171 protein-coding genes and 2 pseudogenes (1 of these 173 cut by a window edge) are annotated in these 215,056 nt (G+C 67.4%); 71 read left to right on the forward strand and 102 right to left on the reverse strand.

What is annotated here, in order from left to right; translation table 11 throughout:
• The 3 genes from VG543_RS09935 to VG543_RS09945 all read left to right on the forward strand — a co-directional run.
• Positions 1-783 carry the 3' portion of a uroporphyrinogen-III synthase gene (locus VG543_RS09935; protein ID WP_423178885.1) on the forward strand. Its footprint begins 27 nt before the window's first position, so the window shows 783 of its 810 coding nt (coding positions 28-810); its start codon lies beyond the left edge, outside the window; the stop codon is at positions 781-783.
• 104 nt (positions 784-887) lie between these two features.
• On the forward strand, positions 888-1,865 hold the full coding sequence (locus VG543_RS09940) for a uroporphyrinogen-III C-methyltransferase (protein ID WP_164144797.1): 978 nt from the start codon (positions 888-890) through the stop codon (positions 1,863-1,865).
• Positions 1,866-1,871: 6 nt separating this feature from the next.
• Complete coding sequence (locus VG543_RS09945) at positions 1,872-3,167, forward strand: heme biosynthesis HemY N-terminal domain-containing protein (RefSeq protein ID WP_423178887.1); 1,296 nt, start codon at positions 1,872-1,874, stop codon at positions 3,165-3,167.
• Positions 3,168-3,260: 93 nt separating this feature from the next.
• Here the strand turns inward: VG543_RS09945 and VG543_RS09950 are convergent, their stop codons facing one another.
• On the reverse strand, positions 3,261-4,556 hold the full coding sequence (locus tag VG543_RS09950) for an acetyl-CoA C-acetyltransferase (RefSeq protein WP_026347250.1): 1,296 nt from the start codon (positions 4,554-4,556) through the stop codon (positions 3,261-3,263).
• Positions 4,557-4,649: 93 nt separating this feature from the next.
• On the opposite strand from VG543_RS09950, the gene VG543_RS09955 reads away from it, so the two are divergent.
• Complete coding sequence (locus VG543_RS09955) at positions 4,650-5,537, forward strand: hypothetical protein (protein WP_423178888.1); 888 nt, start codon at positions 4,650-4,652, stop codon at positions 5,535-5,537.
• A gap of 213 nt (positions 5,538-5,750) precedes the next feature.
• Here VG543_RS09955 and VG543_RS09960 read toward each other — a convergent pair whose 3' ends face one another.
• The 11 genes from VG543_RS09960 to glnA all read right to left on the reverse strand — a co-directional run bounded on the left by VG543_RS09960 (position 5,751) and on the right by glnA (position 17,993).
• Positions 5,751-6,377 carry a superoxide dismutase family protein gene (locus VG543_RS09960; RefSeq protein WP_423178889.1) on the reverse strand — a complete coding sequence of 209 codons (627 nt, stop codon included), beginning with the start codon at positions 6,375-6,377 and terminating at the stop codon, positions 5,751-5,753.
• Between the two features lie 32 nt (positions 6,378-6,409).
• A complete protein-coding gene (locus VG543_RS09965) occupies positions 6,410-6,979 on the reverse strand; it encodes a superoxide dismutase family protein (RefSeq protein WP_423178890.1) in 570 nt (189 codons plus the stop codon).
• 93 nt (positions 6,980-7,072) lie between these two features.
• A complete protein-coding gene (ntrC, locus tag VG543_RS09970; RefSeq protein WP_423178891.1) occupies positions 7,073-8,521 on the reverse strand; it encodes a nitrogen regulation protein NR(I) in 1,449 nt (482 codons plus the stop codon).
• The gene (locus VG543_RS09975; protein WP_308305905.1) at positions 8,514-9,575 is read right to left on the reverse strand and encodes a two-component system sensor histidine kinase NtrB; all 1,062 of its coding nucleotides are present in this window, start codon (positions 9,573-9,575) and stop codon (positions 8,514-8,516) included. The genes ntrC and VG543_RS09975 overlap by 8 nt, the downstream gene beginning before the upstream one ends.
• Before the next feature lie 115 nt (positions 9,576-9,690).
• Complete coding sequence (locus VG543_RS09980) at positions 9,691-11,733, reverse strand: TonB-dependent receptor (protein ID WP_423178893.1); 2,043 nt, start codon at positions 11,731-11,733, stop codon at positions 9,691-9,693.
• 102 nt (positions 11,734-11,835) lie between these two features.
• Positions 11,836-12,150, reverse strand: coding sequence for a hypothetical protein (locus tag VG543_RS09985; protein ID WP_021204073.1), 315 nt, complete (start codon positions 12,148-12,150; stop codon positions 11,836-11,838).
• Between the two features lie 84 nt (positions 12,151-12,234).
• On the reverse strand, positions 12,235-13,410 hold the full coding sequence (locus tag VG543_RS09990; RefSeq protein ID WP_423178894.1) for a murein transglycosylase A: 1,176 nt from the start codon (positions 13,408-13,410) through the stop codon (positions 12,235-12,237).
• Between the two features lie 67 nt (positions 13,411-13,477).
• Positions 13,478-14,224, reverse strand: coding sequence for an N-acetylmuramoyl-L-alanine amidase (locus tag VG543_RS09995; RefSeq protein ID WP_206621525.1), 747 nt, complete (start codon positions 14,222-14,224; stop codon positions 13,478-13,480).
• A 221-nt stretch (positions 14,225-14,445) separates the two neighbouring features.
• On the reverse strand, positions 14,446-15,876 hold the full coding sequence (gene amt / locus VG543_RS10000; protein WP_312543084.1) for an ammonium transporter: 1,431 nt from the start codon (positions 15,874-15,876) through the stop codon (positions 14,446-14,448).
• Between the two features lie 22 nt (positions 15,877-15,898).
• On the reverse strand, positions 15,899-16,237 hold the full coding sequence (locus tag VG543_RS10005; RefSeq protein ID WP_004134334.1) for a P-II family nitrogen regulator: 339 nt from the start codon (positions 16,235-16,237) through the stop codon (positions 15,899-15,901).
• 346 nt (positions 16,238-16,583) lie between these two features.
• Complete coding sequence (gene glnA, locus VG543_RS10010) at positions 16,584-17,993, reverse strand: type I glutamate--ammonia ligase (protein ID WP_019661939.1); 1,410 nt, start codon at positions 17,991-17,993, stop codon at positions 16,584-16,586.
• Between the two features lie 224 nt (positions 17,994-18,217).
• On the opposite strand from glnA, the gene VG543_RS10015 reads away from it, so the two are divergent.
• Both VG543_RS10015 and VG543_RS10020 read left to right on the forward strand, forming a co-directional pair.
• Positions 18,218-19,012, forward strand: coding sequence for an undecaprenyl-diphosphate phosphatase (locus tag VG543_RS10015; RefSeq protein ID WP_111097740.1), 795 nt, complete (start codon positions 18,218-18,220; stop codon positions 19,010-19,012).
• A gap of 73 nt (positions 19,013-19,085) precedes the next feature.
• Positions 19,086-19,913 (forward strand): META and DUF4377 domain-containing protein, encoded by an 828-nt coding sequence (locus VG543_RS10020; protein WP_155028770.1) that lies wholly within the window; start codon positions 19,086-19,088, stop codon positions 19,911-19,913.
• A gap of 155 nt (positions 19,914-20,068) precedes the next feature.
• On the opposite strand, the gene VG543_RS10025 is transcribed toward VG543_RS10020, so the two are convergent.
• The 9 genes from VG543_RS10025 to VG543_RS10065 all read right to left on the reverse strand — a co-directional run bounded on the left by VG543_RS10025 (position 20,069) and on the right by VG543_RS10065 (position 29,048).
• Positions 20,069-20,677 (reverse strand): YbhB/YbcL family Raf kinase inhibitor-like protein, encoded by a 609-nt coding sequence (locus tag VG543_RS10025; RefSeq protein WP_058980253.1) that lies wholly within the window; start codon positions 20,675-20,677, stop codon positions 20,069-20,071.
• Positions 20,678-20,687: 10 nt separating this feature from the next.
• The gene (locus VG543_RS10030; protein ID WP_111102907.1) at positions 20,688-22,757 is read right to left on the reverse strand and encodes a tetratricopeptide repeat protein; all 2,070 of its coding nucleotides are present in this window, start codon (positions 22,755-22,757) and stop codon (positions 20,688-20,690) included.
• A gap of 56 nt (positions 22,758-22,813) precedes the next feature.
• Positions 22,814-23,803: a YheT family hydrolase gene (locus VG543_RS10035; RefSeq protein WP_026347255.1), complete on the reverse strand. Its 990-nt coding sequence runs from the start codon at positions 23,801-23,803 to the stop codon at positions 22,814-22,816.
• A 52-nt stretch (positions 23,804-23,855) separates the two neighbouring features.
• The gene (locus tag VG543_RS10040; protein ID WP_058980256.1) at positions 23,856-24,647 is read right to left on the reverse strand and encodes a lysophospholipid acyltransferase family protein; all 792 of its coding nucleotides are present in this window, start codon (positions 24,645-24,647) and stop codon (positions 23,856-23,858) included.
• Positions 24,648-24,768: 121 nt separating this feature from the next.
• Positions 24,769-25,203 (reverse strand): hotdog fold thioesterase, encoded by a 435-nt coding sequence (locus tag VG543_RS10045; RefSeq protein WP_021204081.1) that lies wholly within the window; start codon positions 25,201-25,203, stop codon positions 24,769-24,771.
• A 10-nt stretch (positions 25,204-25,213) separates the two neighbouring features.
• Positions 25,214-27,265, reverse strand: coding sequence for a phospholipase D family protein (locus VG543_RS10050; RefSeq protein WP_021204082.1), 2,052 nt, complete (start codon positions 27,263-27,265; stop codon positions 25,214-25,216).
• A complete protein-coding gene (locus VG543_RS10055; protein ID WP_019661947.1) occupies positions 27,262-27,888 on the reverse strand; it encodes a YceI family protein in 627 nt (208 codons plus the stop codon). Before VG543_RS10055 ends, VG543_RS10050 begins: the two co-directional genes overlap by 4 nt.
• A gap of 4 nt (positions 27,889-27,892) precedes the next feature.
• Positions 27,893-28,369: a SixA phosphatase family protein gene (locus tag VG543_RS10060; RefSeq protein ID WP_019661948.1), complete on the reverse strand. Its 477-nt coding sequence runs from the start codon at positions 28,367-28,369 to the stop codon at positions 27,893-27,895.
• Positions 28,370-28,418: 49 nt separating this feature from the next.
• A complete protein-coding gene (locus VG543_RS10065) occupies positions 28,419-29,048 on the reverse strand; it encodes an AAA family ATPase (protein ID WP_423178895.1) in 630 nt (209 codons plus the stop codon).
• A gap of 123 nt (positions 29,049-29,171) precedes the next feature.
• Between VG543_RS10065 and VG543_RS10070 the strand changes: the two genes are divergently transcribed.
• Entirely contained in the window at positions 29,172-30,656 is a 1,485-nt protein-coding gene (locus VG543_RS10070; protein WP_021204083.1) for an AAA family ATPase, read from the forward strand.
• A gap of 590 nt (positions 30,657-31,246) precedes the next feature.
• Here VG543_RS10070 and VG543_RS10075 read toward each other — a convergent pair.
• Positions 31,247-31,882, reverse strand: coding sequence for a tetratricopeptide repeat protein (locus VG543_RS10075; RefSeq protein WP_019661950.1), 636 nt, complete (start codon positions 31,880-31,882; stop codon positions 31,247-31,249).
• A 169-nt stretch (positions 31,883-32,051) separates the two neighbouring features.
• On the opposite strand from VG543_RS10075, the gene VG543_RS10080 reads away from it, so the two are divergent.
• Complete coding sequence (locus VG543_RS10080) at positions 32,052-35,738, forward strand: indolepyruvate ferredoxin oxidoreductase family protein (RefSeq protein WP_423178896.1); 3,687 nt, start codon at positions 32,052-32,054, stop codon at positions 35,736-35,738.
• Positions 35,739-35,823: 85 nt separating this feature from the next.
• Here the strand turns inward: VG543_RS10080 and VG543_RS10085 are convergent, their stop codons facing one another.
• A complete protein-coding gene (locus VG543_RS10085) occupies positions 35,824-36,438 on the reverse strand; it encodes a DUF938 domain-containing protein (protein WP_019661952.1) in 615 nt (204 codons plus the stop codon).
• 696 nt (positions 36,439-37,134) lie between these two features.
• Between VG543_RS10085 and VG543_RS10090 the strand changes: the two genes are divergently transcribed.
• From VG543_RS10090 to VG543_RS10130, 9 genes are read left to right on the forward strand one after another with little or no spacing between them, the layout of a single operon-like run.
• On the forward strand, positions 37,135-38,766 hold the full coding sequence (locus VG543_RS10090) for a TldD/PmbA family protein (protein WP_423179130.1): 1,632 nt from the start codon (positions 37,135-37,137) through the stop codon (positions 38,764-38,766).
• 31 nt (positions 38,767-38,797) lie between these two features.
• On the forward strand, positions 38,798-40,432 hold the full coding sequence (locus VG543_RS10095; protein ID WP_423179129.1) for a TldD/PmbA family protein: 1,635 nt from the start codon (positions 38,798-38,800) through the stop codon (positions 40,430-40,432).
• Positions 40,433-40,453: 21 nt separating this feature from the next.
• Complete coding sequence (locus VG543_RS10100; RefSeq protein ID WP_423179128.1) at positions 40,454-41,788, forward strand: TldD/PmbA family protein; 1,335 nt, start codon at positions 40,454-40,456, stop codon at positions 41,786-41,788.
• Positions 41,788-42,495, forward strand: coding sequence for a DUF4159 domain-containing protein (locus tag VG543_RS10105; protein WP_111098123.1), 708 nt, complete (start codon positions 41,788-41,790; stop codon positions 42,493-42,495). Before VG543_RS10100 ends, VG543_RS10105 begins: the two co-directional genes overlap by 1 nt.
• Before the next feature lie 16 nt (positions 42,496-42,511).
• Positions 42,512-43,495 (forward strand): AAA family ATPase, encoded by a 984-nt coding sequence (locus tag VG543_RS10110; RefSeq protein ID WP_155028765.1) that lies wholly within the window; start codon positions 42,512-42,514, stop codon positions 43,493-43,495.
• Positions 43,496-43,502: 7 nt separating this feature from the next.
• Positions 43,503-44,399: a DUF58 domain-containing protein gene (locus tag VG543_RS10115; RefSeq protein ID WP_423179127.1), complete on the forward strand. Its 897-nt coding sequence runs from the start codon at positions 43,503-43,505 to the stop codon at positions 44,397-44,399.
• A complete protein-coding gene (locus VG543_RS10120) occupies positions 44,396-45,517 on the forward strand; it encodes a BatA domain-containing protein (RefSeq protein ID WP_423179126.1) in 1,122 nt (373 codons plus the stop codon). Before VG543_RS10115 ends, VG543_RS10120 begins: the two co-directional genes overlap by 4 nt.
• Positions 45,514-47,676, forward strand: coding sequence for a hypothetical protein (locus VG543_RS10125; protein ID WP_423179125.1), 2,163 nt, complete (start codon positions 45,514-45,516; stop codon positions 47,674-47,676). Before VG543_RS10120 ends, VG543_RS10125 begins: the two co-directional genes overlap by 4 nt.
• Positions 47,673-49,481, forward strand: coding sequence for a hypothetical protein (locus VG543_RS10130; protein ID WP_423179124.1), 1,809 nt, complete (start codon positions 47,673-47,675; stop codon positions 49,479-49,481). The genes VG543_RS10125 and VG543_RS10130 overlap by 4 nt, the downstream gene beginning before the upstream one ends.
• A 71-nt stretch (positions 49,482-49,552) precedes the next feature.
• On the opposite strand, the gene VG543_RS10135 is transcribed toward VG543_RS10130, so the two are convergent.
• Positions 49,553-50,227: a hypothetical protein gene (locus tag VG543_RS10135; RefSeq protein ID WP_111103581.1), complete on the reverse strand. Its 675-nt coding sequence runs from the start codon at positions 50,225-50,227 to the stop codon at positions 49,553-49,555.
• 39 nt (positions 50,228-50,266) lie between these two features.
• Complete coding sequence (locus tag VG543_RS10140) at positions 50,267-50,785, reverse strand: hypothetical protein (RefSeq protein ID WP_423179123.1); 519 nt, start codon at positions 50,783-50,785, stop codon at positions 50,267-50,269.
• A gap of 211 nt (positions 50,786-50,996) precedes the next feature.
• On the opposite strand from VG543_RS10140, the gene VG543_RS10145 reads away from it, so the two are divergent.
• From VG543_RS10145 to VG543_RS10155, 3 genes are all read left to right on the forward strand, one after another.
• Positions 50,997-53,486, forward strand: a complete 2,490-nt coding sequence (locus VG543_RS10145) for a DEAD/DEAH box helicase (protein WP_423179122.1) — start codon at positions 50,997-50,999, stop codon at positions 53,484-53,486.
• Positions 53,483-54,505 carry a ribonuclease H-like domain-containing protein gene (locus VG543_RS10150; RefSeq protein WP_423179121.1) on the forward strand — a complete coding sequence of 341 codons (1,023 nt, stop codon included), beginning with the start codon at positions 53,483-53,485 and terminating at the stop codon, positions 54,503-54,505. The genes VG543_RS10145 and VG543_RS10150 overlap by 4 nt, the downstream gene beginning before the upstream one ends.
• Before the next feature lie 78 nt (positions 54,506-54,583).
• Positions 54,584-54,898 carry an I78 family peptidase inhibitor gene (locus tag VG543_RS10155; protein WP_251102932.1) on the forward strand — a complete coding sequence of 105 codons (315 nt, stop codon included), beginning with the start codon at positions 54,584-54,586 and terminating at the stop codon, positions 54,896-54,898.
• Between the two features lie 40 nt (positions 54,899-54,938).
• Here VG543_RS10155 and VG543_RS10160 read toward each other — a convergent pair whose 3' ends face one another.
• Both VG543_RS10160 and VG543_RS10165 read right to left on the reverse strand, forming a co-directional pair.
• Entirely contained in the window at positions 54,939-56,921 is a 1,983-nt protein-coding gene (locus VG543_RS10160) for a M56 family metallopeptidase (RefSeq protein WP_423179120.1), read from the reverse strand.
• A gap of 3 nt (positions 56,922-56,924) precedes the next feature.
• Positions 56,925-57,311: a BlaI/MecI/CopY family transcriptional regulator gene (locus VG543_RS10165; protein WP_019661969.1), complete on the reverse strand. Its 387-nt coding sequence runs from the start codon at positions 57,309-57,311 to the stop codon at positions 56,925-56,927.
• Positions 57,312-57,500: 189 nt separating this feature from the next.
• Between VG543_RS10165 and VG543_RS10170 the strand changes: the two genes are divergently transcribed.
• A complete protein-coding gene (locus tag VG543_RS10170) occupies positions 57,501-58,568 on the forward strand; it encodes a serine hydrolase domain-containing protein (protein ID WP_032955530.1) in 1,068 nt (355 codons plus the stop codon).
• 30 nt (positions 58,569-58,598) lie between these two features.
• Here VG543_RS10170 and VG543_RS10175 read toward each other — a convergent pair whose 3' ends face one another.
• Positions 58,599-59,705: an SDR family oxidoreductase gene (locus VG543_RS10175; RefSeq protein WP_134732406.1), complete on the reverse strand. Its 1,107-nt coding sequence runs from the start codon at positions 59,703-59,705 to the stop codon at positions 58,599-58,601.
• A gap of 197 nt (positions 59,706-59,902) precedes the next feature.
• Here VG543_RS10175 and VG543_RS10180 point away from each other — a divergent pair, with 197 nt between their 5' ends.
• Positions 59,903-60,211 carry a hypothetical protein gene (locus VG543_RS10180; protein WP_019661972.1) on the forward strand — a complete coding sequence of 103 codons (309 nt, stop codon included), beginning with the start codon at positions 59,903-59,905 and terminating at the stop codon, positions 60,209-60,211.
• Here the strand turns inward: VG543_RS10180 and VG543_RS10185 are convergent.
• On the reverse strand, positions 60,199-61,257 hold the full coding sequence (locus VG543_RS10185; protein ID WP_233653404.1) for a DNA topoisomerase IB: 1,059 nt from the start codon (positions 61,255-61,257) through the stop codon (positions 60,199-60,201). The two genes, VG543_RS10180 and VG543_RS10185, sit on opposite strands and share 13 nt — an antisense overlap.
• 111 nt (positions 61,258-61,368) lie before the next feature.
• On the opposite strand from VG543_RS10185, the gene VG543_RS10190 reads away from it, so the two are divergent.
• From VG543_RS10190 to VG543_RS10200, 3 genes are all read left to right on the forward strand, one after another.
• On the forward strand, positions 61,369-61,758 hold the full coding sequence (locus VG543_RS10190) for an I78 family peptidase inhibitor (RefSeq protein WP_026347258.1): 390 nt from the start codon (positions 61,369-61,371) through the stop codon (positions 61,756-61,758).
• Positions 61,759-61,932: 174 nt separating this feature from the next.
• Positions 61,933-66,387: a glutamate synthase large subunit gene (gene gltB, locus VG543_RS10195; RefSeq protein ID WP_423179119.1), complete on the forward strand. Its 4,455-nt coding sequence runs from the start codon at positions 61,933-61,935 to the stop codon at positions 66,385-66,387.
• Between the two features lie 61 nt (positions 66,388-66,448).
• Positions 66,449-67,894 carry an FAD-dependent oxidoreductase gene (locus VG543_RS10200; RefSeq protein ID WP_423179118.1) on the forward strand — a complete coding sequence of 482 codons (1,446 nt, stop codon included), beginning with the start codon at positions 66,449-66,451 and terminating at the stop codon, positions 67,892-67,894.
• On the opposite strand, the gene VG543_RS10205 is transcribed toward VG543_RS10200, so the two are convergent.
• A complete protein-coding gene (locus VG543_RS10205; RefSeq protein ID WP_423179131.1) occupies positions 67,880-70,288 on the reverse strand; it encodes an ATP-binding protein in 2,409 nt (802 codons plus the stop codon). The two genes, VG543_RS10200 and VG543_RS10205, sit on opposite strands and share 15 nt — an antisense overlap.
• Before the next feature lie 167 nt (positions 70,289-70,455).
• On the opposite strand from VG543_RS10205, the gene VG543_RS10210 reads away from it, so the two are divergent.
• The gene (locus tag VG543_RS10210; RefSeq protein ID WP_155028751.1) at positions 70,456-71,322 is read left to right on the forward strand and encodes a methylglyoxal synthase; all 867 of its coding nucleotides are present in this window, start codon (positions 70,456-70,458) and stop codon (positions 71,320-71,322) included.
• A gap of 351 nt (positions 71,323-71,673) precedes the next feature.
• Here the strand turns inward: VG543_RS10210 and VG543_RS10215 are convergent, their stop codons facing one another.
• Genes VG543_RS10215 through ttcA form a run of 3 tightly spaced genes read right to left on the reverse strand, consistent with a single transcriptional unit; the run spans position 71,674 to position 74,375 of the window.
• Entirely contained in the window at positions 71,674-72,453 is a 780-nt protein-coding gene (locus VG543_RS10215) for a M48 family metallopeptidase (RefSeq protein ID WP_423179117.1), read from the reverse strand.
• A 59-nt stretch (positions 72,454-72,512) separates the two neighbouring features.
• Positions 72,513-73,418: a recombination-associated protein RdgC gene (locus VG543_RS10220; RefSeq protein ID WP_423179115.1), complete on the reverse strand. Its 906-nt coding sequence runs from the start codon at positions 73,416-73,418 to the stop codon at positions 72,513-72,515.
• Positions 73,419-73,454: 36 nt separating this feature from the next.
• Entirely contained in the window at positions 73,455-74,375 is a 921-nt protein-coding gene (gene ttcA, locus VG543_RS10225; RefSeq protein ID WP_171953210.1) for a tRNA 2-thiocytidine(32) synthetase TtcA, read from the reverse strand.
• A 91-nt stretch (positions 74,376-74,466) separates the two neighbouring features.
• Here ttcA and VG543_RS10230 point away from each other — a divergent pair, with 91 nt between their 5' ends.
• Positions 74,467-74,670, forward strand: a complete 204-nt coding sequence (locus tag VG543_RS10230) for a YdcH family protein (RefSeq protein ID WP_005407501.1) — start codon at positions 74,467-74,469, stop codon at positions 74,668-74,670.
• Between the two features lie 116 nt (positions 74,671-74,786).
• Here VG543_RS10230 and plsB read toward each other — a convergent pair whose 3' ends face one another.
• The 4 genes from plsB to VG543_RS10250 all read right to left on the reverse strand — a co-directional run bounded on the left by plsB (position 74,787) and on the right by VG543_RS10250 (position 80,446).
• Entirely contained in the window at positions 74,787-77,423 is a 2,637-nt protein-coding gene (plsB, locus tag VG543_RS10235; RefSeq protein WP_019662245.1) for a glycerol-3-phosphate 1-O-acyltransferase PlsB, read from the reverse strand.
• Positions 77,423-78,376, reverse strand: coding sequence for a hypothetical protein (locus tag VG543_RS10240; protein ID WP_346715206.1), 954 nt, complete (start codon positions 78,374-78,376; stop codon positions 77,423-77,425). The genes plsB and VG543_RS10240 overlap by 1 nt, the downstream gene beginning before the upstream one ends.
• Positions 78,377-78,800: 424 nt before the next feature.
• Positions 78,801-79,526 carry an orotidine-5'-phosphate decarboxylase gene (gene pyrF / locus VG543_RS10245; RefSeq protein ID WP_021202271.1) on the reverse strand — a complete coding sequence of 242 codons (726 nt, stop codon included), beginning with the start codon at positions 79,524-79,526 and terminating at the stop codon, positions 78,801-78,803.
• Positions 79,523-80,446 (reverse strand): 5'-nucleotidase, lipoprotein e(P4) family, encoded by a 924-nt coding sequence (locus VG543_RS10250; protein WP_171953208.1) that lies wholly within the window; start codon positions 80,444-80,446, stop codon positions 79,523-79,525. The genes pyrF and VG543_RS10250 overlap by 4 nt, the downstream gene beginning before the upstream one ends.
• 101 nt (positions 80,447-80,547) lie before the next feature.
• Here VG543_RS10250 and VG543_RS10255 point away from each other — a divergent pair, with 101 nt between their 5' ends.
• Positions 80,548-81,201 carry a YceH family protein gene (locus VG543_RS10255; protein WP_423179114.1) on the forward strand — a complete coding sequence of 218 codons (654 nt, stop codon included), beginning with the start codon at positions 80,548-80,550 and terminating at the stop codon, positions 81,199-81,201.
• A gap of 36 nt (positions 81,202-81,237) precedes the next feature.
• Here VG543_RS10255 and VG543_RS10260 read toward each other — a convergent pair whose 3' ends face one another.
• Positions 81,238-81,765 carry a GNAT family N-acetyltransferase gene (locus tag VG543_RS10260; protein ID WP_423179113.1) on the reverse strand — a complete coding sequence of 176 codons (528 nt, stop codon included), beginning with the start codon at positions 81,763-81,765 and terminating at the stop codon, positions 81,238-81,240.
• 261 nt (positions 81,766-82,026) lie between these two features.
• The gene (locus VG543_RS10265) at positions 82,027-84,003 is read right to left on the reverse strand and encodes a UvrD-helicase domain-containing protein (RefSeq protein WP_058983214.1); all 1,977 of its coding nucleotides are present in this window, start codon (positions 84,001-84,003) and stop codon (positions 82,027-82,029) included.
• Between the two features lie 101 nt (positions 84,004-84,104).
• Between VG543_RS10265 and VG543_RS10270 the strand changes: the two genes are divergently transcribed.
• Positions 84,105-84,725 carry a thymidine kinase gene (locus VG543_RS10270; protein ID WP_021204637.1) on the forward strand — a complete coding sequence of 207 codons (621 nt, stop codon included), beginning with the start codon at positions 84,105-84,107 and terminating at the stop codon, positions 84,723-84,725.
• Between the two features lie 530 nt (positions 84,726-85,255).
• On the opposite strand, the gene VG543_RS10275 is transcribed toward VG543_RS10270, so the two are convergent.
• The 4 genes from VG543_RS10275 to VG543_RS10290 form a co-directional block, all read right to left on the reverse strand.
• Positions 85,256-86,860 carry a glucan biosynthesis protein gene (locus VG543_RS10275; protein WP_164145492.1) on the reverse strand — a complete coding sequence of 535 codons (1,605 nt, stop codon included), beginning with the start codon at positions 86,858-86,860 and terminating at the stop codon, positions 85,256-85,258.
• Between the two features lie 105 nt (positions 86,861-86,965).
• The gene (gene mutM / locus VG543_RS10280) at positions 86,966-87,778 is read right to left on the reverse strand and encodes a bifunctional DNA-formamidopyrimidine glycosylase/DNA-(apurinic or apyrimidinic site) lyase (RefSeq protein WP_423178966.1); all 813 of its coding nucleotides are present in this window, start codon (positions 87,776-87,778) and stop codon (positions 86,966-86,968) included.
• Positions 87,779-87,797: 19 nt separating this feature from the next.
• On the reverse strand, positions 87,798-88,130 hold the full coding sequence (locus VG543_RS10285) for a hypothetical protein (protein ID WP_207049138.1): 333 nt from the start codon (positions 88,128-88,130) through the stop codon (positions 87,798-87,800).
• The gene (locus VG543_RS10290) at positions 88,127-89,329 is read right to left on the reverse strand and encodes a DesA family fatty acid desaturase (RefSeq protein WP_423178965.1); all 1,203 of its coding nucleotides are present in this window, start codon (positions 89,327-89,329) and stop codon (positions 88,127-88,129) included. The genes VG543_RS10285 and VG543_RS10290 overlap by 4 nt, the downstream gene beginning before the upstream one ends.
• A 187-nt stretch (positions 89,330-89,516) precedes the next feature.
• Here VG543_RS10290 and VG543_RS10295 point away from each other — a divergent pair, with 187 nt between their 5' ends.
• Positions 89,517-90,302: an ABC transporter ATP-binding protein gene (locus VG543_RS10295; RefSeq protein ID WP_227844187.1), complete on the forward strand. Its 786-nt coding sequence runs from the start codon at positions 89,517-89,519 to the stop codon at positions 90,300-90,302.
• Between the two features lie 128 nt (positions 90,303-90,430).
• Here VG543_RS10295 and VG543_RS10300 read toward each other — a convergent pair whose 3' ends face one another.
• Positions 90,431-91,633, reverse strand: a complete 1,203-nt coding sequence (locus VG543_RS10300) for a DUF4785 domain-containing protein (protein ID WP_423178964.1) — start codon at positions 91,631-91,633, stop codon at positions 90,431-90,433.
• 11 nt (positions 91,634-91,644) lie between these two features.
• Complete coding sequence (locus VG543_RS10305; protein WP_058983200.1) at positions 91,645-92,523, reverse strand: hypothetical protein; 879 nt, start codon at positions 92,521-92,523, stop codon at positions 91,645-91,647.
• 262 nt (positions 92,524-92,785) lie between these two features.
• Between VG543_RS10305 and VG543_RS10310 the strand changes: the two genes are divergently transcribed.
• On the forward strand, positions 92,786-93,625 hold the full coding sequence (locus VG543_RS10310; protein ID WP_021204632.1) for an acid phosphatase: 840 nt from the start codon (positions 92,786-92,788) through the stop codon (positions 93,623-93,625).
• Positions 93,626-93,757: 132 nt separating this feature from the next.
• Here VG543_RS10310 and VG543_RS10315 read toward each other — a convergent pair whose 3' ends face one another.
• Positions 93,758-96,028 carry a TonB-dependent receptor gene (locus tag VG543_RS10315; RefSeq protein WP_058983198.1) on the reverse strand — a complete coding sequence of 757 codons (2,271 nt, stop codon included), beginning with the start codon at positions 96,026-96,028 and terminating at the stop codon, positions 93,758-93,760.
• A gap of 159 nt (positions 96,029-96,187) precedes the next feature.
• Between VG543_RS10315 and VG543_RS10320 the strand changes: the two are divergent.
• Both VG543_RS10320 and VG543_RS10325 read left to right on the forward strand, forming a co-directional pair.
• Positions 96,188-97,195: pseudogene (locus tag VG543_RS10320) on the forward strand (TIGR00266 family protein); the annotation flags it as partial.
• Positions 97,196-97,306: 111 nt separating this feature from the next.
• Complete coding sequence (locus tag VG543_RS10325) at positions 97,307-98,299, forward strand: patatin-like phospholipase family protein (RefSeq protein WP_312542968.1); 993 nt, start codon at positions 97,307-97,309, stop codon at positions 98,297-98,299.
• Positions 98,300-98,340: 41 nt separating this feature from the next.
• On the opposite strand, the gene VG543_RS10330 is transcribed toward VG543_RS10325, so the two are convergent.
• Together VG543_RS10330 and VG543_RS10335 are read right to left on the reverse strand one after the other, a co-directional pair.
• Positions 98,341-100,338 (reverse strand): hypothetical protein, encoded by a 1,998-nt coding sequence (locus VG543_RS10330; protein ID WP_312542966.1) that lies wholly within the window; start codon positions 100,336-100,338, stop codon positions 98,341-98,343.
• Between the two features lie 85 nt (positions 100,339-100,423).
• Entirely contained in the window at positions 100,424-100,906 is a 483-nt protein-coding gene (locus tag VG543_RS10335) for an Lrp/AsnC family transcriptional regulator (protein WP_004153377.1), read from the reverse strand.
• Between the two features lie 125 nt (positions 100,907-101,031).
• Between VG543_RS10335 and phhA the strand changes: the two genes are divergently transcribed.
• Entirely contained in the window at positions 101,032-101,925 is an 894-nt protein-coding gene (gene phhA, locus VG543_RS10340) for a phenylalanine 4-monooxygenase (protein ID WP_423178961.1), read from the forward strand.
• Between the two features lie 31 nt (positions 101,926-101,956).
• Positions 101,957-102,616: a DMP19 family protein gene (locus tag VG543_RS10345; RefSeq protein ID WP_423178960.1), complete on the forward strand. Its 660-nt coding sequence runs from the start codon at positions 101,957-101,959 to the stop codon at positions 102,614-102,616.
• Between the two features lie 55 nt (positions 102,617-102,671).
• Here the strand turns inward: VG543_RS10345 and VG543_RS10350 are convergent, their stop codons facing one another.
• From VG543_RS10350 to VG543_RS10390, 9 genes are all read right to left on the reverse strand, one after another.
• On the reverse strand, positions 102,672-103,772 hold the full coding sequence (locus VG543_RS10350; protein ID WP_134731990.1) for a GDSL-type esterase/lipase family protein: 1,101 nt from the start codon (positions 103,770-103,772) through the stop codon (positions 102,672-102,674).
• A 101-nt stretch (positions 103,773-103,873) separates the two neighbouring features.
• Positions 103,874-104,629, reverse strand: a complete 756-nt coding sequence (gene kduD, locus VG543_RS10355) for a 2-dehydro-3-deoxy-D-gluconate 5-dehydrogenase KduD (RefSeq protein WP_005421125.1) — start codon at positions 104,627-104,629, stop codon at positions 103,874-103,876.
• 71 nt (positions 104,630-104,700) lie between these two features.
• Complete coding sequence (gene kduI, locus VG543_RS10360; RefSeq protein WP_019337387.1) at positions 104,701-105,549, reverse strand: 5-dehydro-4-deoxy-D-glucuronate isomerase; 849 nt, start codon at positions 105,547-105,549, stop codon at positions 104,701-104,703.
• 197 nt (positions 105,550-105,746) lie between these two features.
• A complete protein-coding gene (locus VG543_RS10365) occupies positions 105,747-106,805 on the reverse strand; it encodes a LacI family DNA-binding transcriptional regulator (protein ID WP_019337388.1) in 1,059 nt (352 codons plus the stop codon).
• 39 nt (positions 106,806-106,844) lie between these two features.
• Positions 106,845-108,434, reverse strand: coding sequence for a family 43 glycosylhydrolase (locus VG543_RS10370; protein WP_423178959.1), 1,590 nt, complete (start codon positions 108,432-108,434; stop codon positions 106,845-106,847).
• Between the two features lie 17 nt (positions 108,435-108,451).
• Complete coding sequence (locus VG543_RS10375; RefSeq protein ID WP_423178958.1) at positions 108,452-109,735, reverse strand: TRAP transporter large permease; 1,284 nt, start codon at positions 109,733-109,735, stop codon at positions 108,452-108,454.
• A gap of 3 nt (positions 109,736-109,738) precedes the next feature.
• The gene (locus VG543_RS10380) at positions 109,739-110,269 is read right to left on the reverse strand and encodes a TRAP transporter small permease (RefSeq protein WP_019658831.1); all 531 of its coding nucleotides are present in this window, start codon (positions 110,267-110,269) and stop codon (positions 109,739-109,741) included.
• Between the two features lie 10 nt (positions 110,270-110,279).
• Positions 110,280-111,281 carry a TRAP transporter substrate-binding protein gene (locus VG543_RS10385; RefSeq protein ID WP_021204623.1) on the reverse strand — a complete coding sequence of 334 codons (1,002 nt, stop codon included), beginning with the start codon at positions 111,279-111,281 and terminating at the stop codon, positions 110,280-110,282.
• Positions 111,282-111,321: 40 nt separating this feature from the next.
• Positions 111,322-112,149 (reverse strand): 2-keto-4-pentenoate hydratase, encoded by an 828-nt coding sequence (locus VG543_RS10390; protein WP_423178957.1) that lies wholly within the window; start codon positions 112,147-112,149, stop codon positions 111,322-111,324.
• Positions 112,150-112,323: 174 nt separating this feature from the next.
• Between VG543_RS10390 and VG543_RS10395 the strand changes: the two genes are divergently transcribed.
• From VG543_RS10395 to VG543_RS10405, 3 genes are read left to right on the forward strand one after another with little or no spacing between them, the layout of a single operon-like run.
• Positions 112,324-113,298, forward strand: a complete 975-nt coding sequence (locus VG543_RS10395) for an alpha/beta hydrolase (protein WP_308305331.1) — start codon at positions 112,324-112,326, stop codon at positions 113,296-113,298.
• The gene (locus VG543_RS10400) at positions 113,295-114,917 is read left to right on the forward strand and encodes a carboxylesterase/lipase family protein (protein ID WP_164145004.1); all 1,623 of its coding nucleotides are present in this window, start codon (positions 113,295-113,297) and stop codon (positions 114,915-114,917) included. Before VG543_RS10395 ends, VG543_RS10400 begins: the two co-directional genes overlap by 4 nt.
• 51 nt (positions 114,918-114,968) lie before the next feature.
• A complete protein-coding gene (locus VG543_RS10405; RefSeq protein ID WP_019658826.1) occupies positions 114,969-115,556 on the forward strand; it encodes a cysteine dioxygenase family protein in 588 nt (195 codons plus the stop codon).
• A 34-nt stretch (positions 115,557-115,590) separates the two neighbouring features.
• Here the strand turns inward: VG543_RS10405 and VG543_RS10410 are convergent, their stop codons facing one another.
• Together VG543_RS10410 and VG543_RS10415 are read right to left on the reverse strand one after the other, a co-directional pair.
• Entirely contained in the window at positions 115,591-119,394 is a 3,804-nt protein-coding gene (locus VG543_RS10410; protein WP_423178956.1) for a LamG-like jellyroll fold domain-containing protein, read from the reverse strand.
• A 138-nt stretch (positions 119,395-119,532) separates the two neighbouring features.
• The gene (locus VG543_RS10415; RefSeq protein WP_423178955.1) at positions 119,533-122,283 is read right to left on the reverse strand and encodes a TonB-dependent receptor; all 2,751 of its coding nucleotides are present in this window, start codon (positions 122,281-122,283) and stop codon (positions 119,533-119,535) included.
• Between the two features lie 285 nt (positions 122,284-122,568).
• Between VG543_RS10415 and VG543_RS10420 the strand changes: the two genes are divergently transcribed.
• The 4 genes from VG543_RS10420 to VG543_RS10435 all read left to right on the forward strand — a co-directional run bounded on the left by VG543_RS10420 (position 122,569) and on the right by VG543_RS10435 (position 125,834).
• Positions 122,569-123,588, forward strand: a complete 1,020-nt coding sequence (locus VG543_RS10420) for a sugar kinase (RefSeq protein WP_026346897.1) — start codon at positions 122,569-122,571, stop codon at positions 123,586-123,588.
• Positions 123,575-124,213 carry a bifunctional 4-hydroxy-2-oxoglutarate aldolase/2-dehydro-3-deoxy-phosphogluconate aldolase gene (gene eda / locus VG543_RS10425; RefSeq protein ID WP_155028731.1) on the forward strand — a complete coding sequence of 213 codons (639 nt, stop codon included), beginning with the start codon at positions 123,575-123,577 and terminating at the stop codon, positions 124,211-124,213. Before VG543_RS10420 ends, eda begins: the two co-directional genes overlap by 14 nt.
• Positions 124,214-124,309: 96 nt before the next feature.
• The gene (adhP, locus tag VG543_RS10430; protein WP_155028730.1) at positions 124,310-125,338 is read left to right on the forward strand and encodes an alcohol dehydrogenase AdhP; all 1,029 of its coding nucleotides are present in this window, start codon (positions 124,310-124,312) and stop codon (positions 125,336-125,338) included.
• Between the two features lie 103 nt (positions 125,339-125,441).
• The gene (locus VG543_RS10435) at positions 125,442-125,834 is read left to right on the forward strand and encodes a hypothetical protein (protein WP_180877408.1); all 393 of its coding nucleotides are present in this window, start codon (positions 125,442-125,444) and stop codon (positions 125,832-125,834) included.
• 75 nt (positions 125,835-125,909) lie between these two features.
• On the opposite strand, the pseudogene ligD reads toward VG543_RS10435, so the two are convergent.
• The 3 genes and pseudogenes from ligD to VG543_RS10450 all read right to left on the reverse strand — a co-directional run.
• Positions 125,910-126,857, reverse strand: a pseudogene (gene ligD, locus VG543_RS10440) (non-homologous end-joining DNA ligase); the annotation flags it as partial.
• A gap of 109 nt (positions 126,858-126,966) precedes the next feature.
• Positions 126,967-127,887 carry a Ku protein gene (locus VG543_RS10445; RefSeq protein ID WP_021204616.1) on the reverse strand — a complete coding sequence of 307 codons (921 nt, stop codon included), beginning with the start codon at positions 127,885-127,887 and terminating at the stop codon, positions 126,967-126,969.
• A 163-nt stretch (positions 127,888-128,050) separates the two neighbouring features.
• Entirely contained in the window at positions 128,051-128,449 is a 399-nt protein-coding gene (locus VG543_RS10450) for a hypothetical protein (RefSeq protein WP_329843448.1), read from the reverse strand.
• Positions 128,450-128,597: 148 nt separating this feature from the next.
• Here VG543_RS10450 and VG543_RS10455 point away from each other — a divergent pair, with 148 nt between their 5' ends.
• A complete protein-coding gene (locus VG543_RS10455) occupies positions 128,598-128,936 on the forward strand; it encodes a hypothetical protein (protein ID WP_005411772.1) in 339 nt (112 codons plus the stop codon).
• Between the two features lie 155 nt (positions 128,937-129,091).
• Here the strand turns inward: VG543_RS10455 and VG543_RS10460 are convergent, their stop codons facing one another.
• The gene (locus tag VG543_RS10460) at positions 129,092-131,182 is read right to left on the reverse strand and encodes a TonB-dependent receptor family protein (RefSeq protein WP_423178954.1); all 2,091 of its coding nucleotides are present in this window, start codon (positions 131,180-131,182) and stop codon (positions 129,092-129,094) included.
• 172 nt (positions 131,183-131,354) lie between these two features.
• Between VG543_RS10460 and VG543_RS10465 the strand changes: the two genes are divergently transcribed.
• From VG543_RS10465 to VG543_RS10475, 3 genes are all read left to right on the forward strand, one after another.
• Positions 131,355-132,557 carry an aromatic amino acid transaminase gene (locus tag VG543_RS10465; RefSeq protein ID WP_099588736.1) on the forward strand — a complete coding sequence of 401 codons (1,203 nt, stop codon included), beginning with the start codon at positions 131,355-131,357 and terminating at the stop codon, positions 132,555-132,557.
• A gap of 340 nt (positions 132,558-132,897) precedes the next feature.
• Positions 132,898-133,914, forward strand: coding sequence for a class 1 fructose-bisphosphatase (locus VG543_RS10470; protein WP_021204612.1), 1,017 nt, complete (start codon positions 132,898-132,900; stop codon positions 133,912-133,914).
• A gap of 108 nt (positions 133,915-134,022) precedes the next feature.
• On the forward strand, positions 134,023-134,730 hold the full coding sequence (locus VG543_RS10475; protein ID WP_019337497.1) for a 2OG-Fe(II) oxygenase: 708 nt from the start codon (positions 134,023-134,025) through the stop codon (positions 134,728-134,730).
• 62 nt (positions 134,731-134,792) lie between these two features.
• On the opposite strand, the gene VG543_RS10480 is transcribed toward VG543_RS10475, so the two are convergent.
• The 18 genes from VG543_RS10480 to dnaA form a co-directional block, all read right to left on the reverse strand.
• A complete protein-coding gene (locus tag VG543_RS10480) occupies positions 134,793-134,975 on the reverse strand; it encodes a hypothetical protein (RefSeq protein WP_021204611.1) in 183 nt (60 codons plus the stop codon).
• A 5-nt stretch (positions 134,976-134,980) separates the two neighbouring features.
• Positions 134,981-137,197: an RHS repeat-associated core domain-containing protein gene (locus VG543_RS10485; RefSeq protein WP_423178953.1), complete on the reverse strand. Its 2,217-nt coding sequence runs from the start codon at positions 137,195-137,197 to the stop codon at positions 134,981-134,983.
• Between the two features lie 15 nt (positions 137,198-137,212).
• On the reverse strand, positions 137,213-140,428 hold the full coding sequence (locus VG543_RS10490; protein ID WP_423178952.1) for a DUF6531 domain-containing protein: 3,216 nt from the start codon (positions 140,426-140,428) through the stop codon (positions 137,213-137,215).
• A 192-nt stretch (positions 140,429-140,620) separates the two neighbouring features.
• Complete coding sequence (locus VG543_RS10495; protein WP_423178951.1) at positions 140,621-141,712, reverse strand: PA0069 family radical SAM protein; 1,092 nt, start codon at positions 141,710-141,712, stop codon at positions 140,621-140,623.
• Between the two features lie 144 nt (positions 141,713-141,856).
• Positions 141,857-142,600, reverse strand: a complete 744-nt coding sequence (locus VG543_RS10500; RefSeq protein WP_423178950.1) for a pyridoxine 5'-phosphate synthase — start codon at positions 142,598-142,600, stop codon at positions 141,857-141,859.
• Between the two features lie 9 nt (positions 142,601-142,609).
• On the reverse strand, positions 142,610-142,879 hold the full coding sequence (locus VG543_RS10505) for a hypothetical protein (protein ID WP_005411742.1): 270 nt from the start codon (positions 142,877-142,879) through the stop codon (positions 142,610-142,612).
• A gap of 40 nt (positions 142,880-142,919) precedes the next feature.
• A complete protein-coding gene (cls, locus tag VG543_RS10510; protein ID WP_423178949.1) occupies positions 142,920-144,380 on the reverse strand; it encodes a cardiolipin synthase in 1,461 nt (486 codons plus the stop codon).
• A gap of 102 nt (positions 144,381-144,482) precedes the next feature.
• Positions 144,483-144,896 (reverse strand): ExbD/TolR family protein, encoded by a 414-nt coding sequence (locus VG543_RS10515; protein WP_005411740.1) that lies wholly within the window; start codon positions 144,894-144,896, stop codon positions 144,483-144,485.
• 3 nt (positions 144,897-144,899) lie between these two features.
• Positions 144,900-145,325 (reverse strand): ExbD/TolR family protein, encoded by a 426-nt coding sequence (locus VG543_RS10520; protein WP_005411739.1) that lies wholly within the window; start codon positions 145,323-145,325, stop codon positions 144,900-144,902.
• Positions 145,326-145,387: 62 nt separating this feature from the next.
• Positions 145,388-146,149, reverse strand: a complete 762-nt coding sequence (gene exbB / locus VG543_RS10525) for a TonB-system energizer ExbB (protein WP_004132614.1) — start codon at positions 146,147-146,149, stop codon at positions 145,388-145,390.
• Positions 146,150-146,242: 93 nt separating this feature from the next.
• Positions 146,243-146,911, reverse strand: a complete 669-nt coding sequence (locus tag VG543_RS10530) for an energy transducer TonB (protein WP_010487418.1) — start codon at positions 146,909-146,911, stop codon at positions 146,243-146,245.
• A 143-nt stretch (positions 146,912-147,054) separates the two neighbouring features.
• Positions 147,055-148,242 (reverse strand): tetratricopeptide repeat protein, encoded by a 1,188-nt coding sequence (locus tag VG543_RS10535; protein ID WP_021204595.1) that lies wholly within the window; start codon positions 148,240-148,242, stop codon positions 147,055-147,057.
• Positions 148,243-148,374: 132 nt separating this feature from the next.
• A complete protein-coding gene (locus VG543_RS10540) occupies positions 148,375-149,181 on the reverse strand; it encodes a M48 family metallopeptidase (RefSeq protein ID WP_019658801.1) in 807 nt (268 codons plus the stop codon).
• Between the two features lie 71 nt (positions 149,182-149,252).
• On the reverse strand, positions 149,253-150,098 hold the full coding sequence (locus VG543_RS10545; protein WP_155028722.1) for a CPBP family intramembrane glutamic endopeptidase: 846 nt from the start codon (positions 150,096-150,098) through the stop codon (positions 149,253-149,255).
• A 67-nt stretch (positions 150,099-150,165) separates the two neighbouring features.
• Positions 150,166-152,625, reverse strand: a complete 2,460-nt coding sequence (gyrB, locus tag VG543_RS10550; RefSeq protein WP_019658799.1) for a DNA topoisomerase (ATP-hydrolyzing) subunit B — start codon at positions 152,623-152,625, stop codon at positions 150,166-150,168.
• A 112-nt stretch (positions 152,626-152,737) separates the two neighbouring features.
• On the reverse strand, positions 152,738-153,832 hold the full coding sequence (recF, locus tag VG543_RS10555) for a DNA replication/repair protein RecF (RefSeq protein WP_134732187.1): 1,095 nt from the start codon (positions 153,830-153,832) through the stop codon (positions 152,738-152,740).
• Between the two features lie 978 nt (positions 153,833-154,810).
• Positions 154,811-155,911, reverse strand: a complete 1,101-nt coding sequence (gene dnaN / locus VG543_RS10560; RefSeq protein WP_005411731.1) for a DNA polymerase III subunit beta — start codon at positions 155,909-155,911, stop codon at positions 154,811-154,813.
• A gap of 275 nt (positions 155,912-156,186) precedes the next feature.
• The gene (gene dnaA / locus VG543_RS10565; RefSeq protein ID WP_019658797.1) at positions 156,187-157,518 is read right to left on the reverse strand and encodes a chromosomal replication initiator protein DnaA; all 1,332 of its coding nucleotides are present in this window, start codon (positions 157,516-157,518) and stop codon (positions 156,187-156,189) included.
• 255 nt (positions 157,519-157,773) lie between these two features.
• Here dnaA and rpmH point away from each other — a divergent pair, with 255 nt between their 5' ends.
• The 6 genes from rpmH to VG543_RS10595 all read left to right on the forward strand — a co-directional run bounded on the left by rpmH (position 157,774) and on the right by VG543_RS10595 (position 165,576).
• Entirely contained in the window at positions 157,774-157,914 is a 141-nt protein-coding gene (gene rpmH, locus VG543_RS10570; protein ID WP_005411729.1) for a 50S ribosomal protein L34, read from the forward strand.
• 5 nt (positions 157,915-157,919) lie between these two features.
• Positions 157,920-158,414, forward strand: a complete 495-nt coding sequence (gene rnpA / locus VG543_RS10575) for a ribonuclease P protein component (RefSeq protein WP_021203275.1) — start codon at positions 157,920-157,922, stop codon at positions 158,412-158,414.
• Positions 158,414-160,129 carry a membrane protein insertase YidC gene (gene yidC, locus VG543_RS10580; protein WP_423178948.1) on the forward strand — a complete coding sequence of 572 codons (1,716 nt, stop codon included), beginning with the start codon at positions 158,414-158,416 and terminating at the stop codon, positions 160,127-160,129. Before rnpA ends, yidC begins: the two co-directional genes overlap by 1 nt.
• A gap of 177 nt (positions 160,130-160,306) precedes the next feature.
• On the forward strand, positions 160,307-162,979 hold the full coding sequence (locus VG543_RS10585) for a polysaccharide deacetylase family protein (protein WP_423178947.1): 2,673 nt from the start codon (positions 160,307-160,309) through the stop codon (positions 162,977-162,979).
• 3 nt (positions 162,980-162,982) lie between these two features.
• Entirely contained in the window at positions 162,983-164,332 is a 1,350-nt protein-coding gene (mnmE, locus tag VG543_RS10590; RefSeq protein ID WP_423178946.1) for a tRNA uridine-5-carboxymethylaminomethyl(34) synthesis GTPase MnmE, read from the forward strand.
• A 137-nt stretch (positions 164,333-164,469) separates the two neighbouring features.
• Positions 164,470-165,576: a glycerophosphodiester phosphodiesterase gene (locus tag VG543_RS10595; protein ID WP_111099191.1), complete on the forward strand. Its 1,107-nt coding sequence runs from the start codon at positions 164,470-164,472 to the stop codon at positions 165,574-165,576.
• Positions 165,577-165,670: 94 nt separating this feature from the next.
• Here VG543_RS10595 and VG543_RS10600 read toward each other — a convergent pair whose 3' ends face one another.
• Both VG543_RS10600 and VG543_RS10605 read right to left on the reverse strand, forming a co-directional pair.
• Positions 165,671-166,441 carry a rhomboid family intramembrane serine protease gene (locus VG543_RS10600; RefSeq protein ID WP_021203280.1) on the reverse strand — a complete coding sequence of 257 codons (771 nt, stop codon included), beginning with the start codon at positions 166,439-166,441 and terminating at the stop codon, positions 165,671-165,673.
• Between the two features lie 93 nt (positions 166,442-166,534).
• Positions 166,535-167,497: a TerC family protein gene (locus tag VG543_RS10605; RefSeq protein WP_019658790.1), complete on the reverse strand. Its 963-nt coding sequence runs from the start codon at positions 167,495-167,497 to the stop codon at positions 166,535-166,537.
• 293 nt (positions 167,498-167,790) lie between these two features.
• On the opposite strand from VG543_RS10605, the gene VG543_RS10610 reads away from it, so the two are divergent.
• Both VG543_RS10610 and VG543_RS10615 read left to right on the forward strand, forming a co-directional pair.
• On the forward strand, positions 167,791-168,960 hold the full coding sequence (locus VG543_RS10610; protein WP_019658789.1) for a class I SAM-dependent rRNA methyltransferase: 1,170 nt from the start codon (positions 167,791-167,793) through the stop codon (positions 168,958-168,960).
• Positions 168,961-169,095: 135 nt separating this feature from the next.
• A complete protein-coding gene (locus tag VG543_RS10615; protein ID WP_019658788.1) occupies positions 169,096-170,337 on the forward strand; it encodes a dipeptidase in 1,242 nt (413 codons plus the stop codon).
• Positions 170,338-170,386: 49 nt separating this feature from the next.
• On the opposite strand, the gene VG543_RS10620 is transcribed toward VG543_RS10615, so the two are convergent.
• The 3 genes from VG543_RS10620 to VG543_RS10630 form a co-directional block, all read right to left on the reverse strand.
• Positions 170,387-171,814, reverse strand: a complete 1,428-nt coding sequence (locus tag VG543_RS10620) for an amino acid permease (RefSeq protein ID WP_019658787.1) — start codon at positions 171,812-171,814, stop codon at positions 170,387-170,389.
• Positions 171,815-172,018: 204 nt separating this feature from the next.
• Positions 172,019-172,648 carry a leucine efflux protein LeuE gene (gene leuE, locus VG543_RS10625; RefSeq protein ID WP_005411716.1) on the reverse strand — a complete coding sequence of 210 codons (630 nt, stop codon included), beginning with the start codon at positions 172,646-172,648 and terminating at the stop codon, positions 172,019-172,021.
• Between the two features lie 14 nt (positions 172,649-172,662).
• A complete protein-coding gene (locus VG543_RS10630) occupies positions 172,663-173,634 on the reverse strand; it encodes a LysR substrate-binding domain-containing protein (protein ID WP_423179112.1) in 972 nt (323 codons plus the stop codon).
• A 91-nt stretch (positions 173,635-173,725) separates the two neighbouring features.
• On the opposite strand from VG543_RS10630, the gene VG543_RS10635 reads away from it, so the two are divergent.
• The gene (locus VG543_RS10635; RefSeq protein ID WP_164145137.1) at positions 173,726-174,733 is read left to right on the forward strand and encodes a zinc-binding alcohol dehydrogenase family protein; all 1,008 of its coding nucleotides are present in this window, start codon (positions 173,726-173,728) and stop codon (positions 174,731-174,733) included.
• Positions 174,734-174,886: 153 nt separating this feature from the next.
• Here the strand turns inward: VG543_RS10635 and VG543_RS10640 are convergent, their stop codons facing one another.
• Positions 174,887-175,492, reverse strand: a complete 606-nt coding sequence (locus VG543_RS10640) for a glutathione S-transferase N-terminal domain-containing protein (protein WP_188250466.1) — start codon at positions 175,490-175,492, stop codon at positions 174,887-174,889.
• Positions 175,493-175,537: 45 nt separating this feature from the next.
• Between VG543_RS10640 and rmuC the strand changes: the two genes are divergently transcribed.
• The 3 genes from rmuC (at position 175,538) to VG543_RS10655 (ending at position 178,232) form a co-directional block, all read left to right on the forward strand.
• Positions 175,538-177,094, forward strand: coding sequence for a DNA recombination protein RmuC (rmuC, locus tag VG543_RS10645; RefSeq protein WP_019658781.1), 1,557 nt, complete (start codon positions 175,538-175,540; stop codon positions 177,092-177,094).
• Positions 177,095-177,165: 71 nt separating this feature from the next.
• Positions 177,166-177,561 carry a hypothetical protein gene (locus VG543_RS10650; RefSeq protein WP_019658780.1) on the forward strand — a complete coding sequence of 132 codons (396 nt, stop codon included), beginning with the start codon at positions 177,166-177,168 and terminating at the stop codon, positions 177,559-177,561.
• 125 nt (positions 177,562-177,686) lie between these two features.
• The gene (locus tag VG543_RS10655; RefSeq protein ID WP_111099196.1) at positions 177,687-178,232 is read left to right on the forward strand and encodes a glutathione peroxidase; all 546 of its coding nucleotides are present in this window, start codon (positions 177,687-177,689) and stop codon (positions 178,230-178,232) included.
• A gap of 83 nt (positions 178,233-178,315) precedes the next feature.
• Here the strand turns inward: VG543_RS10655 and VG543_RS10660 are convergent, their stop codons facing one another.
• From VG543_RS10660 to VG543_RS10685, 6 genes are read right to left on the reverse strand one after another with little or no spacing between them, the layout of a single operon-like run.
• Positions 178,316-179,329 carry an MlaA family lipoprotein gene (locus tag VG543_RS10660; RefSeq protein ID WP_111104078.1) on the reverse strand — a complete coding sequence of 338 codons (1,014 nt, stop codon included), beginning with the start codon at positions 179,327-179,329 and terminating at the stop codon, positions 178,316-178,318.
• Between the two features lies 1 nt (position 179,330).
• Positions 179,331-179,642 carry an STAS domain-containing protein gene (locus VG543_RS10665; RefSeq protein WP_021203287.1) on the reverse strand — a complete coding sequence of 104 codons (312 nt, stop codon included), beginning with the start codon at positions 179,640-179,642 and terminating at the stop codon, positions 179,331-179,333.
• Positions 179,632-180,294 (reverse strand): MlaC/ttg2D family ABC transporter substrate-binding protein, encoded by a 663-nt coding sequence (locus tag VG543_RS10670; protein WP_021203288.1) that lies wholly within the window; start codon positions 180,292-180,294, stop codon positions 179,632-179,634. The genes VG543_RS10665 and VG543_RS10670 overlap by 11 nt, the downstream gene beginning before the upstream one ends.
• Positions 180,291-180,815 carry an outer membrane lipid asymmetry maintenance protein MlaD gene (gene mlaD / locus VG543_RS10675; protein ID WP_021203289.1) on the reverse strand — a complete coding sequence of 175 codons (525 nt, stop codon included), beginning with the start codon at positions 180,813-180,815 and terminating at the stop codon, positions 180,291-180,293. Before mlaD ends, VG543_RS10670 begins: the two co-directional genes overlap by 4 nt.
• Before the next feature lie 59 nt (positions 180,816-180,874).
• Complete coding sequence (locus VG543_RS10680; RefSeq protein WP_423179111.1) at positions 180,875-181,624, reverse strand: MlaE family lipid ABC transporter permease subunit; 750 nt, start codon at positions 181,622-181,624, stop codon at positions 180,875-180,877.
• Complete coding sequence (locus VG543_RS10685) at positions 181,624-182,412, reverse strand: ABC transporter ATP-binding protein (protein WP_423179110.1); 789 nt, start codon at positions 182,410-182,412, stop codon at positions 181,624-181,626. Before VG543_RS10685 ends, VG543_RS10680 begins: the two co-directional genes overlap by 1 nt.
• Before the next feature lie 189 nt (positions 182,413-182,601).
• Here VG543_RS10685 and recC point away from each other — a divergent pair, with 189 nt between their 5' ends.
• The 4 genes from recC (at position 182,602) to VG543_RS10705 (ending at position 192,170) form a co-directional block, all read left to right on the forward strand.
• The gene (recC, locus tag VG543_RS10690; protein WP_423179109.1) at positions 182,602-185,949 is read left to right on the forward strand and encodes an exodeoxyribonuclease V subunit gamma; all 3,348 of its coding nucleotides are present in this window, start codon (positions 182,602-182,604) and stop codon (positions 185,947-185,949) included.
• Positions 185,946-189,626 (forward strand): exodeoxyribonuclease V subunit beta, encoded by a 3,681-nt coding sequence (gene recB / locus VG543_RS10695; protein WP_423179108.1) that lies wholly within the window; start codon positions 185,946-185,948, stop codon positions 189,624-189,626. Before recC ends, recB begins: the two co-directional genes overlap by 4 nt.
• Complete coding sequence (gene recD / locus VG543_RS10700) at positions 189,623-191,503, forward strand: exodeoxyribonuclease V subunit alpha (RefSeq protein WP_423179107.1); 1,881 nt, start codon at positions 189,623-189,625, stop codon at positions 191,501-191,503. Before recB ends, recD begins: the two co-directional genes overlap by 4 nt.
• A gap of 130 nt (positions 191,504-191,633) precedes the next feature.
• Positions 191,634-192,170 carry a hypothetical protein gene (locus tag VG543_RS10705; protein WP_423179106.1) on the forward strand — a complete coding sequence of 179 codons (537 nt, stop codon included), beginning with the start codon at positions 191,634-191,636 and terminating at the stop codon, positions 192,168-192,170.
• Between the two features lie 308 nt (positions 192,171-192,478).
• On the opposite strand, the gene VG543_RS10710 is transcribed toward VG543_RS10705, so the two are convergent.
• The 6 genes from VG543_RS10710 to VG543_RS10735 form a co-directional block, all read right to left on the reverse strand.
• Positions 192,479-192,877, reverse strand: coding sequence for a hypothetical protein (locus VG543_RS10710; RefSeq protein ID WP_134735988.1), 399 nt, complete (start codon positions 192,875-192,877; stop codon positions 192,479-192,481).
• 94 nt (positions 192,878-192,971) lie between these two features.
• Positions 192,972-195,011, reverse strand: coding sequence for an FUSC family protein (locus VG543_RS10715; protein ID WP_423179105.1), 2,040 nt, complete (start codon positions 195,009-195,011; stop codon positions 192,972-192,974).
• 3 nt (positions 195,012-195,014) lie between these two features.
• Complete coding sequence (locus VG543_RS10720; RefSeq protein WP_058983104.1) at positions 195,015-196,475, reverse strand: efflux transporter outer membrane subunit; 1,461 nt, start codon at positions 196,473-196,475, stop codon at positions 195,015-195,017.
• Positions 196,472-197,389, reverse strand: a complete 918-nt coding sequence (locus VG543_RS10725) for an HlyD family secretion protein (RefSeq protein WP_043403026.1) — start codon at positions 197,387-197,389, stop codon at positions 196,472-196,474. Before VG543_RS10725 ends, VG543_RS10720 begins: the two co-directional genes overlap by 4 nt.
• A complete protein-coding gene (locus tag VG543_RS10730) occupies positions 197,386-197,595 on the reverse strand; it encodes a DUF1656 domain-containing protein (RefSeq protein WP_010487502.1) in 210 nt (69 codons plus the stop codon). Before VG543_RS10730 ends, VG543_RS10725 begins: the two co-directional genes overlap by 4 nt.
• A gap of 108 nt (positions 197,596-197,703) precedes the next feature.
• Positions 197,704-198,159 carry a MarR family winged helix-turn-helix transcriptional regulator gene (locus VG543_RS10735; protein WP_012481667.1) on the reverse strand — a complete coding sequence of 152 codons (456 nt, stop codon included), beginning with the start codon at positions 198,157-198,159 and terminating at the stop codon, positions 197,704-197,706.
• A gap of 752 nt (positions 198,160-198,911) precedes the next feature.
• Here VG543_RS10735 and folE point away from each other — a divergent pair.
• From folE to VG543_RS10755, 4 genes are all read left to right on the forward strand, one after another.
• A complete protein-coding gene (gene folE / locus VG543_RS10740) occupies positions 198,912-199,523 on the forward strand; it encodes a GTP cyclohydrolase I FolE (protein ID WP_004141296.1) in 612 nt (203 codons plus the stop codon).
• Positions 199,524-199,635: 112 nt separating this feature from the next.
• A complete protein-coding gene (locus tag VG543_RS10745; protein ID WP_019658766.1) occupies positions 199,636-201,105 on the forward strand; it encodes a DUF3375 domain-containing protein in 1,470 nt (489 codons plus the stop codon).
• The gene (locus VG543_RS10750; protein ID WP_019658765.1) at positions 201,092-201,793 is read left to right on the forward strand and encodes a DUF4194 domain-containing protein; all 702 of its coding nucleotides are present in this window, start codon (positions 201,092-201,094) and stop codon (positions 201,791-201,793) included. The genes VG543_RS10745 and VG543_RS10750 overlap by 14 nt, the downstream gene beginning before the upstream one ends.
• Positions 201,794-201,809: 16 nt before the next feature.
• Positions 201,810-205,190, forward strand: coding sequence for an ATP-binding protein (locus VG543_RS10755; RefSeq protein WP_021202048.1), 3,381 nt, complete (start codon positions 201,810-201,812; stop codon positions 205,188-205,190).
• A gap of 97 nt (positions 205,191-205,287) precedes the next feature.
• Here the strand turns inward: VG543_RS10755 and VG543_RS10760 are convergent, their stop codons facing one another.
• Positions 205,288-206,067: a sulfite exporter TauE/SafE family protein gene (locus tag VG543_RS10760; protein ID WP_019658763.1), complete on the reverse strand. Its 780-nt coding sequence runs from the start codon at positions 206,065-206,067 to the stop codon at positions 205,288-205,290.
• A gap of 81 nt (positions 206,068-206,148) precedes the next feature.
• On the opposite strand from VG543_RS10760, the gene VG543_RS10765 reads away from it, so the two are divergent.
• Positions 206,149-206,541, forward strand: coding sequence for a YchJ family protein (locus VG543_RS10765; protein WP_423179104.1), 393 nt, complete (start codon positions 206,149-206,151; stop codon positions 206,539-206,541).
• Here VG543_RS10765 and VG543_RS10770 read toward each other — a convergent pair.
• The gene (locus VG543_RS10770; RefSeq protein WP_134732506.1) at positions 206,523-207,806 is read right to left on the reverse strand and encodes a GGDEF domain-containing protein; all 1,284 of its coding nucleotides are present in this window, start codon (positions 207,804-207,806) and stop codon (positions 206,523-206,525) included. The genes VG543_RS10765 and VG543_RS10770 overlap by 19 nt on opposite strands.
• A gap of 150 nt (positions 207,807-207,956) precedes the next feature.
• On the opposite strand from VG543_RS10770, the gene egtB reads away from it, so the two are divergent.
• The 4 genes from egtB (at position 207,957) to VG543_RS10790 (ending at position 213,264) form a co-directional block, all read left to right on the forward strand.
• Positions 207,957-209,228 carry an ergothioneine biosynthesis protein EgtB gene (gene egtB, locus VG543_RS10775; protein WP_019658761.1) on the forward strand — a complete coding sequence of 424 codons (1,272 nt, stop codon included), beginning with the start codon at positions 207,957-207,959 and terminating at the stop codon, positions 209,226-209,228.
• A complete protein-coding gene (gene egtD / locus VG543_RS10780; RefSeq protein WP_423179103.1) occupies positions 209,225-210,199 on the forward strand; it encodes an L-histidine N(alpha)-methyltransferase in 975 nt (324 codons plus the stop codon). Before egtB ends, egtD begins: the two co-directional genes overlap by 4 nt.
• A gap of 78 nt (positions 210,200-210,277) precedes the next feature.
• Positions 210,278-212,464: a lytic murein transglycosylase gene (locus VG543_RS10785; protein WP_227852623.1), complete on the forward strand. Its 2,187-nt coding sequence runs from the start codon at positions 210,278-210,280 to the stop codon at positions 212,462-212,464.
• Positions 212,465-212,490: 26 nt separating this feature from the next.
• Complete coding sequence (locus VG543_RS10790; protein WP_021202050.1) at positions 212,491-213,264, forward strand: DUF2628 domain-containing protein; 774 nt, start codon at positions 212,491-212,493, stop codon at positions 213,262-213,264.
• Between the two features lie 6 nt (positions 213,265-213,270).
• Here VG543_RS10790 and VG543_RS10795 read toward each other — a convergent pair whose 3' ends face one another.
• Positions 213,271-214,458 carry a benzoate/H(+) symporter BenE family transporter gene (locus VG543_RS10795; protein ID WP_049412904.1) on the reverse strand — a complete coding sequence of 396 codons (1,188 nt, stop codon included), beginning with the start codon at positions 214,456-214,458 and terminating at the stop codon, positions 213,271-213,273.
• Positions 214,459-215,056: the final 598 nt, after the last annotated feature.

Here is a 215,056-nt window from a genome sequence, read left to right on the forward strand (position 1 = left end):
CCCACTGGCGCCGCCGGTTCCGAGCCGGGCTGGACCTTCATTTCGCTGCGACCGCAGGGCCAGAATTCCGCGCTGCGCCGCGCCGTTGCTGGGCTGGGCGGGCATGTGGTGGCCCTGCCGCCCTGGCGCCTGCAGCGCTTGAACGGCATGCCAGTGGTGCGTCAGCTGCAACGCGCGCTGAACTGCGACCGGGTGGTGTTCACCAGCCCGGCCGCGGTTACCGCGGCCGCCACCCTGCTGCCGCTGGCCAAGGCGCAACGCAGCCCGTGGCTGACCGTGGGCGAAGGCACCTCGCGCGCGCTGCGGGAGCACGGCGTCGCCGGGGTGCATGCGCCGCAGCGGATGGACAGCGAGGGGCTGCTGGCGCTGCCGGTGCTGGCGGACGTCCGCGGCCTGCGCATCGGACTGGTCACCGCGCCCGGCGGACGCGGCCTGATTGCTGCACACCTGCAGGCCGCCGGCGCCGCGATCGAACGTGCCGATGTCTACCAGCGTCGCCTGCTGCGCCTTTCGCCCCGCACGCTGGCGCGATTGGCGCATTCAGCGCAGCCGTGGGTGCTGGCGGTCAGCAGTGGCGAGGCGCTGCTGCATTTCTGGCAGCAGCTTCCGCCGACTTGGCAGCAGCGCCTGCGGGCGTCTGCCCGCGTGGTGGTTGCCAGCGACCGCCTCGGCGAACAGGCGCGGTCGCTCGGCCTGCGGCACATCTCACGCAGCGCCGGCCCCACTGCTGCGCAGCTGGTGGCCGCTGCACACGCCACGCTCACCGTCCCGGCAGCGAACTGAACAGGGACGTGGATCACGCTTGCCGCTGTGGTCGGCAACAGTGATGCTGTGCACCATGCGGCCTGCCGGACCCTGACCGGCGACGTTGCCGACAAGGAAGCCCCATGAACGAGACTCCGCCCGTTTCCCCGCCCCGTAGACCCGTGCGCTGGTTGCTGCCGCTGGCCGCTGCGGTCGTGCTTGGCGCGGGCGGCTATGCCGGCTGGTACGTCTGGCAGCAGCAACAGCATGAGCAGGAAGCGCAGGCACAGACCACGGCCGTCCAGCTGAAGGGCCTGGAGGCCACGCTGGATGCGCTGCGTCGTGACCAGCGCGCAACCAGCCAGCGCCTGCAGGACGCGGCCACCACCAACCGCGTGCTGCGCGACGAGATGCTGGGCCTCTCCCAGCGCAGCGCGTTGCTGGAAGAGAACCTGGCCAAGCTGGCCGACAGCGCCAACCAGGGCCGCCAGGCGGTACAGCGCGATGAGGCCGAACTGCTGCTGACCCAGGCGGCGCAACGGCTGAATTATGCCGACGACGTGGAGGGCGCACGCCGCCTGTACGCACAGGCGGCCACCGCACTGGCCGAACTGCCCGACGCTGATGGCCTGAACCTGCGCCAGGCGCTGGTGCAGGAGCGCGAGGCACTGGACGCGCTCGGCAGCGGCCCGCGCGTGCAGTCGCTGCAGCGTCTGGATGCTGTGGCCCGGGCGCTGCAGGGCCTACCGTCACAGATCACCGGCACGACCGGCGGCAATGCTGCCAAGCCGTGGTGGCAGGCCACCCTGGCCCCGTTCGTGGACATCACCCCCAGCCGCCAGAACGGCCCACTGACGGCCGCCGAACAGCGCAACGCCGACGATGCACTGCAGCTGGAACTGACGCTGGCACGTGCCGCCATCGAGCGTGGCGACCGCGCGGGCCGCAACTCCGCCCTGGACCGGGTGGAACACTGGGCACAGCGACGCTGGCCGGATTCACCGGCCCTGCGCGCGCAACGTGCTGAACTGAAGGCCTTGCGCGAACTTCCACTGCAGGCCAACGACGCTGTCCTTGGCAGCACCCTGCAACAACTGCGCACCCAGACCGACCGGAGGTAAGCCCGCATGAAACCCCTGCAATCCCTGGTCGTGCTGTTGCTGGCCGTGGCCATCGGCGTGGTCGCCGCGCAATGGCTCGGCGCCGATGACCTGAACCGCTTCGGCGAGGTGACCCTGCGCTACGGCGGCTACGACTATCACAGCAACCTGCCGAAGGTAGCGCTGCTGGCGGTGATCACGGTCCTGGTGCTGTGGCTGCTGTGGAGCCTGATCGCTGCACCGTTCCGTGCCTGGGGCCGCTACCGCCGCAAGCAGGGCAGGGTGCGCCTGATCGACGGCCTGCAGGCCTACGAGCATGGCCAGTGGCAGCGCGCGGAAAAACTGCTGGACGGCGCCGCCAGGGACCCGGAAGTGAGCGCGGTGGCACTGGCCACCGCCGTGCGCAGCGCGCAGGCACGGGCCGACGGCCCCGCCGGCGAGGCGCTGCTGCAGCGCCTGGGCGAAAGTGACGCCACCCTGCAGGCGCTGCTGCGCGCCGAACAGCTGCTGGCGCGCGATCTGCCAGTCGATGCGATCAACGCATTGGACGTAGCGGCGATCCAGCCGCTGCCGCCGCGCGGCCTGTGGCTGCGTACCGAAGCGCTGGCGCGTGCCGGCCGCGCACACGAGGCCTATGGCCAGCTGGGTGCGCTGCGCCAGAGCAAGGTACTGCCGGCCGAATCGAACAGCGAACTGGAAGCCCGCCTGGCCGCACAGGCGCTGCTGGAAGCGGCCGATGTCAACGCATTGGCCGCACAGTGGGAAGCCACGCCGAAGGCGTTGCGGCCGACCCCGGACGTGGTGGGCGCCTATGCCAGCCGTGCGGTGGCCCTGAACTGGGACGAGCCCGCGCTGCTGGCGCTGGAGCAAGCGCTGGACCAGCGCTGGGACGACGAACTGGTGGCGCTGTATGGTCGCCTTCCCGCCGAGCGCCTTGCCACCCGCCAGAGCAACCTGGCGCGCTGGCGCAACGTGCATGACGACTCGGCCGCGCTGCGCCTGGCGCAGGGCCGCGTGGCCCTGGCACAGCAGCAGTGGGACGCTGCCGATGCATTCCTGCACGAGGCCATCGCCGCGGGCGCCGGTGCCCCGGCGTGGGAGGCACTGGGTGAACTGTTCGCGCAGCGTGGCGAACACGCGCTGGCGGCACAGTGCCTGGCCAATGCGCTGCGCCTGCAGCGCGGCGAGGACAGCGTGGAACTGGTACGCGGCAGCGAAGCGCCGCTGCGTGCCACGGTGGAAGAGCAGCCGATCGCGGTCCAGCCCCCGGTATATGACGCCAACGAAGAGCGCGACGAATTCGGCAACCCGCGGTTGCCGTGAAGCGTGCCGACCAACGGTCGGCACCCACCGGAGAAAAAAGAACGCCGCCCACCGGGCGGCGTTTTCATATGTGGAACCCGGTAGTCGCAGCGATCAGCGTTCGATGATCGCCACCACGCCCATGCCGCCGGCGGTGCAGATCGACACCAGCGCGCGGCCACCGCCGCGTTCGGCCAGCTGCTTGGCGGCGGTAGCGATCACGCGTGCGCCGGTGGCGGCGAACGGGTGGCCGGTGGCCAGCGACGAGCCCAGCAGATTGATCTTGTCCGGGTCGATGCGGCCCAGCGGTGCATCCAGGCCCAGGCGGTTGCGGCAGTAATCCTCGCTCTCCCACGCACGCAGGGTGCACAGCACCTGCGCGGCGAAGGCCTCGTGGATCTCGTAGATGTCGAAGTCCTGCAGGGTCAGGCCATTGCGCTTGAGCATCTCCGGCACGGCCACGGTCGGTGCCATCAGCAGGCCTTCGCCATGCACGAAGTCCACCGCAGAGACATGCGCATCGCGCAGATAGGCCTGCGGCTCATGGCCGTGCGCGCGTGCCCACTCTTCGCTGGCCAGCAGTACCGCAGCGGCACCGTCGGTCAGCGGGGTGGAGTTGGCGGCGGTGAGCGTGCCACGGCCGGAGACCTTGTCGAACGCCGGCTTCAGCGTCGCCAGCTTTTCCAGCGAGGTATCCGGGCGCAGGATGTTGTCACGCTCGACGCCACGGAACGGTGCGATCAGGTCGTTGAAGAATCCGCGCTCATAGGCGGCAGCCAGCTTCTTGTGCGAGGACACCGCCCACTCGTCCTGCGAGTCGCGCGAGATGTTCCACTCCTTGGCCATGTCCTCGCAGTGGTCGCCCATGCTCTTGCCGGTGCGCGGCTCGGCCACGCCCGGGAACTCGGGCTTGAGCTCGGAGAACTTGAAGCCAGCGGTGAGTGCGCGGATCTTGTCGCCGGTGCTCTTGGCGCGGTTGGCGGCCAGCAGGCGTGCACGCAGCTTCTTGCCGTAGACGATCGGCACGTCGGAGGTGGTGTCCGAACCACCACCGATGCCCGATTCAATCTGGCCCAGCGCGATCTTGTTGGCCACGGTGATGATGCTGTCCAGCGAGGTACCGCAGGCGCGCTGCAGGGTGATGCCCGGGGTCAGCGGCGACAGGCCGGAGGACAGCGTGGCTTCGCGGCCCAGGTTCCAGTCGCTGGAGTGCTTGATCACCGCACCCATTGCCACTTCACCCAGCTGCTGGCCATGCAGGCCGAACCGTTCGACCAGCGCACCCAGCGTACGGACCGACATGCCGAGGTTGCCGACATCCGAATACGCGGTGTTCTGGCGACAGAACGGAATGCGGACGCCACCGAGGATGGCGACGGGACGAGCGTTGGGCATGGAGATACCTGGCATGGATGAGGGTGTCTGCAACATGGCCTGCACGGCGGAGCAGGCATAATGGAGCCAAGTGTAGCTGCCGCCCTGTGATGGGCCAACCGTGGAACCATGAGCAAACCCGACCCCGCGATGAATGCCCTTGGCGTGCTGGCCCTGGAACTGGCCGGCGGTGAAATCCCCCGCCAGCCGGTGCTCAGCGCAGAACAGGCCGGTGAACTGGCCGAACGCGTCGGCCGTGACCTGTCCAAGCTGGTGCCACAGGTAGCCGAGCTGGACCTGGTGTTCGCCGCCGCCCATTTCGACCCGGCCGAAGTGCTGCGCCCGGGCTGGCCGATCCATCGCCGCCTGGAAGAACTGCAGATGCGTGCTCCGGGCCGCAACCAGGGCCCGCGCCTGCTGGCCTTCGGTACCGATGCCGAGGGTGATGTGCCGCTGCCGTTCCAGGCCGATGCCAGCCTGGTTGGCGGTGGCCTGCGAGTGGTGCCGTTCCTGCTGACCGGCAGCGATGTGGCCACCACCAACGCGGTCGCGCATGCGCTGGAAGGCACCTTGCTCGCCAACGGCATGGCGCATGCCGACACCGCGCTGATGGCGCAGAACAGCTTCGGTGCGCGGATCGAACACGCACGCTACTTCACCGTGAACGATCTGGCCGCGATGATGTCGATGCAGTACGACAACCAGGGCCTGGCCGCGCTGTGGCCGCTGATCGAGACCGCGATCATGGCGCCGGGCGAGGACGAGTGGCTCAATGCCGCGCCCGAGCCGCTGCTGCGCTATACGCACGGCGAAGCACGCATGGCACTGTTCGACCCGGCCGGTTGGTGCGCGCACTACAACCACAGCAAGAACGATTGCGACCGCCTGAAGGGCATCTACGAACAGTTCCTGATGCGCCAGCGGCAGATGGCTGCGGTGCTGGAGGCACACGGCGTGCCGGTGCTGTTCGTGCACTGCGAGGCTGGGCAGGACGCGCGCGAGCTGCTGGCGCGCTGATCTGCGGATGCGCACCGCCGGGCATGGCCCGGCGCTACCGTGCAATTGCGTTTCGCCGGGGCGCGACCGCCGTGCGTATTGCTGTAGCGCCGGAGTCCATGCTCGGCTCAGGTCCACCGAAGAGCAGCCGAGCATGGGCTCGGCTCTACAGGAAGCGATGCAAAGAAAAACGCCGGCTTGCGCCGGCGTTTTCCGTTTCCAGCAAAAGCGTCCTTACGGGGCCTTCTGGATCACCGCACATGCCAGGCGCGCGCCGGCGTTGCCGGTCGGCTGGGTCTTGTAGTCGTCCGCGTCGGCGTGGACGATCAGGCCGCGGCCGATGATGTCGAAGTCATCACCCTTGCCGATGTTGACGTTGCTCGACACCAGGCCGTCGATGGTGGCCACGCCCTTGTCGTCGGCCTTGATGTTGGGCATGTCGCCGCCGTGGTGCGGATCGGCCGCCACGCTTCCGTGGTCCTGCTTGCCCGGGTTGAAGTGGCCGCCGGCACTCATGCCGTCCGGCGCGCTGCAGTCGCCCTTCTCGTGGATGTGGAAACCGTGCTCGCTACCCGGCTTCAGGCCCGTAACCTGGCCGGTCACGTGCACCTTGCCATCAACCACCTTGAAGGTGACGCTGCCCTTGGTCTCGTTGCCCTGGGTCGGTGCCAGCTCGGCCGTTGCCGAAGCATCGGCCGCCGGTGCCGCAGCCGGTTCCGGAGTTGCCGCCGGTCCGGTGGTGGCGCCGTCGGCCGGCGCGGCCGGCGGAGTTTCAGTCTGCGGCGTGGCGGGCTGCTGATTACAGGCCGCCAGGCCCAGCGCGGCGATGGCCGCAAACAGCGAAGTGTGGATCAGACGCATTGGAATCTCTCCCTCGATGATGCCTGCAGTGATCAGCGGACGACCCGGATCACGCCACAGGCGATGCGGACGCCGGCATTGCCGGCGGGCTGGCTGCGATAGTCGTCGGCGTTGGCATGCACGACCAGTGCACGTCCGGCGATATCGGTGGCGGCGCCTCCGCCAAGGGTAACGCCCTTGAGGTGGATATCGACGTTGGCGCGGCCGTGGGCGTCGGCACGCAGATTGTCCATGTCGCCCAGGTGGTGCTTGCCGGTGCCGGCGCGGCCATGCGCAGCGCCACCGGGATTGAAGTGATTGCCGGCACTGCTGGCATCCACCGCGCTGCAGTCGCCACGCTCATGGATATGGAAGCCGGCCTGCTGCATCGGCTGCAGGCCACCGATCAGGCCGGTGATGTGGAGGCCACCGGGCTCCACCATCAGCGCGATGCGGCCACTGACGATACTGGCCGAGGCCGGCGAGAGATTGGCCTCGGCCTGTTTCGCGGCGCTGACCACGGTCGGTGGTGGCGGGGTGGGCTCGGCCTTCTTCGGCGCGCTGCCACAGGCAGACAGCAGCACGGCGGCGGACAACGGCAGGATGGCAAAGGACAGACGCATCGAAGACTCCTTGCAGGTGACACTACGGACGGCATCGTCCATGAACGATCAACGGTTCGGCAAGCGGGCGCGAGGATCGCGTGCAGGGACCGTTCAATGGGCCCCGCGGCGGCGGCCAGCGCCCAGCTTGCGGGTAAGGGTATTGCGGCCCAGGCCCAAGCGGGCAGCGGCTTCGGCGCGGCGGCCATGGGTGATCTGAAGCGCCGCTTCCAGCAGCGCATGGTCGACCCGCTCGCGCACCTGCGCATGCAGCCCTTCCACGCCTTCGGCGAGCTGGCGGCGCGCCCATTCGGCCAGCAGCGCTTCCCACTGGCCTGGATCGGCACCGCTGATGCTGCCGCGACCGCCCCGCGTACGGTTCAGCGCGGTATCGACGTCGGCCACCCCGATGGTGTCAGCGGCGGCCAGCGCGGCCATCCGCCAGCACACGTTTTCCAGTTCGCGCACGTTGCCGGGCCAGTCGTGTTCGCGCAGCGCCTGCAGTGCGGCGGCGGTCAGGCGCTTGGGCGGCGTGTCCAGCCTGCGTGCGGCGGCGGCCAGGAAGGTGCTGGCCAGTTGCGCGATATCTTCACGGCGCTCGCGCAGCGGCGGCAGCTGCAGGCGCACCACGTCGAGGCGGTGCAGCAGGTCCGCGCGGAACTTCCCCTGCGCGACCAGCCCTTCCAGGTCCTGGTGGGTGGCGGCCACCACGCGCACATCGACGCGGATCAGTTCGCGGCCACCGACGCGGAAGAACTCGCCCTGCGCCAGCACGCGCAGCAACCGGGTCTGCAACGGCAGCGGCATGTCGCCGATCTCATCCAGGAACAGCGTGCCGCCATCGGCCTGCTCGAAGCGGCCGGTATGGCGGCGCTGCGCGCCGGTGAAGGCGCCGGCTTCATGGCCGAACAGCTCACTTTCCAGCAGCTCGGACGGAATGGCAGCAGTATTGAGCGCGACGAACGGCCCATGCGCACGCGGCGATTCGCGATGCAGTGCATTGGCCACCAGCTCCTTGCCGGTGCCGGTCTCGCCGGTGATCAGCACCGCCAGCGGTGCCTGCGCCAGGCGACCGATGGCGCGGAACAGCGCGCGCATCGGCGGCGTCTCACCCACCAGTTGCGGCGGTTGGTCGCCATGCGCTTCCGGCGCAGGCGTGGGCGCTGCCAGTGCCGGCGCCACCGCCGGCAGCACGCGCTGCGCCAGCGCCACGGCATCGTCCAGGTCGAACGGCTTGGACAGGAATTCATGCGCGCCGCCGCGGAACGCACCGGCCGTGCTGGCCACATCGGTATAGGCCGACATCACGACCACCGGCAGCTGCGGCAACGCGGCCTTGAGCTTGTCCAGCAGCACCAGGCCATCGTCGCCAGGCATGCGCACATCGGTGAACAGCAGCGCCGGCGGCGCGCCTTCGCCCAGGGCCTGCAGGGCTGCCGCAGCGCTGTCGAAATCGACGACCTGGTAGCCCGCCTCGCGCAGCGCGGTGCACAGCACGAAGCGCACGGCACGATCGTCATCGACCACCCAGATGCGCTGCGGGGACGAAGAAGACTCAGACATCGCGCGGGGCCTCCTCGGCCGGGGCGGCGCCACTGACAATCGGCAGCAGCAGGGTGAACACGGTATGGCCCGGGCGCGAGCGGTAGGTCAGCGTGCCGCGGTGCTCGCGCGCCACCTGCTGGGCCAGCGCCAGGCCCAGGCCAGTGCCTTCGGCGCGGCCACTGACCAGCGGCAGGAACAGGTGCTCGGCCAGTTCCTCGGGTACACCACGGCCGTCGTCGGCAATTTCCAGGCGCAACGCCAGCGTGTGCAGCTGCTCGGCGATGCGCGCGCCATGCTCCACGCGGGTGCGCAGGGTGATGCTGCCGGCACCGGCCTGGATTGCGTTTCGCACCAGGTTCCACACCGCCTGGGTAAGACGGTCGGCGTCGCCACGGAATTCGGGAATGCTGGGGTCGTAGTCGCGCTGCAGGCGTACTGCCCAGCCGGCCTCGTTCTCGGCCAGGCGCAGCACGCGTTCCAGCGCGGCATGGATGTTCAGTTCGGCGTGGGGTGCGGCCGGGGCCGGCGACAGCAGCTGGTCGAGCAGGCCGTTGAGGCGCTCGATCTCCGAGCCGATCAGTTCGATCAGTTCGCGTTCGCTGGCCTCGCGCTGGGCCGCGCGGCGGGCCAGCAGCTGGGCCGCACCCTTCAACCCGGCCAGCGGGTTGCGCAGCTCGTGGGCCAGGCCCTTCAGCGCCGCGCTGAGCGCGCTGGGCAGGGCCTGCGTCGGGTCCAGCCCAGGGAATTCGTCGACCGGATGTGCCTCCAGCAACCAGCCGCCATCGTCGCGGCGGCTCATCCAGCCCTCGGCGAAGCGCGGCGCCTCGCCGGGCACCGCCAGCGCCAACCGGTTCAGGCGCAGGCTGTCGCGCTCATCGCGTGCCAGGAAGTGGGCCAGCGCTTCGCCCTGCACTTCCAGTGCAGCCAGCGGCTGGCCCAGCAGGCGGCGCCCGCTGACGCCCAGCCAGCGGCCGAAGGCCGGATTGCAGCCGATGATGCGGCCATCGGCCCCGGCCCACGCCAGCGGCGTGCCCAGGGCTTCAAGGGTCGGCGGCGGTGCGGGGTCGGACATTGCACCAATGTAGTGCAAAACGCGGGGTTCGGGGTCAGAGCACGTTCCGCCAGAAAAGGGCTCCGGCCCCTGCCGCAGGTCGAGCGAGCTCGACCACTACCAGATGCGTGGCCGGTTACAGCTTCATGTTGAGGCCGACGAACACACTGCGTCCCGGGGCCGGCGAAAACATCGGGCGGGCGCTGTCCCAGAAGAAGCTGTCGTACCAGGCGTAGGCGTACTGGCGATTGGTGGCGTTCTTCAGCTGCAGGTCCACGCTGAATCGCGGGGTGAGCTGGTAGGCAGCACTGAGGTCGAGCACGGCGAAGCCACCGAACTTGCCGGCTACGTTGCGCTCTTCCAGGTAGTAATCGCCCTGTGCACGCGCCTGCAGGCCCAGCCGCAGCGCATCACCGGCGCGGTAATCCACGCCCAGATTGCTGATGTGGCGCGGGGTGGCAGCCACTTGACGTCCCTGCAGGGAAACGCCGGCATCGCGGTCGTCGCGGGTGATCTTCGCTTCCTGGTAGGCGTGCGACGCCCACACCGTCCAGTCGTCGCCCAGTTGCATGCTCAACTGCGCATCCACGCCGCGCCGGCGGGTCTTGCCCAGAATGACCGTGGTTCCGGTGGCCGGCATGTTGGATACCTCGTTTTCCGCATCCTGCTGCCACGCCGCCAGACGTGCCTGGGCGCCCGCGAACGGCTGGAACTTCAGGCCCAGCTCCATGCCGGTGTTGGTGGACGGCTGCATCGGTGCCTGTCCCGGGGTGAGGTAGGCCGGTGCGGTGGACCCGGTCAGCACCTGGAAGGTGCGGCCCCAGTTCGCGTAGACGTGGGTGGTCTGGCCCAGGCTGTGGATGATGCTCAGCTTGGGCTGGCCGATGCTGCCGTAATCCTGCAGCCGAGCGGTGATGCCGTTCATCAGGTGCGTGCGGCCGCTGAAGCGGTCGACGCGATAGGCCGGCACGACCTTCCAGGCTTCGACGGGCTGGTAGATCGCCTGCACGTAGGCGCCCCAGTTGTCGAAGCTGTGGCGATCATTGTTCTGCACCCGCGCCGGTGGCTGGCTGAAGTCGGTGGGTTCGGCGTAGGCGTAGCGCTCGCGGATGTAGCCGTTGTCCTGCTGCTCGTAGTTCAGGCCACCCTCGACGGTAAGCGTGGGCCTGGCCTGCCAGGTGAGCGTGGTGAGCAGGCCATGCTGCCGCTCGTCCCACACGCGGCGCTGGCGCGGCAGGTTGCCGTTGGGCAGGTCGCTGAAGGTCACGCGGCGATCGTCTTCATAGCGGTTGTAGTACAGCCGCGTGCCGAAGGTGAGCGCGTCGGACAGTTTCATGTCCAGGTGCGCGGCGATCTGGCGCATGTCGCGTTCATCGCCATCGTTGCCGTTGCGCAGGTCGCTGCCACGGCGGTGCGTACGCAGCTCCTCGGCGGTCATGAAGCCGGGTTCGTCGGCTTCGTGGTGGTACGCGCGCGCGGTCAGGCCCAAGCGCAGGCCGTCGTCCAGCGAGCCATGGAACCACTTGCCGCCCAGCGAATACTTCTTCGAGGTGTCGTGGTCGCGGTAGCCGTCGCTGGCCTGGGTGCCGACGAAATAGTTCTGCGCGAAGCCATTGGCTTCACGGCCGACCGCCAGCTGCACATCGCGGGTGTTGTAGCTGCCGTAGGCCAGGCGCGCATCGGTGTAGCTGCCACCCTGGCGCGTACCGAAGTTCACGTTGCCGCCGATGTTGTGCAGGCCATAGCGCGGGTCGTTGGTACCGCGCACCACTTCGATGTAGCTGATGTCCAGCGGGAACAGCATGTCGATGAAGCGCTGGTTGCCGCTGTTGACGTTGCTGGGGATGCCGTCAATGAGGGTCTTGATCGCGTTGAGGTAGCCCTCGCCGTTGAAGGCGCGGAAGCTGACCTTGCCCGATTCGGCACCCTGCCGCGTTTCGGTGAGCTGGATGCCGGGCATCTGCCCCAGCAGCTCCCAGCTGTGCGAGACGTTGCGGTCTTCGATCTGGTCCGCGCCGAGCACGTCCACCGAAGTCAGTACCTGGTGCGCACTGAGCTGGCCTTCGCCGTGCTGGTGCACCTGCACCTTGCCGAGGGTGAGCGCGGCATCGGCGGACTGTGCGAAAGCTTCAGGGGCGAACGGCGCGGCCGCCAAGGCGGCCAAAAGGGTGGGAGTCATGGGAAGGGGCGATTACGGTGAAATGTAATTATATAACATTTCACGCGCCCGCTTTGCAGCGTCGAGCAAAGCTCGGCGCTACAAGGGCGGGAGCCGGGGGGATTACACCGGGTAGCCGGTGGCTTCCCGTGCCTTCTTCCAGGCGGCTTCGAATTCACGCGCGGAGATTTCGTCGTCCTCGTCGAAATCCAGGAACGACACCGGCTGGTCGGCCAGCAGGAAGCGGTCGTCGCTGTGGGCATGCTCGTCGGCCCAGACCATCCTGGTGCCGTAGATTTCCACCTGCCGCACGATCTTCTCGCCGCGCGCTTCCATCAGCACGTTGCCCTTGCCCAGGCCCGATTCGGCCCAGTGCTTGTAGTACTTCTTTGCGGCGGACTTCGCGCCGGGTTTTGCGTTGTGCTTTGCGTAGGTCATTGCAGGAGCCCTGGCCGCTGGCGCGGCCGGAAAGTGCGGAATGGCGCCATTATCGCCCGACCTCGCAGCGCGCAGGTGGGCGCTTCAGCGGGCCGGCGCTGGCAACGCCACGCCCTTCGGCCACAACATCCAGATGTTGCCCTTCTGCTTCATGTCGCCGGCCAGCTTGCCGGCGGCTTCGCCGCTGCCCCAGTACAGGTCGGCGCGCACTTCGCCGGCGATGGCACCGCCAGTGTCCTGCGCGGCCACCGGGCGCACCACCGGGCTGCCGTCCGGGCGCGTGGTGGACAGCCACAGCAGGCTGCCCAGCGGTACCACGGTGCGATCCACCGCCACGCTGTAGCCGGCGGTGAGCGGTACGTTCAGTGAACCACGCGGACCTTCCGGGCTGTCCGGAGTGCGCACGAAGAACACGTAGCTGGGGTTGCTGCGCAGCAGTTCCGGCACGCGCGCGGGATGGGCCCGGGCCCAGGCGCGGATCGCGTCCATGGTGACGTCTTCCTTCTTCAGCTGGCCCTGGTCCACCAGCCAGCGACCGATCGCACGGTAGGGGTGGCCGTTCTGCTCGGCATAGGCCATCCGCACCTGCGTGCCATCAGCCAGGCGCACGCGGCCGGACCCTTGGATCTGCAGCAGCTGCAGGTCCATCGGGTCGGTCAGCCAGGCCAGCACCGGCGCCTTTACGCCTTTGGCGGCGATGGTGCCGGCGTCGTCATAGGGCTTGAGTACTTTGCCCTCAACCCGCCCGCGCAGGCGCTTGCCCTTCAGTTCCGGGTAGAGGCTGTCCAGCTGCACCACGATCAGATCATCCGGCGTGCCGTACACCGGCACCGTGGCCTTATCGGTACGGGTAAGGCTGCCGGGGTAGATCGGCTCGTAGTAACCGGTGATCAATCCGTCGGCCTGATGGCCACCGGCACGCAGCGCATAGGCATCGAGGTCGCGCTGCAGGAACTGGCGGATCGCGGCCGGGTCCTTGTCTGACACGGCTGCGGCGGTGGCACAGGGCTTGGCCCAGGCAGCGTCGTTCTTCAGGCGGGTGCAGCTGCTGCGCCAGGCAACGAAGCCGGCCTGCAGATCGCTGTTTGAGACCGCTGGCAGGGCTTTCCAGTCGACCTTGGCGTAGGTGGCCGCCGGCGGTGAGGTCGCCGTGGGCGCTTCGGAACCCGTGCGGGGAGCGGTGGTGGCGCAACCGGCGAGCACCGCCGCTGCCAACAGGGTCCAGTGCGTGCGCTTGAAGAAGGTAGCGGAATCGATCATGCCGCCATGGTGGCGGGCCGGCCGCTGGGCGGCAACCCGGCGCGGGGTCAAGCGTTCATGCGCGGAGTCACGGCATCTGCAGCAGCAACGAATGCAGGATGCGGGCGTCCTCGGCATCCAGCGCCTTGGGCAGGTCGTCGCGGCCACGGAAACGGCGGTGGAAGGCGGCGACGGTGGCTTCTCGGTTGTCCAGTGGATAGCCGAAGCGGGCCAGCGCATTCCACGCGTCGAAGCCTTCCGGTGCCGCGCCGTCGGCCGCGCGCGGCCACACGCCGAAGCCGGCCTCGGCCAGCTGTTGCCACGGGAAGAAGCGGCTCGGATCCTGCTTGCGCGTCGGTGCCAGGTCGGCGTGGGCGATCACCTGGCGCGGCGGGATGTTCAGGCGGGTGGTGAGGTCGCGCAGCAGCACGATCAGCGATTCGATCTGCGCCGCACTGAACGGGCTGCGGCCATCGTTGTCGAGCTCGATGCCGATCGAGGCCGAGTTGAGATCGGTGATGGTGCCCCATCGCCCGGCGCCGGCATGCCAGGCACGGCGCTCATCGGCGACGAGCTGGTAGCGATGGCCATCGGCGCCGATCAGGTAGTGCGCGCTGACCGGTCCACCGCTGTTGGCGGTACGCAGCGTATGCAGGCTCTGCTGCACCGATTTCTGCTCGGTGTGGTGGATGACGATGATGACCGGCGTGCGCGCGTTCTGGTTGGGCGAAGGCACCCAGGTGGCGAGCGGGTTGCGCGTTTCCCGTGGCGTGGAAGCGCAGGCGGCCAGCAACAGGCAGGCCGAGAGCATCAGTGTGGTGCGGATCGGAGGCATGGCCTGATTGTGCGCGATCTGGCGCGAGGGTGCATGTCACAAGAAAGATTCGGTAGATCCACGCCATGCGTGGATGCGCCACTCCGGCCGTGCCAGCCAACGGTCGGCACCCACCAGAGCAGACCCGGACCCTGTGCCAAGCAAGCTTGGCACCTACCAGAACCAGGACAGGGGAAGTGCCGACCAACGGTCGGCACCCACCACGTCAGTACGCCGCTACCTCAGGCCTCGTAGGCAGACTCGCCGTGCGAAGTCACATCCAGGCCAGTGCGCTCTGCTTCTTCGGTCACGCGCAGGCCCACCACGACCTTTACCAGCAGCAGGATGACCGCGGTCACCACCGCCGACCACACCACGGTGAGACCGACGCTGACCACCTGCACCCACACCTGGTGGCCGATATCCAGATCGGCCTTGGTGCCGCCCAGCGACTGCGCGCTGAACACGCCGGTGAGGATCGCGCCGACGATGCCGCCGACGCCATGCACACCGAACACGTCGGCGGTGTCGTCCACCTTCAGCAGGCGCTTGAGGCCGGTCACGCCCCACACGCAGACCACGCCGGCGACGAAGCCGATGACGATCGCGCCAAGCGGGCCGACCGTGCCACAGGCCGGGGTGATGCCGACCAGGCCGGCCACCGCACCCGAGGCTGCACCCAGCGCCGACGGCTTGCCCTTGCCGATCGCTTCCACCAGGGTCCAGCCGAGCACGGCGGCGGCGGTGGCCAGCACGGTATTGAGGAAGGCCAGCGAGGCCACCGTATCGGCCGCAGCGGCGGAACCGGCGTTGAAGCCGAACCAGCCTACCCACAGCAGCATGGCGCCGATGTAGGTAAACGGTACGTTGTGCGGCTTCAGCGCGGTCTGGCCGTAGCCCAGGCGCTTGCCGACGAGCCACGCGCCGACCAGGCCGGCCACGCCCGCATTGATGTGGACCACGGTGCCACCGGCGAAGTCGATCGCGCCCAGTTCACCCAGGTAGCCGCCGCCCCAGACGATGTGCGCCATCGGGATGTAGCTGAGGGTGAACCACAGTGCCGAGAACAGCAGTACCGCACGGAACTTGATGCGCTCGGCGAAGGCACCGACGATCAGCGCGGTGGTGATGCCGGCGAAGGTCGACTGGAAGGCGACGAACAGGTAATCCGGCAGGCCCTTGATCGGCGTATTGCCCACCGACTCCGGAGTGAAGCCCTTGAGGAAGGCGAATTCGGTGAACGAGCCGAAGAACGGATTGCCGGCGCTGAACACCGCACTGTAGCCATAGGCCACCCACAGCAGCAGCACCAGCGAGAACACCACCAGGATCTGGCTGAGTACCGACAGCACGTTCTTCGAACGCACCAGGCCGCCGTAGAACAGGGCAAGGCCTGGAACCACCATCAACAGCACCAGCAAGGTGGAGGTGAGCATCCAGGCGACGTCGCCACGATCATAGGCAGCGGCCGCTTCGGCCACGGCCGGCGCGGCGGCGGTGGCGGCCGGATCGTGCAGCGGCTCGACCGCCACGGTTTCGCTCGGCAGCGGCGACACCTGTGCCTGGGCGTGGGCGCTGCCCGGCCAGGCACCAGCGGCCAGCGCGCTGAGCAGCATCAACAGGCACACCAGATGGAACCGGGCTTGCCACCCGGTGAGAAGGCGCATCTTCATGGGGGAGTCTCCGGAAGGGGGCTTACAGCGCGTCGGCGCCGATTTCGCCGGTGCGGATGCGGATGACCTGCTCGACAGCGGTCACGAAGATCTTGCCGTCACCGATCTTGCCGGTGCCGGCAGACGACTGGATCGCTTCGATCACCGCGTCGGCACGTTCGTCGGTGACGACGGTTTCGATCTTGATCTTGGGCAGGAAGTCGACAACGTACTCGGCACCGCGATACAGCTCGGTGTGGCCCTTCTGGCGACCGAAACCTTTCACTTCGGTCACGGTGATGCCCGACACGCCTGCATCGGACAGGGCCTCGCGGACCTCGTCGAGCTTGAACGGTCGGATGATGGCGGAGATCAGTTTCATGCGCATGTCCCGAGGGTGGATGGGGCCAGCGCGCCAGCGCGCGTTGGCATCAGGCAACCACGGGTCATCAGGATGATGACCGTGGCTGTTGCACCGGACACGTACAGGGACGGGACGGCCGTGCCTCTCTCCTTGCACGACCGACGCGGGAGGGAGGGCGGCCCTGGTCGCGTATCCGGTCTCTCTCTTGCCCCTGGATAAGCGGGCCAATGGCTCGCGTTCCAATGCAGCGGACTGACAGTCCGCTCTACAACGGCGGGCCTGCGCCCGCCCTGCGGCTCCCCAGCCGCGAGAACGGAAGCGATGGCGGCGGGTGGGAGGGGGAACCCACCGCCATCGCGCCCGGTCAGCTCGCGTAGTACAGCTGGTATTCCAGCGGGTGGGTGGCCGCGCGGAACTTGGTCACTTCCTGCATCTTCAGCGCGATGTAGCCGTCGATGAAGTCATCGCTCATCACGCCGCCGGCCTTGAGGAACTCGCGGTCCTTGTCCAGCGCTTCCAGCGCCTGGTCCAGCGAGGAGCAGACCTGCGGGATCAGCTTCTCTTCCTCCGGCGGCAGGTCGTACAGGTCCTTGTCGCTCGGTGCACCCGGGTCGATCTGGTTCTTGATGCCGTCCAGGCCGGCCATCATCAGCGCGGTGAAGGTCAGGTAGCCGGACTGGATCGGGTCGGGGAAGCGCATTTCGATGCGGCGCGCCTTCGGATTGGACACCCACGGAATGCGGCACGAGGCCGAACGGTTGCGGGCCGAGTAGGCCAGCATCACCGGCGCCTCGAAGCCCGGCACCAGGCGCTTGTAGCTGTTGGTGCCCGAGTTGGCGAAGGCATTGATGGCCTTGGCGTGCTTGAAGATGCCGCCGATGTACCACAGCGCCAGCTGGCTCAGGCCACCGTAGCCGTCACCGGAGAACAGGTTGGTGCCGCCCTTGGACAGCGACTGGTGCACATGCATGCCGCTGCCGTTGTCACCGACGATCGGCTTGGGCATGAAGGTGACAGTCTTGCCGTTGCGATGCGCGACGTTCTTGATGACGTACTTCATGCGCAGCAGCTCGTCGGCCTTCTGCACCAGGGTGCTGAACTTGGTGCCGATCTCGCACTGGCCGGCGGTGGCCACTTCGTGATGCTGCACTTCCACTTCGATGCCGACCTGTTCGAGGGTCTTGCACATCTCGGCGCGCAGGTCGTGCAGGGTGTCGGTCGGCGGAACCGGGAAGTAGCCGCCCTTCACGCCGGGACGGTAGCCGCTGTTGGCGCCGTCATACTTGGCGCCGCTGTTCCATGCCGCTTCTTCCGAGTCGACCTTGAAGAAGGTGTTGCCCATTTCGTTGGCGAAACGGACCGAGTCGAAGATGAAGAATTCCGGCTCCGGGCCGAAGAACGCGGTTTCGGCGATGCCGGAGGACTTCAGGTAGGCCTCGGCACGCTTGGCGATGCCGCGCGGGCAGCGGCCATAGGCCTGCATGGTGGCCGGATCGAGGATGTCACAGCTGATCACCAGGGTCGGATCGGCGTAGAACGGATCGACGTAGGCGCTGGACGGGTCCGGCAGCAGCACCATGTCCGATTCGTTGATGCCCTTCCAGCCGGCGATCGAGCTGCCGTCGAACATCTTGCCTTCTTCGAACAGCGACGGCTCGACGATGCTGACCGGGAAGGTGACGTGCTGCTCGACGCCACGCATGTCCACGAAACGCAGATCGACGAATTCGATCTGGTTGTCCTTGATCAGCTTCTCAACGTTTTCCACGGACATCGGTACGACCTCGGATGGGGATGAATGCCTGCTGAGGTACAGCAATGACCGTGCCAACTTTTTGCGACCCGCAAGTCGTTGATTTCCCTAAGTCCGCCCCGCACCGGTGCGGAACAGCGCGCACCAAACGGGTGCAGTCGGCAGCAGGCGCACCCGTTTGGTGCAGCAGGGATCGTCTATCCTCTCGACCTTCTTCCTTCCTGCCGCGCGTGCCCGCACCGTCCATGTCCGACCTGCTCTCCGCCCTGCTGCTGGGCATCCTCGAAGGCTTGACCGAATTCCTGCCGATCTCCAGCACCGGCCATCTGCTCATTGCCCAGCACTGGCTGGGTGCCCGCTCGGACTTCTTCAACATCGTCATCCAGGCCGGCGCGATCGTCGCGGTGGTGCTGGTGTTCCGCCAGCGCCTGCTGCAGCTGGCCACCGGCTTCAACCAGCGTGAGAACCGGGAGTATGTATTCAAGCTGGGGGCGGCCTTCCTGGTCACCGCCGTGGTCGGCCTGGTGGTACGCAAAGCCGGCTGGTCGCTGCCGGAGACGGTCAGTCCTGTGGCCTGGGCGCTGATCATCGGCGGTGTCTGGATGCTGCTGGTGGAGGCCTACACCGCGCGCCTGCCTGACCGCGACCAGGTGACCTGGACCGTGGCGATCGGCGTCGGCCTGGCGCAGGTGGTGGCAGGCGTATTCCCCGGTACCTCGCGCTCAGCCTCGGCGATCTTCCTGGCCATGCTGCTGGGCCTGAGCCGCCGCGCGGCGGCGGCCGAATTCGTGTTCCTGGTCGGCATTCCCACCATGTTCGCCGCCAGTGCCTACACCTTCCTGGAACTGGCCAGGGACGGGCAGCTGGGCAGCGAGAACTGGACCGAGGTGGGCGTGGCCTTCCTTGCCGCGGCCGTCACCGGCTTCGTCGTAGTGAAGTGGCTGATGGGCTACATCAAGTCGCACAGGTTCACGGCCTTCGCCCTCTACCGCATCGCGCTGGGCGCGGCGCTGCTGCTGTGGTTGCCCTCCGGCAGCTGAACAGCACCGGGGCACGGTAACCCCAATGCCGGCCCCACCCCGTTTCCCCCACGGTTCCCCAAGGAGAATCACCATGAACCGCAAGCTCACCCTGCTCCTCCCGCTGGCCCTGATGGCCGCGTGCAGCCAGACCCCGGCCCCGGCCGGCACCGGCGGCGATGACGTGGCCCCGGCCGCGGCCAAGGCAGCGGACCAGCAGACGCTGGCGCATCTGGACGCGCAGCGCCTGCAGAGCCAGCACTGGCTGCTGCAGCAGGCCACCGGCGCCGACGGCAAGCGCATCGACGCGCTGTTCGCCCGCCAGGACAAGCCGGTCACCCTCGACTTCGCTGACGGCCGCCTGTCGGTCAGCAACACCTGCAACCGCATGGGCGGTGGTTATACCTTCGACGCTGGCAAGCTGGCCGTCAGCGCGATGGCCTCGACCATGATGGCCTGCACCGACAAGGCGCTGATGGCGCTGGACGAGGCCGTGTCGAGCAGGCTGCAGGGCGAACTGAAGGCCGAGCAGGACGCTGATGGCAGGCTGACCCTGACCACCGCCAAGGGCGACACGCTGGTCTTCAACCCGGAACCGACCGCTGAAACCCGTTACGGCGGCGCCGGCGAAACCGTGTTCCTGGAAGTGGCCGCGAAGACCGAGAAGTGCTCGCACCCGCTGATCCCGGACTACCAGTGCCTGCAGGTGCGTGAAGTGAAGTTCGACGACAAGGGCCTGAAGCAGGGCGAGCCGGGCAAGTTCGAGAACTTCTACGGCACCATCGAGGGCTACACCCACGAAGACGGCGTGCGCAACGTGGTGCGCGTGAAGCGCTACGAGGTGAAGAACCCGCCGGCCGATGCGCCGTCGCAGGCGTACGTGCTGGACATGGTGGTCGAGTCGGCCATCGAGAAGAAATAAAACGATGGAAGGGCGGCCGAGAGGCCGCCCTTCTTCGTTGTGCGTTGTAGAGCCGAGCCCATGCTCGGCTGCTGTCTATCGGGAAAAGCAGCCGAGCATGGCTCGACGCTACCGAAAGCAACGCCGGCCAGCGGCCGGCGCTACCGGGGTTGCGGTTACAGCGCCGGGTTCAACGTGTAGGTGCCGTGCAGTGCGGCTTCGGCCAGCACGTGGCCGTGCATGGCGCGGTACGCGTCGGCGGCGGTGAAGCGCTGCGGCAGGTCCAGCGACGCCACATCCAGCGCGAATACCCGGAAGAAATAGCGGTGCATGCGCTCGTCGTTGAACGGCGGATACGGGCCGTCATAGCCCAGGTAATCACCGGCCATGTCCGGGTTGCCCGCGAACCAGCCGGTGAAGTCGTTCAGGCCCTGGCGGCTGCCGGCCGGACCGGCGGGTGCGGGCTTTCCCTTCACCACGAAGCCGTCGCTGCAGCTTCCTGCGGCGATCTCCTGCACCGAGGCCGGAATATCGGCCATCACCCAGTGCACGAAATCGCAACGTGGCTGGTCACGCGGCACGCTCATGTCGCTGCGGCCAACCGTCTCCGGCACGGTCGGCACGTCCGGGTCCACGCACACCAGCAGGAACGAGCGGGTGCCGGCCGGCGCCCCGTTCCAGGCAAGGTGCGGGTTGCGGTCGGGCGCAAAACCATTGGCATCGCCGGCGGCGAACTCACGATCAATCGGTGCGCCATTGGTCAGGCTGTTACTGGTCAGCTGCATCAGGATCTCCTCACTCTTCCGGGTAACCCAGGCGCACCGCAACCGGGGTGAGCTGGGCGAAGGCGGCGCTCATCACGTCGCGGTAGTTGCGCCAGTGGCCGGGCGGGAAGCGCGGCGCGCCCAACTGCGCCGCCGGCGGCATCGGCCGCTCGAACAGGCGGCCCAGCAGTTCGGCCATCGCCTGCGGATCGTTGCCGACCTGGTCGATGCGCAGCAGCACGTGGGGGTACAGGTCGTCCTCATGCAGCGTGGCAATCTGGTTCAGCGCGCGGGTCAGCCATTCACTGGCTTCGGCCAGCGAGGTCATCGCCAGCGGCGCGGCGGCACCGTAGGCCACCCAGTCCAGCAGCATGTCGCGCGGATCACGCAGCACCAGCACCAGTCGCCCCTGCGGCAGCTGCGGGCGCAACGCCCACAGCAGGGCGTTGTCCCACCACAGCAGCCAGTCGATGACGGTATCGCTCTGCAGGCCACGCGCCGGCAGCTGTTCGCGCCAACGCTGCACCAGCCGCTCCGGCGTCAGTACGCCCGAAGCGAGATCCTGCAGCGTGTTGTAGTTCTGGAACGCATCATCGGGCGGGTTGCTGGTGTAGCGGTCGCTGCGCAGCACCGGGCTGGCGGCCGCCAGGCCGGTCGCCACGCGCTCCACGCCCGAGCCCGGCGCGCCCCAGAGGAAGATCGGCGCGGAACTGGTGTTGCCGTCAATCTCACCCTTCTCCGGCCAGCTTGGCGGAGACTTGGCCTGCGGTGGCAGCGGCAGGCGTTGCGGGGCCTGGTCGGCCTGCAGCGACAGCCAGGTACGCAGGGCCTCCTGCGGCTGGCCGGCACGGTCCTGGATCTCGCCCATCCAGGTGCGCAGATCGGCGCGATGCGCTTCCGGCGCCTGCTCGACCAGCGCCTGCACGCGGGCCACCGCAGCAGGCGGATCACGCTGCAGCAACCCTTCAACCAGGCGGGTTTCGCCACTGACACGCCCCGGTTCAATGCTGACGATACGCTCGGCAATGGCTTCGGCCTGCTCGTGCTCGCCCACCATGTCGTGCAGGCGCAGGCGTGCTTCCAGCGCCGGCAGGTGGCCCGGCATGGCGTCCATCCAGCGTTCAACGGTCGCCGCGGCAGCGGGGCTGCCAACTTCTTCCACGGCCAGGCGCGCCAGCCACAGATCATGCAGCTGCGGGTGCTGCTCCAGGGCAGCGTCGAGGCGTGCACGCGCCTCGTCTTCGCGGCCAAGGCGCTGCCAGGACATCAGCAGCAGCTGCAGCAGCTGGCGGTCATCGGGGATCGCTTCCAGCAAGGGCAGCAGATGGTCCAGCGCCTGCAGCGGCTGGCCGTTGCGCAACGCCAGCTCACCGGCCAGGCGCCGCATCGCCGGCACGTCCAGCTCCGGCTGCCGCAGGGCCACCTCCATGGCTTCGGCCGCCGCCGGCACGTTGCCCTGGCGCAGCGCCAGCTGCACCACCAGGCCATGCAGCGAGCTGATGGCCGGGTTCAGTTCCAGCACGCGGCGGAACGCCTGCTCGGCGAATGCCAGCATGTCCTTGCCAAGGTAGGCAAAGCCCAGCGCATAGAGCACGCGGGTGTCATTCGGCTGGGCCTTGTTGGCTGCCGACAGCAGCACCAGCGCACGGTCCGGGTCATCGCGGCGCAGCGCGATCATGCCGTCGATGGTCAGCAGCTCGGGGTGGTCCGGCTCCACGCGCGAGGCCAGGGTGGACAGGCGTTGTGCCTCGTCGAAGTCATTGCGGCCAACCGCCAGGTGCGCCTGCATCAGGTAGGCGGAGAAGGAGTTCGGGTCGAGCCCGGTGGTGCGCGCCAGCGCTTCGTCGGCGCCTTCGTACTGGCGCAGGGCCAGCAGCAGGCCAGCATGCTGCAGGTGCAGCTGGGCGTCGTCCGGTGCCAGCTGCAACGCCTGCTGCAGGGCTTCCATGGCATCTTCGGCCTTGCCCTGCTGCTGCAGCGCAAGCGCCAGCCAGCGGTGGGCCCCGGCCTGGCCGGGTTCGTCACGGGTCCACGCCTGGGCCAGCTGCACGGCCTGGTCGGCCTGGTTCTGGCGCAACGCTTGGATGATCTGGTCTTGCATGGCGGTCCGGTTCGAGTGCAAACCCGCATTGTAGCGGTCCACGCGCCGGTGCCGGTTCAGCCCGCCAGCACCCGCTGCAGGCGCTGCGCCACCCACCGTTCGGAGAAGCCATCGCCCCGCCAGTTTTCCAGGAAACCGCAGTGGCCTCCCCAGCAGGCGGTCTCCAGGCGCGCGTGGCGCGGCAGCTGCCAGTCGCTGAAGGTCGCATAGGGAATCACCGGGTCGTCCTGCGCCATCAGGATGTCGGCCGGCACCTGCAGGGCCGACAGGCGGTCACCGGCAATCGAGTAGCCGTCGAAATAGGCCTGCAGCGAGCCAAAGCTGGTATGCCGTTCAACCAACCAGGCGGTCAGCGCACGGATATCCAGCTTCAACACGCGGTCGTCGCAGTCGCTCAGCTCGGGGAACAGATCGCGCTTGCGGCGCAGCGAGCCGGCCCATTTGCGTCGGAAGTACCAATCGTACATTGCCGGACCATTCTCGATGCTCTCCATGGTCAGCCCCGGGTCCAACACCGGGCACACCGAGGCCACGCGCAGCAGCGGCACGCCGGCGGCCGGCGCGCGCAGGGCCAGGCGCAGCACGAAATTGCCGCCCAGTGAGTAGCCGGCCGCCACCAGCGGCAGCTGCGGCCAGCGCTGGGCGATGTCTCCTGCGGCATGCACCACTTCATCGATCAGGTTGGAGTGGAAGATGCCGGGGTTCAGGTGATGGGTGTTGCCGTGGTCGCGGAAGTTCAGGCGCACGACATCGAAACCCTGTTCGATCATGCGCGCGGCCGCCATGCGCATGTAGCTGGATTCGGCACTGCCCTCCCAGCCATGCAGCAGCAGGGCCATGCCCTTGGGTTCGCGGCCTTCGACATGGCTGTGCCAGCCCTGCAGGCGCACGCCATCGCCGCCGTCGAGGATCAGCTCTTCGCTGACCGCGCCGGTGGCCGCCAGCAGCAGCAGGCCGCGCTGCAGGCGCATGCGGCTGGAGCTGAGCATCGACTGCAGGTGCGGGTTGCGCAGCCAGCGCGGCGGCTGGTAGTCAGCCGCATGCAACGTCGGCGTACCGGCGTCCAGGACAGGTGGCGGAACCAGGGCCACCGTGCCCTCAACCGGTGCTCATGGCCGCCACGATGCGCGCGCGCGAGGTCTCCGCGATGCGCCGACGGCCTTCCAGGTCCTGTGCACCGATCGGTGCCAGGAAGTGCACTTCCGCACGCCGCGCCGGCTCACCGAGCAGGCGCAGGAAATTGGCGAAGAAGCTCTCGCCGGGGCCGAATGCCACGATGGTCTGTGCGTCACCCTTGAGCCCATAGACCAGCGCCACCGGCTGCACCGGAACGCCGGTTTCAACCGCGGCCTGGAAGATGCGGGCATGGAACGGCCCCACTTCGTGGCCACCGCGGGTGCGCCCTTCCGGGAACACGCCCACTGCCTTGCCGCCACGCAGGCGATCGGCCATCACCTGCATCACCCCGCCCAGCGACTCGGTGTTGCCACGCTGGTGGAAGATGGTCTGCCCGCGCGCAGCGAGCCAGCCGACCAGGGGCCAGCTGGCGATTTCGCGCTTGGCGACGAAGCCCATCATGCGCTGGCTGTGCAGGATGCAGATGTCCACCCAGCTGACATGGTTGGCCACGAACAGCACGGCACCGGGCAGCGGCGCGCCCATCTGCACCAGGCGGAAGCCGAAGATCCACATCAGGCCCCCCTGCCACCAGTTCACCACCTTCGCCCCGAAGGTATCCTCGCCCACGCGCAGCTCGCCCCACGGCGGAAGCATGCCGATCAGGATCAGCGGCAGGAACACGGTGATGTGGACCAACAGCAGCGGTACGCGGTACAGGTAACGGCACACACGCGCCACGCCGCCACGGGGGGCCGGAGTGGGGGAAGTCATCCGCGCACGATACCGGAGCGTCGCAGCAGCTGCCAGCCGATTTAGGCCATAACCGCCATTGACCGGGGCAATCGGTGGGGAACGCTGGGTTCTGCCGTCGTCAACACGCCCGACCGGGGGCTCAACCGTGGCCGGCCGCCACCACCGCCAGGGTCAGCCGCGAAATGCATACCAGGCGACCCTGCTCGTCCTCGATGCGGATCTCCCACAGCTGGGTGCTGCGGCCCACATGCAGTGCGCGGGCGGTGCCGGTGACAATCCCCGAGCGCACCGCCCGCACGTGGTTGGCATTGATCTCCAGGCCCACGCAGACCTGCTTTGCGGTATCCACGCACAGGTTGCCGGCGCTGCTGCCCAGCGTCTCGGCCAGCACCACCGAGGCCCCGCCGTGCAGGATGCCGTAGGGCTGGCGGGTGCGCTGGTCCACCGGCATGGTGGCCTGCAGCCAGTCTTCGCCCGCTGCGCTGAAGACGATGCCCAGGGATTCGATCGCCGTGTTGCGGCTGAGCGCATTGAGCTGCTCGAGGGAAACGGCTTCGCGGAACACCTGGGTCATGCGGTCACCTTCAGAGAATGGGAACGAGGCCGGCACCGAATGCGGTCAGCATGCGCACCAGCAGCCACTTCGGGCCGACGTTGACTTCGGGGAAGTCGCCGACGGCAACGTAGCAGCGATGGAACTCCGGGTCCTGCCGTGGCAGCGGCTGCGGGCAGTCCGGGCCGGGCTTGAACTCGTAGTCGGTGGCATAGCGCCATGGCCAGAAGTCGAGGATCGGCAGCGCTTCGGAGGCTTTGCCGACGCTGTAGTTCAGCCCCGACAGCACCGGCGGCTTGGCCCGCGGCGCCACCGTCCAGGAGTTCTGCGGATGGGTATCGCGCAGGATGCTCTCGGCCAGCTGCTCGGCAAACACCGGATCATCGATGATCACCGCGCCTTCGGTGTTGTAGTTCTCGCTGCGCGGATCGAAGTTGTGGGTGCCGACCACGCCGATGCGGCGGTCGACCACCAGCGACTTGGCGTGCAGGCCCATGCGCGCGCCCTTGCGGGTGACCGGCAATGGCTTGTTGACCGCCTTGCTGCCCAGGAACGAGGGCCGCGTTTCGGTGCGCAGCAGGCGCGTTTCCACCTCGCTGCCGGCCGCGCGGCGGCGTTCGCGCGCGTTCTGGTAGGCACTGCCGGTACGCGGATGATTCACCACTGCCTGCCTGCGCGTTGTTGCCCGGTCCCCCTCGCTGCCCCCCCCGGCATTGCTGCCGGCGGCGCTGCCGCCGATCAGCGGGTTGCGGCCGCCGTCGTCGTCTGCCCCGGGGGCGGCGATCGGGTCGGGCAGCAGGTTGCGGTAATCAACCGGCGCATCCAGCGGGAACGGCTTGTATTCGAAGATGTTGAAGCCCAGTTCGCGCATGTTGCGCCGCTTGTACTTGTACGACAGCGCATACACGATGGGATTGTCGGTGGCCGCCAGGCTGTTGCTCGACACCACCACGCGCGGTGGCTGCGGGCGCTTGCGCAGCTCGCGGAACAGCTTCTGCGCGGGCTTGGACAGCACCAGGTACGGCGTCTGCAGGATCACTTCCTTCTGCGCACCGGCAATGAGCGCATCCAGCTGGGGCTCGGTCACGTGCTGGCCAGCCAGCGGGGCATCGGCCTTCTCGCGCCGATGCTTGCGCGGCAGGTCGGCGACATAGCGCACCGAGGCCACCGGCAGCGCGGTATCCACGAAGGAACGGGTGACGAAGTCCATGTCATTGGCTTCGGCACTGACCCGCTGCACCCGTTCCGGGCGGCGGAACGTGGCGGGGGGCAGCGCCGGCACGCCCTCGCGCAGCAGGGTGCGGCCGACATCATTCAGGCGCTCGGCCGGCACGCTGCGCTGGGCACGCCAGAAGGCATCGAAGTTGGCCGCCATCGCACGCGCCTCGGGGCCGGCAATCAGCACGTCGCGGTCGCGGAAGTTGTACTCGCGGTCCCAGTCGTAGTAGTCGTCCTGGTAGTTGCGGCCTCCGACCACGCCGATTGCGTCGTCGATCACCAGCAGCTTGTTGTGCATGCGCTGGTTGAAGCGCCGGAAGCAGCACAGCACGCTGCCGGCATAGTCGAAGTAATTCAGCCGGGCCTTGCCGAACGTCGGGTTGTAGACCCGCAGCTGGAAGTTCTGGTGGGCGCCGGACAGCGCGCCGAGGATCTGCAGGTCGGAGATCGCCGAGAGCTGGTCGATCAGCACCCGCACCTTCACCCCGCGCCGCGATGCAGCCAGCAGTTCGTCGATGACCAGCCGGGCGCTGTCGTCCTTGTCGAAGATGTAGGTCTGCAGGTCGATGCTGCGGGTGGCGCTGCGCAACAGGTTCAGCCGCGCCACCAGGGCGCCTTCTCCCTCGTCCAGCAGGGTGGCGTAGTGGCGCGGCTGCTCCGGGGTGGATTCGGTGAACGCCCGGCCGGCCAGCGCCCGCAGCGGCGAGTCCTGTGCGCAGCGGTCGGCGCGCTGGCAGTCGACCTGGGTCGAGCGCGCCTGCACGGCGATCGCTTCGGCGCGGTCGCGCTCGGTATTGGACAGCGATGCACAACCGCTGCCCAGCAACACGGTTGCCAGCGCCAGTACACGCAGCAGGAGGTTCACGGTTTCGGCGCCTCGCTCAGGCGCGCTCGCAATACGAAGGTCACACGATCACTCAAGGCAAGCTGCCAGCTGTCCATTCCATACCGGCCTCGCTGCACGGTACCGCGGCTGACGACGTCGCAATCATAGCCGGGTCGGGCGCACTCCGCCTTCTCCACCCTCAGCTTCTCGGGATGGCTGACCCCGCGCAGGGTCAGCCGGCCGTTGATGTCACCCCCCTCTTCCACGGTCTCCGGCCAGTACGGCAGCGAGTCGAACTCGACCACCGGGTGGCGGCCCGCGTCGAAGAATTCCTCGCCGCGCATCCAGCCGGTATAGCGCGCCTTGCCGGGGATCTCGACCGAGCGCGTGAACATCTTGAGGTGCACCTGGTGGCGGCCATCGGAGAGGATCTCGATGCGGCCCTCGAAGTGCGGGAACACGCCTTCGATGCGCTGGCCGAAGCGGGTGCGCACCTCGAAACCGATCTGCGAGCGTTGGGTGTCCAGGCGCAGGACCCGATGCGCTTCGGCGACCACCGGCGGCAGGGGCGTTGGCGTTGGCGGAGGAGGCGCGGCAGGCCAGGCCGCGCCGGAAGCCAGCAGCACGGGCAGCAGAAAGCGGCTGCGCCGCGCCAGGCTCATTGGATCACGGCCACCAGAACGCGTTCAGGCTGGCCACGCCCGGCTCGATCGAAGCCTCGCGCGGGAAGCCGAGCACGGCAATGCCGGCCGGCGGCATGCCGCGGTAGTCGCTGCTGGTGCCGTCGGTCATCAGGGCCACCAGCTGCTCCAGGCCCGGGTTGTGGCCCACGATCAGCACCCGGTCCAGGTCGCGACGCTCGTCCACCAGCGCCGCCAGGGTGCCCGGGGTGGCTTCGTAGATCCGGTCTTCCAGGCGCTTCTCGACATAGCCGATGGCCGTCATCACCGCTTCCAGGGTCTCACGGGTACGTCGCGCCGGCGAGCACAGCACGCAGTCCGGCAGCAGGTTGTTCTCCTTCAGCCACTTGCCGGCGGCTTCGGCTTCGGCCAGCCCCACCGGTGACAACGGCCGGTCGAGGTCGGCCTGGCCGGGGGTCGCCGGCTCGGCATGGGCATGGCGCAGCAGGATCAATTCACGCATCGCGGGTTTCCATGAAGAAGAGGATGCAGCAGGAAGGGTGATGCAGGCATCAAAGCTTCAGCCAGGACAGCAGCGGCTCCCAATCGGCCTGGTGCTCGCGCACCTGGGCCGAGCGGTAGTCGAACAGGCTGCGGCCAAGGCCGGTCATGACCACATAGCTCTGGCTGTCGCGCAGCTGCGCGACCACCGGGTACGGCCATTCACCCAGCATCTGCAGCGCCTGCTGCGAGGTCTGGGTCCAGGGCTTGGTACGGTTGAGCACCAGACCCACTGGCAGCTTGCGGCTGTGCACGCGCGGGTTCTGGGCCAGGCTGTTGAGGAAACCGACGATGGCTTCGATATCCAGCGCCGAGGGCAGCACCGGCACCACCACCGCATCGGCAGCGTCGAGGAAATGGGGAATATCGTCGGCCAGGGCGCCGGCCGGCGCATCGATGATGACGGTGTCGGTACCGTCGGGCAGCTTCTGCACCCACTGCTTCTTCCGATATACGTCGATCGGCAGCACCGCACTTTCCAGCCCGGCACGGCGTTGTGCCCAGCGGGTGCTGGAGCCCTGCGGGTCGGCATCGGCAATCACCGTGGCCTTGCCCTGCAATGCCGCGTACGCGGCCAGGTGGGTGGCGACGGTGGTCTTGCCCACCCCGCCCTTGGAACCGGCCACCAGGATCGTCTTCATGCCAGCCTCGCTTCCGGGTACGTTCCCCGAGCGTACACCGGCGATGGTGACGGGAGGTAGCGTCGTGCTGAACCAGCGGCCATCGCCTTTGCTATCGTGGCGCTCCCGAAGGATCGAACCGGCATGAGCGAACTGCAGGACCTGAGCGCGTTGATCCGCGCCAATACCCCACTGATCGTGATCGAGACCCAGGACGAGGGTCGCATCGTCGAGCTGTTCCGGCAGACGCTGATGCACGTATGGCGGGCGCTGCACCGCTGGTCGATCACCGAGGGCCTGCGCCGCATCGACCTGGACAGTGAAGACCCGCCGGTCGGGCCACCCGATGCCAGCGCGGCCCTGCAGATGATCCGCCAGGCCGACCAGCGCGGGGTCTACCTGCTGCTCGATTTCCACCCGTACCTGGGCTATGCCAGCCATCAGCGCGCCCTGCGCGACCTGATCCAGCGCCGCCACAGCGAGCCGCATGTGCTGGTGCTGATCGGTGCCAAGGTGGAGCTGCCGGCCGAGCTGGAAGCGTTGGCGGTGCGCTTCAACCCGCGCCTGCCTGATGCCAACGCCCTGTTGAAGATGCTGCGCGAAGAGGCCGACGCCTATGCGCGCGAGCACGGCGGCCGCCGGGTCGAAGTCGACAGCGAGGCGGTGAAGAAGATCCTGAAGAACCTGCAGGGCCTGAGCCTGGTCGATGCCCGGCGCATCGCGCGCCAGCTGATCTACGCCGATGGCGCGCTGCGCGACGACGACCTGCCGCAGCTGGCACGGCTGAAGTTCGAGCTGCTCAACCGCAGCGGCCACCTGTTCTTCGAGCATGACAGCGCGCGCTTCGGCGATGTGGCCGGCGCCAACCGGCTCAAGCGCTGGATCAGCCAGCGGCGCGTGGCCTTCATCGCCGGCTCGGCGCCGGCCGGGCTGGACCCGCCGCGCGGCATGTTGCTGCTGGGCGTGCAGGGCTGCGGCAAGTCGATGCTGGCCAAGGCCACCGCCGCCGGCTTCGGTGTACCGCTGCTGCGCCTGGACGTGGGCGCGCTGTACAACAAGTACCACGGCGAGACCGAGGCCAACCTGCGCCAGGCACTGGCCTCGGCCGAGCAGCTGGCACCCTGCGTGCTGTGGATGGACGAGATCGAGAAGGGCCTGGCCAGTGGTGGCGAGGACGGTGGCGTATCACGCCGTGTACTCGGCTACCTGCTGACCTGGATGGCCGAGCGCAAGGCGCCGGTGTTCATCGTCGCCACCGCCAACCAGGTGCACGAGCTGCCGGCCGAGCTGCTGCGCAAGGGCCGCTTCGACGAGATCTTCTTCGTTGACCTGCCTTCGCCTGACGTGCGCGTGGAACTGCTGCGGCTGCACCTGGGCCGGCGCCAGCTCAATGGCGACGACTTCGCGCTGCCGGCGCTGGCGGCCGCGGCCAATGGTTTCTCCGGCGCGGAGATCGAGCAGGCGATCGTGGCCGGGCTGTATGCAGCGCACGCCGAAGGCCGGCCGCTGGACACCGAGCTGCTGATGAACGAGATCCGCGCCACGCGGCCGCTGTCGGTGCTGATGGCCGAGCAGGTGGAGGCATTGCGGGCGTGGGCGTCGGGACGGACGGTTTCCGCAGACGACTGAGGTTTCCCGCGAACGGCGCAGCCCCTCGTGGCGGCTGGTTGACCGTGAACATCAAAAGCCGCGCTTGGCCGGGCGGGATGGATTCGCGGGGGACGCCGTCAACCCGTCCATGGGGGCTTGGCCGCGGCATCCATGCCGCGGACACCCCCGCGAACCCACCCCGCCCGGCCTCTGACAATTTCCGAGTGCGTCCGCCACGGAAAAGAAAAAAGAAAAGCAGAAGCAGAAGCAAAAGCAAAAGCCGGTTGGTTGGCCGCCTTCTGTAGAGCCGAGCCCACGCTCGGCTGCTCTTCGATCAGATATCGAATAGTCGATTCCGATACAGATTCATCCACGCATGGCGTGGATCTACCGTGTCGACCAAGGTCGACACCTACCCACAGCCGCGAAAATCTGTCGAAGGCGGGGCACTGTGGGTTTGCGGGGTGTGAGCCGCATGGATGCGGCGACCAAGCCCCCATGGATGGGTTTACGGCGTCCCCGCAAACCCACAGTGCCCCGCCATCCCACCGGAAGACCGCTGTTGCTGTTGCTTTGGCTTTGGCTGTTGCCTCTGCGGGTGCCGGGTGCAACCCGGCCGAACCCCTCCCTCAGGGCCAGGCAGGCGGTGCGGCCGCCCAGGCCTGCTGCACTTCGGCCAGCGACGCACGCTCATCCTCGCGCCACTGCGGCAGCAGCTGCGCATAGTTGGCCGTGGTATTCCACTGCGTCGGCTCGGTGCGTACCGCAGCCGCATACCACTGCACCGCCTCCTGCTTCTGCCCCATCCGCCACAATGCCAGCGCATAGGTCGGCGGCACCCAGCTCGGCTTGGTACGCGCATTGGCGGCCGAGGCCAGCCACTGTTCCAGCGCCGCCTCTGGCTTGCCCTGGCGCAGCAGGTCCCAGCCGTAGTTCCAGCGCACGCTGCGGCCACTGCTGCTCTGTGCCGGGGCCTCTTTCATCGCCTCGGCATACAACTGCTCGGCCAGCTCGCCACGGCCCTGCGCACCGGCCACCGAGGCCAGTTGTACCGTGGCCTCGACCGCACGGCGGCCGCGTTCACGCAGCTTGACCAGCTGGGCGACCAGATCATCGCCCCCGCCCTGCACCGCCACCATCGGCGTGGCCGCCGGGTCATTGTCGAAGTAGAACTCCTGTGGTGCCGGCATGGCCGGCGCGGCCCACGCCGTGGCCGCTCCCGAGGCCAGCAGCACGCTGGCCAGGATCTTTCCTGGAACTGACATCCCTTCTCCCCAGGCCGCGACTGCAGCCTCCCTCTCTCTCCCCGATCCTAACCCCAGCACCGCCACGGGCGCGAGTGCCGGGGCCTGCGCGGCCCCGCTGCTACAATTCGCGCCTTTCCCGCTGCGTGCGTGCACGCGGCCGGTGCCAGCCGATCCTACCGGGCCAGCCATGACCAGTACCGCGCAACTCACTTCGCCCTCTTCCGCCGACCTGCTCGACCGTGACTACACGCTCGACCACAAGTACACCCGCAACGAGGGGCGGATCTACCTGAGTGGCGTGCAGGCGCTGGTGCGGCTGCCGCTGATGCAGCGCCTGCGCGATGCCGCCGAAGGCATCGACAGCGCCGGCTTCGTCAGCGGCTATCGTGGCAGCCCGCTGGGTGGCTTCGACCTGGAACTGTGGCGCGCGCGCAAGCATCTTGAAGCGGCGAAGGTGAAGTTCACCCCGGGCCTGAACGAGGACCTGGGCGCCACCATGGTGTGGGGCACGCAGCAGACCAACCTGTTCCCCGGCGCCAACGTGCAGGGCGTGTTCGGCATGTGGTACGGCAAGGGCCCTGGCGTGGACCGCTGCGGCGACGTGTTCAAGCATGCCAATGCCGCCGGCACCTCGCGCTACGGCGGCGTGCTGGCGCTGGCCGCCGATGACCATGCCTGCCGCAGTTCGACCCTGCCGCACGGCAGCGAAGACGAATTCGTCAGCGCGATGATGCCGGTTCTCAACCCCGCCGGCGTGCAGGACATCCTCGACATGGGCCTGCTGGGCTGGGCGATGAGCCGTTACACCGGCCGCTGGGTCGGCTTCAAGACCATTGCCGAGACGGTGGAATCGTCGGCCTCGGTGCAGGTCGATCCGATGGCGCGCCGCATCGTGCTGCCGGAAGACTTCGAAATGCCCCCGGGTGGCCTCAACATCCGCTGGCCGGACCCGCCGCTGGACCAGGAGATGCGCCTGCACCGCTATGCGGTGAAGGCCGCACAGGCGTTCGCCCGCGCCAACGGCATCGACAAGGTGGTGATGGACGCGCCGCGCGCGCGGCTGGGCATCGTCACCACCGGCAAGAGCTACCTGGACGTGCTGCAGGCGCTGGAATACCTTGGCCTGGATGAAGCCGCGTGCGCCGACATCGGCATCCGCGTGTACAAGGTCGGCATGACCTGGCCGCTGGAACCGCAGGGCATCGCGCGCTTCGCGCAGGGCCTGGAAGACATCATCGTGGTGGAGGAGAAGCGTGCCTTCATCGAGCGCCAGATGAAGGAACAGTTCTTCAACTGGCCGGCCAGCTGGGGCCACCGCCCGTCCATCGTCGGCAAGTACGATGAAAGCGGCGAATGGATCCTGCCGTCCACCGGTGAACTGACCCCGGCCACCATCGCCGGCGTGATCGGTCGCCGCATCCAGAGGTTCTTCAACAACGAATCGATCGAGCAGCGCCTGCAGTGGATGCAGGAGAAGGAAGCCGAGCTTGCGCTGCCGCGCGCCAGCTTCCCGCGCGTGCCGCATTACTGCTCGGGCTGCCCGCACAACACCTCCACCACGGTGCCGGAAGGCTCGCGCGCGCTGGCCGGCATCGGTTGCCATTACATGGTGACCTGGATGGACCGCAGCACCGACACGTTCACCCACATGGGCGGTGAAGGCGTGACCTGGGCCGGGCAGGCGCCGTTCACCGATACCCCGCACGTGTTCCAGAACCTGGGCGACGGCACCTATTTCCACAGCGGCTCGCTGGCGATCCGCCAGGCGGTCGCCGCCGGCGTCAACATCACCTACAAGATCCTCTACAACGATGCGGTGGCGATGACCGGCGGCCAGCCGGTGGACGGCCCGTTGAGCGTGCCGGACATCGCAAGGCAGATGCGCGCCGAAGGCATCCACACCATCGTGGTGCTGTCGGACAACATCGGCAAGTGGACCGCCCAGCGCGAGCATTTCCCCAGCGATGTGGAGTTCCATGACCGCAGCGCGCTGGATGAAGTGCAGAAGCGCCTGCGCGAAGTGAAAGGTGTTTCGATCCTGATCTACGAACAGACCTGCGCCACCGAGAAGCGCCGGCGCCGCAAGCGCGGCAAGCTGGAAGATCCGGCCAAGCGGGTGATGATCAACTCGCTGGTCTGCGAAGGTTGCGGCGACTGCGGCAAGAAGAGCTTCTGCGTGTCGGTGCTGCCGAAGGAAACCGAATTCGGCCGCAAGCGCGAGATCGACCAGTCCAACTGCAACAAGGACTATTCCTGCGTGAATGGCTTCTGCCCGAGCTTCGTCACCGTGCACGGCGGCCAGCCGCGCAAGGGCAGCAAGCGCGATGCCTCCACGCTGCTGGACAACCTGCCGGCGCCGACGATCCGCGGCACGCTTGAGCAGCCCTGGAACATCCTGATCACCGGCGTCGGCGGTACCGGCGTGGTGACCATCGGTGCGCTGCTGGGCATGGCCGGCCACCTGGAGGGCAAGGGCGCGACCGTGCTCGACCAGACCGGACTGGCGCAGAAAGGCGGCGCGGTGACCACGCACATCCGCATCGCGCGCCGCCCGGACGACATCCACGCCGTGCGCATTGCCGCTGGCGAAGCCGACCTGGTGCTGGGCTGCGACATGGTGGTGGTCAATGATTACTGGGCGCTGTCAAAGGTCCGCGCCGGCCGCTCGCAGGTGGTACTGAACACCTATGAAGCGATGCCGGGTACGTTCACCACCCGCCCGGACATGCAGTTCCCCGCCGCCGACATCATCGCCGGCGTGCGCGTGGCACTGGGCGGCCAGGAGCCGCTGCTGCTCGATGCCACCCAGCTGGCCACGGCGCTTCTGGGCGATGCCATCGCCGCCAACCTGTTCATCCTCGGCTATGCCTGGCAGCAGGGCCTGGTGCCGCTGTCGTTCGAGTCGCTGATGCGCGCCATCGAGCTGAACGGCGCCGCCGTGGCGATGAACCAGCAGGCCTTCGCCTGGGGCCGCCTGGCCGCGGTCGATCCGCAGGCAGTGCAGCAGGCAGCCGGCTTGGTGCGCAACCGCCACACCGATACCGAATCCACCCCGGGCCCGCTGCATCCGCTGCCGCCGGGCGAATGGGAGGGCAACGAATGGGGCGCCACCGCTGCACCGCGCAACACCGGCGACGAACGCGAGCTGCGCGGCCTGCCCTCGCACGGTGGCGACGTGGCATTCCTGCCGCTGGACGACGCGCGCCTGTCGCGCTCGCTGGATGAAATGATCGAGCGCCGCGCCGCCTTCCTGGTCGAGTACCAGGATGCTGCCTACGCCACGCGTTACCGTGATCTGGTGGCACGCGTGCGCGCTACCGAAGCCGAGCGTATCGGCGGCTCCACCGCGTTGACCGAGACGGTGGCCCGCTACCTGTTCAAGCTGATGGCCTACAAGGACGAGTACGAAGTGGCCCGCCTGTACACCAGCGGCGACTTCCAGCGACGCCTGCAGCAGCAGTTCGAGGGCGACTATCAGCTGCGCTTCCACCTGGCGCCGCCGCTGTTCGCCAGGAAGGACGAGCAGGGCCGGTTGCTGAAGAAGGAATACGGCCCGTGGATGTTCAAGGCGTTTGGCTTGCTGGCGAAGCTGAAGTTCCTGCGTGGCGGCCGCTTCGACGTGTTCGGCCGCACCGAAGAGCGGCGCATGGAGCGCAAGCTGATCAGTGATTACGAGGCCACTGTGCAGGTGCTGCTGGATGGCCTGGATGACGACCGCCTGGCGCTGGCGGTGGAGATCGCCAGCATTCCCGAACACATCCGCGGCTTCGGCCACGTCAAGGAAGCGCATTTCGAGCAGGCCAAGGCGCGCGAAGCGGCCCTGCTGGCGCAGTGGCGCAATCCGAAGGCGCTGCATATCGTGCAGGTGGCTTGATGGTAGTGCCGGCCGCTGGCCGGCATTCATCCCGGCATTCATCCCGGCAATCGGTTGCCGGCCAGCGGCCGGCACTACCGATGGATTACCCCAGCCGCCACAGCAGCAGGCGATTGTTGGCCGGCATCGCCACATCGCCCAACCGGGTGAATCCGTTGTCGGCCGCCAGCGCCTGCACCGCTTCGCTGTCGCGGATGCCGCTGCGCGGATCACGTGCCTTCAGCCAGGCATCGAACTGCGCATTGCTGTCGCTGGTGTAGCGGCCACCGTAGTTGAACGGGCCATACACCGCCAGCAGCGCACCGTGGCGCAACAGGGGCGGCAGCGCCGCGAACAATGACTGGACGTGTGCCCAGCTCATGATGTGCAGGGTGTTGGCGCTGAATGCGGCATCGAACGTACTGCCCGGTGCCAGGTTCAGGCCGGGCGCTGGCGGCAGTTCCACCTGCAGCGCTACCGGCGGCAGCAGATTCAGCAATGCCGTTTCGGCACGCCATGCCTCGATGCCTGGCAGGTGGTCCGGATGATCACTGGGCTGCCAGCGCAGCCAGGGCCAGCGCTCGGCAAAGAAGGCAGCATGCTGGCCGGTGCCGCTGCCGATCTCCAGCACCCGGTGGCGGTCGCCCATCCACGGGTCGAGCGCGGCGGCGATGGGTTCGCGGTTGCGTTCGCAGGCTTCTGAATACGGCTTGCTCGACATCAGGACGGGGGCCAGGCGGGGTCGGCCCCATTGTGCACGAGGGGGTGTTGCTCGGCAGGGCTGCGCCCTGCACCCGCAGAAGCCGGAGCAACGGCAACAGCCAAAGCAACAGCAACAGCAACAGCGGGCTTCCTGAGGGATGGCGGGGTGGGTCCGGTTGCGGGGGACGCCGTAAACCCGTCCGTGGGGGCTTGGCCGCGGCATCCATGCCGCGGACACCCCCGCAACCGGAGCCACCCCGCCTTCGACAGTTTTCTGCGGTCTGTTGGAACGGCTCCTGGGGTCAGATCCGTTTTCCGGAGGAAACGGATCTGACTCCAGATCGATTTCGATATCTGACAGATGTGTCGACCAAGGTCGACACCTACCAACAGTCGCGAAGATCTGTCAGAGGTGGGGCGGTGTGGGTGGGCAGGACCGTTGGCGCCATGGATGGCGCCATCGAGCCCCCATGGATGGGTTCACGGCGTGTCCTGCCCACCCACACCGCCCCGCCATCCCACGGAATGCCGCTCTGGCTCTGGCTCTGGCTTTGGCCGTTGCATTGAGCAGGTGCAGGACTGCAAGCCCTGCCGAAACCCTCCCAACCATGACTGCAGTCACTTGCCCGCACGCGCCGCGCTGGCGAAAGTCGAGAAGTTGACGTGATCGGCTCGACCCATTGTCGGCCGCACGCAAGCGAGAGAGAGAAACGCTGTGCAACGACGTGAGTTCCTGGCTTTTTCCGGTCTGGGCCTGGCGGGCCTGCTGCTGCCGCATTCCCGTGCCATCGCCGCCGAGCAGTTGCTGGCCCCGGTCGACACCGCCCAGCGCAGGCGCCTGGCCGAGGTCGCGCTGGCCGCCGCACGCACCGCCAAGGCCAGCTACTGCGATGTCCGCATCGGCCGCTATCTCAACCAGTCGGTCATCACCCGCGAACACCAGGTCGGCAATGTGACCAACCGCGAATCATCCGGTGTGGGCGTGCGGGTGATCGTCAACGGCGCGTGGGGCTTCGCTGCAACCCATCAGCAGACCGAGGCCGCCGTGCGCGCCGCGGTCGAGCAGGCAGCGGCAATCGCCCGCGCCAATGCCGGCATCCAGACCCGGCCGGTACAGCTGGCGCCGACGCCGTCGGTCGGCGAAGTGCGCTGGCAGACGCCAGTGCGGAAGAACGCCATGGCGGTGCCGATCCAGGACAAGGTCGAACTGCTGCTGGCGCTCAACGCCGCCGCGCTGGATGCGGGCGCCGACTACATCAATTCCACGTTGTTCCTGGTCAACGAACAGAAGTACTTCGCCTCCAGCGACGGCTCGTTCATCGACCAGGACATTCACCGCATCTGGCTGCCGTTTACCGCCACCGCCATCGACAAGGCCAGCGGCAGGTTCCGTACCCGCGCCGGCCTCTCCTCGCCGATGGGCATGGGCTACGAGTTCCTCGATGGCGATGCGCGTGGAAAGGTCCAGCTGCCCGGCGGCATCACCGCCTACCGCGATTCCTACGACCCGGTCGAAGACGCCATCGCCGCTGCCCGCCACGCACGCGAGAAGCTGAAAGCACCGTCGGTGAAGCCCGGCAAGTACGACCTGGTGCTGGATCCGTCCAACCTGTTCCTGACCATCCACGAGAATGTCGGCCACCCGCTGGAGCTGGACCGCGTGCTTGGCTACGAAGCCAACTATGCCGGTACCAGCTTCGCCACGCTGGACAAGCGCGATGCCGGTTTCCGCTGGGGCAGTGACATCGTCACCTTCTTCGCCGACAAGACCCAGCCGGGCAGCCTCGGTGCGGTTGGCTACGACGATGAAGGCGTCAAGACCCAGCGCTGGGACCTGGTGCGCGACGGCATCCTGGTCGACTACCAGGCCACCCGTGACGAGGCCCATATCCTCGGCCGCAACGCCTCGCACGGCTGCAGCTACGCCGATTCCTGGTCCAGCGTGCAGTTCCAGCGCATGGCCAATGTCTCGCTGGCGCCCGGCAAGCAGCCGCTCAGCGTCGAGGACATGATCAAGGACGTGGAGAACGGCATCTGGATCCACGGCCGTGGCTCGTATTCGATCGACCAGCAGCGCTACAACGCGCAGTTCGGCGGCCAGCTGTACTACCAGATCAAGGACGGAAAGATCGCCGGCATGGTCGAGGATGCGGCCTACCAGATCCGCACGCCGGAGTTCTGGAACGCTTGTACCGCCATTTGCGATGAGCGCGATTTCCGCCTGGGCGGTTCGTTCTTCGACGGCAAGGGCCAGCCCGGCCAGGTCTCGGCGGTCTCGCACGGGTCGTCCACCACCCGCTTCAACGGCATCAACATCATCAACACCGCGCGCAGTCTCGGCGCATGAGCCCCCCCATCCTTCGACGTGGAGAGCAGCCTTGCAAAGACGTGACTTCCTGGCCCTGACCGGGCTTACCGCGGGCGGGCTGATCGTGCCCTCCTTCTTCGGCAAGGTGATCGCCGCCGAGCAGCTGCAGTCCAGCCTGGACCCGGCGTTGAAGAAGCGCCTGGCCGACGCCGCACTGCAGGCCGCACGCAGCGCCGGCGCCACCTACTGCGATGTGCGCATCGGCCGCTACCTGCGGCAGTTCGTGATCACCCGCGAGGACAAGGTGCAGAACGTGGTGAACACCGAGTCCACCGGCGTCGGCATCCGCGTGATCGTCAACGGTGCCTGGGGCTTCGCCGCCACCAATGCGCTGGGCACCGCCGAGGTGGCCAGGGCCGCGCAGCAGGCCGCAGCGATCGCCAAGGCCAACGCCGGCGTGCAGACCGCGCCGGTGCAGCTGGCCAAGGCGCCGGGTGTGGGTGAGGTGAGCTGGCGCACGCCGATCCGCAAGAATGCGATGGAGGTGCCGATCAAGGAAAAGGTCGATCTGCTGCTGGACGTCAACGCCGCGGCGATGGGCGCCGGCGCCAGCTTCGTCAATTCGATGCTGTTCCTGGTGAACGAGCAGAAGTACTTCGCCTCCACCGACGGCTCCTACATCGACCAGGACGTGCACCGCATCTGGGCGCCGATGACGGTCACCGCCATCGACAAGTCCAGCGGCAAGTTCCGCACCCGCGAGGGCCTGTCCTCGCCGATGGGGCTGGGCTACGAGTACCTCGATGGCGCCGCCGCCGGCAAGGTGCACAGCCCCAATGGCGTGGTCAACTACAGCACCTCCTACGACATGAAGGAGGACGCCGTCGCCGCCGCCAGGCAGGCGCAGGAAAAGCTGAAGGCACCGTCGGTGAAGCCGGGCAAGTACGATCTGGTGCTCGACCCGTCACACACCTGGCTGACCATCCACGAGTCGATCGGCCACCCGCTGGAGCTGGACCGTGTGCTCGGCTACGAAGCCAACTACGCCGGCACCAGCTTCGCCACCCTGGACAAGCGCGAACAGCAGTTCCAGTACGGCAGCGAGCTGGTCAACATCTTCGCCGACAAGACCCAGCCGGGCAGTCTGGGCGCGGTGGCGTACGACGATGAAGGCGTGAAGTGCAAGCGCTGGGACCTGATCAGCAACGGCAAGCTGGTGGATTACCAGACCATCCGCGACCAGGCCCACATCCTCGGCAAGAGCGAGTCCGACGGCTGCTGCTATGCCGACTCGTGGTCCAGCGTGCAGTTCCAGCGCATGGCCAACGTGTCGATGGCACCGGGCAAGAAGCCGCTGAGCGTGCCCGACCTGATCAAGGACGTGGAGAACGGCATCTACATCATCGGTGACGGTTCGTTCTCGATCGACCAGCAGCGCTACAACGCGCAGTTCGGCGGCCAGCTGTTCTACGAGATCAAGAACGGCCAGATCACCCGCATGCTGGAAGACGTGGCCTACCAGATCCGCACGCCGGAGTTCTGGAATGCCTGCACCGCCGTGGCCGACGAGCGCGACTACCGCCTGGGCGGTTCGTTCTTCGACGGCAAGGGCCAGCCGGGCCAGGTCTCGGCGGTCTCGCACGGTTCGTCCACCGCGCGCTTCAACGGCATCAACGTCATCAACACCGCACGCAGCCTCGGCTGATCGGTCAGGAGCCCTTACACCATGAGTATCTTCACCGAAGCCCAGGCCAAGGCCATCCTCGACAAGGTCATCGCCCTGTCCAAGGCCGACGAGTGCACCGCCGTGCTGTCCGGCACGATCAGCGGCAACATCCGTTTCGCGCTGAACAATGTCTCCACCAGCGGCATCGTCGACAACACCGAGCTGGCGGTCACCGTCGCCTTCGGCAAGCGCGTCGGCACCGCCTCGATCAACGAGTTCGACGACGCCGCGCTGGAACGCGTGGTGCGCCGTGCTGAAGACCTGGCGCGCCTGGCCCCGGAGAACCCGGAGTTCATGCCGGCCATCGGCAAGCAGAGCTACCGTCCCAGCCCGACCTTCAGCGAATCCACCGCCGCGATCGATCCGGCCTTCCGCGCGAAGGTTGCCGCCGATTCGATCGCCCCGTGCCGTGGCAACGGGCTCATTGCCGCCGGCTTCCTCGAGGACGGCCAGGGCTTCCAGGCGACCGCCAACAGCAACGGCAACTTCGCCTACCAGCGCACCACCAACTTCGATTACACCTGCACCGTGCGTACCGAAGATGGCCGCGGTTCGGGTTGGGTCGGCCGCAACCTGAAGGATGCTGCCGACTTCAAGGCCGACCAGGACATCCGCATCGCCATGCGCAAGGCCACTGAATCGGCCGAAGCCAAGGCGCTGGAACCGGGCAAGTACACGGTGATCCTGGAGCCGGCCGCGGCGGCAGGCCTGATCAGCTTCATGATGAACTTCTTCAGCGCACGCTCGGCCGATGAAGGCCGCAGCTTCCTGTCAAAAAAGGGTGGCGGCAACAAGCTGGGCGAGCAGGTCTACGACCCGCGCGTGACCATGATCGCCGACCCGTGGCATCCGGAGGCGCCGGTGCTGCCGTGGGACAACGAAGGCCTGCCGCGCGAACGCATGGCGATCATCGAGAACGGCAGGATCGCCAACCTGGACTACTCGCGTTTCTGGGCGCAGAAGCAGGGCAAGACCGCCAAGGCCTCGCCGGGCAACCTGCTGATGAGTGGTGGCGACAAGAGCACCGCCGAGCTGGTACGCGGCACCCAGAAGGGTATCCTGGTCACCCGCACGTGGTACATCCGCATGGTCGATCCGCAGACCGTGCTGCTGACCGGCCTGACCCGCGACGGTACCTTCTACATCGAGAACGGCCAGATCAAGCATCCGGTGAAGAACTTCCGCTTCAACGAATCGCCGGTGATCATGCTCAACAACATCGAAGAGCTGGGCAGGCCGGTGCGCGTGGCCGGTGATGAATCCAGCTTCGTGATGATGATCCCGCCAATGAAGCTGCGCGATTTCACCTTCACCTCGCTGTCCGACGCGGTCTGATGGATCGCCGGGCCTGCCTGCGCTGGTTGGCTGCTGCCGCTTCGGCGGCGGCGCTGCCGGCCTGGGCACAGGCAGGCCCGCGCAGTTCGCGCTACGACTTCTGGTTCACCCGCCTGCAGTACGACTCCGGTGACTGGGACGTGGACGCGCGCATGCCGTCCAACCTGATCACCTCGCTGATCGACTACACCTCGCTGCGCGTGGACCCGCAGGAGCACGTGGTGGCACTGGCCGACCCGCGCATGCTGGAAGCGCCGTTCTGCTACCTGGCCGGCCACACGCTGGTGGAGTTCAATGGCGCCGAGCGGCAGAACTTCGTGCGCTATGTGCGCAATGGCGGCTTCGTCTTCGTGGACGACTGCAACCACGACATCGATGGCCTGTTCGCCACCTCGTTCGAGGCGCAGATGGGTCGCCTGTTCGGCCCGAAGGCACTGCAGAAGCTGCCCAACAGCCACCCGCTGTACCGCAGCTTCTTCCGCTTCCCCGACGGCCCGCCCGCCACCAGTTTCGAACTCAACGGCTGGGGCGACGACCTGGTGCACGACTACCTGAAGGGCATCGAGGTCGATGGTCGCCTGGGGCTGCTCTACAGCAACAAGGACTACGGCTGCGAGTGGGACTACGACTGGCGCAACAAGCGTTTCCTGGCCGAAGACAACACCCGCTTCGGCGTCAACATCGTGATGTACGCGTTGAACAACTGATAGGACCTGCACGCCCATGACCTCCCCCGACCTCGATTCCCTGCTGCCGCGCCTGGATGCGCTGCGCGCCGCGCTTGCACGCGCAGTGGTGGGCCAGAACACCGTGGTCGAGCAGCTGCTGATCGGCCTGCTGGCCGGCGGCCACTGCCTGCTGGAAGGCGCGCCCGGGCTCGGCAAGACCCTGCTGGTGCGCTCGCTCGGGCAGGCGCTGGAGCTGCAGTTCCGGCGCGTGCAGTTCACCCCCGACCTGATGCCCAGCGACATCCTCGGCACCGAGCTGCTGGAAGAAGACCACGGCACCGGCCATCGCCATTTCCGCTTCCAGCAGGGCCCGATCTTCACCCACCTGCTGCTGGCCGACGAACTCAACCGTACCCCGCCCAAGACCCAGGCCGCACTGCTGGAAGCGATGCAGGAGCGCACGGTCAGCTACGCCGGCACCACCTACGCGCTGCCCGCGCCGTTCTTCGTGCTGGCCACGCAGAACCCGATCGAGCAGGCCGGCACCTACCCGCTGCCGGAGGCACAGCTGGACCGCTTCCTGCTGCACGTGCTGGTGGATTACCCCAGCGAAGACGAGGAGCGGCAGATCCTGGAACAGACCACCGGCGGTACCACCGACGCGGTGCCGAAGGTGATGGATGCCGAAGCGGTGACCGCACTGCAGGCGGCCGTGCGCCAGGTGCATGTCAGCCCCGATGTGCTGGCCTGGATCACCCGCCTGGTGCGTGCCAGCCGGCCGGGCGAAGGCGCACCGGCAGCGATCAACCAGTGGGTGAAGTGGGGCGCCGGTCCGCGCGCCGGCCAATCGCTGGTGCTGGCCGCCAAGGCCCGTGCGCTGCTGCAGGGCCGGTTTGCCGCCACCCGTGAGGATGTGCAGGCGCTGGCCGCACCGGTGATGCGCCATCGCCTGCTGCTGTCGTTCGCCGCCGAGGCCGAGCAGAAGCGTGCCGACGACGTGGTCGCTGCGCTGCTGCAGGCCGTGCCGTTCCCGGGTTGAGCCACGCGTGAACGCAGGTACGCCGTTGACCCTGCCACCGGAACTGCGTGCGCGCCTGCGCCTACTGCGGTTGCGGCCGCGCCTGGCCAGCGGGGCGAGCGGCATCGGCCAGCACGCCAGCCGCAGCCGCGGTGCCGGTCTCGAATTCGCTCAGTACCGAGCCTACGAGCCCGGGGACGAACTGCGCCAGATCGACTGGAAGCTGTACGCGCGCTCGGACCGCTTTTTCGTGCGCGAATCCGAACGCGAAAGCCCGATCACGGTCTGGCTGCTGCTCGATGCCACCGCCTCGGCCGGCCAGGCCGATCGCGCGGCACCGCAGCGCACGCGCCTGGACCACATGCGCGGCGTGGCCGCCTGCGTGGTGGAACTGGCGCTGCAGCAGGGCGACCGTTTCGGCCTGCTGGCGATCAATGGCGATGGCCTGCGGCTGGTTCCCGCGGCGAACGGCGCACGCCAGCGTGATCGCGTGCATCTGCAACTGCATGCCTTGCAGGCGCGCGGCGCCTGGCCCGCGCCTGATCGCCTGCGCCCGCTGTGGGAACGCGTGCGCCCGGGCGACCTGCTGCTGGCGATCGGCGACGGTTTTGACGAGGCCGGCATTGTGCTGCTGGAACAGCTGGCCAGCGCACGCCGCGAAGTGGCACTGCTGCAGATCCTCACCGCCGACGAGCGTGACTTCCCGTTCGACGCCGGCCACCGCTTCCGCGACCCGGAAACCGGCGAGGAACTGCTGGGCGACGGCGCGGCGATCCGCGCCGATTACCTGCAGCGCTTCGCTGACGCACGCAGCGCATTACGTGCGCGCCTGCAGGCCGGCGGCATCGCCAGTGCCACCGGCTGGCTCGACCAACCGTTGGACCAGCCGCTGCAAGCGCTGTTCGGCCGTGGGGGCGCTGCATGACCCTGCTGTTCCCGCTCGGGCTGGCCGCGCTCGCCGCAGGGCTGCTGCCGCTGCTGATCCACCTGGCCCGGCGCCATCCGTACACGCCACTGGATTTCGCTGCACTGCGCTGGCTGCGTGCACAGATCCGGCCGCGCCAGCGCATCCGCTTCGATGACTGGCCGTTGCTTCTGGTGCGGCTGATGTTGCTGGCTGCATTGGCCTTTCTGCTGGCACGACCTGCGTTGACCGGCCCTGCCCCTGTCCCCGCTGCCTGGACGGTAGTGGCACCTGGGATGGACGCCGCCGCACTGCGCGGCACCGCCGAAGAGGGCAACTGGCACTGGCTGGCACCTGGCTTCCCCGCCATCGATCAGGCACCACCGGCATCCAGCGCATCCCTGCCCAGCCTGTTGCGCGAACTGGACGCACAGCTGCCCGCGGGCACCGCGTTGACCGTGCACGTTCCCGATCCCCTGCCCGGCCTGGATGGCGCCCGCCTGCAGCTGTCGCGCGACGTGCAATGGCACACGCAGCCGATGCCGGTCACACCGCCGCAGACTGCAGCGGCATTGCCGCAGCTGCGCGCGCACGGCGGGGCATCCGCCACTGCCCAGCACTGGTTGAACGCACTGCGGCGCGCGTGGGGCGTGCAGGCAACGCTCGCTCCGCTGTCGGTGGATGCCCTGCCCGAACGCGGCGAGATCGGCGTGTGGAGCCGCAGCGATGCACTGCCGGCGAACTGGCAGGCGTGGCTGCGCGACGGCGGTCGTGTCATCACCGCCGGCAAGCCCGCTGCCGACGCCCGCATCCTGCTGCGCGACGCGGAGGGCGCACCGCTGCTGTGGCAACAACGCGTCGGCCACGGCTATCTGCTGGCGCTGCCGGGCGACTGGAATACCACGAGCAACGCCGCGCTGCGCGATCCGAAGTTGCCGCGTGCCCTGCTGCTGGCGCTGCAGCCACCCACGGCTCCGCGCCTGGGCGATGCACGTGACCAGGCACCGCAGCGGGCCGCATTGCCTGCTGCAACACCACCGCTGCGTGAGCCGACGCCTTGGCTGTTGCTGGCTATCGTGCTGCTGTTCGCCCTGGAACGCTGGATGGCCAGCAGCGCCCGCCGCAGGATGGCCGCATGAATACCTTGCAGCACGCCTGGCAACGTGCGCGCCGGCGCCGTGCGCTCATCACCCTGCTGCTGGGCCTGCCATGGGCGCTGGCTGCGGCGGGGCTGGCCCTGCGTCTGGCAGGTTTCGATATCGCCTGCGTCGTCGGTACGATCAGCCTGCTCGCGTGTGCGGGCTTCGCCACTGCGCATGCCCGCCAACTGGACCGGCAGTGGCTGCAACGCCACCTTGATGGCAGCGGTGCCAGCGAGGACAGTGCCGATCTGCTGTTCGCCGATGCCGCCACGCTCAATCCGCTGCAGCAGCGCCAGCGTGCGCATGTGCTGGCCACGCTGGAATGCGCGATGCCGGAGCTGCGTCCACACTGGCCGCCTGGGGCATTGGCGCTGTGCTGGATCGCGGGCCTGGCCATTGTTGTTCTGGCAGTCGGCTGGCCACGTTCGAACCCCGGTTCCGCGCCAGTCCGCACCTCAGCGCCAGGCAGCACGGCCGCCGCAGACCCGCTACGCCTGCAGTCCACCCGCCTGCGCATCGACGCACCGGCCTATACCGGCCAGGCCACGCTTACCCAGAATGCGCTGGACGCCAAGGTCGCCGCCGACAGCCGACTGTCCTGGTCGCTGCGCTTCGACCGCGCACCGGACAAGGCATGGCTGCAGTTCCACGATGGTCGCAGGTTGCCGCTGAGCGAGCACGAAGGACAGTGGCAGGCGCAGGATGTGGCACGCGCGCCGGTGCTGTACCGCGTGGTGAGCGAACCGGCACTGGCAGAGACCCGCCTGCATCGGCTGGACGTGGTGGCCGACCGTGCACCCAGCGTGCGCGTACTGGAGCCCACGGCCAGCCTGGTGCTGGGCACGCCGGGGCAACGACAGTGGGCACTGCGCTTCGAAGCCAACGACGATTACGGTGTCGCGGCGCAGGCAACGCTGTCGATCACCACCACCCAGGGCAGCGGGGAGAACATCACCTTCGTGAAGCGCGGCATCACGCTTGCCGGCAGCGGCGAAGCCACCGCGCGACGTTTCGCCCATACCCTGGATCTGGCTGCGCTGGGCGCGCAGCCCGGCAACGATGTGATCGCCCAGCTGGAGGTGCGCGACAATCACGCGCCCACGCCGCAGACCGGGCGCAGCAGCAGTGTGATCCTGCGCCTGCCCAGCGCCGAAGTCGCGCTCGGTGCAGAGCTCGAGGGCCGCATCAAGAAGACCCTGCCTGCGTATTTCCGCAGCCAGCGGCAGATCATCATCGATGCCGAAGCGCTGATCCGGCAGCGACGCAGCCTGGCCGACGAGGACTTCGTGAAGCGCAGCGATGCGATCGGTGTCGACCAGCGCATCCTGCGCCTGCGCTACGGCCAGTTCCTGGGCGAGGAAAGCGAAGGTGCACCGAAGCCACCGCCGACCAGCGACCTGCCCACCAGCGATACGCCGTCCGCCGGCGACCACGACGACGATCACGACCATGGCGCCGAGGCCGGCGCGCACGACGCGCATGACCATGATCACGGCGGCAAGCCGACCAATGCCGATACGCCACCGGTGTTCGGCAGCGACACCGACGTTCTCTCCGAGTATGGCCACACCCACGACCACGCCGAGGCGGCGACCCTGCTCGACCCGCAGACCCGCGCCACGTTGAAGGCCGCGCTGGACCAGATGTGGTCGGCCGAAGGTGAGCTGCGCCAGGGCCGCCCGCAGCAGGCGCTGCCATTTGCCTACAAGGCGCTGGGCTTCATCAAGCAGGTGCAGCAGGCCGAGCGCATCTACCTGGCCCGGATCGGGCCGGAGCTGCCACCCATCGATGAAAGCCGCCGGCTGGGCGGTGATCGCGCCGGACTGGCCAGTCGCGAACTGCCATTGGCCGCGCGCACCCCGCCCGATCCGGTCATCGTTGAAGCCTGGCAGCGCCTCGGTGATGACAACGGCGCACCGGATCTCGATGCGCTCGCGGCCTGGCAGCAGCGCAACGCGGCCTACCTGCCCGATGCATTGGATCTGGCTGCGGCCATCGAGCAGCTGCGCATCGAGCCCGACTGCATCGACTGTCGCCAGCGCCTGCGTGCGCAGCTGTGGCGCGCGCTGCAGCGTCCACTGCCGCAGGCGATGCGGCGCAGTGCGGCCGATGCGATGGGCCAGCGCTACCTCGATGCGCTGGAGGCGCAGCCATGACCGCCACCAGCCTGAACCTGTGGATTGCGCTGGCACTCACTCTGGTCGTGGTCATCGCCAGCGTGCGCCAGTTGCGTGGAAGCACAATGCACCCTGGCCGCCGGTGGAGCGTGATCGCACTGCAGGTCATCGTCGCCACGCTGCTGTACTTCTGCCTGATGCCGCCCACCCGCCAGCAGCCCGCAGGCGGGCTGGTCGTGCTTGGCGTCGATGCCGGCAAGGCCGGCGCACCCCCGGCCAGCGAAGGCCAGCTGTTGCTGTTGCCCGAAGCTGCCGATGTGCCCGGCGCACAGCGCGTTCCCGACCTGGCCACCGCGCTGCGCCAGCATCCGGCCGCCACGCTGACGCTGGTCGGTGCAGGCCTGGCCGCACGTGACCGCGACGCGCTGCTGCCACCGGATATACGTTGGCAGGCTGCACCGGAGCCGCGCGGCTGGATCGCGCTGCAAGCACCGGCCGATGTGGCCCCCGGTGCACGCTTCGAAGTACTGGCCCAGGCGCGTGGCGCGGCAAAGGCCAAAGCAGAACTGCTCGACCCGGCCGACAGCGTAGTCGATCGCACGGACGTTGCCGACGACGGCCGCGTGCAGCTGAGCGGCATCGCCCGCGCCGAAGGCCGCAGCGTGTTCAAGCTGCGCCTGCTCGATGCCGACGGCCATGTGGTGGACAGCGTCCCGGTGCCGCAGCAGACCCTGCCGGCCGCACCGCTGCGCCTGCTGGTGCGCGCCAGTGCGCCGGGCCCAGAGCTGAAGTACCTGCGCCGCTGGGCGGCCGATGCCGGCATCCGTGTGCAGGTGCAGGCGGATGCCGGGGCCGGACTCAGCATCGGCGATGGCGCGGTGGCGATTGATGCAGCATCGCTCACGCGCAGCGATCTGCTGCTGCTGGACGAGCGCAGCCTCGCGGCATTGAGTGCAGGCCAGCTGGCCACCGTGCGCCAGGCACTGCGCGATGGACTGGGCGTGCTGGTACGCAGTGCGGGCGCACCTTCGGCCAGTGCGCGCCAGCGCCTCCGCGATCTGGGCCTGCCCGTGCAGGGCGATGGCAGCAGCCGCACCCTTGAACTTCCCGGCGATGGCGAAAGCGCGATCCTCGCCGCACGCCGTGGCCCACTTGCCGCCGGCACGTTGCCGACCGGCTACGGCGAAGAGGCCGATCGCAGCTCGCACAGTGCCGCGCTGCCTTCGCTGGAAGCACTGGCGTTGCAGCCGCCGGGCAGCAACGCGCTGCTGCACGATCGTGCCGGCAATGCCATCGGTGGCTGGCGCGCGGTCGGCAAGGGCCGCATCGGCCTGCTGCCCATCACCGACAGCTGGCGTTGGGTGCTGGCCGGCCGCGATGACCACCACGGCGAACTCTGGAGCGACGCGGTGGCCACGTTGGCACGCGCGCAGGACAGCGCTGATGCACTGTGGTCACCGCAGCCGATCGCCTGGGCAGGTGAACGACAGGCGCTGTGCGGTGTGCAGGCACCACTGCAGGCCTTCAACAAACGCGGCGACGACGTGCCCCTGATCGTCGATGGCACGGCGTCGGCGCTGCGCTGCGCCGGCTGGTGGCCCCGTGAGGCAGGCTGGCAACGCCTGCAGCATGGCGACAGCGTTGTCTGGCGCTACGTGTTCGACCCGAAGGATGCACCGACGCTGCATCGACAGGTGATGATCGATGCGACCACGCGGGCGTTGGCTGCCAGCACGCTGGCAGACGCGTCGGTGGTGCAACCCGTGCCGGGCTCGCGCTGGCCGTGGTGGCTGGCGTTCGTGCTGTGCGCCTCGCTGCTGTGGTGGCTGGAGCGGCGGCGCTGACCGCATCGATTGAATCGCGGGCAGCACCCACGCGTGGCGTGGATCTACTGGCCCCAATCCTCATGCGCCATTCAACGTTTTCCGGCGCGCCGGTACACACCGTTGAAACGCACGTTCATGCCACCGCATTCGCTGTTGTCGGCCACGATCAGCACCTCACCCAGCGAGTGCACGCGAACCCGGCACGTGTCCTCGGCGAACTCGACATCGGCACCCTGCGGTATGGCACGCGCTTCCACCTGGCCCAGGTTCGGCCCATACGGGCGCTGCTCCGGCGTGGGGTTGGCGGAGGGCCAGTAGGCGTCCCCCTCCACATGCAGTTGCCCACCCTGCACGGTGATGCGCAGGCCGTTGTCGCCGTCCTTCCAGTTGCCCGCCCAGTCCTGCAGCGTGGGCACGGCTACCGGCAACGGTTGCAGCTTGCTGCGGTCCACCCAGCCGGCGCTGCCGCCCACCTTGTTCGGGAAGAACGCGCAGCGGTAACGGCCCAGGTCGCGACCGGTCACCACCGTATCGCCGTTGACCACATAGCTGCGCTGGCGGCAGGCCGGTTCGCCCTTGGCGGGGCAGCCATCCATGTCGCCGAGCAGGTACAGGCGCGGTACGTCGACCACCCGCGCCAGCGCGAACCGGCTCTGTTCGGAGGGGAATGCGCCATTGCGGCAGGCGCCGCCATCGGCGATATCGGACGCGAAGGCGGAGGCCGGCAGCAACGCGGCCAGCAGGCAGAACGAACGCAGGGACATGACAGCATTACCGGTGGGGGGCCAGCAGCATATACCGGCCTACTTCACTGGCGCTGTGTCGCCGGCATCCTGCTCCTGTGAGAACCGCAGCGCGCGCTGCTGCTGTTCGGCGCTGAGCTCTGGCGGTGGCCGCGCCACGGCCGCCTGGATCTGGTCCGGCCCGCCGGTGAGTTTGTTGATGCCTTTGGCTGCCGCCATCACACCCTTGACCACGCCCATCATGATGTAGCCACCGCCCATGCTGACCTGCTCCGGCGATGGCGGTTCGCTCCAGTCGCGGCTGAAGCGGTTATCGCCGAACTTCACGGGGTTCTTGAAGCGGTACAGGTCCAGCGGCTCGTCATCGGGCTTGAGCGCACGCACTTCGCCAAGGGTGGTGACGTTGTCCTGCGGCAAGGTGGTGGAGATCGGTGCGGTGGGGGCGGGCGGCGCATCTGCAGGGGGAACGGGTGCAGGATCGGATACCGCCACCGGCGCGGCCTGCTGCGCCTGTGCGATGCCGGCCAGCAGCATGCCGGCCAGGAGTGCTCCCTGCGTTCCACGTCGTGCCACAGCCATCCACCCTGTTGGTTGCGTCCAGCGCCCAAGCATACGGATGCCGGCTTCAGATTTCGTTGCTGCACTGGCAGCTGTTCAGCCAGGGGGATGCGGCGGCGCCACGGGACGCGAGCACTGAACGGTTCACGCCCTCCGTGTGCGATGTCTCACATCCTGAGACGTGGATGTGGTGCCATGTGATCCCTCGCAATCCGTCCCCGCTTCCTCTTCCATGGCCTACGAACTCGCCAAGCGCACCGCTGACGCCGAGCAGAAGCTCGCCACCCGCGACGGCCTGCCCGCCCGCGACGGCGCCCTGCTCAGCGCGCGCCTGCAGCGCCGCTACCAGGACCGCATCACCGGCAGCTTCGCCATTCCCGGCCGCGAAGGCCGCTACGCGCCCATTCCCAGGTCGGTGCCGCCGGCCCTGGCCGCGGCCCTGAAGGCACGCGGCATCGAGCAGCTCTACAGCCACCAGGCCGAGGCCTGGGAGGCCAGCCAGCGTGGTGAGCACGTGGCCATCGTCACCCCCACCGCCAGCGGCAAGTCGCTGTGCTACACCCTGCCCGTGGTCAGCGCGGCGATGCAGGACAAGGCCAAGGCGCTGTACCTGTTCCCGACCAAGGCGCTGGCACAGGACCAGGTGGCCGAGCTGCTGGAACTCAACCGTGCTGGCGATCTGGGCGTCAAGGCCTTCACCTTCGATGGCGATACCCCGGGTGATGCGCGCCAGGCGATCCGCCTGCATGGCGACATCGTGGTGTCCAATCCGGACATGCTGCACCAGGCGATCCTGCCGCATCACACCAAGTGGGCGCAGTTCTTCGAGAACCTGCGCTACATCGTCATCGACGAAGTACACACCTACCGCGGCGTGTTCGGCAGCCACGTCACCAACGTGCTGCGCCGGCTCAAGCGCATCTGCGCGTTCTACGGCGTGCAACCGCAGTTCATCCTGTGCTCGGCCACCATCGGCAACCCGCAGGCACATGCCGAGGCGCTGATCGAGGCGCCGGTCACCGCCATCACCGAATCCGGCGCGCCCAGCGGGCCGAAACAGGTGCTGCTGTGGAACCCGCCGGTGATCAATCCGGACCTGGGCCTGCGCGCCTCGGCGCGGTCGCAGAGCAACCGCATCGCGCGCATCGCGATCAAGTCCGGGCTGAAGACCCTGGTGTTCGCGCAGACACGCCTGATGGTGGAAGTGCTGACCAAGTACCTGAAGGACATTTTCGACCACGACCCGCGCAAGCCGCCGCGCGTCCGCGCCTACCGCGGTGGCTACCTGCCCACCGAGCGGCGTGAGACCGAGCGCGCGATGCGTGCCGGCAACATCGACGGCATCGTCAGCACGTCGGCGCTGGAACTGGGCGTGGATATCGGCAGCCTGGACGTGGTCATCCTCAATGGTTACCCCGGCAGCGTGGCCGCCACCTGGCAGCGCTTTGGCCGTGCCGGTCGCCGCCAGCAGCCCGCGCTGGGGGTGATGGTGGCCAGTTCGCAGCCGCTGGACCAGTACGTGGTGCGGCATCCGGACTTCTTCGCCGAGGCCTCGCCCGAGCACGCGCGTATCGCGCCGGACCAGCCGCTGATCCTGTTCGACCATATCCGGTGCGCGGCCTTCGAGCTGCCGTTCCGGGTCGGCGATGGCTTCGGCCCGATCGATCCGGAGGTATTCCTGGAAGCGCTGGCAGAGACCGAAGTGATCCACCGCGAAGGCGAGCGCTGGGAATGGATTGCCGACAGTTATCCCGCCAATGCGGTCAGCCTGCGCGCGGTGGCCGACGGTAACTTCGTGGTGGTCGACCGCAGCGATGGCCGCCAGCAGATCATCGCCGAGGTCGATTACTCCGCCGCCGCACTCACCCTGTACGAAGGGGCGATCCACATGGTGCAGTCCACCCCGTACCAGGTGGAGACGCTGGACTGGGAGGGCCGCAAGGCCTACGTCACCCGTACCCACGTGGACTACTACACCGACAGCATCGACTTCACCAAGCTCAAGGTGCTGGACCGTTTCGACGGCGGCGTGGCCGGCCGTGGCGATTCGCACCATGGCGAAGTGCATGTAGTGCGGCGCGTGGCCGGCTACAAGAAGATCCGCTACTACACCCACGAAAACATCGGCTACGGCCCGGTGAACCTGCCCGACCAGGAACTGCACACCACCGCAGTGTGGTGGCAGCTGCCGCAGGCACTGCTGCTGCGCGCGTTCGCCAGCAGGCAGGATGCGCTCGATGGCTTCCTCGGTGCGGCGTATGCGCTGCACATCGTCGCCACCGTGGCGGTGATGGCCGATGCGCGCGACCTGCAGAAGTCGGTCGGCAACGGCGATGGTTCCTGGTTTGCGATCGCCGACCAGAGCGGCCGTGGCCAGTTGCGCGGCAGCGGGGGTGATCCTGGCGTTGTCGAACTGCTGCAGGAATTCGTGCCCACTGTGTATCTGTATGACAACTTCCCCGGTGGCGTCGGCCTCAGCGAGCCGTTGTGGCAACGCCAGGCGGAGCTGGTGCAGCGCGCGCGTGAACTGGTGCAGCGCTGCGACTGCAAGGCTGGCTGCCCGGCCTGCGTAGGTCCGGTGCTGGCCGCGCAGGAAGACGATGAGACTTCGCCGCGCACGCTGGCGCTGCGCGTGCTCGACCTGTTCGATGCCGACGCCTGCCAGCATGTGCCCGACGTGGTGATCACCACGCGCGAGCCGATGGAGTTGCTGGCACCGTGAGCCTGAGCCTGGACAAGCTGCGCCTGCTGCGGAAGCAGGCCGGCGACCCGAAGGCGATCACACCGGCCGCGCCGGACGCGCCCCCTGCGCCACCGGCGCCCGTGGCCGCCAACGATGCGCGGCAACCACCGGCCGAACGTTCGGTGTTCGCCTGGGTCGAACAGGAAATCCGCCACAAGCCGACCGGCGCTGCGGCCTCCGCACCGGCACCCGTACCGCTGCGTCGGCCGGAAGTAGGCAGCCTGCATCGCCTGCTCGGCCTGCGCTCCCGCGGCAGTGCCACGCCGGCACGCGCCAGCGCACAGGATCGTCAGCTGCCCGGCGAGGAGATCGCACCGGGCCTGTTCCTGATCGAATCGCTGCAGCCGCAACCAATCCCGACCACCCCGCTGTCATTGGCCTTCGCCAAGCGCGAGGACCAGCACGTAGCTGCGCGCGACCTGCTGTTCTTCGATACCGAGACCACCGGCCTGGCCGGTGGCACCGGCACGCGTGCCTTCATGATCGGCGCGGCCGACTGGTACGTGTGCCCGCAGCGTGGCGAAGGCCTGCGCATCCGCCAGCTGCTGATGTCCACCATGGCTGCGGAAGAAGCGATGCTGGCCACCTTCGCCAGCTGGCTGCAGCCCTCCACCGTGTTCTGCAGCTACAACGGCCGCAGCTACGATGCGCCGCTGCTGAAGGCGCGCTACCGGCTGGCGCGCCAACGCGATCCGATCACCGCGCTGGACCACGTCGACCTGCTCTACCCCACCCGTCGCCGCTATCGCGGCACCTGGGAGAACTGCAGGCTGTCCACCATCGAGCGCCAGCTGCTGCGCGTGGTGCGCGAGGACGACCTGCCGGGCTCGGAGGCACCGGGAGCATGGTTGCGCTTCCTGCGTGGCGGCGACGCCGTGAACCTGCGCCGGGTGGCCGATCACAATCATCAGGACGTGGTGACGCTGGCCTTGCTGCTGCAGCGGCTGGTGCGCGAGGAACAGCGCGAGCGCGAGACACTGGCGCTGGTCGGGCAGTAATGACACGGGGCAGCGTTGACATGCCCTGACGGTGGCAGCGGTGACACTGCCGCCACCATCCACGCCTGGAGCTCGACGATGCGCCTCAATCCGCTTGCCCTGCTTGCCATCCTGCCACTGGCCGCCTGCAGCCACGCCGGCAGCAGCACCGCCCCCGATCCCGCGCCAGCGCCCGTGGCCGACGCCGCGCACGAATGCAGGCCGGAGGCGCTCGAGGCCTTCACCGGCAAGACGGCTGACGAAGCCACCATCAAGAAGCTGGTGGCCGCCAGCGGCGCGCGCAATGCACGGGTGGTCAAGCCTGGCATGGCGGTGACCATGGACTTCCGCCAGGACCGCGTGACCGTGCAGGTGGATGCGCAGAACCGCATCGAGCGCGCCAGCTGCGGTTGATCGACCCGGGGTGGTGCCGGCCAGCGGCCGGCACTACCGATCAGAGTTGCTCGGCCTTGCCGCTGGCCAGTGCACGCGCGATCACCTGCTGTGCCTGCTGCGATGCCTGCGCATGCACGCGTGCCTGGCGCTCGCCCAGCGCGGCCTGCTGGCTGCCCAGTGCCGTCTGGCGGCTGGCCAGTTCAGACTGCTGGTTGGCCAGACGCCGCATGTCACGGGTGCGGCCGGACTGCGTGGCCTCGCTGCGGGCTTCCTGCATCGCACGACGTGCCTCGGCGGCGGCCTCGCGTGCAGCCTCACGCGCAACGGCCATATCGCCGGTTGCACCGCGCGCTGCCTTCGCCGCTTCCGCGGCGGCCTCACGGTTGATGTCGTGGGCGGCCATCGCATTGCGTGCAGCCTCGGCGGCAATCAGTGCGATGCGGCGCGACTCCTCGCCCTGCAGGCGGCTCATCTCACCCATCTGCCTGCCGAGTTCGCCCTGCTGGCGACCCAGCGCACTCTGCTGGCGGCCCAGTTCGCTCTGCTGGCGACCCAGCTCTGCGGCACCACTGTAGGCACGCTGCAGGCTCTGGATCAGCATCGGGTCGCGCACCACATAGCGCTTGTCGCCCTGGCGGAACCACAGCGCCGGGCCCTTGCCGAGCTGCCTGCGGGCCACCGTCACGTCGTCCATGCCGCCGTTGGCGAAAGTCGAATCACCATCGACCAGCACAAAAGCCTCCCGGGGCGACTTGCCCAGGTCCAGGCGGCCGTAGGTGGTGATGGAGCGGGCGGCCGACACCGTGCCTTCATCGTCTTCGGCCATGCCGGTGGAATCGTCGACGTCGGCCACGTCGGCATCGTCGGGCCCGGTCGCGTCAGCAGGTTCGGCCGGGGCTGCCGGTGCGGCAGGTGCCGCTGGGGCAGCCGCGGCCGCCGGCGGTGCGGACGGTGCTTCCGGGGCCTTAGGCGGTGGCGGCGCCACGGCCTTCGGCGCGGCCGGAGGGGCGGGCGGGGCGGGCGGCACCGGCGCTGCGACCAGCCGCATCGGCGCCACGCCCACCACCACCACCGCAGCGGTCAGCGCCACCGCCAGCAGACGCGGGCAGGACCGGGGCGACTGCAGCGAAAGCAGGCGACGCTTGAGGCTGGTGGTGCTCGGTGCGGCGCTGGCCACGCCCAGATGCGGCTGCGGGGCCACGCCCAACTGCAGCAACAGGCGGCCATAGGCCTGGCGGCTGGCGCCATGTTGGCCAACCACCGCTGCATCCACCGCTTCCTCGCGCGCCTGTGCATATTCACGCACCGACAGGCGCAGCAGCGGGTGGAAGAAGAACAGGTGCTGGGCCAGTGCAGGCAGCAGGCCCCATTGCAGGTCACGCCGCTGCAGGTGCTGCAGTTCGTGGGTCAGGGCCAGGTCCAGCGCATCGCCCTGCAGGGCATTGTCGCCGGCCGGCAGCAGCAGCACCGGGCGGAACGGCCCGACCAGCTGCGGTGCGTCCACCTGCGTGCTCATCCACAACCGCGGCGCAGGACGCACGCCGTGCGCATCGGAGGCCAGCTGCAGCGCCTGTACCAGCGCCTCGACCTCGCAGGGATAGGCCGCAGCCAGCAGTGCGCGGCAGCGGCGCCACTCACCCAAGGTGCGCAGCGCCATCAGCAGCACGCCGGATGCCCACAGCGCAGCCAGTGCAACGGCCCACCACGCCACTGCCGGCACGTCCGCTGCAGGCATCGGCATCGCGGCCAGCAACTGTGCCGAGGCCTCCGGGGCCAGCGGGTAGACCATGTCAGCGGCCACGTCGGTTGCGGTCATCGCCACCGCCTGCGGGGCCGGCAGCCAGGGCAACTGCAACGGCTGGCTCCAGAACAGGCCGAGCACGGCCTGCAGCGAGACCAGCCACCACAGGCGGCAGCGGGTGGCCGCCGACAGCGACGGCAGCACGCGGCACAGGCCGTACACCAGCGCCACCAGCAGTACGGTCTGCAGGCTCGTCCAGCCCAGCCGTTCCAGCATCGGGATCAGCATCGTGGTGTCCATGGCTCAGCCCTCGTGGCGACGCGATTGGAGTTGGGCGACCAGCGCTTCCAGCTCGGCCAGCTCGTTGTCGCTGACCTGCTGGCGCTGCGACAGGTAGGCCACGAACGGCGACACCGAGCCCTGCAGGGTGTTGTCGACGAACTGGGCCACGGCACCCTGCAGCACGCTCTGCGGGCCACGGGTGGCCTGGTAGCGGTAGACGCCGTCCTGCTGCCGGCGCTGAAGATACCCCTTCGCCCGCAGCCGCTCCATCATCGTCAGCACGGTGGAACGGGCCAGGCCTCGGGCCTCTCCATACCCACTGGCGACCTCGCCGACGCTGGCCGGCGCATGTTCATCGATGTACTGCAGCAGGGCCAGCTCCTGGTCCCCGATGGTCTTGCCACGCATGACACCACTCCCTTGACTACACGTGTCGCCACTGTCAGCTTGACGACAGCTGTAGTCAACCCCCCGGAAGTCATGGGCCGACGAACGGTAGCGGCGCCGAGCACTTAAACCTTTGGCGCGCTGTCCGCATCCGATTCGCAACGCCCGCTGGAATTCCGCATGTTCCGTCCAATGCTCCGAGTCGTGCTCATGCTCATCAGTGCCCTGCCCTTCACCGCCGTCTCTGCCAGCCAGGACCATGCCAACGACCAGACCCGCCGCCTGATCCGCCAGATCATGATGCAGCAGCGCATCCCCGGGCTGCAGGTCGCGGTGGTCAAGGACGGGCAGATCGTGCTGTCCGAGGCCTACGGCCTGGCCAACGTCGAGAACGGCGTGCTTGCTTCGCGCCACACCCGCTTCCCGCTCAACTCGGCCACCAAGGCGTTCACCGGCGTGGCCGCCGCGCAGCTGGCGCAGGAGGGGCGATTGGATCTGGACGCGCCGGCCTCGCGTTACCTGGATGATCTTCCACCAGCGTGGAGAGACGTACGCGTACACCAGCTGCTGGCGCATACCTCCGGCCTTCCGGACATCCTTGATGCGAACGGGCTGTTGGGCGCTGGCTCAGAAGCGCAGGCGTGGGCGGCCGTCACTGCGCAGCCGGTCGAAGCCGAACCCGGGCAGCGCTTCGCCTACAACCAGACCAACTACGTTCTTCTGGCACGGATCATCGCGAAGCAATCCGGCATGCCCTACGAACGTTTCCTCGCCACCGGCCAGTTCAGCAGCGCGCGCATGGCCCGCACCACCTTCGGCGACAGCTACGACCTGATTCCGGATGCGGCGACGATGTACAGCCTGGCCCCGCGTGCCACCGACGCGGCCGATGCACCGCCACGCCTGTCGCATTGGTTCTACGACATACCGCCTTCGCTGTGGGCCGGTGGCGGCATCCTCACCACCGCCGACGACACCGCGCGCTGGCTGGCCGCGCTGACCGAAGGCCGCCTGCTGCCGGAGGCGGCCCTGCGGCGGATGTGGAGCGCAGAGCGCTTGGCGGATGGCCGTGCCGGCCCGTGGGCGGAGGGCTGGCCGGTACTGCGCGCATCGCCCGACCTGCAGGTGGCAGGTATCGGCGGTGCGCGTGCGGCGTTCGTGGTCTATCCCGAGCGCGGCGTGGCGGTGGTGGTGCTGACCAACCTGGTCGGTGCCAATCCGCAGCAGTTCATTCCACGCATTGCCGATCTCTATGCGCCTGCGGTGACCGTGCCCTGAGGCTGCCGGCCAGCGGCCGGCAGCCCCGTCTCACCCACGTGGACCGCCCATCACCGGCAGGATCACCCCGCTGATGTAACTGGCACAGGCCGGAGAGGCCAGGAACACATAGGCGGGCGACAGTTCCTCGGGCTGTGCGGGCCGGCCCATGTCGCTGTCCTTGCCGAACTGGGCGACGTCCTCGGCCTGCTTGTCGGCCGGGTTCAGCGGCGTCCACACCGGCCCCGGCGCCACGCAGTTCACCCGGATGCCACGTGGCAGCAGCTGGCTGGCCAGCGACTTGGTGAACGCATGGATCGCGCCCTTGGTGGCCGAGTAGTCGATCAGCGCCTTGCTGCCGAAGATGCCCGTTTCCGAACCGGTGTTGATGATGCTGGCGCCCTCGCCCAGATGCGGCAGCACCGCGCGCGCCATCTGGATGTAACCGCCGATGTTGGTCTGCAGGGTCTCCTGCAGGTGCGCGTCTTCCAGGTCTTCCAGCCGCTCGCAGTGCAGCTGGAACGCGGCGTTGTTGACCAGGATGTCGATGCCGCCGAACGCCTTGGCCACCTGCTTCACCGCTTTGTCGCAGAAGCGCGGATCGCGCACGTCACCGGCGATCACGATGCAACGGCCGCCTTCGCGCTCCACGTGCTGGCGGGTGATGTCCGCGTCCTCGGCCTCGTCCAGGTGCAGCACGGCCACGTCCGCGCCTTCGCGTGCGAACAGCACCGCCACCGCACGGCCAATGCCGGAGTCGCCACCGGTGACGATCGCACGCATGCCCTGCAGCTTGCCGCTGCCCGCGTAGTCGGGTGCAAGGAAGCGGGGCGCCAGCTCCAGTTCGTGCTCATGCCCGGGCTTGGCCAGCTGCTGCGCCGGCATCGCCTCCGGCTGGCGCCGTGCGCCGGCCTGGGTCGCGGTCTTCTTCGTGGCCTTGCTGGCCGCCCGGGCGTCCTTGGCCTTCTCCTGGTCCTGCAGGCGCCGCTGCCGGGCCGCGACGCGTGCTGCCCGCGGATCGCTGGCGGCCGCCTTGCGGGTCGCGGTCTTCACTACTCGCGGGCGATCGGGGTCGGCGACCGCCTTGGCCGGGGTGCTGCCTTTACGCACTTTCGGCGATGCCTTTCGGCGGGCCGGTGTCTTCTTGGTGGTGGCCATGCAGGTCTCCTCGGGAGGGAACGGGGCTGCCGGCCAGCGGCCGACACTACCGGGGGGGCGGCGCGCGCCGCACCTGCAGTCTCTCTACGCACGCTGTTGGCGGCAGTGAGCGCGCCGTGTCCACGATGTGCACGGCATTCATTCCGCCACCACGTGCGCCGTCGCACCCTGCACGCAACCACACAGGGAACGCCTCCATGAAACATGCCATCGCCACCGCCGCCGTCTGCTTTGCCCTCGCCGCCTGCAGCAGCACACCGATGGCCCAGGTGCAGCCGATCGACGGCGTGATTTCCGGCCAGTGCCACAGCGACAGGGTGCGCGGCGCGGTGGGCCTGGCCGCCTCGGACGCCACTGTGGCCCGTGCACGCGTGGACAGCGACAGCCTGCACGTGCGGGTCCTGCGCCACGACGGCCCGCGGGTGCCACCGGCCAGCGAAGGCGGCGACCGCCTGACCATCGAGAAGGGCCGCACCAACAATATCGTCGCGATCTACTGCGGCTGACGACTGCGGCTGAGCCGGCGTGCCCTGCGCAGCACGCGCAGGGTGGCCTGCTCCCACTGGCGCGGCCCGCGCAGGCCGGCCAGCGTGGCCAGTTCACCGCGCTCCCAGCCGACGAACACGCACGGGTCGATATAGGCCTTGCGGCACACCGCCGGCGTGTTGCCCAACCGGGCCGCCACCTGGCACACCACGCTGCGCTGTGCCTGCGCCAGCGCACGCTGGCTGGCCGGTTCCGGCAGCTCGGTGGCAGCAAACGCCTGCACCGCCGCGACGGTCCCGCCCCAGGTGCGGAAATCCTTGGCAGTGAAGTCCTCGCCCATCACCTCGCGCAGGTAGTCGTTCACCGCACCGGAGTCGACCGGCTGCAGCGCACCGTCGTCATCGCGGTACTGGAACAACGCCTGCCCCGGCAGCTGCTGCAGGCGCCGCACCAGCAGCCCCAGCCTGCGATCGCCCACGGTCACCTCCTGCAGCTGCCCGGACTTGCCGCGGAAACGCATGCGCACCCGGCCGCCACGCAGCAGCTCCAGATGACGGTTACGCAGTGTGGTCAGTCCGAATGACCGGTTCTGCTGCGCATAGGTCTCATTGCCGACCCGCACCAGGGTGTCGGCCAGCAACGCGACCACCATGGCCAGCACCTTTTCCTTAGGGAAACCCGGCCGTTTCAGATCCCGCGACAACCGCCGCCGCAGCGTGGGCAAGGCCTCGCCAAAGGCGATGATGCGGTCGAACTTGCCGGCGTCGCGCTCCTTCGCCCAGTCGGGGTGGTAACGGTACTGCTTGCGCCCGCGCGCATCGCGGCCTGTGGCCTGCAGGTGGCCGTTGGCGTGGGCGCAGATCCACACCGCGGTGTAGGCCGGTGGAATCGCCAGTGCGCGGATGCGTTGCAGGGTGGTGGCGTCGCGTATCGCGTGGCCATCAGCATCGCGGTAACTGAAACCTTTTCCGGCGCGGCGCCGGCTGATGCCCGGCTGGGTGTCGTCGACATAGCGCAGGCCGGCCGCGCGCGCGGCCTGTCGTTCGGGAGTGGAGGCGGTCGGCATGCCAGTAGTGTCGCGGTCGCCGTGCCGCGATCCTGTCGATAACACAAGACAAACACGTGAGGGCCGGTTCGCCGCTATGCTCGGGTCTTCACAACCCCTTCCGGAGTCATGATGTCGTTCCCGATTCGCGCCCGTTCGCTCTCCGCCCTGCTGCTGCCGGCCGTGCTGGCCTTGACCGCCTGCCAGGCACCGGCGCTGGATGAACAGGATTCGGCCACGGCCCACGCCCAGCAGGCGGCCGAAGCCGCCAAGGCACCGGCCGACGAAGCCGGCAAGGCCATCGAGGCGCCGCCGGTCGGCACCTGCGATGCCAGCCAGGTGCAGAGCCTGGTCGGCCAGGCCTACACCGATGGGCTGGGCAAGCAGGCGCAGGAAGATGCAGGCGCCAGCCAGGTACGCGTGCTCAAGCCCAATGATGTGGCCACGATGGAGTTCCTCGGCGACCGCCTGAACATCGAGGTGGACGCCAAGGGCGCCATCAGCGGCGTGCGCTGCGGCTGAGTCCCGCCCCGCGCCGGCACGGGGTTGCCGGCGCGTTCTGTTGCACCTGCAACCGTGTATTGCGGCGTTGCAGCAACCTGTGATCTAGTCGAGGCATCCGGTGGCCTCACGATGCGCTCCAGGGAATGAGCGGGGACGAGTGTCGCCGCCAACCCTATACGCATCGAGGTAGAGATGGCCCCCCGCAACCGCCAAGGGCTTTACGGCCCGCGCTCCGAGCGCGATGCCTGTGGATTTGGCATGGTCGCCCAGCTCGACGATCAACCATCGCGCCTGTTGGTTGATACCGCCATCGCCGCGCTTTCGCGCATGACCCACCGTGGCGGTGTTGCCGCCGATGGCCTGACCGGTGATGGCTGCGGCCTGCTGCTGCGCCGCCCCGATGCGTTTCTGAAACTGCTGGCCAGCGAAGCCGGCATCGCCACCGCCGCGCGTTTCGCCGCCGGCCTGGTATTCCTGCCGCACGACGCCGACGCGGCGCAGGCCTGCCGCGCGCAGCTGCAGGCGCAGGTGGAAGCGGTGGGCTGCAAGGTCGCTGGCTGGCGCGAGGTACCGACCGACGACAGCGTCTGCGGCCAACTGGCGCGCGACACGCTGCCGCGCATCGAGCAGGTGTTCGTCGATGCGGGGGTTGGCCAGGATGATGCCGGCTTCGCGCTGGCGTTGTTCCTGGCCCGCCGCCGCAGCGAACAGCAGCTGCGCGATCACGCCGACTTCTACGTCACCACGCTCACCCCGGATGCGATCAGCTACAAGGGCATGGTGCTGCCGGACAAGCTCAGCCGCTTCTTCCCGGACCTGCAGCGCCGCGAGCTGGCCTCCAGCGCGATCGTGTTCCACCAGCGATTCTCCACCAACACGCTGCCGCGCTGGCCACTGGCGCACCCGTTCCGCATGCTCGCCCACAACGGCGAGATCAACACCATCGAAGGCAACCGTCGCTGGGCGCAGGCACGCAGCAAGGTGTGGAAGACGCCGCGCTTCGATATTGGTGAATTCGACCCGGTCATCTCCATGCACGGTTCGGATTCGCAGAGCCTGGACAACATGCTGGAGCTGATGGTCGCCGGTGGCATGGAGTTGATCCAGGCGCTGCGCATCCTGGTACCGCCTGCCACGCAGTCGCTGGAATTCAAGGATCCGGACCTGGCGGCCTTCTACGAGTTCCACGGCCTCAACAGCGAGCCGTGGGACGGCCCGGCCGGCATCGTCGCCTGCGACAGCCGCTATGCGGTGTGTACGCTGGACCGCAACGGCCTGCGACCGGCGCGCTGGATGCTCACCGCCGACCGCCACTTCCTGGTCGCCTCCGAAGCCGGCGTGTGGGAAGTGCCGACCGAGCGCGTGGTGCGCAAGGGCAAGCTCGGCCCCGGCGAGATGATCGCGATCGACCTCAAGCGCGGCGACCTGCTCGACTCCGATGCGGTCGACCGCATCAACCGCGGCCGCGCGCCCTACAAGCAGTGGCTGCAGCAGGGCGTGACCTACCTGCAGACCGAACTGATCGACCCCTCGCTGGTGGAAGAACCCTTCGACGAAGGCACCCTGCGCAGCTACCACAAGCTGTACCAGCTCAGCAGCGAGGAAGTGGAACAGGTGCTGCGGCCGCTGGCCGAGACCGAGCAGGAAGCCACCGGCTCGATGGGCGACGACACGCCAATGGCGGTGCTGAGCCAGCGCAGCCGACCGCTGTACGACTATTTCCGCCAGGCCTTCGCGCAGGTCACCAACCCGCCGATCGACCCGCTGCGCGAGGACTGCGCGATGTCCCTGTCCACCCAGCTCGGCAAGGAAACCAACATCTTCCATGCCGGCCCGGAGACGGTGAACCACGTCATCCTCAATTCGCCGGTACTGAGCCAGCGCAAGCTGCGCCAGCTGTTGAAGATGGACCAGTACGTGCAGGCCAACCGCCTGCTCGACCTTTCCTACAGCGAAGACGAAGGCCTGCGCGCCGGCATCGAACGCATCTGCAGCGAAGCGGAACAGGCCGCGCGCGATGGCATGGTGATGCTGCTGCTGTCCGACCGCTACCCGGTGGCCGGGCGGCCGATGGTGCATGCGCTGCTGGCCACCAGTGCCATCCACCACCACCTCTCGCGGCTGGGGCTGCGCTGCGACGTGAACCTCATCGTCGAAACCGGCACCGCGCGTGACCCGCACCACATGGCCTGCCTGCTCGGTTTCGGTGCCACGGCGGTTTACCCGTACCTGGCCTACCAGACCCTGTTCGACCTGGGCCGTCGCGGCATCCTCAAGCTCAGCAAGGGCGGCGAGCAATCGCAGATCGGCCGCCGCTACCGCAAGGGTATCTACAAGGGCCTGTCGAAGATCATCTCGAAGATGGGCATCTGTACGGTGGCCAGCTACCGCGGCGCGCAGCTGTTCGAGATCATCGGCCTGGAAGCGGAAGTGGTGGACCTGTGCTTCCCCGATACCGCCTCGCGCATCGGCGGCGCCGGCTTTGCCCGCCTGGATGCCGACGCGCGCGAACTGTGCGCGCAGGCCTGGGACGCGCAGCAGGGCGTGGATGTCGGCGGCCTGCTGAAGTACGTGCACGGCGGCGAATACCACATGTACAACCCGGACGTGGTGACCACCCTGCAGCGCGCGGCGCGCAGCGGTGACCCGCGTGCGTGGCAGCAGTACTGCGATGCGGTGCATGCGCGCCCGCCATCGGCGCTGCGTGACCTGCTGGAGCTGGTGCCGGCGGCCGCGCCCGTGCCGCTGGACGAGGTCGCTCCAGCCAGTACCCTGTTCCCGCGCTTCGATACTGCGGCGATCAGCCTGGGCGCACTGTCGCCGGAAGCACATGAAGCATTGGCCATCGCCATGAACCGCCTCGGCGGCCGCAGCAATTCCGGCGAAGGCGGTGAGGATCCCGCGCGCTATGGCACCGCGAAGCGCAGCAAGATCAAGCAGGTCGCCTCGGGCCGCTTCGGCGTTACCGCCGAGTACCTGGTCAATGCCGAAGTGCTGCAGATCAAGGTCGCGCAGGGCGCCAAGCCCGGCGAGGGCGGCCAGCTGCCCGGCCACAAGGTCAACGAACTGATCGCACGTCTGCGCTACGCGCGGCCGGGCATCGGCCTGATCTCGCCGCCGCCGCACCACGACATCTATTCGATCGAAGACCTGGCGCAGCTGATCTACGACCTCAAGCAGGTCAACCCGACCGCGCTGGTATCGGTGAAGCTGGTCAGCCATGCCGGCGTTGGTACCATCGCCGCCGGTGTGGTCAAGGCCGGTGCGGACCTGATCACCATCTCCGGCCATGACGGCGGCACCGGTGCGTCGCCGGTCAGCTCGATCCGCTATGCCGGCGTGCCGTGGGAACTGGGCGTGGCCGAAGCGCACCAGGCGCTGCTGGCCAACGACCTGCGCGGGCGCACCCTGCTGCAGACCGATGGCGGGCTGAAGACCGGCCTGGACGTGGTCAAGGCCGCGCTGCTGGGCGCGGACAGCTTCGGCTTCGGCACGGCGCCGATGATCGTGCTGGGCTGCAAGTACCTGCGCATCTGCCACCTCAACAACTGCGCCACCGGCGTGGCCACCCAGGACGAACGCCTGCGCGAGAACCACTTCACCGGCCAGCCGGAGCGCGTGGAGAACTTCTTCCGGCTGCTGGCCGAAGAAGTGCGTGGCTGGCTGTCCTACCTGGGCGCGCGTTCGCTGGAAGAGATCGTCGGCCGCACCGACCTGCTGCGGCAGATCGAGGCAGCGCCCCGTGATGGCGTGCGCGTGGACCTGTCACGCCTGCTGGCCGACAGCCGCTACGAGGGCAGCCATTGCGCCGCGCAGCGGCTGTACGAATCGCCGGACAGCCTGGCCACGCAGATGGATGGCCTGCTTGCCTCCGCCATTGAACACAAGCGCGGCGGCGAGCATCGCTTCCTGATCCACAACACCGACCGCAGCATCGGCACCCGCCTGGCCGGCGCGGTGGCGCGTGCGCACGGCAACCAGGGCATGGCCGACACGCCGCTGGAACTGCGCTTTCGCGGCAGCGCCGGGCAGAGCTTCGGCGCGTTCAACGTGGGTGGCCTGCACCTGGAGGTGGAAGGCGAAGCCAACGACTACGTCGGCAAGGGCATGGCCGGTGGCCGCCTGGTGGTGCGACCGCCGCGCGGTGCCCGCTTCGAGGCACGCAGCACCGCCATCATCGGCAACACCTGCCTGTACGGCGCCACCGGCGGCGAGCTGTTCGCCGCGGGCAGGGCGGGCGAGCGCTTCGCGGTACGCAACTCCGGCGCGCTGGCGGTAGTGGAGGGTGCCGGCGACCACTGCTGCGAGTACATGACCGATGGCGTGGTACTGGTGCTGGGCAAGGTCGGGCTGAACTTCGGTGCCGGTTTCACCGGCGGCCTGGCCTACGTGCTGGACGTTGATCGCGATTTCGTCGACCGCTACAACCACGAGCTGATCGACATCCATCGCGTGTCCGCCGAGGGCTTCGAGAACTATCGCCAGCACCTGCACCGCCTGATCGGCCGCCACCGCGAGCTGACCGGCAGCATCTGGGCGCAGCAGATCCTGGACGAGTTCCGCGATTACATCGGCAAGTTCTGGCTGGTCAAACCGAAGGCCGCCAGCATCGAGTCGCTGACCGAAACCCTGCGACGCGCCGCGTGATGTTTTCCGGTAGTGCCGGCCGCTGGCCGGCAACGTTCCCCCTCGCATTACAGAGCCCGCCATGAGCCGCAAGCACGCTTTCCAGTTCCTCGACCTGCCCCGCACCATGCCGCAGCGCATTCCGGTGGAACTGCGCACCTCCGGCGACTGGGGTGAGCTGTACGGCAGGTTCGGCAAGGAAGACGCGCAGTACCAGGCCGGCCGCTGCCTGGACTGCGGCAACCCGTACTGCAGCTGGAAGTGCCCGGTGCACAACGCCATTCCGCAGTGGCTTCAGCTGGTGCAGGAGAACCGCATCCACGAGGCGGCCACGCTGTGCCACAGCACCAACCCGCTGCCGGAAGTGTGCGGCCGGGTGTGCCCGCAGGACCGGCTGTGCGAAGGCAGCTGCACGCTGGAGGAGTTCGGTGCGGTCACCATCGGCGCGGTGGAGAAGTACATCGTCGATACCGCATTGGCCAGTGGCTGGCGCCCGGATCTGGCCGCGGTGCAGCCGACCGGCCACAGCGTGGCGGTGATCGGCGCCGGTCCGGCGGGGCTGGCCTGTGCCGACCGCCTGGCTCGCGCCGGCATTGCCGCCGTGGTCTATGACCGCTACGAGCAGATCGGCGGCCTGCTGCAGTTCGGCATCCCCAGCTTCAAGCTGGACAAGGACGTGATCCGTCGCCGCCGCGACGTGCTGGAGGGCATGGGGGTGCAGTTCCGCCTCGGCGTGGAGATCGGCCGCGACATCAGCCTGCAGCAGCTGCTGGATACCCACGATGCGGTGTTCGTCGGCACCGGCGCCTACCGCTACACCGATGGCGGCCTCGACGGCCAGGACCTGAAAGGCGTGCTGCCGGCGTTGCCGTTCCTGGTGCAGAACAGCCGCATCGTCGGTGGTGATGATCCGAAGGGCCGGCCGATTGCCGGCTGGGAAGACACCATCGCCCTGCCCGATCTCAACGGCAAGCGCGTGGTGGTGCTCGGCGGTGGCGATACCGGCATGGACTGCGTGCGCAGCGCGATACGGCTGGGCGCGGCCAAGGTCACCTGCGCCTACCGCCGCGACGAAGCCAACATGCCCGGCAGCGCGCGCGAGGTCGCCAATGCACGCGAGGAAGGTGTGCGCTTCCTGTTCAACCGGCAGCCGCTGTCGATCGAAGCCGGCGCCGATGACGAAGTAATCGGCGTAACCGTGGTCGAGACCCGGTTGGGTGAGCCGGATGCGAACGGCCGCCAGAACGCGGTGCCGATCGATGGCAGCGAATCGCTGCTGGAGGCCGACGTGGTGATCATCGCCTTCGGCTTCTCGCCGACCGTTCCGGCATGGCTGGCCGAGCACGGCGTGGAAGGCCGGTCCAACGGCCGTATCGTGGCCGGAGGCAAGGATCGCCTGCCGTTCCAGACCGCGCATCCGCGCCTGTTCGCCGGTGGTGATGCGGTACGCGGTGCCGACCTGGTGGTGACCGCCGTGGCCCAGGGCCGCGATGCCGCCGCCAGCATCGTCCGGCTACTGGCCCACTGAGTCCGGCGCCAGCAGTACCGCCAGCAGCGCCCGCAGCACGTGCGGCTCCACCGGCTTGGCCAGGAAGTGGTCGATGCCAGCCGCGCGACAGGCTTCGCGGGTGCTTTCCATCACGCTGGCCGTGAGCGCGATGATCGGCACCTGCGCACGTGCCGGGCAGGCATCAGCGCGGATCGCCCGCGCCAGTGCGAAGCCGTCCATGCCCGGCATGTGGCAGTCAGTGATCACCAGCTCGAACGGCTGCGCCTGCCATGCTTCAAGCGCCGACTGCCCATCGGTACAGGCGTGGACCCGCAGCCCTAGCGCGCACAGGCGCTGCTCCAGCAGCTGCAGGTTGGTAGGATGGTCTTCAGCCACCAGTACGCACGCCGCCGGCAATGGATGCTCATCCGCTGATGCCGCCGAAGGTGCGGCCATGGGTGCCTCGCAGGCCTCCAGGTCCAGATCCATCCATACCGTGGTGCCCTCCCCAGGGGAGCTGCGCAGCTGCAGCTCCGCCCCCATCGAGGTTGCCAGCTCGCGGCAGATCGCCAGGCCCAGCCCACTGCCGCCGAAGCGCCGCGTGGTCGAGCGCTCCGCCTGGGCATAGGCGGCGAACACCGCCTGCTGTCGTTCCTCGCTGATGCCCACGCCGCTGTCGCTTACCTGCAGGCGCAGCCGCTGCCCGCGGGCGTGCTGCTGCAGTACCTGCAACCGCAGTTCCACGTGGCCGTGCCGGGTGAACTTCAGTGCGTTACCGGCCAGGTTGAACAGGATCTGGCGCAGGCGCAGGCCATCGGCCAGCGATCCCGGCTGCATCTCCGGATCAAGCACCACCTGCAGGTGCAGGCCGCGGCTGGCGGCCACCGGCATCAGCAGCTGCTGCACCGCGCGCACCAGTGCCGCCAGATCGGTGGGCCGCAACTGCAGCGGTGCGCCCTGCAGGCGCTGGCTGTGCAGTACATCGTCGAGGATCTGCCGCAGCATCCGCGCCGCATCATCCACCGTGGCCAGCACCTGCTGCTGGCGTGGCTCCAGCCTGCTGCCCGCCAGCCGTTCGAGCATGCCCAGCAGCGTGCTCATCGGCGTGCGGATCTCATGGCTCATCGTGGCCAGGAAGTGCGCCTTGGCCTGTGCCACCTGCTCGGCCTCGCGGCGCGCGTCGGCCAGCGCGCGGGTACGTGACTGCACCTCGCTGACGTCGATCCAGTAGCCGCTCCACTCGACGTAGCTATCGTCGCAGGACAACGGTCGCCCATGCGAACGCACCCATCGCCAGCCCTGTGGTGAACGGGTACGGAAAGTGACATCGATCGGGCCACGCGCCAATGCGGCTGTCTCGATACAGGCCATCACCCTGCTGCGGTCCTCGGGGTGGACCGCAGCCAGCAGCCACTGGTGATCGATGCGCGCGCTCTCCACGCTGATTCCGAACAGGGACTGCACGTCGCCGGCGATCTGCGGAAAGCTGTAGTGACCGCACGCCGAACGGCGCGCCTGGTAGACCACCGCCGGCAGGTTCGCAGTCACCTCCTGCAGGCGCTGCTCCACGACTCGGCGCCGCACGCTTTCGCGATGCACCCGCCAGTAACCGTAGGCATGTACCAGCGCCAGTGCGAGCAGGATCAACGAGGCCGGCACCAGCCAGCGCAGGGGTGACGATGACGGCCAATTGCGCGGCCGGTCCGGCAGCCAGGCCGCGCGGATCTGATCGCGCTCGGGATCGGTCAGCTGCGACAGCGCCTGCTCGAAGCCGGCGATGACATCGGCGCAGGCGGGCGTGGTCGCCAGCACCAGGGCATCATCGAAACCGGCCGGCGCAGCGATCAGCAGTGCATCGCCCTGGTAGCGGCGCAACGCGGCCTCGACTTCGCCGAGGTTGGCAACCACGGCATCGATCAGGCCGGTGCCCAGCAGCGGGAGCGCATCGTCCAGCGCTGCCGGTGGCAGCAGCTGCGCACCCGTTGCCTGCTCGGCCAGCAGCCCCTGCAGCGGCATCCGGCTGGGGCTGGCCACGGTGCGTCCACGCAGATCTTCCAGGCCCAGCACCGGCGGCGTACCCTCCCGGCGGACGATCACCTGTGGCAGCTGCAGGTAGGGCGTGCTGGCCACCCACCCGGCGGGCAGCTGCGAGCGTGGCCACCCCAGCAGCGCCTGGGTGCCGGCCGGCAGCTCATCCCGGTCCACGCTGGCGGCCGGCACGGGCAGCAGCTGCAGTGGCCGTTGCCGCCCCAACAGCTCCAGGTACACCGCGCCGAGCCCCCGTGCCTCACCCTGTTCGCTGGACGACAAGGGTGCGCGGTCGGAAGGCCAGGCAATGCGCAGCGGTGTCCTGCAGCCCGTGGCGGAGGCCGTGGCAGGCAGCAGCAGGCTGGCCATGACAGCAATGGCTGCCGGGAGGCCGGCGACATTCACGGTAGGCATCCTCATCTCGCGGGCGGAAGGAACGGCCGCGCTGCGGTACCGCTGCCTGCCACGCTATCGACGTGCGGACCGACGGCAATGAAGAAAGTTGTAAAAGCATCCAGATAGGGGAATGCCGACATACACTGCCGCCTTCACCCGTAACTGCGGAGCGTTCGATGCGCATCGGCCTGGCTGCCAACCGTCTTCATCACCACGACGCGCGCGCCGCGCTGTTCCGTTGGCTGCGCAGCAGCGAGCCCGGCCTGCGCGAGCTGGGCGTGTCGCTGCATGCGGTCGGTCGCACCCATGACGCGATCGAACGACAGGGCTTCCTGACCGGGTACGCGGGCCTGCACCGTTACCCGTACGGACGCGAGGGTGGCCTGATGAAGCTGGTCGCCGAAGTCGTCGGCATGGGTCCGGATCGGACACTGGATGGCGCGATCTACCTGATCGATCCGGTCGACCCATCCTCGGTGTTTCCAGAAGCCACGGCGCTGAAACGGCAGTGCGTGATTCACGGCAAGCCGTTCATTTCGACCGTGGCCACCGCACGCGACTGGGTCGAAGTGGAGCGCGTCCACGCCGGGCTGCCGGCAGACCGCGGCGCTGACGACCTGCATGCGTTCGAAAGCCAGACGCTGGCACTGATCGCGCATGATGCGATGAAGCCGGCGATGCTGGCCTTCGCCGATGAGCATTTCGATGTGCTGGCCCGGTTCGGCGAGCGGGTGGCGACCGGCACCACCGGCCAGCGTTTGAACGAACTGGCCTGGAGCCGGGGCTGGCCGCGTGATACGCCGTGGGTGACGCGCTACCAGAGCGGCCCGATGGGCGGTGATGCGCAGATTGCCGACCGGGTACTGGAGGGGCGTTGCCAGCGTGCGATCTTCTTCGAGGACCCGCATGTGGCGCGCCAGCATGAGGCGGATATCCAGCTGCTGGAGCGTGCGGTGACGACGGTGACCGACCAGGCAGTGTGCATTACGGCGCCGCGGGTGGCGGCGCGGTGGGCGGCGGCCGCGGCGTTGCGGGCGGGGTGAGGGTTTCGGCCAACGGCTGCGCCCTCGTGGCGGGTCGTTCAAATCAGAAGCCGTGCTCGGCCGGCCGGGGTGGATTGCGCAGGGGTCGCTGCAAGTACGTCCTTGTAAGCTCGGTCGCCGCATCCATGCGGCTCACGCCCCTGCGCAACCCACCCCGCCCGGCCACGGACAGTTTCCTGTGTGCCCACCACGGAAGAAGGAAGGAAGAGCAGGAGCAAAGCGGGTCGCGCGCTGTGCGCGCTCTTCTGTAGAGCCGAGCCATGCTCGGCTGCTCTTCAACGTGATGACTGGAACCCCGCGCTGCGCGCGTCAGCCGAGCGTGGGCTCGGCTCTACAGGGTGCGGGGTGCGGTCACAGCAGCTGGTGCAGCATCGCTTTGAGGCGTCGCCCTTCCAGCTGGAAGTAGTCGCGCTGCTCGCGCCAGGCGGGGAAGCGTTGTTCCACTTCGTGCCAGAACGCAGGCGAGTGATTGGGCTGGATCAGGTGGCAGAGCTCGTGCACCAGCACATACTCGAACGCTTCCGGACGACCGAGCACCAGGGCCAGGTCCAGTGCCATGCTGCCGTCGGGGGCCAGCGAGCCCCATTGCGAGGACATCACCTTCAGCCGCAGGCGGCTGGGGGCGCGCGGCAGAGTGGGCAGGTACTTCGGCAGCCAGCGGCCGACGTCGGCGCGGGTCTGGGCTTCGTAGAATTCGCGCAGCAGACGGCGCAGGGTGGCGTCGCCGCCGCGGGTCGGCCACTGCACGCAGGCGCCGTGCGCGTCGATCTCCAGGCGCGCGTAGCGGCCTTCCTGCCAGCGCAGCGGCAGCAGTTCGCCGCGCAGGGGCAGCACACCGTCTTCGCCCGGCTGCAACGGTGGCGGCAGGCCCTGGCCCTGGTACTGCCGCAGCTGCAGCGCCAACCATTCGCGGTGCTGTTCCAGGAAGCGTTCGCCCATCACCAGGCTCGCGCGCGGCGGCAGGGTCAGGCGTGCGCCGCGTTCGTCCACGCTCAGCTTGATGCGCCGCGCACGCGGATCACGCACGCGCAGGACCTCGATCTCGGCATCCTCCAGGCGCAGGCGAACGGTGTCGCGCTGTACGGTGGCGGGCGGGGTCGGGCTGATCAGGCGGCGCAGCAGACGGCTCATGCGCCCAGCATAGCGCCGCTTCGGGCCGCCGGATGACCGGCGGCCGTCGCGCTGCCTGTTCAGTCAGCCTTGCTGAGCTTGAAGGCTTCTTCCAGCAACAGGAACAGGCGGCGGATCTCGGCGCTCTGCAGGGCAAAGCGGGCGTCGAACTCGGCGCGGCGTCCGTCTTCGTCGGCATGCTCCAGCTGGTCCAGGGCGCCGTCGAGGAACTTCAGCTTGCGCACGATCAGGTCGTCGCCGATGACGAAGGACAGGTTGTCCTCGAAGATCAGCGCCAGCTTGGTCACCTGCTTGCCGGCGTCCAGGTGCTTGTCGATCTCGTCGCAGCGCAGTTCCTGGTGCTGGCACTTGACCACCGCGCCGCCTTCCACCGGGTCCTTCATCTCGCACTCTTCGCCCAGGCTCAGTCCGGTCGGCAGCGGCTCGCCGGCGATCCAGCCGGTCAGGATCGAGCGCGGCGCGACTTCGGCGTTCAGCGGCATCGCCGGGAAGCTGCCGAGCAGGCCGCGGATGTCGGACATGAAGTACTCGCCGGTCTTGCGGCTGGAGGTATCCACCGCCACATAGCCGTGCTGCAGGTCGATGAAGGCGTCGTTGCGCGAGGACTTCACGAAGGCGCGCGGCAGCAGTTCATGCAGCAGGTCGTCCTTCATGCGCTTGCGCTCGCGGCCACCTGGGCGGCGGCCTTCCTTCTCCTCGATCTCCTCCAGCTTGCGCTCGAGCAGGTCGTTGACCACCGCTGCCGGCAGGATCTTGTCCTCGCCGCCCACGGTCAGCCACAGGTGTTCGGCGATGCGGTGGGAGAGCTGCTCCTTTTCCTCGCGGCCGAACGGCGAGATGAAGCCGCGCGAGTTCATTTCCAGCGCGCCAACAGGCTTGAGCACGGCGTGCGGCAGCAGGCTATCGACTTCGGAAAAATCGGTGGCGGTCGGAAAACGGAAGAACGTCAGGTTGCGAAAGAACATGGAATTCCGGATGGCAAAGAGGAAGGGCGACCGACCTTAAACGGTGGGCGTCTCGGGATCTGCGTCGGCGTCGGCCGGGGAACCGGCCAGCCAGGCATGGGCATCGGGCAGCGGCGCATCGTCGCGACGGCCCAGCGCCATGAAGTCGAACAGGGTAGTGTCGGCCAGCTGCGAGGGCCGGACGTCACCCATGGCGCGCGCGATCTGCTCGATGCGGCCGGGATGGTCCTTTTCCCACTGCTTCAGCATCAGGCCGACCTGGCGGCGCTGCAGGTTCTCCTGGCTGCCGCACAGGTTGCAGGGAATGATCGGGAACCGGCGTGCCTGCGCGTAGTCGACGATGTCGCTTTCGCGCACGTAGGCCAACGGCCGGATCACCACGTGCCTGCCGTCATCGCTGCGCAGTTTCGGCGGCATCCCCGCCAGCTTGGCGTGGTGGAACAGGTTCATGAAGAAGGTGGCCACCATGTCGTCGCGGTGATGGCCCAGCGCGATCTTGGTGAAACCGTGGGTTTCGGCGTAGTTGTAAAGCGCGCCACGACGCAGGCGCGAGCACAGCGAGCACATGGTCTTGCCTTCCGGAATAACCCGGCTGACCACCGAGTAGGTGTCCTGCTCGATGATGTGGTACGGCACGCCCAGCCCAGCCAGGTACTCCGGCAGGATGTGCTCAGGGAAGCCCGGCTGTTTCTGGTCCAGGTTCACCGCCACCAGCTCGAACGGCACCGGTGCCTTCTTCTGCAGCTGAAGCAGCACGTCCAGCAGGGTGTAGCTGTCCTTGCCGCCGGACAGGCAGACCATGACCTTGTCGCCGGCCTCGATCATGCCGAAGTCGGCGATCGCCTCGCCGACCTGGCGGCGCAGGCGCTTGGCCAGCTTGTGCTGCTCGCGCTCGGCCACGCGTGGATCGCGGGCGGCGCGCGGCTGGGGATCGGGAAGGGAAATCACGGCACTCATGGGCTCCATTCTAACGGCTCGGAGCGGCCCCGGCCGGGGGTCGGTATTCCCCTCTCCCGGCGGTCATCATCGCTGTGTATGCTCGGAACCTGTGGACACCTACGACCCCGCCGAGATCGTCGAACGCCTCGCCGCCCTGCGCGCCGAGCACCGCCTGCTGGATGAACAGATCACCCGCATGGCGGCCAACGGCGAGGACGAACTGGAAGCCAAGCGCCTGAAGCGGCGCAAGCTGCAGTTGAAGGATTGCATCGCCAGGCTGGAGAGCCTGCAGATTCCCGACGAGCCGGCCTGAGCCGGGTTCAGGTGGGTGCCAACCCGGGTTGGCCTCCTGCTCCGGTACGTGCCAACCCTGGTCGGCACGACGGGAAGGTGTGCGTACCAAGGTCCACACCCACCGCAGGATTCAGTTCAATCCTGCGGCGCCGGCTCGTCCGGGCGCGCCGCTTCCGGGCTGACCCGCTCGATGGTGTGGCGCAGCTCGCGGCCGAGGATGAACTTGGCATCCTTGGCCCAGGCATCCAGGCGCTCGTCGAACAGCAGCTTGCTGTTCTCGTCCGGCCACACCAGGCGCAGCTCGCGCAGCTTCTGGATGAAGCCTCGGAACAGGGCCTTGTCGAAGAACTCCGGCGCCGCCGGCGCATAGAGCAGGCTCAGGCGTTGCGCGGCCTGCTGGCACAGGCTTTCCAGTTCGGCGGCGCCAAGCACGCCGGGGCCGTTCTTGACCAGCACCGAAATGGCGATGTAGTAGCGCTCGAACGCCTGCTGCAGCGAGTGCCCGATGGCGCGCAGGCGGAAGACCTCGTCGGTCTGCCCGGTGTTGCGCGCCAGAATACCGCCGTCGTCGTCATTGACGTTCTGCAGCAACCCCTCACGCACGAACACGTTGATGGTCTGGTCGATGCGCTGGGCGAACTCGTCCTCGCTCCACGGCAGGAACAGCTCGGCCTGCAGGAACGGGTACACCGTACGGCCCAGCTGGACCAGGCCGGCGCGGCTCATGCGGCGGTTGTTCTGGAAGCAGCAGGCCACCCACGACGAGGCGGTGAACAGGTGCAGCACATTGTTGCGGAAGTAGCTCAGCAGGACCGCGGTATCGCCGCTGACGCTGAGCACATCGCCCAGCGGGTGCTTGATGCGGGTGAGGACGTTGATCTCCTCGGCATGGGCGATGATCCGCTCCGGCGAGTGCGGGGTCACCGTCACCCGGTCCGAGTACGGCATCTCGACCAGCAGCGTCTTGCACAGCTCGATCTGCGCGATCAGGTCGGCCTCGCCCATCGCGTGCTTCGGCGTGGACAGCAGGGCCAGCGCCAGCAGGTTGATCGGGTTGACGTCGGCGGCGCCGTTGATGCGCACCTGGATGCGTTCGGCCAGCGTATCCACCGTGGTCGACAGCCAGGCCGGCTTCTCGTCCTCGGACACCGCCTCGCCCTTCCACTCCGGCGCCTTCTCGGCCAGCACGTCGTTCAGTGCGATCGGTTCGCCAAAGTTCACCACCACCTGGCCGTAGTTCTGCTTGAGCACCTTGGGGATGCCCCACAGCAGCGACCAGATCGATTCCTTTTCCTTCGGCCGGCCGGACAGTTCGTCCAGATAGCTGCCGCCTTCCATCAGTTTCTCGTAGCCGATGTAGACGGGCTGGAACAGCACCGGCTTGCGCGGCTGGCGCAGGAACGCACGCAGCGTCATCGAGATCATGCCGCCCTTGGGCTGCAGCAGGCGGCCGGTGCGCGACCGGCCACCCTCAACGAAATACTCCAGCGAGTAGCCACCGGCCACCAGCTGCGCGACGTACTCGCTGAGCACCGCCGAGTACAGCGCGTTGCCGCGGATCGAGCGACGGATGAAGAACGCACCGCCCTTGCGCAGCAGGGTACCCACCACCGGCAGGTTCAGGTTGATGCCGGCCACGATGTGCGGCGGCACGATGCCACGGTCGTACAGCAGGTAGGACAGCAGCAGGTAGTCCATGTGGCTGCGGTGGCTGGGCACGTACACCACTTCGTGGCCCGGCGCGGCAGCCTTGAACTTGTCCAGGTGGTGCACCAGCACGCCCGCATAGATGCGGTTCCACACGTGGCTGAGCATGAAGCTGGCCGAGCGCACGACCGGGCTGGAATAGTCCGCGGCGATTTCCCAGGCGTAGGCGTGTGCCTTCTTCCAGGCATCGGCCGGCTTCGAATTGTCGCGCTTGGCCTGTGCGGCGATCGCCTCGCGCACCGGTTCGGCAGCCAATACCTGGTCCACCAGCAGGCGCCGCGTCGACAGGTCCGGGCCGATCACCGATTCACGGATGCGCCGGAAGTGCGTACGCAGCACGCGCTGCAGCTTGCGCACCGTGCGCTCCGGCTCCAGGCCTTCGTCCACGGTGCTGCGCAGCGAGATCGGCGGGGCGAAGCGCACGATGGTATTGCGCCCGTTAAGCAGCAGGCCCAGCAGGCGGCGGAAGCGACCGACCAGCGCCCAGTTTTCCGAGAACAGCACCGCGAACCAGCCGCTCTGCTTGTCCGGCGCGCGGCCGACGAAGATAGACACCGGCACCAGGTGCACATCCAGGTCGTCGCGCACGCGGTGCGCCTGCAGGACCTTGGCCAGCGAATCGGAGTGGGTCTTGGCGCCGCGCTGCTCGGGAATCAGCGAGTTGCTGGAGCTGCGCCGCGACAGCGCCAGGTAGGCGCGCTTGCGCCCGGTCGGGTCACCGGCCAGCGGCACCAGCGGCGAGGGCAGCCCGGCCTGGCGGCAGGCCTTGTCCAGGATCAGCGCGTTGGACAGGCCGTAGTCTTCCAGCACGTACACGACCGGACGGCCATCGTTGTACTGGCCTGGGTCTTCCGGCTCGATCTTCAGCGACAGCCACGGCTCGACCAGGCGGCCCAGCAGGCGAGCCCACAGCGGGCGGCGGCCGGCCGGACGCGCGTGCACGGGCGGCGGTACCGGGTTCGGGCCGGTGCCGGTCGAGGGGGACGCCGGCACCGTATCGGCGGGCGTCGACTGGGATTCTTCGCCGGGAAACGGCAGCGGGTTCTGTTTCGACATCGGCGCCATTATGGCTTAGGCGGCGGCGTTGCTGCTTCCCCACCCCCAGCAGGGGCTTCAGCCGGTGATGGCGAGGCCGCGGCGCGGGCCGCGTCGGCCTTGCGCAGCAGCGCATCGGTGTCGGCCAGGGTGCGGGTCAGGTACCAGTGGCCCTCGCGGCGGCTCAGCGGCAGCTGCAGGATCATTTCGCGGCCAGCCAGGTCGTAGTGCAGGCGTACCAGCGCATTGTCACCCTCCACCGAGAGCAGCTCACCGCGCACGCTGCGCAGCGCATCGTCCACGCCCAGCCCGTAGCTGCCCAACACGGCCTTGAGGGTGTGGATGAACGGCGCCAGCTGCTGCAGGCTGCCTTCCATGCCGGCGGCCTGCAGGCCGGCCTCATCATCGAACCCAACCTTGCCGGCCGCGCCAACCAGTGCGGCGATGGTGCTGCGCGCGCGGGCGCGGTCACTGATCGGTGCGCCCTGCGCCCAGCTGGCGAGGGTTTCCACCAGGGCGATGTAGTGCGCCTGTTGGCCGGGCGTATAGCCCTTCTGGTGGCGCAGATACTGCACGCCGAAGTTGCCCATCGACTGCGCGGCCTGGCGAACGGCGCCGGCCTGTCCGGCCAGCTGGCGATCGAAGCTGCGCTGCAGTTCGGCGCTGGCGTTGGGCTTGCGCAGCGCGGCCAGCATCGGCAGCAGCTGGTCACCCAGCGGCAGTTCGGTCAGCGGCCACTGGCTGTGGCCTTCGGTCCAGGCCTGTTGCAGGCGCTGGTACTGGCTGGGCGGCACCGACAGCTTCGCGTAGCCGACCAGATCGTCCTCGGCCAGGCGCAGGGCCATCGCCTGCACCGCCGCGACCGGTTCGGCTGCCGGCTTGGCCGGATCATCGGCTGATTCGCGGCACGCGACCGCCGCCAGCAGCAGCATGGCTGCCAGCCCCCATCCACGCGCAGACCTTCCTCGCACCGCCACGCTCATGCAATCGGACTCCCCGGACCGGTCCGCATCTTGCGGCCTGCGACGTGACAGCGGCAAGCCGGGACGTCACGGTTTCCGCTGTTGCCTGTGCAAGTCACTGACGGGAATAAAAAAAGAGCCGGGATCACGGGGATCACAGGCTCTTCAAACCGGCGCAGGGCCGGTGGACAGTGTTGTGGCACATGTCCGGTCCGAGGACCGGATGGCGGCGATCCTACGCTGCCGCTCAAGTTAAGGCAACACTTCACGTAGTTCGCCTTAAACTATTGATTTTATTGATTCACCTGATGATGGGGGTGGAAGCAATGAAATCTACGGCAGGTTTTGCGGCGATTCGGGCACAACCGCTCGGTAGACAGATGCAAAAACGCCATCCCGCGCGGGCCGGGATGGCGTTCGGGCCTGCAGCCTTCGCAACGGAACCTCAGCGCGCACCCAGTGCCGACGCGATTTCCTGCTGGATGGCCCGGGCCGCGGCCTGCGGATCGGTGGCCAGGCGGATCGGACGGCCAACCACGATGGCATCGGCACCATCGGCAAACGCCTGGGCCACGCCAACGGTACGCTTCTGGTCATCGCCGACCGGGCCACCGGGGCGGATGCCCGGGCAGACGATCGAGAACCCGGCGCCGGTCGCGGCGCGAATCGGGCCGGCCTCCTGGCCCGAGGCGATCACGCCATCGATGCCGGCCGCCTGCGCGGCCAGCGCGCGTTCGACCACCACCTCCACCGGTTCACGGTCGATGCCCATCTGCGCCAGGTCCGGGCGGCCCATCGAGGTCAGCACGGTCACCGCCAGCAGGCGCATGTCACTGCTGTTGGCGGCGGCGCAGGCTTCCATCATCGCCGGGTGCCAGCCGTGGATGGTGGCGTAGCTGACCGGCCACTGCGAAAGGCGCTTGATCACCGCCGCGGCGGTGGCCGGGATATCGAAGAACTTCAGGTCGACGAACACGCGCTTGTCGCGGCGGGCCAGCTCGTCCAGCACCTGGAAGTACTCGCCCGACGCCAGCAGTTCCATGCCGATCTTGTAGAACGCCACGCTGTCGCCGAGGCGGTCGACCCACTCCAGCGCCTGCGCGCGATCAGGCACGTCCAGCGCGAAGATCAGGCGCTCGTCGTCGCGCAGCGGCAGTGGCGCGCGGCTCATGGTGCGTAGTCCAGGGCAGCGCGCTTGGCGTCGTGGCGGGCCTGGCGCGACTGGCTGTAATCGTTGTTGAACTGCGCCGGCTCGAAGCCACCGTAGGTCGGGTTGGGCAGCATCCACCAGCGCTCGCCGAACCAGTCGTGGTACTGCTGCAGCAGTGCGTCACGGCCTTCGTTGGTGTTGGCGGTCACTTCCACGAAATCGCCCAGCTGGTCGCCGAACTGCATCAGCACGCGGTACTTCTGCCCGGCCAGGCGGCGGCGGCAGTTCTTCTCGCTACCGGCCTGCTCGCACCCTTCGACCACGGTGCCCAGGCCCAGGAACACGCTGTCATCGGCCACCGGCAGGCCCTGCTCGCGCAGGTTGGCCAGGGTCGCGTCCTTCAGGTGCACGGCGCGGTTGGAGATGTACAGCAGGGTCACGCCCTTGGCGTTGGCAGCCTTGGCGAAATCCACCACGCCCGGAATGGCCTTGGCCTTCTTCTCGGCCACCCACTGGTCCCAGCTCAGCTCGTCGTATTCCTTGCCGTCGCGCACCAGGCGCGCCTGGTAGGGCGAGTTGTCCAGCACGGTCTCATCCACGTCCAGCACCACGGCCGGCTTCAGGCCCTTGGCCTCGTTGCCGCGTTCCTCCGGCACCAGCGCATCCCAGTGCGCTTCCTTCAGCGCGGCGTCCAGCTGGTCGGCGGCGGCACGGTAGGTCTGCTCGGTGATGGCCTTGTACTCCTGCGCGCGCTGCATCCACAGCACCGCATTGAGATTGTCGTTGGCCGTGGCATCGAGCACGCCATCGGCCTTGGCAGCGGCAGCGGGCGCCTGCGGGGCCGCGGCTTCGGCGGCAGGCGCCTCCACGCGCTTGCAGGCGGACAGGCCCAGCGCCGCGGTAGCGAGCAGGGTCAGGGACAGGGAAACAGGACGACGCATGGATTCACCGGCAATCAGATATACCGGCGCATTTTACCGGCAAAGGCGGCCCCGGGACGGCTATGCTTGGCGGTTGACCCGTTGCCCTTCCGGAGGCCGCCATGACCGATTCCACCCAGACCCCCGACGTCCCCCTGCTCGACGCCGTGCAGGCACGCCTGCTGGGCTGCCTGGTGGAAAAGGAGGCGACCACACCGGACACCTATCCGCTGACCGTCAATGCCGCCCAATCGGCCGCCAACCAGAAGACCGCCCGCGAGCCGGTGATGAACGTCGATGCCGGCAGCGTGCAACATGCGCTGCGCCAGCTGGAGGCGCTGGGCCTGGCCCGCCAGCACTACTCCTCGCGCGCGGACCGCTACGAGCACCGCCTGCAGGCCGCGCTGGACCTGACCCGGCAGCAGACCGTGCTGCTGGCGCTGCTGCTGCTGCGTGGGCCGCAGACGCTGGGTGAACTGATCACGCGCAGCGAACGCCTGTACCGCTTCGCCGATGTGGACGAAGCCCGCCACGCCATCGAGCGCCTGCAGCAGCGCGCCTTGCTGGTGGTGCTGCCGCGCGCCAGCGGCCAGCGCGAAGACCGCTACATGCACCTGCTGTGCGGTGAAGTGGACGGTGCGGCGCTGGCAGCGAAGTACGCCAGCAGTGGTGGTGGTGGCAGCGAGGCGGCCGATCCGGGATTGGCCGAGCGCGTCGCCCGGCTGGAAGCGGCCGTGGCCGAGCTGCAGGCGCAGCTGGACGAACTGCGCGGTTGAACGTCCACATCCGGTAGTGCCGGCCAGCGGCCGGCACTACCCGACGTCAGCCGCACCCGGCGTGGCATACAACCGGCTCGGGCTGTCCACGCCCGGCAACTGGATCACCCCGCGCTCCTGCATGCCCAAGCCCAGCAGGATCTTCCCGGACACCACGTTGTCCAGGTCGGTGATGCCATACAGATCGTGCAGGCCCAGCGCTCCGCGTGCATGCGCGAACACCGCCCGCGCCGCCTCACCGGCATAGCCCTGCCCGGCGAATTGCGAAAGCACCGCATAGCCGATATCCGGCCCCGGCAGGCCATCCCGCCGCACCAGCCCGGCATTACCCACCCAGGCACCATCGGACAACCGCTCGATGGCATACATGCCGAAGCCATTCAACGCATAGCTGTGCAGCACCCGCAGCGCAATGTACTCGCGTGCCTGTTCTTCGTCGCGCACGTTGCGGTCACCGATGAAACGCAAGAAGCCCGGATCATTCAACAGCGCCAGCATCGGTGCCGCATCACGGTCAGGTTCAATGGCCCGCAGCCGCAGGCGCTCACTCTCGATCGGTTGCACAGGCAGACCTCCAGCCGAAACCCCGATTCTGCCTCAACCCCCGGCTGTTGCTTTTGATTTCCTCTGCATTGCCGTGGAAGGAAGCGCCCGGAATCTGTCAGAGGCCGGTCGGGGTGGGTTCGCGGGGGTATCCGCGCCATGGATGGCGCGGCTAAGCCCCCAAGGACGGGTTCACGGCGTCCCCCGCGAACCCACCCCGACCGGCCACACTGCGGAACCAACGCGCGCTCCACCACGGAGGGGCGGCGCCGTTGGAGCGCCCTAGTCGAACAGCGCCTCAATCGCCGCCAACCCCGCGCTCGCCCGTTCCTTCTTCCGCGCCGCATCCGCCACCGGATCGGCGCCATCGCGCTGGATCTCCTCGGCCGGAATCTCCTCGAAGAACCGGCTCGGCTTCAGGCGTACGTGTTCGCCGAACTTGCGCGTCAGCTTGCTGTAGCTCATCCACAGCTGGATCTTGGCGCGGGTGATGCCCACGTACAGCAGGCGCCGTTCTTCCTGCAGGTTGCCCTCGTCCAAGCTGACCTGGTGCGGCAGCACGCCGTCCTCGCAGCCGACGATGAACACGTACGGGAATTCCAGGCCCTTGGAAGCGTGCAGGGTCATCATGCGCACCTGGTTGCCGCCCTCGTCCTTGTCGCTGCGCGACAGCAGCGCCAGCTGGCCGGCCAGGTCGGCGGCGGTTGCACCGCGCGGGCCGCCCTCGAACCACTGCGCCAGTTCCTCGATGTTGTTTGCGCGGCGCTGGTAGCTGGCCTCTTCCTTGGCCTGCTGGCGCAGCTCGCTCAGCAACCCGGATTCCTTGGCCACCTTGCGGATCATGTCGCCGGACGTCACCTGGCGCATCTGTGCACGCAGGTCGCGCAGGATGTCGGTGAAGCGCGCCAGGCTGTTGGCCGCGCGCGGTGGGAGCTGCTGCAGGGCACCGATGGTTTCTGCCACATGCGCCATCGGCATGTCCTTTTCCTGGGCCAGCTCGGCCAGCTTGGCCAGCGTGCCGGCACCGACGTCGCGCTTGGGCGACTGCACCGCACGCATGAACGCGGTGTCGTCATCCGGGTTCACCAGCAGGCGCAGCCAGGCCAGGGTGTCTTTCACTTCCTGGCGTTCCAGGAACATGGTGCCGCCGGTCAGGTGATAGGGAATGCGCAGCAGCTGCATCGCCTTTTCCAGCGGGCGCGACTGGAAGTTGCCACGGAACAGGATGCAGAAGTCACTCCACGGCACGTTGCGCGATTGCGCCACGAAGGCGATCTCGGCGGCGACCTTCTCCGCTTCATGTTCGCTGTTGCGGCATTCCCAAACACGGATGCGTTCGCCGTCGGCCTGGTCGCTCCACAGCTTCTTCAGGTGCTCATGCGGATTGTTGGCGATCAGCGCGTTGGCGGCGCGCAGCACGCGGTTGGAGCAGCGGTAGTTCTGCTCCAGCTTGATGATTTCCAGCGTGGGGTAATCGCGCCCCATCTGCTGCAGGTTTTCGGGATTGGCGCCACGCCAGGCGTAGATCGACTGGTCATCGTCGCCGACGCAGGTGAAGTTGCCCTTCTCGCCGGCCAGCTGCTTGAGCAGGCGGTACTGCGCGTCGTTGGTGTCCTGGCATTCGTCCACCAGCAGGTAGCCGATGCGCTCGCGCCAGGCCAGGGCGATGTCCGGATTCTCTTCCAGGATCTGCACCGGCAGACGGATCAGGTCATCGAAGTCGACCGCATTGAACGCGGTCAGCCTCAGCTGGTATCGCTCGTAGACGCTGGCCGCTTCCTTCTCGCGGTTGCTGCGTGCGGCGGCCATCGCCTGTTCGGGCGACAGGCCGGCGTTCTTCGCGCGCGACACCAGGTTCTTCATGTCCTCGATGTCGTCGGGCTTGGCCCCGTGCATCAGGTCCTTGATCTGCGCAGCGGCATCGTCGGCGTCGAAGATCGAGAATCCACGCTTCAGGCCCACCGCCGCGTGCTCGATCTGCAGGAACTTCAGGCCCAGCGCATGGAAGGTGCAGATCGTCACCTCGTCGGCATCCTGCTCGCGCAGGCGCTTGGCCACACGCTCGCGCATTTCCTTGGCCGACTTGTTGGTGAAGGTGATCGCCGCGATGCGGCGTGCCGGGTAGCGGCCACAGCTGATCAGGTGGGCGATCTTTTCCACGATCACGCGCGTCTTGCCGCTGCCCGCGCCGGCGAGCACCAGCAGCGGACCTTCGATGTGCAGGACGGCGGCGGCTTGGGGGGGATTGAGACCGTGCATGGGATGGGGATTGTAGCGGGGCGGGGTGACGACCACAGCGGCCTGCCGGCGGGGTTGCTGAACGGCTTCGGCGAAGCGGGGCCGCGGCGTACAATCCGTCGATGGCCAAGCTCTACTTCTACTATTCGGCGATGAACGCCGGCAAGACCACCACCCTGCTGCAGAGCGCCCACAACTACCGCGAGCGCGGCATGCGGGTGGCGATCCTGACCCCGCGCCTGGACGATCGCGCCGGCGCCGGCGTGGTTGCCTCGCGGATCGGCCTGCGCGCCGAGGGCATGGCCTTCGACCGTGATACCGACCTGCAGCGCTGGGTAGAGCAGGACCTGGCGGCGAACGGTCCGATGGGCTGCGTGCTGGTGGACGAAGCCCAGTTCCTCACCCGCGCCCAGGTCTGGCAGCTCAGCGAGGTGGTCGACCAGCTGCGCATTCCGGTGCTGTGCTACGGGCTGCGCACCGACTTCCGCGGCGAACTGTTCGAGGGCAGCCAGTACCTGCTGGCCTGGGCCGACGAGATGCAGGAGATCAAGACCATCTGCCACAGCGGCAAGAAGGCAACGATGACGGTACGCGTGGATGAGCATGGCCACGCAGTACAGGACGGCCCGCAGGTGGAGATCGGCGGCAACGACCGCTACGTGTCGGTCAGCCGCGCCGAGTTCAAGAAGATCACCCGCGGTGAAGGGCGTATCGATCCGGCGCAGGCGCCGCTGCCGCTGTAAGGGGTGTGCTTTTGCAGGGCTTGCAGCCCTGCACCTGCTCAACGCAACGGCAACGGCCAAAGCCAAAGCGGCATTCCGCGGGATGGCGGGGCGGTGTGGGTGGGCAGGACACGCCGTAAACCCGTCCCTGGGGGCTCGATGGCGCCATCCATGGCGCCAACGGTCCTGCCCACCCACACCGCCCCACCTCTGACAATTTCACGCGGCTGTTGGTGGGTGCCGACCGTTGGTCGGCACATCTGTCAGATATCGAAATTCATCTATCGAAATTCATCTGGGGGTCAGAGCCCGTTGCGCAGCAACGGGATCCGACCCCGTGCTCCGACAGATCGCGGCGATCTGTCGAAGGCGGGGTGGGTCCGGTTGAGGGGGCGTGAGCGCCATGGATGGCGCGACCGAGGCTACATGGACGTATTTACGCCGTCCCCCGCAACCGGACCCACCCCGCCATCCCACGGAATGCACGCATTTGACGTTGCCTTGGCTTGAAGCGGGTGCAGGGCTGCAAGCCCTGCAAACCCAACCCCCTCTTAGTACAGCGTGCGCTCCGGCGCTCCGGCCGGCGGCGGGGTGTACTGGTACAGCCAAGTCTCGGTGAGGGTCTTGCCACCACTGCGCAGGAACAGGCGGATGTCGATCTGCTCGGTACTGCCTTCCGGCGGCACCAGGTCGAACATCGCGCGGTAGCCGTTGATCTCGCGCAGCGGCCGCGCCGACACGATCTCGACCCGGCCCCGGCTGGCTTCCACCACCGCCTCGACCTCGCCCTTGTCGATCAGCCTGGCCAGTTCGCCACCTTCGAAGTCCACCGCGAAGCGCCAGCTGAAGTACTCGCGCTTCTTGCCGACCACACCGCCCAGGCCGGTGCGGCTGGCCACGCAGTGCGCCATCGGCGGCCGTGCCGGCGGCTCGGCGCCCCAGTACAGGCGGTAACCGACCAGCAGCTCCTGGCCCGGCTGCGGCTTTTCCTTGGGATTCCAGAACGCCACGATGTTGTCGAAGGTCTCGTCCACGGTGGGGATCTCCACCAGCTGCACCGAGCCCTCGCCCCATTCGCCCTTCGGCTCCACCCACAGGCACGGCCGCTTCTCGTAGAACACGCCGTCGTCCTGGTAGTGGTCGAAGTTGCGGTCGCGCTGCAGCAGGCCGAAACCGCGCGGGTTGCGGTCCACGAACATGTTGAAGCGCAGGTTGCGCGGGTTCAGCAGCGGGCGCCAGATCCATTCGCCGGCACCGGTCCACAGCGACAGGCCGTCGGTATCGTGGATCTCCGGGCGCCAGTCCCAGCCCATGCGGCGGTCGTTCTCGCCCACCTGGTACATGCTGGTGCACGGCGCGATACCCAACCGCTCGATCGCCTTGCGCGGGTACAGCGCGCTGTCGATGTCCATCAGCAGCACGTCACCGTTGGTGATCGCGAAGCGATAGGCACCGGCCACGCTGGGCGAATCCAGCAGGCCGTAGACCACGATCGTCTCCGAATCGGCCGACGGCTGTTCCAGGTAGTAGGCGATGAAATCCGGGAATTCCTCCGGCTTGCCCATGCCGGTATCGATCGCCAGGCCACGCGCGGACTGGCCGTACTGACCCTCCTTGCCGACCGCGCGGAAGTAACTGGCGCCGAGGAAGGCGGCGAAATCGCGGTCGGTGTCCTTGCGGGTGTTCAAGCGGAAACCGGCGAACCCCAGGTCGGCCGGCAGCTCGCCGTCCTTGATGCCGCTCTTGCCGTAGTTGAATGCCGCGCCGTCATAGGCCAGCTCCTGCGCCTTGCCGTCGACCACGTCGAACATGCGCACCGGCGAATGGAAGTACAGGCCCAGATGGAAGAACTTGGCCTGGAACTTGCCTGGCTGGTCAGCCCACAGCGCATGGTCCTGGCGGTAACCGATCGACTGGTACTGGTCCCAGTCCAAGCCTTCCAGGCGGCCCGGCAGCACCCGCTTGTGGCTCTTGTAGGGCGCCTGTGCCAGCGCGCGCGCCTGGCCCTTGAGGGTAGCGAAGTCGAACGGCTGCGGCTGGCCGAGGCGGCGCAGGCCCATCTGGCCGCTCCTGCTGGCCGCGCACGCGGGCAGGGACGGCAGGCCGAATGCTGCCAGGGCGAGGGAGGCATTGCGGATGAAGTCGCGTCGTTGCATGCAGGCGCGTCAGGCACGAAGGGAAGGTCGGCCATGATAGGCAGACAAACGTTAACGGGCAGCGGAGACGTCTCCTGCCCGTTCAGCTGCCGCTGGCCGCCCGGCTCAGCGCTGGCAGTGGTTGCACCAGACGCTGGCGCGCTGGCCGATGGTGGCGTGCTTCAGCGCGCGGCCACAGTTCGGGCATGGCAGGCCGTCGCGGCCGTACACCAGCAGTTCCTGCTCGAAGTAGCCCGGTGCGCCGTCAGGGCTGATGAAATCGCGCAGCGTGGTGCCGCCCCGGGTGATCGCATAGCCGAGGATTTCCTTCACCGCCCCGGCCAGCCGCTGGTAGCGTTCGCGCGAGATCTTGCCCGCCTCGCGCAGCGGGCTGATGCCGGCCTTGAACAGGCTCTCGGCGGCATAGATGTTGCCGACGCCCACCACCACCGCCTGGTCCATCAGGAAGGTCTTCACCGGCGCACTGCGGCCCCGGCTGCGGGCGAACAGGTAGTCGCCGTCGAAGGCCTCGTCCAGCGGCTCCGGACCCAGCCCCTGCAGCAGCGGGTGGACCTCGCCGGCCGGCTGCCAGAGCAGGCTGCCGAAGCGGCGCGGATCGTTGAACCGCAGCAGGCGGCCGTTGTCCAGGCTGATGTCGACGTGGTCATGCGCCCGCAGCGGGGTATCACCGGGCAGCACGCGCAGGCTGCCGGACATGCCCAGGTGCAGCACCACGCTGCCGACGGCGGTATCCAGCAGCAGGTATTTGGCGCGCCGGCGGATGTCCTCGATGCGCTGCCCCGGCAGCAGCTCGGCCACTTCCGGTGGAATCGGCCAGCGCAGATCGGCGCGGCGCAGGATCACGCCATGCACACGGCGGCCCTGCAGGTGCGGCGCCAGGCCGCGGCGGGTGGTTTCGACTTCGGGCAGTTCGGGCATGGGGTGATTCTACGCCCGCTCAACGCGGCGGCGCGGACAGCTCACGGGCGTCGAGGAAGCCATCACCGTTGGCATCCTGCTTGTGGAAGCGCTGCACGATCACCTGCCGCTGCTGCTCGCGGCTGATCGCCCTGCCCTTGCCACCGGGCAGCTCCTCGGCCGTCAGCACACCATTACCGTTGCGGTCCATGCGGTCGAAGGCATACAGCATCCACTGCACGTACTCGGCTTCGCTGACCCTGCCGTCCCCATCGCGGTCCATCCGCTGCAGATAGCTGGCGGTGTCGGTGACCTGGGCCAGCGCCGCGCCCGGCAGCAGTGCCGCCAGCAGAAGCCCGTACCCTGCCCTCACGCGCCCACCAGGCTGTAGCCCTTCAAGCGTGCGGCGTAGGCCTGCAACGCCGCGATACCGCTTCCCTCGGCCTCGCGGCACCACGCCTGCAGCTGATGCAGGCGCTCGGCAGCATCGTGGCCGCGCGCCTCCAGCAGTGCCGCCAACCGCGCGCGGTACTCGACCAGGGTGCGGATGCGCGGGCGCTGTGCCACCCAGGCGCTCAGCTGGGCACGGCTGTCCGGCTTCAGCCAGCGGCCATCGTTGACCAGACCGCGGCGCAGCCGGCGCGGCAGCAGGCGACGCAGTTTGGCCCCGGCCTGCGCGGCTTCCTCGCGCAGGGCCGGCATGAACACGTTGCGCTGGTAGTCGGTCATCGCCTGGAAGCGGTGCGACAGCAGCGCCTTAAGGGTCTCGGCATCGGGCACGGCGATGTTCGGGCGTACGTCCATGGCCGGTGCCACCCGCAGCACCTTGGCCAGGCGCAGCGCCTGCAGCAGGCGGATCGCACTCCAGCCGATGTCGAATTCCCAGCGCCGCATCGCGAAGCGCGCCGAGCTGGGGAAGGCATGGTGGTTGTTGTGCAGCTCCTCGCCACCGATCCAGCACCCCCACGGCGTGAGATTGGTGGAGGTATCGGCAGACTCGTAGTTGCGGTAGCCCCACCAGTGGCCCAGGCCGTTGACCACGCCGGCCGCCCAGAACGGGATCCATGCCATCTGGATCGCCCACAGGGCCACGCCGGGCAGGCCGAACAGCACGCTGTTGATTGCCAGCAGCAGCACCGGGCCCAGCGTGGCGTGCGGAGTGTACAGGTGGCGCTCGATCGCATCGTCCGGGGTGCCGCGCCCGTACTGCTCAATGTCCGCGCGCATGCCACGCGCTTCCCGATACAGCTCCACGCCATGCCAGAACACCTTGCCGATGCCGCGGGTAACCGGGCTGTGCGGGTCGTCCTCGGTCTCCACCTTGGCGTGGTGCTTGCGGTGGATGGCCACCCATTCCCGGGTGATCATCGAGGTGGTCAACCACAGCCAGAAGCGGAACAGGTGGGCCAGCGCCGGGTGGAAATCGACCCCGCGATGGGCCTGGCTGCGGTGCAGGTACAGGGTCACCGAGAAGATGGTGATCTGGGTGAAGACCAGCAGCACGGCCAGCATGGCCCACCACCCCAGGCCGAGAACACCACCAGTCAACAGGGACATCAGGGCATCAGGCATGGCAGCTCTCCGGATCCACGCGGGGATGGCAGACATGATGGGCGCTTGCGTTGCAAACTGCATCCCTGCGGCGATGTATCGCATCGCCATCCGTGGCACCGTTCACAGTTGGGGACCTGAGTTGTCGAGCCTTGATCCACGCGCCAGCCGCATTTCCGCCGCCCCGCCCGTCGCGGAGCTGCCCCCCTTGATCGAACTGGACCGCGCCACCGTGGTGCGTGGCCAGGTGAAGGTGCTTCATGGGCTCAGCCTGCGCATCGCGCAGGGCCAGCACACCGCCCTGCTCGGCCCCAACGGCTGTGGCAAATCGACCTTCATCAAGCTGATCACCCGCGAACTGTATCCACTGGCGCAGGGCGACGGCACGGTGGCGGTGAAGGTGCTGGGCCAGAACCGCTGGCAGGTGGACCGGCTGCGCTCGCAGCTGGGCATCGTCACCGGCGACCTCAGCAGCAACCTGGCCGACATGCCCGGCCTGACCGTGGAACAGGCGGTGCTGTCCGGCTTCTTCGCCAGCTACGTGGTGCCGGCCTTCCGCGAGGTGACCGCCGACATGCGCGCCCGTGTCGGCGAGACACTGGCGATGACCGGCGCGCTGTCCCTGCGTGAACGTGCCTACGCCGAGCTGTCGGCCGGCGAAACGCGCCGCGTGCTGATCGCGCGCGCGCTGGTCAACCGGCCGCAGGCGCTGCTGCTGGACGAACCCTCCACCGGGCTGGACCTGGTCGCCCGCGAGCAGCTGGTGGCGACCATGCGCGTGCTGGCCCAGCAGGGCATCACCCTGGTGCTGGTGACCCACCACATCGAAGAGATCATTCCCGAGATCGAACGCGTGGTGCTGCTGCGTGACGGCCGCGTACTGGCTGACGGTACCCGCGCCGAGCTGCTGCGCAACGAACCGCTGTCGGCGGTGTTCGGTGGCGCGATCACGGTATGCGAGCAGGAAGGCCGGCTGACCGCGTACGCGGGATAATCGACATGCCACTGTAGAGCCGAGCCTATGCTCGGCTGCTTCTGGCCGCGGGGAACGGCAGCCGAGCATAGGCTCGGCTCTACAGAAAACGGTGCAGCGGGCCGGAACCCGGCCCGCTGCACCCTTGCTCAGAACCTCAACGCCAGCGCGCGCGACTCGATCGGTGCCATCCGGCTCTGGTCCTGCAGCTGCAGGTCGCGCAGCTCGTACGGTGCGCCAAAACCGGCCGGCAACGCGGCCTGGTCGAACGGCAGCACCAGCTGGCCTGCGCCCGGGCCATCGAACCACGCCGCCGCGTGCGCCTGTGCAACCGGCTTCAGCTGGCCATCGCGGCCGGTGGCATACAACGTGCCACGCGCCTCGTAGCGACCGGCGGCGGCCACCTGCAGCGGCAGCGCGACCTGGCGGCTGGCCGGGTCGGGTGCCGCCTGGCCACTGAAGCGAGCAGTGGGCCGTGCCACCGCGAAGGCCACCTTGCCATCGCGCAGCACGCCATCGGCCTGGGCGAACACCTGCAGTTCCCACAGCCCCTGCACGGTGCCGACGTCGGCCGGGATCCGCACCTGCGCGCGCAGGCTGCCATCAGTGGTGCGCAGCAACCGCTGCGGCCAGCTGCGGCCATCCGGTGCGACCAGCAGGGCTTCACCGCCCAGGCTGCCACGGCGCGAGGCCAGCTGCGCGGTGGTGGCGCCGTCTTCCAGCAAGCGTGCCTGCAGCTGCACGTTGCCACCGGCCAGCACCTGCGCCTGGTTGGCCTGCACTTCCAGCCGCAGCGGGCTGTTCGGCTCAAGCACCTGCACCACATAGCGGCCCTGCGCCTGCGTGCTCTGCAGCGTGTACGCACCGGCCGAACTGGTCGCGCCGGTGCGCAGCATGCTGCTGCCATCACCCACCGGCATGCCGGCATCCTGCAGCGCGCGCGCATCGACACTGCGGGCCACGCTGCTGCGGCCAGCCGGGTCGCGCATCTGCAGGGTGTTGGCAGGCAGCGCGCGGGCACCTGCGGCCGGGCTCAGCTGGATCACCGCATCGGGCGCCGTCAGCGGCAGGTCCAGGCCGCGTTGCAGCTGCGAGCCATCGACCTGCTGCCAGTAGCTGCGGCTGACCGAGGCATACGGCGTGGCCGCCTGCAGCGGTTGTGCCGGGTCCAACGCCCAGGCGAAGGACAGCGGTGCACGTTCGCTGTCATCGGCCGGCAATGGCGCGGCAACCAGCGCCGCAGGCACCTGGTCGCCCACGCGGGCCGCCTGCAGAGGCTGCGCGGCCTGCGCGGCGGAAAGGGACAGGACTGCCAGCACCGCACTGGCCAGCAGGGTGGAATGAATCGTCATGGTCGTCTCCCTCACTGGGTCAGGTCGTTGCGCAGCAGGGTGCCGAGGCCGAAGCACTCGCGGCGGCTCTGGTTGTGGCTGAGCGGCTCTGCCCCCTGGGTGCGCTGCGTGTCGGTGAACCAGGTGGTGCCGGCGGCCTTCTGGCTGCTGCACTCCAGGAAGCCATCGGAGCAGGAGGACAGCCAGTTCTGGGTGAACTCCAGGCCGACATTGGCGGCGTAGCCACCGCAGTAGCTGTTGCTGTCCCATACCGCCGATTCCACGTCGCTGCCGACCACCGCACGGAACGGCTTGGGCAGGGCGGGACGGCCTGCGGTGCCGTACAGGTTCTGCGCGTTGTAGGTGGCCATGCTCGCCACCTGCTGCTGGCGCACCGCGTCGTTCTTGTAGCCCAGCAGCCAGCCCAGCGAGGTTTCGAAGGTATTGCCGTTGAGCACCGCATCGGCCAGCGGCGTGCCCGCCGAAGACGGCGCCAGCGCGGTGACCTTGCGCACCGTGCGGATGATCTTCGGATAGCGGCTGTCGTAGGTCGGGTTGGACAGGATCCAGCGCACCACGTTGCCGCCGTTGGAGTGGGTGATCACCACCAGCTGGGTGATGCCACGGCTGTCGATGAAACGGGTCAGCTGGTTGGCCAGGCAGCCGGCCGCTTCCGGTTTCCACATGTACTGGGTGAAATCGCAGTTGATGACCACGTAATTGCTGCTGTTGGGCAGGCCCTGGCGCACGGTGTCGATGATGGTCGGCTGCCAGTAGTCCTGGGTGGCGTTGGTCTGCGCGCCGGTGCCATGCACGAAGGCCACGCCGACCACGTCGGCGGCCTGCGCCGGCGCTGTTGCAAGCCCCAGGAGCAGGGCCAGGACGGTACTTCCTGTTGCGGTGCTGCGCATCGCGTCTCTCCCTCTGTCTTCGGATCCCCCCGACCCGGCTGGAACTGGACGGCCTCTGGTGCCTGCCGATGTGCCGATGCTCACGGCGCGGGCGCGTGAAAGTCCGTGCGCTGCGCCCGGATTCAGGAGACTGGCGTCACTTGATGACGTTTTTCATCTTGTTTCGATGACCATGCCGGTTCTGGCCGTATGACCGATGGCCACTGCGGTGCCGCACTGGGACTGCGATCATGACGCGATGTTCTTTCTCCGGAGCCCGTCCATGTCGCTGATCTCCCACCCTGCCCGCCCGCTGCTCGGCCTTGCCGTGGCCGCTGCCCTGGCCGGTTGTGCCGCCACCGCCGCCAAGCCGACCGCCGTCGAAGCCAACATCACCACCAAGGCGGTGGGTTATCTGGACAAGAGCGCGGTTCCGGCCAGCCTCGACCTGGTACCGGCACCACCGGTGGCCGGTTCGGCCGCGTTCGCCCTGGACGAGCAGGTCAGCCGTGAGGCCCGCGCGCTGCGTGGCAGCCCGCGCTTCGCCCAGGCCGGCGTCGATGCGGAACTCGGTTTCCCCGAAGGCGCCAACCACTTCTCCTGCGCCGCCGACATCGACGTCGATGCGGTGAAGACCCCGGCGCTGTATCGCCTGCTGGAGCGCAGCCGGATCGACGCCAGTGCGGCGACCAAGGCGGCCAAGAACCACTACCAGCGCCCGCGTCCGTTCATGGTCAACGGTGAACCGACCTGCTCGCCGAAGGACGAAGACGGCCTGCGCAAGAACGGCTCGTACCCGTCCGGCCACACCTCGATCGGCTGGGCCTGGGCACTGATCCTGTCGGAGATCGCGCCGGACCGCGCCGATGCCATCCAGGCCCGCGGCCGCAACTACGGCGAGAGCCGCCTGGTGTGCAACGTGCATTGGCAGAGCGACATCCTCGAAGGCCGCTTCATGGGCGCGGCCGCCGTGGCCCGCCTGCACGACAACGCGGCCTTCAACAAGGACCTGCTGGCCGCACGCAAGGAGATCGAAGCGGCGCGCAAGGCCGGCCTGCACTCCAGCCGCGACTGCGCCACCGAGAATGCGGTGCTGAAGGTGCGCCCGCAGAGCGCGCTGTAGGCCACGCCTCTGTAGAGCCGAGCCATGCTCGGCTCAGAGCAGCCGAGCGCAGGCTCGGCTCTACACGAAGCAGGAAACAGAAGGGCCGGCAGTGCGCCGGCCCTTCTTCATTGCATCAACGCAGCCACCGCATCAGAACTTCGCGGTGAACTCCACGCCCCAGGTACGCGGCTCGTTGAGGAAGCCGGTCAGGTTGTTGAAGTCGATCGCGCCGACCACGCGGGTCTGGTTGGTCAGGTTGCGACCGAACACCGCCACGTCGTACTGGCCGTAATCCCAGTTGTAGCCCAGGCGCAGGCCGCCTTCCAGCGAACTGCGGCCGCGGAATTCCGGCGACTCGTAGATGAAGAAGTTCACCGCGCTGCGGTAGGCCCAGTCGGTGTAGGCGTACAGCTCGCTGCCATCGCTGAGCGGGAAGCCCACGCGCAGGGTCGCGTTGTGGATCCATTTCGGCGCCTGCGGCAGCGGGTTGCCGTTCACCAGCGCATAGGTGCCGCCGTTGATGACCGTGGTCGGGTCGTTGATGGTGCAGCCACCGCCGCAGATCGCCACCGCAAGGTTCTTGTCCTTGATCTCGGTGTCGTTGTAGCTGCTGCCGAAGGTCAGCAGGACGTTGTCGGCCAGGTAGGCTTCCAGGTCCAGTTCCACGCCCTGGCCGATGGTCTTGTCGGCGTTGAGCAGGGTGGCGGTGTTGTTGGCACCGCCCACGGCGATCAGCTGCTGGCCGTCAACGTTGTAGCGGAACACGCTCAGGCCCAGGCGCGCGCGGCGCTCGAACAGGTCGGCCTTGATGCCGGCCTCGTACGAGATGACCTTCTCCGAATCGGCCTGCGACAGGCCCGGCGCAAAGGCCAGGCGGCCCTGGATCGACGGCGCGCGGAAGCCCTTGGCGACGCGGGCGTAGGCGTTGATGTCGTCGGTCAGCTTGTACACGCCGCTGACGTCCCAGCTGACGTCGTTGACGTCGGTGTTGGCCAGGTACGGGCCGCTGACCGGGGTGCCGAACGGAACGGCCTGCAGCACGCTGGCGCTGAAGTCCTTCTTGTCCTGGGTATAGCGCACGCCGGCACGCAGCTTGAAGCGGTCGGTGACATCGAAGTCGCCCGAAGCGAACACGGCCCACGCCTTGTTGCGCTGGTTCTGCACCACGTGTCCGGTCTGCGGGTTGCCCGGGGTCAGCGAGTCGTAGTTGAAGTTGTTGATGGTCACGTCTTCATCGAAGTAGAAGACGCCGGCCTGCCAGTCGAAGCGGCCCCATTCGTTGGACTCGATGCGCACTTCCTGCGTCCACTGGCGGTGGTGCGGCAGGCCGTCGGCCGACTCCGACGAGAACGGAATCAGGCCCGGACCGTAGTTGCCGGCACCGAGGAAGGCCGCGCCGTAGCCACCGTCGATGTCGCCACGGTTGAGCGACTCGGCGGTTTCATAACCGGTGATCGAATGCAGGGTCACCGAACCGAGGTTCCACTGCAGGCGCGCGCTGCCGCCCCAGGTCTCCAGGTCGGAGAAGTTGACGCCGTCGTTGGCCACCTTGTCGCGGTCGAAGTTCTCGACCAGCGAATTGCCACCCTTCTGGATGATGTTGGCGCGGAACAGGCGGGCGGTACCGTTGAGCTTGCGCTTGTGCAGGTTGAACAGTGCTTCGAAGTCGTCGCCTTCGTACAGGAACTGCACGCGGCCGGCGGCTTCGTCATAGCCTTCGAAGCCACTGTTGGGAGCGCCGACGCGGGTGTTGTCGACCCAGTCGTCGCGGCGCTGGTAGATGGCCGAGACGCGTGCCGACCAGCGGTCGGTCAGCGGGCCGCCGTAGGCGCCCTGCACATTCCAGCTGTTGTAGCTGCCGTAGCCGACACGGAGGTAACCATCGGCATCCTGCGACGGGCGTGCCGAATCGAACTTGACCACGCCGGCCGGGGTGTTGCGGCCGAACAGCGTGCCCTGCGGGCCACGCAGCACTTCCACGTTGGCCAGGTCGAACAGCGGGAAGCCCTTCAGCAGCGGGCTTTCCTGCACCACGTCGTCATACACCAGCGACACCGGCTGCGAGGCATTGAGGTCGAAATCGGTGTTGCCCAGGCCGCGGATGTAGAAGCGCGGGAAGGCACGGCCGTAGGACGACTCGATGTTGAGGCTGGGCACGCGTGCGGCCAGGAAGCGGATGTCATCGCCGGCCGAGCCGAGCACATCCAGCTTCTCGCCCTGGATCGCGCTCAGTGCGACCGGTACGTCCTTGGCGTTCTCGACGCGCCGCTGCGCGGTCACCTGCAGGGCATCGAGGGCAACCGGATCCTTGGCAGCGGGAGTTTCCTGGGCGGCCGCAACCAGCGGCAGCAGGGCGGAAAGAGCGGCAACGAGGGGGCGCGCGACCGGAAGGCGGCCACGGGAAGTACGGGTCGGGGACATGGCGGTAGGCTGTGTTTGGAGGGGTGGTATAACGGCGCTACCAGATAATTGTTGCAATACAGCACCTGCCCCGCAAATGCCCGCCGTTCATGGGCCTGTCGCCCCGGCCCGGGCGCCCTCGCTAGACTCGGGGGTTTCCAGCCCTGCGGAGCCGCCGCGATGACCCAGTGGTATTTCCATGCCTCCGCCCAGGCCGAGCGTATCGGCCCGCTTGATGACCAGGCTGCGCGCCGTTATGCGCAGGCCAACCCGCGCGCGCTGGCCTGGTGCCAGGGCATGAGCGGATGGACCTCGATTGCCGAGGTGCCGGAGCTGCAATCTGCGGCCCCGGGCATGCCGAACAGCCCGCCGCCGGTCCCCTCCGCCAGCGGCCGCGCCGACGACATCGAATTCCGCATCGTCGGCCATGAAATGCAGTTCGTGGAGATCGAGCTCGACCCCGGCGAGAGCGCCATTGCCGAGGCCGGCGCATTGATGTTCAAGGACGCCACGGTACAGATGGACACGGTGTTCGGCGCCGCCAACGGCGACCAGGGCGGCGGCTTCATGGGCAAGGTGATGGCCGCCGGCAAGCGCGTGCTGACCGGCGAGAGCCTGTTCGCCACCGTCTACACCCAGAGCGGCCACGGCAAGGGCAAGGTCGCCTTCGCCGCGCCCTACCCGGGCACGGTGCTGGCAATGAAGCTGGACCAGCACGGCGGCCGCCTGATCTGCCAGAAGGACAGCTTCCTGGCCGGCGCGCGCGGCGTGCAGATCGGCGTGCAGTTCCAGCGCAGGATCATGACCGGCCTGTTCGGCGGCGAAGGCTTCATCATGCAGAAGCTGGAGGGCGACGGCTGGGTGTTCATCCACGCCGGCGGCTGCGTGGTCGAGCGCGAGCTGGCTGCCGGTGAACGCCTGGACGTGGATACCGGCTGCGTGGTGGCGTATCACCCGACGGTGGACATGGACGTGCGCCGTGTTGCCGGCATCAAGAGCATGCTGTTCGGCGGCGAAGGCGTGTTCCTGGCCACGCTGACCGGTCCAGGCAAGGTCTGGCTGCAGTCGCTGCCGTTCTCGCGCCTGGCCGGCCGCATGTGGATGGCCGCGCCGCAGGGCGGCGGCCAGAACCGCGGCGAAGGCTCGGTGCTGGGCGGCCTGGGCCGGATACTGGACGGCGACAACCGGCACTACCCGAAGCATCCGATGAATGGGCGGGCCGACCTACCCTGCCCGCCCTGCGGCACCTTCGGTATGCTGGCGCCCTTTCCTGAATCCGGCGCCGCGAGCGCACTGCCGATGAGCCTGTTCCGATCCCGCATGCTGCTGTCCGTCGCCCTGATCGGCCTGCTGGCCGGCTGCGGTGGCGACCCGGTCCGCCCTGCGCCGCCGCCGGCGCCAACCGTGGTACCGCAGGCCAAGCCGGTGAAGATCGGTATCGCCCTCGGTGGTGGCGCAGCCAAGGGCTTCGCCCACATCGGCGTGATCAAGATGCTGGAGGCCAATGGCTTCGAACCGGCCGTGGTGTCCGGCACCAGTGCCGGCAGCGTGGTCGGCGCGCTGTATGCCAGCGGCATGGATGCGTTCCAGATGCAGAGCAAGGCAGTGGCGCTGGATGAAGCCAGCATCCGCGACGTGCGCCTGTTCTCCGGTGGCCTGGTGCAGGGCCAGAAGCTGCAGGACTACGTCAACGAGCAGGTCGCCAACCGCCCCGCCGAGCGCCTGAAGAAGCCGTTCGCCGCAGTCGCGACCCAGCTGGAAACAGGCGAGCGCGCGATCTTCGTGCGCGGCAACGTCGGCCAGGCCGTGCGCGCCTCCAGCAGCATTCCCGGCGTGTTCGAACCGGTGAAGATCGGTGGCCGCAACTACATCGATGGCGGCGTGGTCAGCCCGGTGCCGGTCGATGCCGCGCGCCAGCTCGGCGCCGACTTCGTGATCGCCGTGGACATCTCCAGCAAGGCCAGCGGCAAGGCGCCGACCGACATGCTGGGCATCGTCAACCAGTCCATCTCGATCATGGGCCAGCGCCTGGGCGAGCAGGAACTGGCACGCGCCGACATCGTCATCCGCCCGAAGGTGCTGGACATCGGCGCCGCCGATTTCAGCCAGCGTGGCACCGCGATCCTGGAGGGCGAAAAGGCCGCAATGGCCGCGATGCCGCAGATCCGCGCGAAGATCCAGCAGCTGCAGCGTGCACGCGCCGCGGCCGCCGCACCGGCACCCGTGGCCGCGCCGAAGTGCGAGGAAGCCTCGCGCCTGGGCAAGCTGATGGGGCGCAAGGACAAGTGCTGAGCTGAGCCGGCGTGTCGCTGCCAGACAGCGACGCGCGCGTTCTAGCGCGCAGGCCGGTAACCGCTGGCCTGCTGCCGCTCGCGCCTGCGCGCCTGACGGGCCTGCTCCTGCAGTGTCGCCGTGTGCTGCAGCTGTTCCATGCCATCGGCCGGCACATGCAGCTGGCGTCGCGCACGGGTGAGTGCCAGATAGACCGCGCGCACCGGGTTGTGCCAGATGCGCCCGCGCTGCCCCGCACTGAAGCAACCGGGTGACAGTGAGACCACGTCGAACTGCAGGTTCTTCGCGTGTTCGGCCAGGCACAGCGCCACCCGCCCTTCAGCAGGCGTGTCCTGGTCGTCGAGCGCCTGCAGCAGTGACTGCACCCGATCGGCAGACGCAAACAGTTCGACCAGCGCGCCCTGCCCTTCGTCGGCCTGCGTGGCCAGGAAGCGCTCCTGTGCCGGGTCCGAGGCGCTGTCGCGGCGCCGGCGCCACGCATCCAGCGGCCGCTGCAGCACGCTGCGCAGCGCGCGCAGCGATGCCGGATGCAGATAGGGCCGCAGCCCGAGCGCGTGCAGCTGTGCCGCATCCAGGGCCAGATCGGCGACGCTGCCATGGATGCGCAGGCCCTCGCTCGGCACCTGCGCCCAGTGGCGGTAATGCAGCACACCGGTGGCGCGGTCGGCGGCACCGACGAACGGCCCACTGTCCTGCCCCAGTCCATCCAGTGCCAGGGTCTGGTTGACCAGGCCCTCGACCTGGTTGCCCTGGCGCACCGATTGGTGCATTTCCAGCACCTTCGACGCGGCCCAGCGCGGCACCGTACCGGTCAGGCACTGGTGCGGATCCCCCAGGCTGACCACGCCAGGCGCATGGCCGGCCAGCAACTGCTTCCACGACGGGCTCAGGTCATGCGCCTCGTCCACCAGCAGCATGCCCATGTCCAGCGGCGGGGTAACGCCGCGCAGTGCCAACCACTTGCCGATGTGCGCCGGGCTGAGGCTCAGCAGCGTGCCCCGCTGCAGTTCGGCGTCGAACATGCAGCGCCAGACGTGCTCGGCGGCCGCCATGTACGGCGACACGTCGAGCATCGCGGCGGGCACCGACCGGTCGAAATGCTGGAACGCCAAGCCCGGTGCAGACGACGCGCACCAACGGTTGATGGCCTCGAACGCAGTCAGCAGCACCTGCTCCGGGCTGCGCCCACCGATGCCCTGCAGGCCGATGCGGCCGGCAATCTCGCGCGGCGTGCGGGTGCTGCGCCGGTAGCTGGCAACGAAGCCACCGGTGTGGCCGCTGCGCGCGGCATGCTGCGCCACGCGGTTGGCGAACTCGATCTGGGTCAGCAGGCGCACCGCGGTGCTGGCCGGCACGCGGCTGCGGAAGGCTTCCACCTGCCCACGCGAGGGCGCCACGTAGGTGTAGCGGCCGGGCCGCGCCTCCATCAGCGCCAGCACCAGGTGGCCCTTGCCGGTGCCGGCATAGCCATCGAGGTCGATCAGCTCATCGGGGTTGGCGGCGATGGCGCGCAGCACGCGGGCCTGCTCGGAGGTGTACAGGCCATGGTGTTCGACCGCACGCGCGTCCTCGGCGGCCACGTCATCCTGCGTGAGCGCCTCGTCACTGGAAAAGGTGGCGGGAAAGCGGATCTCATGCTCGGTCAGGGTTTCCTGGCAGGCCTGCTGCAGGGCCAGGCCCGGATACTCCAATGGCGACTGCGCGATGACGTCCTGCAGGATCTGCGCCGGCGCCAGCAGCACGCCGTGGGCGGCCAATGCGGTCAGCCAGGCATCCAGCTCCGGCTGGCCTCCGCCACCGGGGCCGGCCAGCTGCGCGGCGGCGCCTTCGTTGCCGGCAAACAGCGCGCAGGCATCATGCAGCAGGCGTTCGATCTCGGCCGCTGGATGCAGGCGCGTCCGGCACAACTGCGCGGCCATCAGCCCGGCCTGCTCCACTGCCGTCTGCGGCGGCGTGCCGTGAGCGATGTAACGTGCCAGCGACTTGCGCTGCAGCGGCAGGAAGATGGTGGTGGGCACCGGGTGCTGGAGTTCGGACATGCGTGGAACCGGAAAGGAACGCTGCGGCGCGCGCAGGGCGGTGATGCTCGGCTACCCGCCCGGCCGCGTCAAATCGCCGCTGCGCTCATTCCAGCTGCGACAACGGCAATGCCTGGAAACCCTTCACCGTGCGCAGCACGAAGCTGGAATTGGCGTCGGCCACGCCGCCGGCGTTGAGCAGGCGGTCCAGCAGGAAGTGCGAAAAGTGCTCCAGGTCGCGCACGTAGACGTGCAGCAGGTAGTCCATGTCGCCGGTCAGCGCATGGCAGGCCACCACCTCGTCCCAGCCCTGCACGCTGTCCACGAAGTGGCCGATGGCGGCCTGGTCGTGCTTTTCCAACTGCACGCGCACGAAGGCCTGCAGGCCCAAGCGCAGCTGCCGCGGCTCCAGCCGCGCGCCGTAGCCGACGATCACGCCCTCGCTTTCCAGCCGCTGCAGGCGGCGCAGGCAGGCCGAGGGCGACAGGTTCACCCGAGTCGCCAGCTCCGCGTTGGTGGCGCGCCCATCCCGCTGGATTTCAGCCAGCAGGCGTATATCCGTGCGATCAAACTGGACTTCTCCGGCCATTGCTGCTCCGCAACATGGTGACTGCGCAAGGATATTGCGCCAACAATGCCAATCGGCGCAACTTTTGCAACCCTGTTGCGCGCGCCCTGCCCTAGCATCGTGGCTATCCCTTCAAGGAGTGCCCCATGGACCTCGCCCAGCCCCGCCGCGTCGAACACCAGCAGACCGACAAGGGCTACGTGCCGGTGTACACCACCGCGCTCGTCGAACAGCCGTGGGACACCTACAGCGCCGACGACCACGCCACCTGGAGCACGCTGTACCAGCGCCAGCGCGAGCTGCTGGTCGGCCGTGCCTGCCAGGAATTCCTGGACGCGCAGGACGAGATGGGCATGAACGCGCACATGATTCCGCGCTTTGACCAGCTCAACGAAGTGCTGGGCGCGGCCACCGGCTGGACCCTGGTCGGCGTCGAAGGCCTGCTGCCGGAACTGGATTTCTTCGACCACCTGGCCAACCGCCGCTTTCCCGTGACCTGGTGGATCCGTCGCCCGGACCAGATCGACTACATCGCCGAGCCGGACCTGTTCCACGACCTGTTCGGCCACGTGCCGCTGCTGATGAACCCGGTGTTCGCCGACTACATGGAGGCCTATGGCCGTGGCGGCGTCAAAGCCCACGCGATCGGCCCGGACGCGCTGCAGAACCTCACCCGCCTGTACTGGTACACGGTGGAGTTCGGCCTGATCGACACGCCCGACGGCATGCGCATCTACGGTGCCGGCATCGTGTCGTCCAAGGGCGAGTCGCTGTACTCGCTGGAATCGGCCGCACCCAACCGCATCGGTTTCGACCTGCAGCGGATCATGCGAACGAAGTACCGCATCGACACCTTCCAGAAGACCTACTTCGTCATCGACAGCTTTGAACAGCTGATGCAGGCGACGTCGCCGGACTTCACCCCGATCTACGCGGCACTGGCCGACCAGGCGCACCTGCCTGCCGGTGACGTGCAGGCTGACGATCACGTGTTCCAGGCCGGCACGGGTGAAGGCTGGGCGGACGGCGGCGACGTGTGATGCGCGCTGCCGCGCGGCTATCCTGCACGGCATGACTGATGCATTTGCTTCGCTGCGCGTAACCGATGTCGCTTTCGACGACGACCTCATCCTGCTGACCCTGGCCGATGGCCGCCGTACCCGCCAGCCGCTGCGCTGGGTACCTGCGTTGTTCGAAGCCGATGCAGGGCAACGCGCGCGGTGGGTCGCCACCGCCGATGGCCTGGGCGTGAACTGGCCGGCGCTGCTGCCGGCGCGCGAGGCTGGCGTGGTCGATATCCTCAACCAGGTCTGGGAAGACCGCTACGAGGCCGCGCTGGCGCGACTGAAGGCAGCCGCGTGGACGCTGGATGCGCTGTCCGACGAAGACCAGCAGCTGGTGGCGCTGTGGCGCATGGAGGCCGACATCAACAACGGCGGCTTCATGCAGTTCCTGTGCAACTGGGGCGACCCGACCTGCCAGCTGGCGTTGCGTGCGCTGCAGGCGATGGGCGCGGCGAAGACCCACGCGATCCTGGCCGGCATGCGCGGGCTGGTCGACCGGCTGGAAGATGACCCGGCGGTCAAGCAACTGACCGACCTGTACGGCGCGATGACCGAACAGGAGCAGGAGGCGCTGCACGCCTTCGACGAAGCCTATTTCGAGCGACCGGAAGACCTGGCCAGGTTGGGACTGAAGCACTTCGGCCCGGAGCCTGTCGAACGACGATGACCATGCACGCCGGCGCTGTTCTGTAGAGCCGAGCCCATGCTCGGCTACGTTTCAATCAGCGCGGGTACACCAGCAGCACCACCAGATCCTCCTCACCCACCTGCTGCAGCGCATGGTGGCTGCCCTTGCGGGTCAGCAGCGCGTGCCCGGCGTGCACGTCGTACTGCCTGCCATCCAGCACATAACTGCCCTGCCCACTGACGATGTAATAGATCTCGTCCTTGTGCTGCGGATGCAGGCCGATGCCCGCGCCTTTGTGCAGCACACGCTTGCGCAGCACGAACGGCAGCCCTTCGGCATCGGCGAAGAACGGATACGCCGTGGTCGGGCCGGCACCGCCGTGCGGGCCTGCTTGCGTGCGCACAACGCTGTCTTCGTGCACCACCTGCGAGGGCAGGGCTGGGTCGCTACCCTGCCCTTCCGCCACCACGTCGCAGTCGATATCCCGCACCAGCGCCGGCTGCAGCGCGGGTAGCAGCGGCACCGCCTCGCGCAATACCAGGCAGGCCACCGCATGTGCGCCGGCCACGCTGAAATGGGTGCCGTCGGCCTTGTTCTGTTCGGGCACGAACAGGAAGTAGGGTCGCGCGCCCTCCTCACCCAGCGCGCGGATCCAGCGCATGCTGCGGTCATTCAGATCAATCAGCGCAATCTGCTCGCGCGCGGCCAACGCCTTCATCGACTGCGTGTAGCGGCCATGCGTATCCAGCAGTGAACCGAAGTCGTACAGCAGCCGCGCCACCGGCGTGACCAGCACCGGCGTGGCGCCCTTTGCGCGGGCCACCTGTACGTAACGCATCAGCAGGCGTGGGTAGTCGCTGTCCGGATCGGTGTAGCGCGTGCGGTCTTCGAACTTCGCATCGTTGTGGCCGAACTGGATCAGCAGCACGTCGCCTTGGCGCAGCTCGGCGGCTATGGCCTCCAGGCGCCCTTCCTCGATGAAACTGCGCGTGCTGCGCCCGCCCTTGGCGTGGTTGTGCACCTCCAAGCGCGCCGGGTCCAGGTAGCTCTGCAGCGCCTGGCCCCAGCCGGCCTGCGGCGCGCGCTCGGGGCCGTATGCGGCCGCAGTGGAGTCACCGGCAATGAAGACCCGCACGGGCGCCGCCTGCGCGGTGGTGCACGACAGCAGCAACAACAAAGGCAACAGGGTGCGCATATCCGGTCTCCGGTAGTGCCGGCCGCTGCCCGGCAACCTCATGAACGGCGGAAGCATTGCCAGGACGCCGGCCAGCGGCCGGCACTACCGCGGATCACGCGTCAGCGCGCCAGCCAGCCACCATCGACCGGCAGCACGGCGCCGTTGATGTAATCCGACGCCGACGAGGCCAGGAACACCGCCGCACCGGCCAGGTCATCCGGCGTACCCCAGCGACCGGCCGGGATGCGCTCCAGGATCGCCTTGTTGCGCGCTTCGTCGGCGCGCAGCTGGGCGGTGTTGTCGGTGGCCATGTAGCCCGGGGCGATGGCATTGATGTTGATGCCCTTGCCCGCCCACTCGTTGGCCAGCAGCCGGGTGATGCCGGCGATGCCGCTCTTGCTGGCGGTGTACGACGGCACGCGGATACCGCCCTGGAAGGACAGCATCGAAGCGATGTTGATGATCTTGCCGTGGCCCTGTTCGATGAAGTGGCGGCCGGCGGCCTGCGAAATGAAGAACGCGGACTTGAGATTGACGTTCATCACGTCGTCCCAGTCCTGCTCGCTGAAGTCCACCGCATCGGCGCGGCGGATCAGGCCGGCGTTGTTGACCAGGATGTCCAACCCGCCCAGGCCTTCGATGGTCTCGCGGACCACGCGCGCCACCGGCTCGATGCTGATCAGGTTGGCTTCGATGGCCAGGCAGCGGCGGCCCAGCGCGGTGATCTTTTCGATGGTATCGGTGGGCGGGGCGATGCCGGCCACGGCCACGTCGGCGCCAGCGGCGGCCAGTGCCACGGCGATGCCCTGGCCCAGACCGGTATTGCCACCGGTTACCAGAGCGACCTTGCCTTCCAGGCTGAAGGGATTAGCCATTGCGTATGCGTTCCTTGATAGAGACGAGCGGTGTCGACGGCCGGCACACGGTGCGCGGCGGCCAGGCGGGCTTACTTGAGCTGGCAGATGTCCAGCACGTGCATGTCGGTGTAGTCCAGGTTCTCGCCACCCATCGCCCAGATGAAGGCGTAGTTGCTGGTGCCGGCGCCCATGTGGATCGACCACGGCGGCGACACTACCGCTTCGTTGTTCTGGATCACGATGTGACGCTGCGCGGCCGGCTCGCCCATGAAGTGGTAGACGCGGTCGCTGTCACCCAGGTCGAAGTAGAAGTAGACCTCGCTGCGACGGTCGTGCAGGTGCGGCGGCATGGTGTTCCACACGCTGCCCGGCTTGAGCACGGTCAGGCCCAGCAGCAGCTGCGAGGACTGGCAGGTGGCCGGCACGATGTACTGGTAGATGGTGCGCTCGTTGCTGGTTTCCAGCGCGCCGCGGTCCAGTGCAACGGCGTCCTTGATGGACAGCTGCCTGGTTTCGAAGCGGGCATGGGCCGGGGTCGAGGCCAGATAGAACTGGGCGGGGTTGGCGGCGTCCTGCGAGGCGAACACGACCTCCTTGCTGCCCATGGCCACGTACAGACCGTCCTTCGGACCCAGCGTGTAGCCGGTGCCATCCACGGTGACCGTACCGGTGCCGCTGCCGACGTTGATCACGCCCAGTTCCCGGCGCTCCAGGAACGGGTGGCCTGCGGCCGAAGCGGGTTCGGTCTGGGTCGGCAGCGCAAGCGGTGCGTCCACCGGGGCGGCGCCACCAATCACGAAGCGCTCGTAGTGGGTGTACTTGAGGGTCACCGCACCGGCGTTGAACAGGCCATCGAGCAGGTACAGGTCACGCAGCTGGTCGTTGCTGGCACCGTGGATGGCATCGGGATGGGTGGCGTAATGGGTCTTGCTGTACATGGCGTCTCCAGAGCGGGGGGCGGGCCGACGGGTCGGCCCCGGCGCGGTTCACGGTCGATTCTAGCCAGACAGGAAACCGGTGTCATTTTGCGTCGCACGATGCCGGGATGGCCCGGGCAGGGCGCGGTGGATCGGGTGGATGGGGCAGGGGCGTGTCACGACCAGAGGTCGTGACCTGCAGGATTGATCCTTGGGGATCAATCCTCCGGCGGCTGGCAGGAATCGCGGACGATCAGGTGCGGCCGCACGCTGGCAATGGGCAGCGCGGCCTGGCCTTCGGGCTGGATCAGCATCGCCGCGGCGGTGCGTCCGGTATCGCGCGTGTGCCGGCGCACCGAGGTCAGCGAGGGCCACAGGCGCGAGGCAAGCGGGCTGTCGTCATAGCCGACAATGGACAGCTGGCGCGGAATGTTGATGCCCGCGCGCAGCGCCACCTTGTAGATACCGGCGGCCATTTCATCGTTGCCGGTGAAGATGGCGGTCGGGCGGCGCTTGCCCAGCAGCAGTTTCTCGGCAGCGGCGACACCGGATTCGAAGGTGTAGCCGGCCTCGATGATGCGGTCCTTCGGCAGCTCGATACCGCGTTGCGACAGTGCGTCGATGAAGCCGGCGGTACGTTCATGGGCCGAACGGTAGGCGCTGGGACCGGTCACCAGGGCAATGTCACGGTGGCCGAGCGAGAGCAGGTAGTCGGCGGCTTCGGCCGCACCATCGCGGTCATGGGTAACCACCATCTGCGAGCTTTCGTCCAGCGGCAGCGCTGCCACGCGGGTAAACCGGCAGCCGATCTCATCGAGCATGTCCGCCAGCGCCTGGTCTTCCGAGGCACGCGGCACCAGGATCACGCCGTGCAGCTTCTGCTGCTGCACGAAGCGACGCACGCCTTCGATGTAGCCGGGGCTGCGGCTGTCACAGGGATGCACCACCAGCTCGAAACTGGATCCACGCAATGCATCCAGCGCGCCGTACTGCATGTCCACGATGTACTGCGCGGTGGGGTTGTCGTAGACCATGCCGATCAGGAAGGAGCGGCGGAACGCCAGCCCGCGGGCCAGTGGATCGGGCGTGTAGCCCACTTCACGCATCAACGCTTCCACCTTGTCGCGCGTGTCCTTGCGCACCAGTGGCGAGTTGTTGATGATTCTTGAAACCGTTTTCTTGGATACACCCGACAGTCGCGCGATGTCGTTGATGGTGGCTGCCTTGCCCTTCGCCAATGCCGGCGTAGCGGCATCGTTCTTGTTGCGCACTGACATGTTTTGAACCCGGTAAGTCTGGGGATTCCGGCTCCGCGCTCAGTCCAGCGCGCGGTAGCGGAAGTTGCGGAAGGTTACCGCACCGTCGCCGGCCGCATACAGCGCCGGCTTCAACGCCAGGAACCTGCCCGCGACATTGTGATGGTAACCGGACACTTCCATCTGAACCGGATACTTCTGCCAAGTGTGCCCGTCGGTGCTGGAGTGGAAGGTGACGATGTGGCGGTTGTTGGTCACCCGCAACCACAGCCGGCCGCCGCGGCCCGGGGCCGGTCGGGCAGGGCGCTCCTCGCCGTAGCGATGCATGATGAACGACTCGCCGTTGCTGCCCACGCCCGCGTACAGCCGGTCGCTGTAGAACAGCAGCGCGCCTCCCACGGCACCGGGGGCGATCTCCATCTCCACCTCGAACTGATAGGCCCGGTCGCCGGCGATGGTGGTCAGCGGCGAGGCGTCGCGCGGCGTACTGCCCTTGCCCTGCAGGACAAGGCCGTTGCCACTGAAACCCAGCCGGCGGTACTCATCCTGCGCCGGGTTGAAGAACGCCCACTGCGGGCCAAGCGTGCTGCCGCGGAAATCATCCGACAGCGCCATGCCATGCGGCGACAGCGCCTGTCCGGCCGGCTTGCGCAGTGGCTGACCAAGGTCTCCGCCCGTGGCCCGGAACCAGCCGTCAGCGGTCCATTCGATCGGTTCGAGCAGGGCCTGCCGACCCAGCGTCCAGAAGCCGTTCTCGTACCCGTGGTACATCATCCACCAGCGTCCATCGGTCCCTTCGATCACCGTCGCGTGGCCGCGTGACCACCAGGGCTCGGCCGCCGACTGCGTGCGCGTGATCGGGTTGTTGGGCGCGTTCTCCCATGGTCCGTGGATCGAACGCGAGCGCGCGGTGATCACCATGTGCCCGGTCGGCGGACCGGCGGTGCCGCCCACTGCCGTGGTCATGTAGTACCAGCCGTCGCGGACGTGGATCTTCGGGCCTTCCTGCGCGTAGGCCTCAACGTCCCAGTCCTGCGGGTAGCGCCAGCCGTCATAGACGTGTTTCGGCCTGCCGACCACGCTCAACCCGTCGTCGGCCAGCTGCACGTAATCACCGCCACTGAGGAACAGGTAGCGCTTGCCGTCTTCACCCACTGCATGGCCGGGATCGATGTAGCCACCCAGGCCGATGTCGATCGGCGCGCTCCACGGGCCCTTGATGTCATCGGCCCAGACCACGAAGTTGCTGCGGCGCTCGCCGGTGCGGGCCGGGAAGTAGATGAAGTAGCGCCCCCGATGCTTGACGATGTCCGGCGCCCAGATCGCCCCCACGTTGCGGGTGACCGCATGTCCCAGCGGCTGCCAGTTCACCAGGTCGCGCGAGTGCCAGATCGGGAGGCCGGGGTAGGCGTCGAACGACGACAGCGTGAGGTAGTAATCGTCCCCGTCCTTGAGCACCGAGGGATCCGGATGGTCACCGGCCAGCACCGGATTGAGGAACGTGCCATCGCCCCGGTCCGCCTGGCGCTGGTGTTCCAGCCCCCGCGCCCACTGCGCCGGGGCGCGCGCGGGCTCCGCCGCGGGTGCAGGCCGTGCCGGCAGCAACAGCACGAGCAGAGTGATGGTGGCGGCGATACACAGTGCACGCATGGCAGTCTCCTTGTGGCTCAGCCGCGCAGCGCGGCGGGCAGCCACAACGACAGTGAGGGGAAGAAGGCCACGACCAGCAGCACGGCGAGCGCGGCGAACCAGAACGACCAGATCGTGCGCATGCTCTGGCCCACGCTGATCTTGCCGATGGCCGTGCCGATGAACAGCACCGAGCCCACCGGGGGCGTGACCAGACCCAGGCCACCGGTGAGCACCAGCACCAGGCCGAAGTGGATCGGATCGATGCCGTAGGCGCGCGCCACCGGCAGGAAGATCGGCGTGCAGATCAGGATCATCGGCGCCAGGTCCATGAAGGTGCCCAGCAGCAGCAGCATCACCACGATCATCAGCAGCACCATGAACTGGCTGTGCGCGAACGACTGCAGGAACTCGACGGCGGCCGCGGGCACCTGCAGGTAGGCCAGCAGCCAGCCAAACACGGCAGCGGTGGCGATCACGAACAGGATCACGCCCGTGCTGCGCGCAGCGTGGATGACGGTGTCGAAGAACTCGCGCCAGCGCAGTTGCCGGTACAGCACGGTGGTCACCAGCAAGGCGTAGACCACGGCGATCGCCGCGCTTTCCACTGCGGTGAAGATGCCGGCGCGGATACCGATGAAGATCAGCGCGACCAGGCCCAGGCCGGGCAGGGCGGAGACGATGCGCAGGGCCACGGCGCGCCAGCCGGGAAAGACCTCCACGCCATAGCCGCGGCGGCGCGCCACCGCATAGCCGGTGACCATCAGCGCCAACGTCATCAGCAGCGCGGGGACAATGCCGGCGGCGAACAGATCTGCGATGGACAGGCCCCCACCGGCAGCGGCCGAGAACAGGATCAGGTTGTGCGACGGCGGCACCAGCAGCGCCACCAGCGCGGCGGTGATGCTGACGTTGACGGCGAAATCGCGGTCGTAGCCGCGCTTGACCATCTGCGGGATCATCGTGCCGCCGACCGCCGAAACGTCGGCGATGGCCGAGCCGGACACGCCGCCGAAGAACAGCGAGGACAGGATCGAGACCTGGCCGAGGCCACCGCGCAAGCGCCCCACCAGCGACGAGGCCAGGGCGATCAGGCGCTCGGAGATGCCGCCGCGCATCATGATCTCGCCCGCGAAGATGAACAACGGAATGGCGATCAGCGAGGCCGAGCCGGTACCGGCCGAGATCTGCTGCACCAGCACGATGCTGGGGATATCCAGGTAGAGCAGGGTGGCCAGCGCGGCAGCGGCCAGCGCGTAGGCCACCGGCACGCCGAGCAGCAGCAGCACGGCAAACACGGAGAACAGGATGGTGATACCCATGGATCAACGATCTCCTTCAGCGTCTTCGGCGCCGGTGGCGCGGGCCTGCAGCGCGTTCCACGCACGGTTCAGCGCGAACAGCAGCATCAGCCCGCCGCCCACCGCCAGTGGCAGGTAGTTGATGCTCTGCGGCAGATCGGCGCCGGCGGTCTTGATGTCCAGGCCGTCGAGCAGCAGATCACCCGACCAGAAGGCGATGAAGCCTCCCAGCACCGCCACCACCAGCTGCACCAGCACGTCCACCGCACGGCGCAGGCCGGGGCCCAGGTAGGCATGCAGCAGGAAGAAGCCGAAGTGGCGGTTGGTGTGCACACCGCATGCGGCACCCAGGCTCATCGCCGTGGCCAGCAGCAGCAGCGTGACCGGCTCGGTCCAGCTGGGCGAATCGTTGATCACGTAGCGCGCGAACACCTGCCAGCCCTGCACCACCACCAGCCCCAGCAGGGCAGCAACGGCGCCGTAGATGGCGATGTCGGCGATGCGGTCCAGCAGGCGCTGGCCAGGCCCGGTGGCGGGCGTCGTCGTCTCGATCATGGCAGTGTCCTCAGGCGGCGCGGATGCGGTCGACCAGCGCGGCGATCTCCGGCTGCTGCAGGTACTGCTGCAGCAGCGGCTGGGCGGCGGTGCGGAAGGCGGGCATGTCCACCTCGTTGGCTTTCACCCCATAGGCCAGCACGGCGCGGCGTGCGGCGTCCTCCGACGCATCCCACTGCTCGCGCATCACCTTCACCGACGCGCGCGCGGTCTGCAGCAGCAGCTGGCGGTCGTCAGGCGACAGGCGTTCGAAACTGGCGCGCGACATCAGCAACACATCCGGCGCGTACGAATGGTCGCTCTGCGACCAGTAGTGCGCCGCTTCGAAGTGGCGGCTGGAATGGAAGCTGCGCATGTTGTTCTCGGCGCCGTCGATCATGTGGGTTTCCATCCCGGAGAACGTGTCGCCCAGCGACATCGGCGTCGGGTTGGCGCCGAGCAGGCGCATCAGCTGGATGAAGATGTCCGATGAGGCGACGCGCAGCTTCAGGCCGTGCAGGTCCTTGGGCGAAACGATGGGGTGCTTGGTGTTGTAGAAGCAGCGTGCACCGGAATCGTAGATCGCCAGGCCGACCAGGCCGCGGCCCTGGAAGCCGCGCAGCACGGCTTCGGCCACGCCGTCATCCAGCGCGGCACGCTGGTGCGCCACCGACGTGAACACGTAGGGCAGGCACAGCGCCTGGGTCAGCGGAAAGGCATTGTTCAGCGCACCGGCATACACGCGGGTGATATCGATGGCACCGAAGCGCGCCATGTCGATCGCCTCTGATTCGCGGCCCAGCTGGCCGGAGTGGTACTGGCGCAGGCGCAGGCGACCGTTGGTTTCGCGCTGCAGCGTTTCGCCGATCCACTTCACCGCGGTGACGGTAGGGTAGTCGGCCACATGCACGTCGGTGGCGGTCAACAGCGCGCCACCGGCCATATCGCCGCCCGGCCCTCGGCCACAGGCGGCGAGCATCGGGGTGGCCAGGGCAGCAGCGCCACCGGCCAGGAAGTTACGTCGTGTGATCATCTGCGCCCTCCCGCGCGTGTTCACCAGGGCAGCCCCGCGGTCATCCCGCGGGCACGGCCCGGCAGGCAATGTCACCGAAGCCGGCAAAGCGCACCAGCGCCGTTTGTCCTGCCTCGATATCGTGGATGCCGGTGGCATTGCCGGTGGCGATCAGGTCGCCCTTGCGCAGCGGCCGGCCACGCAGGGCCGAACGGGACAGCGCAAAGGCATAGGCCGCGCGCAGGCCACCGGGCAGGCGGGTGGCGCCACCGGTGCCGACCACCTCACCTTCGATCAGTGTCTCGGCACGCAGCGAGTTTTCGTCGCGTGCGGTCCAGTCGACGATCTCCGGGCCCAGCACCAGGCCGTTGTTGTTGCCAAAGTCGGACACCACCACGCGCGGACCAAGTTCGTTGATGGTGGCCAGCGGGCTGCTGGCCACTTCCACGCCGATATAGAGGCGCGCAGGCAGCGCTTCGGCCTGTTCCGGGGACCAGTCCAGCTGTCCGGCCGGCGCGTCCTCCAACAGCTCCAGCACGTACTCTGCTTCGACTGCGGCGAAGCCCCCGACGAAGACCGGGATGTCGGTTGTTCCACCGGTATCATTCCAGAGCTGACGTTTGAAGATCGGCCCCAGCAGGCGCTCATCGCCGGAGCCGTCGCGGCGCTCGGCAGCGATGTAACCCACCTTCCAGCCGAACACCGTATCGCTCCACAGGCCAATGGCCTGGTCCTGCACGTGGTAGGCAGCCACCAGATCGACGGGGATCTCTCCGGGGAACGCCGGCAGGGCCTTGCCTGCGCGGCGTGCATCGGTGAAGGCGCGGGCGATGGCGGCTGCACCGTCCGGCGCCGGCCTCTGCCCCTGTGTGCCGTGTTCGTTGCTCAAGAACGGTCTCCCTCTGCGTTGTTGCACTGCCCATCGACAGCGTCTGCAGGAGGTGTATATGGTAAACCGGTGTCATCACGCAAGCCGCAGCGCATCACACCCGCTTCCCGGGCGCCTGCGGCACGCTGCCCACCCCTCGCTGGAGCCCGGTCCGCCATGCGTCTGCCCCCTCTTGTGCTGTTCCTGTGCGTTCTGTTGACGCTTGCCCCGGCACGTGCCAGCGACGTCCCGCTGCGCGACGGCCAGCGGCTTGCCGGGGAGGTGGCGGGCGAACGCCTGCCGCTGTGGCCGGACGGCCAGGTACCTGGCCAGAGCGCTCCGGCACGGAAGGCGCGGGTGGTTGAGCGCAGCCCCGATCCGGCCCATCCGGACCGGTTCGTGGACGGGATCGATGCGCCATACATGATCGTGCACGCGCCGCCACGTCCGAACGGGCAGGCGGTGCTGGTCATTCCGGGCGGCGGCTACCAGCGGGTGGTAATCGACAAGGAGGGCAGCGCGCTGGTGCCGGACTGGGTGCAGCGGGCAGGCTTCACCCTGTTCGTGCTTCGCTACCGCCTGCCGCAGCCGGGCAGGGACCGCCAGGCGGCGCTGGCCGATGCCCAGCGTGCGCTGCGGGTCGTGCGCGACCAGGCCGCGCGCCGCGGCCTGGAGGCGGACAATGTGGCGGTCATGGGCTTTTCCGCCGGCGGCCACGTGGCTGCGCGGCTGGCCACCGGCTTCGATGCGCCGGTCTATCCCGCACGCGATGCGATCGATCAGCTGAGCGCGCGCCCGGCACGGGCGGTGCTGGTCTACCCGGTCATCGACATGGGCGCGCATGCGCACAGTGGTTCGCGCGGGCGATTGCTGGGCGAGCGCCCTGACCCCGCATTGGCGACGCAGTACTCGGTGCAGGAGCACGTGCGTGCGGACATGCCGCCGACGATGCTGATCCATGCCAACGACGATCGCGTGGTCAGCGTGCACAACAGCGAGGTGATGGCGCAGGCGCTGGCCAGGGCGGGCGTCGAGCACGAACTGCATGTGTTCGCCCATGGTGGCCACGGCTTCGGCATGCGCCTGCAGCCCGGCTCCACCCTGGCGCAGTGGCCAGCGCTGGCGCAGGCATGGCTGACAGCAGGAAAGGATGCGGAGCGCAGCCGATGACGGGAGCACCCGACGATCTGCAGCGCCGCCGTTTCCTGCGCGACAGCGCGCGCTGGGCGCTGGCCACGGCCACGCTGGTGGCACTGCCGGCAGCGGCGATGCCCGGTGCACGCGACGAACGCCTGCCGATCGTCCGCGTGCGCGGGGGGCGCCTGCGCGGCCAGCATGAACAAGGCGTGCTGGTATTCCGCGGCGTGCGCTACGGCGCCGATACCGGCACCCATCGCTTCCAGCCACCACGCCGGGAAGCGGCATGGAACGGGATCGCCGATGCACTGGACTATGGCGCGGCCGCACCGCAGGGCGGCGCGGAAGGCCCCGGCAGCGAAGACTGCCTGTTCCTCAACGTCTGGACCCCCGCACTGGGGGATGGCGGCCGCCGCCCGGTGCTGGTCTACATACACGGGGGTGGGTTCAACAACGGCTCCGGCAGCGATCCGCTGTACGACGGCAGTGCGCTGTGCCGCCGCGGCGATGTGGTGGTGGTGACCCTCAATCATCGGCTGAACACCTTCGGTTACCTGTACCTGGGCGCACTTGGCGACGCACGCTACGCCGCGTCGGGGAATGTCGGCCAGCTCGACCTGGTACAGGCGCTGCAGTGGGTGCGCGAGCACGCGGCGATCTTCGGCGGTGACGCTGGAAACATCACCGTGTTCGGCCAGTCCGGGGGCGGCGCCAAGATCGCCACGCTGATGGCGATGCCGGCGGCACGCGGCCTGTTCCAGCGCGCGTGGACGATGAGCGGGCAGCAGGTCACCGCGGCCGGCCCGCGTGCCGCCGCGCAGCGCGCTGCCATCGCAATGGAGGCAGTGGGTGCAAAGGACCTGTCTGCCCTGCTGCGGCTCCCGGCCACGGATCTGCTTGCAGCCACCCGTGCCCGCGATCCATCGCGGGTGGAAAGCACGTCGCTGTACTTCGGGCCGGTACTGGACGAAGTCTCCCTTCCGGTGCATCCGTTCTGGCCGCAGGCGCCGCGGCAGTCGGCCAGCATTCCGATGGTCATCGGCAATACGCGCGACGAGACCCGTGCCTTCCTCGGCAACGATCCGGCCAACTTCACCTTGACCTGGGAGACGCTGCCGGCACAGCTGCAACGCCAGCAGTTCGTGGATCTGCTGCCGCAGACGGTGATCGCCGAGTACCGGCGCCTGTACCCGCATTACACGCCTTCGGAGGTGTTCTTCGCGGCCACTACCGCAGGACGTTCCTGGCGCGGCGCAGTGGAGGAGCTGGAAGCGCGTGCGCGCCAGCCCAGCGGGGCCGCGCCCACCTGGGCCTACCAGCTGGACTGGGGCTCACCGGTGGAGCAAGGCCGGCTGCGCGCCTTCCACACGCTGGACATCCCGCTGGTGTTCGACAACGCCGGCCTGCCCGGCGCACGCACCGGTGGCGGCGCGGACGCGCACACGCTGGCGGCGACAATGAGCGACGCACTGATCGCCTTCGCGCGCAACGGCGACCCCAATCATCGCGGAATGCCGCAATGGCCCCCCTACGCGCTGCCCCGGCGGCAGACCATGCTGTTCGATCGCCAGAGCTGCGTGGTGGACGATCCTCGTGCCGGCGAACGTGCGCTGTATGCAAAAGTACCGTTCGTGCAGCGCGGCACGCAGTGATAACACCGCGGTGCAAACATTCTGTTAACCCCTCTCGGCTAGAGTCGGGGCATGGGAACGATGTCCTTGCCACCGTCATTCACCGGCCGGGAGCGGCTGTTCGCTGCGATCGATGCCGCGGTGATGCTGGGCACGCCGGAGGCCATCACCGGTGCGCTGCAGCAGGTGCTGCGCGAGGCCATCGTCGATCCGTCCATCCAGCTGCCCCCCTGCGTGCGGCGCCCGGTCGAAGGGCATTACGCACGCCGTGAACTGCACCGCAGCCCGACCCTGGGCTACAGCGTCATCGCCATGTGCTGGGGCCCGGGCCAGGGCACGCCGCTGCACGACCACGATGCGATGTGGTGCGTGGAAGGCGTCTGGCAGGGCGAACTGATCGTCACTCCCTATGCGCTGATTGAACAGGATGGCGAACGTCATCGCTTTGCCGCCCAGCCCACGCTGTACGGGCACCGCGGTAGTGCCGGCAGCCTGATTCCGCCGCACGAGTACCACACGCTGTGCAACGCCAGCGACGCGGACGTGGCCGTGTCGCTGCATGTCTACGAGGGCGTGATGGAACGCAGCGCGGTGTTCGAGCCGTTGGATGATGGCTGGTACCAGCGCCGGATGAAACGGCTGGAGACCGAGGCGTCCTGACCCACGCCGGATCACGCGCGGCGTAATGCAGGCATCATCGCGGCACGCCGACCACGTTGTTGAGCCGGGTCACTTCCTCGCCACCGTCGGCCAGCGCCACGCGCACGCGCAGGCCGCTGCGGTCACCGGCCGGCAACGGCAGCCAGACCTGCACGGTCTTCGGCTGCAGGTCACTGGGTGCCCCCAGCGCCGGCACGTCCGTGCGGGCGATCTCGCGACCGCGCGCGTCTTCCAGCATTGCTACGGCCACGCCGGTGCCGACATGGCCCAGGCTGTGCACGGTCACCTGCAGCTGGCTGCCGTCGATGCGTACGTCGCCGCGACCCACGCCCAGGTCCGGCCGTGTTTCCACCGGTGTTCCCTCGGACACGCGTTCGAACTCGAACACCTCGGTACGCCCGGGACGGAACTGCAGCGCCACCGAAGCGCTGGTTTCCAGCTGTACGCGGCGTTCGGCGGGCGTGCCGTCGATGTGGCCATCGCCATCGGCATCCACGCCGCTGCGTATCCGCCAGGTCCCGCTGGCCACGTTCCAGCCGGTCATGTCGGCGCCGATGGTGCGCGTGCCCAGGTTGTAACTGGTAACGGTGAAACGTTCACGCGACGGCGCATGCACCAGCAGGGCGACCTGTTCGGCCGCTCCATCGCGGTCGAAGCGCCAGCTGACGGTGTGGCCGGGCCAAATCTGGTTGCGCTTCAGCGCGATCCCACCCAGGCGTGCGCGCTGGAGGAATTCACTGGGCGCTTCCACCCGGTCGGACCACCAGTGGCCCTCGGTGTTCATGTACGCGCGCTGCACTTTCGCCTGCAGGCCGTCGGCATGCAGGGCGGCGATGTATGACCTGTCGCCGCTGGCCTGCCAGGCCATCAGGCTGGCGAAGCCGGTTTTTCCCGCGTCGGCCTCGGCGCGCAGCAGCGGATACCAGTCCTGTTGCCGGCCCAGTACGTCCACGACGTTCTCGCCCAGGTTGGCCAGTGCGCCCGGGCCGCCACGGGCCACGCGGTAGTCCAGTGCCTGCAGGTACTTCGCATCGCCGCTCCAGCGCCACGCCGCCCAGAAGGTGTGCATCGTGTCGCCACTGCCGGAGCCGTTGTTCAACTCGCCGCCGCGGGTGGCACCGCTGGCCCAGTTGATCTCGTTGGGCAGGGTGAAGCGTCCCTTGTCGTCCTTGCCTGCGTGGGCCAGATAGCCATCGGCCAGGCCGATCACCAGCCCGCGGCCGGTGGGATCGGCGTTGTACTGGCCCAGCAGGAACGCCGGGTGCAGCACCGGGAACGAATACGGCTTCTGCCACTGCCAGTTCGGTTCGCGGTAGACCTTGTTGCCACCGAACCAGTTGCTGGAGAACAGCAGGTGGCCCTGCGGGTTGCGCAGGATGATGCGCTCGTCGAAGGCCTTCACCGTTTCCATCAGGCGTTCCAGCGTCAGCGGATCGCCCCAGTTGAGGTAGAGCATGGCGCTGTTGGTGTTGATGCCTTCCTCATAGGAATGCAGCTCGTCGGTCTCGATGGTACTCAAGCCGTTGCTGAACATGCCGTTGCGGTACACCGCGTCGGACAGCGCGGTCAGCGAGGCGTTCAATCGATCCGGCTGCACGCCCATCAGGGCCAGCCCCGGCCACTGCTGGGTCAGGTCGGAATCGTCCGAAATGCCACCACCGAAGTCACCGTAGGCCACCTGCCGTTCGTCGATCCACCAGTCGACGAACTGCCGCACCTGCGCCAGGTCCTGCACCTGGTTGAATGCCCACGCCGGCACGCCCCTGGGCACGGCAGGCGCCGTGTAGGGCGGGCGGCCCTGGCTGTTGTAGCTGATGTAGTTCCAGTACAGGCGGCCGAGTTCATGGTCCGGATCCACCCGCAGCAGGTCGCTCAGGTCCGCGTACACGCGCGCGTACAGGCGCTGGCGCTTGGACGTGGTGTGCTCTTCCACCAGGAAGCCCCAGTTGTCGCGGACCTGGTTGAAGCGGTCGGCCACGTGCTCCTTCAGCGCGTCGGCACGCGGCTTGAACACCAGCCGGACCTGCGCACCGTCGAGGGCATCGGCATCGAAGCCTGGTGCGGCCGAGGCGATGCTCAGCCACAGGCTGTCCGGGGTGAGGATGCGATCGCGCAGGTCCAGCCACAGCGTGCGCGCCTGCCGTGGCGGCACCGACACCGATACATCGATCATGTCGCGCGCCGGCCAGATCGGATCCTTGATGCGGATGTTCAGCGGGATCAGTCCATCGTGGGTGGGCGGCAGGTCCAGCGCGGGAAGGTCGATGGCCACGCCGTCCAGGCCGTCGTGCATGTTCTCCCAGCTGTAGGCCCAGCTGCGGATCAGCGGCTGGTTGGCCGGCGCGTCACCCACCCCGGAAGGAATCAGGACGTGCACGATCGGCTGCGGATGTGCGGGCAGGGTGCCGGCATCCCGGCGGCGGGAACCGGCGCCCTTCGGCAGCGCCATCACCGTGCTGCGTTCGGCGGCCGGGAAACGTCCGTCGATGTAGCGGCGCAATGCGTCCAGGTTGGTGTAGTCGGGCAGCGCCCGGCTGTCGATGATGTAGGTCTGCTTCACCGTGCCTTCCGGCTCGGTGCCCTTGCTCACGTGGTAGGCCCAGATTTCCTGGATCGGTGTTTCCTGCTCGACGTTGCTGAAACGCAGCACGCCGCCGCGCTGCGCGGCAATGTCGTCGACGCTGCGCACCACGCCGCGCGGGCGCGTGACCAGCACGTCGGTGGCATGTCCGGCGTCGGGCCCGTGGGAAAGGGTGCCGAAGGCCGCACCACGGATCTCCACCCGGTTCACCGTTTCGGTGGCCGGCAGGGTCAGGTCCAGGTGCTGGCCGCCTTCCACATAGGTGTTCCAGTCCGGAAGCTGGAAGTAGTCATTGCGGCCGGGCAGGCGCGAGCGGTTGTACACGCCCGGCCAGGTGGTTTCGGCGATGCCATCGGTGGCCTTCCACATCCACGCCTTCAGGTCGCGGGTGTCGGCGAATTCGATCTTGCGGATGCGGGTGCCGCCGGCCGCCAACGCTGGGGGTGCAGCCCCTTCCCAGCCGAAGCGGTGGCGCCAGGCGCGCGTGCCATCGCCGATCGCCACGGCGCTGGCTGGCTCGCGGCCGCGCGCCAGCGTTGCCACCGCCGGCGCATCCAGCATGCGGTCGTAGACCCGGATGTGCTGGAAATCGCTCCCACGCAGGAAGTTGTAGCGACTCTGCACCTGGTACGGTGCCATTACCCGCCCGGCAAGGCCGAGCTGGTCCAGCGCGGCATCGTAATTGCCGGTGGCCTGCGCGCGCGCCACTTCGCGGCCATCGATGAACAGGCGCACGCCGTGGTCCTCATCCCAGGCGAAGGCCAGGTGCAACCACTGGTCGGGACGCGGCAGTGCATCCATGCGGAACGACACGCGTGTGCGTGCCAGGTTGGCATCGGTGACGAAGGCATCGAAGCCGTGCCCGTTCCAGTCGATGCGCAGCCAGGCCATGTCCCAGCTGCTGTGGTCGGCGTAGCCGACGCGGAAGATCACGAACGGCGCTTCACCCACCGCGTAGCGTGAACGCCAGTCGAAGGCCAGCGTGCCGCGCTGGGCCAGGATGTTGCCCGGCGCGTCCCAGGCAAGCACGCCGTCGTCTTCCCATTGGATGGCCTTGCCATGCTCGCCGTCGTCGACCACCGCGACCTTGTCGCGAAAGTTCGCTACGGCCTCACCGTGAGCGGTCACGGCCTGCAGGCCGTGATTGGCATCCACATGGAAGAGCAGGGTGGGGACATCGGCGGCGGCCGTCGCGGGGCCTGCAGCCAAGGCCACTGCCAGCAGCAGGCAGCGGGACACGGTCGTGCGGTGCGGCATGGAGACATTTCCTTTCAACGGGCGACGGCCGGCGGCGGGCCGCCGGACCGTAGCAAGGCCACGCCGCAGCGGCACCTTGCGGCGCAGCAGCGGTCATGGCGAACCGCGGCGCGTATCGGTACGCGCCGCCGGCGTTGCTCAGAACTTGTAGCGCACGCCCAGCAGGAACTGGCGGCCGGTTTCGGTGTACTGGAGTGGCAGGCGGCCGGTGGCGGGCGAGTACACCCATTCATCCGAGGCTTCGTTGGTCAGGTTGATGCCTTCCAGGCTCAGTTCCAGCTGGTCGCTGATCTTGTAGCGGATGGACGCATCAATGACCGTGGTGCCGGTCATGCCGTGGTAGCCGTCCAGGTTGAAGCCGGTTTCCTGACCGGGCACCTGGGTGAGGTAGTCATCGCGGTTGGTGGCGGAGACGCGGCCAGCGAAGGTCTCGCCTTCGTAGAACAGCGTTGCGTTCCATGACGATTTGGACAGGCCCAGCAGATCGTTCTTCATCACCGGCTGGCCAGCCGAGTTGATGTACTGGATCTTCGATTCGACCCAGGTGTAGTTCAGCTGCACGCCCAGGTTCGACCACTTGCCCGGCAGGAAAGTGAAGGGCTGGGTGTAGTTCGCCTCGGCGCCGTACAGCTCACCGCCGGGGGTATTGACTGGCCGGGTGAAGGTGAAGTCGTCGGTGGGCGAGGCGCCGGTACCGGTCAGCAGTTCGGCAGGCAGGCCGCTGTCGGTGTACGGGCGGTTCTCGCGCAGGGTCTGCACCGAGGTCTCGATGTCCTTGTAGAACAGGCCCAGGCCCGCCATCGCGCCTTCGGCGAAGTACCACTCGAAGCCCAGGTCGACATTGGTGGCGCGCGTCGGGTCCAGGTTGGGATTGCCGCTGGAGATGGTGCGCGCACCACCGGCCACGGCCACGGTTGCACCTGGCGTCAGGCTGCCCAGGCCCGGGCGGGTCATGACCTTGGCCGCACCCAGGCGGATCAGGAAATCGGGCGTGACCTCGGCCACCAGGTTGAACGAGGGCAGGGTGTCATCGTAGGTGCGGGTGGCGGTGGTGGAGGTGGTACCACTGGCCAGCGTCGACAGCCCGGTGGAGGTCTGCCTGGTACGCACGTAGCGCACGCCGAAGTTGCCAGACAGCGGCAGCGAGCCGATTTCGGTGCTGAACTCGCCCATCAGGTAGGCACCACGGTCCTTCTCTTCCACGCTGCGCACGTTGTTGGCGCGCGGCGCGACGGCATAGATGCCGCTGTTGCTGTAGATGTCGAACTGGTCGGCGATTGCATCCAGGTTCGGCACCACCCAGTTGGACGGATTGCCATTGATGCCCTTCAGGCCGGCCTGGTTGATCATGTCCACGGGCACGATCCTGCTGCCGCTGGCGAAGGTCGGCACGGCCAGTTCGCTGGCACGGCGCAGTTCGGTGGTCTTGAACGTGTAGTCCTTGGCAAGCACGCCGCCCTTCAGGCGGAAGCCGGGGCTGATGTTCCAGTTGAAGTCGATCTGGCCAGTATCGAAGTCGTTGTCCACGTACTGCGGGCGCAGGCGGATTTCCGCCAGTTCCCAACCGTTGGGGTCGGTCGGGTCGATGCCGTAGTTGAGGATCGGGAAGCGGCTGTTGCCACGGTAGTCGTAGCTGTAGCCCTTGACGTCGTACTTGTCCATGATGACGGTGGTCTGCACTGGATTCTCGTGCCTGGAGCGCGAGATGCCCAGCTTGCCGGACACGGTGAAGTCGTCGCCGAAACGGTGCTGGCCGTTCAGGCTGATCTGCTTGAACTCGGTGCTCCACTCGTCGTGGCGGTTCTCGGTACGGATGTCGACGTTGTCGAATTCACCGTACAGCAGCGCGCCGTTGCGGATCTCGCCGTTCCTGACGATGGTGCTCGGCTTGCCGACCAGGCGCGGGGTGCTGCTGCTGCCACGGCTGAAGGAAATCGCTTCGATGTACTGCTCGTCGCGGGTGGCATCGATCTTCGAGTACAGCATGTCCAGCGATACTTCACTGGCATCGCTGGGCTTCCACTGCAGCGAGCCAGTCACGCCCAGGCGCTTCTGCTCGTGTTCCATCTGCACGTAGCGCGGGAAGCGCGGGTGGAATACATCAGCGGCGCGTGCGGCGGCGAACGGCGATGACGCAGCGAAGTTGCCATTGCTCGGGCCGTTGGCCCAGCGGCCGGTGTTGGAGCCTTCCTCCAGTGCCTGGCGCTCGGAGTAGGCCACCGACAGGAGGGCGCCGAAGGTACCATCGGCGAAGGTGTTGGAGACCAGCGCGGCCAGCCGCGGGTCGGCCTTTTCGGCCATCTGGTTGTAGCCAGCCTGGCCGTTTGCGGCGAAGGTGAAGCCGTCGTAGTCGAACGGGCGCGCGGTGCGCAGGTCGACAGTGGCACCCAGCGAGCCTTCCTCGACGTCGGCCGAGGCGGTCTTGCGCACCACCAGCTGCGAGAACAGGTCCGAGGCAAACACGTTGAAGTCGAAACCGCGGCCGCGGTTGGTACCACCGCTCTGGTCACCGGCGCCGACGGTGGTCAGCGCTTCCATCCCATTGATGCGCACGCGGGTGAAATCCGGGCCCAGGCCGCGCACCGAGATGTTGCGGCCTTCGCCGGCTTCGCGTGTGATCACCACGCCCGGAATGCGCTGCAGCGATTCAGCCAGATTGAGGTCGGGAAACTTGCCGATGTCTTCGGCGACGATGGCATCGACCACGCCGGCCTCGCCGCGCTTGATGTCCAGCGCCTTTTCGACACTGGCGCGATAGCCTGTGACGTTCACCGTGTCCAGGTCGGTAGCGGTCTGCTGCTGGGCGGCCGCGCTGGTGGACAGGGCGAGTCCCACCCCCAGGGCCAGCAAGGTAACCGGTGTCTTTTTTCCATGGATCCGAGATTGCATGCCTTTCCCCTCTCCCAAAGGTCTGGTATCGCAGCTGCGCGGCGAAATGACACCGCTAGTCAAAACCGACGTTAGCAGCACCACCGGGATCGGGCATCTTGCACCGCAACAGATTTGCAATGTCTCCAAGACGCTTGCAGGACAAAGGTTTCGACATATCACCCAAGCGCTCTCAAGGCGTCTTCGGTCTAGAATGACACCGCTAGCCAATCGCCACGCCCCTCGCGTGGTCCACTTACACGCCATGCAGTGTCCCATGCTGGTGGCACGCGTGAAGGAGCTGAGATGGGTCGTATCGTGTGTTTTGGAGAGTTGTTGCTGCGCCTGGGTGCCCCCGGCAACGAACTGCTGCTGCAGTCGCCGCAACTCCAGGTCCATGTGGGAGGGGCCGAAGCCAACGTGGGTGTCTCGCTGTCCCGGCTTGGACATCAGGTGGCCATGGTCAGCACCGTGGCCGGCAATGCGCTGGGGGCGCATGTACTGGGTGAACTGCGGCGGCACGGCGTGGATACGCGCGGTGTGCGCGAGGACGCCGAGGGCCGCATGGGCCTGTACTTCCTCACCACCGGCGCGGTACAGCGCGCGAGCGAAGTGGTCTACGACCGCGCGGATTCGGCGTTCGCGCGCAGCACTGCAGCCGACTACGACTGGCCAGCGCTGCTGCAGGACGCGCAGTGGCTGCACGTCTCCGGGGTCAGCCCGGCGTTGGGCCCGCACGTGGCGGCGGCCACGCTGGCGGCGGCGCGCGCGGCAAGACAGGCCGGTGTCCGCGTCTCCTTCGACGGCAATTTCCGGCCCCGCCTCTGGCAGCGCTGGGGAGGCGATGCGCAGGCGGTATTGCGCGAACTGTTCGCGCAGGCCGACATCGTGTTCGCCGACTACCGCGACATGGAGGTCGTACTGGGCACCCGCTTCACCCAGCCGGACCTGATGGAGCGGATCGACGCGGCCGCTGCCGCCGCGTTCGGTGCCTTTCCGCAACTGCAGTGGATGGCCTGCACGCAGCGGCAGGTGCTGAGCGTGGACCACCATGTGCTGGGCGCTGTGTTGCTGGGTTGCGACGGAACCCGCGCACAGGCCCCACTGCGTCATCTGCAGGGCATCGTCGACCGCATCGGTGGCGGTGATGCCTTCGCGGCCGGCATCCTGCATGGCATCCTGTCCGGCCTTGATGCCGACGCCACCGTGCGGTTCGGCCTGGCCGCCGGGGCGCTGAAGCACTCCATCCCCGGCGATTTCAATCCTGTCAGCGAAGCTGACGTGCTGGCCCTGATGGGCGAGGAGCGATTCGATGTCCGCCGCTGATCCGCGCGTACGCGCGGTCCTGAAACTGGCACCGGTGATTCCGGTGTACACCCCCGAAGACGTGAATGACGCGGTCGAAGTGGCCCAGGCCCTGTTCCGCGGCGGCCTGCCGGTGATCGAAGTGACCCTGCGCACGCCGCAGGCGCTGGACGCGATCACGGCCATGGTCGAGGCCGTACCGGACGCGGTGATCGGTGCCGGCACCGTGCTTACCCCGGCGCAGATGCAGGCGGCGAAGCAGGCCGGAGCGCGTTTCGCGGTGTCCCCCGGCGCCACGCCGGCACTGTACGCGGCCGCGCACGATGCCGACCTGCCGTACCTGCCCGGTGCGGCCACGGCCTCGGACCTGATCCTGGGCCTGGAGCACGGCCAAGACACGTTCAAGTTCTTTCCCGCCGTGCAGGCCGGCGGTGCCGCGCTGCTGGCGGCCTGGCACGGTCCATTCGCCGACGTGCGCTTCTGCCCGACCGGTGGCATCAGCGCGCAGACCGCGCCGCAGTTCCTGCACCTGCCCAACGTGCTGTGCGTGGGTGGCTCGTGGTTGACCACGCCGGCACTGCTGCAGACCCGCGACTGGGAGGCCATCGAGCGCCTCGCCCGCGAGGCCTCGGTGCTGGCCAGCTGAACCCGGCGCACGGATCTTCAAAGGTTTGATCGTGATCAAAGCGCCGGCCTCGTGCCGGCGTCATTCTGTGGGCAAGCGCACTACGGAGATCCGAACATGAATTCCACCATGAAGGCCGCTGTCGTGCGTGAGTTCGGCAAGCCACTGGTCATCGAGGAAGTCTCGGTACCACGCCCGGGGGCGGGCGAGGTACTGGTCAGGATCGAGGCCTGTGGTGTCTGCCACACCGACCTGCACGCCGCCGAGGGCGACTGGCCGGTCAAACCGAACCCGCCGTTCATCCCCGGTCACGAGGGCGTGGGGCACGTCGTGGCCGTGGGTGGCGGGGTCGGGCACGTCAGGGAAGGCGACAGGGTCGGCATCCCCTGGTTGTACTCGGCGTGTGGCCATTGCGAACACTGCCTGGGGGGCTGGGAAACGCTGTGCGAAACGCAGCGCAACACCGGTTACTCGGTCAACGGCGGCTTCGCCGAGTACGCACTGGCCGATGCCAACTATGTCGGCCTGCTTCCAAAGGACGTGGGCTTCGTGGAGATCGCGCCGGTGCTGTGCGCCGGCGTGACCGTCTACAAGGGCCTGAAGGTCACCGACACCAGGCCCGGTGACTGGGTGGCGATCTCCGGCATCGGTGGCCTGGGCCACATGGCCGTGCAGTACGCCCGCGCAATGGGCCTGAACGTGGCGGCGGTGGACGTGGATGACAACAAGCTGGCGCTGGCGCGGCAGCTCGGCGCGCAGGTCACCGTCAACGCGCGTACCACCGACCCGGCCGCCTTCCTGAAGAAGGAGATCGGTGGCGCACACGGTGCACTGGTCACCGCGGTGTCGCCGAAGGCGTTCGAGCAGGCACTGGGCATGGTCCGCCGCGGCGGCACTGTCTCGCTCAATGGCCTGCCGCCCGGCAACTTCCCGCTGGATATCTTCGGCATGGTGCTCAACGGCATCACCGTGCGCGGCTCGATCGTCGGCACCCGCCTGGACCTGCAGGAATCGCTGCAGTTCGCTGCCGAGGGCAAGGTCGCCGCCACCGTCAGCACCGATCGCCTGGAAAACATCAACGATGTGTTCGCACGCATGCACGCGGGCACCATCGAAGGCCGCGTCGTACTGGACTTCGCCGCCTGACCCTCCGTGCATGGCCGCCGCCGCTCCGTCCCCCTCTCCCACGGACGCGGCGGCCATGCCGATTCATCGCCAGCGGGCACTCGCGCGGCCGTACAATGCGTGCATGCCCGGCGTGCTCAAGATCCTGTTCCTGTCCATCGTTGCCCTGCTCGGCGGTGTACTTTCACTTGCGCTGGTGAGCAGCGTCGCCAGCTGGCTGCCGCCGCTGCTGGGCATGCCGCCGGACAACAACAGCGCGCAGCTGGGCTGGGACCTGGCCTTCAGCGTGCTCGGTGGCATCGCGGGTATCGCCTTTGCCACCTACTACGCGCCCTGCTGGCCGCGTTCGCACGGCTTCTCGATCTGGTCGCTGGTCGCGCTGGGCTGTGGCTACGCCATGTGGACGGCGGGTGCGGATTTCCCGCTCTGGTTCGTCATTTCGCTGCTGGCGTCGCTGCCGCTGCAATTGCTGGCCGGCTGGTGGTTTGGCCGTCGTCCCTCGCGCGATGCAAGGTGATGCCGCCCCTGTAGAGCCGAGCCCGTGCTCGGCTTTCATGCACATTTACACAGGCAGCCGAGCATAGGCTCGGCTCTACAGGTCCATCCGCGGCAGCGTCTGCTTCAACGCATCGATGCCCTGCCACGGATCCGCTTTCAGCCGCTTCGCGCGCGCCAGCGCCTTGGCCATCGAAAACGCATCGGCCGCTCTGACCCGGGCCAGCTCTTCCCAGCGCAGCGGTACCGCTACGCCGGCACTTTCACGCGCACGCAGCGACCACGAGCACACGCTGGTGGCGCCCCGCGTATTGCGCAGCCAGTCGATGAAGATGACGCCACCACGCTTGGCCTTGCTCATGGTCGCCACGTAGCGGTCTGGCGCGCGCTCCGCCATCGCCCGGGCAAATGCCTCGCAGAACACCCTGACCTGTTCCCAGTCGGCCTTGGGCTGCAGCGGCACCACAACGTGCACCCCCTTGCCACCGGACAACCGCACGAAGCTCTTCAGGCCGGCCTCCTGCAGGCGGTCACGGACGTCACGCGCAGCGGCCTTCACCTGTGCCCAGCTGACGCCTTCTCCAGGGTCAAGATCGAACACCAGCCGATCCGGATGCTCGGGGTCGGCGACGGTTGCACCCCAGGGATGCAACTCCAGGGTGTTCATCTGCACCAGCTGCAGCAGGCCCCGTGCGTCGTCGATGTAAACGTAATCCTCGCGCCCGCTCTTCTGCTGCAGCGGCACCGCATGTACCGCATCGCCCAGGCCGGCACCATGGTGCTTCTGGAAGAAGCAGGCCTTGCCGACGCCGTCCGGGCAGCGCAGTAGTGACAGCGGACGCGCGCTGATTTCCGGCAGGATCCAGCGCGCCATGCGCTGGTAGTAGTCGGCCACGGCGCCCTTGGTCAGCTTCTGCTTTGGAAAAACCACCCGCTCCGGATGAGTAATCTGGACCTCGCCTCCAGCTTCGGCATCTGCGATGTTCATTCCAAGGTCCTCCTTCGGCGTGTCGCTGCGCAGCCGCTTGAAACCAGCCTGGCGCAGGTAGGCCGCCGCGTCGGATCACCCTGCGCGGGCGTGTCGTCAGGCGCCGGCGTCTGCCCTGCGCCGCCGCCAGGTCGGCGCTCTCGCCGGTACTGCTCCAACGACATGCTCAACCTGCCTTGCGGCGTGCAGCGGTCTTCTTTGCAGCTTTCTTCGCAGCCTTCTTGGCTGCCTTCTTTACCGTGGATTTGGTGGCTGCTTTCCGCGTTGCCGTCTTTTTCGCTGGCGTGCGCTTGTTGGCATCCAGGCTCTTCTGCAGCAGCGCCATGAAATCGACCACATTGGTGCTGGCGTCCTCGCGCGGTGCAGGCTCATCGTCGACCCGCGTGGTACCCCCCTTGGACTTGATGCGCTTGTTCAACACCTGCTGCAGGCGCTCGCGGAATTCATCGTGATACTGCGACGGATCCCAGTCGCCGGCCATCGACTCGATCAGCTGTTCGGCCATCGCCGTTTCCTTGCTGGTGATGCGGTAGTCGGACAGCTTGCCGGTGGGCAGCTTGTACTCCTCCGGATCCACCAGTTCCTGTGGATAGCGCAGGATCATCAGCACCAGTGCGTCCTCATGCGGCATCACCGCGCACAGGTACTCGCGTGTGCGCACGACCACCCGCGCGATACCGACCTTGCCGGTGCTGCGCAGGGTCTCGCGCAGCAGCACATAGCCTTTCTCGGCCTTCTTGCCGGGCACCAGCAGATACGGTTTCTCGTAGTAGCGCGGATCGATCTGCGATGCATCCACGAACGATTCCACTTCCACGGCCTCGTGGCTTTCTGGTGCCGCCGAACGGATATCGCCTTCCTCCAGCACGACATAGCTGCCCTTGTCGTACTCGTAGGCCTTGACGATGTCCTTCCAGGGAACTTCCTCGCCCGTATCGGCGTTGACCCGCTCAAAGCGGATCGGCTTGCGATCGCGGGAGTCGAGCATGCGGAACTGCAGATCGACCTTGCGCTCTCCGGACATCAGTGACACCGGCACATTGAGCAGGCCGAACGAGAGCGTGCCAGTCCAGATCGGGCGGGCCATGGGCGTACCTTTGGCGGAGCAGGGCATCCAGCTTCGGATGGGCGGTGTAAACCACCCGTGTCGATACCGTGCACGCGGGTTCTACGGAAAACGGTAGTGCCGGGCACTGGCCGGCGGAACTCGCGGCCTGTAGTTTCCCGGGGTTGCCGGCCAGCGGCCGGCATTATTGCAGCAACGGCCTCACCGCCGCCGCCGGGATATGGTCCAGCGCGCGCCAGGCGTCCTCCACGACCGGGCGTGCCTGCGACCAGCCCAGCCGCGACTGCCCGCGCATCTGTTCCCAATGCTCGGCCAGTTCCTCGCAGGTATCGGCAGCATCACCGCGTGGCCAATCCGCGGCATGGGTCGTCAGCGCGAAGGCATATACCGGGCACAGATCGCGCCAGTTGCGGTTGCTTTGGCCACGCCTCTCCTCGTAGTCGCTGATCATGTACTGCAGGTAGTCCTGCGCCACCGCCTGCGGATCTTCCTGGCGGCGCGTGCGGCGCTGGGCAGTGCGCTGGCCGAGTGGATCGAGCAGGGCGTTGAACACGGACGGTGCGGGTCGTTCAAGACGGGGCATGGCCGGCTCCTGCAGCGGGGGCGGGTGGGCAGGAATACGCGCGGTGCCGTTACCGGGGGGTGAGCGAGATGTTCATGACGCCAGGTTCGCAACGGCTTTACCTGCGGGGCGGTGTAGTGGAATCCCCCCCAAGGGCAGGTACCAGACCATGAGCCGAGAGACCTCGCGAGACCCGCTGCGGGAGAACCACCCGCCCATTCCCGGCGAGCAGCGCGGCAAGCGCGATGCCGACAACGCCGACTACCGCGGCACCGGCGCGCCGTTCTTCGATGCCGAGCACGACCACCTGCCGGTGAAGCACGAGGCTGAACAGGCGGCCCAGGACCGCAAGGATGGCGGTGACCGCCACCGTGGTGGCCAGGAGAGCCCGCTCAAGCGCCGCGAGCGCAAGCAGCGCGCCAGCGACAACCAGGACGAGGCGCTGGAGGAGACGTTCCCGGCCAGCGACCCGACCTCGCCGTTCGTGCCGGCCAAGGCCCCCGACTGACCGGTAGTGCCGGCCGCTGGCCGGCAGCCTCCTGACGCCCTGCGCGGCGCGATGCCGGGCAGGGCCCCCGATTTACGGGTAGTGCCGGCCGCTGGCCGGCAACCTCCTGACGTCGTGCACGGCGCGATGCCGGCCAACGGCCGGCACTACCCCTTTCAACGCCACGACCACTGCAGGCCGACGTTGGCTCGCCGTCCCGGTCCCGGCTCATAGAAGCGCCCGTTGCCGTCATTGACGATCACCGAGCCGATGTAGGCTTGGTCCAGCACGTTCTCCAGCCGGGCGAAGGCGCGCAGCTCACCGCCCGGCAGCGTCCATCGACGGCCGGCTTCCAGGTGCAGCAGGGCGTAGCCCGGCGCGCGCTCGGTGGCCACGTCATGGACCACAGTATCGCTGCTGGCCGAGGCCTCCAGCGCCCACTGCCACTCAGCGGGGCTCCACTGCAGGCGTGCGAAGGCCTGTTGGCGGGGCACGCCGGGCAGGCGGCTGCCTGCGGCGACCAAGGTGTTCGAGGTCAGGTAGGGCGAGCGCACCTGAGCCTGCAGCCAGGTCCATGCCAGCTGCAGTTCCAGCTGTTCGCCCAGCGGCTGCCGGTACTGCAGTTCCATGCCCTGGCGGCGGGTGCGGCCGATGTTGCGATAGGTGCTGCGCCCGCCGATATTGCTGGCAACTGCCAGCTCATCGTTGGTATCTGCGCGGAATACGCTGACATCGAGCTGGGCTCCGCCTTGCGCGTGCCACTTGCTTCCAATCTCCAGATTGCGGCTGCGGGCGGCCGCCAGATCCAGCGCCAATCCCGCCTGGCCGTCGGCGCGATAGCCCAGTTCGTTGAAGGTAGGCGTTTCGAAGCCACGTCCCACCGCCGCGTGCAGCCGCCACTGCGGGCTCGCTTCGAAGCTGATCCCGGCCGCCGGCGTGGTCGCCTGGTAGCGCCGGTGACCACTGTCATCCGGGTTGCGGGCGGTGATGTAGCGATCGTCCGAGTTGAAACGCACGGTGCTGTGGCGCAGGCCGGCCAGCAACGACCAGCGCGGGCTCCATTGCCACCAGGCCTGGGCGAACTGGTCCACGTTCTGCACGGCGTCGATCTGGTCACGACGCAGCCGTCCACGCACGCCCAGGGCGCTGCCGAGGAAGTTCTCATGGCCGGTGCGATGCTGGCGCTGGCGGTCGGCGCTGAGCCCGGCCACCAGGTCCAGCGGCCGGCCGCCAAGGTCACCCTGCCAGCCCCAGCGCGCGTCCAGCCCGCCGTAGCCGCCCTCCAGATCGATCACCCCGCCGGCATGCAGGGGGTTGGCCTGGGCGGTCGGTGGGATCGGCAGGTACTGGCGTACCGCGCGCTGGCCGGCATAGCCCATCAGCTGCCAGCGCTGCGGCCCGGTTTCACGTGTCCAGCGCAGGCCGGCCTGCTGCTGGCGCACCGATTTGCGGGTGTTGTACTGGTGCGCGACTGCCGTGGCCTGGCGCGGATCAGCCGCCACCTGGGCACGGGTCAGGCCCAGCGGGTCCTGCGCATCCGGTGCATCAAGCGCATTGAGCAACAGCTCCAGCCGCCCGCCGCCCAGCTCGCCCCCGACGCGCGCGTTGAGCGATTCACGGCGTGCTTGGCTGTGATCGCGCCAGCCATCGGTGCGGAAGTGATTGGCGGCGATGTTGTAGTCCAGTACTTGGCCGGCCCCCTTCAGCTGTGCACCGACGCTCAGCGTGTTGTCGGCACCGGCGCTGAGCCGCAACCGCCACGGGTCGCCGGCCTGGCCCTGTTCGCTCCAGACCTGCAGCACGCCACCGGAGGAATTGCCGTAGAGCGCGGAAAACGGCCCACGCAGCACCTCGATGCGTTCGGCACCAAGCAGGCTGGCATGTGACAGCTGGCCTTGGCCATCGGGCATGGTTGCAGGGACCCCGTCGATCAACACCCGTACCCCGCGCACCCCGAAGGTCGAACGCGCGCCGAAGCCACGGATCGAGAGCTGGGTGTCCTGGGCGAAGTTCTGCCGGTCGCGCGCCAGCAGACCGGGTACCCCAGCCAGCGCTTCGGACAGCTGCGCGCCGGTGCCAGCGCGGCTGGCATCGATCCAGACCGTGTCCTGGCTGGCCGGCAGCGCGAACGGGTCGATGCCCGGCACCCGTGCAGCCTGTACCTGCACCGCCGGCAGGGCGGTGGGCGCAGGCGCGGCCATCACCGCCCAGGGCGACAGCAGCAGGGCGGAAAGCGGCAGGCTACGGCGGCGTGCGGCAGTTTTCATGATTCAGGTTGATGGGTCGGGCGGCAACGCACGCCATGGTACGGGGCCGTGGATGACGATGGCGGCGGCCAGCCCCCGGCAGGCTTTGTTACGATGGGCTGTTTCCGGCCGAAACGCCGCAGACCGCGTAGCGCACTTCCTCCCCCTTTCCGTCTACCGAACGAGTACCGCCGTGTCCTTCTTTGCAAACGTGGAACTGGTCCCAGGCGACCCGATCCTGGGCCTGACCGAGGCGTACAACGCCGACAGCCGCCCGACCAAGGTCAACCTGGGTGTGGGCATCTACTACGACGAGAGCGGCCGCATTCCGCTGCTGCGCGCCGTCAAGCAGATCGAGCAGCAGCTCGCCGCTGAAGCCAAACCGCGCGGCTACCTGCCGATCGATGGCCTGCCGGCGTACACGCAGGCCACGCGTGAGCTGGTGTTCGGCAAGGACTCGCCGCTGCTGGCCGCCGGCCGCGTCACCACCGCACAGACCGTTGGTGGCAGCGGTGCGCTGCGCGTCGGCGCCGACGTGCTGAAGAAGCTGCTGCCGCACGCCACCGTTGCGCTGAGCAACCCGAGCTGGGAAAACCACCGCGCCGTGTTCAGCGCGGCCGGCTTCGAGGTGCTGGATTACACCTACTTCGATCCGACCACCCACGGCGTCAACTTCGACGGCCTGCTGGCGGACCTGGGCAAGCTGGAAGCCGGCACCGTGGTGCTGCTGCACGCCTGCTGCCACAACCCCACCGGTGCCGACCTCACGGTCACCCAGTGGAAGCAGGTCGCACAGCTGCTGAAGGACAAGCAGCTGTTCCCCTTCATCGACATGGCCTACCAGGGCTTCGACAAGGGCATCGAGCAGGACGGCGCAGCAGTGCGCATCATCGCCGAAGCCGGCATCGACAGCTTCATCGTCGCCAACTCGTACTCCAAGTCGTTCTCGCTGTATGGCGAGCGCGTGGGTGCGCTGTCGATGGTGGCGCCGACCGCCGCTGACGCCAAGGCCGTGCAGTCGCAGGTCAAGCGCGTGATCCGCACCATCTACTCCAGCCCATCCACCCACGGTGCTGCGCTGGTGGCCGGCGTGCTGACCAACCCGGAACTGCGCGCGATGTGGGAGCAGGAGCTGACCGAGATGCGCGAGCGCATCCATGCCCTGCGCCAGGGCCTGGTCGAGAAGCTGGCCGCTGCAGGTGCCCCGCAGTTCGGCTTCATCAACGAGCAGGCCGGCATGTTCTCCTACTCCGGCCTGAGCCGTGAGCAGGTCGAGCGCCTGCGCGACGAGTTCGGCATCTACGCCGTCGGCACCGGTCGCATCTGCGTGGCCGCGCTGAACCAGAACAACCTGGAATACGTCGCCAAGGCCGTGGCCACCGTCGCCAAGGGCTGAAGCAACGCTCCAGTAGCTTGAGGACAAAGGCGCCGAAAGGCGCCTTTGTTTTTTGCTCCCGCTCTTGCCTTTGCCATCCCCACCGCGCTCGCGGCGAACCCTGACGCTCGCGGGAGGGGGAGGCGATGCAGGACCGTTGGCGCCATGGATGGCGCCATCGAGCTTACAGGGACGTACTTGCAGCGTGTCCTGCATCGCCTTCCCCTCCCGCGAGCCTCGACAAAAGGAAGGCGCCACGAGCGCAACGCATCTGGAAACGATTACGCCTTCCCGCGCTCACGCACGCCCCCGCCATACGGGCGACAATAGGCGTTTTCCCGCTGCCGAGACCTGCCCGCCCATGTCCCGTACTTCGTTGACCCGCTTCCTGATCCAGGAACAGCACGCCGGCCGCATCAATGCCGACCTGCGCCAGCTGATCGCCGTGGTGGCCCGCGCCTGCACCAGCATCTCCATCGCCGTCAGCAAGGGCGCCCTCGGTGGCGTGCTCGGCGATGCCGGTACCGGCAACGTGCAGGGTGAAGCGCAGAAGAAGCTGGACGTCATCAGCAACGAGATCCTGCTTGAAGCCAACGCCTGGGGTGGCCACCTCGCCGCCTGCGCCTCGGAGGAAATGGACCACAGCCAGCCGGTGCCGGACATCTATCCGCGCGGTGATTTCCTGCTGCTGTTCGACCCCCTCGATGGCAGCTCCAACATCGACGTCAACGTCTCCGTCGGCACCATCTTCTCGGTGCTGCGTTGCCCGACCAATGTCGAACTGCCGGGCGATGACGCCTTCCTGCAGCCGGGCAGCAAGCAGATCGCCGCTGGCTACTGCATCTACGGGCCCAGCACCCAGCTGGTGCTGACCGTCGGCCATGGCACCCACGCCTTCACTCTGGACCGCGAGAAGGGCGAGTTCGTGCTGACCACCGAGAACATGCAGATTCCGGCGGCCACCCAGGAATTCGCCATCAACATGTCCAACCAGCGTCACTGGGAAGCGCCGATGCAGGCCTACGTCAGCGACCTGCTGGCGGGCAAGGAAGGCGCGCGCGGCAAGAACTTCAACATGCGCTGGATCGCCAGCATGGTGGCCGACGTGCATCGCATCCTGACCCGCGGGGGCATCTTCATCTACCCGTGGGACAAGAAGGATCCGTCCAAGGCCGGCAAGCTGCGCCTGATGTACGAGGCCAACCCGATGGGCCTGCTGGTCGAACAGGCCGGCGGTGCCGCCTCGACGGGCCGTGAGCGCATCCTCGACATCCAGCCCGACCACCTGCACCAGCGCGTGCCGGTGTTCCTGGGTTCGCGCGAGGAAGTGGCCGAAGCCGTGCGCTACCACCACGCGCACGACGACGCACAGGGCTGATCGGCGGTTGCCTGACGGCTTTCATGGCAGATCGATGACATGACCGTGGGGTGACACCAAGGGCGGCAAACGGCACCATCAAGCCGTTGCCGCCTAAGGAATGCACGCATGCACGAGCAGGGCCCGGTCGATTTCATCGAAGTCATCCACAACGCCGTCCCCAGCGAGGTCTGCGCGGCCATCGTTGAACGCCTGCGCGCCACGCGTGGCCTGCAGCCCGGTGCCGTGGGCAGTGGCGTGTTCCCGGAACTCAAGCACAGCAAGGATCTGCGTATCAGTGGCCTGGACGGCTGGCAGGATGTCGACCAGCAGCTGCAGATCGCGGTGTTCAATGGCCTGCTGACTTATCTACGCCGTTATCCACAGGCATTGATCGCCCCGCTGATGTTGCAGATCCAGGACAGCAACGGCCAACCGCGACGCCTGTCTGCCGAGGACTTCCCCGACATGCCGCCGCAGCAGCTGGCCGATCTGGCCCGCACCTGCCTGCGCCCGGGTGCGATCAACCTGCAGTGGTATGCGGCGGGCGAGGGCGGTTACCCGTACTGGCACTGCGAACTGTACCCGAAGGATGCGCAGGCCGAGACTCTGCACCGGCACGTGCTGTGGACGCTGTACCTCAACGACGACTTTGACGAAGGCGAGACCGAGTTCCTGTTCCAGGGGCGGAAGATCGCACCACGCACCGGCAGCCTGCTGATTGCGCCGACGGCGTTCACTCATACCCATCGTGGCAATCGCCCGCAGGGCGGGGACAAGTTCATCGCGACGAGTTGGATCCTGTTCCAGAGTGCGCAGAAGTTGTTTGGTGGATGAACGTCGAGCATGCTCGACGATATCGCTTGCTCGACTTCGTTCCACTTTCAGTCGAGCAACCTCTACCGTGGGCGACGGCGATAGAGAATCGTGCCCGCCGCTACACCGAACACTGCCACACCGAAGCCAACGAGCTCTTCTTCTCCAAGCCTGCCACCCGACATCAGCTTGCCGGCCGTCAGCAACAGGACGTTCAATGGAAGCATCCACAGGAACGCGATGCCAAGCCAGTAGATAATCTTCATTTCATCTATTTCCCACCACAGTCACAAGGAGATGCAGGCCCACCGCCATTTTCTTTGATGCCCTTGGCGATTTCGTGCGCATCAGACAGCTTAGCGGTTCCTTTCAGAACACTTCGAATTCCCTTGCTTAGACTGGTGATTGTATTGAAGTTGCTCACGTAGCGACCTATCTGGGCTCCCTGCCATCCCAACAGTGATCCGCCCACTTTTTCCAAAGCCGGTGTCCTCTCTTTCCCGTCAAACGCGGTCGCCAGGTTGTTGGCTCCATCGTGGAAGGTGGCCAAGCCCATTGCCGCCACCGTCAAACCAACGAGTCCGCCATCTTCGCTTCCTGCGACCGCTGCAAAGATGGAGTCAGCACTACCCGCAGTTATTGCACCGACGCCAGCCGCCATGTCGGCTGCTCCCAGGATTGCTCCGAAATAATCCGTCTTGCAGAGACCCAATGGATCGAACCCGGTGACGGGGTTTCCTTCAGCGTACGCGTAGGTATTCAGTCCCCCCGCCAATCCAATCGGATCACTCTGCACATACCGGCCAATGCTCGCGTCATAGTCGCGGAAGCCGTTGTACCAGAGGCCGCTTTCCGCGTCGTAGTACTGGCCCGGGAAGCCAATGTTCAACCCGCCAATCTCATCCTTCTGGACACTGCGTCCATAGGCGTAGTTGTAGGCCTTCCAGACGGTCTGCTGGCTTGGACTGGTGACAAACTCCGGGCGCCCGAGATGATCGGTATGCACGTAGTTGTGCTGGCCATTGCGGGCTAGCCCCACCAGTTCACCTTCGAGCCAGAAATAATTGGTCCACATGCCGTTGTTCAGCTCAGTCATGAGCTGGTTCTGGCCAGCGTAGAAGTAGCGGCTGTTGATGTTCTTGTTGACCTTCGCAACGCGCTGCCCCTGCGCATTGAGTACGTAGTCAGTCGCAGTGCCACCGATGTTGCTGCGGCTCATGCGATTGAATGCATCGTACTCATAGGTGCTGATCCGGCTGCCTGCGGTCTCGCTGATACGATTTCCCAATGCGTCGTACTGGTACTGACGGCTGCCGTCCTGGTTGGTGTAGTTCAGCACCCGGTTGCTCCCCGGGTCGATGCTGTATTGGGTCAGCTGATTGCCTGCCTGATAGCGGTCGTGATTGCCGCCGGCATCGTAGGAAAGATTGTTGATGACACCGAAGCGGGTCAGCTTGGTCATACGACTCAACGCGTCGTAGCCGATCAACTGGGTCATGTTCGGGTCGACAGCGTCGACAATGGCGGTGATTTCGCCATCGCCGCTGTACTGATAGTCCCAATAGCTGACCTTGCTGCCATTGGGTCCCCAGACCGACATTGCGGTCAGCCGCCCCTCCTGATCATGGTTGTAGCCCCGGGCAAGCCCGTTGCCATAGGCCAGCCACTCATGCGCTCCCGTGACCTTCCAGTTGGCCTGGGAGATGATTGAGCGTTGAGTCCCGTCGACCGTCGCCATCAACGCACTTGGTTTTCCTTGGGAGCCATATGTGTAGGTCGCCTTGTCACCGTTAGGATAGGTGATCTGGCTCAGGCGATTGATGCCGTCGTATCCATAGGTGGTGCTGTAGTCCGTCTTCTGACCAGACAGATCGGTGAAGTCGCGCCGTATCTGCAGCTGTCCGTTCGGTGTATAGGCAAAATGGGTGGCGGTTCCGGGCCCTGAAGTGCCGCACAGCTGACCTTTACCGTTGCCGCACCAATCGTAGCTATAACCCATTGTTCGGCCTTCTGCGCTCGCAGAAGTCATTCGTCCCAGACCGTCGTAGCCGAAGGAGACGACGCTGCCATCGGCCCGCGCCGTCGATGTCCGCAGACCTGCAGCATCGTACTGGTGCTGTGTCGTTCCCGTATCCGGACTCACCTGTTTCCACATCTGGCCGAAACCATCGAATTCGTAGGTGGTAACGAGATTGCGGGGATCGCTCACACGGATCGGGCGATCTGCGAGATCGTACGCAATCTGGGTCGTCCCTCCAGCAGCATCGATTGATTGGATCAAGCGACCGCGAGCGTCGTAGCTCATCCGGGTAACCCGATTCTGCGAATCGGTGACCTGGGTGACGCGTCCCTCCGCGTCATAGGCATAGCGCACATTCTGTACGCCGTTGCCGCGCTCGACGATCACACGGCCCAGTTCGTCGTACTCATATGTGTTGACGGAGACAACAGCGTTCAGCCCGATCAGGGCAAGCGTCAGTGCTGGCATATGGACAGTCCTTTGTTACCGAGGCTGTTCGCAGGTGACGCGACCACAGCTTCCCATGTTGTTCTCAACAGACAATGTCGTCCTCCCCTCCATGCCCCACGCAGCACCGCCAGAGGCCATCTGCGCCTTGTAGATGAAGCTGACGTTGCCATTCCCGGTGTTCTTCGGACCAACGCTCTTGGTAAAGGTTGCAACCGCCCCGGGCGGCACCGGTCCAGCTAGGCCCATGCTTTCATTGAGCTGAAGAATTCCGAATGCGAGATAGGTGTCGCCAGGATTCCACACGACGTTCCCGGTATTACGGAACTGGAACGTCAGCTCCGATGAGCCACCATTGAATATCTGGCGGGGTGATGCCGAAGCGCTGACGAGTTCTGCATTGCGCACCACTGCGGGGACCGTGAACGTGCCCGAGCGATTGATGGTCAGGTTCGGACCGCCAACAGGCGAGATACCGTGCACGAATAGTGCTTTGCCCCCGTGATTCGATCTTACGTTGCCGTCAAGAGGGATCTTGAACCAATAGGCACTTCCGCGTGCCTGGCACGCGTTGGCAACGTTTCCGTCGGTCGCCAAGTTGGCGCGGCCCGAAGCGACGAATGTGCCGCCACCAGCTGCGCCACCGGCATAGACGTGTACGTCGATCGAGGCGTCCACGCCAACTGAGCAGGCCCAGCCTTCAATGAAGAAGTTCCAGTTGCCGTCCTGGGTCACGCCGCCGATGTCACCAACGATGGTTGCCGTTGGAATCGCAAACACGCCAGAGTTCGCGAGCGGTCGGTCCTGGCCGCGGCCCTGCGGAGATTGGCCGTAGACGGAGAACTTGCGGCCGCCCAACTGCTGCCTCTGGGCTAGCGATATCGGCAACTGATACCTATAGGCACTCCCTGATGCTTGGCAAGCCGCTGCAACTCCTGGCTCGCTGGCAAGGTTTGCTTGAGTGCTACCCAGGTAGACGTTGCCGTCGGCGTAACCGTCCACCTGGATTGACCCAGCCGAGCCAGTGGAACAGGCCCAGCCACGCACGAACCAGTTCCACTGCGCATCATGAGTGATTTCGTCAATCACGCCGCTCACCATCGAATCCATCGGATAGTCGGTTTGTGAAACCTCGGTGCGCGTGCGATTGGAAGCGTTGTTGTAGCTATGACGGGTCCACGCCCACTTGCCGTCCCCCATTGAACGGACTTCCTGCGTCAGGCGGCGCCCTGCATCGTAGCCGTAGCGGACTGTCACGCCATCAGGCTGGGTAAGCGAGGCGATGTCACCTGCAGCGGTGTAGCCAATGGCGGTCGTCGCCCAGCCGGTTCCCGAACTGGTTCTGTCGGACACAACGCGGCCACGGCCGTCATACGTCAACTCTCGCACACCACCGTTCGCATTGACGAAGCGCCCCGGCAGCCCCAGTCCGTTGTAGTTGGAATAGCTGATCGTATGACCAAGCGCGTTGGTGACACTGGTCAGATCGCCCTGACTGTTGAAAACGGAGGTGACGTCGTCCTGCGCAAGCGGTCCATCGACTTTGATGGAGGCCTTCAATCCGTTTGGGTGATAGGTATACGTGCTTCGGGTCACTCGCGTCTGGCTGGGCACTCCACGTGCCGTCAGATTGCGCTCGGTTGCGCTGGCCACGTTTCCGCGATCGTCATAGGAATAGGCAACTTCAAGATCACCCACCACCGTTGTCTTGAGGAGTCGGTTGCGCGTGGTATCCCACTCCTGCAACGTCGTACGTTCGGCCGAGCTCCCGACCGCTTCCACCCGCTTCAGCAGGTAACCCTGTGCGCTGTAGTCGAAGTTGGTCAGATTGTCCTGGAAATCATGGACCAGATCCGGATATCCGTTGGCGTCATAACTCTGCTCCTTGTAGCTGGCAGGGCAGTTCGGCGACGGATCACCCTTGGTCGATACCATCTTTCCGTCCTTGAACGTGTAAGTGGTGCTACGACCAAGAGGGTTGGTCACAGTGACATCAATATCGACGGGCCGCGTAAGGCTCGGCGCAGCGGCGGCCGTCATACCGAGAGCGCTCTCCATCGGCAGCGAGTCAACAGGCAGCGAGCGCGGTTGATAGCAGATCCGTGAGCCTCCGGTGCGCTGTTCGCACCATCCACGCTCTTCATCGGCACGGACACCGCCGGGTCGAGTCGGAGCGGGGGGCGGAAGCACCGGTTCGGTGCTGCGTACGGCGTAGCTGAAGCGGAACCGCTCAATGCCACCGTTGTGCTCTGTGCTGATGGCGCGGCGCTCCGCGTCGTACGCAAACGTGGAATAGCGCACGCCATTAAAAGACTTGCCAGTCAGGGCACCCGGGAAGCGGGCATCTTCGTAGTGGTAGCTGATCGTCGTCGCTGGTGTGCCTGGCAGCGTCGAGCTGGCAAGCCGGCCACGTCCGTTCCCGAACACATTGGGGGTATAGGCGTAGCGATAGATATTGCCGGCCGGATCGGTCACCTGGCTGACCTGTCCGTTGGCCCAGCCAAAGCTGACGCTGCGTCCCGAGGAGTGCGTCACCTTCTGCAGGTAACGGTCAGCATAGGAGAACGTCCAGCTCACGCCCTGCTCATTGCTGAGTCGGGTGATGTAGCCCTCGGCGTTGTAGGTCTCCGTACCGTTGTTTTCGTTTCGAAGCGTAAACGTGCCATCGCCGTTCGCGGAGAGGTACGCGATGGGCTGGGCCTTGTCCTCATACCAGCGACCGCTGGCCGGATCCTTGAGGTACTTGATGCGACGACCGTCAGGCCGTTGCACCCACGCCAGCTGATTTGCATCGGTGAATGCGAGCGAATAGTCGAAGTTGCTCAGCCAGTGATTGCCGAACAGCCCGGTCGCGCTCCAGTAGTGATTGTAATTGCGCTGCAGGAACAGGCCCATTTCGCCCTGGCTGGCGAAATCAAGTTCTGGTTCGACCTTGTTGCCGCTGTAGAGAACGACAGGATTACCCTTGCGGCCGTTGCAATCCTTCTCTTTGTCATCGGTCGGCTGCTCCTTCGCGGTTTCGGTCGGAATTGCACCGCCGCCGCCATTGTCCATTTGAGACTCGGACAGGTGGACACCACTGCCGCCGCCAAATCCAAAACCACCTACACCGCTACCTCCAGCAGGGCGTTTGGCGGTGACCTGAACGGTTTCGAGAGTGTTTGCCGCGGTTGCCAATGCCATCGGCAGGCAAAGCAGCGGCAGAAGAAGAAGACGGGACTGCAGGGTGTTCCGCGTTGCAACGTGCGTCATGCGCTTGCCTAGCTCCTCATCCGACACCGACTCATTCAGTCATCGGGAATTCATGTTTGTAACGAGTCTATGACAGCACGCTGTAACGGTGCAATGGAGGCACCTAATGTTTTTCGTGCATTGCCCATCAATGAGCTGGGTACAGCACAGCGCGACGAATCGCTGATGCATTCGCCAGCAGACGTACACGCCTCAGAAGAGCGAACCCTGCGGCGAATCCTTCTTCGGCGGCAACGGCTTCACGAACCGGCTGCAATCCAGCTTCGGCCAATGGCTGTTCTGCGCATTGAAACCCAGACGCTTGCGCGCCAGCTTGAAGCGGTTGCTCAATAGCTCCGCATACACGCCCTGGCCGCGCATGCGTGTGCCGAACTGGCTGTCGTAGTCCTTGCCGCCGCGCAGCTGCTGGATGGTGCTCATCACGTGCGCGGCGCGATCGGGATGATGGGTGTCCAACCAATCGCGGAACAGCGGGGCCACTTCCAGTGGCAGGCGCAGCAGCACGTAGCCTGCGGTGCTCGCACCTGCGTCGCGTGCGGCTTCCAGCACGGCTTCCAGCTCGCTGTCGTTGATCCACGGAATCACCGGCGCCACCATCACCCCGACCGGAATGCCGGCTTCATGCAGCCGCTTCATCGCACGCAGCCGTGCGTGCGGTGCCGATGCGCGCGGTTCCAGCTTCGCGGAGAGATGCGGGTCCAGCGAGGTCACCGAGAAATGCACGCTGACCAGGTTCTCCGCCGCCAGCGGTGCGAGCAGATCAATGTCACGCTCGACCAGCGCGTTCTTGGTGATCAGCGAGAACGGATGCTTGGTTTCCAGCATCACCTCGATCAGCTGGCGGGTGAGTTTGAACTTGCGTTCGATCGGCTGGTACGCGTCGGTGTTGATGCCCAGGGCGATCGGCTGCGGTACGTAGCCCGGCTTCGACAGTTCCTTGCGCAGCAACTGCGGCGCATTGGTCTTGGCGAACAGTTTGGTCTCGAAGTCCAGGCCTGGCGACAGGTTCAGATAGGCATGCGAGGGGCGCGCGAAGCAGTAAGAGCAGCCATGCTCACAACCGCGGTACGGATTCACCGATTGGCTGAAGCCGACGTCCGGCGAAGTATTGCGGCTGATGATGCTGCGTGCAGTCTCGGCGCGTACTTCCGTGCGCAGGCGCGGGGCGAGGAATTCCTCGCTCTCGTCCACCGCCCAGCCGTCGTCCACCGCCTCGCTGACGGTGCTTTCAAAGCGCCCGGCAAGGTGGGACGTGGAACCTCGGCCCTTGATCGCGATACCCATTGCGGCAGATTACGCCGCAGCCGTCTCAATGGCTGCGACGGCTGCCTGAAGGGTTCAGGGCAAGTCTGAGCCGAGCGTGGGCTCGGCTCTAAAGTGGATACGGATACCTTTTGTAGAGCCGAGCCTACGCTCGGCTGCAATACATCAAAGCAGCGCCAGGTACCCGCGCACGGTTGCATCCAGCCCGTCATACAGCGCCTCGCCGATCAGCGCATGGCCGATCGACACCTCCAGCACGTCCGGCACGTGGGCCAGGAAATCGCGCAGGTTGTGCTGCGACAGGTCGTGGCCGGCGTTGACGCCCAAGCCCACCGCCTGCGCCCGCCGCGCCGCAGTGGCGAACAGTTCCAGCATCGCCGCAGCGTCGCCAGCCGCGTGCGCTTCGGCGTAGGGGCCGGTATACAGCTCGACACGATCTGCACCGATTTCGGCCGCCTGCTCCAGCAGTGGGTTGCCAGCATCGACGAACAGGCTGACCCGGCAGCCCATCGCCTTCAGTTCGGCCACCAGTGGTCGCAGCCGCTCGGCATCCCGCTCGAAGTCGAAGCCATGGTCGGAGGTGATCTGTCCATCGCCATCCGGCACCAGCGTCGCCTGCGCCGGGCAGGTCTGCGCGCACAGCGGCAGCAGGCCTGGGTAGCCCTCGCGCGGCGGCGCGAATGGATTGCCTTCGATGTTGAATTCCACGCCACGCGCACGGGTCAACGTGGACAGCGCCAACACGTCCTCGGCGGTGATGTGGCGGCGGTCCGGTCGCGGATGCACGGTGATGCCATGCGCGCCCGCATCCAGGCAGGCCTGGGCGGCACGCACCACGTCCGGTTCGGCGCCGCCGCGCGAATTGCGCAGGACGGCGATCTTGTTGACGTTGACGCTGAGCTGGGTCATGGAACGGAACTACTTGGAAAGAGGGGACGGATCGTGGTCGTTGGCGTCGACATTGCGGCGGGCCTGGGCCTGCTCGCGCAGGCGGCGCAGCTCCTCGGCATCGACAAGGGTGGCAGGGTCCCGCTGAAGGTCGCCGAAGCGGGCCACATAGCGTCCGCGTACCCAGGCCAGCAGGAAGGCGAGGGCGGCCAGCAGGCACAGGGTCATCAATGCGGCGCTGGGGGTCTTCAGGGCGAAGGCGAAACAGCCCAGCGCCAGCAGCAGGTACAACCAGTACATAGTCGGGCTCCCCGGATGATCGCCGCAGTGTAGCGCTGCGTCAGAGCAGCGGCGAGGCCAGCCGGGCGAAGGCCTCGGGCAGGCGGTGCAGCCACAGCGAGCGGCCGGCCTGGTCGTGCACGCGGGTGGCGCGGTCGAACTCTGCCTGCAGCAGCCCGGCCAGGGCGGCGACGCGGTCACGGTCGCTGATCATCATCGACAGCTCGAAGTTCAGCCGGAAGCTGCGGTGGTCGAAGTTGGCACTGCCGACGATGCAGACGTCGTCATCAGCGATGAAGGCCTTGGTATGCAGCATGCGCGGGCCGTACTCGTAGATCTTCACCCCGGCGTGCAGCAGTTCGTCGAAATAGGAGCGCGCGGCCTGGGTGACAAACCAGGAGTCGCTCATCTTCGGCACCAGCAGGCGTACGTCCAGTCCCCCCAGTGCCGCCGAGGTCAGCGCCATCCGCGCCGCTTCACCCGGCACGAAATACGGTGTGACCAGCCACACGCGCTCGTGCGCTTCCTGGATCGCCGCCACGTGCAGGCGATGGATCGTTTCCCAGCCCGAGTCCGGGCCGGAGACCAGCACCTGGGCGTTGATCGCACCATCACCGCGCAGCGGCATGTCGGCTGGCCACAGGCGGGCGATGTCCATGCGCGAGGGATCCTGCCCGCTGGCGTAGAGCCAGTCCTCGGCAAATACCAGCTGCAGGCTGCGCACTACATGGCCGCGGATGCGCATGTGCAGGTCGCGGTAGGCATCCGCCCTGCGGCTTTCATCCTCGTCGTCGGTGATGTTGATGCCACCGGTGAACGCCAGCCGGCCGTCGACGATCACCAGCTTGCGATGGGTACGCAGGTTCAACCAGGGGCGCTTGAACGGCTTCAGCAGCTGCCGTGGGTGGAACCAGATCGCTTCACCACCGGCGTCGAGCAGCGGCTGCAGGAAGCGGCGGGGCAGGGCGGAAGAGCCCACGGCGTCGAGCAGCAGGCGAACCTGCACGCCGGCCTGTGCGCGTTCCACCAGCGCGTCACGCAGGGCGGTGCCAGCATGGTCCGGGTTGAAGATGTAGTACTCCAGATGCACGTGGTCGCGTGCCTGTGCGACGGCCTCAAGCAGCGCCGCGTAGGTCGCCGCGCCGTCCACCAGCCATGTCACTTCGGTGGCGCTGCTCGGCGCAAGCCCGGTCGTGGCCTGGGCGATCTTGGCCAGCTCGGTGCAGTCGGCGTCGGGTGGGCAGACGTCGCTGTAGTGCTCCATGCCCGAGCGCGCGCGGCCACGGCGCAGACGCTGCCGCTTCACCTTCTGCGGGCCCAGCAGGTAGTAGATGAACAAGCCGAGGTAGGGCAGCAGCGCCAACGACAGGATCCAGCTCAGCGTGGCGACCGGCTCACGCTTCTGCAGCATGATCCAGCCGGTCAGCGCGAGCAGGTACAGCAGGTAGGCCACCGCCAGGATCGAGCCAAGGTGGGCGATGCCGTCGAGCCAATGACGCAGGGAGTCGAAGAGGGCGAGCATCCGCCGATCATAGCGGTCCAGGCCGGCAGGCATAGAAAAAAACGCCCCTGTCTCCAGGGGCGTCTGCAGTCGCGTCATGACTGTTGTGTTGCGGTGTAGCGATTACTGCTGCACAAAACCGATCTTCTTCATCTGAGCGTTCTTCGCAGCGGCCAGAACCTTGGCCATCACGTCGTACTCGGAATCCGGGCTGGCGTCGATGCGCAGTTCCGGCTGGTTGGTCGGGTCACGCTGGACCTCCTGCTCCATCCGCTGCTGCAGCTCACTGGTGTTGATCGGGCTGTTGTTCCACGAGACCTGGTTGCTGGCGTCGATCTTCAGTTCGATCGGCGGCGGCGGTTCGACCAGCTGCGGCGGTGGGTTGAGCACGCGCTGCGGCAGGTCCACGGCGATCGGGTACGTCATGATCGGCGCGGTCACGATGAAGATGATCAGCAGAACCAGCATCACGTCCACGAGGGGCGTGACGTTGATGTCTGCCATGGGGCCCTTGCCACCACCACTACTGAATGCCATGGCTTATTGCCCCTTTTCTTTGGTCGCGACGAAGCCGACGTCAAGCATGCCCTGCTCCTGCGCGACCTTGGTCAGGTCGTTGATGACACGCATCTTGGTGGTGCGGTCACCACGCAGGTTCAGCGGCGGCTGCGGGGTCTGCTGGGCGGCGGTCGCCAAGCGCGACTCGAGAGTCTGCTTGTTGATTTCTTCGTCGTTCCAGTAGATCGAGCCGTCTTCCTTGACTGCCAGGGTGATCGGTCCGGAACGCTTTTCAGCGTCTTCCGGCTTCTGGATCAGGTTGGCTTCCGGCAGATCCACCTTGACCTTGTGGGACATCAGGGGCGCCGTGATGATGAAGATGATCAGCAGCACCAGCATCACGTCCACGAGGGGCGTAACGTTGATGTCGGCCATGGGGCCGCCGCTGTTACCACTACTGAAAGCCATAACGGGCTCCGTCTAGATCTTGGTGACTACTTACGTTCGTCGCTGGGTGACGCGCGCCGCAATCAGCGGACGCGCGAGCCGGTGGCGAAGAAGTCGTGCAGGTCGTGCGCGAAGGTATCGAACTTGCTGATGGTCGCGCTGTTGATCTTGCTGAAGAAGTTGAAGGCGAACACGGCCGGGATCGCGACGAACAGACCGATCGCGGTCATGATCAGCGCTTCACCCACCGGGCCGGCAACGGCGTCGATCGAAGCGGAGCCGGTGGCACCGATCTTGATCAGCGCGCCGTAGATGCCCCACACGGTACCCAGCAGACCGACGAACGGAGCGGTTGCACCGACGGTGGCCAGCAGGGTCATGCCCGACTGCAGCTTGTTGCTTTCGCGGGTCACGGCCTGACGCAGGGCGCGGTCGACGAACTCCGAACGGCTCAGGTTCTCACCCACGCCGCCGGTGGCGCCGCCTTCAGCGCGCTGGTGGTGGGCAGCCGCCTGGGCAGCGTCCAGGGCGATCTTCGAGAACGGCTCGGAAGCCGGCTGTTCTTCCATCGCACGGATGGCGTCCTGCGCGTTCGGGGTGTCCCAGAACAGGCTGACGACGCGATCGGCGGCGCTCTTCAGGCGGGTAGCACGGAAGATGTTGATGACGGTCCAGTACCAGGACATGGCCGACATGACGACCAGGGTCAGCAGCACGACCCAGGAAACCGCGAAATCACCCGGCTTGGTGGTCATTTCGTGGATCAGGTGCTCGAAGCCCATCTGCGACAGGGCGTTGGACGGATTGCCCCCGGCAGCAGCGGCGATGAAAATTTCCTGCAGCATGACGCTTACCTTTGTTGTGTGTGGTGATAAAGGGTGTAGCTAAGCTAAACAATCGAACCGGGAGCGGGGGTGGCCGGCGGCCACCTGGGCGCATCAGTTCAGCGCAAAGTTGACCGGAACGCGAACGCGACCTGCCGTCTTCTTACCGCCTGCTTCAGCGGCGTTGAAGCGCCACTTGCGAGCCGCTTCCATCGCAGCACGGTCCAGGTCGCGGTTACGGCTGGACTTTTCCACCGTGACATTGGTGACGTTGCCGCTGGCATCGACATCAATGATCAGGATCACTTCGCCCTGGATACCCGCGCGGAAGGCTGCCGGCGGGTAGCGCGGCGGATTCATGGCCTTCGACGAGATGTCCACGCTGGCCTCGATCGAGGTCGGCGGTGCCGGCGGTGCCGGCGGCGACGGCGGGGTGACGATGTCGTTCGGGCGCGGCTCCGGCACGTCCACGACCGGCGCCTGCGGCGGCGGCGGGACCGGCGACGGCTTCGGCGGCGACAGATTCTTCACCGGCGGCGGTGGAGTATCCGTCGGCGGCGGCGGCGGCGGCGGCGGGGGCGGCGGCGGCGGTGCGTCGACGATGGTCACCATGACGTTGCGCTCCTTCTCCGCAACGGCCTTGGGAGCCACGGCGGGAATGAGGAGCATCATGAAGGCGGCCAGATGCAGGGCAATTACAAACGCGATGCCGACGATGCGAGGCCAGCTCAGCCCCTTGTCATCGGGTTGTTCGTACCGGTGAACGACTAGTTGTTCCGTCATGCGCCAAGAGCTCAATAGTGGGGCCGGGATGCCGGGGGCGGAATCCCTGATCAGCGGTGCATGACACCGCAGGAACCTCCAAGCTTATACCAATCCTGAGCGCCTGCGCATCAACTGTGCAGGCATTCAGGCGTTATTCCTACTTACTTCAGGTTGATGATTTTCTTGGCATCAGCCTGGTTCTTCACACCCTTCGCCAGCGCCTGCTGGGCGGCCTGCTTGGCCTCCGGGATACGACCTTCGGCATGCAGGACGCGTGCCAGGTTCAGGTAGGTCTCACCGTCCTTGGACAGCGGGGCAGCCTTCTGCCACGCATCGATCGCCTGCGGCACCTGGTCGGAGTAGTAGTAGGACTGGGCCAGCGCCAGGTAGACCTGGTAATCCGGCTTCAGGATGCCCTTCTGCAACCCTTCGTTGATGACCGCGATGACGTCCTTTTCCTTGTGTTCGGTGTTGGCATAGATCGAGTACAGCTGCTTGTACTCGCGCTCTTCGGTGAGCTGGCCGCTGCTGCGCAGCTTGTCCATCACCGCGGCGGCCTTTTCCATCTGGTCGGCCTGCATGTACATGCTGGCCAGATTCAGCTGGGCCTTCTTGTCGTTCGGGTTCTTGGCGGCCAGAGCCTCGGCTTCCTTCACCGCTTCGCCGGACTGGCCGGCTTCGGCGAGGGCCGCCATCAGCAGCTGGTTCCAGTTGTCCTTCGGTTCCGTGGCACCGGCGATGGCCTGCTTCAGCACCGGGATCGCTTCCTGGTAGCGCTCCAGCTGGTACAGCGCCTGGCCCTTGGCGATCAGCTCTTCCGGCTTGGTCGACTTGCTCTCGGCGAAGTACTTGTCCAGGGTCGCCAGGCCTTCGGCGGTCTGGTCTTCCTGCAGCTGCAACTGGCCCAGCATCAGCATGGACTGGAAGTGGCCGTTGTTGTCCAGGCCGTTGAACTGCAGGACCTGCTTCAGGTAGGCAATGGCAGCCGGGGTATCGTCGGTCTGGTAGGCAGCCTGCGACGCCAGCTGCGCGGCCAGCGACTTGTCATACTCGTTCGCGGCGCTGTCAGCCAGGATCGCGTCGGCCTGCGTGCGCGTCTCCGGGAACTTTTCCTTGTTGTAGCTGTCAATCATTTTCTGAAGCTTGCTGCCCAGCTTGGCCGATGCCTTGACGGTCGGCTCCTGGCGGGTCGCGTTGGGGTACAGCGCTTCGGCCTTGGCCTGCTTGCCGCCGCGGTTGCCACGCTCGGAGGAACGCGAGGATTGCGCGAAGGCATCAGTGACCACGGCGCCGGTCAGGGCGGTCGCGACGAGGACGGAAAGCACAGCTTTGTGGTTACGGAAAATCATCGTTCACCTCGATCGAACCGCCGGATAGCGGCAAAGTCGGACTGTCAGAAAAATCTGAGCCGCCAAACGTATCAGAAACAGATGGCGTGAGAAATCGTTTTATGTGCTGCAATACAGCATAGAACTGCGCACTCATCCGCACTTTGGCCGCAGCCCGGCGGCCTGCGCCTGCTGGTAGACCGGCGTCAGCCCCGGCGCATCGCGCCGCAGTTCCTGGATGCGGTTGGCCGGATCAGGGTGGGTGGACAGCCACTGCGGGCTGCGGCCACCACTGGCAGCCATCATGTTCTGCCACAAATCGACCGCCTGCGCCGGGTTGAAGCCGGCCTGGGCCATCAGTCGCTGGCCGATTACGTCGGCCTCACTCTCCTGGGTGCGCGAGCCGGGCAGCAGGAAGGCCGCCTGCGCGCCCATTCCGCCAAGCTGGTTGACCGTGCTGGCGGCACCTTCACCGTACGCCGCACCGGCCAACGCACCGAGCACGGCCAGTCCGGTCTGTGCGCCCATCTGGCGGGTGATGCGCTCTTCGTGGTGACGGGCAATGACATGCCCGATTTCATGGCCGATTACGGCAGCCAGCTGATCCTGGTTCTTGGCGACGGTGAAGATGCCGGTGTTCACGCCAACCTTGCCACCGGGCAGGGCAAAGGCGTTGGGCTCCTTGTCGACGAACACGGCCGTCTCCCACCGTACGCCACGGTATTGAGGCGGCAGCTGCGCGACCAGAGCGTTGACCACGCACTGCACATAACCGTTCTGGCGGCCGTCGGTGCTGATCTTTTCCTTCTGCTTGGTTTCGGCGAACGCCTGTGCGCCGAGCTGGTCCAGCTGTGCCTGCGACACACCGCCCACCATCTGCCGGCGGCCGGTAGGGGAGGTCGTGGTCGCGCAGGCGCTGACCAGGGTGGTTATGACAAGGGCCAGCAGCAGTTGTTTCATGGGTCCACCCCCGTGTTCATATGCGCAGTGTGTAGCGTAGCGGCTTAATCTTTCGTCAAGCGGACACGGCGTTACGTTGCCCCGAAAAACACAAGCGCGGCAAGCGCCACGCCGTTGTTCAGGGCGTGCGCGGTGATCGCGGCCCAGAGCGTGCCGGTGCGCTGGTACAACCAGCAGAACGCGGCGCCCATGCCGCCATAGACCAGCCACAGCTGTGCGATTTCGGCCGGGCCGTTTGCACTGGTGCCAGGGATTTCATGGATCAGGGCGAAAGCAAGGCTGCTCAGTACAATACCCAGCCACGGGCGCCCCGCCTTCCACAGGCGTCCAAACAGCACGCGGCGGAACAGCAGTTCCTCGTAGGCCGGTGCCAGTACCACCGCGAACAGCATCAGGAACAACGGGAAGCGCGCGATCGCGCTCTGCATCAGCGCCAGGTTGGTGGGGACCGGTTCGATGCCGAACTGCTTGGCCAGGAAGGCGATACCGTTGCTGCCCAGCACGATCAGGGTCGCCACCAGCAGGGTCCAGCCCCAGGTGGAGGGGCGGCGCAGTGCCTGGCGCGACGCATGACGTTCGGCGGCGTTGGCCGGCCGTCGCCAGAAGTACAGCAGCAGCGCGGCGCCGCCGGTGGCAAACAGCGCCATGAGAATCTGCGCAAGTGCGCCGGGCTGGCCCAATGACGCCGCCACCGAACTGGCGTCGGGTGCGCCAGCGCCGGCCTGCGCGGTCGCGTAACCGACCACCACGCCACGGTACAGGCCCCACAGCACGCCGCTGATCAGGCTCAGGCCGAACAACGTGACAGCGGCGATGCCCAGGTCGATGAAGAACCCCGCCAACGGCGAAACCGCACGCGGCGCGACAGAAGACGGCGGAACCGGGGGCGGAGCGGAAACCGGGGCGGATGCGGACATCAGGTACCTGCGTTCAAGAGTCGAAAGCCGGCGCGCCTCCCCGCGCGCCGGCCGTGTCCGGATTGTGTCAGATATCCAGGTTTGCGACCTTCAGCGCATTGTCTTCGATGAAGTCGCGACGCGGTTCGACGACATCGCCCATCAGCGTGCTGAAGATCTGGTCGGCAGCGACAGCGTCTTCGATGCGCACCTGCAGCAGTCGGCGGGTCTCCGGATTCACCGTGGTGTCCCACAGCTGCTCCGGATTCATTTCACCCAGGCCCTTGAATCGCTGGATCTGGCGGCCGCGCTTGGCCTCCTCGAGCAGCCAGTTCTGTGCCTTGGCAAAGCTGTCCACTTCGATCGACTTGGCGCCGCGGGAAATGGTGGCGCCTTCGCGGATCAGGCCGTGCAGCAGCTTCGAGGCCTGATGGATCGCGCGCAGTTCGCCGCTTTCAAACGCCGACATCGGCAGCACCTGGACGTGCTGTTCGCCCATGTGGCGACGGGTCACCAGCACAGCGGCCGGGCGCTCGTCGTTGGCTTCCTGCAGTTCCAGCGTAAAACGCGGGCTGCCCAGGCTGCCCTGGTTGAGCCGCTTGGCAAGTGCATCCAGCCCTTCGCCTTCACCCGCACTGCGCAGGCTCTCCAGGTCCATCGGCACGAAATCGACCAGCGCTTCAAGCAGATTGCGGTCGTAACGATGTGCGTTGCGCTCGATCGAATCCAGCGCGGCCGCGTAGGCCAGAAGCAGCTTCTCCAGCGCAAGGCCTTCGATGCCCGGTTCGCCGGTGGCCGGCACCAGCGTGGCGTTTTCCACCGCGCTGCTGGCCAGGTAGCTGTCCAGCGCCGGGTCGTCCTTCAGGTACAGCTCCTGCTTGCCCTGCTTGATCTTGTACAGCGGCGGCAGGCCGATGTAGACGTAACCGCGCTCGATCAGTTCCGGCATCTGACGGTAGAAGAACGTCAGCAGCAGGGTGCGGATGTGAGCGCCGTCGACGTCGGCGTCGGTCATGATGATGATCTTGTGGTAACGCAGCTTGTCGGGGTTGTACTCGTCGCGGCCGATGCCGGTGCCCAGCGCGGTGATCAGCGTACCGACCTGGTCGGAGGACAGCATGCGGTCGAAACGCGCGCGTTCCACGTTGAGGATCTTGCCGCGCAGCGGCAGCACTGCCTGGTTCTTGCGGTTGCGGCCCTGCTTGGCCGAACCACCTGCCGAGTCACCCTCGACGATGAACAGTTCGGACAGCGCCGGATCCTTTTCCTGGCAGTCGGCCAGCTTGCCCGGCAGGCCGGCGATATCCAGCGCGCCCTTGCGGCGGGTCAGGTCGCGGGCCTTGCGCGCGGCTTCACGCGCGCGCGCGGCGTCGACGATCTTGCCGGCGATCGCCTTGGCTTCGTTGGGGTTTTCCTGCAGGAACTCTTCCAGGCGCGCACCAAAGGCGTTTTCCACCGCCGGACGCACATCGGAACTGACCAGTTTTTCCTTGGTCTGGCTGGAGAAGCTCGGGTCCGGCACCTTCACCGACAGCACCGCGATCATGCCTTCGCGCATGTCGTCGCCGGTCAGGTTGATCTTGGCCTGCTTGGCGATGCCGTTCTGCTCGATGTAGTTGTTGAGCACGCGGGTCAACGCACCGCGGAAACCGGCCAGGTGGGTACCGCCGTCCTTCTGCGGAATGTTGTTGGTGAAGCAGTACATCGTCTCCTGGTAGGAGTCGGTCCACTGCAGCGCCACCTCCACGACGATGCCGTTGTGCTCGCCAGTGACCGAGATGACGTTCGGATGCAGCGGGGTCTTCAGCTGGGCCAGATGCTCCACGAAGCTGCGGATGCCGCCTTCGTAGTGGAAATCATCGCGACGGCCATCACCACGCTCGTCGGCAAGGACGATCTTGACGCCGGAGTTCAGGAACGACAGCTCGCGCAGGCGACGGGCCAGGATGTCGTAGTGGAATTCCACGTTGTCGTGGAAAGCGACGGTCGACGGCCAGAAGCGCACCGTGGTGCCGCGCTTGGTGGTGGTTTCCAGCTTGGCCAGCGCGGTCACGGCGGCGCCGTTGCTGAACTCCTGCTGGTAGTGGAAGCCGTTCTGGAACACATCCACCACCAGCTTCTGCGACAGCGCGTTGACCACGCTGACGCCGACGCCGTGCAGGCCGCCGGAAACCTTGTAGCTGTTGTCGTCGAACTTGCCGCCTGCGTGCAGGACCGTCATCACCACTTCGGCAGCGGACACTTCGCGACCAAGCTTGGCGCTCATCTGCTCGTGCTTGCCGGTCGGAATGCCGCGGCCGTTGTCGGACACGGAGACCGAGCCATCGGCGTGGATGGTCACTGCAACGTGGTCGGCGTGGCCGGCCAGCGCCTCGTCGATCGAGTTGTCGACCACCTCGAACACCATGTGGTGCAGACCGGTACCGTCATGCACGTCACCGATGTACATGCCGGGACGCTTGCGGACAGCCTCCAGGCCTTCCAGGGCCGTAATGCTGTTGGCGTCGTAGTTGCCGTTGTTTGCCGGGGTGTTCTGTTCGTCGCTCATTGCGCTTGCCGTAGGCTCCGCAGGTCGGCCACCGCCGGGAGCGATGTGCCGAGAATGAAAGGATTCCAACCCGAATTATACCAGCCGGGGTCGAGCGGCCCTGGTGTGCCCACTATGGCACAGCCACGATCTGTGCATGTTCCACGTGGAACCGGGCAATATGGGTCAGCTCCTGCAGCGCTGCCGGGGTTTCGGTGGCAGTGACAAAGATCTGTGCCGGTCCGCTGAGCAGGCGCTCCAGTACCCGCGCCTGGTGGGTCCGATCCAGCTCCGAAGCCAGATCGTCGAGGGCAATCACCGGCCACTCGCCGCGCTGCTCTGCGTAGTCCTCGGCCTGTGCCAGCAGGCACGCCAATGCCGTCAGCTTGGCCTGGCCGCGAGAGAGCGCGTCACGACCGGGAATGCTGTGGAAATCCACGCTCCAATCGGCCCGGTGCGGCCCGACCGAGGTGTAACCGGCCTGGCGGTCACGTTCCCGTGCCAGAAGCAGGGCATCGGCCAGAGGAAGCTCATGCCGACGCCACCCCGCACTGAGTTCCAGGCCCTGGATGCCGAGCTGCGGCGCCAGGCTGGCAGCCAGCGCCACGGTGCGCTGCTGCAAGCGCTCCAGGTAGTGCTGGCGACGACTGGTCAGAGGCTCTCCGGCCTCCGCGAGCTCATGATCCCAGGTATCGAGCATCCGTGGCGGCCCGCCTTGCTTGAGCAGGGCGTTGCGCTGCTTCAGCGCACGCGAATAGCGGCGCCACAGGGACAGGAAATCAGGTTCCACGTGGAACAAGCCCCAATCGAGGAAACGGCGACGGGGTTCACCGCCTCCACTGACCAGCGCGTGGCTGCCGGGCTCGAACGTCACGACGGCCAGCGCTGCGCATAGATTGCCCAACTGGGCCACGTCCTCACCGTCCAATCGTCCCTTCCAGTCCTGGCCACTGTGGCGCAGGCCGGCCTTCCGGCGGTGCGGCGGGTGGTTCGCGCGTTGTTCGTCCCATTCGACGAAGATTTCCAGGGCTTCCTGGCCCTGGCGCACCAGACCATCGCGTACCCGGCCTCGGAAGCTCCGCCCATACGCCATCAGATGCAGGGCTTCGAGCACGCTGGTCTTGCCGGCACCGTTGTCACCGGTCAGCAGGTTCAATCCCGGCTGGGGCGACAGGTCCACCGCACTGAAGCGACGCAGTTGATGCAAGGCGAGGCGGCGGATCTGCATGGGGCGCGAAAAACCATCCGCACGAGGCGGTAGAGGGGCAGGGAATCCATCAGCTTACTGCATCGGTCAAGCCGGGCGCGGTGGCAGGCCGGTCGAGCCGAAGGTGCAGCTTCTGCACCCATCGATGGACGCGTTCCACGTGGAATGCGGATGACGCGCTCGCACGTTCCGGGCTGCAAAGGCCCGAAATTTCTTCAAATCTGCGCGAGGTTCCAGCGTCTAGGCCCTCGGATTTCGCCGATTTCGCGAGCACTGCAGGGCCACCCGCTGGACACCTCGCGGGTGGCTCCGACGGATGACCCCGCCGATTCCTTCAAATCTGCGATCCGATGCCTTGGAGGGTTCCACAGATTTCAAGAAATTCAGGACGCTCGTTCCACGCTGTCCACAGCAGGGATGTATGACTTATACACAAGGTATGGGCAATCTGTGGATAAAAAAGCCCTTTTGTTAAGCGCTCAAAACTATCCACAGGTTCCCCCCCAGCCCGAGGACCCTCTATACAGGGGGTTTCAGACTCATAAATTCCTTTAAAAACAAATAGATAATACATTTTTCCACGAAATCTGGCTCTACCATCACCACCACGCTTTAGATTTATACCCAGATTTAGAAGCCAGGATTTCCCAGAATTGCCCCCGAGCCGGTCTGTGGACAGTGCCGTTTGCAGAAGCGGAGGACCTCCTCCAGGAGAGGATCTGCTGCTTCCAGCAGTGAAGATCAGGACAGCGAAGTGGGATATGCGAAGAACTCGCTTCCAGAACCCCAAAACCATGGAGCCCGACGAGCACTGCAAGGCGACCCCCCAGGGTCCTGGATCCTGAGTTGCTTCGAGCAAGCGAGATCGAGTTGGTCTGGAGCCAAGCAGGGCGCGTCCGGACTTTCTCCGATCTGTTTCGACAATGCTCCACGTGGAACATAAAAAAACGCCCGGGAGGTCCCGGGCGCTTCTGGGTTCCACGTGAAACAGCGTTTCCGTCAGAGACGCAGCGGCATCACCACGTGGCGCGACTTCTCGCTGCTGGACTCACGCACCAGCGCCGAGGAGTTGGAGTCGCGCAGCTGGATGATCACTTCCTCGTCGCGCAGGGCGGAGAGGGCATCCAACAGGTAGTTCACATTGAAGCCGATGGCCAGATCGCTGACCGTGGTGTCGGCCTCGATCTCTTCCTGGGCTTCTTCCTGTTCCGGATTGTGCGCGCTGATCTTCAGGTTGCCCGGCGAGACTTCCACGCGAATGCCGCGGTACTTCTCGTTGGACAGGATCGCAGCGCGCTGCAGCGAGGCACGCAGTGCTTCACGATCAACCTTCACTTCGCGGTCGGCGCCGATCGGGATCACCGCTTCGTAGTCCGGGAAACGGCCATCGATCAGCTTCGAAGTGAAGGTGACATCGTCGCGCTTGACGCGGACGTGGCTACGGCCAACTTCCAGCTCGATCTCGCGATCGCCGCTTTCCAGCAGGCGCTGCAGCTCGGTGACGCCCTTGCGCGGCACGATGATCTGGCGCTTGGAACCGCTGGGCTTGGCCAGGTCGGTTTCGCAAAGGGCCAGGCGATGACCGTCGGTGGCGACGGTGCGCAGCGCATCGCCGCGCAGGTCGAACAGCAGGCCGTTGAGGTAGTAGCGCACGTCCTGCTGGGCCATCGCGAACGCGGTGCGCTCGATCAGCTCCTTCAGGGTTGCTTCGCCGATGGCCACGCGCTCGGTGGCTTCCACCTCGTCCACCGACGGGAAGTCATTGGACGGCAGGGTGGCCAGGGTGAAGCGGCTGCGACCGGCCTGCACGGTGATCTTGTCACCGGTCTGCGAGACGGTGATCCGGCTGCCGTCGGGCAGGGCGCGGATGATCTCGAACAGTTTGCGGGCGGGAATGGTGGTTTCGCCGTCCTGGGCATCTTCAACCGCGATCCGCGACACCATCTCCACTTCCAGGTCGGTACCGGTCAGCGACAGCTGGCCGTTCTGCACCTGGACCAGGAAATTGGCCAGAACCGGAAGGGTCTGGCGGCGTTCGACCACGTTGACGACCTGTGCCAACGGCTTGAGAAAGGCTTCGCGCTGCAGTGTGAAACGCATGTGGTTCCGTGCCCCTATGCTTTAAAAAATGTGGAATAAATCAAAAGCTTGGTGGTGCTGGTAGAGACAGAATCGCTGGAAAACAACGCTAAGTCTTTGTAAATAAAAGAGTTTCTGGCCTCGAAACCCTCTGTATTACCGACCCCCAGAGGGTGGGGAAAGCTGTGGATAACTCCAGCGCGATCTCAAACGCCATTTTTATCCACAACGTGTCCCGCGCTTGCTACCGGATTCTGCACCGTTTTGTGCGATGACGCCTCATCGGCATCCGTGCATCATTCGCTCAGCTTCCGGATCAGCTTGTCCCAGTCCTCGCGAAGCTTGCCGTCGGTTTCCATCAGGGTCCGGATCTGGCGGCAGGCATGCAGCACCGTGGTGTGATCGCGACCGGCAAAGGCGTCGCCGATCTCGGGCAGGCTGTGCTCGGTCAGTTCCTTGGTCAGGGCCATGGCGACCTGGCGCGGGCGGGCCAGCGAGCGGGTCCGACGCTTCGACAGCAGATCCTTGATCTGCAGGCCGTAGTAGTCGGCAACGGTTTTCTGGATGTTGGGAATGCTGATCGCCTGCTGCTGGGCGCGCAGCAGGTCGCGCAGGGTTTCCTGGGCGAATTCGGTGGTGATCGCGCGGCCGGTGAAGTTGGCGCGGGCGGTCAGGGTATTGAGCGCACCTTCGAGGTCGCGCACGTTGGAGCGCATCTTCTTGGCGATCAGGAACGCAACATCATCGGGAATCTCGGCGCCACGTTCGCGCGCCTTGGCCAGCACGATCGCGGCGCGGGTCTCGAAGTCCGGCGGTTCGATCGCGACCGACAGGCCCCAGGCAAGCCGCGACTTCAGGCGCGCTTCCAGGCCTTCGACCTCGCGCGGATAGCGGTCGCAGGTCAGGATGATCTGCTGCTTGCCATCGAACAACGCGTTGAAGGTGTGGAAGAACTCTTCCTGGGTGCGGTCCTTGCCGGCGAAGAACTGGATGTCATCGATCAGCAGCGCGTCGACCTGCTGGAACTGGCGCTTGAACTGATCCATGGTCTTTTCCTGCAGGGCCCGGATCATCGCGCTGAAGAACTGTTCCGAACGCAGGTACAGCACCTTCGCGCCCGGATTGGCCTGGCGCATGGCGTTGCCGGCGGCGAACATCAGGTGGGTCTTGCCCAGGCCGGTGCCTCCGTACAGCAGCAGCGGGTTGTGCGCGCGGTCGCCCGGCTTCTGCGCTGCCTGGAAGGCGGCGGCCAGGCCCAGCTGGTTGCTGCGGCCTTCGACGAAGTTGGCGAAGGTGTAGTGATTGTCCAGATTGCCGGCAAACGGCACCTGCGGTTCGCTGGACACAGGCGCCGACGACGTGGAAACCGGCGCGTTCTGCGTCTCCACAGGGCGCGGGCGCGAGCCGATTTCAAGAAAAACGTCGCTGAAACCGGCGAAGTGAGCCAGCAGTTCGCGGATCCGGGCCAGGTACAGCTCGCGGACCTGGTCGACGATGAAGGCATTTGGTGCATACAGCACCAGGCTGTCCACGCGCAGATCGGCCTGCAGCGGCTTCAACCAGGTATGAACGTCTTCCGGCGGGAACTCCGCTTCGAGGCGCTCGAGACTACGGGACCAGGCATCCATCAGCAATAATCGTCCGGTGGCCGGTGCATGGACGCGACAAGGCGCCCAGACACAGGCCGGAAAGGGGGGAAATGGATGGCTCAGACTACCACCGAGCGCCCGCCTTCGGAATGCTTGTCCCCTACTTATTCACAAAAACATCCACAGCTATTGCACAGCCCGGTGAATTCGCGTAGCCCCCAGGGGTTGACGTGAGGGGGGAGACCTCTCTAGAATTTCCGGTTCTTTCCGTCCCATTCATACGAGAGGCCCCCAATGGCCACGAAGCGCACCTACCAGCCCAGCAACCTCAAGCGTAAGCGCGACCACGGCTTCCGTGCCCGTATGAAGACCGCTGACGGCCGCAAGATCCTGTCGCGTCGCCGCGCCAAGGGCCGCAAAGTCCTGAGCGCCTGATTGCCATGCCGCACATCGCGGCAGACGCAATCCCTTCGACAGTGAATACTGCAGACCCGCGCAAGCGATTCCCTCGCTCTGCGCGGGTTCGCACGCGTGCCGAATACTCAACGGTCTTCAACGGCGCCCGCCGTGTGTCCGATCCGCTGATGACCCTGCACTGGCTGCCGGCTGACCGGCCGGCCAGGCTGGGTCTGGCGGTTTCCCGCAAGGTCGATCCGAACGCCGTCGGGCGTAACCGGATCAAGCGCGTCCTGCGCGACATCCTGCGTCAGACACGTACCGACATCCAGCCAGGCGACTTTGTCGTCGTGGCTCGTAGTGCTGCGCGTTCCGCCAGCAACGACGAGATCCGCCAGGCCTTCCTGCGCCTGCTGCGTCGCCTGCGTGCATTGCCCACGCCGGGCGTGGACGGCACAATGCCGCCGCCTGATGGCATCGCAACTCCTTCTTTGACCGAGCCGGCATCGCGTCCCGGCCCCGCCGAGCCTGTCCGCTGATGAACCAGACCCGCGTATTCCTCATTTTTGCCTGGCTGATGGTGGCCGTGCTGCTGTGGATGGAGTGGAGCCGTGAAAAGGCTGCTCCGACCCCGGCACCAACCACCACGTCGGCCCCGGCCGCCGCACAGAGTGTTCCAGGCGCGAACCCCGGCGCCATCCCCAGCGCCCAGGTGCCGGGCGCCCCCGGCCAGGCCGCCGCACAGGCCCAGGCCAGCGCTACCCCGGCCAGCCAGCGCGTGACGGTCACCACCGACGTGCTGCGCCTGGTGCTCGACGGCGGCCGCGTGCTCGACGCCGAGCTGCTGCAGTTCCCGCAGACCAAGGACGAAGGCAGTCCGCCGGTCCGCCTGCTGACCGAAGACCCCGCCCACCCGTACAGCGCGATCAGTGGCTGGGCCAGCGAAGACAAGAACACCCCGGTTCCCGGCGCCGACGGCTTCAAGCTGGTGGGTGACACCACCGACTTCGTGCTGGCCAAGGGCCAGAACGAACTGCAGATCCCGTTCGTGTGGACCGCCGACAACGGCGTGACCATCAAGCGCACCCTGACCGTCTCGCGCAACGAGTACGCCGTGCGCTTCAAGGACGAAGTCAGCAACGCCGGCACCGCGCCGTGGAACGGCTACGTCTACCGCACCCTGGACCGCACCCCGACCATCCTGTCGCGGAGCATGACCAACCCGGATTCCTTCAGCTTCAACGGTGCCACCTGGTACGACAATGACAAGAAGTACCAGCGTCGTGCGTTCAAGGACTACCTGGAAGACGGCACGCTGAACCAGAACATCACCGGCGGCTGGCTGGCGATGCTGCAGCACCACTTCTTCACCGCCTGGATCCCGCAGAAGGACCAGACCGCACACTACGTGCTCTCGCAGGTGGCCGGTCGTGACCTGATCGAAGCGCGTGGCCCGGCCTTCACCGTGGCGCCGGGCCAGTCGACCAGCACCGAAGCCCGCCTGTGGGTCGGCCCGAAGCTGGTCAACCTGATCGCCAAGGAAGATGTGCCGGGCCTGGACCGCGTGGTCGACTACAGCCGCTTCTCGATGATGGCGGTGATCGGCCAGGGCCTGTTCTGGGTGCTCAACCAGGTGCACAAGCTGGTCGGCAACTGGGGCTGGGCGATCGTCGGGCTGGTGGTGCTGCTGAAGCTGGTGCTGTACCCGCTGTCGGCAACCCAGTACAAGAGCGGCGCCAAGATGCGTCGTTTCCAGCCGCGCATCGCGCAGCTGAAGGAACGCTATGGCGATGACCGCCAGAAGTTCCAGACCGCAATGATGGAGCTGTACAAGAAGGAAAAGATCAATCCGATGGGCGGCTGCCTGCCGATCCTCATCCAGATGCCGATCTTCTTCGCCCTGTACTGGGTGCTGGTGGAATCGGTCGAACTGCGCCAGGCGCCCTGGTTCGGCTGGATCCAGGACCTGACCGCACGCGACCCGTACTTCATCCTGCCGGTCATCAACGTGGCAGTGATGTGGTTCACCCAGAAGCTGACCCCGGCACCGGGCATGGACCCGATGCAGCAGAAGATGATGCAGTTCATGCCGCTGGTGTTCGGCGTCATGATGGCCTTCATGCCGTCCGGCCTGGTCCTGTACTGGGTGGTCAACGGCGGCCTGGGCCTGCTGCAGCAGTGGTGGATGACCAAGCGCCATGGCGGCGAGCCGGTCCCGGCCACCACCGCTCCGGCCCCGGTCAAAAGGAAGTAATCCCGACCGCAGGTCACCTGCTTTGTAGAGTCGACTGTTAGTCGACTGGCGGATGAGCAGTCGACCCACAGTCGACTCTACCGCCCCGATCGACGCGAGAAGCCCGCCGCAAGGCGGGCTTTTCGCATGCGGCGGTAGAATCGCCGGCACATCGTCCCTCCCGCCCTCGAGTCCGCCATGCCGCGTGCGTCGTCGTTCCGCCTGTTCCTGCCCTCGCTGTTGTTGACCCTGGTCGTTGCCGGTTGTGGCGACAAGGATGCGAAGGCGCCGGCGACCACCGTCACCCAGGCGAGCGCGCAGGCCGCGGCCGCCGCCGATCCCGCGGCCGCACCGATGCTGGTGGCCCTGCAGAAACAGCTCGACGGTTACCGCCGGATCATCGTGCTGCTGGCAGACGAGGAACAGCAGTCGGCCGCCGACCGCGGCACCTCCACGCGTGTGGGCCAGCAGCTGTTCCACGATGGCCTGGAACAGCGCACGGCGATCGCCGCGCAGTTCGACACCCTGCTGCGCGGCTCCAGCCCGCAGCGCTTCGCCACCCTCGGCACCGTGCTGGACTACATCGAGTCGGCGCCGGAACTGTTCGACGCCGACCGCCTGGCCTTTCGCGAAGTACTGCGTGATCTGCATGAGCGGGTCAGCACCGATTCCTCGCTGCCGGCGGTGAAGCTGCACCAGCGCATCGGCGAGGACCTGGAGGCGCTCGATGAGATCGAGCGCAACTACAACCAGGAACTGACCCGCATCTTCAGCCGCTTCGAGCGCACCCGCGCCATCGCGCTGAAGCGCGAGAAGTGGGAGGACTACATCGCCCACCTGCACAAGGACTACAGCCGCGAAGCGATCCTGCGCGACTACGGCGTGATCGAGCCGTACCCGATGTCGATGAAGGACAGCGACCGCGAGATCTTCGGCCGCGACCTGCCGGCCAAGACCGTGGTGCTGACTTTCGACGACGGTCCGCACAAGGCCTATACCGATGAAGTGGTGGCCATCCTCAAGCGCTATGACGTGCCGGGTGTCTTCTTCGAAGTGGGCCGCAACCTGGGCAAGGTCGAGGCCGACGGCAAGGTCAGCCTCGGCCCGATGGCGAAGATCAGCCGCAACCTGATGGAAGAAGGCTATGCGGTCGGCAACCACAGCCTGACCCACGCCCAACTGTCGCGCACCACCGGTGACGCGCTGCGCCAGCAGGTGCTCGACACCGACACGCTGCTGAAGGATGTCGACAGCAAGCGCGCGCCGCTGTTCCGCTTCCCCTATGGCGCGCGCAACGCCGAAGGCCTGCAGCTGCTCAACGAGGCCGGACTGAAGTCGATCATGTGGAACATCGATTCGATGGACTGGGCCGACCCGGTGCCGGAATCGATCGTGCAGCGCGTGCTGGACCAGGTGAACAAGGAACAGCGCGGCATCATCCTGTTCCACGACATCCACGATCGTGCAGTGAAGGCACTGCCGCAGATCCTCGACCGGCTGATCGCCGATGGCTACCAGTTCGCCGGCTGGAATGGCCGCGACTTCACGGTCGCCCGTGCGCGCAAGGGTGACGCCAGCGCCGCCACCGTCACCACCGGCTACGAGAAGTCGTGGGCGATCGTGGTCGGCATCGACAACTACGGCAAGTGGCCGAAGCTGGAATACGCCAGCCACGACGCGCAGGCGGTGGCCGATACCCTGACCGGGCAGTTCGGCTTCCCGTCCTCGCAGGTGATCGTGCTGAAGAACGAGCAGGCCACCCGAAACAACATCCTGGCCGCCTTCCACGACCGCCTGGCCGATGACCGCACTGGCAGGAACGACCGCGTGTTCGTGTTCTTCGCCGGCCACGGCGCGACCCGCCAGCTCGCCTCAGGGCGCGACCTCGGCTACATCATCCCGGTTGATTCGGACCCGAAGGAATTCGCTACCGATGCCATCGCGATGACCGATATCCAGAACATCGCCGAGAGCATGCAGGCCAAGCACGTGATGTTCGTGATGGATGCCTGCTACAGCGGCCTGGGCCTGACCCGTGGTGGCCCGTCGTCGTCGTCGTTCCTGCGCGAGAATGCCCGCCGCAGCGCGCGGCAGATGCTGACCGCCGGCGGCGCCGACCAGCAGGTGGCCGACGCCGGCCCGAACGGTCACTCGGTGTTTACCTGGGTGCTGCTGCAGGCGCTGGCCGGCAAGGGTGACCTCAACGGCGACGGCCTGATCACCGGTACTGAACTGGCCGCCTACGTGGCGCCGGCCGTCTCGGCCGTTTCGCACCAGACGCCGGCCTTCGGCAGCCTGCCCGGTTCGCAGGGCGGCGAGTTCGTGTTCCAGGTGCCGGACAGCCAGGAATTCCTCAACGCCGATACTCGCCAGCTGACCGCCGATGCAATCGCACTGAACAACAAGGTGGATGCCGCCAGCGAGGCCAAGGGCAGCCAGGCGCCGGTGACGGTGGCTGACCTGCAGGGCGGCAAGGCCAAGCTGGTAGTGCCCTCCGCCGGCCCGGCGTCCGACCGCCAGCGCGCGCAGCAGGCCAACGACCGTGGCCTGCAGCTGTACCGCGAGAAGCAGTACGACGAGGCAGTCGCGCAGTTCACCGAAGCACTGAAGCTGCGTCCGGACTTCGCCCAGGCCGCCAACAACCTCGGCTTCGTCTACTACCGCCAGCAGCGCTATGCCGAAGCGGCGCGCTGGCTGGAGAACACGCTGAAGATCGATCCATCGCGTGCCGTGGCCTATCTCAACCTGGGTGATGCCTACTTCAACGCCGGCGACAAGGCCAAGGCGAAGCAGGCCTACACCACCTACCTGGCGCTGCAACCGCAGGGCAGCGGTGCCGCGCAGGCACGCACGCAGCTGGAGAAGCTCTGAGCCATGAACGACGCGATCCGCACCGACACCATTGTGGCCATCGCCAGTGCCCCCGGCGCGGGCGGTGTCGGCCTGGTGCGCCTGTCCGGTCCGCGCGCAGCGGCCATCGCCAACGCGTTGGGTGCGCCTGCACTGCGCCCGCGCCATGCGCACTATGCGCGCCTGCGTGATGCCGACGGCGAGGTCATCGACGATGGCATCGTGCTGTGGTTCCCGGCACCGAACAGCTTCACCGGCGAAGAGGTGGTGGAACTGCAGGGCCATGGCAGCCCGGTGCTGCTGCAGCAGCTGGTCGCGCGCTGCATCGCGCTCGGTGCGCGCCAGGCGCGGCCGGGTGAGTTCAGCGAACGCGCGTTCCTCAACGGCAAGCTCGATCTGGCCCAGGCTGAGGCCATCGCTGACCTGATCGCCGCCGGCGACAACCGTGCCGCACGCGCTGCACGACGCTCGCTGGATGGCGTGTTCTCGCGCCGCATCGAGGCCGTGGTCGAGCAGCTGGTCATGCTGCGCATCCACGTGGAAGCGGCCATCGACTTCGCCGACGAACCGCTGGATACGCTCGGTGGCGCACAGGTGCGGCGCGGGCTGGAACAGGCGCGCAGCGACCTGGCCCTGCTGCGCCGCGATGCCGAACGCGGTCGCCGCCTGCGCGATGGCCTGCACGCGGTGCTGATCGGTCCGCCCAATGCCGGAAAGAGCTCATTGCTCAATGCGCTGGCCGGCAGTGAACGCGCCATCGTCACCGACATCGCCGGCACCACCCGCGACACGCTTCGCGAGACCATCCGCCTGGACGGGCTGGAACTGACCCTGGTCGATACCGCTGGCCTGCGCGACGGCGGCGACGCCATCGAACGCGAAGGCATGCGCCGCGCACATGTGGAAATCGAGCGCACCGACCTGGCGCTGATCGTGCTGGATGCGCGCGATCCGGCGACCGGCGAAGCGGCGCTGGGCGAGGCCGTGGCAGCGGTGCCGCACAAGGTCTACATCCACAACAAGTCGGACCTGCTGGATGCGCTGCCGATGCTGGACGACCCGGACCGTGTGTTCGTCTCGGCTGCGACCGGTGCCGGCCTGGAGGATCTGCACGCGCGCCTGCGTTTGATCGCTTCGGCCGGGGCAGGGGAGCAGGCGGATGGCGAGTTCTCCGCGCGCACGCGGCATGTGGATGCAATCGAGCGTGCGCAGGAGCACGCGCAGCGCGCCGATGGCGAGCTGGCGCAGGAGCACCTGGAACTGGCCGCCGAAGAGCTGCGGCTGGCGCATGACGCGCTGGGCGAGATCACCGGGCAGATGAGTGCGGATGATCTGCTGGGAAGGATCTTCTCCAGTTTCTGCATCGGCAAGTAACTGTAGAGCCGAGCCCATGCTCGGCTGCTCTACCCGTCAGCCGAGCATGGGCTCGGCTCTACAGGTGCGGGCTTCCCCCACCTGTCACATTGCCGCCGCATACTGACGCCCATCACATACCGCTTGGGGAAGTCGCAGTGAAGTCGTGGGGTTGTGCGTTGCTGTTGTCGCTGGCCGTGGCACCATCGGTGGCCATGAGTGCTGAATCCTCCACCCCGGCCGCGCACAAGGTGTCGGTCTATGGCCATCGCGGGGCGAGCGCGTTGCTGCCCGAGCACACCCTGGCCGCCTATGCGCAGGCGATCGCCGATGGCGCCGACTACATCGAGCCGGACCTGGTGATGACCAGGGACGGAATGATGGTGGCCCGCCACGAGAACGAGATCAGCGGCACCACTGATGTGGCCTCGCATCCGGAGTTCGCCAGCCGCCGCACCAGCAAGGTCATCGACGGCCAGAAGGTCGATGGCTGGTTCACCGAAGACTTCACCCTGGCCGAGCTGAAGACCCTGTATGCGCGCGAGCGCTTGCCGGAGCTGCGCAGCACCGCCTACGACGGTCAGTTCCGCATCGCCAGCCTGGACGAGATCCTGGCCTTCCTGGTGCAGCAGGCCGGGCGTGCCAACCGTGGCATCGGCCTGGTGCCGGAGATCAAGCACCCGACCTACTTCCAGTCGATCGGCTTGCCGATGGAAGACAAGCTCCTGACCGCGCTGCGTGGCAATGCCTATACCAACGTCGGCCCGGTCACCATCCAGTCGTTCGAGACCGCCAACCTGCGCTACCTGCGCGGCAAGATCCCGCGCGGCAGCAACATCCGCCTGCTGCAACTGCTGTGGAAGGGCGGCACCCAGCCGGCCGACATCGCCAAGGCCGGTGGCACGCTGACCTACGCGCAGATGATGACCCCGGCCGGACTGAAGGACATCGCCAGCTACGCCGACGGCATCGGCCCGGAACTGCGCTCGATCATTCCGCTGGATGCCAAGGGCGCGCTGAGCACGCCGACCACGCTGGTACAGGACGCACATGCAGTGGGGCTGATGGTGATTCCGTACACCTTCCGTCCGGAGAACCACTTCCAGGCCAGCAACCTGCGCAAGGGCGCCGACACCGCGCGCAATCCCGAAGGTTCGATTGCCGAGATGCACGCCTATCTGGCGACCGGCATCGATGCGTTCTTCACCGATGATCCGGCGCTGGGCCGGCAGGCGGTGGATGGCATGGGCGCGGCGGGGAACTGATTCTCCCGGTAGTGCCGGCCGCTGGCCGGCAACCTCATGAACCTTCGGTGGGAATTCCCGGGTTGCCGGCCAGCGGCCGGCACTACCCCACCTCTCAACCGCGCGGTTCGTCCGGCCGGCGGAACGGAATCACCACGTAGTCCTGGCCCTCGCGCGGCTGCCACAGCACCGGCACGCGCTGTGGCGACGGCGGCTCCAGCTCGTCGTCGGCCAGCGGTTCTGCCTCGTCTTCTTCGTCTTCCCAGCTGTAGCGCGGGCGCGGCGGCAGCGGGTCGGCGTTGCGGAACAGCAGCGCGGCGATGATGCCGGCGAAGGCGCCGCCCATGTGCGACTGCCAGGACACGCCATCGGCGTGTGGCAGGATGGTCATCAGCATGCCGCCGTAGAACAGCATGCCGATCAGGCCGGTGGCGATGGCGGTGCGGTCGCGGCGCAGCAGGCCCAGGCTGGCCAGCAGGAACATCAGGCCATGGGTGACGCCGCTGGCGCCCAGGTGCACGCTGCCCGGATTGCCCAGCATCCACGCGCCGATGCCCGAGCCCAGCCACAGCAGGGGCAGGGCGCGTACGGTGGCTTTCGGGTAGACACTGCCAGCCAGCGTGCCCAGGATCAGGATCGCGATGCTGTTGGCGGCGATGTGCTCGACCGAGGCATGCAGCATCGGCCCACCGATCAGGCCAAGCAGGCCCTTGGCTTCCAGCGGTGCGACCGCCCAGGGCCGCCAGTCGAAGGTGCCCTGCAGGGCGAACACGGCCACCAGCACCAGCACAGCGGCAAGGCTGAGATTGAACGCCCGCAGGATGCGCGAGCGGTCATCGCGAGGGGCCGGCACGTCGCCGGCGGGCAGGGGCGCGTTGTTGTCCATACCTCAGCAATGGCGGTGACTGGCGCGAAACCAAGGCCACCGCTGCGGGAGAGTGGGTGCGGCCGGCGGGACAATCCCGCCGGCCGGCCATGATCAGGCGTGGCCGGAGCCTTCCTTCGGCGGGTACTTCAGGCTCAGTACCACGGTGGCGGCGATGATGACCGCGACCACGCCCAGCGACACCGGGGTCGGGATCTTGAACAGGTCGATGATCATCATCTTGATGCCGATGAAGCCCAGCACCAGCGCCAGGCCATACGGCAGCAGGTGGAAGCGGTCGGCCATGCCGGCCAGCAGGAAGAACATCGCGCGCAGGCCCAGCACCGCGAACACGTTGGAGGTGAGCACGATGAACGGGTCGGTGGTGATCGCGAAGATCGCCGGGATGCTGTCCACCGCGAAGATCACGTCGGTGACCGCGATCAGGATCAGCACCGCGAACAGCGGGGTGAACCAGCGCACGCCGTCGCGCTTCACGCTCAGCGCGTTGCCGGCGTAGTCGGGCAGCAGGCGCAGGTGCTTGCGCATCCAGCGCAGGGCCGGGTTGGTCTCCAGGTCCGGCTCCTGGCCGGCGGCAAACCACATTTTCCAACCGGTGAAGAGCAGGAAAGCACCGAATACGTAGAGCAGCCAATGGAACTGGCTGATCAGCACGCTGCCGGCGAAGATCATGATCGTACGCAGCACGATCGCACCCAGGATGCCGATGATCAGCACCTTCTGGCGCTGCTCATCCGGCACCGCGAAGTAGCTCATGATCATCAGGAACACGAAGATGTTGTCGACCGCCAGCGCCTTCTCGACCAGGTAGCCGGTCAGGAATTCGAGGCCGACCTTGTTCGCTACCACCTGGCCGGCGGTCTCATTCAGGTAGTACCAGAGGCCGGCATTGAACAGCAGGGCCAGCGCGACCCAGCCGATGGACCACCACAGGGCCTCCTTGAAGGTGACCTTGTGCGGTCCACCATGGCGCATCAACACGAGGTCGACCAGCAGGGCGATGACCACCACCGCTGCGAAGCCGCCCCACAACCACACGTTACCGATCGTCTGCATTGGGAATGTCCGTTGGAAAGATGAATGCCAGGCCGGACGGCGAGGATCTGCAACGGAGGATCGGGAGGGGGATCCAGGGACAGAGCTTCGCCAGTACGGCGAAGGTCTCGCTCGCAGTTCCAGTCGGCTGGAACTGCCGTTGCACCGGAGCCTGCGGGCTCGAAATGACGGCGACAACGTCTGGGAGCTACTCCCCTTCTGCTGCCGATTCTGCGGCCTGGCCGGGCCGCCGTCAAATGCCGCGCCGGGCCCTGGATTTCCGGCCCCCGGTGCCCCCCGGCTACAATGACCGGATGAATACCCCCCTTCCGATTGTCCGCCTCAAGAATGCGTGGCGTTCCAGCCACCCGTGGATCTTCCAGAAACTGGTCGAGAAGCCGACCGTCCGGCCCAAGCCCGGTTCCATCGTCGACGTGGTCGGCATCGATGGCGAGTTCATTGGCCGCGGGTTCTACAACGGGCACTCGCGCATTGCCGTGCGCATCCTTGAGACCGACCAGAACGTGCCGGTCGATGCCGGCTGGTTCTCGCGCAAGATCGCCCAGGCGGTGTCGCTGCGCCGTGAGGTGCTGAAGCTCGACGCGGTCTCCGACGCCTGGCGCGTGGTGCACAGCGAAGGCGACGGCCTGTCCGGCCTGGTGGTGGATCGCTACGGCGACCTGGTGGTGGTCGAGTTCTTCGCCGCCGGCATGTTCCGCCACCGCGAATGGATCTACGACGCCCTGCGCGAGCAGTTCCCCGGCTGCCGCTTCCACAGCTTCGCCGACGAACACGTGCAGAAGCAGGAGAGCTTCGACTTCCACGGCAACACCACCACCGAAGCGGCGGTGATCACCGAGTACGGCATCAAGTTCCGCGCCGACCCGGCCGGTGCACACAAGACCGGCTTCTTCGCCGACCAGCGCGAGAACCGCGAGTGGCTGAGCCAGCAGGTGGAAGGCAAGAGCGTTCTGGACCTGTGCTGCAACACCGGTGGCTTCGCCGTGTACGCAGCAGCGCGTGGTGCCTCGGAAGTGGTCGGCATCGACATCGATGAGGACGTCATCCAGATCGCCAAGGGCAATTCGCGCCTGAACAACGTGCGCCCGAAGTTCATCCAGTCCGATATCTTCCCGTGGCTGCGCGACGCCGCCAACCGCGGTGAGCAGTACGACGTGGTGATCCTGGACCCGGCGAAGATGACCCGCGACCGCGACCAGGTCATCACCGCACTGAAGAAGTACCTGGACATGAACAAGCTGGCGCTTGGCGTGGTGAAGCCGGGCGGCCTGTTCGCCACGTTTTCCTGCACCGGCCTGGTGGCCGAGGACCAGTTCCTCGACATGCTGCGCCGCGCGGCCTATTTCTCCGGCCGCACGATCCAGATCCTGAAGGTCGCCGGCGCCGGCCCGGACCATCCGTTCATGGCCCACGTGCAGGAATCGCGTTACCTCAAGGCCGTGTTCTGCCGCGTGGTGGATTGACCGCGTGACTGCCGATCTCTGTAGAGCCGAGCCCACGCTCGGCTGATCTGTCTGGCAGCCGAGCCCATGCCCGGCGCTACAAAACGGCGGGCCACAGCGCTATGGTCGGGCTCTTCCCAACACCGGTGAGAGCCCATGCCATCGTTGCGCCACCTGTCCTTCGTGCTTGCCGTGGCGCTGTGCGCGCCACTGTCCGCCCACGCCATCGAGTTCAGCACGCAGGAGCTGGCCCGCGCCAAGGCCCTGCAGCAGCGCCTGGTCACGCTCGACAGCCATCTGGATACGCCGGCCAATTTCGGCCGCACCGGCTTCGACATCGAACAGCGCCACGACCGCAACGCACTCTCGCAGGTGGACTACCCGCGCATGGTCGAAGGCGCGCTGGACGGCGGGTTCTGGGCGATCTACACCGACCAGGGCGACCGCAGCCCCGCCGCTCACCTGGCCGAACGTGACCACGGGTTGCAGCGGTTGCTGGAAATACGCGAGATGCTGGCCGCCAACCCCGAGCGGTTCGCGCTGGCACTGACCGCCGATGACGCGGCGCGGATCAAGGCGGCCGGCAAGCGTGTGGTCTACATCAGCATGGAAAACGCCAGCCCGCTGGTGGCCGATCCCAGCCTGCTCTCGTTCTACCACCGCGCCGGCCTGCGCCTGCTCAGCACCGTGCACTTTGCCAACAACGAGTTCGCCGATTCGGCCACCGATCCCAAGGGTGCCGAATGGAAAGGACTTAGCCCGGCCGGCAAGGAGCTGGTGCGGCAGGCGGTGAAGCTGGGCATCGTGATCGACCAGTCACATGCATCGGATGCGGTGTTCGACGATCTGCTGGCAATGATGCCGGTACCATTCGTGCTGTCGCACAGCTCGGCCAAGGCGGTCTACGACCACCCGCGCAATCTCGACGACGCGCGCCTGCGCAAGCTGGCCAAAGCCGGCGGCGTGATCCAGGTGAACGCCTATGGCGGCTACCTGATCGACACCGCGAAGACGCCCGAGCGCAAACAGGCCGAGGAAGCGCTGAGCAAGCAGCTGGGCGGCTGGGAAGGCATGGGCATCGAACAAGGCGTTGCCCTGCTGAAGGCCGAACAGGCACTGGACCACGAGCACCCGGTGCGGCACGCCAGCCTGGACGACTTCTTCGCCCACTTCGACCACATCCTCACGGTGGTCGGCCCTGAGCACGCGGGCATCGGCCTGGACTGGGATGGTGGTGGCGGACTGAGTGACCTGCCCGATGTCAGCCAGCTGCCGAAGATCACCGCGTGGCTGCTGCGCAAGGGCTATACCGAGAAGCAGATCGCCGGCATCTGGGGCGGCAACCTGCTGCGGGTGATGCGCCAGGCGCAGGACTACGCCGCAAAGCAGGGCGGTTGAAACGCCCTGCGGTGGTGCCGGCCAGCGGCCGGCACTACCGGTGATCGGTCTATTTCGCGATCAGCGCATGGCGTCGGCTGTACAGCAGGTACAGCACCAGGCCGGCCACGTTCCACAACAGGAAGTACAGCTGGGTGGTGTGCGGCAGGCTGATGAACAGGTAGATGCAACCCAGCGCGGCCAGCGGGCCAACCACGAAGGCCAGCGGCGTGCGGAACGTGCGCGCGCGGTCCGGCTCGCGCAGCCGCAGCACCACCAGGCAGATGCCTACCGCAGTGAACGCGGCCAGGGTACCGGCGTTGGCCAGTGCGGCAATCTCGTCCAGGCGCGCCACGCCGGCCAGCGCGGAAACCACGACCGCAGTGAACAGCGTGGTTGCCACCGGCGTGCCGGTACGTGCGTTCACCTTGGACAGGCGACGCGGCAGCAGGCCGTCGCGGCTCATCACGAAGAAGATGCGGCTCTGGCCGTACAGGAAGGCCAGCAGCACGGTCGGCAGGGCGATGATCGCGATCACGCCGATCACCATCGCCGCGGTCGGATGGCCCAGCTGGCGCATGATCAGCGCCAGCGGCTCGGCGCTGTGGCCGAACACCGCGTAGCTCATCGCACCCACGGCGGCCAGCGCCACCAGCACGTAGACGATGGTGCAGCCGATCATCGAACCGATGATGCCGATCGACAGGTCGCGGCCCGGGTTCTTGGTTTCCTCGGCGGCGGTGGAGATCGCATCGAAGCCGTAGAAGGCGAAGAAGATGATCGCCGCTGCCGCCATCACGCCGTGCTCGACGCCGTCGGGGCCCATCGACTTGGCGAAGCCGTACGGCATGAACGGCTGCAGGTTGGCGCTGTCGAACGCGGGCAGGGCCACGGCCACGAAGATGGCCAGCGCGATCAGCTTGAACACCACCAGGATGGCGTTGAGTGTGGCGCTTTCCTTGGTGCCGGCCATCAGCATGCCGGCCACCAGCCAGGTGATGATGATCGCCGGCAGGTTGATCATGCCGCCTTCCACGTGCGGGCCGGCCGCCAGCCAGGCCGGCAGGTGCACGTTCCAGCCGAACTGGGTGTGGACCCATTCGAGGAAGCCGACGAAGTAGCCGGACCAGCCCACCGCCACCGTACTCACCACCAGCGAGTACTCCAGGATCAGGCTCCAGCCCACCACCCAGGCGAACACCTCGCCCAGCGCACTGTAGCTGTAGGTGTAGGCACTGCCGGCGGCGGGCATCATCGTCGACAGCTCGGCGTAGGACAGCGCCGCGCAGGCACAGACCGCACCGGCGATGGCGAAGGAGATCAGCACGGCCGGGCCAGCCAGGTTGGCACCGACGCCGATCAGCGTGTAGATGCCGGTACCGACGATGGCGCCGATGCCCAGCGCGATCAGGTGCGGCCAGCTGAGCGTCGGGATCAGGCGCCTGCCGGCTTCGTGGACGGTGACGGAATCTAGGGACTTGCGCCGGAACAGGGACATGCAGGCCTCGGAAGGGGTGACTTAGAACGACAAGTTCCCGAGTGTGACCGAACGCAGCGCAGCATTACCACTGACGGGGGTCATGATTGCCGGCGCGCGCGCTGCACCGCGACCAGACTGCCGGAATCGGCATAAAGCAGGCCGGGGCGCCAGAGGCGGTGCCGGCGAACAGCAGGGCCAGGCCGAGCAGCGGCAGCCGCCCGTTCATCCGTTCAACCCCAGCCGGATGCCGAACCCCACCAGGAACAGGCCGGCCACGCGGCGCAGCGCATCGCTGATCCGCGGGTGCTGGATCAACCGGCGGCGGGCCAGGTTGCCCACGCCGATCAGCATCGAGCAGTAGGCGATGCTGACCACCAGGATGATGCCGGCCAGGGCCGCGAAGGTCGCGATGCCCTGGTGCGCCTTCGGATCGATGAACAGCGGCAGGAAGGCCATGTAGAACAGGATCGCCTTCGGGTTGAGCAGGCTGACCAGGATCGCCTGCTGGAAGTAGCGGCCCGGCTGCATGCGGATCGGACCAGCATCACCGCCCTCGTGCTTGGGCGTGCGCAGCAGGCTGATGCCCACCCACACCAGGTAGGCCGCACCCAGGTACTGCACGGCGTGGAACACCAGCGGGTTGGCCTTGAGCAGTGCGGCCACGCCGGCCAGCGCCAGCCACATCAGGATCTGGTCGCCGACCAGCAGGCCGGCCAATGCGGTGTAGCCGCCACGCACGCCGCCACGGCCGGTGGCGGTCAGCAGGGTGAAGGTGCCGGGGCCGGGCAGGGCGAGAAACACCAGCACGGCGACCAGAAACGTCCACAGGTCCTGGATGCCCATCCACGGCATGGCGGTGTTCTCTCTTACGCGGGGCCGCCATTGTCGGCCAGCACCACGGCGGAGGACAGGGGGCCGGTGGGGCCAACCGGCATGCCAGACAGCAGCGGTTGCAGGTGCTGGCGCAGCTGCGCGTGCAGCTGCCGCACCGCGGGTGAGAACTGCTTGCGGTGCGGGCACACCAGCTGCAACGGGATGTCGCTGCCGACACCACCCAGCAGCAGCTGCAGGCGCCCGGCCAGCACGTCCTCGCGCAGGTCCAGCCAGGACTTGTAGGTGATGCCTTCGCCGGCCACGGCCCAGCGCCTTACAACATCGGCGTCGTCGCAGACCAGGGGGCCGCGCACGGCAACCACGGTACGACGCCCATCGACGTCGAAAGACCAGCGATCGTAGGCACGACCGCTGAGCTGGTAGACCAGGCAATCGTGCTCACGCAGTTCGTCCAGGCGCACCGGCGTGCCCCGTCGCTGCAGGTAATCGGGCGAGGTCGCCAGTACGCGCCGATTGCCTTGCAGCAGGGGCAGGGCGACGTAGTTGGCGTCGTCGAAGTGGCCGATGCGGATGGCCACGTCGACCGGGTCGCGGAACACATCGGCCACTTCATCGGACAGGCGCAGGTGCAGGCGCAGCCGGGGATGGGCCGCGCGGAACGCGCTCAGCCAGGGCAGCAGCAGGTTGCGGCCCAAGTCCGACGGCGCCGACAGCTGCAGGGTGCCGTGCAGTTCGGCGTCCTCGGCCTGCACGCGCGCCTGGCCCTCGCGCAGGGTGGCCAGCACGTCCTGTGCGTAGGGCAGGTACAGCGCGCCCTCGCCGGTCAGGCGCAGGCTGCGGGTGGTGCGCACGAACAGGCGCAGGTCCAGCTCGCGTTCCAGCCGCGCCACCGCCGCGGCGACCTGCCCCGGCAGCAGGTCGGCCTCGCGGGCCGCTTGCGAAAAGCTGCCCAGCGCAGCAGTGCGGACGAACAGCTGCAGATCGTCGAAACGGATCATCTTCATCGCCAGAGTGAAAGTGCTGCCCGATTCTGCGCCTTTCCGAGGGACCGCGCGCGGCGCAACCTGTCGCCTCCTCCCCCACTGGACCGCTGCCATGCGCGCCATTGCCTACACCCAAGCCGGCCTGCCGATCGATGATCCCCAGGCCCTGATCGACCTCGAACTGGAGTTGCCGCAGCCCGGCCCGCGCGACCTGCGCGTGGCGGTGCGCGCAGTGGCGGTGAACCCCGTCGACACCAAGGTCCGCCGAGGCGTGGCCACCGACGGCCCGCGCGTGCTGGGCTGGGATGCGGTCGGCATCGTCGATGCGGTGGGCAGCGAGGTGACCCTGTTCCAGCCCGGCGATGCGGTCTACTACGCTGGCGTCATCGATCGCCCGGGCAGCAATGCCCAGTACCAGTTGGTGGACGAACGCAGCGTCGGCCGCAAGCCGGCCAGCCTCGATGACGCCGCTGCCGCCGCACTGCCGCTGACCGCGATCACCGCCTGGGAGCTGCTGTTCGACCGCCTGCGCATTCCCGAGGACGGGGGCGAAGGCCAGACCCTGCTGGTGATCGGCGCTGCCGGTGGTGTCGGCTCGATCCTGGTGCAGTTGGCGCGGAAGCTCACCAGGCTGACCGTGATCGGCACCGCCTCGCGCCCGGAGACCCAGGACTGGGTGTATGCGATGGGCGCCCACCATGTGATCGACCACCGCCTGCCACTGGCCGAGGGCCTGGCGCGGCTGGGCATCAGCGAGGTGCAGCACGTGGCCAGCCTGACCCATTCCGACCAGCACTACGCGCAGATCGTGGAGCTGCTGGCGCCGCAAGGGCAGTTCGGCCTGATCGATGACCCGGGCCAGGTGGATGTGATGGCGCTCAAGCGCAAGGCGTTGTCACTGCACTGGGAATCGATGTTCACCCGCCCGCTGTACCGGACGGCGGACATGCAGCGCCAGCACGACCTGTTGAACCGGGTGGCCGAGCTGATCGATGCCGGCGTGCTGCAGACCACGCTGGGCGAGCACTTCGGGCGCATCGACGCGGCCAACCTGCGCCGTGCCCATGCGCTGCTGGAGAGCCATCGCGCCAAGGGCAAGATCGTGCTGGAAGGCTGGTAAGGCTCCTGTAGAGCCGAGCCCACGCTCGGCTGCCGTTCGCGCGTGGGCGTCAGCCGAGCATAGGCTCGGCTCTACGGAGCTTCATCCACACATGGCGTGGATCAGCCGTGTCGACCGGGGTCGACACCTACCAACAGCTGCGGGAGCCACCGCTCACGCCACGCCGTTGTCGACGTGTTCGGCGAAACCGGGCTGCTCTCGCAGGCGCTCGAACCATGCGACGAGGTGGGGCAGCGCGGGCTTGCTGCCCGGCGTGCTGCGCCAGCGTTGGGTCGACAGCCCCAGCACGATATCTGCAAGGGTGAAGGTGCTGCCCGCCACATAGGCATCGGTGGCGGCCAGCTGGGCTTCAAGCACACCCATCAGCCGGTTCCACTGCGCCAGGCTGGCCTCGGCGCGGGCATCGTCCGGATAGTCCGGATGCTGGCGCACGCGCGCCATGAACACGTGGCGCCAGGCACTGTTGAGATCGCTGGCCTGCCAGTCCATCCACTGCTCCACCCGCGCACGGGCCTGCGCCGCACGTGGCAGCAGATCCTCGCGTCCGGCGCGCGCGGCAAGGTAGCGGCAGATGCTGTTGGATTCCCACAGTACGAAGTCGCCATCGCGCAGCACCGGCACCTGCCGGTTGGGGTTCAGCGTGGCCAGCAGGTCCGGCGGGGGGGCCGGCTCGTGATGCAGGGGCAGATCCAGCCCCGCGCACAGCCACAGTACCTTGCGCACGTTGATGGACGTGGGCTTTCCGTATAGAGCGGGCATGGTCCTGACGCAGCAGCTGAGACTCGGCCAGCCTACACTTGCCCCATGCAAACCGAATACCTGCTCATTGCCGGCCTTCTATTGGCCGTGCTCATCCTGCAACTGGTCGCCCTGCTGCGCCGTCCGCCGCATGACCGCCTGGAACAGGCCGTGCGCGAGGAGGCCCGCGCCGGGCGCAGCGAACTGCGCGAACAGCTCGATGGCTTCGCCCGCGCGCTGACCGATCTGTCCACCCGCACCGACCAGCGCCTGGACCTGCTGCGCGAAGCGCTGGGCGAAGATGCCCGCAAAGCCCGCGCTGAAGTGGCCGACAGCCAGCAGCGCGGCGCAGCGTTGATGGGGCAGCGGCTGCAGGAACTGCGCGGCCAGCTGGAGACCTTCGGCCAGCAGCAGGAGGCACGCATCCATGCGTTTGGCCAGCAGCTGCAGGAGCTCACTGCGCGTACCGATACCCAGCTCGGGGCGCTGCGCCAGACCCTGGTGGACGATGCACGCAAGGGCCGCGAGGAGGGCGCGCAGTCGCAGCAGCGCCTGACCGACAGTCTGGGCCTGCGCCTGCAGGAACTGACCCAGCGCAACGAGCAGCGCATCGCCGAGATGCGTGCCACGCTGGAGGAACAGCTGCGCGCGCTGCAGAACGACAACGCCCAGAAGCTGGAGCAGATGCGCCACACCGTGGACGAGAAGCTGCAGTCGACGCTGGAAACGCGGCTGGGCAACTCCTTCAAGCTGGTCTCCGAGCGCCTGGAACAGGTGCAGCGTGGCCTCGGCGAGATGCAGCAGCTGGCCACCGGCGTGGGCGACCTCAAGCGCGTGCTGACCAACGTCAAGAACCGCGGCAGCTGGGGCGAAGTGCAGCTGGAGAACATCCTCGAGCAGACACTCACCCAGGAGCAGTACGCGCGTGCGGTGAGGGTGCGCCCGGATAGTGGCGAGATGGTCGATATCGCCGTGCGCCTGCCGGGCCGCAGCAGCGACGACACGCCAGTGTGGCTGCCGATCGACTCCAAGTTCCCGCGCGAGGATTACGAGCGCCTGCTGGACGCACAGGAACAGGGCGATGCCGAGGGCGTGCGCCTGCAGGGCATCCAGCTGGAGCGCGCGGTGCGCGTGCAGGCCAAGTCGATCTGCGACAAGTACATCGTGCCACCGCACACCACGGACTTCGCGGTGATGTTCCTGCCCACCGAAGGCCTGTATGCCGAGGTGATCCGGCGCCCGGGCCTGGTCGACCTGCTGCAGCGCGAGCACCGTGTGGTGGTGGCCGGACCGACCACGGTCACCGCGTTGCTCAACAGCCTGCAGATGGGCTTCCGCACCCTGGCCATTGAAAAGCGATCCAGCGAAGTGTGGGGCCTGCTGGGTGCGGTCAAGAGCGAGTTCGGGAAGTTCGCCGGCATCCTGGAAAAGGCCGAGAAGCAGATCACTACCGTTGGCCGCAGCATCGGGGAGGCCAGCCGCAAGACCCGTACCATCGAACGCCGCCTGCGTGGCGTGGAGTCGCTGGCGTCCGAACAGGCGCAGTCGCTGCTCGGCGACCTGGCCGAGGGTGATGCGGTGGCCGAGGAGGAAGGCAGTGACGGCGAGGGCGACGAGGCCTGAGCCACACTGACACGCCGCCTGCATCGCCGATGGGTATGCTGGCGGCCTGTCCGCTTCGACCAGGTACCGCCATGCGCCTGCCCCGCTTCACCAGCCTTGTCCTGACCGCGCTGCTCGCCGCCTGCAGCAGCACGCCAACGACCGTGGACACGACCACGCAGGCCGCCTCCAGCACCCCCGAAGCGGACGAGGCGTACCGCGAAGCGCGCGACGTGGACTGCCAGGCCGCCGGTGGCACCCTGCAGCGGCTCGGCCGGCTGCAGCGCGAGCAGTGCGTGATTCCCTATGCCGACGCCGGCAAGGCCTGCAGCCGCAAGAGCGACTGCAGCGGCCAGTGCCTGGCCACGGGCGACGTGGCCGCCGGCAGTGCCGTCACCGGTACCTGCCAGCGCGACGTGCGCCAGAACTTCGGTTGCCGCCAGCGCATTGATGACGGCAAGGCGCAGGGCACGATCTGCGTGGATTGAATCCTGCCTGTAGAGCCGAGCCCACGCTCGGCTGATGCCACAGCAGCCGAGCGTAGGCTCGGCTCTACAACCGCGCGCACAGCGCTATGCTGGTGGGCCATTTCCCGTTGTTGCCGGAGCCCCACGTGAGCACCCCGATCCAGGACATTTCCCTCACCACCATCGACGGCCAGCCGTCCTCGCTTGCCGACTACCAGGGCAAGGTGCTGCTGCTGGTCAACGTCGCCTCCAAGTGCGGCCTCACTCCGCAGTACGAAGGCCTGCAGGCGCTGTATGCGGAAAAGCACGCGCAGGGCCTGGAAGTGCTGGGCTTCCCCGCCAACAACTTCCTCGGCCAGGAGCCGGGCAGCGAGGCGGAGATCCAGCAGTTCTGCCAGCTCACCTACGACGTCAGTTTCCCGATGTTCTCCAAGATCAGCGTGGCCGGTGACGACACCCACCCGCTGTACCAGCAGCTGACCGCCGCCCAGCCGCAGTCGATCGGCGAAGGCCCGCTGCGTGAGCGCCTGGCGAGCAAGGAGATTCCGATCCACGCAGCACCGGCGGTGCTGTGGAACTTCGAGAAGTTCCTGGTTGGCCGCGACGGCAAGGTCATCGCGCGCTTCGCCCCGGACGTGGCTGCCGATGACGCGCGCCTGCGCGACGCCATCGAGGCCGCGCTGGCGGCTTGAGGAAAGCGTGCCAACCGAGGTTGGCATCTGCCGGAAAGAAAAACCCCGCCGAAGCGGGGTTTTTCATGCGCTGCAGGCTGGACTCAGTGCGTCCACTGCGGCATCGGCATCGCATCGACCGGGATCGGCGAATTGGCATCGTCGTGGCCACGGTCGCGCTTGCTGCGCAGATCGTTCTCGATCTGGTAGTTGCGGCGCTGCATCCACGCATCGCGGACCAGCGAGTACTCGTCCACGGCGGTGTCACGCAGGTCGTCGACCGCCAGCAGCTGCGCGCGGGTATCCACCAGCTGCAGGCCCTGCAGGCCGATGCGGACCTTGTCCTCCTCGATGCGGCGGATCGGCGACAGCGGAATGTCACCGGCCAGGCCGAATACATCGCGTACGGTGCGCGGGCCGAAGAACGGCAGTTCCACGTAGCGCGAACGCCGCCAGCCCCACGCACCCAGGGTCTGGCCGAAGTCTTCATTGCGGCGCGGCACCATCGCCTTGCTGGCCGGATCGAACAGGCCACCGATGCCCAGCGTGCTGTTCATCAGAAAGCGGCCGAGGCTGTCCCAGGCATCGGCACCGCGGCCCTGCAGCAGCTGGTTGGTGATGGTCACCGGTGCCCGCAGGTTGCTGAAGAAGTTGCTGACGCCGGTGCGGGCGAAGCGCGGCACTACGTGGGTGTAGGCCGTGGCCAGCGGACGGGCAATGCCGCGGTCGACCGCGTTGTTGAACTTGTGCACCTTGCGGTTGAACGGTTCCCATGGGTCGTAGGCTGCCGCACTGCCGGTGTTGCCGCTGCCGCCATAGAGGGCATCGAAGTCGTCATCACCACCGGGGGCGGTCGCCGCTGCGGCCCTGGCCGCATCGGTGTCGGCGCCGCGGGCCGGTACGGAGGGTGGCGTGGCCGGTGCAGGGGCGGCAACCACGGCTGCGGCCGGCGCGGCATCAATCGTAGCGGTATCGGCGGTGGGGGCGGAGGCCTCGGCGACGGTGCTGGCCGGGACCACGGTACTGGCTGCCGGTGCATCGCTGCGTGCGGGCTTGCCGGCGCAGGCGGTCAGCGCGGCGGCCAGGACGATCAAGGGGAGAGTGCGTACGACGTTCATGTCAGCTCGCAGCAGAAGTAGCGTTGAAATCCAGATCGGGCGACAGCCGGTAGGCTGCGCTCAGCTCGTTGTAGCCGGCCGGCGCGCCGGAGACGACCAGTGGGTGACCGCTCCTGCGCGCGCGTGCCGCCAGCTCGGCCAGCAGCGCCAGGCCGGCGCTGTCCACGCGGTCCACCTCGCCCAGCTCCAGCCGTGACAGCTTTGCCGGCAGGGCCTGCAGCTGCGGCCACAGCGAGATCACCGCGGCACGGTCGAGCACCCCGCGCAGGCGCAGGGTGTCGCCTTCCAGCAGTGCCAGTGCGTTACTTGCCATTGCCCGCGGGCCCGGCCTGCATGCTGCCGCTGTGCAGTTCGCTGGCCACCTGCTTGATGCCCTTCTGGCGCAGCGGGGTATCGAACTGGTTGCGGAAGGTCTGCACGTAGGAAATGCCTTCAATGTTGACGTCGAAGATCTTCCACTGGCCGTTCACGTTGCGCATCCAGTACTCGACCGGAGTCGGCTCGTTGCCGGCGCGCACCAGTTCGGTGCTGACACGCACGCCACGATTGCCCGGCAGCGGGCTTTCACCCTTCAGGCGGAAGCTTGGCTTGCCCTGGATGTTGAGCAGGGTCGAGCCGTAGCGCTGCATCAGGCTGTCGGCCATCGCATCGGCGAACAGCTTGATGTCGGCGTCGGAAGCACCGCGGGCGTGCGGGCCCAGCACCAGACGCGCGGCGTAGTCGCGGTCGAAGGTGCGGGTCAGTTCGCTGTCGATGTAGCTGCGCAGGCTGGCCGGGTTGCTGGTGAACTCGCTCTTGCGCTGCTGCAGCGTGGACAGGATGCGGCTGCTGGCATCGATCACCACCTTGCCGGCCTGGCTCTGCGTTGCGGCAGCGGCAGGTGCGGCGGCCTGGGCCTGGGCCAGGAACGGGGTGGCTGCCAGCAGCGCCGAGGCGAGCAGGGCCGGGATCAGTTTCATTTTCATGGTTGCGGTTCCGTTGCAGGCGCCTGCGCGCCATCGTTGGGCTTTTGAGCAGTGCCGCCACCGGCGCCGCCACTGAACATGTACTTGCCGACCAGCTGGATCAGGTCCACGGCCGGCTGGGTGAAGACGATCTCGTCGCCGGCCTTCAGCACGTCCGGGTCACCGCCCGGCTGCAGACCGATATAGCTCTCGCCGAGCAAACCACTGGTGAAGATGCCGGCCGAGGTGTCCGCCGGCAGGTCCTTGACCTTGCTGTCCATGCGCAGCGTCACGATGGATTCGAACTTCACCGGGTCCAGGTCGATCGAAGCGACCTGGCCGACGGTCACGCCGCCGATCTTCACCGGCGCCTGCTTGCGCAGCTGGCCGACCTGGGAGAAGCGCGCCTTCAGGTCATAGCCCTCACTGCCCCAGCTCCAGCGCTGGTTGGTCGAGGCCACGGCCAGCACCAGCAACGAGGCCAGAGCCAGCAGCAGGAAGGCGCCGACAGAGAATTCAAGTCTGGGACCGCGGATGGCCATGTGGATTACCTGATCGAGTCGTGGTGGCCGCGCGCGCCTGCGCACCGCCGGTGGAGGGGTTAGGTGAACAACATTGCCGACAGCACGAAGTTGAACATCAGCACCAGCAGCGAGGCGTTGACCACCGCACGGGTGGTCGCCACCGAAGTGCCTTCAATGGTCGGCTCGGCGTGGAAACCAACATAGGCGGCCACCAGCGCGGCAGTGCCGCCGAAGATCGCCGACTTCAGCATCGCCACGCCGAAGTCGTCCCAGAAATCGACGCTGTTGCGCAGTGCCGACCAGAACACGCCATTGTCCAGGCCCAGCACATGCACCGCTTCGAAGTAGCTGGCGCTGATCGCCAGCGAGCAGAAGATGCCGGTCAGCAGCGGCACGGTCAGCACCGCCGCCCAGAAGCGCGGCGCTACCGCCTTGGCCACCGGGTCGATCGCCATCAGCTCCAGCGCCTTGATCTGGTCGGTGGCACGCATCAGGCCCAGTTCGGCCGCGATCGAGCTGCCGGCGCGGCCGATGAACAGCAGCGCGGTCAGCACCGGTGCCAGCTCGCGATACAGCGACAGGCCGAGCAGGGTCGACAGCGCGTCGGCCGCACCGAAGGTGGTCAGCGTGCGGTAGCCCTGCAGCGTCAGCACCAGGCCGACAAAGGCACCGCCGACGGCGATGATGGGCAGCGAGCGCGCGCCGATCTTGTAGATCTCGCGGGTCAGCTCGGCAAGGAAATCACGCGTGGGCAGCGAACCGCGCAAAACGGTCAGCGAGAACAGGCCGGCGCGGCCCAGCGAGCGGGTGGTTTGGACGAACGGCATCAGGCGACCCTCGCGCGCGGCGCGGCATCGAACGGGATGGGGCCATCGGGCTGGCCATGCAGGAACTGCCGCAGCAGCGGGTCCTGGCTGGACTGCAGCGCCTCGGGCGTGCCCTGGAACACGATGCCGCCATTGGCAATCGCGATCACCTGGTCGCAGATCGGCAGGGTCTCGTGCACGTGGTGGCTGACGATGATGCTGGTCAGGCCCAGGCTGTGGTTGAGACGCTGGATCAGGTTCATGATCACCCCGGAGGCGATCGGATCCAGCCCGGTCAGCGGCTCGTCGTAGATCATCAGCGGCGGGTCCAGCGCCAGCGCACGGGCCAGCGCCACACGGCGCGCCATGCCGCCGGACAGCTCGCGCGGCCAGGCATCGGCGGCGGCCAGCAGGCCCACCGCATGCAGCTTCATTTCCACCAGGCGGCGCAGCACGGCGGTCGGCAGGCGGGTGTGCGTGCGCAGCGGCAGGGCGACGTTTTCGGCCACAGTGAGGTCGGTCAGCAGGCCATTGCCCTGCAGCAGCACGCCCACGCTCTTGCGCATTTCCAGCAGTGCGCCGCTGTCATGCGGGATCGGCTTGCCGAACAGGGTGACCTCGCCGGCGACCGGGCGCAGTTCGCCGGTCAGTGCCGCCAGCAGGGTCGACTTGCCGCTGCCGGACGGACCGAGCACGGCAGTGATGCTGCCCCTAGGCACCTGCAGCGACACGTCGCGCAGGATCGTGCGCCCGCTCCGGTCGATGCGGACGTTGGATAACTGCACCAGACTGGAGGTGGAAGCCGACATGGGCACCATTAACGTTTTTTAGACATCGAAGGATCGGGCCCGTCGGCTGAACATAAGCAGACTGGACGGTCCAGTATTGTTGCACGGCAAGGCCTCGCGTAGGCCGGGACAATCGGCCGACGGCCCGGAACAATCCGTACCGCTGGCGGGCCAACCATTGAATACTGCCTGCCGTGCTGCACACTGTGCATGATGAGTGACCCGGGCAGCGATTTCCGCCTCTACCATTCCAATTCCCTGGACGTGCTGGCCGCGCTGCTGGCGCGCAACGTGCGTGTGCCGGTGCAGGGCCAACCGCTGCTGGCGCCGGAAGTGGTGCTGATCCCGCAGGTGGCGATGCGGCGCTGGCTGCAGGCGACACTGGCCGCGGAATTCGGCGTCGCCGCCAACCTCCAGTTCCTGACCCCCGGCGAGTTCGTGGCGCGGGCGCTCAAGGCCAACGTCAGCGGCGAGCAGGACGATCTGGACGCGGCCGGCCTGCACTGGAAGCTGTATCAGGCACTGCGCGACCCGGCGCTGCTGGCGCAGCCGCCGATGCGCGCGCTGCAGTCCTATCTTGCCGGCGATGACGCATTGAAACCGTGGGCGCTGGCCGGCGAGCTGGCCTCGGTGTTCGAGAAGTACCAGGCCTGGCGCCGCGACTGGCTGCTGCGCTGGGCAGCCGGTGCCGATCCGGCCGACCCGCAGGCGATCCTGTGGCGCACCATCACCCGCGGCCGCGACTACCGCGCCCGCCGCATCCAGGAGTACCTGGACCGCTTCGAAGGCGCCGGCCAGCCGCTGCCGCAAGGCCTGCCGCCGCGCATGTCTGCGTTCGCAACGCTCAACATCTCGCCTGACGTGCTGCGGGTGATGGCCACCCAGGCCCGGGTGGGCGAGCTGCACTTCTACATGCCCACCCCGGTGCAGTCGTACTGGGGCGACCTGCAGACGCTGGCCGAGCGCCTGCGCAGTGGCGCACCGGATCCCTTCGGTGAAGCGGCCGGCGAGAACCGGCTGCTGGAAGCGTGGGGTGCGGCCGGGCGCGACTTCATGGCGGTGCTGGGCAGTTACGAGGTGGTGCATCCGGCCGGCGAAATCGCCGCCTATTCCGATCCGGAGGAGGACACCGGGCCAAGCCTGGACGAAGGTGGCCTGTCCGACAGCCTGCTGCATCGCCTGCAGCGTGACCTGTTCCATCGTCGCGCGCTGCCCTCGGGTGAACTGCGCGACGGCCTGCGCAGCGACGACCCCAGCCTGCAGGTACACGCCTGCCACACCCGCCTGCGTGAGTTGCAGGTACTGCACGACCAGATGCGCAGCCTGCTGCAGGACCCGCGCTTCGACCCGCCGCTGCAGGCACGTGAGATCGCGGTGCTGGCGCCGGACATCGATCCCTATGTGCCGTACCTGGAAGCAGTGTTCGGCGGTCGCGGCGGCGAGGAGGAGCACATTCCGTATGCGCTGGCCGACAGCAGTCCGCTGGCGGGCGAGCCGCTGGCCGATGTGTTCGTGCATCTGCTGGGCCTGCCGGTCTCGCGCTTTGGCCTGAACGAAGTGCTGGACCTGTTGGCCAGCGCCCCGCTGGCCGAAGCGGCCGGGCTGGAAGCGGTGGACTACGACCGCCTGCATGGCTGGCTGCAGCAGGCCGGCGCACGCTGGGGCCTGGACGCAAGACACCGCAACCAGCACCAGGCACCGGCCGACGACGCCTACACCTGGCAGTTCGCGCTGGATCGCCTGGTACTCGGCCACGCCACCGGCAGCGAGGCCGACGTGGCCGGCGTGGCGCCGTGGATCGAACTGGAAGGCGGCGCGCTGGACGCGCTGGACCGGCTGCTGCGCCTGTTGCGCGTGCTGGCGGTCTACCAGCGACGCCTCGGCGAGCTGCTGACCCCGGCGCAGTGGCGGCAGCGCCTGCTGTCGCTGCTGGACGCACTGCTGCCCACCGCGCCCAGCTCGCCCAACAGCCAGCGCGCGCTGGAGCGCCTGCGCAAGCTGCTCAACCAGTTCGCCGACGATGCCGCCAAGGCCGGTTTCGAAGACGGCGTGCCGCCGGAGGTGGTGCGTTCGCACTTCGCCGGCGTACTGGGGGAGGCCGATACGCGCGCACCGCTGCTGACCGGTGGCATCAGTTTCGGCCGAATGGTGCCGATGCGGCTGCTGCCGTTCCGGGTGATCTGCGTGCTCGGTCTCAATGATGGCGATTTCCCCCGCCGTGACCCGGCCGCCGGTCTCAACCAGCTCACCGCCGAGCTGGATACGCCGCGCCGCCGTCCGGGCGACCGCTCCACCCGCGAGGATGACCGCTTCCTGTTCCTGCAGCTGTTCGCCGCCGCGCAGGAGGTGTTCTATCTCAGCTATCTCGGCGCCGATCCGCGCGATGGCAGCGTACGTGAGCCGTCGGTGCTGGTCAGTGAACTGATCGATGCCGCCGCCGCGTATCACCTCGATCCGCCGGCGGCGGTCCGCGATTTCACCGTGCGCCACGCACTGCAGCCGTTCTCACCGGCTGCCTTCGGCGATGGCGATCCACGTCGCTTCAGCTATCGCCGCCAGTGGCATCCGGCCGCCGGGCGCCTCAGCGGCCAGCGGGGCGACCTGCAGCCGTGGTTCGATGCACCGTTGCCGCCGCCGCTCGACGATGCTGTGGAAGACGAGGTCGCACTCGATACCCTGCGTCGTTTCCTGTGCGACCCGGCCGGACAGTTCCTCGCTCAGTCGCTGGGCCTGCGCCTGGCCGACGAGGTGGAGGAGGTGGATGACCTGGAACCGCTGGTGCTGTCCGCGCGCGGACCGGAAAAGCGCAGTGTGCAGGCGGCGGTGGTACGCGCCACGCTCAGCGGCGATGCCGAGCCGTTGTACCCGCGGTTGCGCGCGCGTGGCTTGCTGCCGTCAGGTCCATTGGGCGAGCGCCAGTTCGAGGTGGAGCAGTTGAAGACACGCCCGTATGCCAGTGCGCTGCTGGGCTGGATGCAGGGCGAACCACTGGAAAGCCGTCGCTACGAAGTGGACATCGATGGCGTGCGCCTGCATGGCCGCGTGGCCGATCGGCATCCCGAAGGGCTGGTGCGCCTGCGTGCCGGCACACTCAATGGCAATGCAGTGATCCGCCACGGCCTGGACTGGCTGCTGGCGAACGCGGCGGGCGATGCGCTGCCGCTTGTGCAGTTCCATGACGGCGGCGATGCCGGTCCCGGTCCGCACGTGCTGCCGGCATTGAGCGTTCCCGCTGCACGTGCGGCGCTGCGTGCGCTGCTGCAGCTGCGCCAGCGTGGCCTGCGCGAGCCGCTGCGCTTTGCCCCGTACACCGGCTGGGTGCTGTACAACGCGCCGGCAGAAAAGCAGCGCAGCGAAGGCTGGAAGCAGTGGCACGGCAGTGACCGCACCTGGGGGGAATCCAGAAGTGACGCGTGGCAGCTGCTGCTGCGCGGTGCCGACCCGTTCGCCACCGATGCCGGCTACGCCGACCTGCTGCGCAACAGCCAGGTGGTCTTCAGCGCGGTGCGCGAAGGTCGCGCTCTCGGCACCGAAGCACGCCAGGAGGGCAACGCATGAACACCGCCATCGCCGAAGACGGCATCGAATCCCTCAGCCGCGATCCCTATCTGGCGCTGCCGCTGGACGGCATCCGCCTCATCGAAGCCAGCGCCGGCACCGGCAAGACCTTCACCCTGGCCACGCTGTTCACCCGCCTGGTGGTGGAGCAGGGCCTGCGCATCGGCCAGATCCTGGCGGTGACCTTCACCGATGCCGCCACCCAGGAACTGCGCAAGCGCATCCGCGAGCGCCTGGCGCTGGCCGCGCGCCTGGTCGACCTGGAAGCGGCCGACGGTGAAGCACCGGAGGTGCGATTGACCCGCGACGTGCTGCAGCGCCATCTGCAGGGCGGCACCGAGAGCGCCGCCGCACTGAAACGCCGCCTGCAGGTGGCCGCAGACGAGATCGACCTGGCGTCCATCTTCACCATCCACGGCTTCTGCACCCGCGTGCTGCGCGAGCATGCGCTGGAAAGCGGCCACACCTTTGATCCGCCGGAACTGCTGACCAGCGACCGTGAGCTGCTGGAGGAGCTCGCGGCCGATCTGTGGCGCGTGCATGCCAACGACCCGGCCACGCTGGAGCCGCTGACCTGGCTGTGGTCCAACCCGGATGCGCTGGCGGCCGATCTGCGCGCGTTGCTGGCTACGCCGCCTCTGCACCCGTTGCCACGGCCGGTGGCGCTGGCCGATCCACACCCAGCATTGCAGGCCACCGCCGCCGAACTGCAGCAGGCGCTGCGCGAGCATGGCGAGCAGTTCTTCATCGACCTGTGCGATGCCGTCGACAACAAGTGGATCAACGGCGTGTCTTATAAGCTGGGTTGGCTGCACCCGCTGGGCCGGCAGCTGCTGGCCTGGGCTGGCCGCGCCGACCCGCGCGAGCTGCTGGCCGGCGATCGCCTGCCGGCACTGCTGCCGGAGGTGTTGGCCAGCAAGACCAACAAGAAATTCCCCGACCGCACGCCGTCGTCGCCATTGCAGGCACCGTTGGCGCGCTATGTCGCACTGCTGGCCGAACGCGATGCCTGGTTGCGTGCCACCGCATTGAATTTCCTGCACGCGCTTCGTGCCGACGCCACGCAGCGGCTGCAGGCACTGAAGCGCGTCCGCCGGGTGCAGACCTACGACGATCTGATCGATGGCGTAGCGCTCGCCCTGGAAGGCCCGCAGCGACTGACGCTGGTCAGGCAGCTGCGTGCGCAGTACCGCATCGCGCTGGTCGATGAGTTCCAGGATACCGACGATCGCCAGTGGGGCATCTTCCACACCGTGTTCGGCGATTCGCCGGAGGTGCGCGAGCTGGGCCTGGCACCGGCGTTGTTCCTGATCGGCGACCCCAAGCAGGCGATCTACGGTTTCCGCGGCGGTGATGTCCACACTTACCTGAAGGCCAAGCAGGTGGCGCAGCAGGCGCCGGTACTGGACCAGAACTTCCGCTCGCGACCCGCTGTGCTGCGCGCGCTGCAGGCGCTGTACGACAACGCTGGCGAAGACGCCTTCCTCGAACGCGACATCCAGTTCGAGCCGGTGCGGCCCGGTGGCGTGCGCAGCGATGCGGACTACCAGCGCGACGGCCATGCCGCCGCGGCGCTCACCCTGCGCGTGCTGCGCAGTGGCGGTGACAAGGCGATGAGCGCCGATGCCTCGCGCGATGCGGCGACCCAGGCCTGCGTCGCTGCGATTCACCAGATCCTGGTCGAGGCGCGTGCGGGCAATGCCGTGTTGCGTGGGCGCCCGGTGCAGCCCGGTGACATCGCGGTGCTGGTGCGCTCGCATCGCGAGGCCACCCTGGTGCAGCGCGCACTGGCCGCGGTCGGCATTCCGGCAGTGGCAGCCGGCAAACAGAGCCTGTTTTCCACGCCTGAAGCGCGTGATCTGCGTGCGCTGCTGCTGGCACTGCTGCAACCGGCCGACGAGGGCCGCCTGCGCGCAGCGCTGGCCACGGTACTGCTCGGCCAGCGCGCAAGTGCGATTGCGGCGATGGAACGCGACGGCGACCTGCAACGCAGGTTCCAGGCACAGCTGCTGCACTGGCGCGAGCGCTGGCAGCGCGGCGGACCGTTCGCGGTGATCGCCGATGTCTGTGCCGCACAGGGCGAACGCCTGCTGGCGCTGATCGATGGCGAGCGCCGCCTCACCAATTACCTGCAGCTGGGTGAACTGCTGCAGGAAGCCTCCGCGCAGGCGCTGGGCATGCACGGGCTGCTGGACTGGTTGCAGGGGCAGATGGCCAGCGCCGACCAGGATGACGAGCAGCAGCTGCTGCGCCTGGAATCGGATGCGCGCCGCGTGCAGATCATCACCCTGCACAAGAGCAAGGGCCTGGAGTATCCGCTGGTGTTCCTGCCCTTCGTCGGCATCGACGGCGGCGCACCGAACACGGCCTCGCACTGCACCGTGCACGTCGGCGGCCAGCGCCAGCTGCACTGGAAGCTGGACAAGGACGAGGCCTGGGAAGCGGCCACCGCGCAGCGCGAACGCGAGCAGCGCGCCGAGGATGCGCGCCTGCTGTATGTGGGACTGACCCGCGCCGAGCATGCGCTGTGGATCGCCGTGGGTGATCTGGCCGGGCTCGGCAAGACGCGGCTGGCGCCGCTGCTGGGTGACCTGCAGGCGCTGCGCGCGCTCGCCGATGTGCACATCGATGACAGCGAGGCGCCGGCCACGCTGCCGCAGCTGGCGGCCGAAGTGGAAGGTGAGCTTCCAGCCGTGCGTGCACTGACCCGGCGCGTGCCGCACGACTGGTGGGTGTACAGCTTTACCCAGCTGGCCCACGCAGATGCAGGCGTTGGCAGCGATATCGAAGCGGCCGCCACCGAGCTGCCGGCACCGGCCGCCGACGAACCGGCCGGCCCGGAACTGCCATTGGAACCGGCGCTGCCTGAACCCACCGCGGCCGCCGAGGACAACGCCCCGCTCGATCCGCGCTTCATGGGCAGTCGCTTCGGCAACGTGCTGCATGAGGCAATGGAGAACGTCGACTTTGCTGCATGGGCTGACTGGCAGCCGGGCCTGGAAGCGCCCGAGGGGCAGGCCGAGGTACTGCGCAAGGCGCTGCACGACGAAGGCTATGCCGATGTCGATCTGGACGACGGCGTGGCCGTGCTGGTGCCGCTGGTTGGCCACACCCTGACCGTGCCGCTGCCCGAAGGCGGCGCGCTGCACAGCCTGGGAGAAGGCGAGCGCCGCGCAGAAATCGACTTCCATTTCGCCATCGAACCGACCACGGTGCCGGCGCTGCTGCAGGTCCTTCATGCGCACGGCGTTTCCAGTGGTCGTCGAGGCTTCGGCCAGCGCCGCCGCCTGGAAGGGCTGATGACCGGCATGATCGACCTGACCTACGTGCGCGACGGTCGCTGGTATGTGCTCGACTACAAGTCCAACCGCCTGCCCGGCTACAGCCCGGACCTGCTGGCCATTGCCATGCGCCACAGCGAGTACGATCTGCAGGCGCTGATCTACACCGTGGCCCTGCATCGCTGGCTGCGCTTCCGTCTGGGCGCGGCCTACGATTACGAGCGCGACATGGGGGGCATCCGCTACCTGTTCTGCCGCGGCCTGGATGCTGCCGGCAACGGCGTGCATGTGGACCGCTTCCCGTTCGCGCTGGTGGATGCACTCGACGCGCTGTTCGCAGGTGGCGAACAGGCCCAGGCCGAACTGGCCGCACGTGCCCGTGGGGCCAGCGCATGAGCCTGCTGAAGGAACTGCACCAGAAGGGCCTGCTGCGCACCCTCGATCACGCGTTGGCGACCAGCCTGCAGCGGCTGCGCGACGACACGCCCGAGAGCGTGGCGCTGGCGGCGGCGCTGGCTTCGCTGGCGGTGTCGCTGGGCCACGCCGCATTCGACCCCGCGCAACCGCAGCGGTTGCTGGAAGGCGTGCCCGAGTGGCCTTCCGCGCAGGCCTGGCTGGCGCAGCTGCGCGCATCGCCATGGGTGGCCACACCGGAGCAGGCTGACGCCATCGCCGAGGATGCGCCGCTGGTGCTGGAAAACGGCCTGCTCTACCTGCGCCGCTACCGCGAGTACGAGCGCCAGCTGGCCGCCGGTCTGCAGCGCATCGGTCGGCATCCGCTGCCGGCGCCGGACATGGCGGCGCTGGTACCGCTGTTCGCGCAGCTGTTCCCGCAGGCATTGAACAGTGAAGATCACCAGGCACGCGCAGCCGGCGTGACCCTGCGCCATCCGCTGGCACTGGTCACCGGCGGCCCCGGCACCGGCAAGACCACCACCATCGCGCGCCTGTTGCTGCTGCTGGCGGCGCAGGCCCGGCATGCCGGCCAGCCGCTGCCCGAAGTGGCGCTGGCCGCGCCGACCGGTCGCGCTGCCGAGCGCATGGCCGAGAGCCTTCGCGTCGCCGTGCAACGGCTGCAGGAACAAGGAGTGGATGCGACGTTGTGCGCGGCATTGCCCAGTACCGGCACCACCCTGCACCGCCTGCTCGGCGTGATTCCCGATTCACCGCGCTTCCGCCACCACGCTGATAATCCACTGCCGGTGGATGTGGTGGTGGTCGACGAAGCGTCGATGATCGATCTGCCGATGATGGCCAAGCTGGTCGATGCGATCGCCAGTGGCACGCGGCTGATCCTGCTCGGCGACCCCGATCAGTTGCCCTCGGTCGAAGCCGGTGATGTGCTCAGCGCGATCCTGCGCGCCAGCGGTGATGGCATCGGCACCCGCGCCGATGATGCGCAGGCACTGCAGGGTCTGTTGGCACCGGCCACGTTGCAGCCGCAGGCCACGCCGCGCGCCTTCGCCGGCCGCCGCGTGCAGCTGCAACGTGGTTACCGGCAAAGCGATGCGCTGGATCTGGCACCGCTGGCGCATGCCGTGCGCGAAGGCGACAGCAGCACCGCATTGCAGCTGCTGCGCGGTGGGTCGCTGGCAGGTGTGCATTTCCACGAAGGCGAGGCCGATCCATTGCGCGGCCAGCGCGAGCACCTGCTGGGCCACTGGCGTGCACTGGCAGACGCGGCCGATCCAGCGCTTGCCCTGCAGCAGGCCGGGCGCCTGCGCGTGCTGACCGCGTTGCGCGAAGGCCCGCAGGGTGCGCGCGGGCTCAACAGCCGCATCGAACAGCTGCTGGCTGGCAACACCCCGGGCTACTTCCAGGGCCGCCTGCTGCTGGTCACCGAGAACAGCTACCGGCACCGCCTGTTCAACGGCGATATCGGCATCTGCCTGCGCGATGGCAGCGGCGCGATGGTGACCTGGTTCCCGGGCGACACCGTCGAGCAGCCACGCGCCTTCCACCCGGCCGCGCTGCCCGCGCACGAAAGCGCCTTTGCGATGACCGTGCACAAGGCACAGGGCTCGGAGTTCGATGAAGTGTGGTTGCAGCTGCCACGCCAGGACAGCCGCGTGCTGTCGCGCGAGCTGGTCTACACCGGCCTGACCCGTGCCCGCCAGGTGCTGCATGTGGCGGGCAGCGCAGAGGTGCTGCAGGCCGCGTTGAAACGCCACGCCAGCCGGTTGGGTGGCCTGGCCTGGCGCTTGGGTGCGGAAGCGGTGGCCGAACAACCCGCGCGCATCGAACAGCCCACAGTACAGGGCACCTTGTTCTGAATCGGGGTCGGATCCCGTTCCCATCGGGAACGGGCTCTGACCCCATCGCCCCGATGTCGCATTTGCCCTTTGATGACGCCGCCGGCGCTACCTATCCTGCGTTGCTACCCCACGACACAGGAACCAGCACATGGCGCTTATTGCCCTGGATGACCCTCGCTGGGCCGCACTACAGCATGCCTACGGGGCTGCGGATGACATTCCGGAGCTGCTGGCGAATCTGAGTATTCCGAAAGACGAAAGATCCGAAGACGATCCGATTGAAGACACCTGGGAGGAACTTTGGAGCAGCTTGTGCCATCAAGGGGACGTCTACAGCGCCTCGTTTGCGGCTGTGCCGCATATCGTGAACGCACTTCTGCTTCAGCCAAAGCCACTCACATTTGACTTCGTTGGATTGCCAATTAGCATCGAGATGGAGAGGCGGGAGGCGGGTATCGCGCTTCCTGATATCGCTGAACCCGAGTACTCCGAGGCGCTTCACCGGCTTGCGAAGTTCGCTGGTAGCGTCGTAATGGAGAAGCACGATTTCAGCACGAGTACGTGTCTGCTGACGGCGCTGGCACGGGAGCACGGAAATGCTGCGGCAGCGTGGGCGCTGGCCTTTGTGGTATCCGGTGAAAAGGACGAAATGGAAGAAGCGATGGAGCTTTTCCGGAATCGGTGAACCCTCCAGTCACGTCCAGAATCGCCAGCTAAAAGCAGTCGAGCATGGCTCGACTCTACAACAGCGTACTTCGATCATTCCGACGTTCATCCACGCATGGCGTGGATCTACTGCAGATCGCGGGAAACTGTCGAAGGCGGGGTGGGTCCGGTTGAGGGGGCGTGAGCCGCATGGATGCGGCGACCGAGCTTACATGGACGTACTTGCAGCGTCCCCCTGAACCGGACCCACCCCGCCATCCCAAGGAATACCCGCTTTTGACGTTGACGTTGATTCGGCAGGTGCAGGGCGCAGCCCTGCCGCCAAACCTACTCCGGCATCAGCACCAACCCATCCGGGAACACGATCGCCGCTTCATCCGAACTCACGTCGAAGAAGCCCACGCCGTGCTTCTCGGCCAGATCCTGCACCCGCCCGTGCGCGCGCTCGGCCACCGAGTAGGCGAACGCGCCGTAGATCACCTGCCGGCCGATGCTGTACTCGGTCACCTCGGCGCGGTCGTCATCGTCGTTGCTCAGTGGTCCGTTCAACGGCGGGAAGTCCTGCGCCATCTCCGCAAACCACGCCTGCAGCGCCGGGCTGCTGACCGCCGGGTCGTCGTACTCGTGGCGCTCGTTCCACTGCGTCTGCTTCTCGAACCAGGCGATGAAGGCCGCCGCTTCGCGCGGGGCCGCGCTGGCCTCGAACACCATCATGTCGTAACTCATTGAACCGTCCTGTGGGGATCGCGAGTAGCCGCCGGGCATGGCCCGGCGCTACCGGGCCACGATGGTAGCGCCGGGCCGCGCCTGGCGGATCGCATTACACGGACGGCGATTCGGCGCCTACCCATCCCGGCGCCAACGCCTTCGCCTCCGGGAACAACGCAAAGCGCAGCCCGATCAGGCCCATCAGCGCCTCGTCGCGCGCCTTGCAGGCGGCCACGCTGCCGACCCGTCCCAGCGAGGTATCCAACCGCTCGCGCAATGCGTCGGCCGCCACAATCGGTTTGCGCGCAGCGATCTGCCGGCGGTAGTGCACGGCGATCTCTTCAAGAATGTGCTCGACCGCCTCACGGCTGCGCTCGGGCAGTTCCAGCCGTGCACGGCGCAGCTGCAGGATGTTCAGGCCGATGCGCGCCTCGTTGAGCATGTCCACCGAGGCGATGTCACTGCCCTCGGGCGTCGCCGCCAGGCGCGGGGCGAGCAGGCCCAGTAGGTCGAGCATGCGTGCGGCGAAGCGCTGCCGATCCTGCTGGCCGCGTCCTTCGGCGGCTTCGGCCAGCGTGGTCCAGCCCTGCCGCACCAGCCGGCGTGCGGTCCACTCGGCACCTACCGAACGGAACAGGCGGGTCATCACCACTGCAAAGCCAATGCCGATGAACATCGCGATCGACGAGTTGAGGAAGGTCTGGATGTTGGCACTGTAGGTGTTCTGCAGGCTCAGCAGCGCGGCCAGGTTCACGGTCAGTGGCAGCGCGAACAGCGCGCTCTTGGGGTGGTGCAGCATCAGCCCCAGCGGCAGGAACGCCACCGCCAGCACCAGCGCCAGCAGGCCGAAGTCGTGCACCGCCGGGAACACGCCGAACAGGTACACGCCGGCCACCACCGAGGCGACCATCGCCCACACCAGGAACGACACCATGCTCGGTGCCGGATCGTCCTGCGCGGCGAAAAATGCGGCGGTCACCGCGGCCATCATCGCGCCGTTGCCGCCGCCTTCCCATCCCAGCGCGATCCACAGCACGCAGTAGCTCATCAGCGCCACGCCGGCACTGAGCGCGGAGAACAGTGCCATGCCGTAGTCGACGTGCCTGTCGGCGGCCACGCGTTCGGTGCGGATGCGGTAGTGCGCGCGGTCCAGCGGCGCGGTGCCGTGGTCGATGGCGTGCTGCAGGGTGCGGCAGTCCTGCCACAGGTCCACCAGTTCCTCCAGGCGCAGCAGCAGGCTGGCCAGCTGCAGGTGCTGCAGGTCGCGGTCCACCTGCGGCTTCAACGCACTGATGCGCGCGCGCAGGCGGGCGTATTCGCTGGCGTTGGTCGGGCCATCCAGCCAGTCGTGGATGTCATCGACCAGTGCCGGCAGCCCCTCGGGCAGGTCCTGGCCGTCGCTGCGCAGCGCACTCAGGCGGTCGGCGATCGAGGACAGCACCGGCAACAGCAGCAGCATGCGCTCGCGCAGGCGCTCCATCGACACCGCCGACCCTGCATGGCGTGGATCATCGCGGCGCAGGAATTCGATCAGCGCCTCGAACTGCACCAGATCGGCGGCCAACCGGTTGCGTGGCGCGTGTGCACGGCCACGTTCCAGGATCTGCCGGCACCACTGCGCGGCGTCCTCCATCCAGTTGCCGATGCGGGCGCGCAGCATCGGCCGCACCGAGGCCGGGAACAGCAGCGAGGCGAACAGCACCGCCACCACCGTGCCGAGGATGATCTCCTCGCTGCGCGCCACCACCGTGTCGAAGATGGTTTCCGGCGAGGTCACTGCGGGGAAGCCGATGAAGGCGGTGGTGTAGCCGGCCAGCAGGAACGCGTAGCCGCGCGGGCCGCGGTTGAGCAGGGCCATGAACAGGCAGCCGGCCAGCCAGATCGACATTGCCGCGCTCAGCACCAGCGGCGTTTCCACCAGTGCCGGCAGCACCAGCAGGGTGGCCAGGCCGGCCACCAGGGTGCCGACGATGCGGTACACGCCCTTGGCACGGGTTGGGCCCAGCAACGGCTGGCTGACGATGTAGACCGTGCCCATCGCCCAGTACGGGCGCGACAGGTTGCCGGCCATGGCGATGTACAGCGCGGCCACCGCGGCCAGGTAGGTCTTGATCGAGAACAGCCAGGCCTGGCGGTCGGTCAGCGCGTTCATGGCTTACTTCGCTGCGGTCGAGGCGTTGGGCGCGGTGGCGCTTGCCTGCCAGCCACCGCCCAGCACCAGGAACAGATGGATCTGGTCGCGCGAGACCTGCGCTTCGGCGGCCGCCAGCGTGGCATCGCTGGTGGCCAGGCTGCGGTCGGCATCCAAGCTGGACAGGTACGGCGTGCGGCCGCCCTGGTACAGCCGGCGGTTCTGCTCGGCAGCCAGTGCGGCCTGTTCCTGCGCGATGCGCAGCGACTGCAGCCGGCGCAGGTCCTGCGCATAGCGGTCCAGCGCGGTCTGGGTCTCGCGCAGCGCTTGCAGAACGGTGTGGTCGAACTCGGCCAAGGCCGCATCGGCGCCCGCTTCGGCAGCGTGGATGCGCGCGTGCGTGCCCGACGACGGCAACGTCCACGAAATCAGCGGGCCGATCGACCATTGCTGGGTCATCGGCGTGCCGAAGTCTTCCAGCAGGCCGGCGGCACCCACCGAGGCACCCAGGCGGATGTCCGGATACAGTTCGGCGGTGGCCACGCCAATGCGCGCGGTGGCCGAGGCCAGCTTGCGTTCGGCCTGGCGCACGTCCGGGCGGCGCTGCAGCAGCGCACGGCCATCACCGACCGGCAGCGGCTGCGCCAGGCCGGGGGCGTGTGCACAGTCGATCACGCCAGCCGGCAGCTGGCCCGGGGTCTGCCCGAGCAGGGCGGCCAGCGAATAGGCGGCCGCCGAGCGCTGCGCATGCAGCGGCGGCAGTGCAGCTTCCAGCAGCGCCACCTGCGCATTGGCGCGGGCCAGCTCCGGCGGCGTGCCACGGCCAGCCGCGATCAGGCGCTCGGTAACGGTGCGGCTGCGCTGTTGCAGCTGCAGCGAATGCTCGGCCACGTGCAGTTCGTGGTTGGCATGGCAGATTTCCAGGTAGCTGTCGGCCACTTGGGCGACCACACTGACCTGGGCCAGATCGCGTGCCGCCGCCACCGACTGCTCGTCGGCACGCGCCGCTTCGGCGCCGCGCTTGAGCTTGCCGAACAGGTCGAACTGGTAGCTGACCGCGAACTTGCCATCGGCCAGGTTGATCACCGGCAGCTCGTGCTCCTGCAGGAACGATTCGGCCGACAGCTGCGCGCGGCTGACGCCGGCCTCGGCCTCGTACTCGAAGCCGCCGGCGTCCAGCGCCTGTTCGTACACGGCGGCGGCGCGGCGCAGGTGCGCATCGGCGGCCTTCAGTTCCACGTTGTCACGCAGCGCCTGGGTGATCAGCCCGTCCAGCACCGGGTCGTTGTACAACGACCACCAGCGGTCGGGCAGCGCCTGGTTGGCGGCCACCTGCGGGTTCTGCGTATCGATGAAGGCCGCATTGGCCTCCGGGCGCTTGAACGCCGAGCCTTCCGGCAGCGCGTAGTCCGGGCCGACGGTCCTGCACGCGGCCAGGCTGGCCAGCGCGACGATCAGGCCGAGACGGGGCAGGGTGGCGTTCACAGGCCCGCCTGTGTCGGCGCGGTGCCGACCTTGTCTGCATGCTTCGTGCTGTTGGTCTGTACGGTCACCGTGGCGGTACGGCCGGCAATCAGCTCAACGCCCTTTGGCACTTCGTCGATCGCGATGCGCACCGGAATGCGCTGCGCCAGGCGCACCCAGTCGAAGGCTGGGGTCACGTTCGGCAGCAGGGTGCTGCCGTTGCTGCGGTAGCGATCCTCGATGCCGGCGGCGATGCTCTCGACATGGCCGCGCAGCGGCGCCGATTCGCCCATCAGGCGGATGTCCACGCGCTGCCCCGGGGCCACGCCGCGCAGCCGGGTTTCCTCGAAGTAGCCGTCGATGCGGAACGAGCCGGTGTCCAGCAGCGCCAGCACCGGCTTGCCGGCCACCACGTAGTCGCCCACGCGCATGGTGCGGTCGTTGACCCGGCCATCGGCCGGTGCGCGCACCTCGGTGCGGCCCAGGTTGAGCTCGGCCAGGTCGACCGCCGCCTGTGCGGTGCCCAGCGCAGCCTGTGCAGCCTGCAGCTTGGCGCGGCGCACTTCGGCGTCCTCGGCGGCGACCAGATCCTGCAGGCTGCGGTCACGGCCGATTTCGCGGCGCAGCTGCGCCACCGAGGCCTGGCGCTCGGCCAAGCTGGCCTTGGCCTGTTCCAGCGCGATGCGGTAGCGCGCGCGGTCGATCACGAACAGCACGTCGCCCTTCTTCACCGCCTGGTTGTCGGCCACGTTCACCGTTTCCACCAGCCCGGACACGTCCGGTGCCACCTGCACCACGTCGGCACCGACATGGGCGTCGCGGGTCCACGGCTCATCCATGTAATAGACCCACAGCTGGCGCAGCACCAGCAGGGCGACGATCACGGCTGCGCTGGTCAGCAGTATGGGCAGGGTCTTCTTCACGATCTTGTTCACGATTGCATCCAACGCAGGAGGTGGAACAGCAGGCCCAGCACGATCCCGTACAGCGCCAGGTTGAACAGCGCCGGGTGCCATACATGGCGATAGGCGCCGGCACGCTGCAGCAGCGCGTGCAGGCCGCTGTTGACCAAGTAGGCCAACAACATCAACCCGAGCAGGGTCGGGACGAACACTCCATGGAGACTGAATTCACCGGGCATCGGAAGGGGCGGGGGCGAGGTGGGGGAGGGGAGGGACAACAGAACAACGGCAACGGGCAAAAGCCGCTGGCGTGTGCACGGCAGCGGCGGTGTTCGGGGGCAGCGGTCTTACGTGATGCGGTCGGCGGCCTCGGCCAGCAGGCGCCATGCCTTCAGCACGGCGTGCAGTTCATCCATGGAAAGCTCGCCGAACACGTCCTGGCGCAGGCCGATCAACTGGTCTTCCAGCTCGCTGACCAGCGCATGGCCCGCGTCGGTCAGCCACAGCAGGTTGGCGCGGCGGTCGCTGGCGTCGCTCTCGCGGCGGACCAGGTCGCTGGCGCACAGCTTGTCCAGCAGGCGCACCAGGGAAGGACCCTCCATGCCCAGCTGCTGGGCCAGCGCCACCTGGCGGATGCCACCGCCGGAGCGGCCGATCATCAGCAGGGGCATGGTGCAGGCGGTGGAGATGCCGTAGCTGCCGAGCCGACTGTCGGCCAAGCGCTGCCACTGCCGCCCTGCGTACAGCAGGCCGGAGCTGAGTTGCATCTGCAGCACGGTGCGCTCGTCGAGAGGTCGGTCCATAAGAGATAGATAGGATACTACTAATTTCATTCCTATCAATAGGTTTTTCTGAATGGGGGGTGTAGTGAGGAAAGCGTTGCGCCTGCCTGGTGTCGGGTGGGGCAGGGGGGGGCCGGACGGTGCAGGACACGCCGTGAACCCCCCTCCGGGGTCCGGCCCAGCCGCTGGCGGCTGTGCGTTCGGGCGCTTGCGAGGCATGCCTCGCAAGCAAAGCGCCCTCACCCTTGGGGGCTCGGCCGCGGCATCCATGCCGCGGACGGTCCTGCCCCGCCCGGCCCCCGCTGCCTTCCCATCACCCCGCGAGCGCGGTGGGTTGGCTCTTAGAAGCAAGAGCAGAAGCAGTGCGGACCAACGGTCCGCACCCACCAAGGCGGCGGCGGCCGCTTCCGAAGCCATGAACCTCCGCTTCTGACCCCGCTTTCGGGCGGTCCGGCCGCGCCCGCGGGAAACCGTCAAGGAGGGGGAGAGGGGGCTGCGCAGGACCGTTGGCGCCATGGATGGCGCCATCGAGCCCCCAGGGGTGAGGGCGCTTTGCCTGCGAGGCATGCCTCGCAAGCGCCCGAACGCACAGCCGCCAGCGGCTGGGCCGGACCCCGGAGGGGGGTTCACGGCGTGTCCTGCGCAGCCCCCTCTCCCACTCCAAATCGATAGCAACGACGCGCCAACAACGACCCCCGATGAACCGTCCCAACAGGACGACCCACCCCCCGGTCGGGTACGATGCTCGCCCCCCGTTCGGGACGCTGTACGCAATGAGCAAGAACAACGAAAAGGCCGCCCCGCAGGGCGACGTGACCCAGGACCAGGCCGAGGATGCCGTGCGCACCCTGCTGCGCTGGGCCGGTGAGGACCCGTCCCGTGAAGGCCTGCTGGATACGCCCCGCCGTGTCGCCGAAGCCTATGGCGACTGGTTCAGCGGTTACCGCGACGACCCGCGCGCCTACATGGAGCGGACCTTCGAGGAAGTGGCCGGCTACGACGAACTGATCGTCCTGCGTGACATCGAGTACGAAAGCCACTGCGAACACCACATGGCGCCGATCATCGGCCGCGTGCATGTCGGCTACCTGCCGGCCGGCAAGGTGGTGGGCATCAGCAAGCTGGCCCGCGTCGTCGAAGCCTACGCCCGCCGTTTCCAGGTGCAGGAGAAGATGACCGCGCAGATCGCCCAGTGCATCCAGGACGTGCTGCAGCCGATCGGCGTCGGCGTGGTCGTCGAAGGCGCCCACGAGTGCATGACCACCCGCGGCATCCACAAGCGCGGCGTCAGCATGGTCACCTCCAAGATGCTGGGCAGCTTCCGCGACGACGCGCGCACCCGCGCCGAGTTCCTGCGCTTCATCGAAGTGGGCGGCAAGCGCTGAGCCGCTTGCCCGCACCGCGCCGGCCCCTGGTGGCCGGCATGCCCACGGCTGCCCACGCAGCCGCCGTGGGTGGCTGCTTGTCCCCACCAGACCTCATGACTCTTTTCGCTGCATGAAGCATCGCGAACGCATTGCCCGTTACCGTCACCTGCGCGAACAGCCCCAGTGGAAGCTGCTTGCCGCCGACCATGCCCCGGAAATCATCGGCCTGTTGCAGGGCCTGCTGATGGACGGCGAGCGCACGTTGCCTTCGTCGGTGCTCAACGAGCGCCTGCAGCGCGCGCTGGACCAGCTGGCCGGCGATGAACTCTCGCGCGAGCTGCCGCGGACCGCGCAGGCCTACATCGCGCACTGGCTGGCCCAAGGCTGGTTGGAGCGCCGCCTGCCCGAAGGCGCCGACCAGGAACAGTACGAGCTGTCGACCGCAGCGCTACAGGCGATCCGCTTCGCCGACGGCCTCGAGCAGGCTCGCGTGGCCGCCACCGAGAGCCGCTTGGCACTGGTCATCGAACAGCTCTCGCAGCTGGCCGCGCAGACCGAGTCCGACCCCGATGCCCGCCTCTCGGCGCTGCGCGACGAGCGCGACCGCATCGACGCCGAGATCGCCCGCGTCGGCGCCGGCCGCGTCACCGCGCTGGATGGCAAGCGCGCCCTGGAACGTGCGCGCCAGATCATCGGCCTGGCCGACGAGCTGACCGAGGATTTCCGGCGCGTGCGCGATGACTTCGAGCAGCTCAACCGCGAGTTCCGCGAACGCATCATCGACGATGAAGGCGAGCGCGGCGACGTGCTGTCGCAGCTGTTCGAAGGCGTGGACGTGATCGGCGAGAGTGATGCAGGGCGCAGCTTCCAGGCCTTCTGGCGTCTGCTCAATGACGCCGAGCAGAGCGCCCAGCTCGATGCCGCGCTGGAAGCGGTGCTGGCGCGTGGCTTTGCCCGGCGCCTGGACCGCAACGAGCGCAACTTCCTGCGCGGCTTCACCAGCACCATGCTCGAGCGCGGTGGCCAGGTGCACGACGTGCTGCAGCACTTCGCGCGCAGCCTGCGCGGCTTCGTACAGAGCCGTGGCTATCTGGAGCAGCGCCGCCTCAACCAGCTGCTCAAGCAGGCGCAGTCCGAAGCGCTGGCGCTGCGTGACGAGTTCCCCGCACAACGCGGCATCGGCCGCGACCTGCAGCTGACCACCAGCCGCCTGCGTTCGTGGTCGCAATGGAAGCTGCACGATCCGCGCAGTGCCCAGGTCGATGGCAACGTCGAGTACAACGACGCGGCCGCGATCAGTCTGGAAAGCGTCGGCGATCTGGTCGCTTCGTCCGAAATCGACTTCCGCACCCTGCGCCGCGACCTGCACGACCTGCTCGATGCACAGCCGCGGCTCAGCATCGCCCAGGCCCTGTCGCAGCGCGAAGCGCCGCAGGGCCTCGGCAGCGTCATCGGCTACCTGTCGCTGGGCACGCGTTTCGGCAACGTGGTCGCCGGCGAGCAGGAGCTTGCGCAATGGCGCGGTGGCGACGGCCAGATCCGCCGCGCCCGCATCCCGCTGGTTTGGTTCACCCAGGAGAGACGCCATGAGCTGGCATGAAGATCCCATCGAAGCACCGCAGGCCGACGTGGCGGAAGACGCCTACGAGGCCGAGCCGGCGGCGACCATGGCGCAGCCCCGCCGTGGCAACGACGTGTACTACCTCGGCGACACCGGGCGCCTGCCGCTGGATGCGCGCCGCGCGCTGTGCCAGCTGCTGATCGGCCCCAGCATCGACCAGCTGCGCCACGCCAAGCTGTGGCCCGCGCTGATCCGCAGCGAAGCGGCCATCCGCTCATCGCTGGCGGACCTGTTCCTGGAACTGGTGCTCGACCGCGACAGCGGCGTGGCGTTCACCCGCCAGGCCGATACCGAAGACGTTGATGCGCCGGTGCTGCTGCGCACCTCGCCGCTGACCTTCATCGACTCGGTGCTGCTGCTGTACCTGCGCCAGCAGCTGGCCGAGGCCGATGCACGCGGCAACCGCGCGGTGGTCGCCGACGCCGAGATGGCCGAAGCGCTGGCCATCTATGAAAAGAACCTGTCCACCGACCGCGCCGGCTTCAACCGCCGCGTTGCCTCGGCGGTGCAGAAGATGAAGGACAACCACATCCTGACCCGCCTCAGCGGCCAGGATGACCGCCACGAAGTCTCGCCGGCGCTGAAGCTGCTGTTCTCCGCCGAAGACGTGTCCCAGCTTTCGGCGGTGTACCGCCAGCTGCGCGAAACCCCGGCCGCCGAGGCCTGAGAGACCCGACCATCGCATGGCTATCTCCAAGCACACTCCCGCACTGTTCAACGAAGGCCTGCCGGACCCGCGCCTGCAGCAGTTCCGCATGCGCCGCCTGCAGGTGCACAACTGGGGCACCTTCAACGGCCTGACCGAAGTACCGATCGCCGAGCGCGGCTTCCTGTTCGTCGGCCGCTCCGGCTCGGGAAAGTCAACCCTGCTCGATGCCATGTCCGCGCTGCTGACGCCACCGGCCATCGTCGACTTCAACGCCGCTGCGCGTGAAGCCGAGCGCAGTGGCCGCGACCGCAACCTGGTGTCCTACGTGCGCGGCGCGTGGGCCGACCAGCAGGACAGCGGCACCGGCGAAATCGCCACCCAGTACCTGCGCAAAGGCGCCACCTGGACCGCACTGGTGCTGGAATACCGCGCCGGCGATGGCCGCGTGGTCAGCCTGGTGCGCCTGCTCTGGATCTCCGGCAACGGCACCTCGGCCGGCGATGTGCGCAAGCACTACATGATCGCCGAGCGCCCGTTCGACATCGCCAAGGATCTCGGCGGCTTCGACCTGGACCTGCGCAAGCTCAAGCAGAAGCTGTCCGACCTGCACCACTTCGACACCTTCTCCGGCTACGCCGAGCGCTTCCGCGACCTGCTCGGCATCGACAACGAGATGGCGCTGCGCCTGCTGCACAAGACGCAGTCGGCGAAGAACCTGGGAGACCTCAACGTCTTCCTGCGCGACTTCATGCTCGACACGCCGAAGACCTTCGACGCCGCCGAGCGCCTGGTCAGCGATTTCGCCGAGCTTGATGGCGCACACCAGGCGGTGGTCACCGCCCGCCGCCAGGTGGAAACCCTGCTGCCGGCGCGCGCCTACTACAACGACCTGAAGGAAATGCACCGCCGGCGCGGTGACGACGAAGCCTTGAAACTTGGCGTCGACAGCTTCCGCGAGAGCCGCCGCCAGGCGCTGATCGAAGCGCGCCTGCGCGAGATGGACGTGCGTGACCGCGGCCTGCTTGGCGAAGAAGCCCAGCGCCGTGCTGCACTGGACAATCACACCGAGCGCCTGGCCGAACTGGAGCTGCAGCGCCGCCAGCAGGGCGGTGAGCGCATCGAGGAACTGGAACGCGAGCAGGGTCGTGCCGAAGCTGAGCGCGACCGGCGCCAGGCCAAGCGCGAGCAGGCACGCCAGGCGGCACAGCAGCTGGGGGCCGAACTGCCGGACGACGCGCACGGTTTCGCCGAACTGGTCGAGCGCGCGCAGAACGAGCTGCAGGATCGCCAGCGTGCCTCCTCGGCACTGGACGATGCGATCAGTGATCGCCTCGGTGGCAAGCGCGATGACGAGCGCCGTTTCGGCGAAGTCCGTGCCGAACTCGAAGCGATGCAGCGCACACCGTCCAACATCCCGGCGCCGATGCAGAAGCTGCGTGCGCGCCTGGCCGAAGAGACCGGCATCGCCGAGGCAGCGTTACCGTTCGTAGGTGAACTGATCCAGGTCCGCGCGGAAGAGCAGGGCTGGCAGGGTGCCATCGAGCGCGTGCTGGGCGGTTTCGCGCTGTCGCTGCTGGTCGACGACAAGCACTACAACGATGTTGCCGAGTGGGTGAACCGCACTCACCTGGGCATGCGCTTCACCTACTACCGCGTGCGCCGCAACGATGATGCGTTCGCGCGCGAACCCTCGGCGAAATCGCTGCTGCACAAGCTTGAACTGCGCGAGCATGTGTTCGAAAGCTGGCTGCGCCGGGAGCTGGGCAAGCGCTTCGACTACGAATGCGTGGATGCCAAGCAACTGCGCAACGTCGACCGCGGCATCACCCGCGAAGGCCAGGTCAAGCATCCAGGTGACCGTTTCGAGAAGGACGACCGCAGTGCAGTGGGCGACCGCCGCCGCTGGATCCTCGGCTTCAACAACCACGACAAGGTCGGTGCCTTCGAGCGCGAAGCCCAGGAACTGGCCAAGCGCATCGCCAGCTGCGAGACCGACATCGCGCGCCTGCGCGGGCAACGTGACCGCGACAACGAACGCCGCCTGGCCTGCCACGAGCTGGTCAGCATCAGCTGGAACGAGATCGACATCGCCGCTCCGCAGCAGCGCCTGAGCGATATCGAAGCCACCCTGCGCGACCTGCGCGAAGGCAACGCCGATCTCGCCAGGCTGGCCAAGCAGATCGACGCCGTGCGTGCGGATATCGAACAGGCACGCCGCACCTATGAGGACGTTCGCGTCGAACGCGGCCAGCTGGTCAAGGAGCGCGACCGTCTCGATCGCGCCCGCCAGCAGAGCCGTGCACTGGTGCTGCCGACCCTGGCCCAGGAGCAGGAGGCCGGGCTTGCCGAGCGCCTGCAGGAGCAGGGTCCGCTCAGCCTGGAAACGCTCGAAGCGCACATGCGCCAGGTCAGCAACGCGCTGAACGAGCAGCTGTCGTCCTCGCAGCAGGACCTCAACCGCATCGAGAACCAGCTGATCGGCTGCTTCCGCCGCTTCATCCAGCAGTGGCCGGAGGAGTCGGGTGACTTCACCGTCTCGGTGGCCTCGGCCGAGGACTTCCTCGCCCGCCTCGAACGCCTGGAACGCGATGGCCTGCCGCAGCACGAAGAGCGCTTCTTCGATCTGCTGCAGAACCAGAGCAAGAACAACCTGCTGGCCCTGCAGCGCCACAGCGCCGAAGCCCGGAAGTCGATCGGACAGCGCCTGGATGAAGTGAATGCCAGCCTGGAGCAGGTGCCGTTCAACCGTGGCACGCTGCTGACCATCGAACTGAGCGACCGCCGCCTGCCGGAAGTCGCCGAGTTCCACCTGCAGCTGCGCGAGGTGCTGTCGCAGCAGCAGACCGAGCAGCGTGAACTGGCCGAATCGCAGTTCACCGTGCTGCGCCAGCTGGTCAACCGACTGGGCTCGCAGGAAGGCGAGGACAAGCGCTGGCGCGAGCTGGTGCTGGACGTGCGCATGCACGTGGAGTTCATCGGCGTCGAGCTGGATGCGGAAACGCGCCAGCAGGTGGAGATCTACCGCAGTGGCGCGGGCAAGTCCGGTGGCCAGCGCCAGAAACTGGCCACCACCTGCCTGGCTGCGGCACTGCGCTACCAGCTCGGCGGCGCCGACAGCCAGCTGCCCAGCTACGCGGCGGTCGTGCTCGACGAGGCCTTCGACAAGGCCGACAACGAGTTCACCGCGCTGGCGATGAACATCTTCGACAACTTCGGCTTCCAGATGGTGGTCGCCACCCCGCTGAAGTCGGTGATGACGCTTGAACCGTTCATCGGCGGCGCCTGCTTCGTCGAAATCAGTGGCCGCCACGACTCCGGGGTGTTGCTGATCGAGTACGACGAAGAAGGCAAGCGCCTGAAGCTGCCCGAGCGCAGTCGCCAGCAGGCCAACGAACCGGAAGAAGCCGAGGCCTGACCCGGCCGATCGAATGGGGAATGCCGGCCAGCGGCCGGCACCACCCATGGGCGGGGTTCACGACCCGGCTGTGCCGGCCGCTGGCCAGCAACCGCATTCACGAACCGCGGAACGTGTCCCACGCCATCCGCGCGATCAGCACCACCACCAGCCCCACGAACAGCTTGCGGATGAACGGCGTGCCGCCCTTCAACGCCAGGCGCGTGCCCACCACCGAACCGATGATGTTGGCTGCGGCCATCGGCAGCGCGAACAGCCACAGGATGTTGCCGGTTGGTACGAAGAACGAGATCGCTGCCACGTTGGTCGCCAGGTTCACGACCTTCGATGCCGCTGACGCGCGCAGGAAATCCAGCCCGAAGAAGCGTACGAACAGGAAGATCAGGAAGCTGCCGGTACCCGGCCCGAAGAATCCATCGTAGAAGCCGATCGCCGCACCGATCGCCAGTGCGATCACCAGCTCGCGGCGGCCGATCTCCTGTGGCCGGTGCAACGCGCCGAAGTCCTTCTTCCACAGCGTGTAGGCCAGCATCGCGATCAGCAGGACCAGCACCAGCGGGCGCACCGCGTCCTTGGGCAGCAGGCTTACCGCAGTGGCCCCGGCGAAGGAGAAGATGAAGGCGGTACCAGCCGCGAACAGTACCGGCTTCCACGGGAAACGCACGTTGCGCGCGTAACGCCAGGCAGCCGCACCGGTGCCGAACATCGAACTGAACTTGTTGGTGCCGAACAGCATCGCCGGTGTCTGCTGCGGCAGCACCGTGAACAGTCCCGGCAGCTGCACCAGGCCACCGCCACCGACGGCGGCATCCACAAGACCGGCGATGAAGGCGATCACCACCAGCCACCACAACTCGGGGGGAACCAGTTCCAGCACGGCGATCAATCAAGGTGGGGGCGCGACAGCATACGCCCTTCGCCGATGGATGCTGGCGGCGCCCCGCGCGACAATGCGCGCATGAGCCGAAAACCTGCCGATCCCTGTCCCTGCGGGCTTCCCGCGGAGTACGCCGCCTGCTGTGGCCGTTTCCATGCCGGCGACACCGTCCCCGACGCCGAACGCCTCATGCGTTCGCGCTACAGCGCGTACGTGCGGGGCCTGGCAGACTACCTGCGCCAGAGCTGGCATCCGGACACGCGTCCGGTCGAGTTGTCGCTGGATGACGCGCCCGGGCAGCGTACGCACTGGCTGGGCCTGACCGTCCATGAGCACACCGTCACCGGCGCTGACAGCGCCGAGGTGAGGTTCACCGCCCGCTACCGGGTAGGCGGCGGCAGCGCGGTGAAGATGACCGAACACAGCCGCTTCCTGCGCATCGACGGTCGCTGGTACTACCTCGACGCAGTCTGAGCCTCAGCCCGCTGTCCGGCGTTCGCCCGGATCTGGTTGCGGCCGCCGTCCTTGGCTGCGTACAGCGCCCGGTCGGCGGCCTTGACCACCGCTGCCGGGCGCGGGTCCACAAGGCTGTCGGCCAGGCCGATGCTCACCGTCACCTGCACCACCGGGCCGCTGCCGCCGCGCCCGCGTTGCTGACGCCCGGCGTCATCGTCGCGGCTGCGGGTGCTGCGGTCGCGCAGCTGCATGCGGGTGTCCTCGATGCTCTGCCGCAAGGCTTCCACGGCATCCATGCAGGCGTCGGCCGGCTGGCCCAGGAACACCACCGCGAACTCCTCGCCGCCGTAGCGGAACGCACGTCCACCATCACCGACCCGCGCCAGCCGCGAGGCCACCAGGCGCAGCACGTCGTCGCCGGTGTCGTGGCCGTGGGTGTCGTTGAACGATTTGAAGTGGTCCACGTCCACCATCGCGATGCTGTAGGTGCCGCGCGCCCGTTGCAGGGTCTCATTGAAGGCGCGGCGCCCCGGCAGGCCGGTCAGTTCGTCGCGGAACGCCATGTGGAACGACTCCTGCAGCATCGCGCCCAGCATCAGCAGCAGGGCCGCACTGGCCAGCGCAGGCAGCAGCACCGGCTGCAGGAAGACCCTCGGCAGCATCCACCACAGGCACAGCAGCGCCAGCAGCATAGCCGTGTGCAGCGGCCGCGGATGCCGCCATGCCTGCCAACCCAGCGCCGCCGTGGCCAGCAGGAACAGCAGCGCCGGCAGCTGCGCCAGCGCGTTCCAGTCGGCCGGGATCCACGCCCAATGACGGTTCGACAGCAGATCATGCATGCCGCGCGGCTGCTGCGCGGCCAGCAGCAGGAAGATCAGCAATGCCGTACTGCTGGCGACGGAGCGCAACAGCAGGTCGTGCCTGCGCCGCCCACGCTCCGGCCACAATGACAGGCCGGCGAACAGCAACGGCAGCCACGCCGAGATGGCATGGAAGCGCAGCGGTGTCAGCGCGCTGACATGGCCGCTGCGCAGGTAGCCGCCGACATCCTGGTGCAGCATCGCGAACATGACTGCCACCACCAGCAGCAGGCAGAGCGCACGCACCTGGTGGTAGAGAAGGGCCAGGCCGGCACCGAGGCAGGCCAGCAGCCAGGGCAGAACGCGTTGGGCCGGACTGGCCACGTCTTCGTTGCCCAACGCCGCCCACAGCACCACGGCAACCAGCACGGCGGGCAGCACGAACAGGTAGTGCGCAGGCTGGCGGAGCGGATGCAGGGGCAATCAGGAATTCCAGCGCGGTGACGACGCGGCCGCAGCATTGCCGTTAGCGGCGTTCGGGGCGGCTTCTTGAATGCGGCAGGCCCATCCATGTGAACGAAGTGACGCCGGACCATGACATCGCACTCACCCGCCGGCACCGATGCTGTCGGCATGGACAGCGTACCCGCCGCCGTCGCTGCCCCGCAGCACGATCTCGCCCACCAGTTCGCACGCGTGCGTGCGCGCAGCATGCAACTGGCCGGCCCGCTCAGCGCCGAGGACGCCATGCTGCAGAGCATGGCCGATGCCAGCCCCAGCAAGTGGCACCTGGCCCACACCACCTGGTTCTTCGAACGCTTCGTGCTGGCCGGCTTCCCGGCTGCGCCTGCACATGACCCTGCATGGGACTACCTGTTCAACAGCTACTACAAGAGTATCGGCCCCGCCCATGCCCGGCCGCAGCGCGGCCTCCTCTCACGGCCCTCGCTGCAGCAGGTGCATGACTATCGCCAGCAGGTCGATGCACAGGTGCAGTCGCGGCTATCGGCAGGTGACCTGGACCCACACGCGCTGCACAACCTGCAGCTGGGCCTGCAGCACGAACAACAGCATCAGGAGTTGTTGTTGACCGACATCAAGCACGCGTTCTGGTGCAATCCGCTGCAGCCGGCCTACCGCGAGGACCTGCCCACCCCCCCTGGCGCTGCCAGTGCACAGGGCTGGATCGAATCACCCGAGCGCATCGTTACCGTCGGCGCTGCAGCCTGGCCGCAGCACGCTGCGTTTGCCTACGACAACGAATCGCCGCCGCACCGCGTGCTGCTGCCGGCACATGCTCTGGCCGAACGTCCCGTCAGCAATGCCGAGTACCGTGCTTTCATCGATGCCGGCGGCTACCGCGAACCGCGCTGGTGGCTCAGTGAAGGCTGGGCATTGCGTGAAGCCGAGGACTGGCAGCACCCGCTGTACTGGGATGACACCCTGCAGCGCGAATACACCCTGGGCGGTTGGCGCGAGCTGGATCCGCATGCGCCGGTCTGCCATCTCAGCTACTTCGAGGCCGATGCCTGTGCCCGCTGGGCCGGGGCACGCCTGCCCAGCGAGTTCGAGTGGGAGGCCGCCGCCGCGTCTCAGGCGGTGCGGGGCCACTTTGCCGATGACGATCACCTGCACCCGCAGGCGGGGCAGGGCAGCGGCCTGCGCCAGCTGTTCGGTGATGTCTGGGAGTGGACTCACAGCGCGTATGGCGCCTATCCCGGCTACCGCCCTTTCGCGGGCAACCTCGGTGAGTACAACGGCAAGTTCATGTGCGGCCAATGGGTGCTGCGCGGCGGCAGCTGCGTCACGCCAAGGGGCCATGTGCGCGCCAGCTATCGCAATTTCTTCATGCCGCCGGCGCGCTGGCAGTTCTCCGGACTGCGCCTGGCCAGGGACCTCACATGAGCACCGTGCACGACGCGCTGCAGGCGTTGACCGACCTCACCCCCGGCCGCCAGCAGATCCTTACCGACGTGGTGGCCGGGTTGTCGCGCACACCGCGCCAGCTGCCATCCAAGTATTTCTACGATGCACGCGGCTCACGCCTGTTCGAGCAGATCACGCAGACCTGCGAGTACTACCCCACGCGTACCGAGCTGGCGCTGCTGGCGCGGGTGCTGCCGGACATCGCCCGCAGCGTCGGTCCTCATGTTCATGTGGTGGAGCTGGGCAGCGGCAGTGGCCGCAAGACCGCGCTGCTGCTGGCGGCGCTGCAGGACCCCGTGGCCTACACCCCCATCGAGATCTCGCGCGCCGCGCTGCTGTCCAGCATCGACCATCTGGCCCCGGCGCTGCCGGACGTCGAGATGCTGCCGGTCTGTGCCGACTTCACCCGCGCGGTCGCCGTCCCGGCACCGGAACGCGAGCCTGCGCGGCGCCTGTTGTTCTTCCCGGGCTCCACGTTGGGCAATTTCGTCGAAGAGGATGCCGTCGCACTGCTGCGCGCGATGCGCCAGACCATGGGCCGCGATGGCCTGGCTCTGGTCGGCATCGATCTGCACAAGGACCCGGCATTGATCGAAGCCGCCTACAACGATGTGCAGGGCATCACTGCTGCATTCACCCTCAACCTGCTGGCGCGCCTGAACCGCGAGATCGGCAGCGACTTCGATCTGGACGGCTTCCGCCACCGCGCCCGCTACAGCGTCGCGCGGCTGCGCATCGAAACCGATCTGGTCAGCCAGCGCGCACAGGACGTCCGTCTGGATGGCCGCACCTTCCACTTCCAGGCCGACGAGCCGATCCGCGTCGAATACAGCCACAAGTACACCGACGACAGCTTCGAAGCGTTGCTGCTGCCGGCGGGCCTGCAGGTCGTGCGGCGCTGGGATGCTGAAAGCCCGGCCTATGGCCTGCGCCTGCTTCGCGCCCTTTAGCCGCCGCCAGCCCGCGCTGCTTCAGGTTCGCCTACGCTGCGCCTAAGATGGCCCTGCAACGGCAACACGGAGGACGCCATGCCCATTCTGACCACGCTCGGCCTGGCGGCCGTGCTCGCCGCGGCACCCGCTTCGACAGCAGCGCCTGCGGCCAGCAGCGATGCCGCTTTCAGCCGCTGCCTGGCCGTCCTGCAATCGACAGCCGCCAGCCAGGGCATCAGTGCCGACCGCTTCAATGGGATTATCGCCGGGCTCACCCCCGATCCCAGCGTGCTCGGCCTGCTCGACGCGCAGCCGGAATTCACCACGCCGATCTGGGACTACCTGGCCGCGCTGGTCGATCGCCAGCGCGTGGACGATGGGCGCGTCCTGCTGCAGCAGCATCGGGCCCTGCTTGATCGGGTGTCGGCCCAGTACGGCGTCGATCCGGCCACCATCGTCGCGGTCTGGGGCGTGGAGAGCGACTACGGCCGTGTGTTCGGCAAGCGCCCGCTGCTGCAGTCGCTGGCCACGCTGTCCTGTGCCGGCCGCCGCCAGCCCTTCTTCCGTGGTGAGCTGCTGGCCCTGCTCAAGTTGATCGACCGCGGCGACCTGCAGGCACAGGGGCTCACCGGTTCCTGGGCCGGCGCCTTCGGGCATACGCAGTTCATGCCCAGCACCTATGCACGCATCGCCGTGGACGGTGATGGCGATGGCCGCCGCGATCTGGTCGGCAGCATTCCCGATGCGCTGGCCTCCACCGCCAATTACCTCAAGCGCGCCGGCTGGCGCAGCGGAGAGCCGTGGGGCATGGAAGTGCGTATCCCGCCCGGTTTCGACGCCAGCCAGGCCGGGCGCACCCAGCGTCGGGCGCTGGCCGACTGGCGTGCGCAAGGTGTGACCGCATTGGATGGCAGCGCGTTGGCCCCGGCCAACCTGCCTGCCGACGCGCGCGCGGCCCTGCTGCTGCCGGCGGGCGGCAAGGGCCCGGCGTTGCTGGTGTTCCGCAACTACGACGCGATCTACAGCTACAACGCTGCCGAAAGCTACGCGCTGGCGATCGCCACCCTGGCCGACCAGCTGCGTGGCGGCACGGGCCTGGCCACGGCCTGGCCGACCGATGATCCCGGTATCGGCCGCGATGAGCGCCGCCAGCTGCAGACCCTGCTGCTGGCCCGCGGCCACGACATCGGAAGCGCCGACGGCATGATCGGTACGGCCACGCGTCGTGCCATCCAGGTCGAGCAGCAGCGCCTGGGCTGGGCCAACGCAGATGGGCGCGCGGGACAGCGTATCCTTCGCACTCTGCAGAACGCGCCGCGCACTGCACCGGTGCCCACGCGTTTCATGCTTCCCAGCAACTACAGTGCCGTGCAATCGCCGGCCATACGGAGTCGATCCCACGTGCAGCAGATCCAGGGTGTACGCAGCGGGCAGTACCAGGGGCTCGATGCCTGGCTGGTGGAAACCGGCGACGCCAGCGCGGCCATCAGTGTGTTTGGCGGCCAGCTGCTTTCCTTCGTGCCCAAGGGCCAGCCGGATCTGATGTGGCTGTCCCCCCGGCGCGCCGAACTGCCCACGCCGATCCGCGGAGGCAGCCCCGTCTGCTGGCCGTACTTCGGCCGCCAAGGCCAGGGCAACGACGTGCCCGCCCACGGTTTCGTCCGTACCGTGCCGTGGGAACTGCAACAGGCCCGTCGCCTGGACGACGGCAGCATCGAGCTCACGCTGGCACCCCCGGTGCTGCAGAGCCTGGACCTGCGATTGAGGATGACTGTGCGCGTAGGCCGCCAGTTGACCCAGCGACTGATCACCGAGAACGTCGGCAGTTCCCCTGCCAGCATCACCCAGGCGCTGCACAACTATTTCCGCGTGGGTGATGCCAGCGCGGTGGACGTGGACGGCGTGGACGGACTGGACTATCTGGACAAGTTCGAGAACTATGCGACGCCGCGTCGGCAGCAGGGCGCCTGGACGTTGCGCGATCCCCGTGATCCCGGGCGCAGCGACCGCATCTACACGCAGGCCAAGGGTCACTATGTCCTGCGTGATCCGGTGCTGAAACGCCGCATCGACATCCGTACGGAAGGAAGCCGCTCGCTGGTGGCGTGGAATCCCGGTGCCGAGGCTGCAGCGAAGATGGCAGATGTGGGTGAGGGCTGGCGCGACTACGTCTGCCTGGAAGCGGCCAACGCCGGACCCGACGTGGTGACCCTGCCGCCGGGTGGCAGCCATGTGCTGTCACAGACATTGTCCGCGGCACCGTGGACACCGGTAACCCGGTAACGAATCAACGCAGCAAGGATGTTTTCATGCAGGACGCACAGTGGTGGTACGCCAACAGCAGGCAGAGCGAAGGACCGGTGGACCTGGCCGCCCTGCGTCGCCTGCAGCAGGACGGCACGGTGACGGCACGCACGCTGCTGTGGCGCGAAGGCATGCCCGCGTGGCGCCCCTTGGCGGAGCTGGAACAGGATTCAACGCCCATCGAGATGGCGCCGGCTCCGGATATCGACACAGCCCCACCGGTTGAGGTCGTTGCGCCAAGTGTCGGCGATCCGTCCGATCCGTATCGAGCCCCCGCCGCTGCACCGGATACGGCTGCCGCCGCGGGGCTGGAGGGCGAGATGGCCTTGTACGCCAGCGTGGTCGGCGGCAACTTCCCGATCTATCGCCAGCGCTGGCGACTGGATCAGGGCATTGCCACCGCCAGTGGAACCTGGCACTGGCCGGCCTTCCTGCTCGGCCCGATCTGGATGATGTACCGCAGGATGTACCGCCTGGCGGCAATGTGGGTCGGCCTGCTGCTGCTGATCAGCGTGGTGGAGACCTTGCTGGATGTGCCCGAAGGCGTGTCGCTGGTCATCACCATCGCGCTCAGCGTCACCACCGGCACCTTTGGCAACACCTGGTACCTGGCACACTGCCAACGCCTGATCGCCCAAGCTCGTGCCGTCAGCGGCGGCGATGACGCACGGCTGCGCAGCGAGCTGACCGCACGCGGCGGCACCAGCGTGGTCGCCACACTGGCCGCCATCGTCATCTCGGTGGTGTTGAGCACCGTCGGCGCCGCACTGGCGGGGTAGGACAGGTCAGCGGCCCTGACGCGGCCGCAGCACCAGCAGGCACAGCGCACCGGCCACCAGGCCCCAGAACGCCGAACCGATGCCGGCCAGTGAGACGCCGGAGGCGGTGACCAGGAAGGTGACCAGTGCCGCCTCGCGGTCCTGCTCTACTGCCAGCGCACTGGCCAGGCTGTTGGCGATGGTGCCGAACAACGCGATACCGGCCACGCAGGCCACCAGCTCCTTTGGGAAAGCCGCGAACAGGGCGGCCACGGTGGCACCGAACAGCCCGATGACAATATAGAAAGCCCCAGCGGCCATGGCGGCGGTGTAGCGCCGTGCCGGATCCTCGTGCGCATCACGGCCCATGCAGATCGCGGCCGTGATCGCGGCCAGGTTCAGTGCGTAGGCACCGAACGGCGCCAGCAATGTATTGACCACGCCGATCCAGCCGATCAGCGGCGACACCGGCGCGTCATAGCCGGAGGCACGCATCACTGCCACACCGGGGATGTTCTGCGAGGCCATGGTGACCACGAACAGGGGCAGGGCGATGCCGGCTACCGCAGTCCAGGACAGGGACGGGGTCACCCATTGCGGCACCGCCAGCTGCAGCTGCACCTGCTGTGCGTGCAGCAGGTCACGGCTGGCTGCGACCGCGATGCCGACCAGTAGTGTGGCGATGACCGCATAGCGCGGGAACAAGCGGCGTCCCGCCAGCCAGGTGGCGAACATTGCCAGTGCCAGTACCAGTTGGGAATTCATGGCCACGAACACGTCCAGACCGAAGCGCAGCAGCACGCCGGCCAGCATGCCGGCGGCCAGCGCCATCGGCACCCGCTGCATCAATCGTGCGAACACCCCGGAGAAGCCTGCCAGCATGCCAAGCACCGCAGCGAGCAGGAATGCGCCGGTGGCTTCAGCGAGCGAGTCGCCACCAGCACCGACCACCAGCATCGCCGCGCCCGGTGTCGACCATGCGGTCACCACCGGCACGCGATAGCGCAGCGACAGCCCGATGCAGGTGACACCCATGCCCAGTCCCAGTGCCCACATCCATGAGGCGATCTGTGCCTGGTCGGCACCGACAGCCTGTGCGGCCTGGAACACGATCACTGCGGAACTGGCGAAGCCGACCAGCACGGTGATGAAGCCGGCGACCACGGCCGGCACTGAAAGGTCGCGCCACCATGCTTGCCGCACCTGCATGTTCATTGCCGTCTCTCCTTGTTGCATCCGTGCATTGATAGCCGTTGCGGCGTTGACCGCGCAACGCGCGGGCAACGCCGCAGTGATCTTCGAGCGTACGTCATGCCTGAAGTCGCGGCGCTCCTGTCATCACCATGAAAAAAAGCCTTGACGAAATCTGCAGGATCTCTAGAATTCGCCCCCTTGCTGCAACGCATCGCTTCCTCGGAAACGGCACGCGATCAGCAACGCCATCACCGGCGAACGAGTTGATCGAACGAAGGTGTTGACGGACTCGGAAAGTCCGGCATAATAGGCGGCTCGCAACGACGAAAGGCCCTCGGGTCCAGCGACGAAGCAGCATCGGCAACAACGTCCACTCCGGTGAGACGGCCTTGAAAAAAGGTGTTGACGAAGCGGAAAAGCCGGCTATAATGGGCGGCTCGCTACGAAGGAAACTTCGCAGCACACGGGAACGGCGCTGAGGCCACTTCCCCTGATCTTTGAAAGTATGCGCAGGTATCTTGTGAAGGCGCCTGCAGGAAGGATGATTGTCCATCTTGCAGACGTTTGATCAAGCAACTATTAATTGTTTTAAAGCAAGCGATACGTTGCCAGCATCAAT

Source organism: Stenotrophomonas sp. CASM101 (genome assembly GCF_049384845.1).
Lineage (GTDB): Bacteria > Pseudomonadota > Gammaproteobacteria > Xanthomonadales > Xanthomonadaceae > Stenotrophomonas > Stenotrophomonas hibiscicola.

Coding starts and splice junctions, on each gene's coding strand:
- VG543_RS10065 (WP_423178895.1), bottom strand. CDS start 29,048: ATGAAGACGATCCTGGTGGCCGGTTCCAAGGGCGGGGTGGGCAAGACC.
- mutM (WP_423178966.1), bottom strand. CDS start 87,778: ATGCCCGAACTGCCCGAAGTCGAAACCACCCGCCGCGGCCTGGCGCCG.
- VG543_RS10210 (WP_155028751.1), top strand. CDS start 70,456: ATGCGCATCGGCCTGGCTGCCAACCGTCTTCATCACCACGACGCGCGC.
- VG543_RS10665 (WP_021203287.1), bottom strand. CDS start 179,642: ATGGCAAGTAACGCACTGGCACTGCTGGAAGGCGACACCCTGCGCCTG.
- VG543_RS09950 (WP_026347250.1), bottom strand. CDS start 4,556: ATGCCAGGTATCTCCATGCCCAACGCTCGTCCCGTCGCCATCCTCGGT.
- VG543_RS10315 (WP_058983198.1), bottom strand. CDS start 96,028: ATGTCCCCGACCCGTACTTCCCGTGGCCGCCTTCCGGTCGCGCGCCCC.
- VG543_RS10730 (WP_010487502.1), bottom strand. CDS start 197,595: ATGCCCGGTGAATTCAGTCTCCATGGAGTGTTCGTCCCGACCCTGCTC.
- VG543_RS09965 (WP_423178890.1), bottom strand. CDS start 6,979: ATGCGTCTGTCCTTTGCCATCCTGCCGTTGTCCGCCGCCGTGCTGCTG.
- VG543_RS10785 (WP_227852623.1), top strand. CDS start 210,278: ATGCCCATTCTGACCACGCTCGGCCTGGCGGCCGTGCTCGCCGCGGCA.
- adhP (WP_155028730.1), top strand. CDS start 124,310: ATGAATTCCACCATGAAGGCCGCTGTCGTGCGTGAGTTCGGCAAGCCA.
- VG543_RS10755 (WP_021202048.1), top strand. CDS start 201,810: ATGGCTATCTCCAAGCACACTCCCGCACTGTTCAACGAAGGCCTGCCG.
- gltB (WP_423179119.1), top strand. CDS start 61,933: ATGGCCCCCCGCAACCGCCAAGGGCTTTACGGCCCGCGCTCCGAGCGC.
- VG543_RS10490 (WP_423178952.1), bottom strand. CDS start 140,428: ATGACGCACGTTGCAACGCGGAACACCCTGCAGTCCCGTCTTCTTCTT.
- rnpA (WP_021203275.1), top strand. CDS start 157,920: ATGCCGCACATCGCGGCAGACGCAATCCCTTCGACAGTGAATACTGCA.
- recF (WP_134732187.1), bottom strand. CDS start 153,832: ATGCAGATCCGCCGCCTCGCCTTGCATCAACTGCGTCGCTTCAGTGCG.
- VG543_RS10250 (WP_171953208.1), bottom strand. CDS start 80,446: ATGCGTCGTCCTGTTTCCCTGTCCCTGACCCTGCTCGCTACCGCGGCG.
- glnA (WP_019661939.1), bottom strand. CDS start 17,993: ATGTCCGTGGAAAACGTTGAGAAGCTGATCAAGGACAACCAGATCGAA.
- VG543_RS10025 (WP_058980253.1), bottom strand. CDS start 20,677: ATGCAGCTGACCAGTAACAGCCTGACCAATGGCGCACCGATTGATCGT.
- VG543_RS10125 (WP_423179125.1), top strand. CDS start 45,514: ATGAATACCTTGCAGCACGCCTGGCAACGTGCGCGCCGGCGCCGTGCG.
- VG543_RS10155 (WP_251102932.1), top strand. CDS start 54,584: ATGCGCCTCAATCCGCTTGCCCTGCTTGCCATCCTGCCACTGGCCGCC.
- VG543_RS10055 (WP_019661947.1), bottom strand. CDS start 27,888: ATGAGCCTGGCGCGGCGCAGCCGCTTTCTGCTGCCCGTGCTGCTGGCT.
- gyrB (WP_019658799.1), bottom strand. CDS start 152,625: ATGAGCGACGAACAGAACACCCCGGCAAACAACGGCAACTACGACGCC.
- exbB (WP_004132614.1), bottom strand. CDS start 146,149: ATGCTGCAGGAAATTTTCATCGCCGCTGCTGCCGGGGGCAATCCGTCC.
- VG543_RS10270 (WP_021204637.1), top strand. CDS start 84,105: ATGGCCAAGCTCTACTTCTACTATTCGGCGATGAACGCCGGCAAGACC.
- VG543_RS10165 (WP_019661969.1), bottom strand. CDS start 57,311: ATGCGTGGCAAGACCATCGGGGACCAGGAGCTGGCCCTGCTGCAGTAC.
- VG543_RS10345 (WP_423178960.1), top strand. CDS start 101,957: ATGACTGATGCATTTGCTTCGCTGCGCGTAACCGATGTCGCTTTCGAC.
- VG543_RS10020 (WP_155028770.1), top strand. CDS start 19,086: ATGAACCGCAAGCTCACCCTGCTCCTCCCGCTGGCCCTGATGGCCGCG.
- VG543_RS10130 (WP_423179124.1), top strand. CDS start 47,673: ATGACCGCCACCAGCCTGAACCTGTGGATTGCGCTGGCACTCACTCTG.
- VG543_RS10215 (WP_423179117.1), bottom strand. CDS start 72,453: ATGAGCCGTCTGCTGCGCCGCCTGATCAGCCCGACCCCGCCCGCCACC.
- VG543_RS10180 (WP_019661972.1), top strand. CDS start 59,903: ATGAAACATGCCATCGCCACCGCCGCCGTCTGCTTTGCCCTCGCCGCC.
- VG543_RS10435 (WP_180877408.1), top strand. CDS start 125,442: ATGCCCGGCGTGCTCAAGATCCTGTTCCTGTCCATCGTTGCCCTGCTC.
- VG543_RS10635 (WP_164145137.1), top strand. CDS start 173,726: ATGCGCGCCATTGCCTACACCCAAGCCGGCCTGCCGATCGATGATCCC.
- VG543_RS10375 (WP_423178958.1), bottom strand. CDS start 109,735: ATGGGTATCACCATCCTGTTCTCCGTGTTTGCCGTGCTGCTGCTGCTC.
- VG543_RS09960 (WP_423178889.1), bottom strand. CDS start 6,377: ATGCGTCTGATCCACACTTCGCTGTTTGCGGCCATCGCCGCGCTGGGC.
- VG543_RS10530 (WP_010487418.1), bottom strand. CDS start 146,911: ATGACGGAACAACTAGTCGTTCACCGGTACGAACAACCCGATGACAAG.
- VG543_RS10670 (WP_021203288.1), bottom strand. CDS start 180,294: ATGAAAATGAAACTGATCCCGGCCCTGCTCGCCTCGGCGCTGCTGGCA.
- VG543_RS10385 (WP_021204623.1), bottom strand. CDS start 111,281: ATGATCACACGACGTAACTTCCTGGCCGGTGGCGCTGCTGCCCTGGCC.
- VG543_RS10110 (WP_155028765.1), top strand. CDS start 42,512: ATGACCTCCCCCGACCTCGATTCCCTGCTGCCGCGCCTGGATGCGCTG.
- VG543_RS10640 (WP_188250466.1), bottom strand. CDS start 175,492: ATGCCCGCTCTATACGGAAAGCCCACGTCCATCAACGTGCGCAAGGTA.
- VG543_RS10420 (WP_026346897.1), top strand. CDS start 122,569: ATGGGTCGTATCGTGTGTTTTGGAGAGTTGTTGCTGCGCCTGGGTGCC.
- kduI (WP_019337387.1), bottom strand. CDS start 105,549: ATGTACAGCAAGACCCATTACGCCACCCATCCCGATGCCATCCACGGT.
- rpmH (WP_005411729.1), top strand. CDS start 157,774: ATGGCCACGAAGCGCACCTACCAGCCCAGCAACCTCAAGCGTAAGCGC.
- VG543_RS10405 (WP_019658826.1), top strand. CDS start 114,969: ATGGGAACGATGTCCTTGCCACCGTCATTCACCGGCCGGGAGCGGCTG.
- VG543_RS10605 (WP_019658790.1), bottom strand. CDS start 167,497: ATGCAGACGATCGGTAACGTGTGGTTGTGGGGCGGCTTCGCAGCGGTG.
- VG543_RS10630 (WP_423179112.1), bottom strand. CDS start 173,634: ATGAAGATGATCCGTTTCGACGATCTGCAGCTGTTCGTCCGCACTGCT.
- VG543_RS10470 (WP_021204612.1), top strand. CDS start 132,898: ATGTCCCGTACTTCGTTGACCCGCTTCCTGATCCAGGAACAGCACGCC.
- VG543_RS10255 (WP_423179114.1), top strand. CDS start 80,548: ATGACCGATTCCACCCAGACCCCCGACGTCCCCCTGCTCGACGCCGTG.
- VG543_RS10715 (WP_423179105.1), bottom strand. CDS start 195,011: ATGAACGCGCTGACCGACCGCCAGGCCTGGCTGTTCTCGATCAAGACC.
- VG543_RS09980 (WP_423178893.1), bottom strand. CDS start 11,733: ATGACTCCCACCCTTTTGGCCGCCTTGGCGGCCGCGCCGTTCGCCCCT.
- folE (WP_004141296.1), top strand. CDS start 198,912: ATGAGCAAGAACAACGAAAAGGCCGCCCCGCAGGGCGACGTGACCCAG.
- VG543_RS10200 (WP_423179118.1), top strand. CDS start 66,449: ATGAGCCGCAAGCACGCTTTCCAGTTCCTCGACCTGCCCCGCACCATG.
- ntrC (WP_423178891.1), bottom strand. CDS start 8,521: ATGTCTGAGTCTTCTTCGTCCCCGCAGCGCATCTGGGTGGTCGATGAC.
- VG543_RS10660 (WP_111104078.1), bottom strand. CDS start 179,329: ATGAACGTCGTACGCACTCTCCCCTTGATCGTCCTGGCCGCCGCGCTG.
- VG543_RS10790 (WP_021202050.1), top strand. CDS start 212,491: ATGCAGGACGCACAGTGGTGGTACGCCAACAGCAGGCAGAGCGAAGGA.
- VG543_RS10455 (WP_005411772.1), top strand. CDS start 128,598: ATGAGCCGAGAGACCTCGCGAGACCCGCTGCGGGAGAACCACCCGCCC.
- VG543_RS10190 (WP_026347258.1), top strand. CDS start 61,369: ATGTCGTTCCCGATTCGCGCCCGTTCGCTCTCCGCCCTGCTGCTGCCG.
- VG543_RS10400 (WP_164145004.1), top strand. CDS start 113,295: ATGACGGGAGCACCCGACGATCTGCAGCGCCGCCGTTTCCTGCGCGAC.
- VG543_RS10735 (WP_012481667.1), bottom strand. CDS start 198,159: ATGGACCGACCTCTCGACGAGCGCACCGTGCTGCAGATGCAACTCAGC.
- VG543_RS10410 (WP_423178956.1), bottom strand. CDS start 119,394: ATGCCGCACCGCACGACCGTGTCCCGCTGCCTGCTGCTGGCAGTGGCC.
- VG543_RS10680 (WP_423179111.1), bottom strand. CDS start 181,624: ATGCCGTTCGTCCAAACCACCCGCTCGCTGGGCCGCGCCGGCCTGTTC.
- VG543_RS09995 (WP_206621525.1), bottom strand. CDS start 14,224: ATGCCTCCGATCCGCACCACACTGATGCTCTCGGCCTGCCTGTTGCTG.
- VG543_RS09940 (WP_164144797.1), top strand. CDS start 888: ATGAACGAGACTCCGCCCGTTTCCCCGCCCCGTAGACCCGTGCGCTGG.
- recC (WP_423179109.1), top strand. CDS start 182,602: ATGATGAGTGACCCGGGCAGCGATTTCCGCCTCTACCATTCCAATTCC.
- VG543_RS10600 (WP_021203280.1), bottom strand. CDS start 166,441: ATGGACAACAACGCGCCCCTGCCCGCCGGCGACGTGCCGGCCCCTCGC.
- ttcA (WP_171953210.1), bottom strand. CDS start 74,375: ATGAGTGCCGTGATTTCCCTTCCCGATCCCCAGCCGCGCGCCGCCCGC.
- VG543_RS10325 (WP_312542968.1), top strand. CDS start 97,307: ATGAGCCTGTTCCGATCCCGCATGCTGCTGTCCGTCGCCCTGATCGGC.
- VG543_RS10445 (WP_021204616.1), bottom strand. CDS start 127,887: ATGGCCCGCCCGATCTGGACTGGCACGCTCTCGTTCGGCCTGCTCAAT.
- VG543_RS10460 (WP_423178954.1), bottom strand. CDS start 131,182: ATGAAAACTGCCGCACGCCGCCGTAGCCTGCCGCTTTCCGCCCTGCTG.
- pyrF (WP_021202271.1), bottom strand. CDS start 79,526: ATGAGCCGCGCGCCACTGCCGCTGCGCGACGACGAGCGCCTGATCTTC.
- VG543_RS10500 (WP_423178950.1), bottom strand. CDS start 142,600: ATGACCCAGCTCAGCGTCAACGTCAACAAGATCGCCGTCCTGCGCAAT.
- VG543_RS10495 (WP_423178951.1), bottom strand. CDS start 141,712: ATGGGTATCGCGATCAAGGGCCGAGGTTCCACGTCCCACCTTGCCGGG.
- VG543_RS10650 (WP_019658780.1), top strand. CDS start 177,166: ATGCGCCTGCCCCGCTTCACCAGCCTTGTCCTGACCGCGCTGCTCGCC.
- dnaN (WP_005411731.1), bottom strand. CDS start 155,911: ATGCGTTTCACACTGCAGCGCGAAGCCTTTCTCAAGCCGTTGGCACAG.
- VG543_RS10085 (WP_019661952.1), bottom strand. CDS start 36,438: ATGTCGAGCAAGCCGTATTCAGAAGCCTGCGAACGCAACCGCGAACCC.
- VG543_RS10350 (WP_134731990.1), bottom strand. CDS start 103,772: ATGCGCACCCTGTTGCCTTTGTTGTTGCTGCTGTCGTGCACCACCGCG.
- recB (WP_423179108.1), top strand. CDS start 185,946: ATGAACACCGCCATCGCCGAAGACGGCATCGAATCCCTCAGCCGCGAT.
- VG543_RS10170 (WP_032955530.1), top strand. CDS start 57,501: ATGCTCATCAGTGCCCTGCCCTTCACCGCCGTCTCTGCCAGCCAGGAC.
- VG543_RS10515 (WP_005411740.1), bottom strand. CDS start 144,896: ATGGCATTCAGTAGTGGTGGTGGCAAGGGCCCCATGGCAGACATCAAC.
- kduD (WP_005421125.1), bottom strand. CDS start 104,629: ATGGCTAATCCCTTCAGCCTGGAAGGCAAGGTCGCTCTGGTAACCGGT.
- eda (WP_155028731.1), top strand. CDS start 123,575: ATGTCCGCCGCTGATCCGCGCGTACGCGCGGTCCTGAAACTGGCACCG.
- VG543_RS10100 (WP_423179128.1), top strand. CDS start 40,454: ATGAGTATCTTCACCGAAGCCCAGGCCAAGGCCATCCTCGACAAGGTC.
- VG543_RS10240 (WP_346715206.1), bottom strand. CDS start 78,376: ATGAGCGTGGCGGTGCGAGGAAGGTCTGCGCGTGGATGGGGGCTGGCA.
- VG543_RS10380 (WP_019658831.1), bottom strand. CDS start 110,269: ATGATCGAGACGACGACGCCCGCCACCGGGCCTGGCCAGCGCCTGCTG.
- mnmE (WP_423178946.1), top strand. CDS start 162,983: ATGAACGACGCGATCCGCACCGACACCATTGTGGCCATCGCCAGTGCC.
- VG543_RS10290 (WP_423178965.1), bottom strand. CDS start 89,329: ATGCCTGATGCCCTGATGTCCCTGTTGACTGGTGGTGTTCTCGGCCTG.
- VG543_RS10505 (WP_005411742.1), bottom strand. CDS start 142,879: ATGTACTGGTTGTACCTGCTGCTGGCGCTGGGCTGTTTCGCCTTCGCC.
- egtD (WP_423179103.1), top strand. CDS start 209,225: ATGAGCACCGTGCACGACGCGCTGCAGGCGTTGACCGACCTCACCCCC.
- VG543_RS10070 (WP_021204083.1), top strand. CDS start 29,172: ATGAGCGAACTGCAGGACCTGAGCGCGTTGATCCGCGCCAATACCCCA.
- VG543_RS10160 (WP_423179120.1), bottom strand. CDS start 56,921: ATGGACACCACGATGCTGATCCCGATGCTGGAACGGCTGGGCTGGACG.
- VG543_RS10480 (WP_021204611.1), bottom strand. CDS start 134,975: ATGAAGATTATCTACTGGCTTGGCATCGCGTTCCTGTGGATGCTTCCA.
- VG543_RS09975 (WP_308305905.1), bottom strand. CDS start 9,575: ATGTCCGACCCCGCACCGCCGCCGACCCTTGAAGCCCTGGGCACGCCG.
- VG543_RS10040 (WP_058980256.1), bottom strand. CDS start 24,647: ATGACTTCCCCCACTCCGGCCCCCCGTGGCGGCGTGGCGCGTGTGTGC.
- VG543_RS10075 (WP_019661950.1), bottom strand. CDS start 31,882: ATGTCAGTTCCAGGAAAGATCCTGGCCAGCGTGCTGCTGGCCTCGGGA.
- VG543_RS10620 (WP_019658787.1), bottom strand. CDS start 171,814: ATGTCCCTGTTCCGGCGCAAGTCCCTAGATTCCGTCACCGTCCACGAA.
- VG543_RS10540 (WP_019658801.1), bottom strand. CDS start 149,181: ATGAAACAACTGCTGCTGGCCCTTGTCATAACCACCCTGGTCAGCGCC.
- dnaA (WP_019658797.1), bottom strand. CDS start 157,518: ATGGATGCCTGGTCCCGTAGTCTCGAGCGCCTCGAAGCGGAGTTCCCG.
- yidC (WP_423178948.1), top strand. CDS start 158,414: ATGAACCAGACCCGCGTATTCCTCATTTTTGCCTGGCTGATGGTGGCC.
- VG543_RS10710 (WP_134735988.1), bottom strand. CDS start 192,877: ATGAGTTACGACATGATGGTGTTCGAGGCCAGCGCGGCCCCGCGCGAA.
- VG543_RS10265 (WP_058983214.1), bottom strand. CDS start 84,003: ATGCACGGTCTCAATCCCCCCCAAGCCGCCGCCGTCCTGCACATCGAA.
- VG543_RS10450 (WP_329843448.1), bottom strand. CDS start 128,449: ATGCCCCGTCTTGAACGACCCGCACCGTCCGTGTTCAACGCCCTGCTC.
- VG543_RS10175 (WP_134732406.1), bottom strand. CDS start 59,705: ATGGCCACCACCAAGAAGACACCGGCCCGCCGAAAGGCATCGCCGAAA.
- VG543_RS10310 (WP_021204632.1), top strand. CDS start 92,786: ATGTCGCTGATCTCCCACCCTGCCCGCCCGCTGCTCGGCCTTGCCGTG.
- VG543_RS10545 (WP_155028722.1), bottom strand. CDS start 150,098: ATGTCCGCATCCGCCCCGGTTTCCGCTCCGCCCCCGGTTCCGCCGTCT.
- VG543_RS10610 (WP_019658789.1), top strand. CDS start 167,791: ATGAATACCCCCCTTCCGATTGTCCGCCTCAAGAATGCGTGGCGTTCC.
- mlaD (WP_021203289.1), bottom strand. CDS start 180,815: ATGGCCATCCGCGGTCCCAGACTTGAATTCTCTGTCGGCGCCTTCCTG.
- VG543_RS10795 (WP_049412904.1), bottom strand. CDS start 214,458: ATGAACATGCAGGTGCGGCAAGCATGGTGGCGCGACCTTTCAGTGCCG.
- VG543_RS10120 (WP_423179126.1), top strand. CDS start 44,396: ATGACCCTGCTGTTCCCGCTCGGGCTGGCCGCGCTCGCCGCAGGGCTG.
- VG543_RS10765 (WP_423179104.1), top strand. CDS start 206,149: ATGAGCCGAAAACCTGCCGATCCCTGTCCCTGCGGGCTTCCCGCGGAG.
- VG543_RS10145 (WP_423179122.1), top strand. CDS start 50,997: ATGGCCTACGAACTCGCCAAGCGCACCGCTGACGCCGAGCAGAAGCTC.
- VG543_RS10220 (WP_423179115.1), bottom strand. CDS start 73,418: ATGTTCTTTCGCAACCTGACGTTCTTCCGTTTTCCGACCGCCACCGAT.
- VG543_RS10045 (WP_021204081.1), bottom strand. CDS start 25,203: ATGACCCAGGTGTTCCGCGAAGCCGTTTCCCTCGAGCAGCTCAATGCG.
- VG543_RS10005 (WP_004134334.1), bottom strand. CDS start 16,237: ATGAAACTGATCTCCGCCATCATCCGACCGTTCAAGCTCGACGAGGTC.
- leuE (WP_005411716.1), bottom strand. CDS start 172,648: ATGCCGTGGATGGGCATCCAGGACCTGTGGACGTTTCTGGTCGCCGTG.
- VG543_RS10080 (WP_423178896.1), top strand. CDS start 32,052: ATGACCAGTACCGCGCAACTCACTTCGCCCTCTTCCGCCGACCTGCTC.
- VG543_RS10305 (WP_058983200.1), bottom strand. CDS start 92,523: ATGCGCAGCACCGCAACAGGAAGTACCGTCCTGGCCCTGCTCCTGGGG.
- VG543_RS10365 (WP_019337388.1), bottom strand. CDS start 106,805: ATGTCAGTGCGCAACAAGAACGATGCCGCTACGCCGGCATTGGCGAAG.
- VG543_RS10415 (WP_423178955.1), bottom strand. CDS start 122,283: ATGCAATCTCGGATCCATGGAAAAAAGACACCGGTTACCTTGCTGGCC.
- VG543_RS10030 (WP_111102907.1), bottom strand. CDS start 22,757: ATGCAAGACCAGATCATCCAAGCGTTGCGCCAGAACCAGGCCGACCAG.
- VG543_RS09990 (WP_423178894.1), bottom strand. CDS start 13,410: ATGATCGATTCCGCTACCTTCTTCAAGCGCACGCACTGGACCCTGTTG.
- VG543_RS10105 (WP_111098123.1), top strand. CDS start 41,788: ATGGATCGCCGGGCCTGCCTGCGCTGGTTGGCTGCTGCCGCTTCGGCG.
- VG543_RS10140 (WP_423179123.1), bottom strand. CDS start 50,785: ATGGCTGTGGCACGACGTGGAACGCAGGGAGCACTCCTGGCCGGCATG.
- VG543_RS10185 (WP_233653404.1), bottom strand. CDS start 61,257: ATGCCGACCGCCTCCACTCCCGAACGACAGGCCGCGCGCGCGGCCGGC.
- VG543_RS10615 (WP_019658788.1), top strand. CDS start 169,096: ATGCCATCGTTGCGCCACCTGTCCTTCGTGCTTGCCGTGGCGCTGTGC.
- VG543_RS10300 (WP_423178964.1), bottom strand. CDS start 91,633: ATGACGATTCATTCCACCCTGCTGGCCAGTGCGGTGCTGGCAGTCCTG.
- VG543_RS10475 (WP_019337497.1), top strand. CDS start 134,023: ATGCACGAGCAGGGCCCGGTCGATTTCATCGAAGTCATCCACAACGCC.
- phhA (WP_423178961.1), top strand. CDS start 101,032: ATGGACCTCGCCCAGCCCCGCCGCGTCGAACACCAGCAGACCGACAAG.
- VG543_RS10705 (WP_423179106.1), top strand. CDS start 191,634: ATGGCGCTTATTGCCCTGGATGACCCTCGCTGGGCCGCACTACAGCAT.
- VG543_RS10520 (WP_005411739.1), bottom strand. CDS start 145,325: ATGGCTTTCAGTAGTGGTAACAGCGGCGGCCCCATGGCCGACATCAAC.
- amt (WP_312543084.1), bottom strand. CDS start 15,876: ATGAAGATGCGCCTTCTCACCGGGTGGCAAGCCCGGTTCCATCTGGTG.
- VG543_RS10335 (WP_004153377.1), bottom strand. CDS start 100,906: ATGGCCGGAGAAGTCCAGTTTGATCGCACGGATATACGCCTGCTGGCT.
- VG543_RS10685 (WP_423179110.1), bottom strand. CDS start 182,412: ATGTCGGCTTCCACCTCCAGTCTGGTGCAGTTATCCAACGTCCGCATC.
- egtB (WP_019658761.1), top strand. CDS start 207,957: ATGGACAGCGTACCCGCCGCCGTCGCTGCCCCGCAGCACGATCTCGCC.
- plsB (WP_019662245.1), bottom strand. CDS start 77,423: ATGGCGCCGATGTCGAAACAGAACCCGCTGCCGTTTCCCGGCGAAGAA.
- VG543_RS10370 (WP_423178959.1), bottom strand. CDS start 108,434: ATGCGTGCACTGTGTATCGCCGCCACCATCACTCTGCTCGTGCTGTTG.
- VG543_RS10485 (WP_423178953.1), bottom strand. CDS start 137,197: ATGCCAGCACTGACGCTTGCCCTGATCGGGCTGAACGCTGTTGTCTCC.
- VG543_RS10585 (WP_423178947.1), top strand. CDS start 160,307: ATGCCGCGTGCGTCGTCGTTCCGCCTGTTCCTGCCCTCGCTGTTGTTG.
- cls (WP_423178949.1), bottom strand. CDS start 144,380: ATGCTCGCCCTCTTCGACTCCCTGCGTCATTGGCTCGACGGCATCGCC.
- VG543_RS09985 (WP_021204073.1), bottom strand. CDS start 12,150: ATGACCTACGCAAAGCACAACGCAAAACCCGGCGCGAAGTCCGCCGCA.
- VG543_RS10745 (WP_019658766.1), top strand. CDS start 199,636: ATGAAGCATCGCGAACGCATTGCCCGTTACCGTCACCTGCGCGAACAG.
- VG543_RS10750 (WP_019658765.1), top strand. CDS start 201,092: ATGAGCTGGCATGAAGATCCCATCGAAGCACCGCAGGCCGACGTGGCG.
- VG543_RS09955 (WP_423178888.1), top strand. CDS start 4,650: ATGAGCAAACCCGACCCCGCGATGAATGCCCTTGGCGTGCTGGCCCTG.
- VG543_RS09945 (WP_423178887.1), top strand. CDS start 1,872: ATGAAACCCCTGCAATCCCTGGTCGTGCTGTTGCTGGCCGTGGCCATC.
- VG543_RS10060 (WP_019661948.1), bottom strand. CDS start 28,369: ATGCGTGAATTGATCCTGCTGCGCCATGCCCATGCCGAGCCGGCGACC.
- VG543_RS10135 (WP_111103581.1), bottom strand. CDS start 50,227: ATGTCCCTGCGTTCGTTCTGCCTGCTGGCCGCGTTGCTGCCGGCCTCC.
- VG543_RS10535 (WP_021204595.1), bottom strand. CDS start 148,242: ATGATTTTCCGTAACCACAAAGCTGTGCTTTCCGTCCTCGTCGCGACC.
- VG543_RS10015 (WP_111097740.1), top strand. CDS start 18,218: ATGTCCGACCTGCTCTCCGCCCTGCTGCTGGGCATCCTCGAAGGCTTG.
- recD (WP_423179107.1), top strand. CDS start 189,623: ATGAGCCTGCTGAAGGAACTGCACCAGAAGGGCCTGCTGCGCACCCTC.
- VG543_RS10275 (WP_164145492.1), bottom strand. CDS start 86,860: ATGCAACGACGCGACTTCATCCGCAATGCCTCCCTCGCCCTGGCAGCA.
- rmuC (WP_019658781.1), top strand. CDS start 175,538: ATGCAAACCGAATACCTGCTCATTGCCGGCCTTCTATTGGCCGTGCTC.
- VG543_RS10330 (WP_312542966.1), bottom strand. CDS start 100,338: ATGTCCGAACTCCAGCACCCGGTGCCCACCACCATCTTCCTGCCGCTG.